Origin of the sequence: Corynebacterium testudinoris (assembly GCF_001021045.1) — a bacterium.
GTDB classification, from domain to species: Bacteria; Actinomycetota; Actinomycetes; order Mycobacteriales; family Mycobacteriaceae; genus Corynebacterium; species Corynebacterium testudinoris.
Genome location: NZ_CP011545.1, coordinates 1 through 228170, shown reverse-complemented (window position 1 = coordinate 228170; position 228170 = coordinate 1). Strand labels below are relative to the sequence as shown.

Below are 228170 nucleotides of genomic sequence, written 5' to 3'. Positions count from 1 at the left end.
TCAAGGGCTCGTTCCTCTACGCCATCCACGGCTACGTCTTCGGCATTCACCAGTCAACGTCCCTCATCTTCGACCTGGGCATTTACCTCGCGGTGCTGGGCATGCTCACCATGGCGATCAACGCGCTCGGTGGTTACCTCCGGCCCGGCACGGAAACCGAGGACCTCGAGTGGGCCCGCAACGAGGACGGCCCCCTGCCCAAGACCGCCGAGATCAACGACGGTGAGGATACGGCCGAGGCCTTCCCCCAGCCGATCAACCCGGCGCAGGCACCACGCTCCGTGCTCGTGGATATCCCCAACGATGGAAAGGAGAACGACCGATGATCCTCGCCCTCACCATCGCTATCTTGGTCACCGGCGCCGTGTACCTCATTCAGCAACGCGGCATGGTGCGCATCGTCTTCGGCATGACCTTGTTCGGTCACGCCGCCAACCTCATGCTGCTCGCGGGAGGTGTCGGTGCCTGGCGCGGCGAGCCCTTCCCGGATCGCACGCCGCTTGCCGACGCCGCCGATCCCCTCCCCCAAGCCTTCGTCCTCACCGCCATCGTCATCGCCATGGCCACGACGACCATCCTGCTCATGCTCGCTGCCTTAGGCCGCGACGATGACACCGATGTTCCCGAGCCCGTCGATGACACCATCACCGACCCCATGGCTACCCTGGGTCGCGCCGCCGAGAAGGGGGTCCGTGGTTAATGCCTACCGTTGATTGGGTTCTCCCCCTCTTCGCCGCTGTCCCCCTATTCATGGCGGCCTTCGCCGTCATCCTCCCGTGGAAGCCCGTCCGCGACGCGATCGCCCTCATCATCCCGATCCTCGGAATCATCGCTGGTGGCTGGCTGTTTTATTACACCGCGACGTTTGGCACCATCGCGCACAATGTCGGCCTGTACGTGGGTGGCGTCGCCATCCCCTTCGTCGCCGATACGTTCTCCGCCATCATGATCGTCACCACGATGATCGTCGCCGCCACCGCCAACTGGTTCGCGGTGGTCAGCGGGGAGACGGTGTCCCGCTACTACGCCTCGCTGACGCTCATCCTCATCACGGGTGTCAATGGCGCGCTGCTCACCGGTGACCTCTTTAACTTCTTCGTCTTCATCGAGGTCATGCTCCTGCCGTCCTACGGCCTCATCGCCATGTCCGGCACGTGGTCGCGCCTGGCGGGCGGCCGCACGTTCGTGCTGGTCAACCTGGCAGCATCAACGTTGCTGCTCGTGGGCGTGGGCTTCGTCTACGGCGTCACCGGCTCGGTGAACATCGCCGCCCTGCAAGGAGCTGCGGCCGGTCATGGGCCGGCGACCGTCGCGATGGGCCTGGTTGTCATCGCCATCGCCGCCAAGGCAGGCGTGTTCCCCCTGCACACGTGGCTACCCCGGACCTACCCCGGTACGTCCGGCGCGGTCATGGGCTTGTTCTCCGGGCTGCACACCAAAGTCGCGGTGTACATGCTCTTCCGCATCTACGTCAACATCTTTGACCTGGATGAACGCTGGAATTGGCTCATCATCACCATCATGATCATCTCCATGCTCATCGGTGGCTTCGCCGGCCTCGGGGAGCACACTATCCGCCGGGTCCTGGCGTACCAGATGATCAACGGCATGCCGTTCATCCTGGTCATGCTGGCCTTCACGTCGGATGATCCGCAGCGCGCGCTCGCCGCCGGGCTGCTGTACACGCTGCACCACATGATCACGGTGGGCGCGCTCATCCTCAACTCGGGAGCCATCGAGGAAACTTACGCCACCGGCACGCTGTCCAAGCTGTCCGGTGTGGCGCGCCGCGATCCGCTCGTGGCAGCGGTGTTTGCCGCCGGAGCCTTCTCCATTGTTGGCTTCCCGCCGTTCTCCGGCATGTGGGGCAAGATCCTCATCGTCTTCGAGATCGCCCGCACCGGGGATTGGGTGGCCTGGCTCGTCATCACAGTCATCGTCGCCGCATCCATCGGCGCCCTGCTGAGCATGCTGCGCGTGTGGCGGCTGGTGTTCTGGGGCAAGCCCATGAAGAAGTACCCCGAGAACCTGCGCGTTCCGCTGTCGCTGCTCGCGCCGTCGGCACTGCTCATGGTGTGCTCGCTGGCAATGTTCATCTTCGCTGGACCGCTTATCGACGCCGTCCTGGTCTCCACCGCAGGCCTCCTCGACGTCGGCAGCTACGCCGAGGCAGTCCTCGGCGATAACCCCGTCGGAGTGCCCGATATGACGAACCTGCAGGGAGGCCGCTGATGCACGTTCCCATGTACATTCTTTGGTTGATCAAGGAGATCTTTGTCGCCGGCTACCAGGTCGCCTGGGCAGGTCTGCGGCCGGCAGCGGGCTATGATCCCGTCATTGTCCGCTACCCCCTGCGCGTGACCACGGACTGGCAGATCTTCTGGTTCTCCACGTCGATCACGGCCACGCCGTCGACCCTCTCGCTCGGTCTGCGCGAACCCGCCGAACCGGGCGCCCCCCGCATCCTGCTGGTCCAGGCCGCCTTCGGCTCCGATCCGACCGGGGTCATGGAAAGCCTCGCTGACATGGAGCAGCGGATGGCCCCCCACGTGACATCAATCGATCATGGCGTGCCCGGCCACGGCACCGCCACGACGCTTGATCCGCGCTTTTACCAATACCCCTCCGAACGCCGCGCCCCGAAGGAGAAGAAGCAATGAGCCCCTTCGAATGGATCCTCGCCGTCTGCATCGGGATCATGGTCCTCGCGCTGCTGTCGGGCCTCGTCCTCATCATCAAGACCTCGGACTTCCTCACCCGGGCCGTGCTCAGTGACCTGGTCTTCTACTCGATGATCTGCGTCTACCTCACCTGGACGCTCACCCACGCCACCTCCATCGCCTACGAGGTAGCCATCCTCGCAGCCATCGCCGGCGGCGTGCTCCCCACCCTGTCCATGGCACGCATCATCTCGAAGGGACGCCGCTAATGACTATCGCCGAGATCATCGTTTCCGTCCTCGTCATCAACGCCACCATCATGGTTGTTGCCACCGCTCTGGCCATGTGGCGCGCCCCCGACGCCCTCACCCGGGTCAATCTGCTGGGTCCCGTCGTCGGCGTTGGCGTGCCACTGCTGTTAGTGGCCAAGCTCATCATGGATTGGTCCACCCAGGGCTTCGACCCAAATAACTTCGTCCGCGCCATCATCGCCATCGCTGGCGTGTGGATCGTCGGCTCCGTCGGCTCCTATTACATGGGCCGCTCGATCTACGGCGTCACCGTCGTCGATCGTCTCCACCACGAAGCCTACAAATAGCGGACAACCCCCAGCACACCGTGAGGTGTGCTGGGGGTTGACCCCACGCAATCGTCGATAAGCTACTTCGTCTTAGAGAATTCAGCCTTAACGCGCTCACCGAGATCAGCATCAACCTGACCCCAGTACCAGTAGACGCGCTCCTCGACGGACGGAGACACACCAGCCATCGCACCGGCGATATTCTCGACGAGGCGCTGCTTCTCCTCATCGTTGTACACCTCGCGGTAGAGGATGCCGGCCTGCACGAAATCGCCGTCCTCCGGGTGCTGGACGTACGCCGCGCGGACCAGATCGGTGCCGTGCGCATCCGGGGTGATGTAGAGATCATTGGCCGCACCGTAAGTCTGGCCGGACGACGAATCCTCGCCGTTGTCCAGGTAGCCTGCACCCTTGTCGTAGCGGTTCGGGGTGTAGGAGGGCTCGGCGCCATCGTTGAAGATGTAGGCCATGCTGCCCTCACGGCTGTAGGTGTTGACCGGGTTGATCGGCTGGTTCACCGGGATGTCACGGAAGTTCGGCCCGATGCGGTAACGCTGCTGGTCAGAGTAGGCAAAGATACGAGCCTGAAGCATGCGGTCCGGGGAGAAACCAATGCCGGGAACCAAGTTCGACGGATCGAGAGCGATCTGCTCGATCTGCGCGTGGAAGTTACGCGGGTTGCGGTTGAGGGTGAAGTGGCCGACGTCGATGCGAGGGTAGTCCTTCTTCGACCACACCTTGGTCAGATCGAAGGGGTTGAAGCGGTAGTTGTCCGCCTCAGCGACCGGCATGATCTGAACCTTGACGTCCCAGGTCGGGAAGTCACCCTTCTCGATCGACTCGAAGAGATCCTGGCGGTGGTGGTCAGCGTTCTTGCCAGCCATCTCCTCCGCCTCAGCGGCGGTGAAGTTCTCCACGCCCTGACGGGAGATGAAGTGGTACTTCACCCAGAAAGCCTCGCCGGCCTCATTGACCCACTGGTAGGTGTGGGAGCCGTAGCCATTCATGTGGCGGGTGGTCTTCGGGGTACCGCGGTCACCCATGAGGTAGGTCACCTGGTGAGCGGACTCCGGGGTGCGGGTCCAGAAATCCCACTGCATGTCAGCGTCACGCAGGCCGGAGTCGTTGAGGCGCTTCTGCGAGTGAATGAAGTCGGCGAACTTAATGCCGTCACGCAGGAAGAAGGTAGGGGTGTTGTTGCCCACGATGTCGTAGTTGCCGTCCTGGGTATAAAACCGCAGCGCAAAACCGTGGACGTCGCGCCAGGTGTCCGGGGAGCCCTTCTCACCGGCGACGGTGGAGAAGCGAATGCCCATCGGGGTGACGGTACCGGGCTGGAAGAGCTTGGCCTTGGTGTACTGGGACACATCGTGGGTGATGTGCAGCTCACCGAAGGCGCCGTGGCCCTTAGCGTGGGGGATGCGCTCGGGCACGTTCTCGCGGTTGAAGTGCGCGAGCTTTTCAATGAGGTGAATGTCATTGAGGACGTTGGGGCCCTGCGGGCCGACGGTGACGGAAATGTTCTCCGATGCTACCGGCGCTCCGTTGTGGAGCGTGGTGTTGCCGGTGACGGACTCGCGAACGCCCCGGTCAATGATCTGGTCGGCGGCGGAACTGTCGTGGTGGTCGTGGGACATGTTTCCTCTTTCCTGACAGGGCCCTTGCGAGCCGTTTATTAACTCTTCTTATCGCTTGGAGCTGATTAATAGTTTACCCTCCCGACGCTTACCCCGCAAGGATGGATACCCTTATCCGGATCGGCCACAGACGTTTGCCCTGGTAACCTCAACACTCGTGACCATGCACTCCGCGCGCGACGACGCCCTCGTCACCGACCTCGCCCTCCGCGCAGGTCGCGGAGACAAGCAGGCCCTCACGGAGTTCATTCGCGCCACCCAAGACGACGTCTGGCGGCTACTCGCCCACCTCGGCGGACGCGATATCGCCGACGACCTCACCCAAGAGACCTACCTCCGCGTCATGAGCGCCCTCCCCCGCTTCGCCGCCCGCTCATCCGCACGCACCTGGCTGCTCTCCCTCGCCCGCCGCGTCTGGGTCGACAACATCCGCCACGACATGGCCCGCCCCCGCAAATCCGTCACCGAATACGAAGACGCCGCCGCCGGCACCATCGTCGACGGTGCCAACGCCTCCTCCTGGTCCGATTGGATCGACGCCCGCACGCTTATCGACGCCCTCCCTCCCGAACGCCGCGAAGCCCTCATCCTCACGCAGGTCCTCGGCTACACCTACGAAGAGGCCGCGAAAATCACCGGAGTGCGGATCGGCACCATCCGCTCCCGGGTCGCCCGCGCCCGCCAAGACCTCATCGAAGCAACCGCCAAAGGCTCCGAGAACAACACCTAACCCAGCTTCTTCTGATGTGACACTAGGGATGTGAACAGGTTAAATAAAGGGAAAAGCATTTCCCCTCTTCAGGAGTCCATTCCTCAAAATGTTCAAAAGAGCTTTGTTGATTTCCATGTCCTTCATCGGCCTCATCGTCGGTGCAGGTTTCGCCTCCGGACAAGAGGCCCTCCAATACTTCGTCGCCTTCGGCAACTGGGGCGTCGTCGGCGCAGTCCTCGCGTCCGCCCTCATGATCATCACCGGCGTCGCCGTTCTCCAGCTCGGCAGCTACTTCCAGGCCACCGACCACACCGCCGTCATCAGCCGAGTCTCCCGACCGATCACCGGCTGGATCCTCGACATCTCCACCATCGCCACCCTCTTCTGCATCGGCTTCGTCATGTTCGCCGGCGGCGGCTCCAACCTCAACCAACAGTTCGGCACCGCCCCCTGGATCGGCGCGACCATCATGCTGGCCCTCGTGCTAGTCACCGGCATGCTCGACGTGGATAAAGTCTCCGCCGTCATCGGCGCGATCACGCCCTTCATCATCTTCTTCATCGTGCTCGCCACCGTCTGGACCCTCATCACCACCTCCCCCGACTGGGACGCCCTCAACAGCGCCTCCGCCTCCGTCGTCACCACCCTGCCGAACTGGTGGCTCGCCGCCCTCAACTACGTCGGCCTGTCCATCATGACCGCCGTCTCCATGGCCATCGTCATCGGCGGCACCCACCTGGACACCCGCGCCGCTGGCCTCGGCGGACTCATCGCCGGCCTCTTCTTCCTCCTCATGCTCATGCTGCTGGTCCTCGCCCTCTACGTCAGCGTCGACTCCGTCGGCGGCGAGGACATGCCCGTTCTGGCGCTGATCAACCAAATCCACCCCATCTTCGGCCTCCTCATGACCTTCGTGGTCTTCGGCATGATCTTCAACACCGCTATCGGCATGTTCTACGCCCTGGGCAAGCGCCTCACCCGCGGCAACCCCTCCCGTTTCCGTCCGGTCTTCATCGCCGCCTGCCTCATCGGCTACGGCCTGAGCTTCTTCGGGTTCCGAGACCTCGTTTCCTACGTCTACCCCGTCCTCGGATACCTGGGCATCCTCATGATCGCCGTCCTCTCTTACGCCTGGTTCCGCGGCCGCAACAAGGTAAGCGCCGAAGGAGAACGACGCCTCCGTGCCCGCCAGCTCCTGGCCCGCAAGCTCGATCCGCGCAAGCGCTACACCAAGAAGAACCAAGCCGAACTGCGCAGGCTCGCCCGCGAGTCCAACGTGCCTGACAAGAAGTTCAAAGAGTCGCTCACCGAGGACATCACCTCCGAGCTCGAATCCGACCCCTCGCTGGACTACGACCCCACCGATCCCCCGTCCAGCGTTGTCTACGTTGAGCACACCAAACCCACCGTTGTGGAGGAGATCCCGGAGAAGAAGTAGCTTCTTGCCTTCCCCTGCCCGGTCGCCTAACGGTGGCCGGGCATCAGATTTAGTCTTGGCTTTGCCGCTTCGAACGGGAGGGAAGCGAGTGCCACCGAAAACGTGCAGCGCTAGTAGCCGCCTCGGCGGTCACCTATCAAAGGGGCGTCCCCATTCAGAGCAATTAGAACGCTCGCTAGGTGGTGGTGGTTTCTCCGGTTCGCCTTGCTCTCTCCTCTGAGCCTGAGACTCCGAGCGAATTCTCGCCCTGCGTTTGCTGATGCGTTGGGATACCGTCTGCATCCACCGCCGCTCGCTAGGAGCTAGCGGGCCATCACCTTCAGACTCCGCCCACGACCCATCATCAAAGAGGAAGTACTTCCGCCTCGTCACCGGATCCAACACATAAGTCACCCGCCGGTCAGTTTTCATCGCATGATGCCTCACACACAACGGCGCAAGGTTTGCTGCCGTCGTGGGCCCACCATCAGCATGATTCACCCGATGATCCATCTGCGCCCGATGAGCCGGAGTATCACACCCACCCACCGCACACGACCCATCCAGACCAACCACCAAGGAACGAATATCAGCCGGGGTCGCATACGCAGACGAAACCTTTTGGGCGATCGCATCAAGATCAATCTCCGCATCCACCCGGTTCAGCAGATCCTCAGTCTGCTTAAGCGTCAGATACCCCACCCCAGACACCCACCCCGGCGCCGTCGGGATATCCGACGCCCGATACAGGTTAAGGGTGACATTCGTTGCCCCCTCCCCCCTAATCAACGCTACGAGTGCCTCCGCCTGGCTAACCCCATGAATAATCGCATACCTGCGGACCCGGAGGTCTATCTCTTGGGCGGTGATCCCATCAAGATCAGCATGCAACAGACCCCGGCCATCCTGGAAGGCTATTGAGACACTATCAACCGGTGGTGGTGCGGGATCCTCAGCAGAGATCGAATCATCAAGCATCGTGATGATCGCGTTCAGACGGTTTTTGATCTTGCCTGCCGTCGGCAAGATCTGATTCGCCCGGGTGGGAGTCAAAAACTCTGCTAGTTCAGTATCAATGAGATCGAGGTGCTCTAAGACAGTCGTGTCTGCTTTGCACAGGACACTATCAATGACCTTCAGCCGTGGGAGGTCAAGATGGAAGTGCTGCTCTTGGACTGCCTTTAACTGTGGCAGTTCGTTGAGGCGATGGTGGGCACTGATCGCAGACATCAGGAACTGATCCCCACGCCCCAACGAACGCCGCAACCGAGCAAGCACCATGTCGATGTCCTCATCATCACCGGGGAGGACTGATTGCCAGAGTTCGTGGTCTTCTTGGCGCATCTGTGTTCCCCGACGAGCAACAGGATCATCAGGTGAACTAACAGCGTAGTAGTGCTGGGGGCGGGCAAGTATCTCTTTAAGGTGCGCCTCCACCAGTGACATGCTGGTGTCGAGAGAAAGCGCTCGTGGCTTTCCTGAGTAGACAATCTCAATACTCACGTGCGTTCACCCCCCTACCCTTCGCTTGCGTGTTCTAACCCCAATGCTAGAACACGTAAGCGATCCACGCAAGGGGTGGAGGCAACTTTTTAGGAAGTTTTTCCACCACGCGATACTTGCCCGTGAGCAACTAGAGTGCCACGTTCATGCCGTTCAGGGCGTCGTGGTGTGCGCAGCTGCGCACACCGCCTATATGGAAGTAGGGCGTCCGTCTAGCTCGCACGTTCTACACACCGCGCCACCCGATGAGTAGGTGGCCGGACACGACGGAGACGTAGATGGCATAGGACTGATCGGTGATGAGAACAGCATGATGCCCGGCCCCCGAAAGGGAACCGGGCACCTGGCTACTTAGCTGCTATTCGGAGGAACCCGAGGACAGCGACGACATCGACGACGTCCCATCCTCACCAACACAGCTGTTGTAAAGGTAAGCCGCAGCCAACAAACCAAGAGCAACCATCGCAGCACCATTAATGATCGTGCGGTTATCCGCCGTAAAGCGAGCGATCTCAGAGTTGATCTGGTTGATGTACTGAGCCTGAGCCGGATCAAAGATACCGAACTGCTGCTGCAGCTGAGAGTTAGCGTTACGCAACTGAGCCTGCAGATCAGCATTAAGCTGATCCAAGCCCGGAATATTAAGCTGACCTGCCATACCCACCGGGACCAACAGCAAAAGCGGCAAACCAACAGTCAAACCAGCAGCAACACACGTACCCGCACCCGGAACAACTGCACCATCATCATCCTTAACAGTGACCGTGACAGTAGTTTCCTTCACAGTGCCATCCGGCAGAGTAGCGGTGACCTTGACCTCTGCGGAGTCACCATCCTTGGCGGTGGCGGGCGGGGTAACCGTCAGATTGCCATCGGGATCAACATCAGCGGTCCAACCAGCGGGAAGATCATCCTCATCAACGTCGTAGGTCGTGCCCTCAGGCAGATCAAAACCAGGCACCTTCGACGGATCAACCGGGACACCAGGCTTGGTGTCTGCGTCGGTGTAACCAAAGACAACGTCAGCATCTTCACCGGTGACCGTCACCGTGACGGTCGTGGTCTGAGTCGAACCATCCGGCAACGTAGCCGTCACCGTCACCTCAGCAGAGTCGCCGCGCTTCGCATCAGCCGGAGGAGTAACAGTCAGCGTGCCGTTCTCATCAACCGAAGCCTTCCAGCCACCAAGAGCATCCTCATTGGTCTCGAAAGTCGTCCCGTTCGGGAAATCAAAGTCTCCGGTCTTAGCCGGATTTACCGGCTCACCGGCCTTCGTCTCAGCATCGTTGTAGCCGAACACATACGGAGCATCGCTAACAACCTTCACCGTGACGGTCGTGGTCTGGGTGATGCCGTTGGGGATCTTGACGGTAACAGTTACGTCTGCGGAGTCACCGCGCTTAGCGTCTGCCGGAGGAGTAACAGTCAACGTGCCAGTAGCATCATCGACCGAAGCCTTCCAACCAGTGGGGAGAGCATCCTCGTCGACGGTGTAGTCAGATCCTGCAGGAACGTTGAATCCATCGACCTTGGCTGGATCGACAGGCTCACCGGCCTTAGTCGTAGCGTCCTCGTAATCGAAGGTTGCAGCACAGTCCTCGGTGGAACCCGGTGCAAGGTCACCGGTTAGTTGAGCGTTCACCATAAAGGCATTGCTCCAGGTGCCATCAGCAGCAGGCTTAGTAAACTCCATTAACTGAGCGAGAGAGAAGCCTGGGCTCATGGATTGCCCCGTGGAAAAGAAGCTTCCGGGATCGAGGGTGCCAAGATCATAAGTGACGACGTTTCCAGCGATGGTGCCCGTTGGATCGATCGGCTTGTTGAAGAGCGGCTCTGCGGGGCGCCCCCAGAGTCGACCAACCGAGTTAGTGCCCCTCCAAGTTTGGCCCTCTACTTCTTGGAGGTTGATGACCAGTTTTGCATTGTTGATTTGCTTGGAGGTAGCGACGGCGACGCGTGCGTTATTCCCCCAGTGCTGGACCTGGAGGAGCTTCTTGAAGCTGTCCGAGTCATAGACGTTCTCGGAGAAACCCATGTTGGTCCAGTCTGCAGGACCGAAGCGCGGGTCGTAGATCGCTTCAGCGTTCCAGTCGACAGAACAAGCGACGGTACGGTCGCCATCGCGGTGCTCAACCTCGGGACGGACATCCTGGGCCTGCGCGACCGGGGTCAGGACGGAAGAAATGCCGATTGCCATCGCCGCGACGAGCGCAGTAATGGACTTTCTTGAAGTGGTAAACATAAGCCTCGCAGGCTCCCTGCTCTGTGTGAAGACTTGGACATATACATTTAACGCTTTTTCCACATAACGCACAACATATACACAACGTCAGGGGGTAGATCACAGAAAACCCGCCACAGCTAGGCTGTGGCGGGCAGAAGGCTGGGAGTTATCTAGACCAGTAGCTCCGCGATCTGGATGGTGTTCAGGGCAGCACCCTTACGCAAGTTGTCACCCGAGACAACGAGAACGAGTCCCTTGTTGTCGTCGATGGACTGGTCTTGGCGGATGCGTCCGACGAGGGACACGTCCTTGCCGGCGGCCTCGAGGGGGGTGGGGACGTCGACGACGTCGACACCGGGGGCGTCATTAAGCAAGGCAGTTGCTTCATCGACCGTGATGGGGCGGTCGAACTCGGCGTGGATGGTGAGGGTGTGACCGGTGAAGACGGGTACACGGACGCAGGTGCCGGCGACGCGCAGCTCGGGGATGCCGAGGATCTTGCGGGACTCGTTGCGCAGCTTCTGCTCCTCATCGGTCTCGAAGGAGCCATCGTCGACGAGGTTGCCGGCCAGCGGCAAAGCATTGAAGGCGATGGGGGCGACGTAAGGGCCCAAATCCTCGGTCACGAGGGCGGAACCGTCGTGGACCAGCTTGACGTTCTGGTCGCCGATCTCGGCGGTCTGCTTGGCCAGCGCTTCAACACCGGCGAGGCCGGAGCCGGAAACCGCCTGGTAGGAGGAGACGTGGAGGCGGTTGAGACCGGCGGCGTCGTGAAGCGGCTTGAGCACCGGCATCGCAGCCATGGTGGTGCAGTTCGGGTTGGCGATGATGCCCTTCGGCAGGTTCTTCGCCTCGCCGCCGTTGACCTCGGAGACGATGAGCGGGACATCCGGGTCCTTCCGCCAGGCGGAAGAATTATCGACGACCGTGGCTCCCGCAGCAGCGAAGACCGGCGCCCACTGCGTGGAGGTGGAACCACCGGCGGAAAACAGGGCGATGTCGACGTCCGCGACGGACTCTTCGGTGATGAGGGTGAGGTCTTCGACCTCAATCTCCTCGCCGCGGAAGTCAATGGTGGTGCCAGCGGAGCGCGGGGAGGCGAACATGCGGACCTTGTCGGCCGGGAAGTTGCGCTCCTCGAGGATCGACCGCATGACGCGGCCGACCTGGCCCGTAGCACCGACGACGGCGATGGTGGTCATGATGGAACTCCTTAAATTGTTTATCGGCCCGTGCCGGCGTATACCGTGGCGGTCGTGTCGCCGCCGAGCTCGAAACGCTCGTGCAGAGCGCGAGCAGCAACGTTGATATCGGCTTCGCGGATGAGGACGGAGATGCGGATCTCCGAGGTGGAGATCAGTTCGATGTTGACCCCCGCATCGCGGAGGGCTTCGGTGAAGTCGGCGGTGACGCCGGGATGGGACTTCATGCCGGCACCGACGAGGGAGACCTTGCCCACCTGGTCGTCGTAAAGCACGTTTGTCCAGCCCTTATCCACCTGGAGCTTCTTCAACTTTTCCATGGCGCGGGGGCCGTCAGCGCGCGGGCAGGTGAAGGTAATGTCGGTCCGGCCATCCTCCAGGGAGGAGACGTTTTGCAACACCATGTCGATGTTGATCTCAGCGTCCGCGACGGCGCGGAACACCGTCGCGGCCTCGCCCGGCTTGTCGGGGATACCGAGGATGGTGACCTTCGCCTCAGAGTTGTCGGTAGCTACACCAGTCAGCACTGCTTCTTCCACGGGAATATCCTCCATCGAACCGGCGATCAGGGTGCCGGGATCATTGCTATAAGACGAGCGAACTCGCATGGGAACGTTGAACGCGCGGGCGTATTCGACGCTGCGCAGGACCAGGATCTTCGAGCCGACAGCCGCCAGCTCAAGCATCTCCTCGAAAGAGAGCTTGTCCAACTTCTGAGCATTGGGAACGATGCGCGGATCAGCGGTGTAGACGCCATCGACATCGGAATAGATCTCGCAGACATCCGCGTTGAGAGCAGCCGCCAAGGCCACCGCCGTGGTGTCAGAACCTCCACGACCGAGGGTGGTGACATCGCGCGTGTCCTTATTCACGCCCTGGAAACCCGCAACGATGCAAATCGCACCCGCATCAAGGGCCTCCTGCACTCGCTTCGGCGTGACATCCACAATGCGGGCGTTACCGTGGCGCTCCGTGGTGAGCACACCCGCCTGCGAACCCGTAAAGGACTGCGCCTTCGCCCCGAAAGACTCAATGGCCATGGCCACCAGAGCGTTGGAAATCCGCTCACCAGCGGTAAGCAGCATGTCCATCTCACGAGCCGGTGGCACCGGATTGACCTGCTCAGCCAGATCCAGCAGTTCATCGGTGGTGTCGCCCATCGCGGAGCAGACAACGACGACATCGTTGCCAGCCTTCTTGGTGGCCACAATTCGCTCCGCTACTGCGCGAATGCGCTCCGCCGTCTCCAGCGAAGAGCCACCATATTTCTGAACGATCAGAGCCACCGGTGGGCCACCTTTCGTCTCGGGGATCGAAGTTCGTGGTTCATCGTACCTTCCGCCACTTCTCATAGGGCATTAAGTTGCACGGTCCAGAAAACTACCTTCGACCTAAATCGCCCAGGCAAAGACCACAAGCATGTATGCCGAAAACCAGGCTCCCCACACCATCCACGCCGCCGCGGCCCCGGGCAGCCACCGCGGGGGAATGCGCACTACCCAGGGAAGAAGGACAAGAACTGCCGGGAGGAGGAGACGGGGGCGGGAGTGCATGATGCCATCCGAGAGCACGACGGTGGCCATGAGCGCCGCGGAGAAGAGCCACACTTCCAGCGGTAGCCGCCGCCAAGAAAGTGCGAGGAAGACCACAGCGGCGATGATGACGGCGGCGCTGAGGAGATAGCCCCCGTCCGTCGAGCTGGTGAGGACTTCATACACCCACTTAACCGTGGCCACTCCCCCATCAAACGACGAGTTCCAACCATCCTGCTGGATGCCGAAATAGCCCCCAGACTCCCTCGTGTGCGAACTTGCCCACACGAGGTAGCCGACGAAGGACCACGGGCTCAGCAGGAGGGCGATCCAGGCCCTTTTATCGCCTCGCGCCTTGAGGAGCACCACCACAAGGAAGACGCCCACGAGCGCGACCGCGGTGAGGCGAGTGAACCCGCAAAGAAAAATGAGCGAGGAAGCCAGCCACCAGCGACGATCCAGGAGGGCCACCAACGCCCAGAAGGCGAGCGCCCCGAAGAGGGCCTCGGTATACGGCATGGTGAAAGTGGTCGACATCGGGGCGCTGGACGCCAGGACGCCCGCCCCGAGTTGATGCGCCCAACTCGCCCCCATGCGTTGTGCAATGGCCATGGCGCCTGCCGTGAGGGCAATGCCGGCCACTGTGTTGAGCAGCAGGGCGAGGAAGAACAGCTCCCAGCCGGTAGCCAGGTGCAGCGCCCGGAGGAGCAGGGGGAACCCGGGGAAGAACGCCAGGGTCCGCTCATGCACCGGGACGTCGGTAGCGATGGCGGCGTCGAAATAGCCGTCTTGGGCGATGGCCAGGTAGTACTTGGCATCCCAGGAGGTCAGCAGGGCACCGAGTTGTTGATCGTTGGCGTGGCCGACCAGGCCCAGCACAACGAGGCGCAGCGCCGAGCCCACCAGGAAGATGAGCGCGGCGCTGCCGATGAAACTCGGGCGTACTTTAGGCACTGCTTAAGCTTAGGCGGGAGCTGACTCAGCGGCCTTTTCCCGAACCGACATGGTGCGATCCGCCAGGAAGTAGATGAGCGCACCTCCAGCGGCAATCGCCGCAAGCACCCACAGGATAGTGGAGAAGCTCAAGCCCACATCCTGCAGCTTCGCGGTGTAAGCGATGCCCAGGGGGATGGCGATGTTGATGATGAGGTTGTAGAAACCGATCGCGATTCCGGACTTAGCGGGCGGAATGTTGCTCAGCGCCGTGTTAACCAAGGGAGCGTAGAGCAGGGCGAAGCCGGAGGCGAAGAGCACGATGGAGATGATCAGCACGCCGACGTGGACCTGCATGAACAATGCCGCCAGGACGAGGGAGCCGACGATCATCGCCAGCGCCGTGAAGATGGTCTGGCGCGAGGTCAACACCTTGCCGATCTTGCCGGAGAAGATACCGACGAGCACGGCGCACGCGTAGCCCGGAACCATGAGCAGGGCGGCGCGATCCAAGGACATACCGTGCAGCGAGTTCGCAGCGTAAGGCAGGAGGAAGATGTAGCCGAGCTGGGTCGAGTACACGATGAACACGAGAACGATCGCCCACACGTAGCGGCCGTTGGTGAAGAACTCCGGTCGCACGAGGGCGCCATTGTGGGACTTGACGTGCCAGGCGAAGAGGATGAGACCGATGATGGTGGGCACGAGCCACAGCGGATTGAACGCCTGCATGTACATCGTCAGGCTGGAGGCGAACAACGCGATGAGGAACAGGCCCAGGATGTCGAGGTGGCCTTCGACGGCCTCGTCCTCGGGGATCATCTTGTAAATCGCCGGGACGACCAGGATGAGGATGAGCGGGATGAGGAACATTGCCGTCCACGAGACGTAGGTGGCAATGAATCCACTGGTCAGCGCGCCGACAAGGAGGCCGAACTGGAAGGCCGCGGTGGAGAAACCAAGGTAGGTCTTTTGATCTTCCGGCGCGAGATGCTTGGTCACGTAAATGACGTAGAGCGTCTCAGCGGCAGCCAGACCAGCGGTCTGGATGATACGGCCGGTGAGCACCATCGGCCACGAGCCGGAGAAAATGAAGCCGATGAGGGAACCGACAACGATGAAGCCCACGCCGACGAGCATGAGCTTGCGGATGGAAATCGAATCGGCCAACGCCGCGTACACCACAGCGCCGATGCCGATAACCACGCCGGCCAGGGAAGCCTGGAGGCTAGCGGTGTTGTCGGAGATGCCCAGGCCCTCAGCGATGGGCATGGTCATCGTCTTGAACCCGTTGTCCACAATCAGACAGAAGACGAAGGCAAAGAGCAGGACCGGGACTGCGGCCTTGGGATTGACCGCGCTGCGCGGCGTATTGGTGGGAGTACTCACGGCGATCTAGACCTCAGCCAACGGAAGAGCGAGTTCCATCATCTGGGTGAAGGCTGTCTGGCGCTCCTCCGGGGTGGTGGAGCCACCGGTCAAGATGTTGTCAGAGACAGTGAACAGGCCGAGGGCGTCGACGCCAGCCCGGGCGGCAATGGCGTAGAGGCCAGCGGATTCCATCTCAACGCCGAGGACGCCCATGTCAGACCAACGCTGGTTCGCGGTGTCGTCTGCGTGGTAGAAGATGTCACTGGAGAGAATGTTGCCCACGTGTACGTTGACGTTCTGCTTCTCAGCTTCATCGGTGACGGCCTTGAGGAGCTTCCACGATGCGGTGGGAGCCCACGTGCCGGGCACGTTGTACTGGTCGAGGATGTTGGAGTCGGTCGAGGCGGACTGCCCCACGATGATCTCGTAGAGATCAATATCCGGCTGCAGGGAGCCGCAGGAACCGATGCGGACTACCTTCTTACACTCGAAAATGTTGATGAGCTCCCAGGCATAAATGCTGATGGAGGGGATACCCATGCCGGACCCCATCACGGAGATCGGCGCTCCGCGGTAGGAGCCGGTGTAGCCGAGCATGTTGCGGACGTCGTTGAACTGGACAACGTCGTCCAAGTAGGTCTCGGCGATGAACTTGGCGCGCAGCGGATCACCCGGCAGCAGGATGGTCTCGGCGATATCGACACCACGCGGATTGATGTGAGGAGTGCTCTTGGTCGTCATAAGGACCACCCTAAACCCGTTCGGAACAAATGGCAATGGAGCTAGTTACATTTGTGCCACCCCTGTGACTTACCCCACGACACATACCTTACCCCGGAAATTATTTTGACCTCTAAAATGAAGAGAAATCTCACCCCACGAAAGGTTCCCACATGAGCACCGGACTTCTCCTCGCCATCGCCAACGTCATCGCCTACCTCAGCGGATACAACGGTTTCACCGGCTTCCTCAGCTCCTTGATGTAAGCCCCCTACCGCCCCGACCTATGGCCTGCTATTTAAGGGGCGGAGGGCGCTCAACATCTGGACGAGAAACTAGAGCCACGACACCGAGTCAAACACCCCTAGGGCAACACGACCCAGGATGGAGCTCCCCGACAGGAGGCGACATCAGGTACGACTGTGGCATTTAAGCGTGACTACCCACCTGGCGAAGAAAGCTAGGCGACGGAGAGGCGTACCCCGAGAGGGCCAGTGAAACGCTCCAGGGTGGCCAGGGTGGGGTTAGCTCGACCTCGCTCGATCCTACTGATCTCGGCTTGCTGGATACCGGAGATCTCAGAGAGCTGCTTCTGCGACAAACGGCGTTCCTGACGAGCGGCCGCCAGCCTTCGACCCAAGTCTTCTCGAGCGTTGACCTCGTCGGCATAGGAAGTCGCTGCGGCGTCATAGACTGCATCAACATGCGCAGGCCAAGACTGTTTCGCACGCTGGGAAAGCTCGCCGACGATCTTCCTGCCATCGCTTCAACTGCCTTCGGGCCTGTTCAATCTCCTCCAGGAGGGAGGGCCTGTATTCACGCAAGATCGTGGGTAATGAACGGCGAATCCGGAGCTCATACAGGTTCTGGCCCAGACTTTTTCCCAGTCGCCGTAGCAGATGTCGATGCCGTATGGCTCCAGGACGTTCTCAATGGCAGCAACTAAGACGGCCTGTTCGTAGTTCCCCAATGTGCTAAAGAATCGCTCAAACTTGCCGCCTTCGTCGTACTCAATGCTCCACCTGTCGGACACTGATCTCTTCTCCCCCTCGGATCTGCATCTACCATCTCACCGCCGGGGCGGCTTTTCCTGCCCACCTGGGGGACGGGGGGTGCGTCGATAAGCATCTTCCACCCCCGAGTTTTGCTGAAAACGGTTGACGCGCCCGGAAGGGTGTGTAGCATTCTTCCCATGTTCTCCCGCGCGAACCTCCTCCTTCTTCGCCGCGGCGGGTCTCAGGTCTAAATCACACGACCGGCACCCCGTCGCGGAGATTGGTGACGCCGGTTGTGGAACTGCTTCACTTCCTTAAGGTTGCAGTGAGACCAAAGCGCTTCCAGTGCAGGCCATCCAAGGCCCCTGAGTAGCCACATACTCGTAAAGGACCCTGATCCACATGTCTCCGAATGACTCTTTCATCTCCGCTCCCGCTGAAATCACCACTCCGGATGGCCCGCGCCGCGAAGGGCAGCCCACGTGGAATAAGCAGCGTAATTCCTCCCAGCCGGTCGCCCGCTATCGTTCGTTCGCTGAAGAGGTAGAGGACATCACGCTGCCGGATCGCACGTGGCCGGATAAGAAGATCACGGCTGCCCCGCAGTGGTGTGCGGTGGATCTGCGCGACGGTAACCAGGCGCTGATTGATCCGATGACCCCGGAGCGCAAGCGCCGCATGTTCCTGCTGCTGGTGCAGATGGGATACAAGGAGATTGAGGTGGGCTTCCCGTCTGCTTCGCAGATGGACTTCGACTTCGTGCGCGAGATCATTGAGAACGACATGATCCCGGATGACGTGACCATCCAGGTGCTGGTGCAGGCCCGTGAGCACCTCATTCGCCGCACTTTTGAGGCGTGTGAGGGTGCGAAAAACGTCATTATTCACTTCTACAATTCCACCTCGGAGCTGCAGCGTCGGGTGGTGTTCCGCAAGGAGAAGCCGGCCATCAAGCAGCTGGCGGTGGATGCGGCGCACCTGATCAAGGGCATTGCGAAGGATTACCCCGGCACGAATTGGCGCTGGGAGTACTCGCCGGAGTCTTTCACCGGCACTGAGCTGGACTTCGCCCGCGAGGTGTGTGACGCCGTCACGGAGGTGATGGAGCCGACTCCGGACAACCCGATGATCATCAACCTGCCGTCCACGGTGGAGATGATCACTCCCAACGTCTACGCCGATTCGATTGAGTGGATGCATCGCAACCTGGCCCGCCGCGATTCCATCATCCTCTCCCTGCACCCCCACAATGACCGCGGCGAAGGCGTGGCCGCCGCCGAGCTGGGTTACCTGGCGGGCGCTGACCGCATCGAGGGCTGCCTGTTCGGCAACGGTGAGCGCACCGGCAACGTCTGCCTGGTCACCTTGGGCCTGAACATGCTCACCCAGGGGGTGGATCCGCAGATCGATTTCTCCGACATCCAGCAGATCCGCAACACGGTTGAGTACTGCAACCAGCTGCGCGTGCCCGAGCGCCACCCCTACGGCGGCGACCTCGTCTTCACGGCGTTCTCCGGTTCGCACCAGGATGCTGTGAACAAGGGCCTCGACGCCATGGCCGCGAAGGTCAAGCCCGGCGCGGATGCCACCGATGTGTCGTGGGACGAGCTGCGCGAGACCATCTGGGAGGTCCCGTACCTGCCCATCGACCCGAAGGATGTCGGCCGCAACTACGAGGCTGTCATTCGCGTCAACTCCCAGTCCGGTAAGGGCGGCGTGGCGTACATCATGAAGACTGATCACGGCATCAACCTGCCGCGTCAGATGCAGGTGGAGTTCTCCGGGGTCGTCCAGCAGGTGACCGACTCGGAGGGCGGCGAGGTCAACTCGAAGAACATGTGGGATATCTTCGCCACTGAGTACTTGGACACCGTTGCGCCGGTGGAGCAGGTGTCCATGCGGATCACCAACGCCGAGACGGAGGAGGATGAGGCGACCATCACCGCCACCGTGCTGCATGAGGGCACGGAGAAGACCATCACCGGCACCGGCAATGGTCCCGTGGCGGCTTATGCCAATGCCCTGGAGCAGCTGGGTATCGACGTCGAGGTGCAGGACTACTCCCAGCAGTCCCGCACTGCGGGAGACGACGCCGAGGCGGCGTGTTACATCTACGCCACGGTCAACGGTTCGGCGGCGTGGGGTGTGGGTATCGCCGGGTCCATCACGCGGGCTTCGCTCAAGGCCGTGACCTCGGCCGTCAACCGGGCACTGAAGACGAAGGCGCCGGTCTTGGCCGGCGGGGTCTAAGCGTCCACTAAACCCCCGGCGCGGTTTCCCAATTAGGCTAGTCAGCGTGCACAGCTACGTCCTTGCCGTGCTCTTCGCGTTGGCTTCGGCCCTGACGATCGCGTGGGGTACGGTCGTCCGCCACCGCATCGTCGAAAGCGCGCCCCAGGGATCCTCTGCGATCCTCGTGGCCATGCGCCGGCCGTTGTGGTGGGCGGGCATGTCCACCGCGATCATCGCTTATGTGTTGCAGGTGGTTGCGCTGGGTTTTGGCCCGTTGCTCATTGTGCAGCCGGTGCTGGTGATGTCGTTGATGTTCACGCTGCCACTGTCGGCGATGTATGAGGGTCGGCGCATCAGCCGGCAGGAAACATTCTGGTCGGCCATGTTGACGCTGTCGGTTACCGCGCTGGTGCTCATTGGTCGACCCGTCGGCGGCGAGGATCACCCTCCCCTGGAGCGGTGGATTCCGGCCCTGGCGGTGGGAATCGTGGTGCTCACGGCGATGGATCGGATTGCTCGTCGCCAGATCAGGCGGGAGCGGGCCTTGCTGCAGGGCTTGGTCACGGGCGCGGTGTTTGGTTACGTCGCGGTGTTGTCCAAGGCCGTCGCGGATGTCTTCGTTGCCTCTGGCATCCCGGGGCTGCTCACGGCGTGGGAGCTCTACGCCCTCATCCTCGCGGCGTCATTGGGCACGTGGGTCCAGCAAAACGCGTTCACGGCTGGGGCGTTGCGGACGTCCCTGCCAGCGATGAAAATCGGGGAGCCGATCGTTGCCTTCGCCCTCGGCTACCTGGTCCTCTTCGAAAGGTTTCGGGTGGAAGGCTGGGAGTGGGGCTGGATGGTGGTGGCCTTCGGCATGATGATCGTGTCCACGGTCGTCCTCTCCCGTCTCAGCATCTAGACTCTGAACAATGACCACGCCCAACGGGACTCCCGATAATTCTGCTCGCTCCGCTGAGGTGGACGCGTTCCCGTTTGTCGCCCTGACGACGCAGGCGACGGGGATCCATCCGTCGACGGGCCGGTTGGTGGCCGTGGATGTGGTGACGTTTAACGCGGCTGGGGAGGTCGGCGAAAAGTACCACACGGTCCTCGATCCGGGTTCGGATCCGGGTCCGCGGCATTATCACGGTCTTTCCCCGGAGGAGGTCGCGGAGGGTCAGAAGTTCTCCAAGGTCCTGCGCACGCTGGACCGGCTTATCGACGACCGCACGCTCGTCGTCCACAATTCCCCCGTCGGGTGGGGGTTCATCGTGTCCGAGGCGCGCCGCGCGATGAACGCTGCAGCCCGCTCGAACCGATCCCGCGGGCGGGGCCGGGGGCGCGGTCGTCGGCGCCGGCAGCGGGTGGGGCACATCCCGAAGCCGATCGCGATCGTCGATACGCTGGCGACGGCACGCCGGCAGGGCGTGACCTTTGAGGACACCCGGTTGGCCTCGGTGGCGCAGGCAGTGGGCATTGCGGCGCCATCGCCGGTGGCGACGGTTGAGCGTGCTCTGCGCCCGGAGCTAGAAACCACTCGGCAGGAAACTTTGCTGCTCATCGACGTGTTCCGCACCGAGTCCACCGGCGAGTTGTGCTCCCGGGAGCCATCCGAGCTCCGCGCTGATCGCTTCGGCCTGCAGCGTACTCACGTCCGCGTCGACGCCGTGGAGGCTGATCGCCCGCTGCCCAATCCGGGGACTTTTCAGGAGCACCTGGTCCGCGGGATGGAGGTGGTCGTCGCGCCGGAGATCGTCATGGATCCCAACGTCATCATCGAGGCCTGCCTGCGCGAGGATCTAGCCTATTCGGAGAAGCTGACCCGCCAGACCTCCGTGGTGGTGTGCAACAAGACCTCTGATCTGCGCGGCAAGGCGATGCACGCGAAGCGGAAGGGGATTCCGCTGCTCTCGGACGCGGAATTTATGAAGGCCGTGGAGCACGTCAAGGACCAGCGCGACTAGCCTTCCGGGGTTCGGCCGCGTTTCCACTACGCTTAACGCCATGCCTGGACGAATTCCGCAAACCCTGCGACGCCTGCGATCTAACGTCGCCACCGGTGCCGCTACCCTCGCCACCACCGCCTCTCGCCTCAGTGGGCGCGGGGCCGGTGGCATGATCGGCGGCCTCGTGGCGAATGCGATTGACCCAACCATTATGGAAAAGCTGGGCGATGGCCGCCCGGCGGTGCTGGTTACCGGCACGAACGGCAAATCCACCACCACGCGGATGTTGGCGGCGGCGTTGCGCACGACGCATCAGGTGGCCACCAATGATGGCGGCGACAACATGGATGCGGGCATCATTTCCGCCCTGCTGGCTGGCAAGGACGCCTCTCACATCGTTTTAGAGGTTGATGAGCTCCACGTTCCGGCCGTCGCTGATCGTCTTCGGCCGCAGGCGCTGGTGCTGCTCAACCTCACCCGCGACCAGCTGGACCGGGTCGGCGAGATCAACAAGATCGAGCGGGCCCTGCGCGGGGCCGTCATGGCGCACCCAGACATGGTGGTCATCGCCAACTGCGATGACGTCCTCATGACCTCGGTCGCCCTCGATGCCCCCAACGTGGTGTGGGTCGCCGCCGGCGCCGGCTGGACCGGCGACTCCGTCTCCTGCCCGCGCACCGGCGGTCACATCGTCCGGGAGGGCGATGACTGGTGGGCAATGAAAAAGCTTGCCGACGGCCGCGAGTTCCGCCGCCCCACCCCCACCTGGACGGTCACCGAGGAGGGCCTGTCCTCCCCCGCCGGTTCCTCCTCCCTCAACCTTCAGCTGCCCGGCCGGGCCAATCGCGGCAACGCCACCCAGGCCATCGCCGCAGCGGTCGAGGGTTTTGATATTCCCTTGGACCAGGCCGTCGCCGCCGCCGAGGGCGTGGACAACGTCGCCGGGCGCTACTCCACCATTCACTTGGGCGACCGGGATATTCACCTGCTGCTGGCCAAGAACCCCGCCGGCTGGCAGGAGGCCTTGTCCATGGTTGATCGCTCCGCCGATGGCCTAGTCATCGCCGTCAACGGCCAAGTCGCCGACGGCGAAGATCTGTCCTGGCTGTGGGACGTGCGCTTTGAGGACTTCGGGGATCTTTCCGTCATGGCCTCCGGCGAGCGCAGCACCGACCTTGACGTGCGGCTCATCTACGCCGACATTGCCCATGAGCACATCCCCGACCCCGTCAAGGCGATCATGGCCTGCCCCCCGGGCCGAATCGAAGTGCTGGCCAACTACACCGCTTTCCGCGATCTGAAGAAGGAGCTGGAAAACCGTGGCTGATCTCACCATCGGGCTCGTCCTGCCCGACGTCCTGGGCACCTACGGCGATGACGGCAACGCCCTCGTCCTCCGGCAGCGCGCCCGGATGCGCGGCATGGACGCCGACATCCTCCACATCAAGCTCGGCGATGCCGTCCCCGCTGACCTGGATGTCTATTGCGTCGGCGGCGGCGAGGACACCGCCCAAATCCTCGCGGCAGAACACCTCATCGCCGACGGTGGCCTCACCCGCGCCGCGAACAATGGTCGCCCCGTGTTCGCCGTGTGTGCCGGTTTGCAGGTCCTCGGCGAGTCTTTCCGAGCGTCCGGCCGGGTCATCGACGGGGTGGGGCTGCTCGACGCCACCACCACCGCCCTCGAGCGCCGCGCCATCAACGAGGTTGCCACCACCCCGACCGGTGTGGGTATCACGGCGGAGTTGACGGAGCCGCTCACCGGCTTTGAAAACCACCTCGGCGCCACGATCCTCGGCCCGGCGGCTGAACCCCTGGGGCGGGTCACTCGCGGCGTCGGCAACTGCGATGTCGCCGCGGCCGCTGACCTACCGGATGATTCCCGCCAGCGCTTCGCCGAGGGTGCCGTGCAGGGCAGCGTCATCGCCACCTACCTGCACGGTCCCGCGCTGGCACGAAACCCGCAGCTAGCGGACCTGCTGCTGGCGCGAGCCATGGGCGTGGCCCTGGCTGACCTAGAGCCGTTGGATATCCCGGCCATCGATCGCCTGCGCAAGGAACGCCTCAAGTAATCAGAGGGTGAGGCGACCGCTCAGGGCGCGCGACAAAGTGAGTTCATCCACGAACTCCAAGTCGCCGCCCAGGGGCATGCCCGACGCCAGGCGGGACACCGTGAGATCGGGGAAGTCACGCAACAGGCGTGCGAGATAGGAGGCGGTAGCCTCCCCTTCGGTGTTGGGATCGGTGGCGAGGATGACCTCGTGGATGTCGGGCACGTCGTCGAAAAGCGGCGCCTGCGGCGTCGAATCCGCCAGCTCCCGATCCGGCAACACCCCGCCGATCCGCTGCAACAACACCGAAATGTGCAAGTCCTTCGGGCCGATGTTGGCCAGCGGATCCAGCGCGCCACCCAACACGTGATAGCGGCCATTGAACTCGCCGGTGCGCTCGATGACCTGGATGTCCTTCGGTTCCTCGACCACACAGATCATGCCGCGATCACGGCCCGAATCGGCGCAGATCCGGCAAACCGCGTCGCGCGAAATATTGCAGCAGATCCGGCAAAATTGCACGCCATCGCGCAAGGATTCCAGCGCCGCCGTCAGCCGATCCACGTCATCGGGATCGACGGAGAGCAGGTGAAAGGCGATGCGCTGGGCACTTTTGGGGCCGACGCCAGGCAAGCGGGACAACTCATCAATGAGGTCCTGCAGGGGTCCTTCAAACACGTAGCCTCAGCGGCCCTTCCTACTGTGAAACGTTGTGGTGAACTAGCCGAGCATTCCGCCGAAGGGGTCCCCGCCCTGGGACAGCGGACCCATCTTCTCCACGGCCAGCTGGCCGGCCTTCTCATGGGCATCACGGAAAGCGCCGGTCACCAGGTCCTGCAGGGTATCCACATCCTCCGGGTCCACCACCTGCGGATCGATGATCACTTCCTGGACCTCGCCGCCGCCGCTAATGGTCACCGTGACCAGGCCATTGCCTGCGGTGCCGGTGACATTGGTGGCGAGGATTTCCGCCTGCGCCTGCTGAAGCTGCGCCTGCATCTCCTGAGCCTGAGCGAGGATCTGGGCCATATCGGGCTGAGTCATGGTGGTGCCTTTCGTCGTGGGTGAACTAACGCGGCTTAGTCTACCGACTCACAACTTCCGCGCGCCGAGCTCCTGCTCAAGCAGCTCCACCGCGATCGTCGTCGCGTCCCTGCGGTCAAGTGTTCCCGGCCGCAGCGCTTCCTCCGCCATCATCTGTTCTTCTTCGCGTATCGACGCCTCCCCCACCGGCTCTGCGGCCGGTGCCGGTTCCGGCGGGGCGCCGTCATCCTCCGGCTCCGGGGGCAGCGGAACTGACTCCTCCCGGCTACCGCCGATCGGTTTCGGGGCGCCCCACCTCCGAGGAGCCGGACTCTCTGGCTCCTCTGCGGGCTCTGGGGTGGGCTCCGGCGCTGGGGGCTTCTCCGGTTGTTTCTCAGGTTGCTTCTGCGGTGCCGTCAACCCCTGGGCGGGGGCATCCGTCCCCACGACACAGTGCACCTTCAGCGGCGTGCGAGCCTCGTCGGACACCACGGCCGCGATGATCTGGCTCTTCGACTCCTCGTTGAGCCGGTTCGCCAACGCCCCCGTGTTGTGCCCCAGAATGAGGGTGCCATCCTTCAGGCCCAGTACCTTGGCCTCGGCGAGCATGATGCCCACGACGGAGTTGCGCTCTGCGATGGTCGACCGGATCTGCGACCAACGCGAACGGATCGCTTCCACCGGGTCAGTGGGGGCAGCGGGCTCGGGTGCCTGGACATCTGCCTTTTCTTGAGCTTCCTCCCGTGCCCGCCGCACCGAGGGACGCTCATAGGTCCGCGCCGGGGCCTTCTTCGCGGGACCTGGCTCCGGCGTGGGGGTCGGTGCGGGAGCGGACGGTTGTGCCGTCCCGGCTGCACCCGCCGCGGCCATCATCGGCTGCGCGGGTAGCAGGAGATGGGCGCACAAAATCTCCAGGAGAAGGCGTGGAGACGTGGCGCCACGCATGTCGGCGATGCGCTCATTGACCGTAGTAGACAGGTGCGCCAGTTGGGCGCCGGTGAACTGGGCGGCCTCGGCGCGGAGGATCTCGGCCCGGTCGGTCGGGGCATCGACCAGACCCAGGTCGAGGGCCTCCGGGACGGCTTGGAGGACCATGAGATCGCGGAAGCGATCGAGCAGATCCTCGACGAAGCGGCGGGGATCATGGCCCGCCTCGACGACATCGTCGACCGTGGTGAACAGCGCGGCGCTGTTGCCTGCGGCGAGGGCGTCAACGGCGGCGTCGATAAGCGATAAATCGGTGACCCCCAGCAACGGCAACGCAAGCTCATACGTCAAGCCCTGCGGGCCGGTGCCAGCGATGAGCTGGTCCAGGATGGACAGCGAATCGCGGGGCGAGCCGCCACCCGCGCGGATGACCAGCGGATACACGGAGTCCTCGACGTGAACGCCTTCGGACGCGACGGTCCGCTCCAGCAGCCCGCGCATCGCCTGCGGGGTGAGCAGGCGGAAGGGATAGTGGTGCGTGCGCGAACGGATGGTGCCGATGACCTTCTCCGGCTCCGTCGTGGCAAAGATGAAAATGAGGTGCTCCGGCGGCTCCTCCACGATCTTGAGCAGCGCATTCGAGCCCTCGCGGGTGATCATGTGCGCCTCATCGATGATGAATACGCGGTAGCGCGATTCCGCCGGCGCGAAATACGCCTTGTCGCGCAGCTCGCGCATGTCATCCACACCGCGGTACGACGCCGCATCCAGCTCAGTGACATCCAAGTTGCCCGAGCCGCCCGGCGCCAAAGAAATACACGAGGGGCACACGCCGCACGGGGTGGACGTGGGGCCTTCGATGCAGTTGAGCGAGCGCGCAAGGATGCGGGCGGAAGAGGTCTTTCCGCAGCCGCGCGGGCCGGAAAAGAGGTACGCGTGATTGATTCGGCCCGAGTCGAGGGCCACCGACAACGGTCGAGTTACCTGCTCCTGCCCGACGACGTCGGCGAAGGAGGCGGGACGGTACTTCCGGTATAAAGCCACGGAACACAGCCTACCTGGCGCGGTGGCTAGCGCCGCCAGTCCAGAAGATCGATCTCCGCCTCCACCAGCGCCTGCTGCAACGACCCCACACCTTCCTCGATGGCGTAGGCATATTCGGCATCCGTGAGCATGACGAGTTGCAGCAGGACCGTAAGCCGATCGGGTTCCGTCACCCGCGGCGTCTCCCCGCCCCACAGGTACGGCGGCACGAACAACCCGTGCTGAACGCTGAGATCCTCCTGGTCCAGCAGTTGCGGCAGGAGCGTCCCCGGCTGGGCGGGAATGATCCCGCCGGTGGACCGCAGCTTGTCGACGGCCGCTTCCAACGCCCCCGCCATCTCCTCCGGGGTCGCCCGCGCCACCGACACGATCTCAGAGCGGACGGGCAGCCCCTCCTCGATCGCCTCCAAACCGGTGTCTACCTCAGCGAAGGTGCGCGTGACACCGAGGACCTGGTTGTCCTCCAGCGCCACCATGCCGATGTTGCGCGCCTCGTCGAAAATCGGCGGCTTGGGGAACAGCGGGCCCAGCCAGAAGGTGGTTTCGTCGATGTTCAGGGGGCTAAGCCCCCAGCTTCTCGACGGCCGCGAGCAGCACACACGTAGCCACACCATCCATGGCGATTTCCAGCTCCTCCACCGGCGGCAGGGACGGTGCGAGGCGGATGTTGCGGTTGTTCGGATCATCCTTGAGCGGGAACGACGAGCCCGCACCGGTCAGCGCAATGCCCGCTTCCTTCGCCAATTCGACGACCCGGGACGCCGTGCCATCAATGACGTCGACGGAGATGAAGTAGCCACCCTCCGGCTTCGTCCACCGGGCCACCTCATACTCACCGAGGCGACGATCGAGGATCTCCAGCACGCGAGTGAACTTCGGGTTCAAGGAACCGGCATGCTTGCGCATGATCGCCCGCACACCTTCCGCATCACCAAAGTACCGAGCATGCGCCAGCTGATTGACCTTGTTCGGGCCAATCCCCCGGACCCCGGCGACCTCCATGTACCACGCCAGGTTCTCCGGCGAGGAGTTGAAGAAACTCACGCCCGCACCCGCGTGGGTGATCTTCGACGTCGACGACATCGCCCAGAAGCGATTCGGGTTACCCGCCTTCGCGGCCAGCGCCACGATGTCAATGATCGGCGGGAACTCATCGGTCAGCGAATGAACGGCGTACGCGTTATCCCAGATAATCCGGAAATCCGGAGCCGCCGTCTCCAAAGCAGCCAGCTCACGGCTGACCTCCTCCGAATACGTGATACCCGTGGGGTTGGCGAACATGGGCACCGCCCACATGCCCTTCACCAGCGGATCCTTCACCAACTCCTTGATCGCGTTGACATCAGGGCCATCCTCCAGCATCGGCACCGTGACCATCTCAAAACCAAACTTCTCCGTGATGGTGAAGTGACGGTCATAGCCCGGCACCGGACAAATCCAGCGGACCTTCTCCTCCTGGCTCCACGGACGCACCGAATCGTTGTTACCGAAGGTGTACGACCACGAGATCAGATCAAACATGATGTTCAGCGACGACGAATCACCAGCAATGATGAGCGCCGGATCAATCCCGAGCACCTCAGCCCACAGGTTCCGAATATCAGTGATGCCCTTGAGGTTGCCGTAGTTACGCACATCCGCGCCATCGGCATCCGCATGGTTCCCCTCCCCGGGCAGCGCCAGCAGCGACTCCGCAAAATCCAACTGCTCCGAAGAAGGCTTACCACGGGTGAGATCCAGCTTGAGGTTCTTCGCTTTGAGCTCGTCATAATCCTTGCGGACCTGCGCCGCGAACTCAGCCAGCTGATCGGATTCAAAATCTAGGAGGGTCACTGTGAGGGCCTGCCTTCCAACGGAAACGGGGGTTCGGCCACAATGTTAGACGCTCAAAAAAATATTAGGGGATCCCGCGCACCCGCCAGAGCTCGCTGACCCTTGCTGCATTCCTGCCCTGGGGGAGTTCACAAGATGGACGCCGCACGGGATCCTGCCGACAACAATAACCCATCCCTCTACCCTCGAGCCAACTCGCTAGCCTCACTAGACAAGGTGACCTGCGATTTGTCTTTTTCTGGCAGCATTGTGTACTGTTTCACGAGAACACAGCAGCTCAGGTTGCCCAGTTCAGCTAGGAGGATTCGACTAGCGGCCTATGTCACACGCCTGGAACGCGTGCGGGTAGCAATACCCTCGTGGGTTCAAATCCCACATCCTCCGCCAACTAAAAAGTCGGGCCATGGATTTAATCCGTGGCCCGACTTTTGTTGTACCGGGCAGTGGGTTGAGCATCATCCTAGGTCAAGTTCCCTTCCCACCCCGCCTGGCACTGGATCCGTAGGACCGATCAGAGATCGTTGATGACCCGGCGGGCAGTGGTCATCCCCTTCTCCACCGCACCATCGACGCACACGCCACGCCACCCGTAGGCATAGTCGGAACCAGCGAAATAGAGGCTGGATTCAACCTCATCGAAGAGGCTCCACCCTTCAGTGAACTGGCCCTTGCGTAACGTGCCCCATGCCTGGCCCGCCCACTTGTCGGCCACCCAGTTGTGGCCGGTTGCGTCGACGACCTCAAGGTCATCGCGCCACTGATTAACGACGTCCTGCGCGTCGTCGATCGAATTAAGGTCAATGTTGGTGTTGTCGTATCCAAACCCCACCAAGATGGTGGTGCCGTCGTCCATGAAGTACTCGGAACGCACGATCGACATCTTGGCCGGCTTCGGGGCGTAGCCCAGGAAGCGGTGGTGCCCTTTAATCTTGATCCAGATTTTGGCGCCCTGCGAGTTCCACTTATCGTCAATCACCCGCTGGATCTTTTCCGGTAGCGCTGGGGAGAACTCGATGTTGCCGAGCGCCCCCACGGGGACGGTGCAGATGACTGCGGCGGCCTCAATGTTCTCCCCATCCTCGGTGGTGACGGTGGCGCCATCGTCATGATGCTCCACCTTGACCACCGGGGTCTCCAATCGGATCGGCCCGGTCAGATCTCCGGCGATGCCGTTATACAGCGACTGCATACCGTTCTTGAGCTTCCACTTGAGCGTGATGTCTTCCATCACCTGGTAACGGTTGTCTGCCAGTGCGCCCCACTGCTTAGCCATGAGCGCGGACCCGGTGTAGGGATCTCCGATGTAACCGGCAGACCAGAATGCGTCAACAAGATCGATGGCTTCCTGGTCGAGGCCAGCCTCCATCACCAGATCGATGGCATTCTTTTGGTCTTCTGCGATGAATCGCTCGCGGACCTCGTCCGGACCATCGAAGTCGTCTGACATGACCCAGAGCGGGTCGTAGGGGTTCGGGAAGTACTCGTCATTGCCTTCGTACGTGGCGAGCATGGCGGCGGACAATTTGCCATCAATGTCGGCTTCGGAACCGCGCACGACTTTGCCTTCGGTAATCCAGTGGGCTTCGTTTCCGGCTGGGGAGGGGTGGATTTCCTTGCGTTGGCCGTAGCGCATGATCTCGGTCCAGATGTGCGCTTGAAACCAGTGGACCCACGTGGCGCCGAGTTCGAGTGGTCGGCCCATGCGCTCCTCGGTCCACGCTCGACCACCGATGCGGTCCTTCGCTTCCAATATTTCGTAGTCGATGCCGGCGGTCTGCAGTTCTCGTGCTGCCACGAGGCCCGCGAAACCGGCCCCAATGATGATGACTTTCTTGTTCGACATGGTGAATTCACTCCTTTTCTAGGTAACTAAGCGGACGTCGTCTGGTTGTTGTCCGGTGTGGTTCCGGCGATCGCATCGAGGTTGCCGGTGCCGCGGCGGATGAGGATCGTGCCCCAGATCAAGCCGATAAGCCCCGAACCCAAGATGATGGCGGGCATGATCCAAACCATGAACGGATCTTCGGAGTCCACCATGAGGTCGAAGTTCATGAGGATGAGCACGGTGACGACGACCATGCCGATTCCCGCGACGAGTGGAGCGATCGTGCGGACAAATACGTGGTACTCGGGGTGGTGGCGGTTTGCCCAGACCATGACCGCAAAGCTGGTCACGGCCACCAGAAACGTCAGGCCGAACGCGGCGGCATTGGTGAACCAGGTGAACAAGGTCATGACGGGGAACAGCTCACCGAGTTCCGAACCCAGCCCCGCCAGAGCGAAGATTCCGACGACCGCAGCCGCCACTGCGGACTGGGCGAGGGAACCACCCACCGGAGCACCGTTCTTTCCGGCCCTTCCGAAGACCGCCGGCAAAACACCAGAGCGGCCCAGGGAGAAGAAATAGCGGGCGGCTGCATTATGAAACGCGATCAATGCTGCGATGAGGCTGGTGACGAACAGCAGGTTGGCAGCATTGGCCACGACGGGGCTGAACTCCCCGAGCCAGGCGAATATCAGGTCTGGGCCAAGGGCCTGGGACTCCTCGATGATTCCGCTCGGACCGACGCCCATCTGGAGTGCCCACGCGGAGAACGCGTAGAAAACCGCAATGACCGAGATGGCGATATAGGTCGCACGTGGAACGGTACGCTCCGGGTCCTTCGCTTCTTCTGAGTAGATGGCACCAGATTCAAAGCCCATGAACGCGGCCATGGTGAAGGCCAACAGGACACCGATCCCTGGGGTGAAGAACTGGTCCGGCTGCCATCCATCAGTGCTGATGCCTTCCGGCGCATTCAACAAGGCCATGCCGGAGAACACAATGACCACGAGGAACTCGAATCCCACGATGATCCCGAGGACCTTGGAGGAAAGGTCAATGTTGTTCACGCCAAGTATGGCGACGAGCAGCCACCCCAGAGCACCCATCAGCCACCACGGGACCACAATGCCGGTCAGCGATGCGAGCGCGTTGGCCGCGGAAAAGCCGAACAGACCGTAGAGGCCGATCTGCATCAAGTTGTAGGAGACCAGGGCGAGAATTGCCCCGGCGATGCCCTGGCGCAGTCCCAAACCTCGGGCGATGTATACGTAAAAGGCGCCGGCGTTCTGGACCTTACTTGCCATGCGGCCGTAGCCGACGGCGAAGAGGACCAGGATGAGGCCGAGCGCCAGGTATCCGAGCGGCACGCCCTGGAGGCCTGCCACCGCGTAGTTGGTCGGGGCTCCACCAGCGAGGACTGTCAGTGGCGCCGATGCGGCAATGATCATAAAGACAAGCGCGGTAGTAGAAAGCTTCGCGCGCTGGAGGGAATCCTGACCGTCGATGTGATTCTCAGGCATTATCCCGCGCCCCTTGATGGATAGGGCGCGGCCGGGGGCAGTCCGAGGTGGGCCATGTGCACTGACTCGGGTTCTTGCTGGACGAAGGGGCTGGGTGTCGCGTGCGACGACTTATTGGAAGGAGCTCCGGAATGGACGTAGGTAGCGGACATACGGGGACCTCTCTGAGCTGAGGTGATGAGTGACTGGACTCAAGCCTGAAGTAGAACGTGATGGCGATCACATTTATTTCTACTGATGTAGAGATTAAAGGACGTGGACCGGTATGGCAAGGGTGATGGCCATTTCCTCTGTTACCGAATGAGCATCATGTGGGCCATTTGGCGGTACGGTTGTGGTCTCACCCGTGATGGAGAAGGACAGATGCCCAAGATCGTCGATCATGAACAGCGCCGACGCGAGCTGATCGAATCCACCTGGCGGGTCATCGCCCGCCAAGGCCAATCAGGGGCCACCATGCGGCAAATTGCCCAGGAGGCCGGGTACGCCAATGGCGCACTCAAGCCGTACTTCCCCACCAAGGCTGACCTGCTAGAAGCTACCTACAGCCACGTCTACGAACTCACCGAGACACGTATCGACAAAGCAACGCGCGGACTACGTGGATTAACGGCCCTCCGGGCACTCTGCCTCGAAGTCCTGCCCGTCAGTCCGTATTTGCTCGATGAGGCGCGCATCGTAGTCTCCTTCTGGGACACAGCCGCACAAGATCACGACAGAGGACGGCTCATCGCAGAGTCGCTCGATCGCTGGCACGGGCGAATTTCACGAATGCTCAACGAAACCGACGCCGACGGCGAACTACGCCCCCGAGTGGATATCACCAGCACCACCGGCGCCATCCTGGGATTCCTGCAAGGCTCACAAGTTACCGCCGTTATGGCTCCAGAAAGCTTCAGCCCCAACCAACTCCGCGCTCAACTCGAAAGCTACTTGGACTTGCTACGGAACTGAGCGCGACTGTTGCTTGAAGTTTCCTGGGTAGCCCGTTCACCATGAGGTGCAGTCACCATCACGATCCCGCCATTGCTGGCCGTCGCCGCTAATCCGACGATGTGTTGACACGGACCTCATCTGCCGGCGGAAAAGACACTGCACGGATAGAAGCAACATTCTGCTCTCGAGACAGCGATGAGACATCGATACTGGTGAACTCACTCCGTATCCACTCAGCCGCTTCACACAGCGGGAAATTGCTTAGTAGCCACCGCACAGCATCAGGCTCTTCCGTGTCATTGGTGGCTCGGCGTTGGTGCTCCACCGGATCAATGAGCAACGCCACAGGTATCACGCGCACCGATGGATCCAGGTGAGAGATAATCTCCGACCAGCATTCCTCCACCGTGACGGTCCGCGGAACGATAACCGTCGACGGACCGCCTTCCGGTAGCTTATTGATGACGGCACTAAGCGTGGCTGCCACGAGAATCCCCCAAGCGGTCTACTCCTGGAAACCACGCACCGGCGCCACCGGCTGCAGAATAGGTCGCAGCAAAGCTACGACCTATTCAGGGTCCAAAATGACCGCGTCCGGAATCTCGCAGCCTCGTTTTCCCCGTGCCAAATGCGCCGTTAAGCCAGGTGACCTGAGCCTGGTTGCGCTGAATAACCGGCAGCTAGACGTGAACTGAGCCTGAGCTGATCTGCCTTTCAGTTGTGCAAAAAACCGCAGCCCGAACAGACGCTGTCGCTTCACACTCTGATCGCGACCCCCTGATCGCGACCGGAACGTGATTTTCGGGCCTTGGCGCCAGCGAATTCCCAGGTCGCCTCCGCCGGTGGGCCCAAAAGTCGCGAGGAGGGCGTCGCGATCACGAGTAAGCATCTCTGCCCCGAGGGGTAAGGGGAGGGGTAATGTCCACATTCTGAGTATTCAATACTCGAAACCTTGGGATAACCTGATGACGTCACGTTATTTCCACCCGTCGCAAGGTTGACGCTCCAGCATTTAGAGCATGGTGCAGGCATCTGCGGTGAGGTGCCGAGAGATTGCTGAGAGCATGACCAAAACAATCAGGATTATCCTCGTTTCCGTCATCATCACGGTGGCGATTATCGCAGGTGTGCTAGTAGTGGCTCTTAAGTTCATTCCCGACTTCGGGAAAGCCATTGAACTGGAGACCGTCACCGAGTCGAACAACACAAAGGTCATCACTGCCATCGAGCGCCAGGAGCAGGTTGTCTTGCTCGGCACCAGCACCCAAGGGCTCGCCGAGGAAAGGGCCCAGACGAACTGGCTGGGCAGGAACATTTATGGGACCGGACGCACACAGTTCGTGCAGTACAACTACCGCGCAAAGCTCGGCATTGAAGGCCGCGATGTGACCATTGAGGAGAAGGGAGAGAACCAGTTCTTGATCTCTATCCCCGCCTTCATCTTCATTGGCCACGACAACGTGCAGTTCAAGACCGCCATCGAGAACAATGGCGTGATCAGCTGGATCACTCCGGAGATCGATACCTCCGAGATGATCTCCCGGATCCTCAGCGAGGATGCCATGAATGCGCAGATCGATGAGAACCGAGCTCTCCTGCAAGACCAGGCGAAGAACTTCTATTCGGGGATCGTCAGGGGAGTTAGCCGCGAGGCGGAGCTCGAGTTCGAGTTTCGCTAGTAGCTCATTCTCCAAGCGAAAGCAGTCTTAGACCAAGAAAAATGCACCCTCCTCGGAGGGTGCATTTTTGGTTGAGCTTATTCGCTGTCAGTGGAGCTCAGTGAGCTCCCCGAGCTTCCGGAGCTACCAGAACCACAGGCATCGGACACCAAGCCCAGTGCCAGCAGGATTAGCGCGGCCGCGCCGACGCCTCCGGCAATGCGACGACCGTCCGGGCCGATCTGCTGGTTGATCTGATCAACCAGGCGCATGATCTCGGGGTTCTCGATGCCCAGACCCCGCTGTAGCTGGGTGTTGGCATCTTGAACGGCCTTCTGCGCCTGCTGCGTGAGCTGCGACAGGCCAGGAATGTTCAGCTGATCGCCCATGGCCAGCGGAATGAGCAGCAAGAGTGGCAGACCGATGCCCGCGGCAGTGGCAACGCACTTGCCGTCGGAAGAGCCACCCGGAGTTACTGGATCCGGCTCAACCTCACCAATCGGTACGGTGAAGAGTTCACCAACCTTGTTGTTTTCGAGGTACTTAGCGGATACGCCCGCGGGGAGGCCCTCACGTGGCTTGGCGTTCATCTGGACCTGGACTTCCGTGACGTCCACATCCAGGTCGGCGGGCAGGGTGATCCGAACGTTGCCCTGGCTATCGACGGTGGCGGTGGCGCCCTCGATCGGGGTATCTGAACCCGGGAGGAAGACGGTGCCCTCCATGCGGGAGTAGTCGTCGGCGGCCCCCTTGGTTACATCCACGCCGGAGTCATAGGACTTTCCGTCGGCTGCGATGTTCTTCACGCCGGCCGAGTCGATGCCCATTGTCTGGCAGTCGTTGTTCTCCCCGGCGTAGGGAAGGACCGTGGTGTGGAAGTTGAGCGTTCCGGTGGCAGTGACTCCGTCGACCAGGGTGCCGTTGGGGCCGTCCGAGTACCAAACGGCTGCGCTTCCGCCCCACCCGGGGGTGATGGCGTTGAAGTCGCCAAGATTGGAGGTGAAATTGCCAGTCGAGGTATCGACATTTTCCACTGGGAATGAGGAGTCGATGGGCAACGTGAACTGGCTGCGCGGGATATTGGTATCTGCGCTCACGGTGTACGTTCCCGCAGGTCCCTCATGCGTGAAATCGATCGTGCTGTCCGTCATCCATCGGTCGAGGTTGAAGACCTTCACGAAGGGCCGGAAGTTGGAGCGGTTGCCCGAGGTGTGGTTTTGCACACCGATGGTGACCAGTCGAGATACTGATTTGGCATTCTGACCACCGGCGGAGGTCGGGTTGATCGACGTCGACGTCAGGCTGATATCACAGGTACCGGGGGTGGCACCGACTGGATCAGCGGAGGCGATCGGCGCGGTGACCGCAGAGGCCACCCCGATCGCGAGCGCCGCCGTCACGGCGGTGATGCGCTTTATGAACATAGGCCTAGAACCTTTCGATAAGTAACTATTTAAAAAATTATTATTATCGATGACATTGGAAGTCGCAAGGCCAATGTATATTTAATTGCCGTGCCAAATAATTTCGTCTCTGGGGAGTTCCTCGGGATCAAAAACCTCGAGAAGTTGTGAAAGCTCGTCGACGCCCGGGTACCCCAGGGTCGTCGCCAAGCGGCCGACAACATCGGGCACAGAGTGGTCAACGAGCATTTCCCGGAGCGTCACCGCTCCGTCACGCTTGGCCAGGCGCTTCCCCGTGGGCCCAAGCACCAGCGGGACATGGGAGTACGCCGGCACCGGGAGGCCAAGGAGGCTGGCGAGGTAAGCCTGGCGGGGGGCGCTGGACAGGAGGTCGTCGCCGCGCACGACCTGATCGACGCCCTGGAAACCATCGTCGACGACGACGGCCAGGTTGTATGCCCACCCGGGTTCCTGGCCGCCGCGGCGCAGAACAAAATCATCGACGTCGCCGGTGTAGGCCCCACGGTAGAAATCATGGATGGTGAAGGAAGTGGTCTCTGCGCGCAAGCGCAGGGCCGGGACGCGGCCCTGCGCGGCGAGGTCGGCGCGGCGTTGGGCACGGGCGGCGTCGGAAAGCAATCGGCAGGTACCGGGATAGCTACCCGGAATGGCGTGCGGCGCCCGGGAGGCCTCCTGGATGTCTTTGCGCGAGCAGTAACACTCATAGACGGGCAACTGCTCGAGGGCGGCGGCGTAAGCCTCGGAGCGCGAGGACTGATAGAGAATGTCGCCGTCGAAGGTGAGGCCGAGGGTGAGCAGGTCCTCGATCTGGCGGTGGGCGGATTCGAGGGAGGAACGGCCGGTGTCGATATCCTCAACGCGCAGGAGGAACGACCGCCCGGAATGGCGCGCGAACAGCCACGCGATGAGAGCGGTGCGCAGGTTCCCAAAGTGGAGATCCCCGCTCGGGGAGGGTGCGTATCGTCCGGCGCCAGTCATGGGCCCTAGGATAACGGCCATGACAATTCCTCAACCTGGGCAGGGCGCCGCTACGGCTCTAGAAGAGTCCTCGGCGTCCGGCAAAGCTCGTTTCATTCCCATCCACAACTCGGTATACCCCGTCATCGTGGCCTTGTTCGTCGCGGTGTTCCTCATCTCCAACATCCTCGCCACCAAGGGCGTGTCCATTGGACCGCTGATTACCGACGGCGCCTTCTTCCTCTTCCCCGTCGCCTACATCCTCGGCGACGTGCTCAGCGAATGCTACGGATTCAAAGCCGCCCGGCGCGCCATTTTCACCGGCTTCGGCGTGACCATCCTCGCGGTCGTCTCCTTCTACATCGCCATCTGGCTCCCCCCGGCCGAGTTCTACGAAGGCCAGGAACAATTCGCCTACGTCCTCGGACTCGTCCCCCAAATCGTCCTGGCCTCTCTGGCCGGCTACCTCGTCGGCCAATTGCTCAATTCATGGGTCCTGGTCGCGATGAAAAAGCGCACGGGCGAGAAATCCCTATGGGCGCGACTCATCGGATCGACGGTCGTCGGCGAATTCGGCGACACCCTGCTGTTTTGCCTCATCGCCGCCCCCGTCATCGGCATCACCACCCTGCCCGAACTAGCCAACTTCGTCATCGTGGGCTTCGTATGGAAGACCCTCATCGAAGTGGTCCTGCTCCCCGTGACGTACCTGGTCATCGGCTGGGTGAAAAAGCGCGAGCACTACTAGGCACGACCACTCCGCGGCGCGGCGCGAGCCTCAGCTCACGCCCGCCGACCTGCACTGAAGAAGCGCGATCGCCGAGGTTGACCGCCGCCTCCCCTTCCGCCAGTTGGCGGTAAAAGATGTCGCCCGCCCGCTCGACGGGGCTGATGGCGGGGCCTAGGTCGACGTCGATAAGCAATGGCACGACATCGTGCCCATCGGGCGCGGTGGCGGTGACCGCAATGTCGCGGTCGGGGAAGAATACCCACGCCGCCGCCCACGCGAACTCCAAGAATGGATCATCGGGACGGTTAGTGCCCGGCACCCGCGCGATGGTGAGTGAGTCCTGATTCATCTCCATGACCTGGCGCAGGCAGCCCGGCAAAAAGAGCCGTTGATCAGGCTCGACGCCCCAGCCGAACCAGCATTCCTCCAGACCACCACCGTAGGCCGCATGCCTGGCCCAGCGACCTTTCTCCAAAATGGAGCCGGTGATATTGGGAACGAGGATCTTGCCCGCCTCATTGAGTGCCGTGCCCGCCCGGGCGACGAGCTCATCCAAACCATCGCGGATGATAGTCATGTCGAGACCATGGCCGTAGTAGTCGGCGTAAACATCGTTATCCGCCATCACCCCATCGAAGGGGGAAGAGGCGATCTCGGTGACCACGGTGTCCACCCACGCCTGCTGGTAGACCGGCGACCACACTTGTTGCTGCACGTGCCCCGGATAGCCATTCCACTCTGGAACCCCAGCGGCGGTGCCCAACCGCTGTGCCTGGGCCGGGCTGATCCCGCAGGAGTAGATCGGACCCTGCTCATAGGTACGCACCGAGGACAGGCACTTATAGGCCAGCACCGTGATGTTCGGATCAGCGGCCTTGAGTGCCTCGGCGGCGGCGCGCTCCGTCGGCTGGAGGATAGCCACCCGGAATTTTCCCAGGGCCAGAGCCAGCTCATCATCCCGGATCGGCCAACCCAGGCGCAGCCACGCCAGGCGGGGGCGATTACGCATCTCTAGGTCTAGCTTCTAGGACTGGCTGGAAGCGTAGTAGCGTCCCAAGAACTCATCGCGATAAGCCTCAAAGTCACCGTTGTCGATGGCAGCTCGAATGTTATCCACCAGGCGCACCATGAACTCCAAGTTGTGGATCGTGCACAGCGTGCCCGCGAGGAACTCCTTCGCCCGCAGCAAATGGTGGATGTACACGCGGGAGTAGTTCTCTGAGACGTACCCGCCGAACTCCTCGTCGACACCGCTGAAATCGCGGCGGAACTTCGCGCCCATGAGGTTCAATCGGCCATCGAGGGTGTACACGCCTCCGCGGCGGCCCAAGCGGGTGGGGGCGACACAATCGAAGGTATCCGCGCCGGCCTCAACAGCCATGAACAGGTCATCCGGCTCCGAGATCCCCAGAAGGTGGCGGGGACGATCGACGGGCAGCTCATCACAGACCCAGCCGACGATGGTGCCAAGGTTGTTCTTCTCCAACGCACCGCCAATGCCGTAGCCGCCGAAGCCCCGGCGCCCCTCGGCCTCCGCCCGCTCGGACAGCTCGACGAGGCCGCGGGTGGCTTGGCGGCGCAGATCCTCATACTGGGCGCCCTGGACCACTCCCCACAGCGACTGCAGGGGTTTATTGGCGCGCTCAGTGGTCAGGCGATCATGCTCATCCAGGCAGCGCTGCGCCCAGCGATGGGTGCGCTCGACGCTGGATTCCTGGTAGGAGCGGGTATCCATGAGCGTGGTCAGCTCATCGAAGGCGAAGATGATGTCGGCGCCCAGCTGGTGCTGGATCTGCATGGAAATCTCCGGGGTGAACCGGTGCTTCGAGCCATCCCGGAAACTGGTGAAGTCCACGCCGTCCTCATCGACCCGGGCGAGGTTTGGTTTGTTGCGGGTGTGGTGCTTGCCCTCGGCAGCCTCCATGGTGAGCGTTTTTTGGAAGCCCACGCCCTGGCTCATCACTTGGAATCCGCCGGAGTCGGTGTAGGTCGGGCCGTGCCAGTTTTCAAAGGCGGCCACTCCCCCGGCCTCGTCCACAATGTCGGCGCCCGGCTGCAGGTACAGGTGATACGCGTTAGACAAGATCGCCTGCGCCCCCGTGAGACGGATCTGCTCCGGGGTCAACGTTTTCACGGTCGCCTTGGTGGCAACCGGGATGAACGCGGGCGTCTGGATATCTCCGTGGGGGGTGTGGATGACGCCGGTGCGGCCGTGGCGCCCACCCGTGCCGGCATCCGCCAATTGCGTGCCAACCTCAAAGGTCAAACCTGAAGTGCTCATGAGGTCACCTTATCCATCTCTTTGCGGTGGGCCATCTCCGCAGCGTGGCGGGCCTCCCACTCCTTTTCCAATTCCGTGCCTTCGATATCGAGCCGGGGGATGAGTCGGTCCAGCCACTTGGGGATCCACCACGTGGCGCTACCCATGAGGAACATGGTGGCGGGGACGAGCGACATGCGGATAAAGAAGGCATCAAAAAGCACGCCGAAACCGAGGGCGAAGCCGAAGATCTGGATGAAGGGCAAGGGCTGATCAATAAACGCGATGAACACGGCGATCATGATGAGCGCGGCGGCGGTGACCACGCGGGCACCGCGGGTGAAGCCCACGATGGTGGACTCTTCGACCGCGTCGAGGCGCAGTGACCGCAGCGGGACATCCGTGTCCCCGGCTTTTTCGGCCCGCTCGCGCAGGGTGATGTAGTGCTCGCGCATGCGGGTGACCAGGAAGACTTGGTAATCCATGGCCAGGCCGAAGGTGACACCGATGAGGAAGATTGGCATGAAGGAGATCAGCGGGGCGGGGGTGTTGACCAGGCCCCACAGGCCCTGCTGCCACACGAGGACGGTCACGCCGAAGGCCGCACCGACGGAGAGCAAGAAGCCCAAGCCCGCGACGATGGGTACGAGGACCGAACGGAAGACGGCAAACAAGAGGAAGATGGCCAGCCCGACGACGATGGCAAGGTAGATCGGCATCGCGCCGGAGAGCCGTTCGGTGATGTCCATCTGCACCGCGGTGAGGCCGGTCATGCCGATCTTCACTCCCGTGGCATCGGAAATCTCTGCGCTTTGGGCACGCAGGGCATGAGAGACCTCGGTTGTGTACTGCTCGTCCGGGCCGGTCACAGGTGTCACCATGACCTGCGCTGCGGTGGAGTCGTCGTTCACGCCGACGATCTGCGCGTGCTTGACGCCACCAACGCTCTTGAGCTGTCCCACCGTGTACAGGAACGAGCTCGACGCTGCGGCTTTCTCCCGATCAACGACCTCACCATTGGCTTCCGCCAAGGAGGTCTGGGCGCGGACCAGGGGTTCCAGGGCCGCGGAATCCGGGTTGACGTCGTGGGCATCGACGATGACGAGGAAGGGCGCGTTGATACCCGGGCCAAAGCCCTCCGCCATGAGATCGGCGGACTTGCGCTGGGTGGTGTCGAGGTTGGAGGTGGAATCCGAGGGCAGCGACAGCTCCATGTTGAGCACCGGGGCGCTGAGCGCACCGAGCCCGAGCACGACCACGGCCATGACGAGGCCGGGTGCGCGGCGGACGAAGCTGACCCAGCGGTTGCCCAGCGTGCGGCGGACGGGACGGCGCTTGCCCTTGCGCATCGGGTTGCCCGCCACGCCGGGGATGCGGCCCTTGAACGTCCGGTCCCCCAGCACACCGAGCAGGGCCGGGATGAAGGTGAGCGCCACCAGCACTGCCACGAGGACGGTGAAGGCCGCGGACAGTCCCATGGCGGTGAGGAAGCCAATGTTGACGATGGTCAGCGCCGCCAGCGCGATAATGACCGTCGCCCCGGCGAAGACCACGGCAGAACCGGCGGTGCCCACCGCCATTCCTGCGGCCTCATCGGCGGGCATGCGTTCTCGTTCCGCCCGATAGCGGGAGAGAATAAACAGCGCGTAGTCGATGCCAACGGCCAGGCCGATCATGACCGCGAGCACCGGGGTGATGTCATTGAGCTCCACGAAGCGGGTCGCCCCGACGATGACGAGGGCACCGATGCCAACTCCGATGACCGCGGTGAGCAGCGGCAGCCCGGCGGCAACGAGCGAACCGAACGTGAAGATGAGGACCACGAAGGCGATGGCGAGGCCAATGAGCTCGCTTGTCGTTTTCACACTGATCGGGTCACCGAAACCCGCGCCACCCGCCTCGACCTCGAGGCCCTGCTCGCGGCCCAGATCCATCGCGTGGTTGACCACGTCGCGGTGTTCCTGGGTGACATCCATCGACGAGGGCACGTCGATGTCAAACGTGGTGTAGCCGATGCGGCCATCGGGCGAGATCATCCGCAGATTTGCCGCGTCCTGGCGGGCCATCTCCTCCGGCAGGCCCTGCTGGGTCATCTGCTCCACCACTCCGGCTTCCAGGGCCGGTGAGAGCACGACGGGGTTGCCAAAGCGTTGGTCATTGGAGATGTCGTGGAGGTTGTCCCGGATGTAGGTCACCACCGTGTCAATCGCCGCGGAGTTCTCCGGCGCCGCCAGTTCTTCCCCCTCGGGGGCGACGAACACCACGTTGACGGAGGCCGCGTTCGCCGGGTTGCCGGCGTCCGGGAAGTTGTCCTGCAGCGTTGAAATAGCCTCGATCGACGGTGTGCCGCCGATGGTGAACTGGCTGGAGAAGGGCTTCTGGATGGCCATGGCGCCGCCAGCGATGCCCGCCAAGATGCCCACCCAGATGACGATGACAATCCACTTTTTGTGGAAGGACCAGCGTCCCAGTTTGAAGAGGAATTTTGCCACGGTGTTGGTGCCTTCTCACAGATAGAGGTGCAAACTTCCCCCAGTGTACCGAGGGTGCGAAAAGCCCCCGGGACCAAGAATGGTGCCGGGGGATTTCATGGCGGTGGCGGCGGGATTTGAACCCGCGGTTGGGGGTTACCCAACAATCGCTTTCGAGGCGATCACCTTCGGCCGCTCGGACACGCCACCGCGATACAGACTAACGGAGCGTGCCGGGTCCGACCAAATTACTTCTTGTCGTCCTTGAAGGAACCGATGACCTTGTTCACGCCATCCTTGATGGCGTCACCTGCCTCGGAGGCCTTCTCCTTGATGTCGGACTTGACCTGATCGGCGCGGCCCTCGTCGCGGAGCTCTTCGTTGCCGACAGCCTCGCCGAAGCCTTCCTTGGCCTTGCCGCCGAGGTCCTGTGCCTTGTTTTCGAAATCACCCATGTTTGAGTCTCGCTTTCTGGATCATGTGGAACGATCGGACGGTTAACGTGATCCAGCTTACGCGCGACTCCGCTAGCGTGCAGAAATTTTTATCTTAAGCCTGTGAAGAAGGATTGCAGCAGCTCCGCGCACTCTTTCTCCAGCACTCCGCCGCGCACCGCGGGGCGGTGGAGCTGGCCTGGGGCACGGACGGCGTCGATAAGCGAGCCGCAGGCTCCAGTCTTGGGCTCGTACGCCCCGAAAATGACCTCGCCCACGCGCGCGCCGATGATCGCTCCGGCACACATGGTGCAGGGTTCGAGCGTGACCACGAGCGTGCACTCCGTCAGCCGCCACGCATCGCCATAGGCGCGCACGGCTCGGCGAATCGCCTCCATCTCAGCGTGGGCGGTGGGATCGGAGTCCGCTTCTCGACGATTCGTCCCCCACCCCAGCTCCCGCCCATCGGGGGCGAACACCACCGCACCCACCGGGATATCCCCCGGTGGCGTTGCGCGCGCAACCTCCAATGCCCGGCGCATCCGCGCCTCCGCGTCCACCAGCCCGCGCTCCCGCGGCAGCCTAGCCATCAATCCCGGCGGCCTCCGCCAACTCGTCCGCGAACCCCAACTCCTCAGCGATGCGCATGAGCTGCTCAGACGGCATCGGCTCCTGATTTTCCACGATGACGTCCAGCACCTCCTCGCTCAACCCCAGGTCAGCCAGCAGATCAAAATCCCCATCCGGCCAGCCGTCGACCTCATCGAGCTCATCTGCATCCAGATCAGGGATCTCCGCCCCGAGTTCCCCCAACACGCCCGCCGCAAAATCATCATCCACCGCCATAGTCGCGTCCGACAACAGCAGCTGCACCCGATTCGGAGTCGGCCGGACGATGACAAAATACTCATCTTCCACGCACAGCAAAGCGAACGCGGGCCCCTCGCTGCGCAAGGACCGCACTGCACGAATCGAGGTATCAATAGAGGAAAAATCATCGGCGAAGGGGCGCACGATCCATTGCCCCTCCGGCCTGGTCACCGTCACAGCAAAACTGTGGCCATACTCCTCGTGTTCCATACCGGTGAGCGTAGTCGCGTTGTGCCACACTTGTCAGGTGACCTCGACGAACGTGAAGCGCCCCATCTGCATTCTCGGACTCGGCCTCATCGGCGGCTCCCTCCTCCGCGACCTCGCCGCCTGCGACCAGCCCGTATTCGGCTACAACCGCTCCGCCTCCGCCGCCCACGCGGCCGCCACCGCGGGCTTCGACGTGAGCCCGTCGCTGGAAGAAACGCTCGCCCGCGCCGAGGAGGTCGGCGCGTTGATCGTCATCGCCACGCCAATGCCCGCGATCCCCATGCTTCTCGACGCCCTCCTCCTCCACGCGCCCACCTGCGGCTTCACCGATGTCGTCTCCGTCAAACGCAAAGTATGGGAGCTCGTGCTGGAACGCGGCATGCAGGACCGCTATGTCGGCGGACACCCCATGGCCGGCACCGCCGACAGCGGGTGGGAAGCCTCCCAGACCGGCCTCTTCCAGGGTGCCGCCTGGGTGATCACCTACGATCACGCCCCCGACGCCAGCCCCGAATGGATCTCATTGTGGACGGACGTCGCCGCCATGATCCTCGCCGTCGGAGCCGAAGCCATCCCCGCCCGAGTGGATAGCCACGACGCCGCCGTCGCCCGGATCTCCCACCTCGTCCACATCTTCGCCGAAGTCTTGGCCGTCGTCGGCGACACCGGCGGGGCGCTAGCCCAATCGCTCGCCGCCAGCAGCTTCCGCGACTCCACCCGCGTCGCCGGCACCCAACCCGCCCTCGTCCAAGCGATGTGCGAAACCAATGCCACCGCCGTCATCGCCGCCCTGGACGAAGCACTGATCATGCTTCACGACGCCCGCGATTCCCTCGCCGCCCCCCATCCCGACATCTCCGACCTCGCGGACGCCGGCTACGCCGCCCGCGTCCGCTTCGAAGCACGCCACGGTGCCCGGCGCGAATCCGTCTCCCCCATCAAGATCTCCTCCCGCCCCCTGCTGCGTCTCCACCCAGGGACCCCCGGCTGGATCCGACAGCTCGAGCACGCGGAATCGCTGGGCGGGCGGATCGAGATCTTCTAGGAACGGGGAAAGGGCAATTCGAGCTCACGTGTTAATCGAGTAGGCGTCGCCGCGCTCTCGATTAACGGGTCTACTCGAATTGCCTTTTCATTGGCCGAGCATCATCCTGCTCCGATAGCCACTGGGTGATTCTCCGAATTCAGCACGGAAGAGCCGGGACACCTGGGAAGAATCCGCCAGGCCGTAGCGGGTACCGATGGACTGAATCGACTCGGACACGTGTAGCGGGTCCGCGAGGTCCCGGCGGATCAGTTCCAACCGACGGCCCCGGATGTAGGAACTGACGGTCAGGCCACCGGAGGAGAACTGAGCGTGGAGGTGCCGCACGGAGACGAACAGTGCCTCGGCGATCATCCGGGGGCTGAGCTCGGGGTTGTCCAAATGAGTGTCAACATAGGCAACCGCCTGCTGAAAGAGCAGGTTATTCGCTAGCGCCCCGTCCGCCTGACTGAGTTCCGAGGACAACACGGTGACCAACATGTCCAGAGCGGAGCGCAGCAAGGATCCCGCATACGGCCCGGTGAGCACCTCGAAGTTCAAGGCTATTTGCTCGAACAGCGGGACCGCGACCCGCCCCAGACCCTCGTTCTTCGCGATCGGGACGGCAGTCACCTGGCCGATCTGATCCGGGGTCATCTGCACGAAGCTCTCCGGGAAGTACACCACCAGTGAGCGTTGCGCAGCTGGGTACGACAATCGGTACGGGCGCTGGGTGACATACAAAGCTAGGTCCCCTGGGCGCAGCACACAATGCCGTCCGTCCTGGGCGAGGGTGGACTCGCCCTCCATTTGCAGGCTGAGCTTGCAGTACGGAACGACGTCCGCAGGGATGGCCGTGATGAGCCGGTCGACGGTGTGGGCGGGAGTTGTCATATCGAATAGGGACACCTCGCCCACGGTGACCACGCCCAGGTCGGCGCGGAAGCCGTCGGGGTCCTCGGTGTTGACCTCCAACGAGCCGAAGGGGGACGCGACCGCTTCCCGCCACTCCGACAGCGTCAGCGACGACCGAGTTGATAGGGACATGAACCCTCCACATCACACTGAATGGCAATAATCGTGCGCCCTTCTTCAATGGGACGAAGGTGTGTTGTAGGACACAATGAGCACAAACCTACCACCCAGGAGGAACCATGACCGAGTTAACGTTCGACAACCTTCTCGCCGCCATCGAAGACAGCAATGGCCGAGAGATCCTCAACCCGGCGACCGGCGAGCTCGTCGGCCGTGCCCCCAGGCACACCGTGTCTGATCTCAACGATGCTGTTCAGCGCGCCGTCGATAGCCAACAAGGCTGGGCAGCACTGACCGATGAGGAGCGCTGCCATTACCTATTCAAAGCCGCCGACGCCATCGCGGCGGTGGCGGAACCGCTCGCGCAGCTGCTCTCCCGCGAACAGGGCAAACCCCTCAACGGCCCCAACGCCCGATTCGAAGTAGGGGCGTGCACCGCCTGGCTCCAGGCCACTGCTTCCTTTGAGTTGAAGGAAGAAACGCTTGTCGACGACGGCGAGAAGCACGCCGTGATCAACTACCGCCCCATCGGCGTCGTCGGTGCCATCGGCCCCTGGAACTGGCCGATGATGATCACCATCTGGCAGGTGGCTCCCGCCCTCCGGATGGGAAACACGGTGGTGGTGAAGCCGTCGGAGTACACCCCGCTCAGCGTGCTCGCCCTCGTCTACGTGCTCAACACCGTCCTACCGGAAGGGGTGCTCACCATCGTCTCCGGCGAAGGGGACGTCGGTGCGGCGCTGAGCACCCACGAGGACATCGGCAAGATCATGTTCACCGGTTCCACCGCCACCGGCAAGAAAATCATCGAGGCCTCCGCCGACACCATCAAGCGCCTCACGCTGGAACTCGGCGGCAACGACGCCGGCATCGTGCTTGACGACGTCGACCCGACCGCCATCGCCGAGGACCTATTCTGGGGAGCGTTCATCAACACCGGGCAAACCTGCGCCGCCCTCAAGCGGCTCTACGTCCCCGACGCCATCTACGACGAGGTCTGCGCAGCTCTGGTCGCAGTGGCGGAAAACATGCCGATGGGCGTGGGCCTGGATGAGCACAACGTGCTCGGCCCCCTGCAGAACAAGGCCCAATTCGACATCGTGGACCGGCTGGTCACCGCCGCCAAGGATTCCGGCGCGCGGGTGCTCACCGGCGGCGATCCCGACCGCGATGCCCCCGGGTACTTCTACCCCACCACCTTGGTCGCCGACATTGACCTCGACAATCCCTTGGTGGTCGAGGAGCAATTCGGACCTGTGTTGCCGATCATCCGCTACACCGATCTGGACGACGCCATCGCCCACGCCAACAGCCTCGATTACGGGCTAGGTGCCTCGGTGTGGTCTTCCGACCGCGAGCGGGCCGTGAACGTTGCAGCCGGTATCGAAGCTGGCACCGTGTGGATCAACAACCACGGCGGCATCGACCCCCGCATCCCCTTCGGCGGCATCAAGGGCTCCGGCTTCGGGCTCGAGTTCGGCGTCGAAGGCCTCAAGGCGCTCGGCGTGCCGCAGGTCATCAGCGGATAATTCATAGCCCGTCCCACGGTGTCAGCGTGGGACGGGTTTAAGGGTTGCGGGGACCCCGCGGGCCGTAGTCAAAGTCGGCGGTCATCGGGCCGAAAGCCTTGAGACCATCCGGGGCATCCTCCGGATCCAAGTGGACCTCCAGGAACGCCCCGGCGCCCGAGGCATCGATGCTGGCCAGGGCTTCCTCTAGCTCCTGCTCCGTGGATGCCGAGTAGCTAACCATCGTGGTCGACGGGTGGAAAACCTTCGGGAGCTTGCCGTAGCTCCAATTGGCCACGTCGTTGTAGCCGGAGTTCATGCCGAGGATGAAACGTTCGATGGTGTAGCCCCGGTTATTCACCAGCACGATGATCGGAGCCAGATCCTCCCGCAGGATCGTCGACAGTTCCTGCGCAGTCATCTGGAAGGAACCATCGCCGATGAAGAGAATGTGGCGACGCTCCGGGGAGGCGAGTTGGCTCCCCAGCAAGGCGGGCAGGGTATATCCGATGGACCCCCAGATCGATGAGTTGATGTACTTGCTGTCCGTGGGGAAGGTCTGCGCACTCAGGCCGATGTTGGAGGTGCCCGCATCGGCGATCACGACGTCGTCGGAACGCAAGAAGCGCGACAGCCGCGGCCACATCCTCGCCTGAGTCAACGGGGCATCCACTTCCACGGTCCACTCCGGTTGCTGCGGCGTCGGCGGGAGATCCCTCGCGCTGGCCACCGGCATCCGGTCCAACAGAATATCGAGGAGTTCGAGCCCCGTGATACCCACATAATGCTCGCCCTCAATGCTCACGTGCTGATCACCGAAGTCAAGGATGTCCTCCTCCGGCAACTCATGGGTGAACGAGCCGGAATTCACCTCGATGAAGCGCGGGGTGGTGGTGATGAGGAAATCAGAATTTTCGACGGCCTCCCGAACAGCGGGAGCCGAACCCGCACCGTTGTAGGTGCCCAGGTACAGCGGATGCTGCTCATCGAGGACTCCCCGACCAGAGGTCAAATGCGCATAAGGAGTGTGCGTCTTCTCCGCGATGGCCTGCAGAGCAGGGACAAACCCATGGCGATCAGCATCCAAATCCGCCAAAATCACCGGACGCTCGGCGCGGCTAAACAACTCCAAAATCCGCTCGGCAGCGGACTCCAAACGCTCCGGGTCACTGGTGGGCAACGTGGCGTCAAAGGGGACGTCCGGAACCTCGACGGTCAGGTGCGAGATGTCAGAGGGCAGCTGAATGTGTACCGGCCTTTTCTCCCGAAGGCAGGTGTGCAGGGCACGATCAATCTCCTCGACGGCATTCATCGGGGTGAGACGCACGGCCACGTCAGTGAAGTGCCCAATGCTCTCCAACATGTTGCTGAAGTTCCCATCCGCCATCGTGTGATGCAGCGCGTATCGGTCCTCCGTGGCATACAACGGCGGGGCACCCGCGATGGACACAACCGGGACGTGCTCCGCGGCAGCGCCAGCGATTCCGTTGAGAGCACTGAGTTCACCCACCCCATACGTGGTCAGCAGCGCGGATATCCCCCGCGAGCGCGCGTATCCATCCGCAGCATAAGCAGCATTGAGTTCATTGCACGTGCCAATGAACCGAATACCGTCGGTCTCATCAACCTGCTCCAACAAACTGAGGTTGAAATCGCCGGGGACACCAATGATCTCAGTAATCCCGACTGTCTTGAGCCGGTCGAGCAGAAATTCTCCGATGGTGATACGCATGAACACACTCCTTGTTAATAGTTGGGATTTTTCTCTGAGAATGCCGGGTCCGGGTCAGTTCTGGGTGTTGTAGGCGCCGAATTTCTCGGCGAGTGCGGCAGTTGAGGAGGCGAGTAGTTGGACGTCGGCGCCCACGGCAACGAAGTCCGCACCGGCGTCGATGTAGTACCTCGCCTGTTCGTTGTCGAAAGCGTTGACTCCCACGGGAGTGCCAACGGCGTTGGCGGCCCGAATGGTGTTGAGGACATGGGCGACCACGTCTTCATGGGTCTGCTGTCCAAGCATGCCCATCGACGCCGCCAGGTCGGAGGGGCCGATGAACACGGCATCTACTCCGTCGACGGCAAGGATGTCCGTAGCATTGGCGGCTGCTTCAGCGGATTCCACCTGAACGATGAGGCTGACGTGCTGCGAAGCGGTATCCAAATAGTTGGGCACCCGGTTCCACCGGGCGGAGCGGGCCAGGGCGCTGCCCACCCCGCGCACTCCCTGTGGCGGGTAGCGCATGGCTGCCACCGCGGCCTCGGCATCCGCGACGGTGTGCACCATGGGCACCATGATGTTCTGGGCTCCCAGATCGAGAAACTGCTTGATCAGCACCGGGTCATTCACCGGGACCCGAACGACCGGGGTGACTGGGTAAGGGCCGACCGCCCGCAGGATGTCCAGGGTGGACTCCAACCCGATGGGGGAATGCTCCCCATCGACGAGCACCCAGTCACACCCGGAGGAGGCGACGATCTCCGCGGCCGTAGCGGAACCGGAGCACACCCACAGACCGACCTGGACGGCCTTCCGCTCGGCGATGACCTCATGGAAGGTGGGGGGAAGATTTATACGAAGCGGCATGTGATGGCTCCCAGTTCTCCGAAGTCGGCATGGACGGTGTCGCCCGGGTTGACCCACATCGGCTTGGTAAAGGAGCCGGCCAGAACGATGTCCCCGGCCTCCAGGGCAGCGCCGTGAGCGTGGAGCTTGTTGGACAACCACGCCACTCCCATGGCGGGATGATTGAGGACGGCGGCAGCAACCCCCGTGTCCTCGATGGATTCGTTGCGGTAGAGCAATGCGGAGACCCAACGCAGATCCACCGCATCCGGGGCGACAGGGTTGCCGCCGTAGACCATGCCGCCCATGGCGGCGTTATCGCTGATGGTGTCGACGATGGTGCGACCTGGCATCTCGATGCGGGAAGCAAGAATCTCCAAGGCGGGAACCACGTAGTCAGTGGCCTGAAGTACATCGAAGATGGTGGTGTCGGGGCCGTCGAGACGCTCTTTGAGCACGAAAGCCAACTCCACCTCAATGCGAACATTGGGAAAACGACTGTGTTCGATGATGGAACCGTTGTCGAAGACCATATCGGCGAAGATTGCACCGTAGTCAGGTTCCGTGATGCCGGTGGCTTCCTGCATGACCTTGGAGGTCAGGCCGATCTTGCGGCCAACGAGGCGCCGACCAGATTCGATGCCGCGACGCATCCACTCGTTTTGCACCGCGTACGAATCCTCGACGGTCATCTCCGGGTGCCGGGCCGACAGCAGTGGGATCGTCGTGCGGTCCCGCTCCGCGGCGGCGAGTTCATCGGCAATCCCGCTGATGCGTTCCTTGTCCAACATGGAGGGTTGTCCTTCTTTCTACGCGTAGCGCGGGTTTTAGAGCTGGTGGCCGAGCTTGTACTCGCCGAGCTTCCACTCCGGCATTGACTCTGTGCACTGCTCCGCCCGGGTGTAAGAGAAGCCATCTGCGCCGATGGTTTCCTCCAATTCGGAGGCATCGGTGCGCTCGGTGAGGGGGACGACGTTTCCGTCGAGGTCGAGGACGCGGGAACCATCGCGGTACCAGGACGGTACAACCGGGGTTCCCCACCAATCACGGCGTTGGTTGTCATGGACATCCCAGGACACTCGGGGGTTGTCTGGGTCGCCGGTGTAGTAGTCCTGGGTGTAAATCTCCACCCGGTGTCCATCCGGATCGCGCAGGTAGAGGTAGAAAGCATTGGAGACGCCATGCCGGCCCGGGCCGCGCTCGATGCGGTCGGACTCCCGCAGGGCACCAAGCTTGTCGCAGATCGCGATGATGTTGTGCTTCTCGTGGGTGGCGAAGGCAATGTGGTGCATGCGTGGGCCTGCCCCACCGGTCATGGCGGTGTCATGGACCGTCGGCTTGCGACGCATCCAGGCGGCATAGACGACGCCGTCACTGTCGGAGATGTCCTCGGTGACCCGGAAACCTAGGTCCTCCAGGTAGCCGACGGCCGCGGGGACGTCGGGAGTGATTTGGTTGAAGTGGTCGAGCCGGACCAGGGCACCTGGGATGTGGAGCTGATAATCCCAAGCCAAACGGTCGACGTGTTCGACGTCGTGGAAGAACTCGTACGGGAACCCCAACGGGTCTTCGACGCGGACGGAGTCGCCGATGCCCTTGACGAAGCCGTCCCGGCGGCGCTCCACGCGACAACCGCGGGCTGCGTACCACTCCTCGGCCCGGTCGACGTCCTCCGGGGAACGAACCCGGAAAGAAAAGGCCGCGACGGCGGCTTCTGGCCCCTGCCGCAGGACGAGGTTGTGGTGGATGAACTCCTCGTAGGTGCGCAGGTAGATTTCCTCGTCGTTCTCCTCGGTGACAACGAGGCCGAGGGTATCAACGTAGAAGCGGCGCGACTCTTCCAGATCGGTCACGACAATCTCCATGTAGGCACAGCGGAGGATATCCGGGGCGGTGAGTGCGGTGATGTCAGACATGACTACCTCCTTGAAGGAATGAACGAAGAGCTGGTGGACACGGGACTAATCATCGGACGCCTCGGCCTTGCCGAACACCGGATTATGGACCTTGCCGAGGTTGATGTGGACGGCCTGCTGGTCGGTGTAGAAGTCGATGGAGCGGTAGCCACCCTCGTGTCCCAAACCAGAAGCCTTGACGCCGCCGAAGGGAGTACGCAGGTCACGGACATTGTTGGAGTTCAGCCACACCATGCCGGCCTCGACGCTCTGCGCGAAGTTGTGCGCGCGAGTGAGATCCGAGGTCCAGATGTACGCCGCCAAGCCATACTTGGTGTTGTTCGCCAACTCCAGCGCCTCCTCCTCGGTGTCGAAGGGAGTGATAGCGACAACGGGGCCGAAGATCTCCTCTTGGAAAATCCGCGCCTCCGGTGCGACGTCCACGAAGACGGTGGGCTGGACGAAGTTGCCCTCCTCGAACCCTTCCGGACGCTCACCACCAGCGACGAGTGTCGCCTCTGACTTACCGATCTCAATGTACGAGGTGACCTTGTCGTAGTGCTCCGGGTGAACCAGAGCACCAACCTCGGTTGCCGGGTCAGAAGGAAGACCTACCTTCACGCGCTTGGCCTGGGCGGTGTAGCGCTCGACAAATTCGTCATAGATTCCCCGCTGGACCAGAATGCGAGAGCCCGCCGTGCACCGCTCACCGTTGAGGGAGAACACCCCGAAAACCGTGGCATTGATGGCCTCCTCCAGGTCGGCATCATCGAACACCACGGCCGGGGATTTTCCGCCCAGCTCCATCGACAGGCCCTTGAGGTATGGCGCGGCGTTGGCGAAGATGATCTGGCCGGTTCGGGACTCGCCCGTGAAGGAGATCAGAGGAACATCCGGGTGCTTGACCAGCGGATCGCCGGCGTAACCTTCCTCGCCGAAGCCGTTGACGAGGTTGAACACTCCCTGCGGAAGGCCCGCTTCCTCAAAGATTCCGGCCCACAATTGCGCGGACAGCGGAGTGAACTCGGCCGGCTTGAGGACAACGGTGTTGCCGGTGGCGATCGCCGGGGCGAGCTTCCATGACTCCAGCATGAACGGGGTGTTCCACGGGGTGATGAGACCTGCGACGCCGATGGGCTTGCGGTTGACGTAATTGATTTGGCGTCCCGGCACCTTGAAGGTGTCATCCACCTGGGCGACGATCAAGTCCGCGAAGAAACGAAAGTTCTCGGCAGCTCGACGGGCCTGGCCCTTAGCCTGAGTGATGGGCAGACCGGAGTCGAAGGACTCCCAGGCAGCCAAGGTGTCTTCCCGGGACTCGACGATATCGGCGATGTTATGCAGCACCCGGGATCGCTCACGCGGGAGCATCCGCGGCCACGGCCCCTCATCAAAGGCCTGCTTAGCGGCCGCGACTGCCGCATCGATGTCAGCGGGCTTGCCTGAGGCCGCCTTGATGTAATTCTGGTTGGTCACCGGATCGAGCACGTCGAATTCATCACCATCGATGGAGTCGACGAACTCACCATTGATGTAGTGGCGGATCTTCTCCGGCAAGTCGGTGGGCATGGCGGCATTGTTGTCAGTCATGGTGCCTCTCTCGGTCAGAGTTGAGCCCACATGGGCTTTAAGCGCTGTCGTTGGTGGAATTAACGATGGTGGAGTTGACGATGGTTCGGTACGTGGTGCTGGTGACTAGCCGATGGTCGCGGATCTTGCGTTCCACGTAGGACGGCTCCACTCCGGCTTCGATGAGCTTGATTAGCTGTTCATGCTCCTGCACCGAGCTTTGCGCACGTTGGGGGATGAACCGGAAGGTGGAGTCCCGGAAGTAGTCCAGCCGCTCCCACTCGGTGTAGAGCAGGTCGAGGAGTCGACTATTGGGGCAGCAGCCGAAGAGTGTCCGGTGGAACTTCCAGTTGAGTTCCGTGAAGGCTTTCGGATCGAAATCCGCGAGGGTGGCCTCCATCTTTTCGTTGAGCTCCCGGGCCTTGGCAATCTGAGGGGGCCCGAGGTGGGGGACGGACAGAGCAGTGGCCCGGCCCTCAAGCAGCGCGATGGTTTCCATGGTTTCGAAGTAAGCCTCCTGGTTGAGGGTGGAGACCCGAGCTCCGACATTGCGCTCGTAGGTGACCAGTCCTTCGGCTTCGAGCTGCCGGATGGCTTCCCGAACCGGAACTGGGCTGATCGCGAATTCTTCCGCAATGGCACTGAGGACTAGTCGATGCCCCGGGGGATACTCGCGGCTGCGAATCCTTGCGCGGATCCACTCATACGCCTGCTCAGCTTTGCTCAACCGGCTGTCATCGTGAACGTTGTCAGGAGCCATCTGTCATGCCTCCCGTGCCTTGCGTGCGGGCTGAGGTAACTCGACCGGATGATCAGCCAGGTAAGCCTGGTAGGCCTTCTTGTTCTCCCCGACCGGGGGAAACAGCCCGTCGAGCGAACCGCCCTCGGACACCCGCTCGGCAACCCAGGCGTCCTCATGTTCCTTGGCCAGCGCCGCAACCGCGACTTCCTCGGCGAGGTGCCGCGGAATGACGATGACGCCGTCATCGTCGCCAACGATGATGTCTCCCGGTACGACCGTGGCGTTGCCGCAGGCGATGGCCAGATCGTGATCCCACGGAACATGCTTACGGCCGAGGACCGCCGGGTGGGGGCCTTGGGAAAACACCGGAAGACCGACCTCGCGAACCTCCTCGTAGTCTCGGACACCGCCATCGGTGACCACGCCTGCGGCGCCGCGGAACTTGGCGCGCAGGGCGAGGATGTCCCCCATCGTCCCCGAGCCGGTCTCTCGACGGGCCTCAATGACCAGGACCTCACCCGGACGGACTGCGTCGAACGCGCGCTTCTGGGCATTGAACCCACCACCATGGGAGGTAAACAGGTCCTCCCGCCCCGGCAGGAACCGCAAGGTGCGGGCGACGCCGACGAGCTTAGTGCCACGAGTCTGCGGGTACACGCCCTCGATAACCACCTGGTTGAGGCCCCGGTTGCGCAGCTGGGCGGACAATCCTGCGGTGGGGATGGCCGCCAGCATTGCGCGCAGCTCGTCGCTGATGGCGTTCGGATCTTCGGCCAGGCCCGCTGCAGCACGAGTGCCCCAGGCTTCCTCGCGCTGTTTGTCATCGATGGCGGGCAACATCCCGATGCCCTCGTCGAAGTCTCCCGGACCGGAGACCACGGTGGTGCGCAGCCGACCAGAGGTGGGGGCACCCTCAGCGGTGGGGGCGTCGACTTCGACCTCCACCACATCGCCCGGTTGGATGACGGTGGAACCGGCCGGGGTGCCGGTGAGGATGACGTCCCCGGTTTCCAGCGTCATGTGCTGGGAGAGATCCGCGACGAACTGGGCAAGCGGGAAAATCAGCTGTTCGTCGCTCGTGCCATCGTCTTGGACCAACTCACCGTTGACCCACGCACGCAGCCGCAGGGCTGCGGGGTCGACCAGCCGGGCGTCGATAAGCTCCGGACCGATGGGTGTATACCCATCGCGGCTTTTCGATCGAGTGTTGGAACCCTTGTCCTGAGCCCGAAAGTCGTAGATGCCCAGGTCATTGGAGGCAGTGACATGGGAGACGTGGTCCCAGGCCTCCACCAGCGGTACGTTGCGAGCGGGTTCACCAATGACGAGGGCAATCTCCCCTTCAAAGGCGAGCAGTTCGGTCCCCTCCGGGCGCACCACTTCGGCGCCAGAAGGCGCTAGTGAGCTGGTGGCCTTAATGAAGTAAGACGGTTGCTTCGGGCGGCGGCCGCGCTGTGCAGCACGGGATTCGAATGCCAGGTGGACGGCGATGACTTTGCCCGGATTGACGGGCAACTGGGACGCAACGGTCAATGGAACCCCCTGTGGGAATTAAAAAACACCTTGCAATTGAGTTCAGATCGTATATTATCCACCCTATGTCTGCAAGTGCTGCAGATCACATACTCGGATACTTCATGATGAGCGACACAACCACTCCGGAGATGCCATGACCCATCCAGGAAACCCTTCAGCACCAGTGAGCTCCACCCGGGAACAACGACGCGTCGTTGCCGCCACCACCATCGGTACCGCCATCGAGTGGTACGACTACTTCCTCTACGCCGCCGCGGCCGGGCTCGTCTTCAACAAATTGATGTTCAGCCCGCTGGGCACCGGTGGAGCCACCATCGTGTCCTTCCTGACCGTTGGCCTATCCTTCCTCTTCCGTCCCCTCGGCGCTTTCCTCGCCGGCCACTTCGGTGACCGATACGGCCGTCGCGCCGTCCTCATGGTCACCCTCTTCGCCATGGGCGGCGCCACTGCCCTCATTGGCCTGCTACCCACCTACGAATCGATCGGTATCCTCGCCCCGATCCTGCTCATTTTGCTGCGCATCATCCAGGGCATCTCCGCAGGTGGAGAATGGGGCGGGGCAGTTCTCCTTGCCGTCGAGCATGCCCCCAAGGGCAAGCGTGGCCTTTTCGGCGCAGGCCCTCAGGTCGGCGTCCCGATGGGCCTTCTCATGTCGTCTGGCCTCCTCGCCCTCATGAACGTCATCGCCCCCGGAGATGCATTCTTAGAGTGGGGCTGGCGAGTGCCCTTCCTCCTGTCGATCGTGCTCGTCTTCATCGGCTATTTCATTCGCGTCGGCGTCGACGAGTCCCCGGTGTTTGAGGAGATCGCCCTGCGGAAGGAAACCACTGCCAACCCGGTGGGCACCCTGTTCAAGCGCTACACCCCGCTGGTCATCGTGGCGGCCCTGCTGTTCGCCGGCCAGAACACGGTGGGTTACATGACCACCGGCGGTTATATCCAGAACTACACCACAAACCCTGAGGGCCTGGCCATGGAGCGCGGCGATGTCCTCTTGGCGGTCACCTTCTCGGCCGTGATTTGGGGAATCTCCACTCTGTTCGCCGGATGGGTGTGTGATTATTGGGGTCGGCGCAACACCTACATCGTCGGCTATCTCATTCTCGGAATCGGGGCCGCCGCACTATTCCCCCTGATCAACACGGGCAGCCTGCCGATTCTCTACCTGGCACTATCCCTCTTGAGCGTTGGCCTCGGACTGACGTACGGGCAGCAGGCAGCGGCCTATGCCGAGATCTTCCCGGCCTCGATCCGGTTCTCTGGAGTGTCCGTCACCTACGCCCTCGGCTCCATCTTCGGCGGCGCTTTTGCCCCGTCCATCTCTGCGGCACTGGTGGAAGCAACCGGCACCACCACGTCCGTCACCATCTACCTGCTCATCATGGTCACTGTCGGCTTGACCGCTGCCCTCCTGTTGCGCGATCGCACCGATATTCCCCTCGGCCCGGACCACGAGGAAGAACAGGCGTCCGGGCAGTTCCAATTCAGCCGCTAACCTCCCCTGGTCGAGCCATGCGACCCCCACCTTTTCATATACGATCTCGCACTTCTCTCCCCTCGATCCACCGCAGGAGGTCACCATGCAGTTCCACCACTACGGATACGTCTCCGAGAATCCTCGACATCATGCGCCCGCTGGCATCGGTGTGGACCGCCCCGATGAACTTCCAGACACCATGGATGTCCTCATCATCGGGTCCGGCCCGGCAGGCATGATCGCGGCGGCCCAGTTGTCGATGTTCCCAAATGTCCATACCCGCCTCGTCGAGCGACGCCCTCATCGCCTTGGCTTGGGCCAGGCCGATGGCATCCAGGCTCGTTCGGTGGAGACGTTCCAGGCTTTCGGTTTCGCCACTGAGATCACCGATGAGGCGTACCGCATCACTGAGATGTCGTTTTGGAATCAGGACCCCGAGCACCCCGAGAACATCATCCGCACCGGTCGCCCCATCGACGACGAGTTCGGCATCTCGGAGTTCCCCCATTTGATCGTCAACCAAGCCCGCGTCCTCGACTATTTCGCGCGCTTCGCGGCTAATTCACCGTCTCAGTTGACGCCAGATTACGGCTGGGAGTTCGTTGGCCTGCAGATATCCGACGATCCGGAAAACGAGGAGTATCCGGTCACGGTGGAACTCAAGCGCACCATGCCGGACGAGGAGGAGTACTCCCGTTTCGTCCGCACTCGGTACGTCATCGGTTCCGATGGAGCTCGTTCCCAGGTCCGTCGGTCCATCAACCGCAAGCTCCAGGGAGACGCTGCGAACCATGCTTGGGGCGTGATGGATGTGCTGGCGAATAGTGACTTCCCGGACATTCGAACCAAGTGCGCCATCCACTCGAAGCACGGCTCCATCCTGCACATCCCTCGCGAGGGAGGTTACTTGTTCCGCATGTACGTCGATCTCGGCGTCGTGCCAGCTGGCGACCAAGGCGCCATCCGCAACACCCCGCTCGAGGCCGTCATTCGCAAGGCCAACGAGATCACTCACCCGTACTACGTGGACGTTAAGGAGGTCGCCTGGCACTCCATCTACGAGGTCGGCCACCGCCTCGTCGATGCCTTCGACGACGTCGATCTTGATATCAACCCCGATGGGCATCCGCGCATTTTCCTCACCGGAGATGCCTGCCATACCCACTCCGCCAAGGCCGGCCAAGGCATGAACGTGTCGATGCAGGACGGTTTCAACATCGGCTGGAAACTCGGCCACGTCCTCGACGGTCGGGCCTCCGAGGAGCTCCTGCGGACGTATTCGGGTGAGCGTCAACCGGCTGCGCAGAACCTCATCGACTTCGACAAGGAATGGTCAACGCTCATGGCCACTCCGCTCGATCAGCTGGAGGATCCAGCCGCGATCGAGAAGTACTACGTCGAGGCTGAGGAATTCGCCGCCGGCTTCCTCACTACCTACGAGCAGAACCTCATCACCGGCGGCACCGAGCACCAGGATCTGGCCACCGGTTTCCCCATCGGTCGCCGCTTTAAGTCCCACCGGGCGATGCGCCGTTGCGACGCCAACGTTCTCCACCTTGGCCATCAGCATTACGCGGACGGTCGGTGGCGAATCTACGCCTTCGCCGATACCCCGGCACCCGGTCAGCCCTCGAAGCTCACCGATTGGGCGCACTGGCTCCACGAGTCGGCGGACTCTCCGGTCCGGGCCCACACCCCAGCTGATGGCGATGAGAACGCCTACTTTGATGTCAAGGTCATCTACCAGCAGCATTACCACGATTTCGATGTCACCGACGCACCGGCGGCGTTCCGGCCGCAAGTCGGTCCGCACAGGCTGAAAAATCTGGAAAATGTGTGGTCGGCGTTGAAAGAAGAAGACATTTTCGACGCCCGCGGCATCAGCCGCGAAGGCGCCGTCATCGTGGTCCGTCCGGACCAGTACGTCGCTGCGGTTCTACCGCTGGATGACACCCAAGCGCTGGCGGACTTCTTCGCCCCCATCCTGGGCTGAGCGCAACTCAAAACCCGCTCTTCCTAACAACTCCAGGGTCAATCGCCCTTCGACACCCGCCAAGTTGTTAGGAAGTGCGGGTTTCGCCGACCCCACCAACGAAAAAGTTCAGGACCCCCACCGATTCCGGTGGAAGCCCTGAACTAATTTGTGCGCCCGGAGGGATTCGAACCCCCAACCTTCTGATCCGTAGTCAGATGCTCTATCCGTTGAGCTACGGGCGCTGGCTGCTGTAGTTTCTCACTGTGCAACGAGAATGTACTTTACCCTCGTTGCCAGTGACAAACAAAACCGCTGGTTAGACGACCAATCCGAAGACTGGGACGGCGATGAAGTACGCGGCCAGGGTGATGAGGACGACGGCGATGAGGTTGAGCCAGATGCCGCCCTTGATCATGTCGCCGATCTTGACGTAGCCGGAGCCGTAGGCGATGGCGTTCGGCGGGGTGGCGACGGGGAGCATGAACGCACAGGTGGCGGACAGGGCGACGGGGATGGTGAGCAGCAGGACGTTCATTTCGGTCGCGCCGGTCAGGCCGATGCCGACGGCGACGCCGCCCATGATGGGGAGGAAGGTCGCGGCGGTGGCGGTGTTGGACGTGAACTCGGTGAGCACGAGGACCAGGAGGGCGACGGCGCCCATGAGGAGGAAGATCGGGAGGACTTCGAGGCTCTTGGCCTTTTCGCCGATCCACAGGGACAGGCCGGTGGCGGTGAACATGCCGGAGAGGGAGAGGCCGCCGCCGAAGAGGAGGAGGACGTCCCAGGGGACTTCGTTGGCGGTTTTCCAGTCGAGGAGGCGGACGCCGGTTTTGCCGTTGGCCGGGAGGGTGAACATGAGCAGGCCGGCGATGATGCCGACGATGGCGTCGTCGTACTGGATGGAGGAGCCGGTCCAGTCGATGATGAGCGGGGCGAACACCCAGGTGAGGGCGGCGACGAGGAAGATGATGCCGACCATGATTTGCGGGCGGGTCCAGGGGCCCATCTTCTGGATTTCTTCGCGGATGAGTTCGCGGCCGCCGGGGATTTCATCCATTTCGGGCTTGAACACGTTGATGAGGACGAGCCAGGCGATGAGGGTGAAGGTGGCGGCGACGGGGACGCCGACCATCATCCACTGGCCGAAGCCGATGGTGATGTCGTGGGCTTCCTTCATGTAGCCGGCGAGCAGGGCGTTGGGCGGGGTGCCGATGAGGGTGCCCAGGGAGCCGATGGAGGCGGAGTAGGCGATGGCGAGCATGAGGCCGGTGGCGAAGTTCTTCTGCTTGCGCATGCCGCCGACGATGCCGGCGGTGAGCTGCAGGACGGACAGGCCGATGGGGAGCATGACGACGGCGGTCGCGGTGTTGGAGACCCACATGGAGAGGAAGCCGGTGGCGACCATGAAGCCCAGGATGAGTCGCTTCGGGCTGGTGCCCACGGCCATGACCACGGCGAGTGCCATGCGGCGGTGGAGGTTCCAGCGCTGGAGGCCTAGGGCGAGGAGGAAGCCGCCGAGGAAGAGGAAGATGGTGGAGCTGGCGTAGGGGCCACCGACCTGCGCGAAGGTGGCTACCTGGGCGATGGGGAACACCGCGATGGGCACGAGTGCGGTCGCTGCCAGCGGGATGGCTTCGGTCATCCACCACACGGCCATGAGGACGGTGATCGCGGCGACGATGCGCATCGATTGGTGGGTGTACTCGGTGTCGGCCTTCGCACCGGCCGATTGGAGGACGGTGTCGGCGGCGTCGGCCGGGAAGATGAAGTAGACGAGTGCGGCGAGCAGCAGGCCGATGATGATGCCAGCGGCTTGGCGGTGCCATTCGCGAGAGTCGCGGATTTCGGTGAGATCACCTTCGGTGGCGGCGGTGCTCTCGTGAGTGTGAGGAGTGCTCATATGGCGTGCACAGTCCTTTAACAGAGTCGGGGGAGTAAATCATAGATTGGATGTGATGTTACTGACATCGCTGGCGATATTCGGAAATCATCACGGCCCCGCGGACGTGAAATCGATGACAAATGACCGGCCTTGGACTGTGACCTGCCCTAATCTCCCCAGACGCTCCGCATAGCACCCCCAGGATGGGGGCAACTGGCATGTACCTTATAGGCCGAGGACAGCCTTGGCTATGAGGAAGTAGATGATGAGGCCGGTGGCGTCGCAAAACGTCGAAATAAACGGGTTGGAGAAGACGGCGGGGTCGGCGCCGAGTTTCTTGGCGATGATCGGCATCAGCCCGCCCACGGTCGCCGACATCATGCACACCAACAGCAGGGTGGAGCCGATGACGATCCCGATGGGCAGGCCGTAGACGAGCGTGGCCAGTGCGAATCCGAGGCCTCCCAGCAGGGAGCCGAGGAGGACGCCGACCCGCAGCTCGCGCCAGGCGACGTGCAGGATGTCCCTGGCGCGGACGTCGCCAAGCGCAATTGCCCTGGTGACGGTGGTGGCGGCCTGGTTGCCGGTGTTGCCGCCGGTGCCGGTGAGCAGCGGAATGAACAGGCTGAGGACGACCGCCGCGGCGAGCGTGTCTTCGAACGTATCCAGCACTTGCACGGTGAGCAGCGCGGACAGCGCGAGGACCAGCAGCCACACGATGCGGGATCGCACGACTTTGAACAGCGGCGTGGATAAGTAGGGCTGCTGGAGTGGCTCCGAGGCGCCCGAGCGGGCGGAGTCCTCCGAATCGGCTTCCTCGACGATCTCGTGCGCATCATCGAAGGTGAGCACGCCGACGAGGCGGTTCGACTCATCCACGATTGGCATCGCGAGCAGGTCCAGCGCCAAAAACCAGCGGGCGGTTTCCTCCGCCGAGTCATGTGCCGCCGCCACAACCGGCGGTTGCATGAGCGTATCGACGCCCCCGTCCCCCTCCGCGGTGAACAGATCACGCAGGGACGTCACTCCCACCACCACGCGATCGTGCGTGATCACCGGGACGGTGTAGATGGTCTCCACTTCACCTGCCACCCGCCGCAGTTCCGCGAGCGCCTGTTCCACCGTCATCGAGGCATAAATCAATGGCACCTCCGGCGACGTCCGGCGACCCACGGAGCCCTTGGGGTAACCCAGTACGACACCGGTGACATCGCGTTTGGAATCATCCAAGTTCTTGAGCAGCCGCTCGGCGATCTCCGCGGGCAGTTCATCGAGCAGGGATACGCGATCTTCGGGGCCGAGTTCGGCGAAGAAGTCGTACACGGCGGCATCGCCCAGCGCATCAATGAGGTCCGCCTGGTGGGCGGCATCCAGTGCATCGAAAACGGCGATGGAGCGGCGGCGCGACAGTAGCCGCAGGACCAACGCGGCCCGGGTCGGCGTGGAGCGCTCCACCAGCGCGACGATGTCCTTGATCGGCGCCTTCTCCAGCAGCTCCGAGATCTCCTCGGCCCGCTCCGGAGGCACCTGGGCATCGGTGCGGAGGATTTTTTCCAGCCGGTCCAGCACATCGGTGGTCACAGCTTGGGCCTCCTTAGACTGACGGTGGCCTAGCTGGGGATTAGGTGGTGCGCCCGGAGGGATTCGAACCCCCAACCTTCTGATCCGTAGTCAGATGCTCTATCCGTTGAGCTACGGGCGCAGAGCGGAGACGAGAGGATTCGAACCTCCGGCCCGCGGTTAGGCAGGCAACTCATTAGCAGTGAGTCCCATTCGGCCACTCTGGCACGTCTCCCGGCCCACGATGAGACACCGTGAGACCTCTGCGAATCCTACCTGTGCCCCTCCCCCGCAATCAAACTACGTCGGTACCACCCCGAAGAACGTCTAGAATTGGGCCCATGATTCGCCCTGATCTGGCCACTATGCCAGCCTACGTCCCCGGCAAGCGCCTGCCAGACGCGCTGAAGCTCTCCTCCAACGAGGTGTGCACGCCCCCGCTCGCGGTCGCCGTTGAAGCCATGGCTCAGGCTGCGGGCACCGCACACCGCTACCCGGACATGGGGGCGGTGGAGCTGCGTGCGGCCCTGGCCGATCACCTGGAGCTAGATCCCGAGCAGATCGCCGTAGGCTGTGGCTCCTCGGCACTGTGCCAGCAATTGGTGCAGATCAGCGCACTGCCGGGCGATGAGATTATTTTCCCTTGGCGCAGCTTCGAGGCTTATCCCATCTTCGCGCAGGTCGTCGGCGCTACGCCCGTCCCCGTTCCGCTCACCGAGGACGGTGGCCATGACCTCGACGCCATGGCCGCGGCCATCACCGACCGCACCCGCCTCATTTTCCTGTGCAACCCCAATAACCCCACGGGAAATACGCTGACCCAGGCCGAGTTCGATGAGTTCATGGCGAAGGTACCAAGCGACATCATCGTCGGGCTGGACGAGGCCTACTTTGAGTACAACCGCGCGGTCGATACGCCGGTGGCGACGGAGGAGATTGCCAAGCACCCCAACGTCGTCGGCCTGCGCACGTTCTCCAAGGCTTATGGGCTTGCTGGCGTCCGGGTGGGCTACGCCTTTGGCGCGCCGGAGATCATCACCGCGATGAATAAGGTCGCTATTCCCTTCGCGGTGAGCTCGGTCGCGCAGGCGGGGGCGATCGCGAGCCTCAACGCCGCCGATGAATTGCTGGAGCGCACCGAGGAAACCGTGGAGCAGCGCGATCGCGTGGCTGCGGCTCTCGGCGCGCCCCGCAGCCAGGGGAACTTCATTTGGCTGGATAACCCCCAGGCCCACGACCTGGCCGCCTACTTGGCCGACAACAACGTCCTCGTCCGCGCGTTCCCGGAAGGGGTGCGTGTCTCGGTGACCACCGAGGAGGAGGCCGATCGGCTCCTGGCGGCCTGCGGACCTTACCTGAAGGAGACTTAAATGCTTCGGTTCATTCTCAACGTCATTGTCACCGCGATTGCCCTGTTCTTTGTCACCCGCATTGTCTCGGGCGTGACCATCGTCCCCGCGGATGACACCTGGGCATTCATCTGGGTGGCGGTGGTGTTCGTGCTGGTCAATGCCACGCTGGGGCCGGTGTTGCGCATCCTCGGCGCGCCCGTCACCATCATCACCTTTGGGCTGTTCGCCCTGGTTATCAACGCGGTGTTGTTCCTCATCGTCGACTGGGTCAGTGGGATCTTCAACCTCGGCCTGAGCATCGACGGTTTCTGGGCGGCGCTCGTCGGCGCGATCGTCATGTCGATTGCCACGTGGGTCCTCGACATTGTGCTGCGCTCCGTCGGCGTCAGCCGGGACTAGCCTCCCGCGAACGGCGGCAAGACGTCGACCCGCTGCACCCCGGCCAGGGGTGTGGAGCGGGTCGACGAGCGGCCGTCGATAAGGAACGTGCAGTGTTCGAGCACGTCCCGCAAGCTCATGCCGGCGTCGGTGGTGCCTGTGAGGGCGCTCGCGCGGGCGTCGAGAAGCTCTCCGAGGGTGTCGGGGACGGTCTCAACCGTCTCGGCGGCGGTGCCAGCGGCGGCTCGGGCGGCGGCGAAATAATGAATCTCCACGCCTTTCAGCATGCCATTACGATGGCGGTATGGTCACCCCCGAGGAACATGCCGCCGCGATTGCGCGGTTGATCACCGAACAGCCGGCCGTCGCCGTCCCGCTTGTCGACGCCCGCGGGCGCCTCCTCGCCGCCCCCGTCACTGCCGAGTTCGACTCGCCGCGCTTCGACAACTCCCAGATGGACGGCTACGCCCTGTCTGCCGCCCACCTGGCCGGTGGGGAGCTCCCCGTCGGCGCGACCCTGGCCGCAGGAACCGACCCCGATGCCCTCTACCCAGACGGCATCGCCGCGGAGATCGTACCCATCATGACCGGCGCGAAGGTGCCCCGGGGGACGGCGGCGATCGTGGCGATCGAACACTGCGACCCACCCACCTTTGGCGCGGCCACGGTGGCAGTCCCCGCGGACATCCCGCTCGGCCAGTTCATCCGGCCCGCGGGCAGTGACATCGCCGCCGGGGAGACCCTGCTGGAGGCAGGCGCCGTGATCACCCCCGTGGCCATCGGCGTTCTCGCTGGCCAGGGCATCACGGACGTCGAGGTCCGCGGGCGGCACCGAGTGATCGTGTGCACGGGTGGAGCGGAAATCGGCGCCGATTCCGCGGCCGCGATCCCCGACGCCAACGGCCCCATGTTGCAGGCCCTGTGCGCGCAGGCGGGGATCGACGTCGCCGCGCACGTGCGCACCATCGACGACCCGGAGCAGCTGGCCGCCGACCTGGGCTCGGTCATCGAGCAGCTCAACCCCACGGCGATCATCACCTCCGGCGGCATCTCGGCGGGCGAGTTCGAGGTCATCCGCCAGGTCCTCGCGCCGCACGGGTGGTTCGGCCACGTTGACCAACAGCCCGGTGGCCCCCAAGGCTGGGCCGTGTTCCACGATGTGCCCGTGATCTGCCTGCCCGGCAACCCCGTGTCCACCCTCGTCAGTTTCCGCCTGTTCGTCGCCCCCCTCCTGGGTACGGCGCCCGCTGCGGTCACCTCTGTCATGGGCACCGATGCCCCCGGCCTGCCCACCAAGGAGCAATTCCTCCGCGGCGTTATCGCCGACGGGACAGCCCACCCGGTGGGCGGCGCGGGATCGCACCTGCTGGCCCAGGCCCTGGGGGCCACGTGCCTCATCCGCATACCTGCCGGCGGGGTGCCCGCAGGCACTACCGTCACCGCCTATCCTCTGGGAGCATCCTCATGAGCACTGGCTTGGTCGTCATCGCCTCGACCCGCGCCGCAGCCGGCATCTACGAGGACCGCTCGGGACCCATTGCGGTGGACTTCCTACGCCGCATGGGCCTGGATACCCCGGAGCCGCTCGTGGTGGCGGATGCTGATATCCCGACCACCCTCCGCCGCATCCTGGCCGACCCGCCGACGGTCCTGCTTACCTCCGGGGGCACGGGCGTCACGGACGATGATCGCACCGTCGACGCCGTCGCCCCGTTCCTCGTTCGTGAACTACCGGGCATCGTGCAGGCCTTCTGGTCTCGCGGGCAGGAATCCACGCCCCTGGCCATCCTTTCCCGCGCGGTGGCGGGCATGACGGCGCAGGGCACCTTCGTGATGACGTTGCCCGGCTCCACAGGCGGCGTCCAGGATGGCTGCGCCGTCTTGGAACCGATTCTTCCCCATCTTCTCCTCCAGCTAGAAGGTAACCATGAGCACTGATCCCGAGTACGTGGCCGCCCACACGGGCCTAGTCATCGGCGCCCTCATTACTGAGGAACCCCTCGACCCACTCCTGGCCGAAGCCCGCGCTAAGACCCTGACCGAGGCGATGGGCGCGCTCGTCGTCTTCGAGGGTGTGGTCCGCGACCATGACGGCGGGGAGCGCGTGCGCAGCCTCGACTACAGCGCCCACCCCACCGCGCCGGAGATCATTGCGCAGGTCGCTGCGTCGGTCAGCGCCGCCCACCCCGATACTCGCCTGTGGACGGCGCACCGCGTCGGCCCCCTACGCATCGGTGACGTTGCGTTCCTGGCGGTGGCGGCGAGCGCGCACCGTCGACAAGCATTCGAGGCGTGCAGCGAGCTCGCCGACCGCGTCAAAGCTGAGGTTCCCATCTGGAAGGAACAGCAGCTGGTCAATGGTGACACGCAGTGGGTGGGTCTCGAATGACGCCGCCCGATCAGCGCTTCAGCCGCCAAGTCTCCCTCATTGGTCAGGGCGCGCAAGACAAAATCCGCTCCAGCCACGTCGCGGTGGTCGGCGCCGGGGGCCTTGGCTCTCCGGCCCTGCTCTACCTCGCCGGGGCGGGCGTCGGGCATGTGAGCATCATCGACGACGATGTCGTCGAACTCTCTAACCTGCACCGACAGGTGATCCATGACACCGCGGGCGTCGGCAAGCGGAAGACGGAGTCCGCGCGGGACGCCATGCTCGCCCTCAACCCCGACCTCCACATCACGGTGGTCAATGAGCGCCTGAACAGGGACAACTCCGTCGATATCCTCCGCGGCGCCGATGTCGTCCTCGACGGCACCGACAACTTCAACACCCGCCACGTCGTCTCCGCCGCCTGCGCCACCCTCGGCGTTCCGCACGTGTGGGCGTCCATCCTCGGCTTCGACGCGCAGCTCTCCGTCTTCCACGCCGGCCACGGCCCCGTCTACGAAGACCTCTTCCCCGCTCCCCCCGCGCCCGGCGCCGTGCCCTCCTGCGCGGAGGCGGGCGTGCTCGGGCCGCTGGTGGGCATCGTCGGTTCCGCCATGGCCTCCGAAGCATTAAAGCTGGTCACGGGCCTGGGCACCCCCCTCATCGGCACGTTGGGCTACTTTTCCTCGCTCGACGGCCGCTGGGATTACCTCCCCGTCGCCGGCTCCCCAGAGACCGTGGACAGGCTCTTGCGGGAGGGCCCGCCGTCGCAGGGCGTGCGCGAGGTCAGCACCATCCCCGATGGTGCCCTGCTTATCGACGTCCGCGAGCCCCACGAATACGCCACCTCCCACCGGCCCGGCGCGCGCAACGTCCCCCTGCAGCTGATCCTCGATGGAAAGTGGCTGCCCCCCGAGGGGGAGACCGTGGTCATGTACTGCGCCAGCGGGCAACGTTCCGCGACGGCCGTGGCTGCCCTCGCTGCCCGCGGCATCGTTGGGCCAGCCAGTTTGATTGGCGGAGACGGCGGGATTTGAACCCGCGGAGGTGTAACCCTCGCTGGTTTTCAAGACCAGTGCATTCGGCCGCTCTGCCACGTCTCCTCGGGGAGAAACCTTACCTGACTCACCCCCCGGCTTCGAAAACTTCCCCTACCCTGGTCAGTTATGAAGGCCATCACAGTGACCAACCCAGACGACCCGACGTCCCTCGCTCTCACCGAGGTTGACCTCCCGCAGCTCAAGGACGGGGAGGTCCTGGTGAAGGTGCAGGCCGCGGGCGTCAACCGCGCCGACCTGCTGCAGGCGAAGGGCCATTACCCGCCGCCGCGCGGAGCCTCGGAGATCATCGGCCTGGAGTGCGCCGGCGTCATCGAGGACCCGGGGACCACGGGCCGCGCGAAGGGCGAACAGGTCGGGTGCCTGCTCTCCGGTGGCGGCTACGCCGAGTACGTCGCGGTCCCCGAGGGCCAGCTCATGCCGATCCCCGAGGGCTATTCGCTGGCCGAAACCGCCGCGATCGTCGAGGTTGCCTGCACCGTGTGGTCGAACCTCGGGATGCTTGCCGATGTGCAACCCGGCCAGACCGTCCTGCTCCATGGCGGCGCGGGCGGCATCGGCACCTTCGCCATCCAACTGTGCAAAGCCCTCGGCGCGACCGTAGCCGTCACCGCTGGTTCCGCCGCAAAGCTAGAGACGTGCCGCGAGCTGGGCGCGGACATCCTCATCAACTACCGGGAAGAGGACTTTTCCGAGGTCCTCAAGGGCCGCTGCGACGTCATCCTCGACATCATCGGCGCGAAATACCTCAAGCAAAACCTCCGGGCCCTGGGCGAGGACGGCCGCCTCATCATCATCGGCCTCCAAGGCGGCACCACCGCCGAGATCAACCTCGGTGCCCTCCTGCCGCGCCGCCTCACCGTCAGCGGCACCACGCTCCGCGCGCGTTCCGCCGCCGGAAAAGCAGAGGTTGTGCGTTCCACCATCGAGCACGTGTGGCCCATGCTTATCGACGGCCGCGTCACCCACCACATCCACACCATCCTCCCGCTCGCCGACGCCTCACGCGCTCACGCGCTGCTCGACTCCGGCGAGGTCACTGGCAAGATCGTGCTTGAGGTGGCCTAAGCCAGAGAGGCAACCACGCGGGTGAGGTGCTCGATGTCGTGGCGAGTATTAAACGGACCCAGCGACACCGTCACCGCCCCGCCCACCTCGTCAACGCCCATCTCATCAAAGACCTCCATGTCCGGCAGGACGGTGGTGATAATGCCGTTGTCACTCAGCCGCTGGCACACCGTCGTGGCCGGTACTCCCCGCACCGCAAACGACAACCGCGGGATGCGCTCCCCCAGCCCACCGTCGCCGGCCTCCCCACTGATGCCCACCAGGTGCACGGAATGATGCGTACCGATCATCGTGATCAGATCATCCATCAAACCCTGCAGATAAAAATGCATCTGCTGCAAAGAATCAGCCACCTGCCGATGCCGGTGCCCAAAACCCTCCACCAGGCCCGCCAAGTGATCAATCACCGCCGGCACCCCGCCAGCCAAGCCCGGGACGAGATCCTGCTCCACCAACGGATCAATGCGGCGGAACATCGCCGGATCGCGGAAGACCAGCGCCGCCATCTGCGGCCCACCCATCTCCGCCACATCAAGAGCCACGATGTCCGCGCCCCAGCCCTCCAGGTCAACGGAACGATACGGGGCAAAAGCCGACGCATCCACCACGACCCACGCCCGCGAACGCGAACGCACCGTATCCACGATATCGGCCACCGGAGCGACCGTCCCCAAATACGACTGCGCCGCCGACAACGTCACCAGCCTCGTCGAACCATCCACCAGCTCACGGAACTGCCAGCTCGGCAGCGACCCCGTACCCAGATCCGGTTGCGCCCACCGCACGTCCTCCGTCAGCGTCTCAAACACCGCGTTACGCTCCGGCGCATCCAACCGCGAGAGGACAATGGACGAGGAATACCGGAACATCGGCTGCATCGCCCGCGCCAACTGCCCGTACAGGGCCTGCAGGTTCGGACCTAGGACAACCTGCGACGCTTCGGCGTCGCAGAATTCTGCGACGGCGGTCCGAGCGACGTCGAGAAGCATGTCACCCACCACCCGAACAGTCCCATCATCCGCCGCAACGCGACTGGACTGGCGGAAAGAACGCGCCACCGACGCCGAGACCCGTTCCGGGATCTGCGGGCAATCGTGGGCGTTGAGGTAGGTCCATCCGTCGCCGAGGGATGTATAAAGTCCCCGAACGCTGGCCACGTCATAGACCATTACGGACTCCTCCTTATTACTTTCAGGCATCGACTACCTAGTATGCCCCTTAGAGTTTTTTAATGCACGCTTGGCCCCCAGATGAATAGCCCCACGTCAACATGGTTTCCAACAGGGCCACGAACGCGCAGATACCGGCGATTCCCGACCCCACCGCTAGGGTGTAGGTGTGCAGGAACAAGCCCCCAACCGTGACCTACGTGCCGACGTCGCCCGGATGACCGAGGCCATTACTACCGACGTCCCGCCCTCCCGGTCCAAAACCTTCGCCGCCGCGTGGAACGACCTCGCCCGCGGATTCAAGCAACACGAGCTCTGGCTCCAGCTGGGCTGGCAAGACATCAAACAGCGCTACCGCCGCTCCACCCTCGGCCCCCTCTGGATCACCATCGCCACCGGCGTCATGGCCCTCGCGCTCGGCCTGCTCTACTCGATGCTCTTCCAGCTCTCCCTCGCCGAATTCCTCCCGCACGTCACCGTCGGCCTCATCATCTGGGGATTCATCTCCGGCTGCATCCGCGACGGCTCGGACATCTTCATCGACAACGAAGGCCTGATCAAACAGCTGCCCTCGGCCCTGTCCGTCCACGTGTACCGGCTGGTCTGGCGCCAAACGATCTTCCTCGCGCACAACCTGGTCATCTGGGTCATCCTCATGCTCATCTTCCCCCGCGACCTCGGCTGGGAGATCCTGCTCACCCTCCCCGCCATGGCACTACTGATCCTCAACGGCGTGTGGGTAGCCATGTTCTTCGGCATCGTCGCCACCCGCTACCGCGACGTCGCCCCCCTCCTCGAAGCCCTAGTCCAGCTCCTCTTCTACATCACCCCCATCGTCTGGACGACCCAAACCCTCAAAGAACAAGGCGGCGACGTCGCCCAACGCGCCCTCCTCGCCGAGATCAACCCACTATTCCACTACCTAGAAATCATCCGCGCCCCCATGATCGGCCAACCCATCGCCGCCTACCACTGGTGGATCGTCCTGGCCTGCACCGCCATCGGCCTCGTCCTCGCTCTACTGGCCATGAAGCAATGGCGCTTCCGCGTGAGCTACTGGGTATAGGAGAACACCATGGTCTCAATTGACACATACAACGCCTGCGTCGACTTCCCCATCTTCGACGCCAAGTCCCGCTCGATGAAGAAAGCCCTGCTCTCCACAGCCGGCGGCGCCATCGGCCGGAACCAAGACAACACCGTCGTCGTCGAAGCACTCCGCGACGTCAACCTCCACCTGCGCGAAGGCGACCGCGTCGGCCTCGTCGGCCACAACGGCGCCGGCAAATCCACCCTGCTGCGCCTACTGTCCGGCATCTACGAACCCACCCGCGGCTCCGCTGACATCCGCGGCCGCGTCGCCCCCGTCTTCGACCTCGGCGTGGGCATGGATCCCGAAATCTCCGGCTACGAGAACATCATCATCCGCGGACTCTTCCTCGGACAGACCCGCAAGCAGATGAAAGCCAAAATCGACGAGATCGCCGACTTCTCCGAGCTCGGCGAATTCCTCAACATGCCCCTGCGCACCTACTCCACCGGCATGCGCGTGCGCCTCGCCCTCGGCGTGGTCACCTCCATCGAGCCCGAAATCCTGCTTCTCGACGAAGGCATCGGAGCCGTCGACGCCGCCTTCATGGCTAAAGCCCGCGTCCGACTCCAAGAACTAGTCAAACGCTCCGGCATCCTCGTTTTCGCCTCCCACTCCAACGATTTCCTGGCACAGCTCTGCAACACCGCATTGTGGATCGACCACGGCGAAATCCGCACCGCCGGGCTTGTCGACGAGGTCGTCGAAGCCTACGAAGGCAAGGGCGCCGGCGACTATGTGCGCTCGCTGCTCAAGCGCTTCGACGAGGAGCCCGAAACCCGCACTTCCTAACAACTCCGGGTGCTTCCACCCTCCCCCACCGCCGGAGTTGTTAACCAACGCGGCTTTCCACCCCCTGCCCACCGGCAAACCAGCACTTCCTAACAACTCCCGGCCCTTCCACCCTCCCCCACCACCGGAGTTGTTAGCCAACGCGGCTTTCCACCCTGCCACCACCGGCAAACCCGCACTCCCTAACAACTCCCAGCCCTTCCACCCTCCCCCACCGCCGGAGTTGTTAACCAACGCGGCTTTCCACCCTGCGCCCCAGCCCAACATCACTTAGGGTGATCCCCAAGGGGGGAAGGATCGTATGGGGACGAGTCACTTTCGGAAGCCGCTGGAGGCGAACCGAGTCGTTAGTTTGAAGCTGATGGTCGACAATGGGGTGAGCAGGAATCAGGTGAGGCGGTTGGTCGCCGAGGGCCAGATGTTTCGCGTCGAGCGGGGTGTTTTCACGACGTCGAAGCCAGAGGGGACACTCCTGTTGCGGGCGTTGCTCCTCCGGCGGCCTCATCTCATTTTCACTGGTAGGACCGCGATTGAGCTGCTGACGGACGCTCCGTTGACGCGACCGATCGTCGGGATTGTGCGGCCGGAGGATTCGAATCATTCGACGCCGCTGCTCACGGTGAAGAGGCGTCGGCATTGCCCTTTTCAGGAGCATGAGGGCCTCAACATTGCTCCGCCGGCGGTGGCGGTGGCGGATGCTCTGGGGGAGGTGGGGGAGGATGAGCTCCTGGACTTCTTGGAGTCCTCCTATGCCACTCGGAAGGGGAAGCAGAAGCTGGAGCAGGATCTGCGCGGGTTCCCGAGGATGCCGGGAAAGCTCAAGTCTTTGCTGAGTCACGCGGCGATCGGGGCGGATAGTGTGCCGGAGAAGCAGGTTTTTCGGGAGCTGCGTCGGCGGGGGCTGAAGGTGGTGCAGAATCAGCAGATCGGGGCGTATTTCTTTGATGGGGTGCTGGAGAAGTCGAAGATCATTGTGGAGATTGATGGCTTTGCGTTTCATTCTGCGGAGTTCCAGGACACGTTTGTTCGGGATCGGTGGAAGCAGAATTTTGCGATGCGGCAGGGGTATCGGGTGCTGCGTTATTCGGGGAGTTGCGTGATGTATCACCTGGATAAGGTGGTGGAGCAGATCGTGGCGGCGGCTAACGGCGACCCGACACCGTTGCGTTCGGAGGCTCGGGCGGTGTGGGAGTGGCACGAAACGTACATGAGAGACGGACCGTTGGGGGCGGGGATGGCACAATAAGGAACATGCCTCACGCTGCGATTCCCTCTTTGTCTCGATCCGGTTCGACGGCGGCGGTGATCGTGACGCATAAGCGCGTCGATTTGCTCCGCGCTTCGTTGGAGCAGGTGGTGAACCAGACTCATCCGGTGGAGTGGGTGATTGTGGTGGACAATGGCTGTGAGGGGGCCGTCGAGAAGCTGGTGAGTGACCTGGCTGGTGACCGGGCGGTGTATCTGCCCAGCCGGACCAACTTGGGTGGTGCTGGTGGTTTTGCTTATGGGTTTTTGACGGCGCTCGCGCTTGGCGCGGAGGCGATTTGGTGTGCGGATGATGATGGCCGTCCGGCGGACGGCACCGTGTTGTCCACGCTTTACGACGTCGCTGAGGCCCACCACCTGCACGAAGTCTCACCGGTGGTGTGCAATATCGACGACCCGGATCGTCTGGCGTTTCCGCTGCGGCAGGGTTTGGTGTGGCGTCGGCGGCGCAGTGAGTTGGAGGGGGATTTCCTGCCGGGGATCGCGAGTTTGTTTAATGGCGCGCTGATCAGTGCCCGCGCGATGGAGATCATTGGCGTGCCGGATTATCGGCTGTTCATTCGTGGCGACGAGGTGGAGTACCATCGCCGCCTCGTCCGTTCCGGTTTGGAGTTCGGTACTGCCCTGACCACGGCGTATCTGCATCCGGATGGGTCGGATGAGTTCCGGCCGATTTTGGGTGGGCGGATGCACACGCAGTACCCGGACAATGAGGTCAAGCGCTATTTCACGTATCGCAACCGGGGGTACATCATGTCGCAGCCGGGTATGCGGAGGTTGTTGCCGCAGGAGTACGCGCGGTTTGGGTGGTTTTTCTTGGTGCAGGAGCGGGATCCGAAGGCGTTCTTTGAGTGGTTGCGGTTGCACCGGCAGGGTCGGAATGAGAAATTTACTCGGCCGGAGAGTAAGTAAAACTACTTGAAGATGAACAGCCGCTGGACCACGAAATTGATCACGGTGGCGGTGCCTTGCGCGATGAGGAAGGCCACGACGATGGCGAGCGTGGAGCCCCAGTCCCAGCTGGTGAAAAGCCGGTAGAAGGCGGCGTGCAGGCCCACGTTGACGAAGTAGGTCACGGTGTACAAGGCGGCGACCATGAAGAAGCGCTTAGATGAGGGCGCGGCCTGGAAGGTCCACCGGCGGTTGATGAGGTAGGCCGTGATGGTGCCGAAGATGAAGCCGACGGAACGGGCCAGGACGGGGCCGGCGCCGAAGAAGACTTGGAAGACCCAAGTCAGGCCGAGGTCGACGACGGCGGAGATGCCGCCGGAGATGATGAATCGGACGGCCTGAGTTTTCAGATCTTTCCCCTCGGCAGCGGCGGCGGCTGCGGGGGCGGATGCTGAGACGTTCGAGGGGTTAGACACGAGAGAACACCCTACCTGTACAAGGTGTCAGGCTCTAAGGAGCTCGCGGTAGAAATCGAGGCGGTCGACGGGTGAGAGGGCATCGGTGCCGTAGGCGCCGACGTCGGAAAGCACGCGCAGCGACTCGACGCAGGCGGCGCGGGTGGCGGGTCCGTCGAGGGGCCAACCGAGGCCGCCCATGGTGGCTTCGAGGACGTGGTTGGACATCGCTTCATCGCCCATGCAGGCCAGGGCGAGGACGATGGCCCAGAACGCGTCGCGCTCCATGGGGTCGGTTTCCACGGGCAATTGGTCGAGGACGGCGGACACGTCGGCGGGCAACGAGCCGGGCCGGGTGAGGTCGAGCGCTTGCAGCAAGGGAACGAAGTCGAAGATGCCACTGCGGTCGATCAGGCTTCTGACCTCGCTGTTCGTGGCGGCGAGGACCTCGCGGATGGTGGTGGTGCCGGTGAGTTGGGCGTTGATGTCAGCAAGGTCGAAGCCTTGCCCGCCGAAGGAGCCGGAACCGCCGACGCACAGTGCCCGGGGGGTGCCGGCGTCGCGCGGGTATGACTCGATGGCCGAGATGTCGATGACCCACAACCCCCAGTGGTAGGCGAGGGTGTCGCCTTCGCTGCGGAGGTGGGTGTGGATGGCATCGGCGGCGTCGATGCGCTCGTCCCGATCACCGGCCTGGCTGAAGTGCCACGGCGTTGCGCCGGTGTCCTCCCCAAGGCCGAAGGTGGTGACCAGAATCTCATGCAAATCGGCGAGGTGGAGGCTGTCGTTGACACCGATGTGGCGGTGCACTTCCTCATCGGCGCGAATGTTGGAGGCGCGCAGGATGATGGTGCGGGCGGTTCGCTGGCGTCGCTGGCGAGCGGTCGCCAGATCGACGACGACGTTGGCGGCACCGTTGCTGGACATGCTTTCCAGGGTAGCGAGAAGCCCGCCGGTAGCGCAGAATCCTACGGCAGCGGGAACGGGCGCGTCTGTGCCCCGAGCGCTTCCTGCAGGAATTTCCGGGATCGGCGCTGGCCTTCGATGGTGTGCCATGCCTCGACCAGCTCCGCGACGGCCGTCGCATACACCCAGGCGTTCTCCGCGACTGGTTCGCCGCGGTACGCGTCCCGCAGCTTTTCTGCGTCCACCGTCCCCGACGGCACTGCCCACACCGGCGCCGTCAGCTTCGGGTTGTCCTCCTTGGCGGCGGTTACTGCCGCCTTGATGTCGGCGACGGCGGCAAGAAGGGCACCCACAAGCTCGGTGAGTGGCTGCGCGGTGTCCAGGACGTAGGCGCTGGCAGTGAGGTCGCCGAGGCGGTCGGGGTCGACGAAGCCGTCGCCGACGATCCATGCTCCCGCGAGCATGCCGGAGGCGGACGGACCATCGGGGGCGGTCTGTACGTGCCACACGACGGTGCAGTCGGGTTGCTTATCGACGACCGCGATCAGCGGATGTTCCACAGTCACTCCGCGAGCTCAACGCGCTGGCGGTGGCTGAGCTCGGACAGCGCGAACACGCTCACTCCGGCGATCACTCCCAAGACCGTGTTGGGGCGTTTGACCCCTCGCTTGCGCAAGCTCTTAACCATGGATCGCCGCATCATCCCATCCAGCTTGAGCAGCCCGGCAGAGACGACACCAACCCCGCCAATAATCAGCCACGTGCGAGCTGGGGAGTCGACGCTAATGTCACCGGCCTTGAGTTCCCACTCGGGACCTGCAGTTTTACCAATATCCCCAATCGACCGGCGCAGATTATCTGCGACGACGGAAAGATCGTTGTCCGGGTCATCATCAAGTGCGTTGAGGACAGCTACCGAAGCCATACCAACAGTGAAAATGCCGGTGCCAACAAGAAAGCGGAGAAACTTCGATTCGATGTAGTCGGGCAAAGACATGATGGTTCCGGCGACGCTAGCTTGAGCCACGCGTCCGGCCAAGGTGTCATCGAGGCTGTAGTAGTCAGTCATGGCACTCATCCTAGCGGCTACCCTGGTGGATATGTTCGGAAGAAACAAGGGCTTCGACCCCGAGAAGGACCAGTATGAGGGCCGTTTCATCGCCGCCGAGGAAACCAACCTCCCCCTCAATGACCTCATGACCCGGATGCTGGCTCAAGAGCTACCGATCCTCGACAGCCACGAGCGCGGCACCGTTTACCGCCTGCTCCGAGAATATGCGGCGTCAGGACAGCCCCAGATCACCAGCCAAGAGGAACTGCCCGCCGAGATCAGGGACATCCTCGACCTGTAGCAGCTCATAGACAAGCAGTTGGGCCCCACCACTTGTACAAGTGGTGGGGCCCAACTGCTTTAGCGTGTTGCTTCGTAGTGCTTAGTACGAAGAGGTGGCGATGCCAACCAGGTCCTGCACGTAGTCGCCGGCGACGCTGAAAGCGCCGCGAGCGGAACCGGCTGCGACATCGAAGCCGCCGCGCAGTGCATCCAGGGTGGCCTTGAACAGGTCAACAATAAACATAGGCGTGTCCTCTCTTTATTTCCCTTCGGGCAGAACTTCCGAACTGCCCCTTGAGCGCCATAATGCCAAGGGTTGCAGGCCACCGCAACGGCCAAAACCGCGATCAGAGGCATTCCCGCATGAAGAGGGCCTAATGTGAATATCCTGGCAACGTCCCAGTTCAGCGCCCTAGGGACCCGCCAGTGTCGCTGCGGAGGCGGATCCGGGCATGAAAAAACCCCAGGCATAAAGCCTGGGGTCATTCGGCGCTATTCCCAAAGGGCCTAGCGTCTTCCTAGATCTTCTTAGGCGAAGATGTCGGAGGACAGGTCGCCAACGGTGTTGGAGATGGCGGTGAACAGGCCGACGATAACGCCCTGAAGGTTGGTTGCAAGAGTCTCGATGAGGGAAGCCATGTTAGTAGCCCTTTCGTAGTGTTTCGAACAAGCCGTCTGACTTGCTCCGTAGCTATACTATCGCAAACTTTCCGCGGCGAGGGCAAACCCAGCGTCCACCCAGGTTCCGCGATTCAAATCGCGGAAAGTATTCGTCCCGCGCCGTTTCCAAACGTCAGGCGCGAAATTTGCGGGGCCGATCGTTATAAAACAGTTGCATGAAAAGTCAGGACAACTACCCCCGATCGGGGGTAAGCAAAAGGCCCGCAGAACTAATTCCGCAGGCCAGATGCCAAGCTCTAACATGGCTGAGCTAAAACAAGCGCGCATAATATGCATCGGGCATTGATACCACTAACTCGTTTCGCTTGTCTCACAGAATAGGGTATCGCGAATCGAAAAGCAAGCAGCGAACGTTACACACGCCCGATTTTTTGTGAAATTGTCGCCAACTTTCACCCCATGTGTTAACGCTGGCCCCACGGACGTCGATAAGGCGCAGGTCGGGGGAATTCCAGTGGCGGGCCTCACCCTCTCGGGACGACACGCCGGGGAGAAAGGTGACCGACCATCCATTGTGGGCCGCAATCGGGCAAGGATCACAGCTATTCCGCAGTACTTGCTCTGGGGGCGGCTAGACCCGCGCGGGTAGGCTCGAGGTGCATTCATTCGTGTATTCATCCGTCGACAGAAGAATTGGAAGATGGAACTCCACACCACAGAACAGTCCCTCTCCGGCTGGGGTCGAACGGCGGCTACCACCGCCCATGTCCTTTCCACCCCGGACGTCGAGACCATCATCAGCGCCGTCAAGCAGGTCGCTGACGAGAACTCTGACAAGCCCCTCCACCTCCGCCGCGGCGTCATCGCTCGCGGCATGGGCCGCTCCTACGGCGACCCGGCCCAAAACGCTGGCGGCCTGGTCATCGATATGCAGGCCCTCAACCGGATCCACTCCATTGATCCGGATACCGCGACCGTCGATGTTGATGGTGGCGTGACCTTGGATCAGCTGATGAAGGCTGCCCTCCCCTATGGCCTGTGGGTTCCGGTGCTTCCGGGTACCCGCCAGGTGACCATCGGTGGCGCCATTGGCCCTGATATTCACGGCAAGAACCATCACTCCGCTGGTTCCTTCGGCGATCACGTGGCATCCATGGAGCTGCTCGTCGCCGATGGGCGCGTCCTCCACCTGGAGCCGGAAGGCTCCGCCGATGACCCGGACGGCACGCTGTTCTGGGCCACGGTCGGCGGCATGGGCCTGACCGGCATCATCCTGCGCGCCACGATCAAGATGACGCGCACGGAGACCGCCTACTTCATCGCCGATGGTGACCTCACGGCCAACCTGGATGAGACGGTGGAGTTCCACTCCGACGGCTCGGAGAAGAACTACACCTATTCTTCCGCCTGGTTTGATGCCATCTCCCCGGAGCCTCGCCTGGGTCGCGCCGCCATCTCGCGCGGCAGCCTGGCCACCCTGGATCAGCTGCGGGAGCTCAACCCGAAGCTGGCCAAGGATCCGTTGAAGTTCAATGCGCCGCAGTTGATCACCGTCCCGGATATTTTCCCCTCTTTCACCATGAACAAGCTGTCCATGATGGCGATTGGTGAGCTGTGGTGGCTGAAGTCCGGCGAGTACAAGAACCAGGTGCAAAACCTCACGCAGTTCTATCAGCCGCTGGATCTCATCGGCGAGTGGAACCGTGGCTATGGTTCCAAGGGTTTCCTGCAGTACCAGTTCGTGGTTCCGCGCGAGGCTGTGGAGCCGTTCAAGGACATCGTCCGTGACATCCAGCGCTCGGGGCACTACTCGGCGCTCAATGTGTTCAAGCTCTTCGGTGAGGGTAACCGCGCGCCGCTGTCGTACCCGATGCCGGGTTGGAACGTCTGCGTGGACTTCCCCATTAAGCGCGGGCTCGGTGACTTCCTCAATGAGCTCGATCGTCGGGTCATGGAGTTTGGTGGCCGCCTCTACCTGGCCAAGGAGTCGCGTACGTCGGCGGAGAACTTCCACCAGATGTACCCGGGCATGGCTGATTGGCTCAAGACTCGCAACGAGATCGATCCCACTGGTGTCTTCGCGTCGGACATGTCCCGTCGCTTGGAACTGAATTAATAAAGGAGAAGTCTGAACCATGCTTAATGCAGTGGGCCAAGCCCAAAATATCCTCCTCCTCGGCGGCACCTCTGAGATCGGCCTCGGCATCGTCGCGGAGTTCCTGTCTCGCGGTCCTGCCCGCGTCCTGCTCGCCGCCCGCGCGGACTCCCCGCGTATTGACGCCGCTGTGGAGCAGATGCGCCAGGCTGGCGCCTCCGAGGTCGAAGTCATCGACTTCGATGCCACCGACTTCACCTCCCACCCCGGCGTGATCGATACCGCCTTCGCTCTGGGTGATGTTGATGTCGCCATCGTCGCCTTTGGCACCCTCGGTGACCAGGAAGAGCTGTGGCAAGACCAGGCCGCAGCTGTCGCGTCCGCCCAGACCAACTACACCGGTCCGGTGTCCGTCGGCGTCCTCCTGGGTCAGCGTTTCAAGGCCCAGGGCCACGGCACCATCGTGGCGTTGTCCTCCGTGGCGGGCGTGCGCGTACGCCGCTCCAACTTCGTCTACGGCGCCTCGAAGGCCGGCATGGACGGCTTCTACACCCAGCTGGGCGAAGCCCTGCGGGGCAGCGGCGCCAACGTCCTGGTGGTGCGACCGGGACAGGTGCGCACGAAGATGAGCGCGGGCATCGATAAGGAAGCCCCGCTGACCGTCGACGTTGACCAGGTTGCGGAAGCCACGGTCAAGGCGGTTATTGATGGCAAGGACATCATCTATGTGCACCCGGCTTTCGAAGCCGTGGCCACGGTGTTTAACCTGACGCCGCGGCAGATCTTCCGCAAGCTACCCTTTTAGGCATGTCCTCTAGCAGCACCACCGCCCCTGACGCGGCCCCAGCGAAGACTCAACGCCTCCACACGGAGGGTTACACCAGCGACCTGCTGAGCAGGAACCTGACCATTGTTGCCATCGCCGCCGCCTGGGTCGGTGGTGCTGTATTCATTCTTGGCGCCTGGCTCGTCCTGCGGATGACCACGTGGCCGGCGTTTAATACGTCGAACATGACCTACGCCTTGTCCACCGCCGCGACAGTGGCGGTCATGGTGGCGGTAGGCGGGCTGATCGCCTGGTGGCTGCTCGATGAGCAGAAGGCAGCGCGGCGTCGGAAAGCGAGCTACCGCACTGCCGTCGATGTCGCCGAACCGGAACCCGGACAAGACGGCAACGTCACGCCGGTTCCGGTCCCGGCGCTAGAGATTTCCCGCCCCCGGTGGCGGGTGATCCTCACCTACCTCGTCGCCTACCTCTCACCCGCGGCGCTGGTCGTATCGACGATCGCGGTACCACTATCATCAACCCGCCTGTACCTGGACGGCATCCAGTACGACCAGGGTTTCCGCACCCAATTCCTCGGCCGCATGACCGAAGTCTTGGGCAACCACGACATGAACTACGCGGACATGCCCTCCTACTACCCGTTGGGCTGGTTCTGGGGCGGCGGCCGCCTGGCCAACTTCCTGGGCATGCCCGGCTGGGAGGTCTACCAGCCGTGGGCGCTGATCTCCATGGGCGCGGCGGCCTGCATCCTCGTCCCCGTGTGGCAGCGACTGACCGGATCACTCGCCGTGGCAACCGCGATCGCCCTGGTCAGCACCTCCATCATGTTGGTGATGAGCCCCGAGGAACCTTATGGCGCGATCGTCGCCATCGGCGCCCCCGCCGCCGCCATCATGGCCCGGCGCGCTCTGTTGGGTTCGTGGTTCGCTAGCTCCGCCGTCCTCCTTTACCTGGGCCTGTCGGCGACGATGTACACGCTGTTCACCGGCGCGGTCGCCCTGTCGGTCACGGCCATTGCGGCGGTATTCACCGCTCTTCACGCCCACAACTTCGTGCCCGTGATCCGACTGTTCTACATCGGCATTGGCTCCATCCTCATCGCGCTGATCTCCTGGGGCCCCTACCTGTGGAGCGTGGCCACCGGGCACCCGCACTCCGGGTCGTCTGCCCCGCACTACCTCCCGCCGGAGGCAACACAGATCCCGCTGCCCTTCCTGTCCCCCACGGTCATCGGTCTGCTCTGCCTCATCGGGTTGATCTATCTGGTGGTGCGGGCTTATGACTATGACGTGCTCTCCATGGGCATCGTCTTGTTGGGCTTCTACCTGTGGTCGGTGGCATCAATGATCACCACCCTGGCCGGCAGTACGTTGCTGGGCTTCCGCATCGACATCCTCATCGTGCTCGTCATGGCCACCGCCGGCGTCCTGGCCTTGGCCGAACTGCGGCTCGTGGGAGTGGATTGGCTCTACCCGGATCGTTTTGGTGCCAAGGCCCGCCGCACGATCACCATGGTCATGGTCCTCATCCTTAGCTTGGGTGGTCTTTCCTATGCCCAGCGCATCCCGCAGGAAAACCAGGTCGGCATCGATCAGGCCTACACCAACACCGACGGCTACGGGGAGCGCGCTGATCGCTTCGCCCCCGACGCCGGCAAGCACTACCCCGCCATCGATGAGAAGGTCCGCTCGATGGGCTACGAGCCCTCCGACACGGTCATGCTCACCGACGAGATTCACCTCATGGCTTTCAACCCCTACCTCGGTTTCCAGGCCTTCACCAGCCACTACGCCAACCCGCTGGGTGAGTTCACCGAACGCAACAAAACCATCGAGTCCTGGGCTAACGGTTCCTGGGCGGAGTTATCCGATCCGCAGAAGTTCGCGGCGTCGCTTGATGATGCCAAGTGGCGCAAGCCGGATGTCTTCGTTTTCCGCGGTGATCTTTCCCACCCAGAGTCGGGGTGGAAGACCCACATTGCCGAGGATATTTACCCCAATAATCCGAACGTGCGCTACCGGGCATTGCTGTTTAGCCCGGCCCCGTTCCTGAGAGCCCCGGACCTGTGGGATGTCTCCCAGATCGGCCCGTTTGTGGTGGCGGCCCGCGTAAAGTCGTGATCCTGCCGTAGACTCCCTTGTTGTGTCTGCAACCGTCATCTCGAAAAAAGAGGCCCCGCAGAGTTCTTCTGCCACCGCTCCCGGCTGGCTGAAGAACCTGGCCATCATTTCCGGGCTCCTGGGTTTTGTCCTCTTCATTTTGACCCCGTTCCTTCCGGTCAACCAGACCCAGTCGTCGCTGTCGTGGCCGCAAGGTGACAGCCTCAACTCGGTCAATGCTCCCCTCGTGGCGTACGCGCCCGAAACGTTGGAGCTGAGCATCCCCATCAAGGAGTCGATCGCTGGCCTCCGCGATGGTGAGAGCCTGGTGGTATCGACGTTGCCGCCGGATTCCACCGACGCCACCTCCCGTGGCCTGTTCGTCCGTTCCTCTGACGGCGGCATCAACGTCGTGGTGCGCAATCAGGTCCCCTTCGAGTTGGATGCGGATGAGGTTGCTGCGCTTAACGACGACGCGGTGCTCACCGTCTCGTCCACCGAAAAGGAAACAAAGGTCGCCGTCCCCGGCGCCACCAACCGCAGCGGTGATGCTCTCGAGGGTGTGATCGAGGACGAGGACACACGTCCCCAGGTCACTGGTATCTACACCGAGTTGGATGATTCCCCGGCCGCTACTGCGGCCCTGACCGACGCCGGTTTGCAGGCCGATGTCGAGATCAACTCCCGCTTTACTTCCTCCCCGTCAGCGTTGAAGTACATCGCCATGTTCGGCGGTTTGGCGTCCCTCATCGTGGCCCTGTGGTGTCTGCACCGCATGGATAGCCTTGACGGTCGTTCTTCTCGCCGTTTCCTTCCGGCCGGGTGGTACAAGCCCCGCCCGCTCGACGGCATCGTCGGGTTCATCCTCATTTACTGGCACATCTTCGGCGCGAATACCTCCGATGATGGCTTCATCCTCACGATGGCCCGGGTGTCCGAGAACGCCACCTACATGGCGAATTACTATCGCTGGTTCGGCGTGCCCGAGTCGCCCTTCGGCTCCCCGTATTACGACCTGCTGGCCCTCATGACCCAGGTCTCCACCGCGTCCGCGTGGGTGCGGCTCCCGGCGTTGCTCTCTGGCCTCATCATCTGGCTGATCCTCTCCCGCGAGATCCTCCCGCGCCTGGGCGCCCAGATCGACGGCCGCCAGGTCGCTCACTGGACCGCCGCGATGGTCTTCCTCTCCTTCTGGTTGCCCTACAACAACGGCACCCGCCCCGAGCCGATCATCGCCATGGGTGCGCTGTTGACCTGGGCCTCCTTTGAGCGTTCCATCGCCACCTCCCGTCTGTTGCCCGCGGCTGTCGGTGTGCTGCTGGCGACGATATGCCTCGGTGCCGGCCCGACCGGCCTCATGGCGGTCGCCGCGCTGCTGGCCTCGCTGTCCAGCTTGTTCCGCATCATGTTCCGCCGCCTGCCCCTCCTCGGCGCCCCGACTGGCTCCTCGCGCGGGACTATCATCACCGCTGTGCTCGCGATGGTCGCCCCCTTCCTGGCATCCGGCACGGCCATCTTGGTCGCTGTTTTCGGTGATCAGACCTGGGCCACCGTCATGGAATCCATCCGCGTTCGTTCGGCCAAGGGCCCGTCGCTGAGCTGGTACCAGGAATGGGTCCGCTACCAGACGCTGATGGAGCAGACCGTCGACGGCTCCATGACCCGCCGCTTCGCGGTCTTCATGCTCTTCCTCAGCCTGGCCATTGTCATCGCCGCGATCCTGCGCAACGGCCGGGTCCCGGGTGCGGCCAAGGGACCGACCCAGCGCCTGGTGCTCATCATCTTTGGCACCATGTTCTTCCTCATGTTCACCCCGACCAAGTGGACCCACCACTTCGGTGTGTACGCCGGAATCGTTGGCGCCCTCGCGGCCCTCGCGGCCGTGGCGCTCAGCTATTCCGCCCTGCGGTCGACCCGGTCCCGGACTCTGTTCACCGGCGCCGTCATCTTCCTGTTGGCCATCACCTTCTCCGGCACGAATGGTTGGTGGTACATCTCCAGCTTCGGCGTGCCCTGGTTTGATAAGACGGTCCAGCTCAAGGGCTTTGAAGCCTCCACGCCTATTCTTTTCCTCGCCCTCGCGGTGCTGGCGCTGGGCACGATCCAGTCCTTTGTTACTGACTTGCGGGTGGCCAAGGCCGAGACCGAAGGCAACCTCGACGAATACCGGGCGGAACGCAAGCAGAAGTTGCAGCGCTGGACCGGGCTGTCGTCGGCTCCCATCGCCATCGCATGTGCGTTGATGGTGGCGTTCTCCATGGCGTCGCTGGGCAAGGGCTTTATCTCCCAGTACCCGGCCTACTCCGTGGGCCTGGGCAACGTGCGTTCCCTGGCGGGCCAGTCCTGCAGCCTCGCCAACGATGCACTCCTGGAGACGAACACCAACGATTCCTTCCTCACCCCCGTGGACAATGTCCCGTTGGCAGAATCGCTCGAATCCGAAAGCCACCGCGGCTTTGCCGCCAACAACATCCCGTCCTACATCGGCCAGGATGAGGCGTCCACCACCTCCGTCGGTGCGATTGCCGACGCCGAGCGGACCGGCGAAGCCGAGCAGTCCACCGGTCAGGACAGTGGCACCACCGGTGGTGTCCGCGGTGAGGTCGGCGTCAACGGCTCCACCGTGAAGCTGCCGTTCAAGCTCGACTACCACCAGGTTCCCGTTGTCGGTTCCTGGACCTCTGGCCAGCAGATGCCCGCCGAGATCACCACTGCCTGGTACGAACTGCCGCAGGCCACCGAGGACGCACCCCTGGTCGTGGTCTCCGTCGCCGGCCGCATCGAGCACCACGACATCAACGGCGTGCTGCACGACGGGCAGGAGCTTGTCCTGGAGTACGGCACCCGCGGCCCGGATGGCCAGATCGACGAGTCGTCCGTCGGTGAGCTGGAAATGTTCGACATCGGCCCCCAGCCGTCGTGGCGTAACCTGCGCTTCCCGCTGGATCGCATCCCCGAGGAAGCGAACGTCGTGCGCATCTCTGCCACCGACCTCAGCTTGGACCCCAAGCAGTGGCTGGCGTTCACCCCTCCGCGCGTCCCGACGCTGGATTCCTTGAACAACATCATCGGGTCCGAGAAGCCGGGCCTGCTCGACTGGTCGGTTGCCCTGCAGTTCCCCTGCCAGCGCACCTTTGATCACTTCGCCGGTGTGGCCGAGATCCCCGAGTACCGCATCTCGCCGGATCACCCGGGCAAGTCGACCCTGACCCCGTTCCAGGATTACGCCGGTGGCGGTGTCATGGGTACCGCCGAGGGTGTCAACGAGTCCTACGAGTTGCCGAGCTACACCCGCAACGATTGGCACCGCGACTGGGGTTCCATCGAGATCTACGAGCTGCGGGAGAACTCCGCGGGCATCACGCCCGATGAGGCCGAGATTGATCTCGAAGTGATCCCGCGTTCGGGCTTGTGGTCGCCATCGAAGATGATGATCGCGACCAGCTAGCCCCAGTTGGTTAGGCCCTCAGCGGCATCGTTGAGGGCGTCGCGGCCACCGGCAGGGCGGTCTCGCCCATGAGGTCGGCGTCGACGGCGGCGGCGGCAGCGCGGCCTTCGGCGATGGCCCACACGATGAGTGATTGGCCGCGGCCATTGTCACCGGCGACGTAGACCGGCGGCTTGAAACCGGGCATGAGCGGCTTGATGGAGGCGCGGTACTGCTCGTCGCGCACCATCCGCCCGCGGTCATCAAAAGCGATGCCGAGCTCGTGGACGAGGCCGCCGCGCTCGGCGCCGGTGAAGCCCAAGGCGATGAATACGAGGTCGGCCTCGAAGGTGAATTCGCTGCCTGGGACGGGCGTGCGGACGCCGTCGATGACCTCGATCTCCACGCAGCGCAGGCCTGTGAGTACCCCGTCGGAGCCGAGGAACTCCACCGTGTTGGCGGAGAAGACGCGCTCGCCGAGGGGGGAACCGGGCTGGCGGGATGCCAGGCCCAGGGCCTCGATCTCATCCGCTGTCTCATTGCCGGTGAGGATGTATTCGCCTTCCTCGTGCGCGGTCGCTTGACGCCACACCAGGGGGTAGGTCGGCCACGGGGTGGAGGCAGAGCGCACCGGCGGAGCCGGGGGGCGGATGTCGAACTGGGTGACGCTCGCGGCACCCTGCCGCAGGGCGGTACCGAAGCAGTCAATGCCGGTGTCACCGCCACCGATGATGACGACCTTTTTCCCGCGGGCGTCGATAAGCGGGGCGGCGAAGTCGCCTTCGTTGACGCGGTTTTGCAACGGCAAGTAGTCCATCGCCTGGTGGACGCCGTCGAGGGTGCGGCCCTCGGCGGGCAGTTCGCGGGCGAGCGGCGTGCCGGTGGCGAGGATGACGGCGTCGAAACGCGCGAGATCTTGCGCTGTGGGCGAGACGCCGGTGCGGAAGGTGGTGCCCTCGGCGCTCATCTGCTCCAGGCGGCGGTCGAGCCAGCGGTTTTCCATCTTGTAATCGGGGACGCCGTAGCGCATGAGGCCGCCGATGCGGTCATCGCGCTCGAAGAGGGTGACGTTGTGCCCGGCGCGGGTGAGTTGCTGCGCGGCGGCCATACCCGCGGGGCCGGAGCCGACGACCGCGACGGATTGGCCGGTGTCGAAGGAGGGGGTGATGGGGACGACCCAGCCCTCCTCGAAGCCCTTCTCGGCGATGGCGAGCTCGATGTTTTTGATGCTCACGGATTCGTCATTGATGGCCAGGACGCAGGCGCCCTCGCAGGGGGCGGGGCACAGTCGGCCGGTGAATTCCGGGAAGTTGTTGGTGGCGTGGAGGCGATCGAACGCCTCCTTCCAGCGGTTTTGGCGCACCAGATCGTTCCACTCGGGGATGATGTTGCCCAGGGGGCAGCCCTCGTGGCAGAAGGGGACGCCGCAATCCATGCAGCGGGTTGCCTGCTGCTGGATCTGGCCGTCCGGCGCGTCTTCGTAGACTTCGCGCCAATCCAGCAGGCGCAGCGGCACGGGTCGGTGGCCGGGCTCGGCGCGTTGGAACTTTCGGAAACCATGCGGATCAGCCATGTTAGTTCACTGCCTCCATGATCGCGGTGTTGACGTCGCGGCCTTCCCGGCTCGCGAGGTCGATGATGTCAAGAACTTTTCGGTAGTCGCGCGGCATGACTTTGACCAGGTCACGCGCCTGCCAGGTGGTGGTCGATCCGGTGAGCCGGATGTGCTCGTCGATGATGTGCTCCAGGAAGTCAATGTCGTCGGCAGAAAGCTTGTCGACGTCCACCATTTCAGCATTGATCTTTCGGTCCAGGTCGCCCACGGGGGCGAGGTAGGCGATGCCGCCGGACATGCCGGCGCCGAAGTTGTCGCCAACCTCGCCGAGGACGACGACGCGGCCGCCGGTCATGTATTCGCAGCCGTGATTGCCAATGCCTTCGACGACTGCCGTTGCGCCGGAGTTGCGAACGCAGAAGCGCTCGCCCACTGCGCCGGCGATGAAGATGTCACCACTGGTCGCGCCGAAGCCGATGACGTTTCCGGCGATGATGTCGGGATCGTTGGCATCGATCTGCGTCGGGGCGCTGTTGTGGGGGCGGACGATGATCCGGCCGCCCGAGAGGCCCTTGCCCACGAAGTCGTTGGCGTCGCCGACGAGGTCGAGGGTGAGGCCGCGGGGGATGAACGCGCCGAAGGAGTTACCGGCGGAACCGGTGAGTGACACGGCGATCGTCCCATCGGGTAGGCCATTGGCTCCGGCGGCGCGGGTAATGCGCGAGCCAGTCATGGTGCCGACGGTGCGGTCAACGTTGCGGATCGGGTAACGCAGGTGCACGGTCGGGGCGGGGCTGGAAGACATCCAGGCGGGGGCGTTGGAGCTGGAGGCGGCCGCGGCGGCATCGATCGTCAGCTGCGCATCGCGGATGATGCGCTCGTCGAGGATGCCCGCCAGCCCGTGCTCCTGGGTGCGGGTCTGGCGCACGTTCTGGTTGCGGAAGAAGGGCGAATCCGGGACCTGGAACACGGGGCTGAGGTCGAGGGTGGCCGCCCGCGGGTTGGCCTGGGTGAACGCCGCGTCGGTGCGCTGGCGCAGGACGTGGGCTTGCCCGACGGCCTCATCGATAGAGCGGAAGCCCAGCTCGGCGAGGTATTCACGGACTTCCTGGGCGAGGAAGGTGAAGAAGTTGACCACGTGCTCGGCCTGGCCGGTGTACTTCTTCCGCAGCTCGGGGTTCTGGGTGGCCACGCCGACGGGGCAGGTGTCGAGGTGGCACACGCGCATCATGATGCAGCCTTCGACGACGAGCGGGGCGGTGGCGAAACCGAACTCCTCGGCGCCGAGCAGGGCGGCGATAACAACGTCGCGCCCGGTCTTGAGCTGCCCATCGCATTGCACGCGGATACGGTCGCGCAGGCCGTTGAGCAGGAGGGTCTGCTGGGTTTCGGCCAGGCCGAGCTCCCAGGGGCCACCGGCATGCTTGAGCGAGGTCAGCGGCGAGGCACCGGTACCGCCGTCGTGGCCGGAGATGAGCACCACATCGGCATGCGCTTTGGACACACCCGCGGCGACCGTGCCCACGCCGGCCTCGGCGACGAGTTTGACGTGGATGCGGGCCTGCGGGTTGGCATTCTTCAGGTCGAAGATGAGCTGCGCGAGGTCCTCGATGGAGTAGATGTCGTGGTGCGGCGGCGGGGAGATGAGCCCGACACCCGGGGTGGTGATGCGCACCTCGGCGATCCAGGGGTAGACCTTGTTCGGCGGCAGTTGCCCACCCTCACCCGGCTTGGCACCCTGGGCCATCTTGATCTGGATGTCGGTGCAGTTGTTGAGGTAGTGGCTGGTCACGCCGAAGCGGCCGGAAGCGACCTGCTTAATCGCGGAGCGCTTCCAATCGCCGTTGGGTTCCACGGCGAAGCGGGCGGGGTCCTCGCCGCCCTCGCCGGAGTTGGACATGGCGTGGAGTCGGTTCATGGCGATGGCCAGGGTCTCGTGAGCCTCGGCGGAGATGGAGCCGTAGGACATGGCGCCGGTGGAGAAGCGGGTGACGATGTCGGCGATCGGCTCCACCTCGTCCACGCTGATCGGCGGCCGGTCGGAGGCGAATTCCATCATGCCGCGGATGGTGGCCAGGCGGCGCGATTGATCATCGACTGCGCGGGTGTAGTCGCGGAAGATGGTGTATTGCCCCGTGCGGGTGGCGTGCTGCAGCTTGAAGATGGTCTCCGGGTTGAAGAGGTGGTATTCGCCCTCGCGGCGCCACTTGTATTCGCCGCCAAGTTCCAGCTCGCGGTGGGCCAGCTCCTCCGGGCGGGGCAGGAAGGCGGTGCGGTGCCGCGCTTCGACATCGGCAGCCAGCTCACCGAGCCCGACTCCACCGATGGGGGAGGCGATGCCGCCGAAGTATTCGTCCAGGAGGTCCTGGGACAGGCCCGTGACATCCGCCAGTTGCGCGCCGCGGTAAGACGCGACGGTGGCGATGCCCATCTTCGACATCACCTTGAGCACGCCGGAGGTGGCGGCCTTGATGTAATTCGTGCAGGCCTCGTCGAGGGTGAGGTCACCGAGTTGGCCCTTCATCCGCAGCTCATCGATGGTTTCAAACGCCATGTAGGGATTGATAGCGTCAGCGCCGAAGCTGGTGAGCATGGCCAGGTGGTGGACCTCGCGGGCGTCACCGGCCTCGATGACGAGGGAGGCGCGGGTGCGGGTGCGCTCCTCGACGAGGTGCTGGTGCACGGCTGAGGTGAGCAGCAGCGAGGGGATCGGCGCGTAGCGCTCGTCGGATTCGCGGTCCGAGAGCACGATGAGGCTGGCACCATCGCGGATGGCGTCCGATGCTTCTCGACGCACGCGGTCAATCGCCTCGCGCATACCCGCACCGTGGTGCGCCACCGGGTACAAACCAGAGATCACGGCCGTGCGGAAGTGCTCCCACTCACCGTCATCGTTGGCGTGGCGGAGGGTGGCCAGCTGGTGGTTGTCGATCACGGGCCCTGCCAGGCGGATGCGGCGGGCCGCCTCCGAGGTGGGGTTGAGCACGTCCTTCTGCGCGCCCAGGAGGGTGTGCATGGAGGTGACGGGCTTTTCGCGGATCGAGTCCAGTGGCGGGTTGGTGACCTGGGCGAAGCGCTGCGCGAAGAAGTCATAGAGCATGCGGGGGCGCTGCGAGAGGGCCGCGATGGGGGTATCCGATCCCATGGAACCGATCGCCTCGGCGGCGTTGAGAGCCATGGGGGCGATGATGAGATCGACGTCTTCTTCCGTGATGCCGAAGACGCGCTGGCGCAGCACTGCCCGGTTGTGGGGCATGTATTCGTAGCGGGTCTGGGGGAGCTGCTCGATGGGGACGAAGTTCTCCCGGATCCACTGCCGATAGGGCTTGGCGTTGGACAGCGAGGACTTGATCTCTGCGTCGGGGACGATGCGGCCAGCGGCGGTATCGACGAGGAACATCCGGCCCGGTTGAACGCGGGTTCGCTTGACGATGTCCTTGGGGTCCAGGTCCAGCACGCCCGCCTCGGAGGCCATGACTACGAGGCCGTCGCGGGTGACCCAGATGCGCCCGGGGCGCAGTCCGTTGCGGTCCAGCACGGCGCCGATGAGCGTGCCGTCGGTGAAGGCGACGGCGGCGGGGCCATCCCAGGGTTCCATGAGGCAGGAGTGGTACTCGTAGAATCCCCGCAGCTCAGAGCTGATGGTGGGGTTGTGCTCCCAGGCCTGCGGGATCATCATGGCCACGGCGTGCGGGAGGGAGTACCCGCCGAGGTGGAGGAGCTCGAGTGCCTCGTCAAAGCGCGCCGTATCGGAGCCGTCCGGGGAACAGATCGGCAGGACCCGGTCGAGGGGGCCGAGCAGTTCGGAGTCGATGAGGGCCTCGCGGGCGCGCATCCAGTTCTCGTTGCCTTTGACGGTGTTGATTTCACCGTTGTGCGCGACGAAGCGGTACGGGTGGGCCAGCGGCCAGGAGGGGAAGGTGTTGGTGGAAAAGCGTGAGTGGACCAGGGCCATGGCGGATTCGAGGCGGGGATCGCGCAGGTCGGTGTAGAACTCGGCGAGCTGGGGCGTGGTCAGCATGCCCTTGTAGATCACCGTGCGGGAGGACAGGGAGGGGAAGTAGACGGTGTCTTCGCCGTGCTTGGTGCCCAGCTCGCGGGCGCAGCGCTTGCGGATGAAAAACATCACCCGGTCAAGGTCAATCCCGGTGCGGCGGCCCGCGGAGAGGAAGATTTGCTCGAAGTGCGGCATGGCATCGAGCGCCATGGAGCCGAGGTTGGTGGGATCGACGGGGACCTCACGCCAGCCGAGAACGGTGGCTCCCTCTTCCACGGCGATGGCCTCGATCTCGCGCTTGGCGTCGAACATGGACATGCGGCGGCGCGGAAGGAAGGCGATGCCCGTGGCATAGGCGCCGGCGTCGGGAAGCTCGACGCCCTGGGCGGCCATGACGGTGCGGTAGAAGCCGTCGGGGATTTGCAGGAGGATGCCGGTGCCGTCGCCGGTGTTTTTCTCTGCTCCGGCGGCTCCGCGGTGGTCGATGTTCTCCAAGATCTGGAGTCCTTTGTCCACGATGTCGCGAGACGGCCGTCCGTACATGTCAGCGACGAATCCGACGCCGCAGGCATCGTGTTCGTGCCCGGGTTGGTAAAGGCCCTGTCGTTCCATGAGAAATGCACCTCGCTTAGTTTTCTGACTATCGACCTATAGAAAACATCATGCGAGGCGCTCCGCGCAAGCGGATACCTGTCAATCGACCGCTTAATTACCCCCGGCTCAACGCCTCCACGCTCGACAGCGGCCGCTGAGTGAAGGAATAGCTGGTATCGGCCTTGCACAACCGATGAGCCCTGACCCACACCCAGATGACTATGGGATACATCACGGCGGCCACGACGATGTAGTTCACAATCAGCAAGACGTTCGACGGCCACATGAGATTCCAGGCGAAGTGGAGAGCGAAGGCCACAAATAGCCACCAGCCCGCGGTCATCCACCGCCACGCGGTCGACTTGTTCGCCGTGAATAGAGCCAGGCCCAACCCCCAACCGGCCAGCGCGGTAAAGACGATGTGCAAAGCGGGACCCACCACCAGGCGAACCCCCCAGAGGAAGAGCACGCCAGCAGTATCGGAATTGGCATCCAAGGTCGCCCCCATCGCGCCATACAAGGCGTTTTCCAAGGCCTCGAAACCCAGGCCCACCAGTGCGCCAGTCATCAGACCATGCCACGGCCGGTTAAGACTACGGAAGGCAAACAGGATGACGCCGACGCCGAGGAATTTGGCGATCTCCTCCGGGTAGGCCCCACCGAAGGATGCAGCCACGAGGTCCCACCCCGCCTTATCCACGAGGCTGGTCAGTGGGAAGCCGGCAATGAGGACGAAAATGAAGCTGACACCGCCGCCCCAAATAAGGCACGACGCCACCCATTTCCAGCCTGCTCCCACCCGATCCGGCCACATGGGAGACAAGCTCAGTAACCACACCACCAACAGGCAGTACAGGAGCAAAAACACAATGCCCAACGAGGCACCCACCGCGGAGGCGACGAAATTCGACGCAAGATAGAAAATGATGATGGGCAACCCAAGAATCACGCTGATAATGAGGGTCACCCGAAACAGCATGCTCATAGCGCAACCCTCTCCGCCGGAACGTCCCACGGAGTTCCTGGCTCCAGGTAGTAAATTTCGTCCTCGATGAACCACGGCAACTCCATGCCGCCGCTAAGTTCCCCCCACACCTCATTGACCAAGGGCAACGCATCCGGACCGGTGGGTAGAACCACCACCATCGTCAGGTTCTCCTGCTCCCCACTGCCCTCCAGGGAGATGCCGACGTTGCCCCTCCGGTCGTCGATAAGCATCCTCGCATCACCGTCCTCCCACACCGGCGCTTCCTCCGGCGGGAAGAACATAGTGAGCGCTCGCATCATGCGACGCAACGTCCGCTCAGGATCCGTGCCACCTTCAACAACGATCGTCTGAATATTTCCCTCCGGACACGACCAATAATCGCCATTAATGATGTCCGAGTTGTCCAGGCATTCCATGTCCAACGGAATCTTCCATTCCACCCCGGTCATTCGCAGTTCTACCTGCTCCATCCGTTCGACCTTGGGAACGAAATGGTTGAGGACCAGCGGGATGCTCATAATGATGGCGGCCGCCCCGAAGAGGGCGAACCACCAGTAGCGGCTCACCGCCGGTTTCAGTCGATAGGATGACATGGTTTCCAGACTATCGTGGCGCGGCTCACCTAGAGTTGGGAGCATGAACGATCTGTACGCCTACGTCAATGGTCCCTGGCTTTCCACCCACGTCATCCCCGACGATCGGGGCGTGGACGGCACCTTCCACCGGCTTCGCGACGACGCCGAGGCCGACGTCCGCGCCATCGTCGAGGAGGACACGGGGCGCGCCGGCCGCCTCTTCGACTCCTTCATGGACGTCGAGGGCGTCAATGCCGCTGGCATGGCACCCCTCGACGCCGACTTAGACAAGCTCAGCACCCCCAACGTCACTGCCTTCGCCGGTCGCCTCGGCGAATTGGAGCGCCTCGGCGTCGCCGCTCCCCTCACCTTCTGGGTGGAAAAGGCCTCCGACTCCGAGGACGCCATCGCCTACCTCATCCAATCGGGCCTGGGCCTGCCCGATGAGGCCTATTACCGCGAGCCCGGCCACGCGAAGACCGTCACCGCCTACCGCCACCACATCATCGAGATGCTCGGTTTCCTCGACCCGGCGCGCCTGTTCGGCCTGAGCCCCTCCACCGCCGCTGACCGCATCCTCGCCCTGGAGACCGAGATCGCCGCCGGGCACTGGGATGTCGTGTCCACCCGTGACGCCGTCAAGACCTACAACCCAACGGCCTGGGACGAGCTGCCCACCATCATCCGCACCCTCCTCGCCGGCGCCGGACTGCCGGACCACAAAGTCGTGTCGATGATGCCCAGCTACGTCACGCACCTGTCCGGTTTGCTCAGCGACGACCGTCTCGCCGACTGGCAGCTCTGGGCCACCTGGCACATCCTGCGCTCCCGCGCCGGAGTCCTCCCCACCGAGGTCGGGGCAAAGAACTTCGAGTTCTACGGCACCCTCCTGTCCGGCGCGACCCAGCAGCGCGACCGCTGGCGCCGAGGCGTCGGGCTCGTCGAATCACTCGTCGGGCAGGAGATTGGCAAAATCTTCGTCCAACGCCACTTCCCGCCCACCTCCAAATCGGAGATGCTCGAACTCGTGGATTACCTCATCGAGGCCTACCGCGCCCGCATCACCGACCTGTCCTGGATGACCGCCGAAACCCGCGAACGGGCGCTGGACAAGCTCGACCAGTTCAAAGCAAAGATCGGCTACCCGGACGTGTGGATGTCCTACGAAGGCCTGGAATTCGGCCCCACCGGCGCCGACCTCCTGGCCAACGTCCGCGCCGCCTCCGCCTTCCTCCAGGACTACGAGCTGGGCAAGATCGGCAAACCCGCCGACCGGGACGAATGGTTCTCCACCCCCCAAACTGTCAACGCCTTCTACAACCCGGTGGTTAATGACATCACGTTCCCCGCCGCCATCCTCCGGGCCCCCTTCTACTCCCCCGACATGGACGCCGCCGAAAACTTCGGCGCCATCGGAGCGGTCATCGGCCACGAGATCGGCCACGGCTTCGACGACCAAGGCTCCCAATACGACGGCCGCGGCAACCTCAACTCCTGGTGGAGCGACGCCGACCGTGACTCCTTCACCGAACTCACCGACCAACTCGTCAGCCAGTTCACTGGCCTCGTCCCCTCCATCCTGCGCGAACGCGGCATCGAATCAGACGGAGTCAACGGCGAATTCACCCTCGGGGAAAACATCGGTGACCTCGGCGGCCTCGGCATCGCCGTCGTTGCTTACCAGCGCTACCTCGCCGATCACGGACTCACCTTCGACACCTCCCCCACCATGGAATTCGAGGCCGAAGGCTCCGACCCCGACCTCACCGGGCGCACCTTCAACGGACTCCAGCGCCTCTTCCTCTCCTGGGCACGCGTCTGGCGCACCGCCATCCGCCCCGAACAAGCCCAGCAGTACCTCGCGATCGACCCCCACTCCCCCGCCGAGTTCCGCTGCAACGTCATCGCCGGCAACATCGACGAGTTCTACCAGGCCTTCCCCTCCGTCGGCCCCGATTCACCGATGTGGATCGAGCCCGAGAAGCGCGTGACCATTTGGTAGGTACGCCGAGCGGCTAGTCCAGCCAGTTCAGCTCCCCCACGACGCGCTGTTCTTCCGGCATCGCGGGTAGCCAACCGATGAGGTTCATGCGGGAGGTGTTGTGCCCGGTTTGGGTGGATTCCATCCGGCGGAGGAGGTGCGGAAGGCGGAGCTGGAAGGACTTCCGACGGCCGTCGATAAGCACGGTGCCCACTGCGCGCTGGCGCGTGACCTCCAACAGTTTCACCCCGCCCACCTCGACGTTTCCGGAACCGGAACCACGGATCGACAGGACGGGTGGGACGCCGTCGGAGCGGGCGGCTTCATTGTCGCCTTCGAGGATGCAGCGGATGAATTCGGCGACGGCGACGGGATCGCCAAGCGCGTTGGAGACCCATCGTTTGCCCAGCACGCTGTGTTCCATGGTGGTGAGGGTGTGCTCGGCATCGATCTCGGCGCCGCGGTAGGTGAGAGGGATTTGTACGCTGCGGCCGTCGATGTCGGAGCCAACGAGCACTTCGATGCCGACTTCTCCGTCTGGGTCGACGAGGCGATAGCCGCCGAGGAGGGTGACCACGCCGCCGAAGCGGGCAGCAATGTCATCTTTGCCGGGGCTTAGTTCTGCATTGTAGATTTCTGCGATTCCGCTCATGACAGCACTCCTTGGTAGGTGATGCGGCAACTATTACTGCCAGGGTAGTCCTTTCGGGCACTAGGCTGGTCGCCATGAACGAAAATTCCCGCACGCCCGAGCAAGAACGCGAGCAAGAAGAAGCCCAGTTCCGCGCCGATTTTCAGGTCGGTGGTGTTGATCGGACGATGACGCAGGAAGAGCAGCTCGAGCAGCTGTACTCCTACCTGGATGCCCATTATGAGCTGCCCGATTTCACACCACCGTGGAAGGGTGGCGCGGGTGATCCGGACCCGGCGGATAATTACATTGCTCGTCTGGGGGATCGCACGACGCATGCCGCGATGCTCATGCTCGGTTCCGGTCTTGATCAGTCGATGCCGGGCAATTCCTGGGTGGAGGGCATTGAGACGGAGGAGGTGTCGGAGGTCGGTGGTCGGTTGTTTATTCCGCCGGAGCCGACGGGCAAGTGGGGGTTGAGTTTCCATTCGGGTGGCTGGTGGCGCGGTTCGGGCGATGCGCTGGAGATGGCGTGGCGGCCGGAGGTCGCGGCGGCGGCGATGCGTTCGGGGACGATCATCCTCGATGTGGATTATCCGCTCGCCCCGCAACACACGCTCGCGGAGATGAATGACCTGGTGGCGCAGGCCGTCGGGGTGGCTAAGCACCACAACGCGGTGTCGATCGCGGGCTGGGGTTATTCTTCCGGCGCCGCGTTGGCGGCGATGAATGCCCAGCTTTTCGATGCCCTGGTGCTTACCTTCCCCGATCTCGCGTCGGTCGCTGCCCTCCCGGATGAGATCCGCGCTGGCGCCGCGATCCCCGCGGCCGACACGTGGCCGAAGACTCTCGTGCAGATCGCCCTGCAGGATGAGATCGCTGCCCGCCCCGCCGACGTCGGTGCTGCGGAGGTCGTGGAGTACGTCTCCCGGCACCGGGTGTCCACGCCGGAGGTGGCTCGGGACAAGATTGCCGACGTCGCCGCGTTCCTGCGGTCCGTCTAACGCCAGCTAGTCCGCCCCGAGGGATTCCTCCCGCAGTTCCCGCCCCCGCTCGATGACCATTTCTTTCGTCTGGTCTTGGCGCTCCAGGGCGCGGGTGCTGCGGAGCGGGAGCTGGATGTTTTCTTCTGCCACCACGCCTTCGCGCAGCTGGCGGGCTCGCTCAACTTCGGCGTCGACGGTCACGCCCAGGAGCAGGGAAATGTTGCCGCCCCACAGGGCAAAGAGCAGGGCCAGGACGGTACCGATCGCACCATAAGAGCTCAACCCGGTGAGGAAGAGCAGGTAGAGGTAGAAAGCTCCGCTGACCAGGGCGAGGCCGACCATGGCCACGCTCGCTCCGAGGCTGAGCCACCGAAAGCGCGGCTGTTTCACGTTCGGGGTGAAGTAGTACAGCACGGCGATGAGGACGATGGTGAGGAGGACGATGACCGGCCAGCGAACCCACACCCAGATCGGCAGGAAGACGCTGAGCAGGTAGTCGAGCACATTGGTCAGCCCCAGCGGTTCGGCGATGGGGCCCAACACGGTGGACACCACGACCTCGTTGAGCGCGATGGAGGAGGCGATGAGCACCATGCCCAGCAGCAGGACCAGGGTGGTTGCCAGTTGCGTGGCAAAGTTGCGGATGAGGGTCCGGCCCTCCCGCAGCCCGTAGATGCTGTTGACGCAGCGGGAGAACGCCCGCACGTAGGCCGACGCCGACCACAGGGCGACGAGGATACCGGCGATGAGGCCCATGACGCCGCCCGCTGCCGTGCCGATGACCATCATGACGATCTCGCGGACTGTCTCCTGGTAGGTGCCGGGGACGTAGTCGCGGATGAAGTCCGCCAACAGCGATTCCACGAGGTCGGCGTTGTTGGCCAGGAATAGCGTGGCGATGGAATACGTCGCCAGCAGAGTGGGGGCGAAGGACAGCACCGTGAAAAAGGTGAGCATGGCGGCTTTGTCCAGGCTGCTGTCCAGCCAGAATTCGCGGATCGCCCGGCCGCAGGCGTAGCTCCAGCCCCCGTCTTTGAGCGACGGGCGCGGAGAATCTTTAGTCATGCTGCCAGCGTACAGCGCACCCGGTATGCGAAATTCCTTCTGCATCCCAGTGCGGTACGGAGCGGGCGGGGTCGTGCGAAGAGCCATCGGCGCGCACCACCCGCCACCAGGCGGTCAGGTGCCCGACCTCAGCCAGCACCCGGCCGACCTGCCGCGGGCCGGTCCCGACCTCGGCGGCGATCTCACCGTAGGTGGTCACCTCGCCGGGAGAAAGCTTATCGACGGCCGCGAGCACCGCCTCCTGCACATCCGTCAGCTTAGAGATCAAAGCCTTCGAGCGGGTCGGACTCCCGCCCCTCTTCCACGGGCTCGTCGACCTCACACAGGGTGAGGGTCGCTCCGGTGGAATCGGCCACCAGGCACATCCGGCCGAATTCGGAATCCCAGGGCTCGCGGATCACCTCGCCGCCGAGCTCGGGGACCTTGGCCACAACGGCATCCAGGTCGAGGACGCCTAGGTAGGTCTGCCAGAAGCTGGGAACCTGCGGCGGGAAGTTACCCTCCGCCTTCCACATCCCCGCGAAGGCCGCACCATCGACCATGGCGGTGGTGTACGTGAAGTCTTCTCCCGCCCCCATGGACACCAGGTCCCAATCAAACAGGCCGTGGTAGAAGTCAATGGCCTTATCAAAGCCGGTCGTGGCGGTGAGTTCGTGCCACACCGGGGTGCCGGGCTCGCCAGCAGCGACGAAGGAGTCCTCGCCGGCCGGTTCAATGAGGCCGAACAGCGCCCCAGCGGCGTCGACAAGCACAGCCATGCGGCCGAGCTGGACCTCCGCGGGCTCCGCCAGCACGCGCCCACCCAGGTCGACGACCTGGGTGATCTGCTCCTCCAGATTGTCCGCCAGGAAGTAGGTGATCCACGTGTCGGGCATCGGGGCGCCGTCGGCGGGCTGCGGGATGAAACCCGCGACCGGCAGACCTTGCACGCGGGCAACGCGGTAATCCTCGCCGCTGATCTCCCAGCCGAGGATCTCCGAATAGAAGGCGGCCGACTTACGCACGTCGGAGGTGGTCAGGTCGATCCAATACGGCATTCCGCCGATGGCCTCAAAAGCCGGCATTTAGAGGTTTCTCCACTTCTCGGGGTCAAAATCGTCGTTGGCGGTGGCTTCATCGAAGTAGTCATCCTCGCCGCTGACCTCAGTAGTCACGCGCGCGCACGCATCGCCCAGGCAGACAACATCGCCATCACGCAGCGTCTTCCCACGGCGGGTATCCACCGTCCCATTGACGGTGACATCCCCGGCGGCGATGACTTCTTTCGCCTCCCCGCCGGTGGCCACGAGGTTGGCCAGCTTGATGAACTGGCCTAGTTTGATGGACTCGCTCCGAATGGCTACGTCTGCAGCGTGCATGCGGGCCAGTCTACTTACCCCTCCGGTGCAATCGTCACCGCGGTGCCCGTGGCCGAGACCATCATCATGCCGTTGTCCGCGCCCATCACCTGGTAATCCACATCCACGCCGATGACAGCGTTCGCCCCGAGCTCCTGAGCGCGCTGGACCATCTCGGACAGGGCGGACTCGCGCGCCCGGAACGCTTCCTTTTCATAGGATTCGGAGCGCCCGCCGACGAGGTTACGGAATCCCGCCGCGAAGTCTTTCAACGCGTTGATGCCGACGATGGTTTCCCCGGCGACGACGCGCAGGTACTGGGTGACGTGGTAGCCGTCCACGGACGGAGTGGTGGTGACGATCATGTCAACGATGATACGACTGCCTGGCCACCCTCGACCACCATGAGAATTCCCAGGCCGATGAAGATGATGCCGGTCACGATGTCGATGATCGCCGAGTGCTTGGCAATCCGCGCCGCCATCGCCCGCACCCCCAGGGCAAAGCCGACGAACCACGCGATGCCGGTGATGACCAGTGTGGCAACGATGAGCACCGCCCAGCCCGCCCCCATGTCGGGGCGGACGAACTGGGCGAAGATGGCACCGAAGAATAGCAGCGCCTTCGGGTTGGCCAGGTTGGTGGTCAGGCCGAGCACGAGGGCGCGCAACGGGGCCATCGCCTCTGCTTCGGCACCAGTGGCAGCCTGAACACGCATGCCCCGCGCCGCCCAGCCGCTGCGCACCGCACCGATTCCCATCCGCAGTAGATACAGACCACCGAGCAACTGCAGGGCGGTGAGAATCTGCGGGTACGCGGCCACGAGGGCGGACAGGCCCAGCAGGGAGGCGAGGATCCACAGGGCATTGCCCACCATGATGCCGAGCGCGCACCACACGCCCGCGGCACGGGAGCGGGACCCGACGCGGATGAGCTGGACAATGTCCGGTCCCGGGGAGACGATCGCCGCAATCCACACGACGAGCAGGCTGGCGAAGCTAGAGATAGTCACAGGGGGAAATCTACGCCTGGTCCCGCGGCATGATGTTCATCGTGTCGATGTTCATATGCGCCGGCAGCGACGCCACCCAGCGGATCGCCTCAGCGATGTCCTCCGCCGTGAGGTTGAGCTTGTCGGCGTACACGGCCTCTGCCTTGGCGGTATCACCCTTGAAGCGAACCAGCGAGAAGTCCGTGGACACGCGGCCCGGATCGATCTCGGTGATGCGGATGGGGTTGCCCACCTCCTCCATCCGAAACGCCCTAGTCAGGGCCCGCAGGCCGAACTTGGCGGCGTTGTACCCGGACCCACCCGGGTAGGCGTTGAACGCCGCCACGGAACCGATGTTGATGATGAGGCCGGCGCCGCCCTCGGCGGCGTCGAGAAGCGGCAGCAATGCCTTGGTCACCCGGACGGTGCCGAGGACGTTGGTGTCATACATCGTCTGCCAATCCTCCAGATCGGCCTCGCGCAGACTATCCAAGCCCAGGGCCCCACCAGCGTTGTTAACCAACAGGTCCACGCGGTCGAGCCGTGCCGCGAAGGCAGCTACCGACTCATCGCTGGTCACGTCCAATTCGATGGCCTCGCCGCCCGTGCGCTCCGCGACCTCGCGGATCTTGTCCACCCGGCGGGCCGCGACGACAACGTGCCAGCCATCCGCCGCGAGGGCGTCGGCCGCGGCGGCGCCGATTCCCGAGGAGCCTCCGGTGATAACAGCTACTTTCTTCTCTGCACTAGTCATGGCTTCGATAGTGACACAAACACCTGACACAATGGGGCCTCATGAGCTTCGATCTCGCCCGGATCGGCGCTGGCCTGCCCGTCGCGGAGACGATTGACCAGCTGCCCGCGCTGCTGGCCCGCACCAACCGGGCCGTCATTCAGGCACCGCCTGGCACGGGTAAGACGACGCTGGTGCCGCCCGCACTGGCCAACCACACCCAAGGAAAAATACTGGTCACGGCGCCGCGCCGGGTCGCGGTGCGCGCAGCTGCGCGCAGGCTTGCTCACCTGGATGGCAGCGAGCTCGGTGATCGCGTGGGCTTCAGCGTCCGCGGCGAGCACCATCCGGGCAGCCTCGTGGAATTCATGACCCCGGGCGTGTTGCTGCGCAGGCTCATGTCCGATCCAGAGCTCAGCGGCATCAGGGCCGTCGCAGTCGATGAGGTCCACGAGCGCCAGCTCGACTCCGACCTAGTCTTGGGCATGCTCCTGGAGTTGTCGGAGTTGCGCGATGATCTGGCCGTGGTGGCGATGTCCGCCACCGTCGATGCGGAGAAGTTCTCTGGCCTCATGGACGCACCCGTCCTGGAGACCGCCGCCGTGACCTACCCGCTGAGCACCCAGTACGCTCCGCATCCGGGCCGCGCGGCTGGCACGCGGGAGTTCTACGATCACCTGGCCCAGCTCGCGCAGGGGCACGCCGATTCGGTGCTCGTGTTCGTGCCTGGCGTCCACGAGATCGAGCAGGTCAGAGCCCGCATCCCCGACGCCTTGCCGTTGCACGGCTCGCTGAGTTCCGCCGACCAGGACCGCGCCTTGGCTCCCAGTGATACCCCCCGCATCATCGTTGCGACCTCGATCGCCGAGTCCTCTCTCACCGTCCCCGGCGTCCGCGTCGTCATCGACTCCGGCTTGTCCCGCGTGCCCCGGCGCGACGCCGCCCGCCGGATGACCGGCCTGGTCACCGTCTCCGCGGCGCAGTCGACGGCGGATCAGCGCGCCGGCCGCGCGGGCCGCGAGGGCCCCGGCACCGTCATCCGCGCCTACTCGCACTCCGATTACCAGCATTTTTCACCCCACATCACCCCGGAGATCGCCACCTCGGACCTCACGCAGGCGGCCCTCACCCTCGCGGTGTGGGGCACGCCGCGCGGGGTCGGCCTGCCGCTTGCCGACGCCCCTCCGTCCCCCGCCTTCGACGCCGCCGAGGACGTGCTGCGCACCATCGGCGCTATCGCCGCCGATGGGACGGCCACGGGGCTCGGCCGGCGCCTCGCCGCCCTGCCCGTCGACCCCCGCCTCGGGCGCGCCCTGCTCACCGCTGGGCCCGCATCGGCGGAGGTGGTCGCCGTGCTTGCCGACGCCCCGCGCGGCGACATCAGTGCGCAGCTGCGCACCCTGCGCGGGCAGCGGCCTTTCGACCGGGAAGTAGCCAGGCTGCGCCGCTTGACCTCGGGAGGTAGCGGGGTCACCGACCCGGGGATCATCACCGCCTTGGCTTTCCCCGACCAGGTAGCCCGGCGCGTCGGCTCCGATTACTTGTTGGCCAGCGGCACCCGCGCGTATCTCCCACCGGATTCCGCCCTGCAGGGCGCCGAGTGGCTGGCCATCGCCGAGGTCACCCGTGCCGCCGGGTCGTCCCGCGAGGGGCGCGCGGGGGCGACGATTCGTGCGGCGGCGCGGCTGAGTGAGCAGCAGGCCAGGGACATCGTTGGCCTCACGGAGGAGGTCACGGCGACCGTCGAGGGCGGCCGTGTCCGTGGCCGGAAGCTCAGCCGCCTCGGGGCAATCACGGTGAGCTCCACCCCAGTGGCCCTGCCCCCGGAGAAAGCTGCGGAGGCGCTGGCCGCGACCGTCAGCGAGCGGGGGCTGGAGATGTTCCATTTCTCCGACAAAGCTCAGCACCTACGCGATCGCCTGGAGTTCCTTCACGAGCAGCGCGGTGCCCCGTGGCCTGATCCCGGCCACGCCGACCCCGCGATGTGGCTCATGCCGGAGCTGACTGCGGTGGCCAACGGGGCGCAGCTGAGCAAGGTCGACATGTACCCCGCCTTGCAGCGGTTGCTGCCCTGGCCCGAAGCCGGGCGGCTGGATGAGCTCGCGCCGACGCATTTCCTCGCCCCCAGCGGGCATCGGCACCGGATTTCCTATGACACCCACCGGCCCGTGGTCCGGGTCAAGCTGCAGGAGTGTTTCGGGCTGGCCGCCTCACCGGAATACTCCGGCGTGCGCCTGCTGTTTCACTTGCTCTCCCCCGCGGGGCGTCCGCTCGCGGTCACCGATGACCTAGCGAGCTTCTGGTCTGGCCCCTATTCCCAGGTCCGCGCGGAGATGCGCGGCCGCTACCCCAAGCACCCGTGGCCGGAGGATCCGTGGACGGCCCCGGCGACGGCGCGAGTGAAGAAGCGGAAGGATTAACCCTCGAGGAGGCGGAACCCGGCGGGCAGCTCCGCGCCATCGTATGCTCCGGCCGCGCGGGCAAGCGTCGGAAGGACATCGGGGCTGGCGATGATTTCCACGCCCAGCTCGCCGTACACCTGCGCCAAGAACAGCTCCCGGGAGATGAAATCCAGAGTTGCGTTCACATCTCCGGCGAGCTCTTCGGGAGCTCGAACCTGGTGGCAATCAACTTTGATGGTCATGATCTCAACCTAAAGTTCGGTCCTGTTAACGACCTGACAGCTGCTGCCACGCCAGGTAGGAACTCATGACCACCACCACGACGAGGAGGGCAACGCGCACCAGACGCGCCCCGCCACCAATGATGGTGCGCGCGCCCAGCTGCGCACCGATGATGTTGGACACGGCCAGCGCCAAGCCCAGCTGCCACCACACGTGGCCACCCCACGCGAAGACAACCAAGGCACCAAGGTTGGTCGCCGTGTTGACCACCTTCGCCATCGTCGCCGAGCGGAGGAAATCCTGCGACAACAGCGCCGTGAACGCCATGATGAGGAACATGCCCGTGCCGGGGCCGAAGATGCCGTCATAGAAAGCGATGGCCGCCACCGCGACGAGCACTGCCCACCGCCGCCACGTCCCCACGGGCTTCTCGCTGGGGGTGCCCTGTCCGAAGGACGGGCGCAACGCGACGAAAGTACCCACCGTCAGAAGAAGGACGATGATGATGGGCCGCATGACGGCGGCGTCGATAAGCGCGGCGGACGCCGCTCCCGCCCCCGAGCACAGCGCCGCAATGGGCACGTACCGCCAGGTGATCGGCGCTTTCACCTTGCGCACGAGGGTGACCGTCGCGGAGGCGGTACCCGAGACCGACACCAGCTTGTTCGTGCCCAGTGCCGTGGCCGGGGCAAGCGCGGGGACCGTGGCCAGCAGCAGGGGGATCATGATGAGGCCGCCACCACCGATGACGGCATCGATCCACCCGGCGACGGCAGCACCAGCGAGAAGCGTTATCCAAATCTCTGCACCCATAGAACTAAAGGGTAGGGTGCACAGTCATGAACAAGGTAGCAACGCGCTGGCTCATCGTTGCTCCCTGCTCCTTTGTGCTGGGCGCCCTCTTTGCCTGGTGGAACGTACCCGCAGCGTGGATCCTCGCGGCGATCATCGTCTCCGGCGCGATGGCGCTGATCAGCGGAAAGGAGCTCCCCCTCAACGAGGGATTCTACCGATTCGGCCGCGGCATCATCGGCATGCTCGCCGCTCTCCCCCTCGTCGGCGTGCCGCTGGGAGTGCTCGGCGGTTACCTCATTCCGGGGTTGCTCGTCTCCGTGGTCACCCTGGGAATTGGCATCGGCGGCGGCCTGCTGCTGGCCTCCCGTGAAAAAACGGTCAGCCCCGAAACCGGCATCCTCTCCATGCTCGCCGGCGGGTCCTCCATCATGCCGGTCCTCGCGCGCGAGGTGGGTGCTGATTTCCGGTTCGTCGCCCTCGCCCAGTATCTCCGCCTGCTCGTCGTCTCCCTCTCATTGCCACTGATCACGGCATTGTTTTCCACGCCCTCCTCGGGTTCTGCGGCCACCGGCAGCAACCAGGTGTGGTACCTCATGATCGCCATCGCGCTCATCGCCTTCTTCGGCGAGAAGATCGGTCGGCTCGTTCGCCTGCCGGTGCCCAGCGTGCTCGGGCCGCTGCTGATCACGGTGGGGGTCTCGCTGCTACTGCCCGACGGCTTCACCCTCACGCCGCCGGACCTGTTCCGCATCCTCGCCTTCCTGGCCATCGGCTGGATGTGCGGCGGCGCGCTGTCCATGCCCGCCCTCAAAGCCTTCGGCCGTCAGCTCCCCGCCACGGTGACCTTCATCGTTGTCATCATCGGGGCCTGCGCGCTCACCGCGTGGCCGCTGACCCACTGGTTGGACATCTCCTACTTCGAGGCCTACCTCGCCACCAGCCCAGGCGCACTGGAAACGGTCCTCGCACTCTCCAGCGAAGGTGGAGCCGGGCCGGTCGTCGTCGCCATCCAGCTCATCCGCTTGCTGGCCGTGCTGCTCATCGCCGGGTGGTTGCCGCAGCTCATCCGGTTGATCACGCGGAGACGCGATAAAGACTAAGGTAAATGACATGTCAACAATGACGGTCATTCGCTCCACTGAGCGGGGCCATTGGCGCGACTCCGCCATCGTGTCCCGGCAGTCCTTCCCCGCCACCGGCAACTTCGATCTCGCCGCCAATTCCTTCGGCCTGCTCATGGTGTTCAACGATGACATCGTGGCCCCCGGCGAAGGCTTTGACATGCACCAGCACGACAACGTGGAAATTGTCAGCTGGATCGCCGAGGGGGCACTCCGGCACCGAGACTCAGGATCAACGGATACCACCGTCCTTCACACCGGCTCGGCACAACTCATTTCCGCCGGTTCCGGGGTCAGCCACTCGGAGGTCAACGCCGCTGGATACACCAGCCGCCAGAAGGTGCGGGTGGTCCAAAGCTGGCTGGCCACCGACGAGCACAATACCGAGCCCTTCCACGCCACCTACGACGCCTCCGCCGACCTGGCCAGCGGAGAGCTAGTGCAGATCGCCGGGCCAGACTCGCCGCTGCCGATCAAGTCCTCGCAGGCTATCCTGTGGGCCGCCCGACCCCGACGGAGAGCAACCCTCAGCCTTCCCCAGGCACGCTACCTGCACATATACGTCGTCGCCGGATCATTGGAGCTAGAGGGCCACCGGCTGACAGAGGGTGACGCCGCCCGCCTCACCGACTCCCCAGCGACGACAGCCACCGCCGAGGAGGACAGCGAGATCCTCATCTGGGCGATGGACCGCGCCATCAAACCCGCGTAGACCTACATTTCGAGTTGGCGCACCTCAATGGACTGCCCGCAGGCCACGGCGGCGCGATGGGCAACATCAGCGGCCTCCTCCTGCGAGGGGACGTCGATGATCCAGAAGCCACCGAGCTGGCGGCCCGACACGGATGAGGGAACACGGGAGCCATCCGGCGAGACCATGAGGGCGGTCTCGGGCGGCTGCAACGCATTGACGTAGACGAGGATGCCTGCCTCCTGGACGGCGGCGTTGAACGCGCCGACCGCTGCGAAGGCAGCCTGCATGTCCTCATCGGACTGGTACGCGGGTGCACCGTCGTGATGCACCGAAAGCATGAACTGGGTCATACCCAGCCATGCTAGTGCACGTTAATCCAGAACCTGTTCCCGCAGGATCGACATCGGGATGGATCCCAGCGACAGGGCTCGGCGGTGGAACTCCTTCACCGATTGCCCCTGCGCAACAGCCTCGTCGCGGGTCTGCTCCCACAGACGCTGGCCCAGGGCGTAAGACGGGGCCTGGCCGGGCCAACCCAGGTAGCGGTTGAGCTCGAAGCGGAGGTTGGCTCCATCCATGGCGGAGTTCTCCCGGAGGAATGCCTTGGCGTAGGTTGCATCCCACGCCATGGAGCTCTCGGGGACTCGCTTGCCCAGGTGGACGCCGATGTCCAGGACCACGCGCGCGGCGCGGAGACGCTGAGCATCAAGCAGCCCCATGCGGGTGCCTGGGTCCTCGTGATAGCCCATCTCCGCCATGAGCTGCTCGGAGTACAGAGCCCAGCCTTCGCCGTGGCCGGAGTTCCAGCAGGCGACGCGGCGCCACAGGTTGAGCTGGTTGCGCTCGACGAGGGTCTGACCGATTTGCAGGTGATGGCCAGGAACGCCCTCATGGAAGACGGTGGTCAACTCCTGCCAGGTGTGGAAGGTGTCTTGACCGGCGGGAACGGACCACCACATGCGGCCCGGTCGGGAAAAGTCATCGGAGGGTGGGGTGTAGAAGATGCCGCCGGTACCGGCCGGGTCGATGGCGCACTCGATGGTGCGGACGGGCTCGGGGATGTCGAAGGCGGTGCCGTGGAGGTCGGTGACGGCCTGGTCGGCGGTCTTCTGCATCCAGGACACCAGCTCGTCGACGCCGTGGAGGGTGTACCGCGGGTCGTCGTTAAGCTGGCGGAACGCTTGGCGCACGTCGGAGGTCTGGTAGAGCTCGCGGGCGATGGCCTGCTGCTCGGCGTCGATCTCGCGGAGGCGCTCGAGGCCCCACGTGTAGGCCTCATCCAGGTCGACGGTATCGCCCACGAAGAGGTGGGAGAAACGCTCGTAGCGTTCGCGGCCCACGGCATCCTCGCGCGGGGCGTGGGGCGCTAAGTTCTCCGACAGCCAATCGGCCATCTCCGCGAAGGCCTTCTTGGCGCTGGCCACCTCAGCAGAATCGGCGGCGACACCCAGATTGTCCAGCAGGGACGTCGAATCGGCGAGGTCCTGGCACTGGGAGTAAACCTCGTCGATCTGGCGGACGGGGGCGACGTGCCCGTGGCCGGCGGCCTCGGAGAGGGACTCGCGGTAGCCAGCCAGGGCGCCCGCCACCTTGGACAGGCGGGAACGGATCGCGTCGACCTGCTCCGGGGTGTCCTGAGGCATGAGCGTCAGGGTGTCGCGGATGATCTGCACCGGCGAGGAGATGTTGTTCAGCTGCGCCAGGTCCTCACCGTGGTGGTGGAGGTCGACGTCGAGGCACAGGCGATCGCGGAGGACGGCGGCGGTGACGTGGTCGATGTCATCGAAGTCATCCTCGTCGTCGCACTCGTCGGTGCCGTCATCGAAGGCATCGATGTCGGCGATCATCTCGCGGGTGCGGTCGGCGATGGCGTCCCAGTAGGACGGGGAGAAATCTTGCAGCTCGCCATCGAAACCGGGGATGCCCCATGCGGTGGCATCGGTGGGTGAGAGGGCGGCTAGGTCGTGGACAAACGCCTCGCAGGAGGCATCGAGCAGTGACGGTGAGCGCTCGCCGATAACAGGCGAGGTCTCGAGGGTCTCGGAACTCATGACAGGCCAGTGTAGCGGTGGTGGCCCTATTCGTCCCATTTTCCGCCTGGCGGCTCCCAACTAGCAAAGGCATCAAGGATTTCACCAGGTCGTTCGGCCACGATGAGGGAGTCAAGAAACTTCGGCAGGAGGAAGCCTTCCTCGACGGCCCGGTGCAGCATGGCGATTTGCGGATCCCAGAACCCTTCAACGTTGCACAGGGCGACGGGGCCAGTGATGGCCCCGAGTTGCTGCATGGTGAGGACCTCGAAGAGTTCCTCCAACGTGCCGGCACCGCCGGGCAGGGCCACGAAGGCGTCGGCAAGCTCTTCCATCCGGGACTTGCGCTGGGCCATCGTGTCCACAATCTCCAGCTGCGTGACGCCGGGGTGCGACAGCTCCAGGTCGACGAGCTGACGTGGGATGACCCCCGTCACGGCCCCCTGCTTATCGACGACCGCGTCCGCCACCTCCCCCATCAGCCCCACCGCACCGCCGCCATATACCAACCGCCAACCGCGCTCTGCGAGCGCGGTCCCCATCTCCCGCGCCGCCTGCGTATAAGAAGGACGAGCCCCGTGGGAAGAGCCACAATAAACAGCGACGGCAGTAACAGACACCATGCGTCGGATTCTATAGCGTGGAAGACATGGACGCTTTCGCCCAAGCCTTTGACCTGGCCCGCTCGGCCCAGCGCATCGAGATCTTCTCCGGCGCTGGCATGTCCGCCGAATCTGGGTTAGACACCTTCCGCGACGCCCAGACCGGCCTGTGGTCCCAGGTCGATCCCATCGCGATGGCCTCGGTCGATTCCTGGGAGCGCGACCCGGAGCCCATGTGGGCCTGGTACTTATGGCGCGCGCAACGCTGCCGCGCGGCTGAGCCCAATGCGGGCCACCGGGCGATCGCCGAGTGGGCGGAGATAGCAGAGGTATCAGTGACCACCCAGAACATCGATGATCTCCACGAGCGCGGCGGCTTGGCGGAGGTCACCCACCTGCACGGCTCGCTCTTCGACTACCACTGCTCGCATTGTTCCCGCCCCTTCGACGGCGACGTGGACTATCCGGCCGAGCCCGTCGAGCGGCTTGCCCCGCCGACCTGCGTGTTCTGCGGCGGCCTCATCCGACCCGGAGTGGTGTGGTTCGGCGAGATGCTGCCCCAGCGGGCGTGGCGGGACGCGGAGGAGAGGATGCACGCGGCGGATCTGGTCATCATCGTGGGCACCTCGGGAGTGGTGCAACCAGCCGCGTCCTTGCCCTTGGTTGCCCGCGAGGTGGGCACGCCGCTGCTGGAGATCTCACCCCAGGACACCGAGCTGACCCGCGTCGCCGATGTCTCCTGGCGCACCACCGCCGCCTTCGGCCTGCCGGAGCTGGTCACCGGGTTACAGCTGGAACGGGGCTACCATGACCCTCCGTGAGCTTCCGTGACCTTTTAGCCGATACCCGCCCCCTGCGGGTTCCTGCCTATCGGCGCCTATGGACGGCGAATATCGCCACGACGATCGGCGCGCAGCTGACGGTGGTGGCGGTCCCGGCGCAGATCTACTCCCTCACCGGGTCGAGCGCTTACGTCGGTCTGACGGGCCTTTTCGGCCTGGTCCCGCTCGTTATCTTCGGCCTCTACGGCGGGTCCATCGCGGATAGCTTGGATAAGCGCAAGGTTCTCATTGCCACCACGGTGGGCATGATCCTCACGGCGGTGATGTTTTGGGGCCTGACTTTGAGCGGCAACACTAACGTCTGGTGGCTGTTGGGTACGTTCTCCCTGCAACAGGCGTTTTTCGCGGTGAATCAGCCGACGCGGACGGCTGTTAACCGGACGATCCTGCCGATGGATCAGCTCCCCGCGGGCGCCAGCCTCAACATGATGCTCATGCAGGCCGGGGCGATCATCGGGCCGCTGCTTGCGGGCGCGCTCATCCCCTTCATCGGTTTTTCCTGGCTGTATTTCCTCGATGCGCTGTTGTTGTTGCCCACGCTCGGGGCGGTCCTTGCCTTGCCCTCTCTGCCGCCAAAGGATTCGGCCGGGCGGGCCGGGGTCCATTCCGTTATCGACGGCCTGCGTTACCTGCGTGGCCAGCCCATCCTCCTCGTGGCGATGCTGCTGGATCTCATCGCCATGATCTTCGGCATGCCCCGGGCGCTGTATCCCGAGATAGCCGCGGTGAGCTTCGGCGAGCGCGAACCCGGCCTCATGCTCGCGCTCCTTTATTCCTCCATGGCCGCGGGTGCGGTGCTCGGCGGATTGCTGTCCGGCTGGATTTCCCGGGTCGTGCGGCAGGGGTGGGCGGTCATCGTGTGCGTCATCGTGTGGGGCGTGGCCATCATGGGCGCGGGCCTGGGCGTCATGCTCAGCCCCGGCGCGGTGAGCATCTACGCCTGGTTGGTGGTGTTCATGCTCGTACTCGGCGGGGCGGCGGATATGTTCTCCGCGGCGTTGCGCACGGCGATCTTGCAGCAGTCGGCTGCGGAGCATGTGCAGGGGCGTATCCAGGGTGTGTACATCATCATCGTCGTGGGTGGACCGCGCTTGGCGGATGTGCTCCATGGCTGGGCGGCGGGACCGTTGGGCGTGGGGTTGACCACGTTGGCCGGTGGCGCGCTGGTCATCGTGGGCACCGTGGTGTGCGCGCTGTTCGTGCCCTCGTTTGTCCGCTATCGCAAACCGCGGCCTCGCACCACCGATACAGACTAAGTTGTCTAGAATAAAACGATCGGATTAGACGGCATGGTCTAATTAGATGTACGATGCCAGCATGACCATCGCAGGCACCGTCTTCTCACGTCCGCGCACCCCCGCGGCCAAGTGCCTCCATCACATCCGCCTCCACCACATCGTCACCCGGAGCGAACTGGTCGAGGCCACCGGGCTGTCCCAGCCCACGATCACCCGCGCAGTCGCCTCGCTTATTGATGCCGGGCTGGTCCATCAGCGCACCGACCTCACCCACTCCCACGGTCGCGGCCGCCCCACCGTCCCGCTGGAGCTGGCACCCAGCGGCTGGCTCCACGCGGGCATCTCCGTGGGCACCTCCACCACCTACATCGGGCTTTTTGATACCCGGGGACGCACCATCCGCGACGCGGATGTGCCGACGCCGGTCGCGCGACTGTCGGAAAGCGACTTCATTGAGCACGTCATGGCCGGACTCAACCGCCTCACCGCGGGCCTGGATCGACCGCTGGTGTCGGTGGGCGTGACCACCTCCGGGCACGTCAGCCGCGACGGCATCGTCGACGCCCCCAACCTCGGCTGGCACGGCGTCGACTTCGCCGGCCGCCTGCGCTACCAATTCTCCGTGCCCGTCGTCGTCTCCGCGGCGGTCCCGGCGATCCTCGGCTCCGAAGTGCAATCCACCGAGCTGCCCATCAATCCCTCCCCCACCTTGGCTCTGTTCGCCGATGACTCACTCGGCGCCGCCGTGGCCAACGACGCCGGCGTCACCCAGGTCGCCTTGCCTGCTGGCAGCGCCGCGCTGTCGACCGCCGGGGTCCTCCAAGGCAGGTTCCCCTCCCTGGCCGCGGCCGTGAGCAACCCCTCCGCCCGCCCCCTGCTGGATACCCGCGCCCACCAGCTCGGCGAACTCACCGCGGAACTCGCCCGGGAACACCGACCCTCGACCATCGTTGTCGCTGGTAGCGCGTTTATTGATGATCCGGCGGCCCCGAAGCTTTTCGCCGGAGCCGCCCGCGCCGCCCTCGGTGACAACGACATCGAGCTGCGGATGATCCCCACCCACCGCGAAATCGTCCGCGCCATTGCCCGTGCCGTCGCCCTCGATCAGCTGCTCCGCGAGCCACTGGGCATGGTCAGCGTCTGACCTCCGTCTATACTCATGAGCCATGTCTGCACGGATGCGCACGCGCCACTTTGCCCAGGCCAAGGCCGAGGGCCGCAAGATTTCTTGCCTGACCAGTTATGACGCCCTGACTGCGGCCATCTTCGACGAAGCCGGGATCGACCTCCTCCTCGTCGGTGATTCCGCCGCCAACGTCGTCCTCGGCCAGAAGTCGACGCTGTCCATCACCACCGATGAGCTGATCACCATGTCCCGCGCCGTCGCGGGTGCCACCCAGCGCGCCTTCGTCGTCGCCGACCTCCCCTTCGGCAGCTACGAGGAGGGCCCCGCGCAGGCGCTCGCGACCGCCGTCCGCTTTATGAAGGAAACCGACGTCCACGGCGTCAAGCTCGAAGGCGGCGTCGAGGTAGCCCCCACCATCCGCACGCTTGTCGACGCCGGTATCCCCGTCGTCGGCCACATCGGCTACACCCCGCAATCCGAACACGCCCTCGGCGGGCACGTCGTCCAAGGCCGGGGGGACGCTGCTCACCAAGTGCTTGCCGACGCCCGCGCGGTCCAGGAAGCCGGCGCCTTCGCCGTCGTCCTGGAAATGGTCCCCGCCTCCGTCGCCGCGGAGGTCACCTCCCAGCTGGACATTGTCACCATCGGTATCGGCGCCGGACACGAGTGCGATGGCCAGATCCTCGTGTGGACCGATGCCTTCGGCCTCGGCCGCGGCACAACCCCGAGGTTCGTGCGCTCCTATGCCGACCTGGGCGGCGTGCTTTTGAGCGCCGCCCGCGCCTATCGCGCGGACGTCGAAAACTCCGCCTTCCCCTCCGAGGCGGAGTCCTTCTAATGCAGGTGCTGCGCACTATCGCCGAGCTGCGCTCTTTCACCCGCACCGGGGAGGTCGGGCTCGTGCCCACGATGGGTGCCCTGCACCACGGCCACGGCGAGCTGGTCCGCCGCGCGCGCTCGGAGAACGACACGGTGGTGGTGAGCATCTTCGTTAACCCCCTGCAGTTCACCGACCTGGGGGAGTGCGATGACTACCGCAACTACCCGCGCGACCTCACCGCCGACGTCGCCTTCCTCTCCTCACTCGGTGTCGATGCCGTCTTCGCCCCCAGCGTGGAAGAGATGTACCCCGGCGGCCTCCCGGAGATCTGGGTCCGCACCGGCGACATGGGTTCCCGCCTGGAGGGTGCCTCCCGGCCCGGTCACTTCGACGGCGTGGCCACCGTGGTGACCAAACTCTTCCTCCTGGTGCGGCCGCAGCGCGCCTACTTCGGGGAGAAAGACGCCCAGCAGTTGGCCATCATCCAGCGCCTGGTTGCCGACCTCAACCTCGACGTGGAGATCCGGCCGGTGCCCATCATCCGCGGGGCCGATGGCCTGGCCGAATCCAGCCGCAACCAGCACCTCACTCCTGCCACGCGGGCACAAGCCCTCGCCCTGCCGCGCGCTCTGGAGGCCCTGCGTGCCGGAACCCCGCTCGCGCAGGTGCGCGCGGAGCTGGCCGCCGCCGAGGGCGTGGACCTCGACCACCTCGAGGTCGTCGATCCCGCGACCCTCCTGCCCGTGGCCACCCCCGGCCCCGGTGACCTGGCGGTGGCGGCGATCCACGTCGGCGGGACCAGGCTCATCGATAACCGGCGGCTCTAGATCCCCGCGTGCCGCTTCGCCAGCTCGACGTAGCGCCCGGCGTGGGGGATGAAGCTGGCGGATTGCTCGTCGCTGAGCTCGCGGCGCACCTTCGCCGGAACACCGGCGGCCAAGGATTTATCGGGGATTTCTTGCCCCTCCAGCACCACCGCGCCCGCCGCAATGAGGGCACCGGCACCAACCACCGACCCCGAGAGCAGCGCCGACTTCATGCCCACGAGCGTGCCATCACCGACCGTCGTGCCGTGCACCAACGCCATGTGCCCCACGGTGACGTCATCGCCCAGGGTGCACGGCGCATCCTCGTCGACGTGCAGGACCGAGTTGTCCTGGATGTTCGTCCGCGCCCCAATCCGAATCTTGTTCACATCCCCGCGCAGGACGGCACCATAGAACACCGACGAGTCCGGACCGATCTCCACATCGCCGATGATGACGGCCGTCGGGGCGACCCAGGCGCTGGGATGGATCTGTGGAGTCTTGCCTTCAAATTCTAGGATCATGGGAGGACCTTTCGGACGGACTCGGGACCAGTAAACAACACGGCCTTCCAGCCGGCTTCGTTCGCGGCGGCCACGTTGACGGGATCAGCGTCGACGTAGATGAGCTCTTTCGGCCCGGCATGCAGTGCGGCCGCCGCGACGGCGAACGCCCGCGGATCAGGTTTAGCCACCCCGATGTCGCAGGACATCGTGACCGCATCGAAGCTGTCGATCCAGCCGTGTTTGGCGCGGACCTGCTTCGCCAGGCCTGCCGGAATGTTGGTGAGGAGGCCGAGCCTGACGCGGGCGTCGATAAGCTCTCTGACCAGGGCGACCATCGCCGGATCCTCCGCGGACGTGGACTCCCAGTCCGCGGCGACCGCCTCAGGGATGTCGATGGGATCCAGCCCCGCGCGGAATTGGACCTGGCGCCAAAAGCGCTCATCGCTGACATCACCGACGTTGTACGCCGGGCGCAGCTCCTCGTAGATCGGCCACATGCTCTCATCTGCGCCGATGGCGCGCTCGACGCGACGACGACCGGCGTCCGTGCGTTCTGTGAGCAACACGCCGAAAAGATCAAACAGCAGTGCAGTCATGGCCCCACTCTACGGAAATACACTTCGGTCCCATGATCGACTTCTCCGCTCCCGCCGACATCGTCGCCCCGCACTTGCTCGGCGCGACGATCCACCTCCATGGCGTCGGCGTGCGCCTCACCGAAGTGGAGGCCTACCTGGGCAGCGAGGACGAAGCCGCGCACACCTACCGCGGCGAGACGCCCCGGAATGCCGCGATGTTCGGCCCGCCCGGGCGCCTCTACGTCTACCTGTCCTACGGCATCCACCGGGCCGGAAACCTCGTGTGCGCACCAGTTGGCACCGGTCAGGGCTGTTTGCTGCGCGCCGGGGAGGTGGTCAGCGGCGTGGACTTAGCGCAGGAGCGGCGCGGCGCGGTGCCCTTCCACCGGTTGGCGCAGGGGCCGGGCAACCTCGGGAAAGCGCTGGGCTTGGACTTAGGCGATAACGGCGCCCAGCCAGAGATCACAGCACCCACGGACGAGGTGGAGTGGGTGCGCGGGCGGCGCATCGGCATCACCAAAAATGCCGACGCCCCGCTGCGCTTCTGGATCTCCGGTCACCCAACCGTCTCGGGGCGGCGCGGCCGACCACCCGCGTAAGATGCACCCATGGACACCTTCACCATTCGGCGGGAGACGGAGTCGGATATTTCAGCCATCCGGGATCTCACCCTCCGCGCGTTCAGGGATATGCCGTACTCCGATCAAAAGGAGTCACAGATCGTCGAGATGCTTCGCGACGCCGACGCGCTCACCTTCTCCCTCATCGCCGTCAAGGGTGCCTCCGTCGTCGGCCACATCGCAGCCTCCCCCGTCAGTATCGAGGATGGGTGCGAGAAGTGGTTCGGCATTGGACCCATCAGCGTTGACCCCGATCGCCAGGGCGCGGGCATCGGCTCGCAGCTCATGGCGCGGGCGCTCGACGAGCTCCGTTCACTGGACGCCGACGGTGCGGTGGCACTCGGCGACCCCGCCTTTTACCGGCGCTTCGGCTTCGACCGCTACGAGGAATTGACCTTCCCCGGCGTGGACCAGTCCTACTTCCTGGCCATCCCGCTTACCGACGCCGCCGTCCCCCTCGGCACCGTCACCTATCACCAGGCGTTCTACCTCTAAATCTCGAGCGGGACCTCCCTGCGCTCGTAGACATACCGGCGCTTCTCCCCCTCCTGATACACCCGCCCCGCCGTCCGTGGCTCCAGCGTGCCCACGGGCCCGGCCTGCATAACAACCTCGATGGTCACGGGCGAGGCGCAATGAATGAGCAGCTCCTGCCCATTGCCCAGGGTGAAGCGAATCCCGCTGTCGCGCCACCACTGCCATTCCTGCTCCCCCTCAGGCAATCCGATCTGGGTGATGCCGTCCTGGATCCGCGCGATCGCGGTGAGCTGGCCTGCCAACTCGTACTCTTCCCCGCCGGGGCTGCTTAGCGTCGGTGGACTGACCCGCAACACGGACTCGACCCGCTCGCCCGCCGCGAAATCAATCACCGTCTCCACGTATTCCAGCTGGACATACCCCAGCTCCGTGCGCACCCACGCCCCGAACGCGCCAACCCCCTCTTCCACCTCCAGGTCGGTGCCGTACCCGTGCACCTGCGTGCCGACGAGCCCGCCAAGCACCGCCAGGCTCTCCCCATCAAGGTAGGTGTTAGTCATGGTTGCTTTCCTTCCAGGCATGCTTGACTAAGTCCTCCAGCACCCCGAGGTCCACGTCCTCCGGCTTGTTCACGTACACGCACGCCACCGCCGTGTCATGCTTACCCAGCTTCCCCAGCAGCTCCTCCGAGCGCGGATGCCCCTGCAGCCCGTACAACGAGAGCTTTGCCTTGCGGGGGCTAAAGCCAATCTGGAAAGTGTCGCCCTCGCGCCCGGTCGCGTAGCGATAATGCGCCTGCCCATAACCAATCATGCTGGGACCCCACATGACTGCCTCCGCGCCACCGGTGGCCCGGGCGAAAAGCTCCAGGAGCAGGTGCCCATCCTTGACCCGGCGCGGCGAATCCAGGCCGTCGACGAAGTCGATCGGGCTGACCGCGGTCGGGTGGGTCTTTGCTGCGGACGCCGGGGATGCGGGGGCGTCGATAAGCGAAAGGCCCTGGGCAGTAAGTGCTGCCTGGAGGCGTTGCAAACCGCGGGCGCCGACGCCGTGGAGTGCTAACAGGTCCGGGTAGGAGATTCCGTGGAGAGATTCGAGGTCGGGGTACCCGGCATCCTGGAGGGCGCGGCGGGCCGGGGCGCCGACGCCGGGGACCTCGTCGTAGGGTGTGCTCATGCTTTCTGAGTGTATCGAGGCTCACCCTCGCCCGTAGTAGACAGATTGGTATTTTTATGCCAGACTATCCAGTCTTGACAAAGGTCAGACCACGGGCAGATAATGCCTATTACCCGAAAACTTTCCATAAGGAGCACGAATGTCCACCAGCACCACCCGTCGACTACCGGCCTGGTCCACCGGTTTCGGCGCCCAGGTCATCGCCGGCCTGATTATCGGCCTCATCCTCGGCCTGGTAGCCCGCTCCATGGACGCCGGACTGCCCGACGGCGAGCACGGTTGGCTCTCCGACATCCTCACCTGGGGCGGCAACACCTACGTCCAACTGCTCAAGCTGATGATCCCGCCGCTCATCTTCGCAGCCGTGGTCACCTCCGTGGCCAACCTGCGCAAGGTCGCCAACGCCGCCAAGCTCGCCGTATCCACCCTCGTGTGGTTCGCCATCACGGCATTCTTCTCCGTGCTCACCGGCATCGGCGTCGGCCTCATCATGCAGCCCGGCTCCAACACCGGAGTCGACGCCTCCGCCGCCGCCGAGCCCACCACCCAGGGCTCCTGGCTCGGCTTCATCAACTCCGTCGTGCCCTCCAACATCCTCGGCCTGGGCGCCTCGGCCAACGCCAGCGGCGTCGCACTCAACTTCAACGTGCTGCAACTCCTCGTCATCTCCCTGGCCATCGGCATCGCCGCAGTCAAGGCCGGCAAAGCCGCCGAGCCCTTCCTCGGCTTCACCGAGTCCTTCCTCAAGGTCGTGCAGATCATCCTCTGGTGGATCATCCGCCTCGCCCCGATCGGCACCGCCGCCCTCATCGGCAAGGCCGTCTCCACCTACGGCTGGGAAGCACTGGGCTCCCTGGGCACATTCGTCCTCGCGATCTACGTTGGCCTAGCAATCGTCATCGGCGTCATCTACCCCATCGTGCTCAAGCTCAACGGCATCCCCGTCCTCGGCTTCTTCCGCCGCGTCTGGCCCGTGACCTCACTCGGCTTTGTCACCCGCTCCTCCATGGGCGTCATGCCAGTCAACCAGCGCATCGTCGAAGAGCGCATGGGCGTACCCCGCGAATACGCCTCCTTCGCCATCCCACTGGGCGCCACCTCGAAGATGGACGGCTGCGCCGCCGTCTACCCGGCCGTCGCCGCGATCTTCGTCGCCCAGTTCTACGGCATCGACATGGGCATCACCGAATACCTGCTCATCATCATCGTCTCCGTCCTCGGCTCCGCCGCCACCGCCGGCACCACCGGCGCAACCGTCATGCTCACCCTCGTGCTCTCCACCCTCGGCCTGCCGCTAGCCGGCGTCGGCCTGCTCCTGGCCACCGAGCCGATCATCGACATGGGCCGCACCGCCGTCAACGTCACGGGCCAGGCCCTCGTTGCCGCAGTCGTGGCCAAGCGAGCTGGCATCCTCGACGAAGAAACCTGGGACGCCGGGGAAGAAGGCGCCCTCGCACCCCTCGACGCCGAGTCCGAGGAAGCCGCCGTCCGCTCCTAAGAACACTCAGCTAGTCTTGGGAAAATGGGACTGGCTGACATTGCTCGCAAGGTAGAACGAACGATCAACCGGGTAGGAACACGCCAATCGACGAAAGCCGGTTGGCGCCCCACCATCACCGACTTCGCCGGCTACGGCTCCCCCACCCGCGTCCACGTCCTCGGACGAGTGCTCATGCAAAACCCGGACGCAACCGTCGAAGTCGACGAGCCCGCCCTCCCTCCAACTGCCCACCGCCCGCCCCGCAACCTCAAAGATCTCCGCGAGGAAGCCGGGCGCGGCTGGAGGCAGTTTTTTACGATTCAAGTCGGCTACCAACCCGTCACCGTCCGCATCGGTTCCATTGAGGTTCACTCCCGCACCAACGACAACGGCTACATCGACGTCCTCATCCAAGACCACGGCCTCGAACCCGGCTGGCACACCGTCACCATCGACGCCGAAGGAGCGAAACCCGTCCAAGCCCGAGTGCTCATCGTGGCGCCCGGGGCACGGATCGGCCTAGTGTCCGACATCGACGACACCGTCATGGTCACCTGGCTCCCTCGCGCCCTCCTCGCCGCCTGGAACTCCTGGGTCCGACACACCAACACCCGCAAAGCCGTCCCCGGCATGGCCGCGTTCTACCACGAACTCCTAGCCAACCACCCCGACGCCCCCGTCTTCTACCTCTCCACCGGCGCCTGGAACACCTACGGCACCCTCGAATCCTTCCTCATCAAACACGGCCTCCCCGTCGGCCCCATGCTCCTCACCGACTGGGGACCCACCCCCACCGGACTCTTCCGCTCCGGCCAAGAACACAAAAAAGTCCAACTACGAAACCTCATCATCGAATACCCCCACATCCAATGGATCCTCGTCGGCGATGACGGCCAACACGACCCCCTCATCTACGGCAACGCCGTCTTCGAACACCCCGACCGCATCGCCGGTGTAGCCATCCGCCAACTCACCCCCAGCGAACACGTCCTCTCCCACGGCACCGCCGCCCCCTTCGACGACGCCGTCACCGCCCACACCAGCTCCGTCCCCACCATCTACGGCGCCGACGGATACGAACTACTGGAGCGCTACCGGGAGCACCCGTTTCCTGGGGTTTAGTCTGGGTGTGGTCTGGCTTTGGCCTGGCCTTGGACTGGCTTTGGCCTGGTGTGAAATCACGCTGTCGAAGGGGCTAGGTTTTTGCGCTTCGGGGCAGTTGAAAGGACTCCCTTTGACGGGGTGAAATCACACTTCCTCGGGCAGGGGACTCATTGGGGAGTAGGAGTCGCTTCGAGCGAGGTTGCGCGTACTGCTTTTACGTAATTGCTGATCAGAGGGCATTTTTGTGCGCAGCTGCGCGCAGTGGCGGCGTGATGGCCTAGGTGCGGCCGGGGCACGTTGGCCGTCACACTGACAAAGTCCGGCAAAATCGGCGCGAGCTTTTAACAGTGTGACGGCGGGACCCTTACGTCGCACGCCATCTTTGGGATGGCCATGCGCCAAGACTACAGCGCAGGTCAGGCTAGGTTTTTTGTGCGCAGCTGCGCACAGTGAGCGGCGTGACCACCTGGGTGCGGCCAGGGCACGTTGACTGCCACACTGACAAAGACTGGCAAAATCAGCGCGAGGTCTTAACAGTGTGACTGTTAAATCCTTCCTTCTCGGACGACTATCGGATCCCATCCCCAACACTGCAGTGCAGGTCAGGCTAGGTTTTTTGTGCGCAGCTGCGCACTTTCGAGGCATACCGAGAATGAATGACAGTGGGATCGCGAACCGCAGTGGGTAACTAGGCCGTGACGCGTACGAACACCCTTCCGGAAGAAACCCGCGGGGCCAAGGATGCAAGAGAGATTCATGCCTTCCCCGCAGCGCCCAACAATGAGATTGGTAGCGCCGTGGAACCATACTTTAAGTGACCCACCGAGATTGTTTAACTACTGATCCATTCGCCATTCGCACCATGAGGAATGGATAAGGCACGATCGTAACCTCATGAGCCCCTGCCCCACTTTTCCTCCGAGACTCTCCCCTGGTCCTTTCGTGTCGCGCTTTCCGCACGCGCCCGTGCAAAACAGCCGTCAACCTACCCTTCCGCGCTCGTCCCCCATATCGGCGAGGCCGTGCCCTCCCTCAGCACAGAGCTCCTTGCGAAGATCGATCAGGCCACCATCGCCATCACTCGTTTCGACGCCACCCAAGCAGCAACCGTGCTTCCCTTCACCCCCTTATTGCTACGAGGCGAATCGGTTGCGTCCTCCCGCATCGAGCAACTGACATCCTCCGCTCGCCGCATCTTGGAGGCAGAACTGCTTGGTGTGGGCGGAACCGGCAACGCAGCACTCGTCGTCGCCGCCACCGCCCAGATGAACGCGGCGATCTCCAGTGACAGCCTCCCCGACGAGCGGCGAATCCTGGACATGCACCGCCTACTTCTCCGCGACAGCCAACCACAGATTGCGGGACACTACCGCGAGGAACCCGTGTGGATCGGGGGCAGCGACCTACACCCTGTCGATTCGATGTACACCGCCCCGCACCACCGCCACCTCCCCTCACTCATGGCCGACCTCGACGTGTGGATGCAGCTTTCAAACGTGCCCGCCCTCGCCCACGCCGCGATTGCCCACGCCCAGTTCGAAACGATCCACCCTTTCGTCGACGGCAACGGTCGCACCGGCCGCGCCCTCATCCACACACTGCTGCGTCATCGCGGTCTTACTGTCAACGGCACGCTCCCCTGGTCGGCTGGCATTCTCCGCAGCCCGGACTCCTATTTCGCCGCGCTGACCAGCTACAGCGCAGGTGATATCGCGCCGATGGTGCAGTTGGTCGCTGAAGCAGCATTCCGCGCCACGGAACTGGGCACCTGGCTAGGCAAGGAGATCACCGACGTCCGCTCCACCTGGGAGGACCAGGTCACAGCCCAGCGCGATGCTACTGACTGGCGCATCCTCGACGTACTCATGCGACAACCGCTTGTCGACGCCCCGCGCCTCGCCGCCGAGCTATCCGTCACCCCTGCCAACACGCGCAAGGCCCTGGAGCGGCTGGAGGCCGACGGCGTCGTCCTCAGCGCACAGGTGGCCAAGAATCGCCGTGCTTGGCGGGCCCCCGACATCCTCGATCTTCTCGACGAATTCGCAGAGAAGGCAGGGCGTCGGGAGACACCTGCGGGTTGATGCTGCCTCACTAAGCCGTGGCCACCGATTTCGGCCTGCCTTCCGACGTTGCGAAAATCATCAGCAGCTCACTTGTTGAGGAGAGGCCTCGCCCTGCGCACCGCCCGCCCATTGATCCCGGAGCTCATCCGTCGTCTCGCCAGCCTGAACGAGGACGCGGTGCGAGCCAAGTTCTCTGACCTGCTTCAGGGTTCCACGCTGACGGCCAACCAGATCGGGTTCATGCATACGAACTTGGACGCCCTGTTGCACAGCGGTTACTTGGAGACGAAGGAGCTGTTGGAGGCACCCTTCGACGCCTACGGCAACCCCCTCGACCTGTTCACCTGAAATCAGGCGATCGCCATCAATCTCAACTCGCGCCTCACCCGGATCAACAGCTCTGCTGGTGTGGGGTAGAGGGGGCAGTCGGCGGGGTGGGGCGGAACGTGCGTTCGCCCCGATATGTCGATGGCATCACCACATCCAGGAAACGTGTCGATTTTTGAGCCTTAGATCGACATGTTGATGTTTAGGCACTGGTCAGGATATTAAGCGCGGCGGAGTTGATGAAAATTTTCTGCCGCCCGATCTTGACCTCTACGAGCATCCCCGCCTCCACTAGAGATGAAAGCCAGACGGACGCTGTCTGCCGCTTGGCCAGTCCAGAGTCAACAACATCCTGGATACGGATGTACGGGTTGATAATGAGAAGCTCTGCCATCTCAGCTGCCGGCACGCTTCCGCCGAGGGAGCGGATTCGGGCAGCAGTGTCCTCTTGGAGCTCACGCAGGCGACCGATGAGCTCGAAGGCCTCTCGTGCTGCCTCCTCCACCCCCCGGACCATATACAGAATCCATTGTTCCCATTCAGAGTTTTCCGTCACTCCGCGGAGCAATCGATAATAGGAATCCTTGTTGCTCACGATGAAGCCGGACAAATAGAGTACAGGAAGACGCAAGAGCCCTTCCTGGATGAGCAGCAAGACGTTGAGGATACGGCCGGTACGTCCATTGCCGTCATGGAACGGGTGAATCGCTTCAAACTGGTAATGAGTCATGGCCATCAGCACAAGGGGATCCACCCCATGCTCGGAGTATATGAACCTCTCCCAGGCGGCCAAGTGCCCTTCTAGGACCTCTTTCCCCTCGGGAGGGGTATACACGCGGGTCCCTCGACGAGGATCACCAATGTAGGTGCCAGGAGTGGACCGTATGAGGGCTGGTCGTCCCAGAAGGATGCTACCGATCTGCTCAGCTGATTTGAGTGACACCGGCCGATCAGTGAGATTTGCTACTCCCGCATTGAGCGCTTCCCGATAGCGCAAGGCTTCTTTGGTCGCTGGCGTGGGATCCAGGTCGACATTCCACGCAGCTCGGAAGAGCTCATCATTGGTGGTGACGATGTTCTCGATCTCTGTCGAGGCCTGGGCCTCACGGAGCGGAATGGTAGAGGTAATGATGTAGGGATTCGGAATCAGTCGACAGGCCGTGTCAAGTGCTGCGAGTTGTTCACGGGCACGGATAACAGCCTTGAGCACGGAGATCGTCTCCACTGGCTTATCCGGCGGCAGAGCTGGGAGGTTATTGTAGGGGCGATCTGGGTGGGGCCGCACGCGGACGTCGCTCATGTCGACAGCCTAAACAGATCCCGCTAATATGTCGATATTCGGACCAGAGATCGACATATTTTTCGTTTCGGCCCCGATCACTGCCAGTCACCTGCCCCGAGGTGCCTCAAGCCCCACCCCCACCCGATAGGCTCGACTCTTATGATCACTGGTCCTCTCCGCAATCAGGTTGACCGCATCTGGGATGCGTTCTGGTCCGGCGGCATTTCTAATCCGATGACTGTCATTGAACAGTTCACTTACCTGCTGTTTTTGAAGCAGCTGGATGAGCGTCAGGCGAGTGCGGAGTTCCAACGCACCCTCGGCGTCGATGCAGCGGATGTCATCCCCACCAACAGTCTTCACCTGCGGTGGCGGGAGCTGATGCAGATTCCGGACGGCTCCCAGCGCCGACTCGTGATTGATACTGAGGTGTTCCCGTTCCTCCGTGAGGGGCTCGGCAGCGCGGGCTTTGCCCGCCACATGCGCAACGCCACGTTCGGCATCGACAGCCCGGGCACGTTGCTCACCGTCATGGAGCTTATCGACGCCCTCTCGTTCCCCAACAAGGACATGGCCGGCGATCTCTACGAGTACATGCTGTCCAAGTTGGCGGCATCCGGCACGAACGGCCAGTTCCGCACGGTTAGTCACGTCATTGATCTCATGGTCAACCTCATGGCGCCGGCCCCGCATGAGCGGGTCATTGATCCCGCCTGCGGCACCGCTGGCTTCCTCGTTGGCTCCGCCGAGTGGACGAAGGACCATCACAGGGACGCGCTTCTCGATCCCCGCACCCGCGAGTTCTTCCCCATCGAGGCTCTGACGGGTTTTGATTTCGATGCCACGATGATCCGAATCGCCGCGATGAACATGTTCATGCACGGTGTCACTGATCCGCAGATCTCGTACCAGGATTCGCTGCAGCAGCTTCCGGCTGGCCACGACGAAAATTACGACATCGTGCTGGCAAACCCACCGTTCGCCGGTTCCATCGATGCCAAGGCCCTCGATCCGGCGTTGTCGGAAAAGTTCACTTCCAAGAAGACGGAATTGTTGTTCGTGCAGCGTTTCCTCCAGCTGCTGCGCCCCGGCGGCCGCGCCGCGGTCATCGTCCCCGAGGGCGTGTTGTTCAGTAATTCCACCCACGCGCACAAAGCGCTGCGTAAGCAACTTATCGACGACCACCGCCTGGACGCGATCATCAAACTCCCCTCCGGCACCTTCAAGCCCTACTCCGGGGTATCAACCGCGATCTTGTGCTTCACTAAAACGAACAGCGGCGGCACGGAAGATGTGTGGTTCTACGAGGTCCGCGCCGACGGCTACTCCCTCGATGACAAGCGCACCCCACTCCTGGCACCTCACCTGCTCGGCCCGGTCCCCCTCGAAAAGGAACCCGACCCCGAACTTGTCGACGAAGTTCTCGACCCCACGACCCTCACCCCCAAGCAGCATGAAAACAACAACCTCCCTGACGTGCTCAACAGGTGGGCGCAGCGGACCGGTACCGAACGCGACCGTACCCGTACCGAGCAGTCTTTCGCCGTACCTGTCGACGAGATCCGCGACGCCGACTACGACCTCTCCATGAACCGTTACAAGGAGATTGTCTTCGAGGCCGCCGACACCCGCGACCCCCTGGAGATCCTCGCTGAGATCCGCGCCCTCGACGTCGAGATCGCTACAGGTCTGGATGAGCTGGAGCAGATGTTGCGGGGTGATCGGAAGTGACCGCGGACCACGGGTGGCCGATGGTGAGGTTGGGGGATGTCGTGGAGATTCCATCGACCTTGATTAACCCAACCGATATCTCGGCCGATGCCTCGTATTTGGGTTTAGAAGACCTCAACAAAGGCGGGGGAATCCAGAGATTTCAAACGGCCGCAGGCTCTGACATTCAATCGACGAAGCGAGTCTTTTCCGATCAACACATCCTCTTTGGTCGACTTCGCCCGAATCTTCAGAAAATTGCTATTTCATCTCGTCCTGGAATATGCACCACAGACATCCTAACGATTGAGCCAGGAGGTTACATCGATCAGACGTTCCTGTATCACTTCCTTCTAACACCATTCGTACTTAGCTTCACGTCAGAGCACACAACCGGAATCAATCTTCCACGCATTTCCCCGAAGCAGCTTCTCGAACTCCCCATCCCACTCCCCCCGCTTGACGAGCAGCGGCGGATCGCCGGGATTCTGGATCGGGCGGCTGGCCTTGTAGGTCAGACCAGCCAGGCGCAAGCAAGGATTTCGATCGCCCGAAGTAATGCCGTTGAGGACACACTTAAAAAAGCTGGAGGAACAACTGTCCGTTTGGACAGCCTCGCCGAAATTAAGTCTGGGATTACCAAGGGTCGTCGGGTTCGAGACGAGGAAGTCTATACTGCGCGCCCCTATTTGGCTGTCTCGAACGTCAAAGACGGATACCTGGACCTCACTGAGGTCAAAATGCTGGAGACAAGCCTTGATGAGCAGGATAGGTTCGCCCTGGCAGATGGCGATCTGCTACTCACTGAGGGTGGAGATCCCGACAAACTCGGACGTGGCACCGTATGGCGGGGAGAGATTCCCGGCTGCCTCCACCAAAATCATATCTTTCGAGTTCGCTTGAACGATGAGACACTTTATACCTCCGACACTTTGATGTCCGTCCTTGCTTCCCGGCATTTGAAGTCATATTTTTTGCGATCCGCAAAGCAGACAACTGGTATCGCATCGATCAATCGGAGCCAGCTCTCCGCGGCTCCCATTCCGGTGCTCTCGGCCAAACAACTGGACAAACTTGGATCGCTACTTGCGAGCTGCGACAAACTGAGCCAGCACCTAAACAATCGCTTGAAGGCGGTAGCGTCACTGCAACAATCCCTTCGGACCCGCGCCTTCCAAGGAAAACTCAGATGACTATTCGCACTTGGGATAGCTACCTCGCCCCGGTTCTGGAGGTGCTGAAGGGTGGGAAGGTCGCGGTCCGTCGTGATCTCATTGAACAGGTCGCAGAGCAGACGGGCGTCACTAAGGAGGACCGCCTGGAGTACATCAACTCGGGTCAGGCGCTTTACGTAAGTCGGATTAGCTGGGCGATTACGTATCTACACCGCGCTGACTGCTTGGATCGCCCCAAGCGTGCCCACTATGCGATCAACGACATCGGCCGGGAGCTTCTCGCAACCCACCCGGAGGGCCTGAACAGCAAGCAGCTTTCCCAGTTCGCGGAGGCGCACGGCATCGTGCCGCCAGCGACGAACCACAAGTTGTCGACGGTGGCGGGTGATGGCGGAGACGTCGATAAGCAAGAGGAACTGACGCCGACCGAACAGATTGAGGCGGGCGTCGAGAGGCTGCACGCCAATGTGGCGGCAGACCTGCTGGACCGGCTGTATGCAAATGATCCCGCCTTCTTTGAGCAAGCCGTCCTCGACCTACTCGTCGGCATGGGCTACGGCGGCACCAAGGGCCGGGCGACGCGCACCCAGCTGAGCAACGACGGCGGGATCGACGGAGTCATTGACCAGGACGCGCTCGGACTCAGCCGCATCTACGTGCAGGCGAAACGATACGCCCTCGACCGAGTCGTGGGCCGGCCCGACATCCAAGCGTTCGTCGGTGCACTGCACGGGGAACAGGCACACCAAGGGGTGTTCATCACCACCGGACAGTTCAGCAGTGGTGCCGTGGGGTATGCCGAGAATCTCAACGTGCGCGTGGTGCTCATCGATGGGGCCCGTCTCGCACAGCTGATGATCCGCTTCGGCGTGGGCGTACAGGTCAAGCGCACTGTGGCGGTTGTCGAGGTGGATGAGGACTTCTTCGAGGTGTAGGGCTGAAGGCCACAACCCGGAGAAGGATCGTCCCGGGTTGACCGGAAGCGCACATCGAGGACTTTGGCAGAGTTGCGCACTGTCAGCTTCGGCTCCATTCGGTCGCGGGGCCGCCAAATGTCCTCCCCCTATGCTTAACTGTGCATCATGGCTGCAGACCTTGACTACGCGTACCTCGCAGAGTTCGCCCGGACGCAGGACGGGACGATCACGTCGGTCGGGGCGAGTTTCACCCAAACTAGGTCCTCAGGTTTTCCAGCGATGATGGAACTTTATGTCGCAGGCCGCATCCGTCGACCAGAGGACGAGGCGGCTCCAACGGTCTCGATCGAAGTTCGAGGCCCCGGAGAATCACCAGCGATTGAATTCGCAGCTACGCTCGAAGACACGGAAGATGCAGTGAAATACGATGGGAAGATCGGGACCGTCTTCGTGTTCTCCGGTCCTCTCATCCTGTCAGCGCCCGGAATCTACGAGTGCCGCATATCAGTGGACGGGGAGTACGTCCGCCGCTTGGCTTTCGAGGCCCTCACACCGCAAGACCATTGATTCTCAAATTCTCGCCGCACGCCCGGCAAAGGATGAGAAGGCGAAAAATCACGGAAGATGAGGTCAGGGAGGTCTTGTCCTCACCTGAGCTCACCCGTCCTGGAGATCCTGGTCGGACCGTGTATGAGAGAAAAATAGGTAGAGTAATATGCGTCGTCGTTGTAAATGACAGCGACCCAACAGTCATCGTGACCGTGTTCGTGCGATAAGGAGGCTTCCATGACGCAAATGTCCATCACCATCGATCAGTCGGTAAACGCCGTGTACATCGCACTATCTGACGCGGAAGTCGCGCGCACGGTGCAGGTTAACTCGGCATGCCTTGTAGATCTGGATGAGTTTGACTGCTTGGTTGGCGTCGAACTACTCAACCCGCGTGGCGCGTTGCTCAGCGAGATCCAGACACATGTTCACGTAAGGAGTGAGGACATTGCTCCTTTGGAACAAGCATTGAAGATGGTCCCTGCTTACTCAATGGCGAGCGGCTCGCTGACCTCACGGTCACAGGTCCGAGTCCGACAGAACACCGAGTTTTCAGCTGCCTGAGACTCGCCCCCTTTACCCGAGCTTCAGCTAAGCAGCCTCGGACTCACGTTCACATCACCACACCCACGTCAGCCCTGCCAGATATGATTCACCCATGACCGCCCCCGCCTCCAGCAACTTCGCTTTCCTCGGCCGCGTCTGGCCGGCATTGTTGCGGGATTGTATTCAGGCGGAACGCACGGCGCTCTCGGACCCCAAAGTCAGCTGCTTCCTCTCCCGGCATGTGTTGGAGCGGCTGGTGCACCACATCTGGGAGTTCCGCGAGCTGGGCGCCTGGGAGGCTCTGAGCCTGTTCGACCAGTTGCAGGACCCGGGGTTCACCGAGGTTGTTCCCGGCCCGCAACGCGACAAAATGCACGTCATCCGCAAGGTGGGTAACAACGCGGTTCACGGGGACCAGGTTATCCAGCCGCAGGAGGCAGTTCGCCTGCTCAAGCACTTGTTCGACGTCCTCAACTATGCCACTGCTCGCCACTCCGCCCACCCGGAGTTCCGCCCCACCACTCCCTTCGACGAGAGGTTGCTTACGCAGTCGGCCCCGCAGCCTCAGATCTCTCGCGTGCAGCTGAGCAAGATGGCCGCGGAGCTGCAGGCGAAGGAGCAGGAGTTAGCGAAGTCCGCGCTCCTTCTTGATCAGGCGGAGGCCCAGCGCCAGAAACTGGCGGAGCAGCACGCTGCGGAGCAGGCCCGTTTCGCGCAGGCCCGCGCGCAGGCCGCCGCCGATCACTCTCGCCTCGAGGAGATCGCTGCCGAGCGCGACAGGGAGATTGCACGCTTGCGTGCACAGCTGCGCGAACAGCAGGCGTTGGCTGCGGGTGCGGGGGCGTCGCCAAGCATTCCTGCGCAAATCAGTGAGGCCGAGACCCGGCGCGATCTCATTGACCCCATGCTCGCCGACGCCGGATTCACGCTCGGAGACAACCTCAGTGTGGAGCATCCTGTCAGCGGTATGCCGCTGTCTGGAGAAAACCGCACCGGTCAAGGCTTTGTCGATTACGTGCTGTGGGATGACAACGGCCAGCCATTAGCGCTGGTGGAGGCCAAGAAGTCCAGCGCCAGCATGGCGGTCGGCCACACGCAGGCGCGGCTCTACGCCGACTGCTTGGAACGACAGTACGGGCAGCGGCCCCTGATCTTTAACACCAACGGGCACGCCATCCAGCTCACCGATGATGCCGCCCACCTGCCTGGGAGCGGTTCCGGATATGGAACACGCGCGGTCGAGGGATATCCCACCACCGAGCAACTACGCACCCTCATCCACCGGCGTCGCCACCGCCGGGACCTCGCCGCTATGACCGTCGACCCGGATATCGCTGGCCGTGCCTACCAGCTGGAGATGATTCGGCGCGTCACCGAATCCCTCCAGCAGGAGCGACGCCGCCGAGCTCTCCTCGTCATGGCCACCGGCACTGGCAAGACCCGCGTCGCCATCGCCACCACCAAGCTTCTCCGCGAGGCCGGCTGGGCGGGCAAGGTCCTCTTCCTCGCTGACCGCACGGCACTAGTGGAGCAGGCTTACGAGAACTTCCTCGCCCACTATCCGGACTCCGTGCCGGTCAACCTGCTGGCCGATCCGCGAGGCGTCGGACAGGTCTACGTGTCCACCTATCAGACGATGATGGGCCTGATCAGCGACGACGGCACCACGCCCGCCCGTTTCCGGCCCTTCGACTTCGACCTCATCATCGTCGACGAGGCCCACCGCTCCATCTACCATCGTTTCCGCCGCATCCTCGACTACTTCGACTCCTACGTTCTTGGCCTCACCGCCACCCCCAAGGACGATGTCCACCGCGACACCTACCTCTTGTTCGACATCGAGGACAAGGTTCCCACCGGGGCTTACACCCTGGAGCAAGCTATCGCGGACAATCACCTCGTGCCCTACCGCGTGCTCACCCAGGATTCGTTGTTCTTGCGCAGCGGCGTCCGCTACGAAGATCTTTCCGAGGAAGAGAAACAGCGCTGGGATGCCCTCGACTGGGGTAGCGATGACACCGGAGATCCCCTGCCGCCGCCCGATGGGGCCAGTCCGGCAGAGATTAACGCGCGGCTGTACAACCTCGACACGATCCGGAAAGTCCTGTCCACGCTGGTTCAGGAGGGCATCAAGGTGGGCGGCGACCATCTGGGCAAGACGATCATCTTCGGCCGCACTCAACAGCACGCGGAGCTGATCAAGCAGGAGTTCGACCGTCTCTTTCCTGCCTACGCCCCGAAGGCGTCGCAGGTGATCACGCATTCCACCCGGTACGCCTCTGCCGCGATCAAGGAATTCAAGAATCCCACCAGCGGCATGAACGTGGCCATCAGCGTCGACATGCTTGACACGGGTATCGACGTCCCCGAGGTGGTCAACCTCGTCTTCTTCCGTCCTGTGTACTCAGCGACGAAATTCTGGCAGATGATGGGCCGCGGCACCCGACTACGCCCAGACCTCTTCGCCCCCGGAGTGGACAAGAGCGTCTTCCACGTCTTCGACTTCTGCGGCAACGCGGAGACCTTCCTCAACGGCGAGGTCGCCGACACTCCCGGCGCCCGCCAGGTCACCCTCTCCGAACGCCTCTTCCTCAGCCGCGCTCGCCTGGTCTCGCTTATCGACGCCACCGCCTTCCGCACCGAGCTCTCCTCCCACCTGCACTCCTTGGTGCAGGCGATCCCGCCCGGCCACATCCTGGTCCGCCCTCAGGATCGCCCGGTGCTGGAGCGCTATCAACGCCGCGAGGCGTGGTCCGCACTCACCGAGCGAAACGTGGAGGAACTCGCCGAGTACATCGCCGGGCTGCCCATGTCCACGATGGAGGACAAAGAATCAGCCAAGCGTTTCGACCTTCTCCTCCTGCAGCTACAGCTGGCATTGATGTCGCCAGATGCATCCTGGGAGAAGAACCGCGGGCGCGTCGAGAAGATCGCAGCGGACTTGCTCATGGTCGATAACATCGCGCCAGTGGTGGCCCAGCGGGATCTACTCTCCCAGGTTGCCGACCCGGAATGGTGGACAGACGTCACAGTCGAGGATCTGGAAACGGTACGACGCGGGCTGCGTGACCTCATGGATTTCCTTCCCCAACACAAACGCACCACCGTCATTACAGACTTCGAGGATGAATTCGGTGACGTTGCCGAGTTCGATCTGCCGACCGGCGAAGCAAGCGTGTTCATCAACGTCTCCCTCGTGGAAGAGAAACTACGTGCCGAACTCGAACAACACCATTCCTCTGTGGCAATGCAGAAACTGCGGACCGCTCGACCACTGACCCCCAGTGATGTGGAGGCGTTGGAGTTGATGATCGCCGATGTTGGTCTTGAGGGAGTGGACACCCTTCGAGAAAAACTCGGCGCCGATTCCATCCCCGACTTCATCCGCCGCCTCGTCGGCCTGGATGAAACAGCAATGCGGGAGGAGTTCGCGGATCTCCTCCAGGGGTCAACATTGACGGCGAATCAGATCGGATTCGTGCGCACCATCGTGGACGCCCTGGCACGAAACGGCTATCTAGAGGTAAAACAGCTCTTCGAAGCACCTTTCGACACCTACGGCAACCTGGTGGACCTGTTCGCCGGCAATCAGGCGATAGTCGTCGACCTTAGTTCCCGTCTCCAACGAATCAACGATTCCACTGCAGTCGGATGATCAAGGGGCGACGCCGATCATGCTGTCTTCCGATTTAGCCGCCGTCGGCTTCGATGCCCCGACGTACGCGGAGCTCGCTGATGCGGCATCGTACCGAGGCCTCACCAAGTTCAACGGTTCGGATGCCTTCGACGAGTTGCTAATTTACAACGATCCCAGCGGCGCCCGACTAATTATGGCTGTGCAGGGGACAGAGGTCACGATGTTCCCCTCATTCACGGTGGAGACAGCCTTCTGGCCAGCGACCGCAGGGATGATCGATGATCTCACCGCCCTGGTATACCTCTTCAACACTCAAGGCGAGCCATGGTGCGCCTTTACCGCACTTGTCGACGAGCCCTTCACCCTGCCCTTTATCGAGGCCTCAGGACTTGTCGACGTCTGCTCAGACTTCTACCCAGAGCTCCGCGTAGCAACATTGGCAATGGATACCGAGATCTATCCAGATGTCTCAGCATGGGCCCAAGCCACCATATGGGACCCATTCGCCGGGCCTCCAGAGCCAGGGGAATTGTACAATCCATTTGTCGAGGACTACCTCGGCGGTGCGACTCCTTCAGAACTGGGCAACGGCACGTTACTCACACTTCAGGTTGACGCCGTAGAAACCAGAACTAATCACCTCACCGGCCTGAATTTTCACGTCGCCACCGGTGAGATCAAGGGCCGTTCCACCCCGCTGCAGGTGTGCCTATCTGCCGAGCATTCATCGGAACTCAAGGTGGGTTGCGTTATCGAAGGTGCTGTGCAAATGATCGCCACCGACGGTCTATGGGACGGCCTCCGGGACTACCAACAAGCGAACCCTGATCGGGACGGGGGTCAGAGCTTGTAGAGCAAATATCCCTATGGCCTAGCTCTTTCAACCCGCAACTTGTGGAACTACTCAACGAGGCAATTAATCAGCCGATTGCATCGTCTGTCCCGGGTCTGCTGCACGATCAGGTGACAGTGGTTAGTCACGCAGCCTGATCGGCTGGTGTGGTCATGATTGTCTCGAACTCGATCGGGGTCAAGCGGCCTAGGCGGTCCTGTCTGCGGCGTCGGTGGTAGGTCCTCTCGATCCAGGTAACGATGGCGATCCGGAGCTCTTCTCGGCTGGCCCATGCGCGGCGGTCGAGGACGTTCTTCTGCAGGAGTGCGAAGAAGCTCTCCATGGCTGCGTTGTCCCCGCACGCACCGACGCGGCCCATGGATCCGGTCATGTCGTGAATGCCCAGAGCGCGCACGAATTTCCGGCTACGGAACTGAGACCCGCGGTCGGTGTGGACCACGCAGCCGGCCACGTCGCCGCGGCGGGCGACCGCGTTGTTGAGGGCAGCCACGGCTAGGCGGGACTTCATCCGCGAATCGATCGAGTACCCCACGATCCGGTTGGAGTAGACATCCTTGAACGCACAGAGGTAGAGCTTGCCCTCATTGGTCCAGTGCTCGGTGATATCGCCGATCCACAATTCGTTCGCGCCATCGGCCTTGAACTCGTGCCGGGTTCTGCCCTCCTCATCGGTGACGGCGCAGAGGTCATCGTGGACCGGTGGACCGGGCTTCTTACCGTTCTTGCCGCGTTTCTTCCCGAACACCGACCACCAGCGGTTGTCTGAGCAGATCCGCCACGCAGTGCGCGCTGCCATCGGTTGACCGAGATCGCGGGCCTCATCCACCAAATAGCGGTAGCCGAACTCGGGATCATCCCGGTGGGCGTCGAACAAGGCATTGGCACGGTAAGCCTCATTCAGCTCTGCATCGGTGATCGGGTCCGCCAGCCACCGGTAGTAGGGCTGGCGAGCAAGATTGAGCACCCGACACGTCACCGTGACGGGGACACCGTCCACGGCCAACTCACGAACGAGCGGGTACATCATTTTCCCGGCAGATTGGCCTGCGAGAGATACGCCGCGGCACGGCGGAGGACCTCGTTCTCCTGCTCCAAGAGACGGATCCTCTTCTTGGCGTCGCGCAGTTCAGCCGACTGAACCTGAGTCGAGCCCAACACTTCACCGTCCTCGAGGTCAGCCTTCTTCAGCCACGAGTACAGGGTAGTGAAGTGGACCCCGAAGTCCTTGGCGATCTGGGAGAGCTCGACACCGGGCTCACGATTCCGTGCGACACGGACAACGTCATCGCGGAACTCTTTGGGATAGGGCTTGGTCACGGTGTACATCCTTCCAGCCCAACCATCTGATTAGGCTGCTCGGTTGTCACCTGATCGTGCAGCAGACCCCCCCGGTGATTTCACCCCGTCGAAAGAGCCCGGATTCAACCCAAAGGGGCACATGAGAGGACTCGTATCGACGGGGTGAAATCACACACGTCCAGTCAGGGTCAAGGTCCTAGCCGTGCACCCCCTACCCCAGCAGCACCACATCCAGGGTGCGGGGACCGTGGACGCCTTCGACGCGCTCGAGCTCAATGTCCGAGGTGGCGGAGGGTCCGGAGATCATGGTGATCGGGGCGGTGGGTTCGACTCGTTTGAGGGCTTCGGGGATGAGTTCGACGATGCTGTCCACGGGCACGATGCAGATGTGGTGGTCGGGGACGAGGGAGATGGCGCGGCGTCCTTCGTTGTCGCGGCCGCTAAGGAAGATCGTGCCGGTTTCGGCGCAGGAGACGGTGGAGGAGGTGATCACGCCGTCAAGGGCGTCGAGGTCGCGGACACCGAGCTGTTCGTCGACGACCGGTTCGATGGAGCCGGGGAGCCATTCGAGCGGGAGGCCGGCGGGGATGACGATACGGGCGCCGTCGTTGAGCAGTTCGGCGATGCGGTTAGGCAGGGTTTCTGCGGTTTCGCGGTAGACGCCAGCCTTGTAGTCGATGAGGCGATCTTCCAGCATTTCCAGGAGGTCCTCGCGGCCCATGGTCGAAGTCTGGCGGTAGGCGCGGGGGACCTCGGGGGCGGCGGGGTGATCGTGGAGTGCGTTGTGGATGCGGGAGAGGATCTCGGTTTTGGCGTCAGACATTTAGTTCTCCTCCGGTGCGGTAGCGCCATCGACGTCGAGTCGGTAATCAGTCTCCGACGAGTGCTTGCTCCACCAGTTGCGGAAGGAGCTGGTGGGCGGGGTGGGTACGACGCGTTCTTGGGTCCAGCCGCTGGCGACGCCGGGTAGCCAGGCGATTCCCTTGCGTCCGACGAGTGCGCCGAGCGGGAGGAAGCGTTCCGCCAGGGACATGAATACGCCGGAGGACATCATGATGGATGCGCCCTTCATCAGCAGATCGAACTGCGAGGGGATCTTGTTGTCATGCGCCTCGACGGCCTGGGCACGCAGGTGCACGAGGATGTCGGGGATGTTGATCTTCACGGGGCAGACTTCGTAGCAGGCGCCACACAGGGAGGAAGCGAACGGCAGGGTGGCGTTCTCCTCGGAGGTGATGCCGGTGAGCTGCGGTGACAGGATCGCGCCGATGGGCCCCGGGTAGGTGGAGCCGTAGGCGTGACCGCCGGTGTGCTCGTAGACGGGGCAGACGTTGAGGCACGCGGAGCAGCGGATGCAGTGGAGAGCGGAACGGCCGGCGGCGTCGTCAAGCACGGCGGTACGACCGTTGTCCAGCAGGACAACGTGGACATCCTGCGGGCCGTCACCAGGGGTGACTCCGGTCCACATCGAGGTGTAGGGGTTCATGCGTTCGCCTGTCGACGACCGCGGCAACAGCTGGAGGAACACCTCCAGGTCGTCGAAGGTCGGGACGATCTTTTCGATGCCCATGACGGTGATGAGCGTGTCCGGCAGGGTGAGGCACATGCGGCCGTTGCCCTCGGACTCGACGACCGTGAGGGTGCCGGTGGAGGCCACACCGAAGTTCGCGCCGGAGATGGCGACGGAAGTGGAGAGGAACTTCTCGCGGAGGTGGCTGCGGGCAGCTTCGGCCAGCACGCCGGGCTCATTGGTCAGTGACTCGTCGGTCTCGGGCATCTCGCGGACGAAGATCTCCCGGATCTCGTTGCGGTTGCGGTGAATCGCGGGGACGAGAATGTGGGAAGGCTTGTCGTGTCCCAGCTGGACGATGAGCTCGGCCAGGTCGGTTTCGAAGGCGGAGATGCCTTCTTCCTCGAGGGCTTCGTTGAGGCCGATCTCCTGGGTGGCCATGGACTTGACCTTGATCACCTCGTCGACGCCCTTGGCCTTGATGAGGTCGGCGACGATGCGGTTGGCTTCTTCCGCGTCCCGCGCCCAGTGGACGGTGCCACCGCGGGCGGTGAAGTTGCGCTCGAACTCCTCCAGCAGCTCGGGTAGGCGAGCGCTGACGGTTTCCTTGAGGGCGGAGCCGGAGTTGCGCAGATCCTGCCAATCGGGCAGCTCATCAACGACGCGCTGGCGCTTGCCACGAATAGTGTGCGTCGCGTGGTGGATATTCGCGCGCATCTGCTCGTTGCGCATCTCCTTCTTCGCCGCATCGGGGAAGGGGACGTCGATATGGATGTTGCCTTGACCGTGCACGACTGGCATGCCGAGGGTGACGGGGCTCATCGCGAGGCTCCTTCCGGGATTGCATGGCTGTAGCCGTGGGAGAGGTCGAGGGGATTCTCGCGGGTGGAGGCGAGGATCTCAGCGAAGTGCAGGGTCTGCATGCCGGACTCGCCGCGGTGGCGAATCGCACCACCGATGTGGAGGAGGCAGGCGGCGTCGCCACCGGTGCAGATCTCGGCGCCGGTGGACCGAATATTGCCGATCTTTTCTTCCGCCATCGCGCCGGAGACATCCGGGTTCTTGAGGGAGAACGTGCCGCCGAAGCCGCAACACTCGGCGGCATCGGGGAGCTCCCGGAAATCGATGCCCTCCACCGAACGCAGCAGCGTGGGCTGGCGATCACCCAGGTTGAGCAGGCGCTTTCCGTGGCAAGACGGGTGGTAAGTCACCGAGTGGGGGAAGTAGGAACCGAGCTGCTTGGCAGCATCGGTGACCCCCAAGACGTCGATAAGCAGTTGAGAAAGCTCATACGTGTTATCGGCCACAGCCTGGGCATCGCGGGCCAGGCCTTCGTCGCCGGCGGCGCGAGCGACCATCGGCTGCTGGTGGCCGAGGGAGGCGACGCATGAGCCAGACGGGGCGACGGCCACGTCATAATCGGCCTGCTGGAAGGCCTTGACGTGGTTTTTCACCACCGGAAGCGCATCGTCGAGGTAGCCGCTGTTAACGTGCATCTGGGAACAACAGCCCTGACCGGTGGGAAAGACGACTTCGTGGCCGAGTCTTTCCAGGATGCGGACGGTGGCTAGAGCCACCCGGGGGTACATCGCATCAACGATGCAGGTGGAGAATAAGGCGATCTTCATGAAGCCTCCAAAGTCGATTGCCTGTGGTCAGACCATGATATGACAGTGAGCAGGATCACGCAAGTTAGTGATACCCCACCAAATCACTTGACCCTGTGACCCGTGCCATATAACGTCTCTGTGGACTGACCATAGTGGTCAGGCCATACTCTACGGATTCACAGGAGACACGCGTGAGCACCTATACCGCGCTAACCGACGCCGTCGGCGGCAGTCTCGCCGTCTCGGCCCTCGTCGGCACATTGCCCCTGATCACCTTCTTCGTCATGCTGCTCGCGGTTAAGGCGCGAGCTCACGTATCGGGTCTGACCGCCTTGGCCGTCGCCATCCTCGTCGCCATCTTCGGTTTCGGGATGCCATGGGATTTGGCCATGCTCTCGGCCTCCCAAGGCGCCGTGTTCGGCTTCTTCCCGATCGTCTGGATCGTCGTTCTCGCCCTCTGGTTCTACCAAGTCACCGTCCTCTCCGGACGATTCGAAGACATGCGCACCATCTTCGACACCATTGGCGGCGGTGACCTGCGCATTCAGGCCATCCTCATCGCCTTCTGTTTCGGTGGACTCCTCGAAGCCCTCGCCGGCTTCGGCGCACCCGTGGCCATCACCGCGACGATGATCCTGGCGCTAGGCCTCAAGCCGCTCAAGACCGCCACCGTCGTCCTCATCGCCAACACCGCCCCCGTGGCCTTCGGCGCCGTGGCCATCCCCATCACCACCGCCGGAACCATCACCGGCCTCGACTCCGCCCACATCGGCGCCGTCGTCGGACACCAGGCCCCCTTCTTCGCCGTCATGGTGCCGTTCATCCTGCTCCTGATCATCGACGGCGTGCGCGGCATCAAGGAAGCCTGGCCCGCAGCGCTCGTCATCGGCGCCTCCTTCGCCATCGCCCAGTGGTGGTGCTCCACGCACTTCTCCTACGAGCTCACCGACGTCGTCGCCGCCCTCGCTGGCCTGGCCTCCGCCGTCATCCTGCTTCGCTTCTGGCACCCGCGCGGCGCCGACCGCGTCCGCGAAAGCCTCGGCGTGGAGAAGCCCCCGGCACCGGAATCCCTCACCCCGGGCCGCGTGTGGATGGCCGTCCTCCCCTACGTCCTCGTCGTCGCCGTCTTCGGTGTAGCCAAGCTGTGGACCTGGGGCGTCAACATCCCCGCCGCACTCGCCGCTACCGACGTCAAGATTCCGTGGCCGGGCCTCGATGGCCGCCTGCTCAACGCAGCTGGCGACCCCATCACCGGCACCATCTACAAGTTCCAGTGGCTCTCCAGCCCCGGCACCTTGCTGCTCATCTCGGGCCTCCTCGTGGCCATCATCTACTCCTCCTTCAACGGCAACGGCCGCTTCAAGCTCTCCATCAGCAATGCCCTCGCTGAAATCGGCCGCTCCTTCTGGAAGATGCGCTGGTCCGGGCTCACCATCGTCAGCGTTCTCGCCCTGGCGTACGTGATGAACTTCTCCGGCCAGACCATCTCCATCGGTACCTGGGTCGCTGGTGCGGGCGCCGCCTTCGCCTTCTTCTCCCCGGTCCTCGGCTGGCTCGGCACCGCCGTCACCGGCTCGGACACCTCGGCCAACGCCCTGTTTGCCAACCTGCAGAAGACCGCCGCCGAAGGCGCTGGCCTGGATCCCTACCTCATGACCGCCGCCAACACCTCCGGTGGCGTCGTGGGCAAGATGATCTCCCCGCAGTCCCTCGCCATCGCCGCCACCGCGGTCGGCATGGAAGGCAAGGAATCCGCCATCTTCCGGTCCGTCGTCTGGTGGTCCCTGGGCCTGCTGTTCCTCCTGTGCTGCTTGGTCTTCCTCCAGTCCAACGTCTTGTCCTGGATGCTGCCCCCCGCATAAGGGCACCCTGGGCCCTTGCCTAGAATGTTCCCCTGGACCTTCTTCAAGGGCCCTTATCACGCAGTATTCAAGGAGTCCCCCTGCCATGGCAGCCCCCACCCGCGCTTACTCCATCGTCCTCGACTGGTTGGAAGCGCGCCTGCGTTCCGGTGAAATCTCGGTCGGCGACAAACTGCCGGCCGAGCGCCAACTCGCCGAGGACTTCGGCATTTCCCGCGCCTCTGTGCGCGAGGCAATCCGCGTCCTCGATGCCATGGGCCTCGTCCGCTCCTCCACGGGCTCGGGCCCGAACGCGGGGGCCGTGGTCATCTCCGAACCTTCCGCCGCCCTTGCCTGGGCACTGCGGATGCACGTGGCCACGCGGTCGTTGCCGGTGCGCGACATCGTCAACACCCGCGTACTCCTAGAAACCCAGTCCGCGCTGGAAGCCGCGGTGGCACCGGACTCTGATCTACGCGAGTCCTGTCTCGCCCGGGCCGGGTACCTTTTGGGTCTCATGGACAACCCCGAGCTGCCCGCCGACGAGTTCCATCGCTATGACGCCGAGTTCCACATTTTGCTCGCTTCCCTCACCGGCAACGTCGTCGTCGAGACCATGATGGATTCTCTCCGCCAAGCCACCATTGGCTATGTTCAGGAGACCGTCGCGGCGGTCAGCCACTGGCCAGAAATCAGCCGCTCCCTGCAGGAACAGCACCATCGGATCTTCCACGCCGTGCGTGAGCGCCGAGGTGAAGACGCCTCCCTCGCCCTCGAGGAACACATTCTCTGGTTCTACAGTTTGCTGCCCAACCGGGACTAGTTGGTCATCGATCTAGACCCGCCGTAGTGCGCAAGGCAGGCTAACCTTCCTTGTTTCCCCAGGTCATCGCCTTTATCATGGGGGACATCAGATACGCGTCGACACCAGAAGATCTCACATCCAAGGAGAAACGCATCATGTCCACCATCACCAAGGTCTCTTCCTGCACCACCACCGCCTGCGCCTTCAACAATGATGGCTGCACCGCTTTCGCCATCACCGTTGGCGGCACCGAGGCAGCTGCCTGTGGAACCTTCTCCACGCTCGACCTGCGCGCCGGACTTGATACCGCTGACGGCCACGTCGGAGCGTGTCAACGTCTGGACTGTAAGCACAACGAAAACCTCATGTGCACCTCCGCCAGCATCGACATTGTCGGAGAGGCCGCCAACTGTGCAAGCTACGCAGCTCGCTAATCACGGCAAGAGTAAACGCGCGGAACCCTAGCAGGGGTTCCGCGCGTTCCTCGGTTTCCGGGTATCAGATACGCGGTGAAGCGTTCCGGTCCGAGGCAGGTACGGCCAGGACATCGACTGCCCGGGCCAAGTCTTCGATAGTGGTGACCCGCTCGGCGAACTGCACGAGCACGGTGGTGACCCGGTCATCGGTGGCCTTGAGCAGCACGATTCCGCGGGGATCAACGTCCGCAACCCACAGGCGGAAATGATGCGATGAGCACAGCGGCTGCACGCGATCTGCCAGGAGAATGCCCGGGAGGTTGCCGCCCAAAACGTCGTCGATGAGCTGGGACTGGCGCCACACCGGAAGGCGATCAACCGCCTCGCGAGCGTCGAGTTCGCGGGCATCAAGTTCCCGCGAGTCCAACTTTCCTTCGATGAGCTCATCGAAGGAGGTGCGCGTGGTTCCCTGCGGGCCGCGGATGAACACGTTGTCCAGCTTGAGTACACCGAACCTGAGGTACGGGTTGGGGTCGACGTCGAGGCCCTCCACCGCAGCCCCCGGCTCGACCCACGTGATGTCTGCGAGGGCGTGCAGGCTGGCGACGGTGATGTCTACGTCGAATTCGAGGGACTTCTTGATCCCATCCACGCGTACTGCTGTCTCCCCCGTACGGTCGCCCATGCGCTCCGTGTCGGCGGCGGCGCAGGCAACCACCAACTGGCCGTGCGCATTGATGCCGTGCGCGAGGACCGGGAAGTGAGCGGTGGAGTCGACGCGATAAGGCACCAGCGACAATGCGCCGGCGCCATGAAAAATACGTCGAGCCAGGCTCTCTGCGTACGTGGTGGTGCTGATCATAAGCGGTTCTCCCTAACCTAAGGTAAGGCTAACCTAGAACACGTTGTGATGCGCGTCAAGTGCATTCACCGACATCCACCAGATTTTTTCTTCCGCCTGCCCCCTTTTGGAGGGCTTGCGAGCACCTGGGAGCAGCCCGATAGTCTTACACAATGCCCAGAGACACGTACACCGCAGCGGTTCGCCCAGATCTAACGAACGAGGACCGTCGCTGGGGACCATGGGATTTCTTCGCGCTAGCCGCCGTACCTGCCATCTTGCTGGCCGGTTACCTGATCCACTTGACTCACCTCTCCACACTCAGTGCCGCCAGCGTCGATTCCGCCTTCCGCTTGCTCATCGGCGCCGCATTGATCATTGGCTATGCCCCCATGTTCCGCACCCACTGGGCCGCATTGAAACGCGCGCCGTGGCGAAGCGCCGGCATCATCATCGCGGGAGCAATTGGACTGCAGGTAGTCATCTTCCTCACCCGCCAGCTCATGGACGCGGTGGGAGTGTCCCTGACCAGATCCACCTCGGGTGGCGAGCTCCCGGCCGACAATTCCCCGGATCCTCTGACCGCTCCGTGGCTCACCATGGCGGCCCTCGCCTTCGTGCTGCTCTCCCCGAACATCACTGTGTTCATCGAGGAGGTTGTTTTCCGCTACACCCTGCTGGCCAAGCTGCCCGTGTGGGGCAACGCGCTGAAGCTAGCCGCCGCCACCCTGGCTAACAGCATCCTCTTCGGCCTCGTCCACTATTGGAATTTCAACGGCGGCATCGTGGACACCATCCCCTACATGGCAGCAGGCCTGCTCATGAACCTCGTGCTTATCTGGACGAGAAATGCCTGGATCCCCGCCCTCATGCACTTGGTCAACAACGCCACCCTGACTTACGGCGGCTTGGTTTTGATTGTCATCCTCCGACTCCTCGGCGTGGACACCGGGGCCTAGCCCGCGTACATTGCGGGGCGATAGTCGCGGGAGCGTGACGCCGGTACCAATTCGAGTCCGGGCTTCAGTGCCTTCGCTAATTCCGCGCGCAGCCGCTGGGGGACCTTGTCCCCTTCGGCGCCGAGCTGGAATTGCACGCTGCGGCGCGCGGCCATCGCTAAGCGATCTGCACAGTCGTTGAGAACGTGCCCATTGTGTCCGCGCACCCAATGCACCCGAAGATCCACTCCCCTGGCGCGCACCGCGTCGACTCGTCGAATGCAGAGCTTCTCCTCATTGCTTCTCGACGTCCGCCCCACCAGGTCCGAGCCATTCAGCCGTCGCCACACCACTTGGGAATCGGTGAGGATGTGGATGGTGGGTGCCTGGCACCACCAGGTCTGCAGCGCCAGATCCACGGCGGCGAACTCCCCCGCCGCGATCGACGGCGTCTGGATGGTCGTGGAAGCGATCTCACCGGAGGAGTTTGCCGCGCCCAATCCGGTGAGCTTCCCGGAGAACCCCCGGGACGCGTCGGTCGCGATCACCAGCGGCGGCACCGCCTTCCATTCCTCGGTCGCACACTCGGTGTGGAACCGCTCCGCGCAGCGCCGGGCAGTTTCCCCCAGCCGCTGACCAGTCACCACCTCCCGCACATGCAGGCCAGGAAAGAGCGCAGCCTCCTCCTTGAGCAAGCGGCGCACCACGGAATCAACGACATAGATGATGAGCCCCGTCTCCTAGTGCGCGTGCCACAGCTGCAAAAACGTCTCGATGACATTCTCCCGGCCGATGCACTCCCTATCCTCGCCCTCCTCCACGGCGTGCCAGCGGACCTCGGCCACCCCATCAACCGCGTAGGTGATCAACTGGCGAGCCGGAGCACCGTCACGCTTGGGGAAGAAGCGGTGCTGAATGCTAGCGACTGGAATGTGGACCGTACTCATGGCGCTTCTCCTTCGGCTGTTGGTTCCTGCTTGGCGCCACTATCGCGCAGGGTGCCAACATGGCCTCAGTCATACTCGAACGCCGGTTCGCCAGCTGGCTACCTAAACGGCACCTCACCAATCGTGCGGCGCAGCTTCCTCGTGCGCAACCGCTCCGGGTTGCGCGCCATCACCTCCACGGCCCTCACCGCGCACATCACGTGCGCCTGTTTCGAGTTGGAGTAGAACGCCTGCGCCTGCGCCGGCAACTTGGGCACAGCGTGCAGCGGCAGGTCGGAGACAGAAAGCAGCGTGCCGTAGGGGATGCGATAGCGGTAACCATTCGTCGCCAACGCACAGGATTCCATATCGACGGCCGCGGCAGTAGATCCGCGCAACCACTCCCACAACTCCCGCGGAGTCTTCCATTCCCAGTTGCGGTCATCGGTAGACAGCACAGTGCCGGTGCGCATGAGGGATTTATCGTCGCCGTAGATTGCCTCCACGGAGCTCTCCAACGTCCGTTGAATCTCAGGGACCGCCGGGATGGGGATATCCCTCGCGATACGCTCGTCGAGAATCCCATCTTTGCGCTGATAAGCATTGCCGAGGATGAGATCACCGATGCGCATGCGCCCATCCAGACCCGCACAGTGCCCAATCATGATCCACGCCTCAGGCCGGAGCACGGCGAGGCAATCGGTGATCGTCTTGGCATTCGAGGGGCCCACGCCAATGTTGAGCATCGTGATGCCATCGCCGTCACGAGTACACAAGTCATAGCGCGGCATTTGATACTTCGACCCGAGGTCAAGGTCAGTGTCATCGAGCCGAGCCGCGTGATCGCGACTAATCCGCGAACCCGACGGCAGGACCAGAGACGTGTATCGGGAATCATCGGCGGCCAGCTGCTCCACACCGAAACTGACGAACTCCGTCGTGTGCATGTCGTAGTTCGTAAACAGGATGTACTTCTGCAGCGACTCCACCTCGATGCCGGTGTAGTGCTCGATCCGCGCACACGCGATGTCGAATCGTTGCGGCCCAAAGTGGAAAAGTGGCTTCTCCGGCCCGTGGAATGCGTCCCAATCACTATCGACGATCCCGTCATGCACATGATCCAGCGTCGGCCGAGGAATGCACTCCGCAGCGTCTCCCGCCCTGCGGGCCTCCGAAATCCCCTCAACACCGCGGATGTACTCCGGTGGAATGCGCACCTCGGACGGGCCCACGTAAATGTCGCAGGGGTAGTTGCCCGTCAAGCGAGTCAGCTGTTCAAGGAGATACGCCCGCATGAGGTGGGGCTTGGACAAGGTGGCAGAATAGCGCCCCGCCTCGTCGACATATCCAAAAGGCTCCGAACGATCAATCGGATGCCACTCCTTCACATCCACAACGAGCTTGGGATACACAACATCCCGATAGGCCTCGTACGTGCCATCCTCTAAGACGGTGCGGGCCAACTCCGCCGAGCGATCATAAAGCTCAACAAGCTTATCGACGGCCCCCTCAACATCAACTACCCGGGTCAGTTCCTGATCTCTCACGGTCCATGTCCTCCTTTCCAGCGAGGATAGTGCCGTTGCCGACTTCCGGCGAGGCGACTGGGATCCCCGACCCCGTTCCCCAAATGGCAATTCGAGCAGACCCATCAATCGAGTGGACAGTGATCGCTACTCGATTAATCGGCCCACTCACATCGGCTTTCTCAAATCACCCTTAACCACAGTGCGCAGCTGCGCACACTGCGCGCCCGTGACCAGCACAAATAGGCTGCCGGGTGGACTGTGCCCCCTGCGCAGCACCTCAGCACAATCCCGTTTCCCAAATGGCAATTCGAGCAGACCCGTCTATCGAGAGGGCGGGGATCGCTACTCGATTAATCGGCCTACTCACATCGGTCTTCTCAAATCACCACAAAACGCCGTGCGCGCTGTGATGCTCCGTAAACAGGCCACAACAACTGGGTCCCGGCGAACCATGACCTTGCGCAGTGTGCGCAGCTGCGCACACTGCAAGCCCCTGACCAGTGCTCATAGACCACGCAAAAACACAGACCCGGAGGGACTACCAGTCTCCGGGTCTGCGCCAGCAATGAAGAGTTAAGGGCTACGTATCGAACGGCCTCCCAGGGGGTCGAAGTCAGATGGTTTTTGTCTCAGTTGGCGGTAAGAGTTGGAGGTCCCGAACCGCTAACTCGACTATAGGTAAGGCTACCCTTAACCGCAAGGGGTTGAGCAAAATTAGTTTGCCGCGACCCTAGTTTTAGCGAACCCAGCCGAGGTGCTTAGCGATTGCGACCAGGGCGGCGCCGATAGCTCCGACACCCAGCACGCTGGAGAGGATCGAGATGATCGTGCCGAAGAAGCCCTTCTTCTTGATGTCATCGATGGTCTGGTCGACGCTGGAACCTTCCTGCGCATTCTCGGTTGCAGCAGGGGTAGAGGGCGAGGTCGGATTGGGGGTCGTCGACGGCTTGGACGGCTCGGTGGGCTTAGCCGGCTCGGAAGGCTTGGTGGGCTCCACAGAAGTAGTGGTCTCTTCCGGAGCGGTGGGCTCCACAGAAGTAGTGGCTTCTTCCGGAGCGGTGGTCTCTTCCGGAACCTCGGCGATGTCAACATTGGTTAGGTTGATGTTGATGGGATCGAGCACATCACCAACCTTGTAGAAGCCCGCGAACACAGCGACTCCGGTGGATGCCAACTTAGAGTTAGCCTTGAGAGTGCCGGGCTTAGTGAGGTCAACGTCGCCCTCGAAGGTCAGGTCTGCCAAGACCTGATCCTGGCCATACTCCATCTTCGCATCAGGGACGTAGGGAAGAGAGGCGTAATCCACAGTGAGGGTGCCAGTGTTGCCGTTGACGTTGACCTTGAAGTCGCTAAAGGTCAGATCGAGCTGGCCACTGTGCCCCTGGAAATGTACGGAACCATCGAAGTCGAGAACACCCTGATCCTTGGCAGTAACAGTGGTCCCCTCGGAGTCCAGTGGCATGTTCAGCACAGCGTCAGCCCAGGTGGCATTGTCGCCCGGGGTGATCGACCCCTTAGCAATAGGGCTCTTGATGTACTTACTGAAGCTGGCCTTCACTCCCCAGGTGGCATTGCCTTCGAGGGTGATGTTTTCCTGGGCGTGGGCGATGGGGGTGAGCAGGCCGGCGGTGAGGATGGCGGCGGTGGAGCTGGCGATGATTCGGGTGGTGGTTTTCACGTGGAGTGAACCTTTCTTAGTGGAGCAGAAGCGTGGAATGAGATGGAGCTGTGCGTTGGGTTAGCCCAACCGACAGCAGTCAGCTTAGGATAGGCTTGCCTTGGTCTGCCAATTTCTTGGCAAAGTGGGGTTTAACTCACCCCCCTCGGCACCCCCAAGGAGGGATGCGAGCTCGTGAGACACCAGTGCTTCCCCGCGGGTGGGCAGCACTTGGGGGACCCCCGCGGGGCCGGTGGTGACGTGGATGGGCCAGCCGTAGACGTCGGAAAGCACGTCCTCGCGGATGACTTCCGGGACGGACCCGGAGGCCGCGACCTGACCGTTGGCCAGGCAAACGATGCGGTCGCAGTAGGCTGCCGCGGCGTTGAGGTCGTGCAACACCACGACCACGGCTTTGCCCGCGGCAGCGAGTTGGCGGACGAGCCCCAGGGATTGCTCCTGGTGGCGGATGTCCATGGCGGCGGTGGGTTCGTCGAGAAGCACCACGGGCGTTTGTTGGGCCAGCACGCGCGAGAGGGCAACCCTGGCTCTTTCACCACCCGACAGGGTGGTGATGTCGCGGCCTGCGAGGTGGGTGACACCGGTGGCGGTGAGGGCGGCGTCGATAAGCGAATCGTCGTCGGAACGGCCCCAGGGGCGGCGACCCATCTCCACGACATCGCGGACGAGGAAAGCGAAGGCGACGGAGACGTCCTGCAGCATGACCGCACGCAGGCGGGCCAGTTGCTTGACGGAGACCTCCCGCGGTGAGGCGCCGGCGACCTCGACGTGCCCGGCGCTGGGGACCAGGTCGCCGGACAAAACGGACAATAGCGTGGATTTTCCGGCACCATTCGGCCCGATGAGGCCGACGACTTCGCCGGGGAATACGTCTAAGGAGACGCCCTCGAGGATCGTAGTGGAGCCGACGCGCACGTGGACGTTATCCGCGCAGAGTAATGCACTCATCTGCCGTGCCCCTTTCGCATCATGCGGCGCAGGAGGATGAAGAACGTCGGGCCGCCGACAAGCGCCGTGAAGATGCCGATAGGCAGGTCAGCGAAGGGAATGACCGTGCGCGCGGCGATGTCGGCCAACCCGATGAGCACCGCCCCGCCGAGCGCTGAGGCGGGCAGAATGAGGTGATTCGATGGGCCCGCGATCGTGCGGATGATGTGCGGGACGATGAGGCCGACGAAGCCGATGAGCCCGGCGTAGGACACGGCGGCGGCGGTGAGCATGGTGGCGGTGATGATCGCCACGGCGCGCAGCCGTCCGACATCGACGCCGACGTGTGATGCCGCCTTGTCCCCTAGCGACAGCACGTCGAGGTGCCTGCCGAGGAACAGCGCCACCGCGATACCCACGGCCACGATGACTGAGACCACCGATACGTGACTCCACTGCGCACCACCCAGCGAGCCCATCTGCCAGAACACGATCTGCTCGCGGGAGGTCGTCGGCGCGAGGAACACCAGGAAGGAGATCGCCGCCCCGGCTACCGCATTGACCGCGATGCCGACGAGGATGAGGTTGATGACGCGGATGGAACCGTCGAAACGCGCGAGGCCATACACCACCACCGTGGTGAGCAGGCCCGCGATGAACGCAAGGAAAGGCGTCGTCGACGCGCCGAGAAAGTTCCAGCCGAACACGATCGCAGCCGCCGCGCCCACGCCGGCACCGCTGGTAACGCCGATGACCGACGGTTCCGCCAGCGGATTGGCAAACACGGCCTGCATGAGTGCGCCACCCACACCGAGCGCGGCGCCAACCAGCAGGCCCAGCACGACGCGCGGGATCCGGATCTGCCAGATCACCGATTCACTGAGATCGCTCACGCCCATGGGGCCGAGCAGGAGGATCCGCGGTAGCTCGCGCAGCGGAATCTCGAACTGCCCGACCAGCAGCGACACCACCGATGTCGCCACCACTCCGAAGCACAGGGCGATGAGGAGGATGACGCGCCGGAGCGCGCGGCGTCGGAAAACGTCATTGCTTATCGACGCCCCGTCCCCCATCGTCACCGGCGACACCGTCACCGTTGCCGTCACTGACCCTCCCCGAGGTAAAGCGCCTGCGCGGAGCGCAGCAACATCTCACCGGTCTGCGGGCCGAAGGCGAGGGACTGGCCGTCGGGAAGCGCGAGGATGCGTTGCTTCTGGCCCGCGATGGTCTGCGCGACGCCGGGGCGTTTGAGCAGTCCTTCGAGATCACCGGTTGATTCGAGGCCGCCTGTCATCATGATGAAGACTTCGGGGTTGAGCTCGGCGAGGGCTTCGGCGCTGGCGGGTGAGGGCGCGCCGACACCGTTGTCCGAGGCCACGTCGATGCCACCGAGGCCCTCGATGAGCCCGCGGGTGCCGTCGTCCTCGCCGAGGATGAAGAACACACCGCCCTCGCCACGCGCGTAGAGGAATGCCATGCGCAGCGGCTCCGCCGGGGCGATCTCCGCGATCGCCGCCCGATCGTTCTCCAGGTCCGTGAGGGAGCGATCAGCCAACTTCTGGCCCTCCTCCGGAAGCCCGACAACGGAGGCAACGTCCATGATGTCCTGGCCGATCGTGTCCAGCGAACGAGCCGGATTCATCACGACGACCGTCACCCCGGCCGCGCGGATCTGATCGATGGCTTCGCGGGGCCCCACGGAGTGATCGACCATGACGAGGGTGGGGCGCAGGTTCAACACTGCCTCGACGTTGAGGCCGTGGCCGCCTTCCGTCACGGTCGGCAGGTGAGCCAGAGACGGCTCGGTGGAGCTGATGGTGCGGCCGATGATGTTCTCGCCAAGACCGATCCCGCGCAGCGTCTTGGTATACGTGCCATAGAGGTCGAGGGCCAGGATGCGGGAGACATCGGTGATGGCGACGTCGTAGCCGTCGGCGTCGACAAGCTCTACTGGCAGCGCCGGGGACGCGCTGGTGGTGACGGGTTCCACCTCCGACATCTCGCCGACCGTGGCCACGCCCGTCATCTCACGAGGATCAGTGACATTGGCATTGCTTAGCTCCGCGCGGAGCTGTTCATTCGCACTCGAGGACCCCTGATCCCAGGAAGAGCAGGCACCCAGTCCGAGGGTGGCCGTGAGGACCACCGCCGTAAGCAGCTTTCGCATTACTGCCCACCCATCGTGGGATGGCGGCGCACGAAGCCACTGAGCGATCCGCCAGCCACGATGAACGCGGCGACGAGCAGCAGGATCATGGTGGCCACGCGGTCATTGCTCAAACCAGCGTTCTCACCGGCAGCCTTGATGCGGAACTGATCACCCGAGCCAGCCTGCAGGCCAGCGCTCGTGGTGGTCCCACCACTGTTGGGCAGCGCACCCGGCGTCGCAGCCGCGCCGCCGGCCTTGAGCGCCGCAGCCTTCGCGGCGCCGCCACTGCTACCTCCGGCGGAGGAACCGCCCGCCGTCGGCGCCGCGCCCTGACCTGCAGCACACGCCGCCGCCCCACCAAGGGTTGCGGTGAAGGAAATCGGATCAAGCGCATCGCCAGCGGGGTAGAAATCGCCGAAGGCCTGCGAACCAGCCTGGGTGAGGATGGTCTGGGCGGTGCCCGATGCCGAAGTATCCCCCAGGTCCAAGGCGCTGAAGTTCAGCTGGGCCAACGCGGTGCGACCGTAGTCGTTGGGAACACCCTCGACCGAGTTCGATGTCACGTCGGCCACCAAAGCCCCCGAGGTGCCATTAAACTGGATCTCAATATTGCTAAAGCGAGTGTCCAGCGTGCCACCGTGGCCGGTAAATCGAATCATGCCGGGGAACAAAATCGTGCCCGTCTGCGCCGCCGGATCAATCGCGCCGGAATTGCCGGAGAACACAAATTCGCTGCCCTGCTCGCCGATCCCGGTCAGCTCCCAGCCGCCCTTGGCGATACCGCCGTTGATGTAATTCCGGAACGACTGACGCACACCCCACAGAGCCTGCGCCTGGGTCACGCCGCGCGAAGAATCCGCCGTACAAACGTCACCGCTCCCCGTGGGCGCGCCAGCTGCGCCCGCTCCGGTTCCGGCCCCTGTCCCGGCGGCACCGGCGGCAGTTCCGCCGCCTGTCCCGCCGGTGGTTCCAGCAGTCGTGCCACCCGTCGAGGGCTTCACACCAGTGCTTGCCGACGCCGCCGTTTCTTCCGGTCCGAAGAGGGTATCCACGTGGCCCAACAGCTTCGTGGTGTTGGACAGCAGGGTGTTGGTTTCGGAGAACGCAGAGTTCAGTTCCTTCAAAGAACCCGTGATGCCACCCTGGCCAGCGGAGTTCACCGGGCGGGCGCCACATTCGGTGCCGAGGTTGAGGGTGCCGCCGGAGTTATCGAGCTCCTCGTTGAGCTTATATGCTCCAAAGAGCTTGACCCCCGCCTGCGTGAGGTTAGTGGTTCCTGAGAGATTCACGGTCGCGGCATCGCCGTCAAAGGCCTGGTCAAGGGACACGGTGGCGATGATCTGGTCGTCTTCGATCATGCGCGGGCCACCGCCACCCGCGATACTCACAAACTCCACGGCATCGTAGTCAACCGAAATTCCGGCGCTGTTCCCATCGATGATGAGCTTGAAGTCGCTCATCTTCGTATCCAGCACGCCATCGTGTCCGGTGAAGTGGACGGAGCCATCGAAGGGGATGACTGCTTTACTCGCTTCGATGGTGGCGGCACCAGGGCTGGGGGTGAAGTTGAAGGCGGAGCCGTCGTAGTTGAGAGACTCGGTGGTCCAATCGCCCTTGGCTACGTTGCCGCGGATGTAGCTCCGCCAGGATTCTCTGATGCCCCAGTCCCACGTACCTCCCACCGCGCCGATGCGACCATCGGCACACGTTTGGGCTTCGGCTGTCACTGGGGAGACCACGGGGATCGCCAGGGTGGTGGCAGTCAGCGCGCCGACCGCTAGGGCGGCTAGTCGGCTTGTCCGGTGTGAAGACAAAACTATCATTCTCCTTTAGGTAAGGCTGCCCTGTGTTAGGTTTGGCTAGCCTAGCATTCTATGGTGAATATCCTGATAATCGATCGGCCCCGAAGGACACCCCCGGCATGACACTGCACGACCCCCGCTTCGACACCCTGTATCCCGATGTCGACCCCCAGGACTCCCTGCCCCTTTCGGTCGCGGAGCGGCTCGCCATTTCTGTGGCGGGCGGGGTGCTTGCCTTCGGCGCGGCTTACGGCGATCTCATCATCACGGGTGTCGGTGCCGCGCTCGTGCTCCTCGCCCTGTTCGCCGCATCGCGGAACACCGGGCGAAGGATTCGCTCCGAGGCGCGTGATCGCTTCCCCCAGCTGGAGTGGTCCGAGAACAATTTCATCGAGCACCGCTGGATGAGCTGGGCCCTTCCCCTGGCCTGGCTCGGCATCGCAGTGCTATCGCTTCTGGTGCTGTGGCTGGTCCCGCCGGCGTTTGCCCTTACCGGCGCGACGGCGGTTGGCCTGGTCAGCGCGGCGATCCTGTGGTTTGCCCCAGGGTTGTCGCCGCGCTGGTCATAGTCGCGAGAGGGGCTAGAAGCGGTCGGAGACGCTGCAGTGGCGATCGGCGAGGTCTTGAAACACCCTCCCGTTGGCCGCGAAAGCCTCTTGGGCGGCAGCGACGAGATGGGCGGACTGCTCATCGGTGAGCTCTAGACCGTCGAGGGCACTGCGGTAACCATCGCGGTAGGGCTTGATCTTGCCGATGTCGTTGAAGCGGTAGAAGTTCACTCCCGCGTCAGTGACGCCGTAGCGGTCGCGGAGCATGCGGGCAATGACTTGCCCTCCGGAAAGATCGCCCAGGTAACGCACGTAGTGATGGGCCAGCAGGGCGAGGTCATCGCCGGTATCGGAGAGCCCGGTGAGCAGCTCCACGAAGGCAGCGGTGCCCGGCCCCGGGACAATCTCCTCGCGCCATTCCGGCCCAATGAGTTCCACCAGGTCGGCCTCGAGGGCATAAACGCGCTCGAGGCGCTGGTCCGCCACAGCGGAGAGGAACGGCCCGTCTCCGTTGGCCCGGACGCCCTCCTCCAGCGCGCGGTAGATGAACCACAGCTGGGCGGTGTAATCAGCCACGGCGGCGCGCGTGAGCGATCCCGCGACGAGGCGGGACATAAACGGAGACTTCTCCGCGTAGCCATGTGCGGCGGCGGTGGCGTCGCGGAGCAGGTGGGACAGGGGCTGGCGAGTGGCGGTGAGCATCATTCGGCCTTCCAAACTCAAACTTTCGATTTAGGTCACCCTTAGTTGGGTTAGCCTCACCTTAATTTGACTTGCGGCGAGAAAGCCAGACCGCGCACCAAAAATCCTCCTTTCGGATGACCCCCGGCCACCAGACCGCGGTGGCGAAACACACAAAAATCCCCCGGCCACGCGAACGTGACCGGGGGTACGGGGGTGGTGCCGCTTACTGCGGGCCGCCAGCGGGCGTGCGCTCGCCGCCCATCTCGGTGTCGATGCGCAGCAGACCGGAGCCGTTGTCACCGACGAGGTTGAGCTGATCAACGATCTCGGACACGGTCGCCTCTTCCTCAATCTGCTCGTTGAGGAACCAGTTGACCAGGGAACGGCTGTCGAAGTCACGGACCTCATCAGCCACCTGCGCGAGGTTGCGGATCATGCCGGAGACCTTCTGCTCATGCGCGAAGGCAGCCTTGAAGGCGTCCAGCGGGGAGGTGATCTCCAGCTCGGCGAGGGAAATGTCAGACAACACGACGCGCTCGCCGCGGGCCAACAGGTGGTCAGCGATCTTCTGGGCATGCATGCGCTCTTCATCAGCCTGGGCTGCCATCCAGGTGCTCATGCCGGGGAAGCTCAGTCGATCCAGGTCGTAGGCGAGCTGGGAGTAGATGAGGGAGGCCTGGTGTTCGGCGATTACCTGGGCATTCATGACGTCACGCAGTTTCTGGTCCATGTTCATGTTCACCATGCTAGGGGTAAGTGGCACATCTGTCATCGTCGGCTGCGGAATTTGTCGTTAGCATGGTGACATGGCCACCAATCATTTGGCTGAACTCCAGCGAGACCTCAGCATCCGGATCACTCGCATTCTGCCCACCGGAGTGGTGCGCAGACACGACAGCGCCGAGGATGATGACCCGGAGACCGTCAACACCGCCGAAGCGGACATCGCCGAAGACGCCCAGAGTGAGACCGTCGAGCAGCGCTACATTCGCTCGAGCAATTTCCCCCTGGCCGCCCGCCGGCCGCCGCGCGGCCACGTCGAAGACGATTGGCGCGCCCGCCCCACCAAGGAACGCCCCTGGCCGGTGGTTCTCATCCACGGCACGAGCGATTCCAACGGCATCTGGGAGAAGTTGACCCACAACCTGCGCACCGACGGTTGGGCGGTGTTCATCCCGGGCTTTGGCAATCGCAGCACTCTCACTGTTGAGGAGTCCGCGTCCCAGGTTGGCGCGTACGTTGACGCGGTGCTCACCGTCACCGGAGCCGAGAAGGTCATCCTGGTCGGCCATTCCCAGGGCGGGGTGGTCGCGCGCTACTGGATGCACGTGCGGGGCGGGGCACCGAAAGTTAAGCACCTCGTGAGCCTGGCGGCGCCGAACCACGGGACGACGATGGGCGGCATGATCTCCTCCATCATCACCACCCGTACCGCGGAGTCGATGATGAACTCGCTGGTGCAGACGTGGTTTGGGCCCTCCGGGTTCCAGCTCATCACCGGCCACCCCATCATCAATGACATCAACGTCGACGGGGATACGGAAAGCGATGTTGGGTACACCTGCATTGCCACCCGCTACGACAGCCTCATCCAGCCGCCGGAAAGCTGCTTTTTGTACTCCGATGATCCCGAGGCGAACATCACGAACTTCTTCATCCAGGACATCGAGCCGCGGGCCCGGGTCCTGCATGAAGACATGCCTGTCGACGCCCGCGTGCGGCACGCCGTGCGTGCCGCACTGGATGCGATTGACCTGCCTGCCTAGATCCCGAGGGCGTCGAGAAGCTCGTCGAAAGCAGGTGCCACCTGCGTGCGCCACAGTGTCGTGGCCTGGGCGTCTGCCCGCCCGGGCCCGCCGTTGATGATGGCGAGTGGCTTGCGTTGGCGGCGAGCATCGAGCGCGAAGCGATAGCCGCTCATCACCGCCAGGGAGGAGCCCGCCACGATCAGCGAGGCGGATTGGCTTAAGATTTCCGACGCCCGCGCCTTCCGCTCCGCCGGCACCGGCTCACCGAAGTACACGACGTCCGGCTTGAGGCGTTTTGAGCCACAGCGCACACACCCGACCATGCGGAAGCGCTGCACGGTCGCCTCGGGCAAGGTGACATCGCCATCTGGGTTGACCAGCGACGGATCCAAGAAAATGGATTCGAAGTAGCCGGGGTTGTTGTCCTCCAGGCGCAAATCGAACTCCTCGCGCGGCTCCCGCATCCGGCAGTTGAGGCAGATGACGGTGTCCAGATCGCCATGCAAGTGCACGAGAGTGCGCGAGCCAGCCGCCCGGTGCAGCCCGTCGACATTCTGGGTCACCACCCCACTGATCACCCCGGCGCGCTCTAACTCCACGAGCGCGAAGTGCGTGCGGTTGGGACGAGCCGCGTCCATCTGCCGCCACCCGACGAAGCTGCGCGCCCAATAGCGGTGCGAGGCGGCCGGGTCGTGGCTGAATTCCTGGTACGTCATCGGCCGGTGCCGAGTGAGGCTGCCCCGCGGGCCGCGGTAATCGGGGATACCCGAATCGGTGGACACGCCAGCTCCGGTGAGCACCATCGCCGGCCCCTGGTCGAGCTGTTCTACCAGCTGCGACAGCGCTTGCTCGGGTGGGAGCGGCGTCGCCGTCTCCTCCACCACCCGCGCGATGGAACGCAGGGCCGAGCGGTGGAGATCGTCCTTGTCCAGCTCAGGCACCAGGCTAGTCCGCGTACTGAGCCAACCCGCCGAGGGCCTCGTCGATGATGTCGAGTCCGCGGACGAGGTCCTCTTCGGTGATGGTCAGCGGCGGAGCGACGTGGGTGCGGTTCATACCGATGAAGGGCCACAGGCCGGCCTTCTTGCAGGCAGCAGCGAACTCGTTCATCGGCTGCAGGTCCGCACCCTGGGCGTTGTAGGGCACGAGGGGTTCGCGGGTGTCCTTGTTCTTCACCAGCTCGATCGCCCAGAACATGCCGAGGCCACGGACATCACCGACGATGGCGTGCTTGTCGCGCATGGCCTCCAGGCGGGGGCGGATGACGCGCTCGGCGAGATCATTGACGTGGTCGAGCAGCTGCTCTTCCTCGAAGACCTGGAAGGTGGCCACAACCGGGGCGCAGGCCAGGGGGTGACCGGAGTAGGTGAGGCCGCCGGGGAACACGCGATCAACGAAGGTCTCGTAGATGGCATCCGACATGATGACGCCGCCGAGCGGGACGTAACCCGAGTTGGACCCCTTAGCAAAAGTGATGAGGTCCGGGGTCACGTCGAAATTGTCCACCGTGAACCAGGTGCCGCAGCGGCCGAACCCAACCATGACCTCGTCGGCGATGAAGAGGATGCCGTACTTTTCACACAGCGCCTTGAGGCCCTTGAGGTAGCCGGCCGGCGGGACGATGACCCCCATGCCGCCGACGACGGGTTCCATGATGATGGCCGCGATGGTGTGGGAACCCTCCAGCACGATCTGCTGCTCCAGGTGGGCCAGTGCGCGCTCGCACTCCTCCTCTTCCGAGGTCGACCAGAACGGCGACTGGTAGGTGTACGGGCCCATGAAGTGGACCACGCCCGAGTCGGTGTGGCGGTTGTTGAAGCGGCGCGGTTCGCCAGTCAAGGTGATCGCGGTGGCGGTTGCGCCGTGGTAGCTGCGGTAGGCGGCCATGATCTTGTCCCGGCCGGTATGAATGCGCGCCATCTTCACTGCATTCTCCACGGCCTCTGCCCCACCGTTGGTGAAGAAGACGTGGTTGAGGCCCTCCGGCGCGACCGAAGCAATGAGGCGGGCGGCCTCCGAGCGGGTGTCATTGGCAAAAGCTGGCCCGATGGTGCACAGGGTTGCCGCCTGATCCTGAATCGCCTTGATCAGCGTGGGGTGCTGGTGCCCCAAGTTGACGTTGACCATCTGGGAGTTGAAATCGAGGTATTCGTTGCCGTCGAAATCCCAGAAGGTGGCGTTCTTACCACCGGCTACGGGCACCGGGTTGAGGGCCCCTTGGGCGGACCAGGAGTGAAAAACGTGCGCGCGATCGAGGTCGAAGGCCCGCTGGCCTTGTTCCGGGGTGAGCTGTGCCATCAGTCATCCTCTTTCTACTGGGGTTGTTGACCTACCCTAACGCCTCCACCCACGTCACGTCCCGGGGTTTTCTAGTGCGCGAGAAATCGGGTGAGAAACGCCGCCACTCGGCCCGGCGCGAGCTTGCGGGCGAGGGTGAGCGACTTGTCCAAGGTGGATACCCCGTAGTGGACTTTGCCCCGCGCCCAGCGGCCCTCAGCCGTCGCGGCCTGGAAGACGACCTCGGCGACCTGGGCTGGGCTGATGCGCACCCCCAGCCGGTGGGAGGTCGCCGCGCCGACCTTTGCCAAGCTCATCTGCGCCCACAGCGGCGTGATGTCCACGACCCGGATCCCATCGCCGCGCCACTCCAGGTTGAGGGCCTCCGTCAGCCCCGAGACGTAGAACTTCGACGCCGAGTACGCGGCGATGCCGGGCTGGCCGTAGATGGCGGCGGCCGAGGACATGTTGACGAGCGTCCCACCGCCCTTCAGGTAAGGGTGAGCCGCCCGCGCGCCCAGGGTGACGCCGAGGCAGTTGGTATCGATCAGCTTTTCCACCTCCGCGGCGTCAGCCGCGGCGAGCGGACCGTCGACGATGATGCCGGCGTTGTTATCGACGACGTCGATACGCCCGCCCACCTGGCCGGCGAAGTCGGCCAAGGCGGCGTGCCAGGAGTGGGCATCGCGGACGTCGATAAGCCCGGCGATGACCTCCGAGGACCAGGTGACCGGTGCAATGTCATAGGCGCCGACCGTCCAGCCGGCGGCGAGGAAACGCTCGGCGACCGCGCGGCCGATTCCGGTGGACGCTCCCGTGATGAAGATCGATGGCATACGTTTGATCCTATGGAAGCCAGCGAAGTCCAGAGCGCTTGTGCCCGAGCCCGGCGCGCGCAGACCCAGTGGGCGCTCACCCCCGTGCGCACGCGCCGCGAGATCATGCTCCGGCTGCACGACCTCATTCTCGACCATCAGGTCGAGCTCATCGACCTCATCCAGACCGAGACTGGCAAGTCCCGCTCCAGCGCATTCGACGAGGTCATCGACGTCGCACTCACCGCCCGCCACTACGCCTACCGCGCCGGGCGCCTCCTGCGCACCACGCGCGTACGAGGTGCGCTGCCGGTGCTCACCCACACGACGGTGCAACGGTCACCTCGCGGCGTCGTCGGCATCATTGTCCCCTGGAACTACCCCCTCAGCATGGCGCTTTCCGACGCCATCCCAGCCCTCCTCGCCGGCAACGCCGTCGTGCTCAAACCCGACGAGAAAACCACCGGCACCGCCGTCCGCGGCCTCGAACTGCTGGAGGAAGCGGGCCTGCCCGGCCAGGTCATGCAGGTCGTCCCCGGCCCGGGCCCCACCGTCGGGCAGGAGATCGTCGAACAGTGCGATTACCTCATGTTCACCGGCTCCACCGCGACTGGTCGGAAGCTGGCGGCCCAGGCCGGGGAGCGCCTCATCGGCTTCTCCGCCGAGCTGGGCGGCAAAAACCCGCTCATCGTCTGCCCGGACGCGGATATGGAAAGGGCCGCGCGGGGCGCCGTGCAGGCGTGCTTCTCCAACACCGGCCAGCTATGCATCTCCATCGAGCGGATCTACGTCCACGAGGCCGTCGCTGATAGCTTCCTCAGCCGCTTCCTCGCCCTGGTCAACGACCTGAGCCTCGGCCACGGCTGGACCGATGACGTCGGCTCGCTCATCTCCGCCGAGCACCTCGCACGCGTCGACGAGCTGGTCAACGACGCCATCCTCCACGGCGCGCGCGTCCTCGCCGGCGGCCGCCCCCTCCCGGACCTCGGGCCAACGTTCTACGCCCCCACCGTGCTTATCGACGTCCCCCCAACCGCACGCCTCCACGCCGACGAGGTCTTCGGCCCCGTCGTCTACGTGGAAAAAGTAGCGTCCTTGGACGAGGCCGTGGCCAAGGCCAACGACAGCTCCTACGGGCTCAGCGCCTCCGTATGGGGCCGCGAGCGCACCGCCCGCGACGTCGCCTCCCGCCTTCAGGCCGGCGCCGTCAACATCAACGACGGCTTCGCCGCCGCCTGGGCCTCCCTCGACGCCCCCATGGGCGGGTGGAAAAACTCGGGCGTGGGCCGCCGCCATGCTGACGAAGGGCTGCTCAAATACACGGAAGCACGCACCATTGCAGCCCAACGTTTCTTGCCCCTGGCTGGTCCTTCGACCATGCCGAGGGAGCGCTACGCCTCGCTGTTAAGCCAGGCATTGCGCGTGGGCAAGCGGATCCTACGTTGAGGTTTTTTGTTGGTTCATCGTTTCATCCCCGGCGAGCGAAAAGATAATACTGCACACCCAGGTTGCCTCGGGGAGTCAATTCAGGATTCATGCCCACAGCGGGTAAGCCACTGGAATCAGCCATCGCAAAAAGTCGAGCTTTCGCGCAATTGACAGTCCACAAAATGGCCAAAAACAACTCTATACCGCGATGAGCATTCTGATTTTACAAAGCTTTACTCAATTACTCCATTTTTAGTAGGCTGCGCCTAGACCGCATTTCGCCAAGAGACCTAGGGAGATCACAATGGACTCGCGTCGTTCCATGGCCAGCGCTTTTGCTGGACTGCCATTTATCACCGGAGATGTCCCTCTTGCAGGCGCCGAATCAAGCCAATTGAGCTCGAGTCTCGGAAGCAAAGCTTCAGAATCCCATCCCGGTACCCAGCTGCTCCTCGGATCTGATGGAAAAACTCGAGCAACGACCACGGTAAGTGAACCAGGCGTCCAGGGCAAGAAGGTAGAACTTCTTCCCGATGATCGACTCGAAGTCACCGAAGGCGGCCAGGAGGCCCATATTGTCAACGCGGATGAAGACGTTGTGGGGATTGTCGAGGCGCCCCGCCTGGTCGCTGAGGACGGAACTCAAAAGGAAGCTCACTTCGTAGTCTATGGTGACTTGCTGACTCTGCAGGCCCAGCAAGACGGAATTCAGTTCAGGTCCTGTACCAGGTCCGAAGTCGGGAAGTGGACATACCGGGTCGGCGCGGCTGGCGTGTGGGCAGAAGACAACATCACCTTTAATGGTGTCTGCTAGGCATGACTCGATCGAATGAGAAAAACCGGTTCATGGACGGAAAAACGGTGATCAAAGCCTTCGCATCGTTCGTCGTGGGAGTTCTCGCCTACTGTGCGATCATTGCTCCCCTGACAAATGAAGGGAGCTACGGATCGGTTGTTTTCGAAAAACTCACGAGTATCGGGATCGCTTACACAGCAATTGCAATCGTGCTTTGTGCAATCTGGCTAGCCGCAATCGCGCTAATTAAAAAGAAGCGATAGACCCTTAACGGTGCCCTTAGTTGGATTAGGGAGATCCCGCCTTCCTCCTGATGTGTTGTCCAAAGCTAGAAAGCATCATCGCGGCAGGCGTCGGGATGATGCTTTCCCGTCTTTCGGTATCCCTTTCGCTGGCCAACAATGAATGGAAACTGACTCTTCCGGTTTTAGAGTGCGTTGATCCGCCCTTGTAGCTGCCCAGAATGAATGAGGCACCGCAAGATGTAGTGGTCCAGGTTCGAAAAACCCCAACGCAATCCCACGTAGATGTTCCAGCCGGCCGTTGATCGCCTCGACCGGCCCGTTCGACGCCCCAACATCGAAGTACGCCAGCACATCCTCACGTCGACGCCACAACGTCCGCCACAGCTGAGCAAGCTCCTCCAGACCCGTCGGCACGCCCTTGCGGATCGTGTTGATCAGTAGAGCGGGTCATCGCTTCGGCCCCGACGCCCAGTCATTTCACCTGACTTAGTCCGATTTAGTCACGAATTTTTGGAATTCGATCAATAACCGCCACAACCTCCGCCGGGACCGGGGGCTGGGCAGACTGTCTATGCGCAGTCCCCGGTCCCTGTTGAGGTCGAGGAGATCCTGGATAAGCTTCCTCGCCTGTCTGACTAAATTGGCCTAGGTCAGGTAAGACGGTGGCTAAGGCGATGCGTCGGATGGTGTTCGAAGGGATCTCACCTAGGTCGTGGGTGCCGGTGGCCACGACCCGGGCCACGGCGACCCATAACATTGCTGACCGGGTCAGACGCGACTACGACACTGGGCAGCTGAACAAGGTTTGGATCTTTAGACATCACCTATCTGCGCACCGCAGAAGGGTGGCTGTACCTGCGCGCGATCCGGGATGGGTATTCCCGCCGGGTGTTGGGCTGTGCAATGGACTCGACCCAGACCACTGATCTGGTCGAACACGCTCTACGGATGGCCCACACCCTGCGCGGGGATGTACCCGAAGGGGTTGTTTTTCATGCCGACCGTGGCACGCAATTCACTAGTGCCCAGCTCTACCGTGTGTGTCAGGAACTTGAGGTCGCACAGTCCGTCGGGCGTACTGGGGTGTGTTTTGATAATGCGATGGCTTCAGTCGTTTTGGTCGACGCTCAAGACCGAGTTCTACAGCAGAAGGTCATGGGCTTCGAGAGATCAGGCTCGTCGTGAAGTGGCTCGGTGGATTGAGGTTTTCTACAACCGGCAGCGTCGGCATTCCTCGATTGCTAACCGGTCGCCGGTTGTTTTCGAGAATGCTTACCTCCAGGCAGCGGTCGCCGCTGTGGAGAATGCAGCTTAGTCAACTGTCCGCGTTTTGCGGGCAACCCCAGACGACGAAGGGCTGCTCAAGTACACAGAATCGCGCACCGTCGCAGACCAACGTTTCTTGCCGCTGGCCGGTCCTTCGACCATGCCGAGGGAGCGCTACGCCTCGCTGTTAAGCCAGGCATTGCGCGTGGGTAAACGCTTCTTGCGCTAGTTCTTGTCGCCCAGCTTCTCGTCCACTGCATCGCGAGCCGAACGGATCTTGTCCGCCTTATCCTCGCCGAGCTTGTCGGTGGCGAACTTCTCCACCTTATCCAGCACCTGGTCAGTGCTCTCCTCGTTGTTGAGGAACTCGCCGGCCTTGGCCTTTGCCTTATCGATGAAGCTCATGATTGTCCTTTCGGTAGACGTCTATAACAATCTACCCCGGATTACCCCTGCAATATGCTCGGATTCATGAACACTCGCACCCCTTTTGATCCCGAGCTCATTGCCCTCCTCGGCACCGAACCCCCGTCCACTCTGGACGCCGCTTCGCTTCACGACGCCCGCGCCGCCATGGCCACCCCATCCTCCACCGTGCTGCCCGTCGCCACTTCCCTCGGCCTGGTTCATGAGACCGTCGAAGGGCCAGTGGAAATGTCCCTGTTTCATCCTGCTGAGCTGCGCGACGACGCCCCGATCTTCCTCTGGATTCACGGCGGCGGCCAAATCATGGGCACCCGCTTCAACGACATCATCGACTACGAGATCCTCCACCTCGCCGCCGAGATCGGCGTCCTGGTCATCGCCCCGGAATACCGACTAGCGCCCGAGCACCCCGGCCCGGCAGGCGTCGAGGATTGTTATTCGGCGCTGCTGTGGGCTGCCGAGAACTACCCCGGCCGACGCATCCTCGTCGGCGGCGTCTCCGGGGGCGGCGGCCTGGCAGCCGGCACCTGCCTGCTCGCGCGCGACCGCGGCGAGGTCACCGTCGACTCCCAGCTTCTGGCCTGCCCCATGCTCGACGACCGCCACCTCACCCCCTCCTCCCAGCTCTTCGCCGGAGCCAATGCCCGCATCTGGCCGCGGGAAAAGAGCGAATTCGCCTGGGACGCGGTGCTGGGCCACGGCCACGAGAGCCGCGACGTCTCCCCCTACCTCGCTCCCGCCCGCGCCACAGACCTCGCGGGGCTGCCCCCGACATTCATCGACGTCGGCGACTCCGAGGTGTATCGCGACGAGTGCATCGCCTACGCTGCACAGCTGCTGGCCAGCGGTGTTCCCACCGAGCTGCACGTCTGGCCCGGCGGCTTCCACGTCTTTGATGCAATCTTCCCGGCGGCCGATGTGTCCCGCCGGGCACGCTTTGCGCGCCGAGAGTGGCTGCGCTGGCGGTTGAGCTAGGGGCCGAGTGCCAAAATTCTCTAGAATGCGCAGGGCGGATTTTTCTGACCTGGGAAAACGCTTGGTCGTACGATTCATTCTAGAGAATTTTGGCACCCCAACTTCTAGCGATCCAGCAGCGTCGAATCCAGCTCCCCGTGACGCGAACACTCCGCGTGCCACCCAGTGGGCCGAATCTGCACCTTCATACGGCGACCACACAACTGGCAGTAGCGCGGCGGCTCAAGACCAGCGGCCGCGCCAACCGACAACGGCCGCTCCTCATCGACGCCGATTTCCGCGCCGGTGTTGGGGTGAAACACCGGGGCTTCGCCGGTGAGGACAGCAGCGGCGAGTTCGTCCATCTAGATGACCTTGCCCACGACCTTGATCGGGATACGCAGGCCCTCAAGCATGTCGAGGTCATCTTCCTGCGGACGACCCAGCGTGGTCAGGTAATTGCCGACGATGAGCGCATTGGCCCCGCCCTTCAAGCCCTGCTCGACTCCGAGGTCACCGAGGGTGAGCTCGCGGCCACCACCGAAACGCAGGGTGGCCTTGGGCATAGCCAACCGCAACATGGCGGTGGCCTTGAGGGCCTCGGCGGCGTCGATAAGCGGGCGATCCGCAAACGGCGTGCCGGGGCGCGGATCGAGGAAGTTGATCGGGACCTCCTCCGGTGCGAAATCCGCGAGCTGGACTGCGAACTCGGCGCGCTGGGCGAGGGACTCGCCCATGCCGAGGATGCCGCCGGAGCAAACCTCAATGCCGGCCTCGCGGATGAGCTCGAGGGTGCGGTGGCGCTCATCCCACGTGTGGGTCGTGGCGACGCGCGGGAAGAAGGAGCGCGAGGACTCGAGGTTGTGGTTGTAGCGCTTGACGCCGGCCGCCTTGAGGCGATCCACCTGCTCCTTGGTGAGAATGCCCACCGACACGGAGACGTGGATATCCACCTCTGCGTAGACGGCGGCGACGGCCTCCTCCAGCTGAACCATGAGGCGCTCATCGGGACCCTTGACGGCAGCGACGATACAGAACTCAGTAGCGCCAGACTTCTGGGTCTGCTTCGCAGCCTCCACCAGCTCAGCGACATCGAGCTGGACGGAACGCACCGGCGACTCAAACAGGCCGGACTGCGAACAGAAATGGCAATCCTCCGGGCAGCCGCCGGTCTTGAGCGAGATGATGCCCTCGATTTCCACCTCCTCGCCACACCAGCGCAGACGGACCTGGTGCGCGAGGTCGAGGAGCTCAGGGAGCGCCTCATCGGGCAGCTCGAGGATGGCGAGAAGTTCAGCTTCAGACAGGCCTTCGCCCTTTTCGAGGGCTACAGCGCGGGCGGTGTCGAGGATGGCGGTCATTGGTCGTCAATCTCCTAGGGCTTGAACGTTGTTCAAACAGTCTAGCCGCTGCCGCTGAACGGCGTTCAGACGGGGATGGCTTACGCGCCTTTCCCCTGACTGGGCGGGGACTTAATATTCGCCCGGATCTGAGGGCTCATTCCCATATCGTGCAGGGCAGAGAAGCGGTTGGGGTGGCAAGTCTCACAAAAAGAACCTATCTGTCTTTTATTTGTAGACAGATAGGTCTACGGTGGCGTTGTCAGCACCATTCCGACCCCAAGGGGCTTCCCATGAAACTCACCCGCACCCTCGGCGCCGTCGCAGGCGTCCTCGCCCTCACTCTTGGCCTCACGGCGTGCACCGGCGGCGATAGCGCCGACGACCAGACGATTCGGGTGGGAACTTCTCCCGGCCCCTACTCCGTCCTTTTCAAGGAGGGAATTGATCCCATTCTCACCTCCGAAGGCTGGACGATTGAGTACACAGACTTCTCTGATTTGCAGCAGGCTGATACGGCCCTGCAAGAAGGATCCGTCGATCTAAACGTCGACCAGCACACGGCCTACATGGACGTCTTCAACCGGGAAAAGAAGGCCGACTTAGCCTCCATCACTGAGGTACCCACCGTCCCCGCGGGCCTGTACTCGGAGCGCCATGATTCGCTCGACCAGGTCGGCGATGGACAAACAGTTGGCATCCCACAGGACGCTTCCAACGCCTCACGCGCCTACAACATCTTGGCCGACGCTGGCTGGATCACCCTCAACCCCGATGCTGATCCGGCTTTGCTGGGCGAAAACGACATCGCGAGCAATCCTCACAACCTCGACATCCAAGTAATGGATTCCGCCACTATCCCCCGTGCACTCACTGACCTCGACTGGGGCGTCATCCCTGGCTCGATGAGCTACGCCTCCAAGGTCGATCCGAACCTGCAATTGTTCCAAGAGACGTTGCGCCCAGAACTGATCCTTGTGGCTGCTACTCGCGCCGATCAGGTGGATTCGGAATGGGCACAGGCCGTGGCTAGTGCCTACCGTAGCCCCGAGTTTCTCTCCTTCGTCGAGGCGGAAAACGTGAACAGCTACTGGTTCATTCCGGAATCCCTCAAGTGACCCCGTCCGCCGTCAGTTTCCACCAGGTCAGCCGCACGTACGGGGACATTACCGCGCTCGATGGAATCACTTTTGAGGTTCCCCGTGGGTCAATCTTCGGCGTCGTTGGCACTTCGGGAGCAGGTAAATCAACACTCCTGAGAACGGTGAATGGCTTGGAAAAGCCCACCTCAGGCACCGTCACCGTCTTAGGCAACCAGCCCGTGGATCTAGGCCGGCGCGATCTGCGGAGGCTCCGACGAGACGTGTCGATGATCTTCCAGCACTACAACCTGCTGGGATCAAAGACCGTCGCCGAGAACGTCGGCATGCCCTTGGTCCTCGCCGGGCTAAAACAAGGTGAGATTTCTACCAAGGTCACTGAGGCTCTCGAGCGGGTGGGGCTCGCAGATCGCGCCGATCACAAGCCGAGACAGCTGTCGGGCGGGCAACGCCAACGGGTAGGTATCGCCCGCGCGCTGGTTACCGACCCCAAAGTCCTGCTCTGTGATGAGCCCACCAGTGCTCTTGATCCCCTGACCACGTCGCAGATCCTCGACTTGCTGCTCAACATCAATGAGGAGCTGGGCATAACGATTCTCATCATTACGCACCAGATGGACGTCATTGCACGGATCGCCGATGACGTCGCGGTACTTGAAGCAGGTCGTCTCATTGAAAAGGGTCCGGTTGATCAGGTATTCGCGCACCCTCAAGAAGCGTTAACAAGGCGCTTTGTGGGCACGGTGGTCCCCCAACGCCTACCCGAGCACGTGCTCCAGGAAGTGCGCCACGGTACCGGTGGTGTGCTCGTCCGGCTCGTGCATACCGGCGGGGCCGCGCGGACGGTGATGCGGGACGTCGAGAAGCAATTTGGTGTCGACGTGGCCCTCATTAACGCCTCAGACACCCTCCTGCGCCACTCGACGGTAGGCACGATGGTGCTAGCAATATCGGGCCCACCGGAAGGTGTATCCCACGCAATGACGTGGATGAATAACCAGAATGGACTCAGCCTGGAGGTATTGCCGGAATGAACCTCACCGACCTTTTTGATACTCGGGTCACCGGTGCTCAATATGTCGACGCCGCACAAGAGACTCTGTACATGGTGGGCATTTCACTGTTCATCGGCACACTCCTGGGGATTCCCTTGGCGTTACTCTTAGTCATTACTCGGCCGGGCGGCCTGAGACCGAGTCCGCTGATTTCAACAGCCACCAACCTCGTGGTCAACATCATTCGCTCTCTTCCCTTCATCATTTTGCTGGTGGCGATTGTTCCGCTGACCAGGCTGATTACTGGGACATCGATTGGTACGACCGCCGCACTCGTGCCACTGACCCTCTACATTGCGCCGTTCATTGCTCGCCTGATCGAGGCTTCGCTGCTCGAAGTGGATTCCGGCATCGTGGAGGCGGCGGAAGCGATGGGCGCCGGGCTGTGGCAGACCGTTCGCTACTTCCTGTTGCCGGAGGCTCGGGCGTCAATCATCTTGGCGCTCACCACCGCAACGGTGGGCTTGATCAGTGCGACCGCCATGGCCGGCACGATTGGTGGCGGCGGCGTCGGCGATCTGGCCATCACATACGGCTATCAACAATTCGATTCGGTTGCGATGTTGCTGACCGTTGTCATCCTCATCATCGTTGTGCAGGGGATTCAATCATTGGGCAATTGGCTCGCCCGGCGCGCTCGCGACTGATCAGCCGGGGGCCTGAGTAAGTTGGACGCATGGCTCTCTACGACGACACTCTCAGTCTCTTGCGCGAACTCATCCGGAATGCCTGCGTGAATGATTACACGCCGAGTTCGGGTCAGGAGGTGCGTAATGCGGACACGTTGGAGCGGTTCTTTGCTGATACTCCGGGCGTGACCATTGAGCGGTTTGAGTCGGCGCCGGGTCGGGTGAGCATCGTGGTTACCCTTCCAGGCACTGATCCGAATGCTGAGCCGTTGACGTTCCTGGGTCACACGGATGTCGTGCCGGTTGATGTCGATCGGTGGACGGTTGATCCTTTTGGTGCGGAGATCCGCGAGGGTCGTCTGTATGGCCGCGGGGCGATGGATATGTTGTTCATTACTGCTGCTCAGGCTGCTGTGCTTCGTGATGCCGCCCGCACCGGCCGCCCGACCGGCACCCTCACGTTTGTGGGCGTGGCGGATGAGGAGTCGCGCGGCACCCTTGGTGCTAAGTGGCTGTCGGAGGAGCATCCGGAAGCATTTTCGTGGCGCAATTGCCTGTCTGAGACGGGTGGTTCGCACTTGCCGATCGCGGACGGTTCCGATGCCCTCGTCCTTGTCGTCGGCGAGAAGGGCGCAGCTCAGCGCCGTTTGCATGTGTCCGGCGATGCCGGCCACGCGTCGAATCCTTTTGGTCGGGAGTCGGCGGTCGCAAACATCGCCGAGGTGGCGCGTCGCATTTCGCTTATCGACGTCCCCGTGTCCCACGACCCCCTCTGGCAGGGCTTCGTGCAGGCCTTCCGCTTCTCCCCCGAGGTGGAAGAGTCCCTACTGGCGGGCACCGACGATACCGCCTTCGAGCATTTCGGCGACCTCAAGCGCTACGCCCACGCCCTCTCGCGGCTGACCATCGCGCCGACGATCCTGCGCGCGGGTTCCGCCATCAACGTCTTGCCCTCGTCGGCGACCCTGGACTTGGACATCCGCCCGTTGCCTGGCACGACTCAGGACGATGTGGATGCCGTCCTCACCGAGGCCCTCGGCGACCTAGCCCCGAGCGTGCGGATCGAGAGGCTTATCTCCGAACCGGCGACGGTGTCCCCCACCTCCGGCCCACTTTTTGATGCCCTTATTGACACTTTCGACGAGTTCTTCCCCGGAGTTCCCGTCGTCCCGACCGTCGCCGCGGGCGGCTCTGACCTGCGCTTTGCCCGCCAGCTCGGTGGGACGGGCTACGGGTTCGCCCTCCACGCCCGCGAGCGCACCTTGGGCGATGTGTTCCACCTGCTCCACCACCACGATGAGTACATCGAACTCGAAGACTTGGACCTCACGGTGCAGGCGTACCGCTCGTTGGTGCGCCGCTTCTGTGGCGTCTAGCAGGCACCCGACAACCGAAAGGCTTGACCATGCGATCCATCCGCACCACCTTGCTTGCCCTGGCCACTGCCGCTCTTCTGCTCCCTGGCCTCGCCCCAACGGCCAGCGCCCAGGACATCACCGATGGCGGTCGTCTGCTGGGCGGTTCCTCCAACCTCGTGCCCCAGGGTTCGAGCGTCGCCCCCGAGTTGTCCCAGGTCGAGGATGTGGACCCGGAGCGCTACATGGGCTTGTGGTACCAGGTCGCGGCCATTCCGCAGCCTTTCACCCTGCAATGCACCCATGACACGACGGCGGAGTATGCGCTTATCGATGACTCCACCGTCAGCGTCCGCAACTTCTGCGGCTCCCACTTCAGCTCCGATTCCGCCATCGAGGGCACCGCGACGATCCGCGACACCGACACCAACGCTTCTCTCCGCGTGAACTTCCCCGGCGTGCCTTTCCAGGACGACAACGGCCCGGTCAACTACCGCATCACCTACCTGGCCGAGGACTACTCCCTGGCCATCGTCGGCGATCCGCAGCGCCGCTCCGGCTTCGTGCTCAGCCGCACCCAGAGCCTCAGCGCTGAGCAGTGGTCGCTGGTGAACCAGACGGTGAGCAATCGTGGTTGGTGGCCCTGTGCTTTCCTCACGGTGCCGATGGCCGAAGGCCGGCGCGACGTGGCGCCGGTGTGCACGCTGGGTTAAGCGCGGCGTCGTAAAGCAGCCGTGAACACGGTGACGGCGGTGATGAGGACGAGGACCATCCCCGCCATCGCTGGCATGCCCAGCATGGACACCACCGGCCCGGCGACGACCCCGCCGAGTGCGCCGGTGAGGTTCATGAGCAGGTCACTGCGCCCCTGCAGGCCCGCCTTGTACTCCGGCGGGGCCGCGGTGGCCACGACCGCCGAGGACCCCACCAACGTCGCCGACCACCCCAGCCCGAGCAGCGCAAGCGCCACCACCACGATCGTCTCGTTGCCCGCCCAAAACACCAGGAGCAGGGCCGATACCAGCGTGATTGCCACGCCCAGCAGCATCGTCTGCCTGGCCCCCACCTTGTCCGCGAGGTAACCAAACACCGGCGCCAGGCCAAACATGCCGCCAACGTGGAATGAAATCGTCAGCCCGATGAGCGTGAACGACGCCCCGTGCGAGTGCATGTGCACGGCGGTCATGGACATGATGGCGATCATCGCGAAGTGGCTAAACGCATTCGTCACAATCGCCGACAGCACCACCGGATGCTCCCCCAACTTCACCTTCGGCAACGCCGTCGCGCGCGCTACCACCGGCGTCGGCTGCGGCCTGAGCATCACTTGCAGCACGAGGATGGCGATCCACTGCGCCGCGATACACACCACGTACGCGCCGGCGTAATTCGCCAGCCCCAGCGCCGCACCCAAGACTTCCGTCGGGCCAAAGAGGTTAGGCCCAAGGACCGCGCCAATCGTCGTCGACCACACCACCAGCGAAATATCGCGCCCCTTGTGCTCCTCACTGGCGATATCCGCCGCCGCGAACCGCGACTGCAAATTCATCGCCACGGCCGCACCGAGGAAGAAAAACCCCACCAACAAAAACCCAAAGATCCGGGTCTGCGCCCCCAGCATCGCCGACAGCGCCCCCACCGATCCCAGTGCCAAACCAGTGCTTAACGACGCCCTCCTCCCCCGCCGCTCCACAATCCTCGCCAACGGCACGGCCCACAGGCCCGCGCCGATCGTAGTCACCGTCGACGCCGCCCCACCCCACGCCGGGCCCGCCATGTCCGCAGCCAAGATCGCGCCCATGGAAAAAGTAACGCCGTGCGCCAGGCCAGCCATGATCTGGGCAATCATGAGCGCAGTGAGGACGCGGCGCCGGGAAGCGACGTTTTCGGCCATGGGGCCACCCTAGTTGGCGACGTGTCATTCGTGCTGCGCGGAGAGGCGAACCGTGGGAGTCTATGAGAGTTAAAATCATCACCCAGGAAAAGAGAACCGATATGTCCAGCCGCCGCCTGCTAGCAACCGCACTCGCCGTCGGTGCTTCCTCCGCGTTATTCGTCGCCTGTGGCGAACCTTCCGAAGGTACCTCCGAGGTTGCCTCCGCTGAGGCCACCACGATTACGGTGTACACCTCCGAACCCGAGGAAAAGGTCGATGAGATCAACGCGGCATTCGAAGCCGCCAACCCGGACATCAAGGTCTCCGTGTACCGCGCTGGCACCGGTGACCTCAATGCGCGCATCGCCGCGGAAAAACAGTCCGGCACCATCGAGGCCGATGTGCTGTGGGCGGCCGACGCCGCAACGTTTGAAAGCTACAAGGCTGAGGGCGACCTGGCTACCTTGCAGGACGTGGACACCAGCGCCCTCATCAACGAGGCCGTAGATGCCGACAACGCGTACGTGGGCACCCGCATCATTCCCACCGTCATTGCCTACAACACCTCCGTTATTGAAGCCGCTGACGCACCGCAGTCGTGGGCCGACCTCGTTGATCCGAAGTACGCTAACCAGCTGGTCCTCCCCGACCCGGCCGTCTCGGGGGCGGCGGCTTTTAACGCCTCGGTGTGGAAGAACGATTCTCAGCTCGGCGAATCCTGGATTACTGCGCTGGGGGACAATCGCCCGATGATCGCCCAGTCGAATGGCCCGACTTCGCAGGAGATCGCGGGCGGTGGGCACCCGGTGGGCATCGTCGTTGATTACTTGGTGCGTGACTTGGCTGCGGCGGGTTCCCCGATCGAGGCCGTGTACCCCACGGAGGGCGCGCCCTACATCACCGAGCCTGCGGGAGTGTTCTCCACCTCGACGAAGAAGGAAGCGGCGGAACGCTACATCAACTTCCTGCTCTCTGAGGAAGGGCAGAAGATCGCCGTCGAGCAGGCCTACCTGCCGGTCCGCGAGGACGTGGGAACTCCGGAAGGTACCCCTCCGCTGTCGGACATCGCGCTGATGACCCCAGATTTGGCTGTGGTCACCGCGGATAAGGATGCCGCCGTGTCGTCGTTCCAATCGGCCATGAACTAGCAGTTACCGAAGTTTTTCATGCGCCTTTTCTCTTCCCTCTCGCTCGCCCGCGGCGGCGTGTGGCTGATCGTCCTCGGTGTGTTCATCACTCCGCTGGCACTCGTCGTTGGCTTGGCGCTGGGAGGAAATCACCTCCCCACCTTGGTGGACCAGGGGCTTGGGACTGCGGTGAAGAACTCGTTTTACACCACCGTCATCTCGGCGATCGGTGCGGTCGTCATGGGCACGGCCATCGCTGTGATCCTGGACCGCACCGACGCCCGTGGTGTGAAACCACTCCGGCTGTTGTTGCTGTCCCCGCTGCTCATTCCCCCGTTCATTGGGGCGATCGCGTGGTTGCAACTCTTCGGCCCGAACCAGGGGCTCAATCGTTTCTTCGGCAGGGAGATCTGGAATATCTACGGAGCGGACGGCGTGACGCTGTTGCTCATCGTGCATTCCTACCCGATCGTCTACGTGGTCATGTCCAGCGCCCTTCGTTCCATCCCCTCGGATATTGAGCAGGCAGCACGGATCAGCGGTGCCACCACCGGCACCGTCATTCGGACCATCACGCTGCCCCTCCTGCGGCCGGCCGTGCTCTCGGCGTTCACGCTGACCGCGGTGGCGAATCTGGCGGATTTTGGCATTCCCGCGCTGCTGGGTTCCCCGGCGCGCTTTGAAACCCTCGCGACGATGATCTACCGGTTCATGGAATCGGGGACGGTAAGCAACCCCTTGCAAACTGTTTCCACCATCGGCGTTGTCATCCTCTTTCTAGGAATCGGTGCGGTCATCGCTGATCACCTCGTCTCGCTGCATGCGGCCTCGTCGAAGTTGCACGACACCGGCGAGCCACTGCGCTTCCAGCTGGGAGCCGCTCGCTGGCCGGTCACCCTCGTGAGCTGGGCGGTCGGTCTCGCCATCACCCTCGGTCCCCTGCTCGGACTGGCCTACCGCGCCCTGCTGCCTGCGCCTGGCGTGCCTTTCACGTGGGAGACAATTTCTCTGGAGAACTTCCGCCGCGCCATGGTGAACCCGCGGGTGATCGAAGGCCTGAGCAACTCCCTCGTCTTGGCGGTTGGTGCGGCTGTCATCTGCGGCGTCCTCGGTTGGTTTATCGGCCTGTTGGTCACCCGGACCGAGTTCTTGGGCAACACGGCCCTGACCTTGACCATCTTGTTGCCCACCGCGCTACCCGGCCTCATCATCGGTGTCGGCTGGCTCATTCTGGGCCGCTACACCGGCATCTACAACACCATGTGGGTCATCCTCGGCGCGTACGTGTGCGCGTTCACCGCGATGGTGCTGCAAGCGGTGCGCGCGCCATTGCAAGGGACTCCCCTGGCCGTGGAGGAAGCCGCTCGCATCAGCGGAGCCGGACGCCTGCGAGCACTCCTCGACACCACGGGAGCGATGGCCATTCCCGCCGCCATCTCTGGGGCGGTACTCGTTGCCGTGACCGCCGTGCGGGAACTGACTGTTTCGATCCTGCTCATCGCCCCGGGCACCACGACCTTGGGCGTGCAAGTGTTCAACTTGCAGCAGGCTGGAAACTACAACCAGGCTTCCGCGCTGTCACTGATGTTCGCACTCATCGGCATCGTTGCCTTGTCCCTAACCGTTCGCAGCCCGTCATCCAGGAGCTGATTCCCGTGTCCTTTATTGATCTCACTGATGTCACCGTCACTTTCTCCGACGGGACGGTGGGCCTGGAGCGGGTGAACCTTGGCGTGCGCGAGCATGAGTTCATCGCCCTCATTGGCCCGTCGGGCTCGGGCAAGACGACGCTGCTGCGCACCGTTGCCGGTTTCCTTTCGCCTTCGCAGGGGCAGGTCACCGTCGCGGGACGTGATCTCACGCATGTGCCACCGGAAAAGCGCGGGATGGGCATGGTGTTTCAACAGCATGCGGTGTGGCCGCACATGACGGTGGCGCGGAACGTGGAGTACCCGCTGCGCCGCGCGGGCGTCGATAAGCAACGTCGACAGACGCTGGTGGACAGCATCCTTGACCTGGTGGGATTGGCGGGGTTCGGTGGGCGCCGTCCTGTCAGTTTGTCCGGCGGGCAGCGGCAGCGGGTGGCACTGGCCCGTGCCATCATCGCCGACCCCAGCGTGCTGCTTCTCGACGAAGCCCTCTCCGCCCTCGACGAGCCCCTACGCGACAGCTTGCGCCGCGAACTCGTCGCACTCACCCGCAGCGCGGGCCTGACCACCGTGCACGTCACGCACGATCGCGCGGAAGCTCTCTCGATCGCCGATCGCGTCGTCGTGCTTATCGACGGCCGCGTGCAGCAGGTCGCCGATCCCGCCACCCTCCTCCACCACCCGGCCACCCCAGGGGTGGCCTCCTTCATCGCCGATGCCACCCTGTTGGACGCGGTGGCCGACGGCGGGAGAATCTCCGCCCCGTCATTGGGTGTGAGCTGGGCAATCGATGACGTTGATCTGCAGGGTAGTCCTGGTTCTGATCTCCGCCTCGCCGTCTTGCCTGCCGCCGTCGATGTCCTGCCGGCCGGTACACCGGACGCCATTCCCGCCACCATCGCATCGGTGCTTTACGACGGCGGCGATTACAGCGTCACCCTGCAAACTCCCTCTCAACTGCGCTTCCGCGCCACCATGCGTGGTGAACGCCCCACCATCGGCGATGCCGTGACCCTGCGCATCCACCGCCCGTTGGCCTATGGTGCTTAAGGTGCGCTTTCCATTCGTTGTGATCCCCGCTGTGTTGTTAGCGAGTTGCAGCGCCCCGGTGCCCCTGGACATCCCCGACGACTTTGGGGTGTACGTGGCGCTCGGCGATTCCTTCGCCGCCATGGGCAGCGCCTCAGCCGACACCACCGGGCCAGTTGAGTGCTATCGATCCAGCGACAACTACCCATCCCTCGTGCTTTCCGATCCACTCATCGGTAGCGGCACCGACGCCACCTGCTCCAGCGCCCAAACCGCCGACGTGCTGGCAAACCAGATTGATACCCTCACGCCCGATACGAACCTGGTCACCCTCTCCATCGGCGGCAACGACATCCACTTCGGCGACATCGCCACCTGTTTCGCCGACATGATGCGCGGTAGTGAAGTTTCTTGCTCGTCAACACTTGAGGAAACGGTTACTACCCAGCTGGCCACACTGCCCGCCGACCTCGACCGCGTCTACACCGCCATCAACCAACGCAGCCCCGACGCAAGAACCATCACGACCGGCTACCTGCCACTACTGAGCACCGACGAAGTCTGCGCACCACTGGATCGCGTGCCACGTTCTGAAGTCGCGTGGGCCGTCTCCTTGACGGAGGAGATCAATTCGGTCGTCCGGGATGCGGCTGCCCGGCACGCCGCCACATTCGTCCTCCCCGAGAACGCCTTCGCCCACACCGTCTGCGCCGAACCATCAGAACGCTGGGCTGACGTCACGGGTGCCGAAACCGATGCCTATCCCATGCACCCGACTCCACTGGGTCAGAAGGAGATGGCCGCAGCGGTGCTGGCGGAGATCAGGGCTTGACCCCGACGTAGCGTCATAGTCAACCCATGGATGCCACTTGGTCTGAGCTCACGATTGCAAACATAGACCCAAGTGCCTCAACTACGAGTGGACAAGTGGCGAACCGATCGTCTACGATAATGGCAATCATTGAGCCCGCACCCGTACCCACGGGGAGCGGGCTTGATACATTTCTAACCATGACATCTCCTCCCCGCCCCCTGAAATCGTACAAGACGTACGACCAGCAGATAGCACTGCTTAGCAGCCGTGGCATGATCATCGGAGATCACCAATTCGCCACAAAGTGGCTCCAAGAGGCTGGCTACTATCGACTAAGCCTTTATACTCATCACTTTCGGGAAACCAATAGTCGCGGGAAGAAAGTAAATCGCTTTAGAAACGGCACTACCTTCGAGGATGTCGTCTCTTTGTATATTTTCGACCGAGAGTTACGGTATAGAGTCTTCTCAGGCATCGAAAAGATCGAGGTTGCACTACGCGCCCGCATGGCTTACCATCTCGGATTCTACGGCCCCGACGTGCATAAGGATGCAAGTCATTTTCGCTCCAAACCGGACTATTCGATCCTTCTTAAGACTTTCGATAACCGATTCAAACGTGCCTTAACGAGAAACGACGAAGTCGCAGTACACCACAAAAAGAACTACGGGGGCGAGCTCCCCATCTGGGTTCTCACCGATCTCCTAGATTTTTCTGATCTATCGAAGCTCTTTGCACAATTGAGGTCCGTCGACCAACGAGCAATCGCTAAGGGGTTCGGCCTGAATGATCCGCCAAAGAAGAGAGGCGGAAGGGCTACCAACCTCGCAGGTTGGCTCCACCAGCTTTCACTCGTGAGGAATTTTACCGCGCACCATGCACGTCTTTGGGACAGACAGTTCGGTGCCAAGGACGTGTCCGATGCTGAGCGAGTAAATGGCTATTTTGAGGGCTTTGGGAAGACACCTCAATCTACTGACATTTATGGTGTGCTGACGATCATGTCCTTTCTCCTGGAATCAATCGAAGGTCATATTGATTGGGCCAAAGATATGGCGGAGTTTCTCACATCTTCTTCCGAATGCCTGCCATCGAAATCACTAGCAGACATGGGCTTTCCCTCTAATTGGAACAGGCTTCACCCATGGTCTCCATCCAGAGCCAGATAGCTGCTGTCAGTTGAAAGGCTTGAGAGGATGCCAAATAGTTGTCGTACCTTTGTGGCCAGACTGATGTATCCGGAGAGCATGGCAGAAAAGTCACATCGAAACCACTTGTTTTCTCGAACGCTAAATAGCGCTCACCCCCGCAGCCGGTAATAAGCCCCGTGCTCATCCGGTGCTTCAAGCCGGTCAAGTTCATCACCGATGGCGATCTGGCGGCCGTCGGTGTAGCCGGAGACGCGGGCGGTTTCTAGAGTGCCGTCCTGGTCGACGATGGCCACGCAGTAGGGGGCGCCGTCGAATCCTTGGGGTGGGGTGCGGACGATGGTGTAGGTGAAGATGGTGGCTGACATGGGTTTACTCTCCCTCGAAGATGGTGACCACGCAGGTGCCGGCGGTGCCGCCCAGGTTGTGGGTGAGACCGATGGTGGGGGTGGTGACTTGGCGTTCGGCGGCGTCGCCACGCAGTTGAGTGATGATTTCGATGGCTTGGCTGATGCCGGTTGCGCCGACGGGATGGCCTTTGGCTTTGAGGCCGCCGGAGGTGTTGATGGGGATGTCGCCGTTGCGGGCGGTGCGGCCCTCGGCGACGGCGTCGCCGCCGCGGCCGGGTTCGAAGAAGCCGAGGTCCTCGGTGTTGATGATCTGGGTGATGGTGAAGCAGTCGTGGACTTCGGCGAGGTCGATGTCGGCGGGGGTGAGGCCTGCCTGTTCGTAGGCGGTGGCGGAGGCTTGGCGGGTGGCCTTGAAGCTGGTCTTCGTTGCTTTGCCATGGAGGGTGAGTGCGTCGCCGCCGTGGCCGACGCCGGTGATGCGTACTCCTCGTTTGCCCACCTCCGCCACGGGATCGGCGGTGAGAACAAGGAAGGCAGCGCCGTCGGTGACCAGAGAGCAGTCGTAGAGTCCGAGGGGGTCGGCGATGGCGGGCGCGGACAGCACCTTATCGACGTCGATCTGCTTGCGCAGTTGCGCATGCGGGTTGAGCAGGGCGTTGTCGTGGGATTGTACGGCGACCTGGGCCATCTCGCGGCGGACGTTGCGGTGTTCGTGGAAGTAGCGGTTGGCCACCATGGCGAAGAGGCCGGGGAAGGTGAGTCCGGAGTGTCCCTCGTAGGTGATGTCCATTGCGGAGGTGAGTGCTTCGGTGACCACGGCGGTGGATTGATGGGTCATCTTCTCCATGCCGCCGACGAGCACCACGTCGTGGATTCCGTAGCGGATGGCCTGGACGGCTTGGTGGAGGGCGAGGCCACCGGAGGCGCAGGCGCCTTCGATGCGGAAGGCGGGGACGTCGATAAGCCCAAGGGTTTCGGTCATAAGGGGGCCGAGGTGGCCCTGGCCGGTGAGGGTTTGGCCGGCGAAGTTGCCGATGTAGGCGGCGCCGATGCGGGCAGGGTCGATGCCGGATTCGGCGATGGCCTGGCCAGCGGCGTCGCGGATCATGTCGTGGAGGCTGCGGTCTGGGTAGCGGCCCATGGGTGTTTCGCCGATGCCGGCGACGTAGACGTCTCTCATGAGTTCTTCTCCTTGGTGGGGGCGAGCGTGAACGGTGCGCCGGTTTTCTCGCGGATCTCGTCCACGGTGACCCCGGGGGCGGCGTCGACAAGCACGAGTGCCCCGTCGACGATGTCGAAGACGGCGAGGTTGGTGATGATGCGGTCCACCACGCCCACCCCGGTGAGGGGGAGGGTGCACTCCTCGACGATCTTCGGGGTGCCATCTTTGGCGGTGTGGTCGGTGAGCACGACGACCCGCCGGGCGCCGGCGACGAGATCCATCGCCCCGCCCATTCCCTTGACCAGTTTGCCGGGGATTTTCCAATTGGCCAGGTCACCAGAGGCGGAGACCTCCATGGCGCCGAGGAATGCGGCCTTCATTTTCCCGGCGCGGATCATGCCGAAGGAGGTTGCAGAATCGAAGATCGACGCCCCGGGCAGCAGGGTGATGGTCTGTTTTCCGGCGTTGATGAGGTCGGGGTCTTCCTCCCCTTCGTAGGGGTTCGGGCCCATGCCGAGGATGCCGTTTTCGCTTTGGATGGTGACATTGACGCCGTCGGGAAGGTTATTGGCGATGAGGGTGGGGATGCCGATGCCGAGGTTGACGTAGTCGCCGTCGGCAAGCTCGCTGGCGGCGAGGGCGGCCATGTCGTTGCGGGTCCAAGTCATGGATCAGCCCTCCTTGAGGGGCGCGTGGGTGGATGGGGGCCGGGTGACCAGCACTTCGATCTGTGCGGGGATGGTTGCCTGCGTGACGTGGTGGACGAAGACGCTGGGGGTGTGGATATCGTCCGGGCCGAGATCACCCCGACCGACGAGGTTTTCGGCCTCGGCGAAGGTGACACGGCCGCATTCGGCGGCGACCGGGTTGAAGTTGCGGGCGGCCAGGCGATAGCGCAGGTTGCCATCGGGATCAGCCGTGTGCGCGTGCACGAGTGAGACATCGGCGATGATGGCGCGTTCCTGCACGTAAGTCTCACCGTCGAACTCGACGGTGGGTTTGCCCTCCGCGACTTCGGTGCCCACGCCGGTGCGGGTGTAGAAGGCGGCGATACCGGCGCCGCCCGCGCGCATCCGCTCAGCGAGGGTGCCCTGGGGAACCAGTTCAACGTCGACGCTGCCGTCAAGGTATTGCTGCATGAACAGCTTGTTCTCGCCGATGTAGCTGGCCAGAACGCGAGAGATTTGGCCCGTTTCCAGGAGGCGGCCGAGGCCAACACCGTCGATGCCGAGGTTGTTGGACACGACGGTGAGATCCCGGACGCCGGAATCCCGCACCATTTCGATGAGTGTGGCGGGGATGCCACAGAGACCGAAGCCGCCGACGGCGAGGGTCATGCCGTCGAAAAGCGAGTCTGTGAGCTTGTGCTCGAACATGGTGGAACCTTTCTAGGAGGCGGTCCAGCCGCCATCGATGGTGTACGCGGCGCCGGTGACCATGCAGGCGTTCTCGGACGCGAGCCACGTGGCCAGGGACGCGACTTCCTCCGGCTCGATGAGCCTTTTGATACTGGACTTGGTGAGCATGATGTCGGTGATGACCTCGTCCGCGTCAATCCCATGGATTGTCGCCTGATCGGCGATTTGCTTTTCGACGAGCGCCGTCCGGACGTAGGCAGGATTGATGCAGTTGGAGGTCACTCCATGTGGCCCACCCTCCAGCGCGGTGACCTTGGAGAACCCTTCGATAGCGTGCTTGGCGGTGACGTACGCAGACTTAAACGCGCTCGCCCGCAGGCCATGGACGGAGGAGATGTTGATGATGCGTCCGAAGCCGCGCTCATACATGCCGGGGAGGGCGGCTCGGACGAGGAGGAAGGGCGCTTCGACCATGAGCCGATTGATCAGCCGCCAGGCCTCCGGGTCGAACTCGTGGATCGGGGCGATGCGCTGGATGCCCGCATTGTTGACGAGGATGTCCACGTCGAGCTGGAGACCATCAAGCGCGGCAGTGTCCGCGAGGTCGGCGATGAAGGTATCACCTCCCAGCTCATCCGCTAATTCCTGCGCGGCCTCGGCGTTGACATCGCAGATGGTGACGTGTGCGCCCGCGGCAGCAAAGGCCCGCGCACAGGCGGCGCCGATCCCGGAAGCTCCGCCAGTAATGAGGGCGCGGCGGCCGGTGAGGGAAATGGTGGTGTTCATGGGTGAGTCCTCTCGGTGGTGCTTAAAAGATCGGGGCTTAGAAGATCGGGGTGAGCGACACCAGGGCGACGAGCGCCGCGACGACCGCGACCGGGATGGCCATGGTGATCACGGCGATGTCCTTGTAGGACTGCTTATGGGTGAGCCCGCAGACGATGAGCAGGGTGATCACCGCGCCGGAGTGCGGCAGGGTGTCCAAGCCACCGGCGGCCATCGCGGTGAGGCGGTGCATGACATCTAGGCTGGTGCCCTCGGCCAGGGCCATATCGCGGAGATCGTTGCCCAGCGCGTTGAGGGCAATCGTCATGCCACCAGAGGAAGACCCGGTGAGACCTGCGGTGATGGAGACGGTGACCACCGAGGTGATGACGGCGTTGGCGCCCATGTTGAACACCGAATCGCGGATCATGGCGAACGCCGCGACGGAGGCGACGACGGCACCGTAGCCGACCTCGCTCGCCGTAGAGAACACGGGGAACATGGAGTTCTTCGCGCCTTCCGCCAGACTGCGCCCGAGCTGGCGACGGTGGCGGAAGTTGAGGGCAACGATGAGCAAAATCGCCGTGACGATAGCCACGAGCACCGCCCACAGGGCAGAGCGGCTAGACAGGGTGATGCCGCCGTACTTCTCCTCAGACAGGTACTCCCAGTTGAGGGAAGGGAAGATGAACAGAGTGCAGGCGAAGTTGACCACGAAGACGGTGAGCAGCGGCAGGAACGGAACAATCGCGCTCTTCGGCGGGGCGATCGTCATGGTGCCGCCAGAACCGGAGTCGAAGCCGGAGGCGCTCGCTGCCGACGTCTCGCCGCCGCTCTCCCGGCTAGAGAAGTGCTCACCCTTGGCGATGAGCTGACGGCGCCGGAACTCAAGCCAGGCCATGCCGAGGCCAAAGATTGCCAGGGAACCGATGAGTCCGAGGGTGGCGCCGGCGAAAGAACCGGTGCCAAAGAACTGACCCGGGATGATGTTTTGCACCTGCGGGGTGCCCGGCAGCGCGGTCATGGTAAAGGTGAAGATACCCAGGGCGATCGTCGCCGGGATGAGGCGGCGGGGAATGTCGGCCACCCGGAAAAGCTCGCGGGCCAGCGGGTACATCACGAAGGCAACGACGAAGAGGCTGATGCCGCCGTAAGTCATGAGTGCCGAAGTGATGACGGTCGCGGCGATCGCTCCACGGTCACCGATGAGTTTGGTGACAGAGGTGGCAATCGCCTTGGCATACCCGGTGACCGTCATCAGCATGCCGAAGATGGCACCGACCAGGAAGACCGGGAAGAAACTGCTGATGAAGTTGCCCATGGCCGGCATGAAGATCTGGGTGTACGCGGGCAGAATCGGAGCTCCGGAGAAGATCAACGCCACGATGGCGGAGAGCGGGGCGGCGATGATGACCGGCACGCCGCGATACGCGAGCGTGATCAACATAATGAGGGAGAGCAGGATGCCGATGACTCCGAGGAACACGGGCGCCTCCTTCTGATGTAGGGGTGGCGGTGAGCCACGTGAGGACGAGGGTTCTCCCACTCATTCGCGTCCACTTGCCTGTGATCTGGAGCACTTATTGGTGGGTGATGCGTTCCAGCCTGCCCCTAGTCGTGTGACCCCGGCTACATCTGGGTGTGCAATCTTCCCACCGGTTTCTTGTAGCCAGCTACAAGTGTGGTGAGCGCCCCTCGGCAGCCAACGCCCACGACACTTCGATGAGCCCATCGACGTCCCCGAGGTCCGCGCCGGTAAGTTCCTCGAAGCGCCGCAGCCGATAGCGCAGCGTGTTCACGTGGACCGGAATGCTGCGCGCCGCCGCTGGAATGTTCATTCGGTTGTCCAGGTAGGCACGGACCGACTCGAGCAGCTCCAAACGGAATGCTCCAGCGTGCTCCAACGGCGCAATGTAGCGCTCGCGCAACAGCTCGGTGGTCTCCGGGGACGCGTGGACTCCGAGCCGCCACGACAAGGATTCCACATCCACCACACCCCGCCGCCCAAGGGATTCCGCGGCCCGCAAAGCGAGCGATGCGGCATGAAATGATCGTGCGAGATTCTCCAACCGCTCCGGCTGCCCAACGCCGACGGTTGTCTCCGGCTCCACCGCCTCGTCGTCGATCTCCCCGATAACGATGCCCACGATAACGCTCGACTGGACCGATGTGATGAGACGGACCCCGGCGCGCTGAGCCCACTCACACAGGGAGTTCGCCGCCCCTGGTCCCTCCTCGGCATGGGTCGGGGCGGCCAGTACTCGCAGCGGCACGTCGGTGGGAACGTTGTACATCGCCGCGCCCCACAGCAGTTCGGAAATGTCCCGATCCTCCGAGACCGCCTTGCCGATCCACTCCGACCGCCGAGCCTCATCTGCCACCGCTCGGGCAATCTCCCGGTCGCGATACACGGACGTCGCCCGGGAAGAAAAGACATCGCCGAGCGACCACAGCAGAGCCGAACATTCGACCACCTCGTCCGAGGGCACATCGAAATCCGGGGCCATCTCGATGAGCCGCCGCAGGATATTGATCATCGAGATCCGGAAGCCACTGAGCACGCTCCCCAGCGGCACCCCCTGCCCCATCCGCTCATTCGCCAAAGCATCGGCTTCCGGTACCTCGTCGGGCCGGGGATCGACCCCGGCGCGAATGATACGGATGCTCAGCGCTATGTTTCTTCTCGCCGACGCGGCTAACGCCTCCCGATTGACCATTTCGTAGCCCGGTACAGTTTCCTGCAATCGGCTCACCGTGCCCTCAATGACGGCGTCATCCTCCGTGCGCAAGGTTTCCAAAAGGGCATGCCAGCGAGGCCCCTGCCCGACAGTGGTCTCGGCCACACTCCGGTCTGTCATGTCAGTGACAGTAGCGGCACTCCCCCGCCTACGCCGGCATTGCTCCTGGCCGCCACATCCCCAACTCCGGGTCCGTGTCGCCCGCCGGAAGTGGGTGCAGCCCGAGCGGCACAAAACCCATCCGCTGGTAGAGAGAGGCAGACGCCGGAGTGGACGCCTCCAAGTACGCGGCCTCATCCCCGGCCCGATCGAGTCCATGCCGCAGCAGGGCGCTTCCCACGCCGGACCCCTGCGCCTTAGGGCGCGCGCCGATCATGAACAGGTACCAGTGCGGGAATTTCGGGTGGTAGCCCCGCACCCGGAAACTTTGGATCGCCGTCTGTGCTAATCGACGCCCCAGTACCCCCACCACCCGCGGCACCATCGCCAGCTGGGCCCGCAGGCCCAGCGAGACTCCAGGCCGGTCCCACAAAGCAGCACCGACGACCTCGCCGTCGTCGGTCACCGCCACGTCGACCTCACCATCGGGAAAGTAGTAGAGCCGGATCAATGGCTCAAGCAGGCCTTCCAAAGCTTCTTGAGTCTCTTCCCGGGAACGGACACCGACGATGCGGTGGGCCGCAGGGTCAGTGGCAAAGGCCTCGCTGAGCAGCGCGGCCACAGTAGACAGGTCGGATTTGGTAGCGGAGCGAACGGTGATATTCATCGGCCCTAGCTTACGGAAGATTCAGCAATTTTGAGCAGAAACCTCAGCCTGATTTCACCTTGCCTTGGCCGCGGAATTGGCCCTGGCCGCACCCCACGCGAGCACAGCTATCTGCACGACGAAAGCAGCAACAGGCACGACATACCTTCCGCCCGACTGGACAAACGGAAGAGCAGCCACCGAGACGACAACTCCAACGATCCCCACCTGGGCCGTCGCCTGAAGATATGGCCTCGCTTCTCGATGCCCAGCCTCCCATGCCTCGTCAGAGGAAAGAGTGGCCCGAGTCCTGATCCCGATGGCCGTATTCCGTTCCAGACTCCCTGACCTGATAGCCCGATCCATGAAGAACCCGAGCCCCGACATCAACAGCAGCCCCACGACGAGCGATACGTACCCGGCCATCTTCTTTCCTCCTGCTTCGTGTGTCACGAGACTAGGACACGTGCCGCTAGATGTCACGGATTTTTCGTCCGGTCGCGATCAGAACGTCGCGAGGAGGGCATCGGGATCAACATGAATTCTCTGCAATGCACAACCGGGTTCTCGACGACCTGCGGAAACGCTAAGTAGCATCATTCATTCTAGAGAATCTATGTAGGCACCCCCTCACACCTGAGTAACGCACTGCTCAACGACAACAGGGGCCAGGGCATCAACGCCCCAACAGTGCGATATGACCTCATCGATTAATCGGTCTACTCGAATTGCACTTTTAGCGCCCGGGCCGGCCACACCAACGAAAAACGCAGGGCCCCACCGACATCGGTGGAAGGCCCTGCGTATGACTATGTCCGTAGACATAAAATTTGTGCCCGGGGGGGGACTTGAACCCCCACGCCCTTGCGGACACTGGCACCTGAAGCCAGCGCGTCTGCCATTCCGCCACCCGGGCTGGGTGATTGATCAGCGTCGTGCTTGCGCAGTCTGCTGAGCGACTCAACTAAGATAACACGGTCGTCGGTTGTTAGTGCAAATGACCTGCTCACGGGACGTATACCCTACGGCTCGGTGTGAGCTTTCAGCAGGTCGTGACAGGCTTCCGTCTACGTTTCTACAGGGTTGGCACCCTATACTGGTTCTCGTCCTGTGCGCGAGGTCTTATAACTGCCATTGATTGTTGGGTGGCCTCGCGACTGAAGTGTTTTATGTGGATGTGGGAGGAGGCCGCGCATTATGGCCCTGATGGCTCAACTTGCCAGGTTGGATAGTGCTTTGCAGCGCGGTCTCGATAATGGGTTTGCCTTTATCTTTGGCGGCAAGATCGTGCCGGCGGAGATTGAGGAGCTGTTGAAGCAGGAGGCGGAGGACAACCTGCATGATGCTGGTTCGGGCGCGGAAGCTCCGAATGTATTCATGGTGGGTGTCTCGTCGAAGGATCTGGAGTCGCTGTCGCAGGCGGATCGGGAGTTGCCGGCGTCTTTTGCTGATCAGATGACTCGTTTTATCCGTAATAAGGGTTGGCAGTTGGCGGGTCGGGTGGTGGTGCAGATTGCGGAGGAGTCCGGTTTGCGGACTGGGCAGTTGCGCGTATCTTCCTACGTCGATGAGCAGCCGGCGGATGAGAGTGGCTTTGATGCGATCCTCGCTGACATCTCGCAACCCGAAGAACCCATGGAAGAGAACACCCCGCAAGTGATTCCGGCGCCTGCGGCTGCCGCTATTGATCAGGAGGAGAGCATGACTGATTATCTTGACGCACCGACCGAGTTCACTGAGATGCCGAAGGATCCCGTGGTGAGCCTCCTGCTGCAGGATGGTTCGTCGCGGACGTATTTGGTGCATGAGGGTTCGAACATCATTGGTCGTAGTAATGATGCGGATCTGCGGTTGCCGGACACGGGTGTGTCGCGGCAGCACGCGGAGGTGACCTGGGATGGCCAGGATGCGGTGTTGGTGGATTTGCAGTCGACGAATGGCACGACGGTCAATGACACTCCGGTGGAGAATTGGCTGTTGGCTGACGGCGACGTCATTACGATGGGCCATTCCCATATTGAGGTCCGCATTGTGGACCCGAACAATAACTGACGCTCGCTAAGGAGGTAGTCGTGGATTCGATCGTTCTGCTGGTGTTCCGCATCGGCCTGCTGGTGCTGTTGTGGTTCTTTGTTCTCATGGCTCTGCGCGCGATGCGCAAGGATGTCCAGGTGGCAGCAGGCGTGCCGACGTCCGCGACGGGCACCGTCGCCGCACCGCGGCGGGCGGCTGCGGCGGTGATACCGGGGCGTCGAGAAGCGGCGCGCCAGTTGACCGTCATTGAGGGACCGTTGACGGGTTCCCATATGGAGGTGTCGACGGTGGAGTCGATCGTGTTGGGTCGCAGCCCGGACAGCGATTTCCAGTTGGGCGATGACTACGCTTCTGCTCGTCACGCGCGGTTGTTCCGGCGTGGTTCGGAGTGGTTCGTGGAGGACCTCGATTCCCGGAACGGCACTTTTGTTGATGGTTTCCGTATTGATCAGCCCGAGCGCGTGGGCGTGGGCACCGACGTGAAGGTCGGTCGAACGACTGTGAGGCTGGTTCCGTGAGCGATAGACAATTGAGACTTAATTTCACCGTCCGCTCCGACCGCGGTTTGGTCCGCGGCAACAATGAAGATTCTGCGTATGCGGGCCCGCATCTGCTGGTCATCGCCGACGGCATGGGTGGTCACGCGGCCGGTGAGGTGGCCAGCCAGCTCATGGTGCAGCACCTCGAGCGGCTCGACGCGGACCCGGAAGACAATGACATGCTCGCCCTGCTGGGCGGGGTGGCGGATGACGCCAACCGGGTCATCGCGGAGACGGTGCGCCAGCAGCCGGAGACCGATGGCATGGGCACGACGCTGACGGCGCTCATGTTCAACGGCCATAAATTCGGCATGATTCACGTCGGCGATTCGCGCGGTTATCGCCTGCGCGACGGCACGCTGGAACAGATCACCGTCGACGATACTTTCGTCCAATCGCTCGTTGATGAGGGCAAGCTCGACCCCGAGGACGTGTCCTCGCACCCGCAGAAGTCGCTCATCCTCAAGGCGTACAACGGCCGCCCCGTCGAGCCGACGCTGCACAATCTCGATGCCCGCCCGGGCGATCGCCTTCTGCTGTGCTCCGATGGGCTCTCTGATCCGGTGACGGCCTCGACGATCGAGACGACCCTGTCCACCGGCACGCCCACTGATGCGGCGCTGCGCCTCATCGAGTTGGCGCTGCGCTCTGGTGGCCCGGACAACATCACGGTCGTCGTCGCCGACATCGTCGATGAGGCTTCGCTTGACGACGCCGCCCGGGCCGCCCTCCCCGGCACGCCCGTCACCGCGGGCGCGTTGCTCGGCGAAGGACAAACCGAATCGCACCCGGACACCGCAGCCGGCCGCGCCGCCCTGCTCTCCCGCCAGCCCAAAACTATTTCCCCGGATGGCGACGTGCAATCCCAACCGCTGACTGGCGCCGCCCCGGTGCCCCCGACGGCACAGGAGGATACCTCCGGCGGGGGTGATCAGCGCCGACGCGGTTCGTTTCGGCTCCCCGCACTCATCATCGGCCTGCTGCTCATCATCGGCCTCGTCGCGGGCGGCTGGTGGGCCTATTCCACCATCGACCGCACGTATTACGTCGCGGTGAGCCAGGACGAGCGCCTGGTCATCGAACACGGCGTGGACTATTCCGTCTTCGGCCGCGATCTGCATTCGCCGTACCAGGAGTCCTGCCTCAACGCGGCCGGGGATCTGCAGTTCAAGGACGTGGGCAGCAGCGAAAACTGCCCGGCCTTCTCGCTGCAGGATCTCCCGGAGTCCGCTCGTTCTTCCGTGAACGGGCTGAGCAGCGGCTCCTACGATGAAGTGACCCAGCAGCTCCGGCGCCTGGCTGACCAGGCCCTGCCGGTGTGCATCGACCGCCCCACCCCCGCTGCCGAGGGCGCGGACGCCGGCGGCGATCTTTCCCGCCCGGGCGTCAATTGCCGGGAGGTGGGCTAAATGTCAGCGCTCCTATCGCGCCGCACGGAAATGGGCCTGCTCATCCTCGCCGCGTTGCTGCTCAGCGTCACCTTGGCCAACCTCGAGTTGAGCCAGGGCAACGCCCTCACCACCGACGTGCTGTGGCTCATCGGTGGGTTCATCGTCGTGTTCTCGGCGGCTCACATCGCCCTGTGTATTTTCGCCCCACACGCTGATCAGATCATCCTGCCCGTGGCCTCCGCACTCAATGGGTTGGGGCTGGTGATGATCTATCGGCTCGACATCGCCAAGGGCACCAGCATGGCCAACCGCCAGATCATGTGGACGCTGGTGGCCATCGTGCTGCTCATCGCCGTACTGGCCCTCGTGCGCGATCACCGCAGGCTCACCCGCTACTCCTACCTCCTTGGCCTCATCGGGTTGTTCTTGCTCGCCCTGCCGTTGGTGTGGCCGTCCGCGATCAACGCCGATGCCCGCATCTGGATCACCATCGGACCCTTCTCGCTCCAACCGGGCGAATTCTCCAAGATCCTGCTGCTGCTGTTCTTTGCTCAGCTGTTGGTGAACAAGCGGGCGCTGTTCAACATCGCCGGACGACGCTTCCTCGGCCTGGAATTCCCGCGCCTGCGTGACCTCGCCCCCATCCTCGCGGTGTGGGCCGTGGCCATGCTCATCATGGCCATCTCCAACGACTTCGGTCCCGCCCTGCTGCTGTTCTCCACCGTGCTGGGCATGATGTTCCTGGCCACCGGCCGCACCTCCTGGCTCATCATCGGCCTCGGCCTGGTCACCATCGGTGCCTTCGCCGTGTACCAGGTCTCCGCCAAGATCCAGGAACGCGTGATCAACTTCCAAGACCCCGTGGCCAACTATGATTCCACCGGCTACCAGCTCTCCCAAGCTCTGTTCGGCATGTCCTGGGGCGGGATCACTGGCACCGGGCTCGGCCAAGGCCACCCGGAGATCGTTCCCGTCGCGCACTCCGACTTCATCCTCGCCGCCATCGGTGAGGAGCTCGGGCTCATCGGCCTCGCTGCCATCCTCGTCCTCTTCGCCCTGCTGGTCTCCCGTGGTTTCCGCACGGCGATGACGGTGCGTGATTCCTACGGCAAGCTCGTCGCCGCCGGCCTGGCCCTCACCATCGCCATCCAGATCTTCGTGGTCACCGCCGGCAATACCGCGCTCATGCCCATGACGGGCCTGACCACGCCGTTCATGTCGGCGGGTGGTTCCTCGCTCATGGCCAACTACATCCTGCTGGGGTTGATCCTGCGGATCTCTAATTCCGCGCGGCGCCCCGCCCAGGATGCCGCCCCAGCCCCGAACACCGATAGCGCGGGTCCTGGCACCGGCCTCTTCCCACCGGTCGCACAGCGGGGGGTGAACAGCTAAATGAATCGTTCCATTCGACTCGTATCCAGCTTCGCTCTCCTCCTGGTCATCATTTTGGTGGCCAACCTCACCTACATTCAGGTGTTCAAGGAAGATGACTACGCCAAGAACGCGCTCAACCAGCGCGGTTTCTATGAAATGAAGTCCATTCCGCGCGGCCAAATCTCCGCCGGCGGCATGGTGCTGGCCTCCAGCGCAGCAGATGCTGATGGTTTCTACCAGCGCTCCTATCCCTCCCAGGATCCGGCGGCGTATGGCTCGGTCGTGGGCTACCTTTCAGACCAATACGGGGCCGCTGGCCTGGAGTCCTCCTACAACACCGTCCTCAACGGCACCGACCCGGCGTTGTTTAGTTCCCGCTGGATGGACACGCTGACGGGCAAGGGCACGACCGGCGCCAATGTTGAGCTCACGCTCAACCCGCAGGTTCAGCAGGTTGCCTACGACCAGTTGGTGTCACGGGGCTACGAGGGTGCTGTTGTGGCGCTCAAGCCGTCCACCGGCGAGATCTTGGCCATGGCCTCCTCACCGAACTATGACCCAAATGGCATCGTCAATCCGGCCACGGCAGAGTCCACGTGGGCGCAGCTCAACCAGACTCCGGGCAACCCGCTGGTTAACCACGCCAGCCAGGAGACGCTGCCGCCGGGATCGATCTTCAAGATCATCACCACCACCGCCGGCCTGCAAAACGGGTACAACTCCAACTCGATGCTCACCGGCGCGGCCGACATCACTCTGCCCGGCACCACGACGAAGCTGACCAACTACGGCGGCCAGCAGTGTTCCGGCGGCGGCCAGGTCACCCTGGAGACGGCGTTCGCGCTGTCGTGCAACACCGCGTTCGTCGAGATGGGCGTGGATGTTGGCGCCGATAACCTCCGGAAGGCCGCCGAGGCCTTCGGCGTCGGCGAGTCCTACGACCTGGGTGTGCCCGTGGCGGATGGCTCGTTGGGTGATCTTCCCGACGGCGCCGCCGTCGGCCAGTCCTCCATCGGACAGTTCGACGTGACCATGTCGGCGCTGCAGGCAGCGGTGATGGGCGCGACCGTCGCCAATGATGGTCTGCGCATGGAACCGTACCTGGTGAATCGGGTCACCGGCAGCGATCTCAAGGAGCTGCGTAAGACCAGCCCGCATGAGATCACCCAGGCCGTGAGTCCGGAGATCGCGAACCAGCTCACCCAGCTCATGCTCGCCTCGGAGCGCAATACCGCGGGCGGCGGTGCCAACGGCATCGCCTCGAAGACCGGCACCGCCGAGCACGGACCGGAGGGGACTCCGCCGCATACCTGGTACGTCGCTTTCGCGCCGAGCGATAATGCTGACGTGGCGGTCGCGGTCGTCGTCAAGAATGGTGGCGGTTTCGGTACCGGCGCCACGGGCGGGCAAGTTGCTTCGCCCATCGGACGTGCGGTTATTGATGCCGCCCGCAACGCACAAGGGGGTGCCTAATGGCTAATATCGACGGCCGCGACCGGTTGCAAAACCTCATCGGCGAGGACTACCAGCTCCAATGGATCATCGGCCACGGAGGCATGTCCACCGTGTGGCTCGCTGATGACATCCGTAACGACCGCGAAGTCGCCATCAAGGTTCTGCGCCCGGAGTTCTCCGATAACCGCGAGTTCCTCGACCGCTTCCGCAATGAAGCAGCCACGGCGGAACTCATCGATTCCGATAACGTCGTTCACACCTACGACTACCGCGAAATTCCCGACCCTTCGGGGCACACCTTCTGCTTCATCGCCATGGAATACGTCCGCGGCGAATCCCTCGCTGACCTGCTGGCCCGGGAGAAGCAGCTCGATGAGTCCTTGGCTCTCGACGTCCTCGAGCAGGCCGCCCACGGCCTGTCCATCATCCACCGCATGGACCTGGTCCACCGCGATATCAAGCCCGGCAACCTGCTGATCACCCAGAATGGGCAGGTGAAAATCACGGACTTCGGCATCGCCAAGGCGGCCGCCGCGGTGCCGCTGACCCGCACGGGCATGGTCGTGGGCACCGCGCAGTACGTCTCGCCGGAGCAGGCGCAGGGCAAGGAAGTCACCGCGGCCTCCGATATTTACTCCCTCGGTGTCGTCGGCTACGAGATGCTCGCCGGGCAGCGCCCCTTCACCGGCGACTCCTCTGTCTCCGTCGCGCTGGCGCACATCAGCCAGGCTCCCCCAGCCCTGTCCACCGGCGTGAGCGCCGAGGCCCGCGAGCTCATCGGCATCGCCCTGCGCAAGGACCCGACCCAGCGCTTCGCCAACGGCAACGAAATGGCCCTGGCGGTGTCCGCCGTGCGCCTGGGCAACCGACCGCCGCAGCCGAAGTCGGCAGCGATGTCCCAGCTCGCGCCCGAGCCCTCCCCGACCGAATCCACCCGGATGCTCGGCGCCGCCACGAACCCGACGACGATTCACCCGGCCACCTCCGTCACCGGTGCCGTGCCCGCAGTCGCCCCCACCGGCCAGGGACGACGCCGCGCGGAAGCCTCCGGCGGTGGCTTCGGCACCGGCGTCCTCATCGCCATCATCATCGCCGCCCTCCTCGGCGGCGGCGCCTTCCTGGCCGCGCAGATGGGCCTGTTCAACGGGATCTCCGGGGGCACCTCCACGACGCAACCGGTCACCAGCGAACCCGAGGTTGTCACCGAGTGGGTCACCCCGACGGAGGAATCCACCCCGGTCCCCACCACCATCACCCAGTGGGTCACGCCGACGTCCGAGGAACCGACGCCCACGGCGGAGCCCACACCCACCCCGACGCCGACCCAGCCCGTCGCGCCCACGCCGACGGCCCCCGCGTTGCCCACCCTCCCGGAGCTCCCCGGCCTGGACGCCCTCACGGGAGGTAACGGATGACCCTCATTGGCGGTCGCTACCGGTTAGCCGAGGTCATCGGCACCGGCGGCATGTCCGAGGTCTACGCCGCCGAGGACACCCTCATCGGCCGCGACGTCGCCGTGAAGATGCTCCGCCTGGAGTTGGCGCGCGACGTCAACTTCCGCGAGCGCTTCCAACGCGAGGCCCAGAACTCCGGGAAGCTCAATCACCCGGCGATCGTTGCCGTCTTCGACACCGGTGAGACGACCATCGAAGGCATCGACGTCCCCTACATCGTCATGGAGCGGGTCCACGGCCGCACGATCCGTCAGGTCATCCTCGACGAGGGCCCAATGTCCGCCACCCGCGCCGCCGAGACCCTCCTCCCGGCCTGTGCCGCCCTGCAGGCCAGCCACGATGCCGGCATCATCCACCGCGACATCAAGCCCGCCAACATCATGGTCACCAACACCGGCGATGTGAAAGTCATGGACTTCGGCATCGCCCGCGCGCTCGACGATTCGACGCACGCCATGACGCAAACCTCCGCAGTCATCGGCACCGCCCAGTACCTCTCGCCCGAGCAGGCCCGCGGCAAGGCCGCCGACGGCCGCTCCGACATCTACGCCCTCGGCTGCGTCCTCTACGAAATGGTCACCGGGCATCCGCCCTTCGAGGGCGAAACACCGTTCGCCGTCGCATTCCAGCATGTGCAGGAAAATCCCACCCCACCGTCCGAGCTTATCGACGCCCCCCTCTCCCCCACCGCCGCACTCAACCTCGACGCGGTGGTCCTCACCGCCATGGCCAAACACCCAGCCGACCGCTACCAAACCGCAACCCAATTCGGCGAGGACCTACACAAACTAGCCCGCAACGCCGTCACCAACGCCGCCCGCTCCTACGTCTCCCCGGATGACCCGGCGCCGACGACTGTGTCGGCGGCCGTGGCGCCGACCGCCGCCCCGGCACCTGCTGCCGTGCCTGCGGCAGGAGCGCACCGTCGAGAAGCAAACAACCGAGGCAACCGCCGCCTGACCTGGGTCGCAGCCGTCCTCGCCCTCATCGCGATCGGCATCGGCGGCGCCTTCGTGTGGGACCTCGTGCAAACCCGCAACGAACAAACCCTCATGGCCCAAATGGTCACCGTGCCCGACGTCACCGGAAAATCACGCGACGACGCCATCGCGGAACTCGAAGCCCTCCAACTCATCGTCAACATCAACGAAGAACCCAGCCCCGACAAACCCCGCGACGAAGTCCTACGCACCAACCCCGTCTCCGGCTCCCAACTACAACGCGGCACCAACATCACACTGACCGTCTCCACCGGCAAAGAAATCACCGACGTCCCCGACCTCAAAGGCATGACCCCCCAAGAAGCCGCCGACGCACTCGCCGAATTCGACCTCCAACTGGAACAACAAGTCCGCGAAGCCAGCTCCGACGACATCGAACAAGGCCGCATCATCGAGCAAAACCCCACCGCCGGCTCACCCCTGCCCAAGGGCTCCAAAGTCTCCATCACCGTCTCCACCGGCGCCGAAATGACCCGCGTCCCCGTGCTCAGCGGCCTCCAACTATCCCAAGCCGAAGCAACACTGACCTCCCTCGACTTCGTCGTCCAAGTCCGCCGCATCGACTCCACCGAACCCGACGGCCAAGTCATCCGCGCCCAACACGAAGGCTCCGAAATCCCCACCGGCTCCACCGTCGTCCTCGAAGTATCCAACGGCATGCTCATCACCATGCCCGACATCTCACGCCTCGACGACCGCCAAGCCCTCGCCGCCCTCCGCTCCGCCGGCTGGACCGGACGCGACGACCAACTCATCACCGGCACCGACGTCATCACCGGCGCCCTCGTCGACCAAGGACGCATCGCCTCCACCGAACCCAGCGCCGGATCCGCCGTCCGCAAAGACGGCCCCATCACCGCCCGCTACTGGGTCTTCCAACTAGGCGCCCTCGTACCCGGCAACTAAGGTCACCCTCTACGGATCGCCGCTGCTACCCTAGATTCACAAACTCTGAAAGGCCCCGACATGCCCAAAGCAAAAATCACCAAGAGCTCCATCCCCCAGACCGCGACAGCCTCCACCGCTAACCGCACCCCCGTGAAGATCAACACCGGCGGCACCCCCACCTGGTACAAGGCCATCATGTTCGGCCTCATGATCCTCGGCCTGCTCTGGCTAGTGGTGAACTACCTCGCCGGCCCGAGCATCCCCTTCATGTCGAGCCTTGATGCCTGGAACTACGGCATCGGCTTCGGCCTCTTCATCATCGGCCTACTGATGACGATGGGCTGGCGCTAACCACTGCACTACTGGCAGACCTGGTGAAGCTCGGTGCTTGTGATGCTGAATTTTTCAGAATCGCGGCACCGAGCTTTTTTGTTCCATCGACCAAATGGGTGTTGGTCCCCCCTCGTTGTTGCTGGTCACGGCGTTATATTGTGCGCAGCTGCGCACACGTGGATGCTGCGGGGTGTTGTTGAATGAGGGATGGGCTCCGACTGCGCACGCTCACGCCAGATGGCAATTCGACCAGACGCGTTAATCGAGTAGCGAGAAGCTGGCACTCGATTAATGGGTCTAGTGAAACTGGTCTGCTCGAATTGCCCTCCTGCTCTGCCCGTTCAGCCCCGGAACAGCGGCCCACAGCGTGCGGAGCTGGGGGCAGGCTCAAGCACCGAACCGACAACTCGTTCACGTTTTCCCTGGTTACAGCCTTGAGGTGTGCGCAGCTGCGCACGTTCACGCCAGATGACAATTCGACTAGACCCGTTAACCGAGTAGCGAGGAGCCGGCACTCGATTAACGGGTCTAGTGAAACTGGTCTGCTCGAATTGTCCTCCTGCTCGGCCCGTTCAGCCCCGGAACAGCGTCCCACAGCGAGCGGAGCTGGGGGCCTAGCGTGAGCACCGAACCGACAACTCGTTCACGTTTTCCCTGGTTACAGCCTTGTGGTGTGCGCAGCTGCGCACACCTGGCAGTCGACCACTCCGAGGTGTATTGCGGCGGAGAAGGTGCCAGATCTTCGACGGGGACCGAAACACGTGGGTTGTCCCCAGCCCCGTGGACAACTCCGGCGTGTTATCCACCGTCTATCCCCACTCTCCAGGCGGAGAAGTTATCCACAAGAGTTATCCACACTGTGGATAATCACAAAGTTGTCATTTATCGAATGGCGCGCCGCAGCACCTCAAAAGTGTGTCAACATCATGCTAAAATCCTGGGAAATTCGAACGTTCGTGCAGGTGGGGAAAACTCCCCACAGGTTTATCCACAGGCTGTGGGGAACTTGCCCACCGGGGCTTAACGATAGTGATTTCACAGATTTACCCACAGCCTGTGGATAACTGGCGCGCTAAACCATCACTATTAGTGCACAGCCCGCGACGAGAACCCCTAACACTCCACCCCAGCGAATACCCCGGTGAGAGGAAAAGAGGAAAGGCAGCATGAGCGCGCCGGCGATCAGTCCACCGAGGTGTCCCCACAGGGATACGCTCGAGCTAATGAAGGTGTACGCCACATTGACCCCGATGAGAACGAGAGGCGCGACGAGATCGGCACCTCGACGTCGAAAAACACCCACGAGCAGCACCATCAGAGCGAACAGAGCTCCTGATGCACCGGCAGTCGGGGTTCCATAGTCCATCCACACGACCGCCCCGGCGGCGAAAATCCCCCCGGCGAAGTAAACCACGACGTACAAGCTGCTGCCGATGGCTCTCTCAATCTCACGGCCAATGAGCGCGAGCATAAAGCAGTTTATTGCCAGGTGGCCCATGCCGACGTGGAGGAACATCGACCCTATGGCGCGAAACCAGGAGGCGCCGTCCTGGGAAACGTAGGGACCCCACAGAAGCCAATCATCGGCAAGCTGGGAGTTGGACAAGTTACCCATCAGCGACCGGGACTGGACGGCCGTGATCAACCACACGAGAACGTTGGCAGCGATGAGGGCGGTGGTCGCTGGTACGTCTCGGTACCAACGGCGCAGGATCTCCACTAGATACTCCCGAAATGACAAGGCCCGCGCGACGTCATCAAGGACGCTGCGCGGGCCAAACTACCCCTAAGAAATTAGGAGATGGTGATGGACTCGATGACGACCGGCTCGGTCGGGCGATCCATGCGATCGGTGTCGGTGGTCGCGATGGCGTCGACGACCTTCTGGGACTCCGCGTCAGTGACCTCACCGAAGATGGTGTGGTGGTTGTTGAGGTGCGGGGTCGGGCCAACGGTGATGAAGAACTGGGAGCCGTTGGTGCCGGGGCCAGCGTTGGCCATGGCCAGCAGGTAGGAACGGTCGAAGCGCAGCTCCGGGTGGAACTCGTCGGCGAACATGTAGCCGGGGCCGCCGCGGCCGGTGCCGGTGGGGTCGCCGCCCTGAATCATGAAGCCGTTGATCACGCGGTGGAACACGGCGCCGTCGTAGAACGGTCCGGTCTTCTCACCCTTGGCGTTCTCGGTCTTGTACTCCTTGGAGCCGTCGGCCAGGCCGACGAAATTCTCGACGGTCGCCGGGGCGTGGTTGCCAAAGAGGTCAATGACGATGTCACCACGGTTGGTATGCAGCGTTGCAGTTGCGGTCTTGTTGGTCATGCGGGCCATCTTAGCGAAATTCACTCTGGCAGGATTAGATCATGAACCAGTTTTGGAGGCGCCTCCTCAACGTTCCCCTACTCGAGATCCTTTGTGTCCTCGTCGGCTCCTTGGTGTTTGTGGTGGACATCGATCCGGACAGTCGTTACCCCAGCCTGTTGTGGCTGTCGATGCTGGTAGGTGCCATCGCCTTGGTGCTGGTCTATCCCCTCCAGCTCTCCGCCCGGGGAAGGCTGTGGTTCGTGGTCCCGCTCGTTGTCGTGTTCGTGGGAGCGGGAATTGTTCTTTACTTCTTATTTTTCGTTGACGGGCCGATCATCTTGGGAATTATCATTCCCATCGCCGGGCTCAGCGCGTGTTTAGCGGGAGTATCACTGCTGGCGCGGAGAACACTGCAGATGAAGTTTCCAGCAGAACCAGACCCCGCCACGAGGTCCTGAGGCGTCCGGTAGGTACAGCGAGTGTTCCATGCGGGGGCGCACTAAATGAGCCAAGTCAAGAGTTGAAGCAGCAGTGTTAAAGCACGATTTCGCAAGAACATCAATGGCATGCGCTCTGGTCGGATTAGCGGTACTCAGTATTGGAGCCATCGGGATCGGGTCAGGCACTGAGGTAGTTCCACGGTGGCCTGTGCTTGCCTTCATGTGTGGAGTTTTTACCTGTTTTGCCGGCATAGCAACCTACAGCATCGTCGCCTTCATTCGGCCGCCATCTCTGGCACCTGCCGATGTCAGCTCGCTGACTGGATTCATGGCGTGTGCAGTATCAGCCGTTTTAGGCCTGCGCTACTTCTGGCGGAGCTCAAGGGGTTAGTTGTCCTTGCCAACAACAGCAAGGGGCCCGACCCCACCAAGGTGGAACCGGGCCCCGATGAAGAAGCTGTTTAGAGCGACTCAACCACGAGGTCGCGGGCGAGAACCATGTTGCGCAGTGACTGCTCGGTTTCTGCGTAGCCGCGGGTCTTCAGGCCGCAGTCGGGGTTGACCCAGAGGCGGTCGGTGGGCACGTTGACCAGGGCGGCCTTGATCAGTTCGGTGAGCTCGGCGACGTCGGGGACGCGCGGGGAGTGGATGTCCCAGATGCCGGGGCCGATCTCGGAGTGGAAGGACTCGTCGAGGTCGGCGAGTAGTTCCATGCGGGAGCGGGCGGCCTCGATGGAGGTGACGTCGGCGTCGAGGGCGGCGACGGCGTCGATAATCTGGCCGAACTCGGAGTAGCAGAGGTGGGTGTGGATCTGGGTTTCCGGCTTGGCGTCGAGGGAGACGAGGCGGAAGGAGCGGACAGCCCAGTCGAGGTAGGCGGGGCGGTCTTCGGCGCGCAGGGGGAGGAGTTCGCGGAGGGCGGGCTCGTCGATCTGAATGATGTCGATGCCGGCGGCTTCGAGGTCGGCGACCTCGTCGGCAAGCGCGACGCCGATCTGATCGGCGGAGACGGACTTCGGGACGTCGTCACGCGTGAAGGACCAGGCCAGGATGGTGACGGGGCCGGTGAGCATGCCCTTGACGTGCTTGTCGGAGAGGGATTGGGCGTACTTGGCCCATTCGACGGTCATGGGCGCGGGGCGCGAGACGTCGCCGACGACGATGGAGGGGCGGGTGCAGCGGGAGCCGTAGGACTGGACCCAGCCGTGCTCGGTGGTGACGAAGCCGTCGAGAAGCTCGGCGAAGTACTGCACCATGTCGTTGCGCTCGGGCTCGCCGTGGACGAGGACGTCGATGCCGAGGCGTTCCTGCAGGTCGATGACGGACTTGACTTCGTCCTTGAGGGCTTGCGTGTACTGCTCGTCGGTGAGGTTGCCGTTGCGGTGGTCGGCGCGGGCCTTGCGGATCTCGGGCGTCTGCGGGAAGGAGCCGATGGTGGTGGTCGGCAACTGCGGCAGGCCGAGGGCCTTTTGGGCTTCGACGCGGCCGGCGAATTCGGGCTGGCGGGCGACCTGGCCGTCGGGAAGCGCGGCGACGCGGTCCTGCACGGCTTGGTTGTGGGTGCGGGCGGACTCGGAGCGGGTGCGCACGGCGCGGTCGGAGCGGGCGAAGGCATCGGCGGCGGCGACTGCTCCGCCGTCGAGGGCGGCGGCCAGCGCCTTGGCCTCGGTGATCTTCTCGTCGGCGAAGGAGAGCCAGCCGGCGACGTCGACAGGCAATGCCGTCTCGACGGCCACGGAGTGCGGCACGTGCTGCAGGGAGACGGAGGTGGTGACAGAAAGCTTATCGACGCCCGCTTCCTTCAGCGTCTCCAGCACGCCAAGGCGTTCGCGCAGGTCCGCGGCCCAAATGTTGCGGCCGTCGATGACGCCGGCAGCGAGGGTGATGTCGGTGCCTTCCACGGCGGCGGCGACGCGGGAGACGTAGGTCGGGTCGTTGGCCAGGGTGACCGGCGCGAGGTCGACCTGGAGGGCTTCCGGGTTGGCGCTAACGAGGGCGTCGAGACCCTGACGCAGGGAACCGTAGGGGCTGGTGACCAGGACCTGCGGGCGGTTCTCCTCGGCGAGGATTGCCCGGTAAGCGAAGGATGCATCGGCGGCGAGGTGCTCGTCGTTGGCGATGGTGAGGTCGGCGACCAGGGCGGGCTCAGCGAGCTGGACCCACTCGACTCCGGCCTCGGCCAGGGCGGCGAGGACGGTCTGGTACGCGGCGATGAGATCTTCGAGGCGGGCGAGCGGGCTGAAATCGGCGGCGGCATCCTCGGTCGGCTTGGACAGCGCGAGGAGGGTGACGGGGCCAACGAGGAACGGACGCACGACGTGTCCGGCAGCCTTCGCCTCGTTGACGATGTCGATGATGCGCTGCGGGCGCGGGGTGATCACGGTGTCATCGGAGACCTCGGGCACGAGGTAGTGGTAATTGGTGTCGAACCACTTGGTCATCTCCAGCGGGGCGCGCTCGGAGTTGCCGCGAGCCAACGCGAAGTACTCGGTGAGATCGATGTCTGCTGCGTCGCCGCCGATGAGGCCCACGGTGACGGCGGTCTCCAGGACCTGGTCATACAGCGCGACGTCGGCCGGGATGGAGTAATCCTGGTCCAGTCCCAGGTCGCGAAGTCGGGCGTAGTTTTCCAGGCGGATGGAGTGCGCGGAAGAGACGAAGGTGGCCTCGTCGATGCGGCCGGACCAGAAGGACTCAAGGGCCTTCTTCAGTTCGCGGTTAGCGCCGACGCGGGGGTAGCCCTCGATGGTGAAAGTGGGGAATGCAGCAGACATGAAGAAAGGGTGCCTTTCGGGAAAAGTGTTTGTTCTAGCGGGTTGTTCTAGCTGGCGCTGAGGCCGATCCGGTCGAGCATCTCGCGGGTCGTGTCCGAGCGGTTGAAGGTATAGAGGTGCAAGCCGCCGGCGCCGGCGCCCAGAACGGTCTGGGCGAGTTCCGCGGTGAGTTCGAGACCGACCTCGTATTCGCTCTCCGGTCCGGCCGCTTCCAGCCGCCGTATCAGGCGGTCAGGAACCCTCAGCCCGGAGAGCTGGCCCATTCGGCGCAACCTCTGCACCGAGGTCATGGGCATGATTCCGGGGATGAGCGGGATCCGCACACCCGCCAGTTCGGAGCGTTCCTTGAAGCGGAGGTAGTCCTCGGCGTCGAAAAATAGCTGGGTGATGGCGAAGTCCGCGCCGCAACGCTGTTTGGCCAACAGGACATCAAGATCCTCGTCGACGCTGGCTGACTCGGCGTGGCCACTGGGGTAGGCGGCAACCCCGATGGCGAGGCGCCCTGCGCCGAAGCGGGCGGCCTGGCGGCCTTCGATGTCCCGGATGAGCCGCACCAGTTCATTGGCGTGGGGAAGGTACCCGGCTGGCAGGGAGTGCTGACCCTCGGCGAAGTCACCGCGCAGGGCGAGGAAGCCGCGCACTCCGGCGTCCATGAGACGGTCGATCCAGACTCCGAGCTCCTCGCGGGTCCCGGCGGTGCAGGCCAGGTGCGCGAGGGTGCGCATGCGGGTGGTGGCCGTGATCTTTGAGATGAAGTCGGTGGTGCCCTCCAGCCAGCCCGAGTTCCGGGAGCTGGTGACGGAGACGTAGTCCGGGTTGTAGGACTCGAGGGTGTCCAGCAGCTCCGCGATCGTCTCTTGATCGGCATCCCGGCGCGGCGGCATGACCTCAAAAGACAGAGCGGTCCGTTGTGGGGAGCGGTGGGGGGCTTCCGCGTCATCGTAACGCTCGTCGAAGCGGTCGAGCGGGGCGGAGGCCGAGAAGCGGGAATGTGCCCGGTGGCGGGGCATGGTGGGGTTCATCCTCGCCTCCTTCGCAGCTGTTTTCCTCGGGTCATCTCCACCCTGTTGGGCAAGTGCCTGTGAATGTAGCAAGCCAACGGTTTGCTCCGGGTAATGTTGGTTTTTAGGCCCAGAGGGAAATGTGCCTTGACCTGTGATTAACCGCCAAGACTCGCATGAATATAAATGCTCCAAAACCTCGAAAATCGTCCCAAAAATGGACCAAGCTGTTCATTTTTGTGACCAGCGTGATTCGCCCTGCACATTTCTCCGCCCTATTCGGCGCCTGGGGCACTTTCCTCGCTACGCTTGGGGGCACACGTCCATGACCCACCCAGAAGGAGTCGCCATGAATCCCGCAACCTTGAAAATGGCTCTATCCGCGGCCTCGTCCGTCCGCGATCGCATCAAGGATTACCGCGAGGAGAAGGCTCGCGAGGCTTATGATCTGCTTTCCGACGCCGCCGCCTCCATCGACGTCGAGGAGCTGAAGAAGCGTTCCACGTCCTTCGTCGACGAGTCTCGCCGGGAGGCTGGAAACGTCACCCAGGCCGCCCGAATTCGCCTGGAGAAGGCCCTGGAGGACCTCGATTCTCGCCGCGACGAGGCTGAGAAGAAGACCCGCAAGGGCATCGCCAAGGCTAAGAAGAATCTGCCCGCGCAGAAGAAGGCTGCCGCCAAGCGTCGCAAGGGTTGGACCATCGCTGGCCTTGTCGCGCTCACTGCTTCCGTGGCCGCTGGTGCCTACTACTGGTTCCTGCAGCGCCAGTCCCAGCCCGGCGACACCCCGCCGCGCGTCGAGGATTTCTCCGCTCCCAGCGCTGAGGAAACCCAGGAATCGACCCTCGTCTACTCCACGGTCACCCCGACCGAAGAGACTCCTGCGGAGCGCGATGAGGATCTGCTTGGCCCGCTCGAGGAGCAGTTGGAAAAGCACCGCGCCGCTGCCATGAACGAGGCCGGCGAGGCCGGCGAGGCCGGCGAAAAGGAAGAAGAGGAAGAGAAGTAGCCTGCTAGCAGGTGTGTTCGTGTGATTGGTGGTCGGGCGTTTCCAGCTGAATCGTGGAATGCTCGATCCCAAACTCGCGCAGCTTCGCCTGCGCACGATCCAGCACGCCACAGCTGATGTCGTTGTCACCATCGACAACGATGTGGCACGTCGCCAGCGGGGTCACCCCGTCCGTCGACCAGACATGCAGGTCGTGCACGGCGAGCACGCCCGGCACGGCCTCCAGGGACTCCTGGATTTCTTGCGTATCGACGCCCCGCGGGGCCCGCTCCAGCAGCACCTCCGCCGACTGCCACAACAGCTGGAGGGAACGCGGCAGCACCAACGCCACGATGATGAGCGAGGCCACGGTGTCGGCCGCCAGCCATCCCGTCATCTTGATCACGACCGCGGCGACAATAACGGCCACCGAGCCGAGCATGTCGGCCATGACGTGCAGCAATGCACCGCGGACGTTGAGGCTATCGCCTGCCGCCCGCGACAGCACCCACGCGGAGGCGGCATTGGCGACCAAGCCAACCAGGGCGACGCCAAGCATGACATTCGTATCGATGGAATGATCCCCGCCCACGCGACCAATCGCTTGCACGAGAATCCACACCACCACGCCCGTCACCGTGACGGCGTTGATGAGGGCGGCCATCACCTCGATGCGGCGGTGTCCGTAGGTCGCCCGCCCGGATGCGGCACGCTTGCCCACTATCGACGCCACCAGAGCAATGATTAGCCCCGCGGAATCGGAGAGCATGTGCATGGCGTCCGAGAGCAACGCCAGCGAACCGGAAATGAGTCCACCGGCGAGCTCGCCGAAGAAGACGACGGCGGTGATCGCGAAAGCGATGCCAAGTGCCTTCGTCGGAGCGGCTGGCATGCGCGAATGATCGTGATCGTGGTTGCTTCCCATGGGCATCAATATAGCCCATTCTCGCCTTATTGAAAACCTATTGGCAATCAATCACGTGATTTCGCAACTCGATAAGCCCGGCGATGACGATCTTTTCCGGATCGACAGCGTGGGACTGATGGAGACGGGCGTACTCCGGGGCAAGCTCCGAATCGACTGGGGCGGCCCGTTCGTCCTCGGCCATCGACGAGGTCAATGCGCTACCAATGACAAAGTTGGACAAGACGTACGCCGCGCCGAGCGGGTCGGGCGCTCCCGCCTCATCAAGGAGGACAATCATTCGCTCCGATAGGACCAGATAGTTCGGCCCGCGAGGAGCGCGCATCCCGATCACCTGACAGGCCCAACGGTGTCGGACGAGGTGCCGGTAATAGGCCAGCATGAGGCCCAGCAAGTCGGCCTCCGACACGGCCCGATTGACCGTTTGGTCATTGCCTAGAGCGTGGTTCAATGCCAGGTCAAAGAGATCATCGACAGACTCGACTCTGGAATACAAACTGGCCGGGGCAACCCCGAGCCGGGTGGCAACAGCACGAATGGTCAGCGCCCGGATACCGCCATCATTCACAATCCCGGCCGCAGCTGCAGCCACCTCATTGATGTCGACGGCCCGCGTACGACGAACCGGCTTAGGATGCTCCCAGTAACTCACCCGAACCACACTATCCGAACTATGTTAGTTTAGAAAGCATGCCGAATAGGTCGCCTTTTCCCCTTGTCACCGATCGCTTGCGGCTGCGGCTTCACCAGCCTGGCGACGATGCGTGGTTGTACGAGATCTACTCACAACCCGCGGTGGCCCGATTCCTTTTGGAAGAGCCGTGGACTCGGGAGGAGGCTACCCGCCAGCTCGAGATACGACTGGCCAAAACGAGCCTCACCCCACCAACCAATGCCGTGGCCTTGGCGATCGAATACGACAGCACCCCTATTGGCGATATCTCACTGTGGATGACCAACCCGGATCTCCAGGTAGCTGAGATTGGCTGGGTGCTCGACCCCCGATTCGGTGGACAAGGATTTGCCCGAGAGGCAGTGGCCGCCGTCTTGGCAACCGGCTTCGATCACTATCGGCTGCACAGAGTCGCAGCGCAGATGGACGCCCGGAACACCGCCTCCGCGAAACTGGCCGGGGCCGTCGGGATGTGCCAGGAGGCTCACCTGCGCCAAGACTGGTGGAACAAGGGCGAGTGGACCGACACCCTCATCTTTGGCGCCTTGGCCACCGACGATCGATAGGCCCACTTACCGAACACCCGACACCCTCGACGTGGACAACTAGAGGCTGTCGACTGCTTCCTCAATGAGATCGCAAATAGCGACCGGCTGGGATGCCAAGGAAGCGTGGCTCGCGTCCAGCTCGATGGTCTTGCGGGCTTCCATGCGCTCCGCCATGCGGCGCTGGTTATCCGGGTGGATCATGCGATCCTCGGCGGAAACCTGGAACCACGTGGGCTTGACCTTCCATGCCGGCTCGGTGACGGTGTCACCGAAGGTGGAGGCCATGGGGGCCTTCTGCGTGACAGCCATGACGAGGGCCTGGTCGTCGGAAAGATCCTGACCAAAGCTCTCGTGGAACTTGTCCTGCTTGATCCACAGGTAGCCGTCGGAATCGGTGACCAGGTTTTCAATGGCCACGGGCGGGTGCTCCTGGCTGATGCCACCGGGGCTTTCACCGGCATCGGGGGCGAAAGCCGCGACGTAGACGAGGCCCTGGACATTCGGCAGGTCACCACATTCGGTGATGACAGCGCCACCGTAGGAGTGCCCCACGAGCAGAACGGGGCCATCAACCTGCTTGACCATCTTGCGGGTGCGCTCTGCATCATCGGCGAGCGAGGAAAGAGGGTTCTCTACTGCCTGAATTGAGTCGAAACCACGCTTGCGGAGCTCGACGATGACACCGGCCCAATGCGCGGCACCTCCCCAGAAACCATGCACCAAAATGATGGTTGGCTTTGTGCTCATAACTAACCCCTTTCCGAGGGCGCCGGGCCACCGATGATCAGCAACCAGAATCGACGTTCACTAAATCGTATGAACATAAGCCTCTCGTGTCGATGAAAATCATGCCTTATGTCCCCTAGTCCATCCCTAAGAAGCTCTAGGGGTGCAACCTCGTGGCAAGGTGGGAGCATGGCTGAGAAATACCAGTCCGTCCGGGCGCACTACAGCGCGAGAGCCAGCGAGTACATAGCCGCCCTCGGAAGCATCCAACAGGTATCCCCCGTTGATCTGACCTTCATTGAGATGTGGGCACGCAACCTCGACGGACTAGTCCTCGACGTCGGATGCGGGCCCGGCCACTGGACACATTTTCTCAGCTCCCTCGGGCTCACCGTGGAGGGCATTGACCCCGTGCCTGAGTTCATCAGCAGTGCTCGGGCAAGGTATCCAGGCGTGCGCTTTACAGTGGGACGCGGGGACGATCTCGACGTTGCCGACGGATCCCTCGGGGGCGTGCTGGCCTGGTACTCCCTCATTCATGGCCACCCCGGCGCCGCCCTCAAAGAATTCGCCCGCTCCCTCCGACCAGGCGGGGGCCTCGCCCTCGGATTCTTCACCGGGCCACAACTCGCCCCCTTCGACCATGCGATCACCACCGCCTACTACTGGCCAGTTGAGCTCCTCGCCGTCGAAGTCGAAGCAGCCGGATTCACTGTGACGCAGTGCGAGACCCGCACCGATCCAGGCTCCAGGCCCCACGGCGCAATCCTGGCCATCCGCTCCTGACCTACCCGGCGCGCTCGATGGTGACGGTGAAGTCGTCGTGGTGTTCAGTGATCACCGACAGATCACCCTCCATGCGGCCAATACGAGCGATCCCGTTCCAGAAGCCCACCTCACCCGTGTACAAGACAACAACGCCATTGGGTGCGTAGTACCCAAGGTCACCGACCTCTGGATCATCACCACTCGGCATGCCCTCCATAGTGAGCCCACCATCGAGCCTCGCGACCTTCTCCTGCCCACCGAAATCAGCGAAGGTCAAGGTGACTGGGAGGCGATCGAGCAAGTCTCGTCCGGTGGGAGTGTCCCACACCGTGGCGCCCACAATGTCGTCTCCGATGATCAAGTGGATGGGAGTGTCGTGCACAGTTTCACCTGTTTCTACTGGCTGTTTTGCTGGATCCGCGGTGCAGCCGAGTAGGCAGAAGGTCATGGCCGCTGCAACGACGGTTGGCCTCGCACGCATGCGGATCACTGCCCGACAATGACCCGGAAATCGCCGGGCACGGAATGAAGCTGCCAGACGCGTTCAGCGAGCGCCGCAGGATCGTAGAGCGGATCGCCGCCACCGATGGCGCCGGGGATGATGAGCTGCCGGACGTTGACATGCTTGTCGACGACGGCGTCGTGAAGCATCGCGCCATACGCCGACTCACCAGCGAAAGCGGTCGACGTACCCGCGACGATGCCATTCGGGTGGACGGCGCTCGCGCCGTTGATGAGGAGGATCGAGCCGACGCCGCGCGCCATCATGCCGGGCAGAACCTGCCGGATTGCCGCGACGGGACCAAGAATCGATTGCTCAGTCGCGGCCTGCAGATCTTCCACCGTCGTGTCGAGCACCGGCTTCAAGAACTCCGCACTGGGCACCGGGCTGAACTGCAGCACCTCGATCGGACCAAGCTCCTCCGCGGCCTGCGTGAGCGCCCGGGCGAGGGACTCACGGTCGCGCACATCAGCAACGTATCCCCTCGCAGTGATCCCCTCCCCAATGAGATCCTGCTCCAGGGCCTGGAGTTTTCCCGCATTGCGGGAGATGAGAGCGACATCGAAAAGCTCCCGGCCGAAGCGCCGAGCAACAGCGGCACCGAGACCGGGGCCAGCCCCAGCGATGGCGATGGTAGGCATAATGGTGGTTCCTTTCGTGTGGACCTTTACTATCGACGTCCACGCTACGACGATCCTGCGTCGGCTGGAAGACCCTGTGAGTACCACCAATACGGTTGCCAATGCGAGAATGGTGGGCATGGACGGCACGGACGGCGAACACACCGTAGTCTTCATCCACGGGCTCGGCGACAGCCCCGACGCGTGGAACTACCAGGTCAGCCACCTTCCGTCCGGATTCACCGGCATGGCCATCGGAATTCCTGGCCTCAGGGCGGGGGAAGAACCCAGCGGGGAATTCTCACTCGCCGCCGCCGCGGCGGGCATCGTCGCGGAGTTGGACCACCGGGGCGTCGATAAGCTTCACCTGTGCGGACTGTCGTTGGGGGCGATGATCACACTGCAGATAGCCATCGACTACCCGGAGCGAGTGCGCTCACTCACCCTGGCGGCCGGACAGGTGAAGCCACCGCGGGTATTGATGCGGATCCAGACCACGGTCATGCGGCTCGTGCCGGCGCGATTGCTTGCCCGGAGTGGCGTGCGAAAGCCCCAGCTGCTGTCCGTTCTGCGCGGCGTAGCAGAGGCAGATTTTTCCACCCACCTGGCTGACGTCACCGCACCGACATTGGTACTCTGCGGATCCAAAGATCGGGCAAACCTGCCAGCCGCGCGTGCCCTCGCCGCCGGCATCCCCGACGCCGACCTCAACTTCATCGGCGGCGCCGGGCACCAGGCGAATACGCAGAAGCCCGAGCTCTTCACTGCTGCCCTGAATGGGTTTCTCAGAAGCCAGAATCGATAGAGCGCAGAGCTCAAGCGGCCAGCGGGACACGGAGAGTTGCCAGCACCTACGAGGGACCCACCACCTACCGAGATGGATACCAGCACGGTTTGCCAGGAACCCAAAACCCGGCGCCGACAGCGCGAGCCGACCCCCGCCGGTTGATGGCCCAGTCTTATAACTGACACTTGAAGAACGGAAGATTCCCTTGATACCCTACAGGGGTAACCTGCCCCATCGAGCGTGTCGGGAAGGGGGCGGCGTGCCGCTTCAAGAGTCAGGACGAACGGGCGATCCCCCTCCGGCTGCAATCGCCGTACGAGGCGCTCGGGTGCACAACCTGAAGAACCTCGACCTTGACGTGCCCCTAAATGCGCTGGTTGCAGTCGCAGGAGTGTCCGGGTCGGGAAAATCGTCCCTGGCGCTAGGGGTGCTGTATGCAGAAGGGGCACGCCGATATATCGAGGCCCTGTCAACGTATACGCGACGGCGGATGTCTCAAGCAGCACGGGCGGATGTGGACGCGGTGCGCCACGTTCCTGCGGCGCTTGCGTTGCGCCAACGGCCCGGAGTTCCGAGTGTGCGGTCGACGTTTGGGACATCGACTGAACTCTTAAACGTGTTGAGGGTGATGTTCTCCCGCCTGGGGTCGCACCAGTGCCCGAACGGACACCGGCTCGCGCCCACGATCGACGTTGCAGCGGGTCTGGAGTTGACGTGCCCGGTATGCGGGATAGTGTTCGATCCCCCAGGGGCGGAGGATCTCGCATTCAATTCCGAGGGCGCCTGCCCGACCTGCTCCGGCACCGGCACGGTTCGCGATATCGACGATGACTCCTTGGTACCGGATCCATCGAAGACGATCGCCGACGGGGCAGTTGCTCCGTGGGGGATGTTTGGGTTGGCTTTAATGCCGCGAGTTGTCGCCGAGATGGGGGTACGCACCGACGTGCCCTACTACGACCTAACCGAGGCAGAACGGGAGGTCATCCTCGATGGGTCGGAGGAGAAGCGACAGATCCTAGCGCCATCCAAAAGCGGGAAGCTGTTCGACCTGAGCGTCACCTATCGCAACGCGCGCCAGGCTGTGCGCGAGGCGATGCAGAATGCCACAAGCGAGAAAGGCCTCGCGCGCGTGAGTCGCTTCATCACGACCCACACTTGCCCGACCTGCCACGGCACGCGCCTATCTGAAAAGGTGCGCAGCACGAAGCTGGCGGGTATCGATCTCGCGCAGGCCAGTGCGCTCACGTTGGATGAAGCCGTCGCGTGGGTACCGACCGTGATCGAGGAACTTCCTTCGGACATGCATCCGATGGCACGTGTGATCGCGAGCCAGTTCGCCGAGATGGCCCGGCGTCTCGTGCAGCTCGGGCTGGGCTACCTTACCCTCGACCGTGCCAGCACCTCATTGTCAACCGGGGAGCGGCAGCGGGTACAACTGGCTCGGGCGGTTCGCAACGAGACCACCGGGGTGCTGTACGTGCTCGATGAGCCTTCCGTCGGGTTACACCCAGCCAACCTCGACGGCTTGATTGGAGTTATGCGAGATCTTCTTGACGGCGGCAACTCCGTGGTGATGGTCGATCATGACGTACAGATGCTGCGCGAGGCGGACTGGATGATCGAGATCGGGCCGGGTTCCGGCACCGAGGGCGGCACCATCCTCGCTCAGGGCGACCTGCCTACCGTGACCGCAGACCCGTCCTCCCTGATCGGCCCGTTCCTGATGGGAGCCGAGAACCCGATCGTGCGCGAGCGGGCGAGCGCGGAGAACGTGTTCGAGCGGGGCGACTTGCACCTAGTGACGTCGTCGATCCACACGGTGCACGCGCTGGATGTGAAGATCCCGCAGGGCCGGCTGACGGCAGTGACGGGTATGTCCGGCTCCGGAAAGACCACCTTGGTGCTCGACAGCCTCATCCCCGCGCTTCATTCCCTCCACAGCGACGAACCACTTCCCGACCACGTCGTCTCCCTGGATACAGCCGGCATCACCCACGCGAATGTGGTGGACGCGACCCCGATCGGGGTGAATGTACGCTCCACAATCGCAACCTACTCCGGAATTCTCGACGACCTGCGCCGCGCCTACGCCGCCACTGACACCGCGACGCAGGCTCAGCTAAGCGCAGCGGACTTCTCCTACAACACTGGCTCGCTGCGATGCCCGCGCTGTGAGGGAACCGGTCAAGTCGTTCTCGACGTGCAATTCTTGCCCGATGTCGACATTGCCTGCCCCGACTGCCACGGCACCCGATATGCACCCAACGCCGACCAGTATCTCCTCGAAACCACCGACGGCCCCCGCTCGTTGCCAGCGCTGTTTGCGATGACCGTACGGCAAGCGCACGGTGCCCTCGGCGGACGGACAAAGATCCAGAAGAAGCTCCAAACCTTGATCGATCTGGGTCTGGGCTACCTCAACCTCAGCGAGAACACGCCCGCACTATCCGGCGGAGAAGCGCAACGCCTCAAACTTGCAGGCGAGCTCAGCCGCGACCAGTCAAATACCCTGTTCGTGCTCGACGAGCCCTCCGTCGGCCTGCACCCGTTGGACACCCGCGTGCTCATCGGCGTCCTCGACCGTCTCCTCGCCAAGGGCGCGACGATCATCGTCATCGAGCACGACCTCGACCTCATCGCCAATGCCGACCACATCATTGACCTGGGCCCCGGAGGCGGCGCCGCAGGCGGACGCATTGTTGCCACCGGCACGCCCGAACAGGTCGCCGCGAACAACAGCAGCATCACTGGACGCTACCTGCGCTCCTTACTACAGATAGATGCCTCCTGAGGTGGCCGAGACTCAGCCTCAATCGAGCACGTGGGCAGCAAAGCAACACTCGAAGCCGTGAGCTAGAACGGCAACCTTTGGCCCCAGCGCAATGGTGCGTCAACACAGACCTAAAGCAAAGGGTGCTGTTGCAAAGTTGAGGCAGTAGGAAGAGCGACGTGAAATAATCACAGCCATGGGTATCTTCTCGGGTCGTCATTTCCCTCGCGAGGTCATCCTGTGGGCGGTGCGGTGGTACTGCCGCTACGGGGTGAGCTACCGAGACTTGGAGGAAATGATGACCGAGCGGGGCGTGCCGGTTGATCACACCACGATCTACCGCTGGGTCCAGAAATACGCCCCTGAGCTGGACAAGCAAACACGGTGGTACCGGCAGGTACCTGATTGGCAGGCCAGTTCCTGGCGGGTGGATGAGACCTATATCCGGGTCGGCGGCAGGTGGTGCTACCTCTATCGGGCGATCACCGCCGGTGGCCAGACCCTGGACTTTTACCTCTCTCCGAAGCGGAACGTGGCCGCAGCGAAGCGTTTCCTGGCCAAGGCCCTCAGATCCAATGCGTCAGCCGGGTATCCCAGAGTGATCAACACCGATAAAGCACCCTCCCTAGCCAGGGCAATCGCCGAGTTGAAGTCAGAGGGAATCTGCCCGCCAACAGTGGAACACCGGCAGGTGAAATACCTCAACAACATCCTGGAAGGCGACCATGGTCGGCTGAAGCGGATCCTCGGGCCGAAAGGCGCGTTTAAGAACCGGACATCTGCATATCGGACGTTGAAGGGGATGGAGGCGATGCACTCATTGCGGAAAGGGCAAGGCACGATGTTTGCCTACGGGCAACCGAACCCGGACGCGGTGATCGTCAACCGGGTCTTCGAGACGGCCTGAGAACGCCCACACGCAGCAACCATTAGGGAATGAGAAACTGAGTCTTCGCTGCTCTCCGCCCAACTTTGCAACAGCACCAGTTTCCAACTCACCGTCCAGCTCTAGCGCCTCCAAGAGCCTGGGGAGCCACCATGAAGCCGGAAACCTCTCACTTCGAATGAACCAGTAGAAGTCCTTGAGCTCAGCCTTGTCTTCCGGATGTGCCTTGACGTGATGAACCCGCTCGTCCCAAAGGTTAGCAAGCTGGTCACGGATAGCGTCGTCGACGATTTCGGTGTGCATGAATGACCAAGCCGTGTGCCCGATCGCTTCACCACGCGTCTCAGGGTCCGCTCGTGTGTAGAACTCGGTGCGTAGCGGGTCATCTTCGCCGATGTGCCCTCGAATGATCGCTGCAACCACCCACTGGCCGATCCGTTGCTGCGGAGAAACGTCGTTACCCCACCCGATCGCGACCTTATCGGCGCTTTCGATCGCGGCAATCATCGGGTCCGAAAGGAGTCGATAGAGATCTGGGTGGTAATAGTGCATGGCGATCGCTGTCGTCATCGCGACCTGTTGGTTCCGATCGGACCCCAAGTGCGTGCCGAAGTAGGTGGGGAGACTCTCCACGAGCCAATCGTGAGCATGGGTGAATAGTCTTCCGAGCCCCTCACCGAGGACCGCCCGCGAGGCTCCCCGAGGATCATCCAGCGCGAGCTGATCACTGAGTGCTTCGATGGCTCGGGAGTGCCATGGGCGATCCTCGCCGAGGCCAACAAGGTTGACTAACCCCCGGAGCAAGATGGGCCACCTCCAGTTCAGCGAGACCATAAGCGGATCCCATTCAGACTCCTCGCCCAGCGTACCGACGTACTCACTCCATTCAGAAGTTCCGGATGCAGCGGCCAGGAGTTGATTCGCGATCTGGCTCAGTTGCTCCTCGGAAAGCTTCGCATCCGAGGCTTTTGAAGCCAAGTGGGTCAGGAACCGGATCGCAACTTTCTTAGTCTCCGTGAAGTCGGGATCGTCATCGAAGCGCCCACTCTCGACCGGAAAATCAGACGCATCGGAATGACCGAGGATGTCCGCGATGAGAGCCAATACTTGCGTCCAAGGTAGGTCAAGTTCAGCCTTGAACGCTCCCTCCCAGCCGTTGAGCAAGGCCCGCAAGTAGGTCGGGCGTAATCGGTGGGCGAGATCTCGCTGTCCAGCCAATGCCTGTGGGTTGCTGGTGATGACCGTCTCAAGCACTCTTGCCTGTCCTTCATGGGAAGGCCTTGGACCCCAGCCGTCGCCCTTGTCATGCCAGCCTTCCAATTGGGACACGAGTTCCATCGGCTCCAGGGCTACCATCTCCACCAGAGCCATCGGGCTGTTCGGACCAGTCCAGCCCGAAGTCTTCAATGTGGGACGCAAGGGATCGTCGACTACGCCGTCTTCAGCGTCTAGCTCGTCCAATTGCTCCCGGAGAATGCTCGGCAGGAGTTCTCGCCCAACACCGGCCAGCACACGGTGCCGCCAATGCCTTTCCAATTGTGCGATCTCGTTCTGAGTCTCGGCATCTGACTCACTCTGGTCACACAGGTTGCGCTTGAGTCGCGCTGCTGCCCGCTCCGTGACGTGACCTGATGCCAGCACGTTTTCCAGTGGGTCAAGTTCAGCAGGAGACACAGTGCCTAGCGCTTGGAGGAGCCTAATGAAGTCCGAGACAGCGAGTTGGTCGCGGGACTTGGCGTCCAGCATGAGCTCCCGCGCGACCGAAACCAGTTCGGCGTTCACAGTCTCTTCAGCCGCCTGGCGCCCAAGGACGTGCGCGACTGCATAGAGCGAGATGCGGCGCACGATGAGGGTCGAGTTCCCGTTGAGTGCCGCCCATGCCGCAAGTGGTTCACGCTCCAGATGCTCAACTGCCGCGTCGCGCACGGCATCGATCAACGCATCCTGAACCTCGTGGTGGTTGTTCCGCCCCTGGGCGATCTCAAAACGTCCATAGCCGCTGTGGTCGTAGTCCTCTCCGATACTCCGTTCTTTCTCTTCGTAGAGGGTGAGCCAAGGAAGGATGACCTTCAATGCGCTCCCCCCTAAAGCACGGGTCACCCTTGGAAGCCCGCGTGAATACCAATGTGCCTTCAACTCGGTCACCGGGTAACCATCAGTCCCCGCATCCTTTCTTGGCCGGAACAACTTATTTGCGAACGAAACACCGAACTTCGTTTCGCCACCCTCCAGCAGGTTGACAGCAAATGACACGAGATCCCGCGGGTCAGTACGCCACCCGTAACCGCTAACCTTCCAGCCATCTATGACCGGCTTCAAATTGGCGGCGATGGCCGAAGGCATGCGGGAGCCCGCAGAGAATACGATTCGGCGGACCCAGGAGTTGCTACTACCTGCCAGGGAGCCTAGAACTTCGGCAACTTCGGCAGGCACATGCTCCGCCATCAGATTCAAGTAGCTAGCTTCAGGCCAGTACTTCTCGCTAACAGTGCCGTCGCTTCCGACCTCTGGTTCGGGCGGACTGCTGAACGCTCCAGCGTCAGCGAGCGGCTTGACCCAGAGCGGATTCTTAAGCCCTTCGTAGAAGGCTCGACGAAGTTGGAAGGAAGTCAATCTACGCAGCGCCGCTTGAATCTGCTCTTCGGTAGGAACCTGATACTCAGCCACCGACCTCGCCTCCCTCATTGAGCTGATTGGCCTCGGCGAGCAGGTCCTCAATCGCGTGCAGGCTGTCGAAGAACTCAGCTCTGACACCGTCCATTAGAGTCTCGGCCAGCTCAACCTGCCGCCTCAGGTCGTCATCGGAAGGGATTGACTCCGGACCGCTTTCCTCGTCGTGGAGGTGCGCCCACTTCACGAAGAATACAGTGATCTCCCTCCACTCACGGACCACCGGATGATTGGCATTTCCGTCATCGGTGAGCAGCGCGGCAGCATTGGCCGCTACTCGGCCATCTTCGGCTACAGCAGCTTTGACCAGTTCATGGAGGAAAACTGCCAACTCTTTCGGGACGGGAACGTTCTCCACCTCTTGAAGGAGATCAAGGTTCGGAAAGCGCGCAACGAGGGCCGGCAGCTTCCGTACGTGGGTCGAACTCCTTGGGCCACCACTCGCAGATCCCGCGCTCCCGAGGGCCTCTGGAAGGCGATTCATGACTTCTCTCATTGAGTGACAGATGTGCGAGACACGAGTCCGCTCATCGCCCGGCTTAGAGGCACTGGCAAGCAATTCACGAGCCGCCCGGTACATGCTCGCCAGGTCTGGGCGCTTCTCTTCCAGCCAGTCCGTGATTCGCGCTTGGCGATCTTTAGACGTTTGCACTAGTCCGTTCAAGGCCCATGATCCTCCCCTAACTCATCGGCTACCCGAGCCGCGAACTCCAGGTCGGTGCGGATGACGTACTTCTCCGCCCCAACCGACCTGTCGCGCAGGGCACCAACCACGTCGGTCACGGCCGACATGTCGGCCTCGGCTGGACGTGTGACCTCGACGATGCGCCGCTGGGCTGCGGACTTCGGATTAGGCAGGTGGGCCTTGTGAGCTTGAAGACCTGTCGCGCTTTGACGGACACGCCTAGGTCGGCAGCCTCGGGCAGGTAGCACACGGGCCCGGCCTTGTAATTGGCAGTCGTTGAGGGGAAGCGGGCGCTAGCCTTGGCCTCAATCTCGGGGCTGACCTCGTCGAAGCGATTCTCGGCGTATGCCAGTAATATCACCCCTAGTATCACGGCGCGGAACTGCCGGCCGACAGCGAGAAGTGAGCTTGGCGCTTGTCAGTCGCTGTCCAGAGCGTAGCCCGAACTCTGGCGAGGTCAGTCGCTCTCACGCTTTGTTCCATTCTCTGAGCTCCTGGCGCATCGCGCGCCGGATCATGCTGTGCGACTGAGGGTTCTTCAGCAATTCTTGATAGGTCGAGCCGTCCCTGTCAGCTCGCAGCCAGTCCAGGCACGCTTGGGTCTCCACCCTCAGATCATCACCGCCAGCTTCGTCGCACCACTCCTCGATTAGGTCGGCTTCCTCGTAGAAGGCGACGGTCTGCTCGTGAAACGTGTGGGTGGGCACCACGACTCTGGAGCTGTAGTGCACCCAACGCTGAAGCAGCAGGTTTACTCCGTACGGCGACAGGGAGGCGATCCGCGAGGAAAGGATGGTGGGCGCCACCGTGTAGAGTTTATCGAAGTTTGCTGCCTGGTGTCTTCTCTGACTCGTCACTTCGGGGTGGATGTTAGGCAGCGGCATCAGGTTGAAGTTGCCTCCCGTCCAACCCAGCTCGTCGATTTCCTTGCGGTTTGTCACCTCAGCGACGAGGACCTGCCAAGCGAGATCGACGCCATTCGTGCGCATCGAACACGGGTGCTGTAAAACCACGACTGAGCGCGCTTTTACCTTACCTGTGGACCCGGGCAGATCCACTTTGGTAAACACATCGCCAGTGAAGATGGGTCGTGTCGCTCCCACTTCGTCTCCGCGCGCCCGGTAGAGAGCATCCCAACCGGGGACACCCTCTACATACGGGGATTCGAGGTCGTGACCCAAGATCAGCCCTTCATGCGAATCGACTGGCTGCCGTCGCCCGCCTCGAACACCTCAAAATCTGACCGATACCGTTCGCGCCAATCTGGGTCGAACTCCGACAGCAGCGCGTCGGGGTCTACATGACCGCTCGCGAACTCGAACACTAGGTCAGCGCGGTTGGCCGCGTAGAGCACGATAGGCGTGACAGGAGCAGAGGAAGATAGCGGCATCTCGAACCAGGAAGCGATCTCATCGACCATGTAGTGACTCGTGATCAAATCGCACGCCGCAAGCAGGCTTGCAATCCGAAAACGGCTTTCGCCCGATGCCTTCTCACCCTTCCGCCACTTCTGCACTGCAGGCACACTCACGCGAACCATCCGCGCTATGTCGCGCCACGCGAATCCGAAATCCGCCAACTCGGTGAGCATCGATGTCACACTGGCTTTGCCTCGTTCAGTTGCCGCCATGCGCCACTCGTCCTCGTGGGTGCGCTTGTGAAGGTCGTCGACATCGTCGTGAAGCGCGCGGGCGACACTCCGGATACCTCCGACCTCCGTCGTCCGACGAGGCGGTGTCAGTCGCGTCTCCGTCAGATTCCGAGTGAACGTGGATTCGCCCGCGGTGGCGCGTGTTCCCAGTGCTGACTCCACTGCTGCATTCCGCATCAACGTATCAGTCATTTCGCAGCACTTCCTCTCGTAGTCGATCGGTAATCACACTCTCAAACAGCCCGCGCACCGGCTCATGTAGTGAGTCGGCCTGGCTCAGTATGAAGTCCACGTCAAACTCGGGCACTTCGTCGGCTGCTTGCCAGAAACTGTCGATGTCCAGCTTGAAGAGGGGACCCGGAGACGGGAGCGGGCGACGCAGATCGGGCGTCGACTGCACGGCATAGTCGTTCTGCGCGCCGTACCTCAACACCAATGCGTGATCGCTACCCCCTGAGTAGACGAAGACCCCTTCGTTGGCCACCGGTAAGAGGCCCAACTCCTCACCAACGTGCGTGGGCCCCAGCAGGGAAGCATCCACCCACTGCTCCCACGCGGGCACGCTACTTCCGTTCTCGGCGGGAACCCTAATCTCGTCGATGTACCGAAGCCCGATCCGCTCGACTCCGGCCGGGGGCGCAACTGCCAGGCGCGCCTGAAACACGATGTCGAGCAAGTTACGCATCCTATTGTAACTTCCGTAGTCGGTGGTCTCGATCACCAGGCTGTCTGGGCGGACCGACAGCGCAGTCCGCTTGTCGCGACTAGTCCACCTTGGGAAGCTCCTGACGACCTGGTGCTGAGTCGGCGGACCATCCGTGTTTGCCTCCAAAGTAACTGAGACTTCGTTCATCTCGCCTGGCAAGGGCAGCAGGTGCTTGACTCGCGCCGACAACGCCGCCACCTGCTTGCGTTCGAGTGGCTCGCACGGCGGATGCCGCACCTCAATCGCCATCAGGACGATGGGCGCGCTCGGGTAAATCTCTCGCTCCCTCACGTAGATCATGCTACCTGTGTTGCAACCAAAACGACAACCAGAAACGCCGTTCCGTTCTGTGTTACACCGCCCAGCGATACCCCTAAGCTCAGAGAGCAGAGCCCGCAGGCTGATCGGCCCGCCATCGTTCGCGGAGCGCATCGTGAATCACAGCGGGGCGATTGTAGAGGGTCTTGAAGCTTGGTTGGTCGGAGCCATCAATCAGATGTCTGTGGTCTACCCGGACCGCTTCGCGTTCTACCTTTAACTATTAGGCCCCGCACGCAAACAACCAGAAACACCATTAAGCCCGGGACTTGACAATTTCTGATCTGTGGCTCAACCACGGCTAGCCAATGCTCGACGGCTTCACCAACGCTAGGGACTTCAACCACAGGGACAACAGCAGCCGGAGACTGCCACACCCCAAGATCAATGGACCTTCGAACACCAGCAAGCCACGCCAGAGCTGCAAGATCATCCGGGAAAGTGTTTGGTGCCTTGTGCGCCTGGCCATCCGGGCCAAGGTATCTCGCCTGAACCCGCCCGCTAGGAAGTTTTCGGGTGGAACCCCAAGAATTCCGTGCCATAAACGTGCCATAACTACCCCTGCCCGGTACCGGACAGTCGCGCCGGGCCAAGGTGTCGTGCCATAATGGATCTGTCCTTGAGCAGGACAAACACCGGAAACGGAAAACAGGCCAGAAGGTGAAAACACCCTCTGACCTGCTTGTCTGTGGAGCATAGGAGAATCGAACTCCTGACCTTCTGCTTGCAAAGCAGATGCTCTACCAATTGAGCTAATGCCCCATGTTCCTGGTGGGCCTAGCAAGAATCGAACTTGCGACCTCATCGTTATCAGCGATGCGCTCTAACCGACTGAGCTATAGGCCCTGGGAACAGAGAGTACATTACCCAGACGGGCACAAATAAGACAAATCGCCTGGTTAGACACGTTAAAGTGCTTAACCAGGCGACTGCCTTCTACTAGCCGTTAGGCCTCTTCTTGCAGGCGCATTTGGATGCCTCCGAAGAGGTCGACGATGGCGTTGTAGATGATCGCGCCGAGGGGAGCCAGGACGGTCACGAGGATGGCCCAGATGGCGCCGAGGAGGGCTGCGATGGAGATGACGAGCCCGAAGCTGATGACTTGGTCTGCGCCGACGTCACCGATGAGGGAGTTGGCTTTGTCCCAGACTCCGGCGGCGTCCATTCCGATGTAGAGCAGGACGACGGTGAGGAGCCAGGCGACGAGGCCGACGAGGGACATGGCTAGGGCGACTCGGAACGCGGAGAGTGGGGCTATCCGGGTGATCGCTACGTCTCGCTTGGCCATGGTTTACTCCTCGTCCTCGGTGAGGTCGTCCAGGCTGGTTTGGTTCTTCTTAGCCAGGTCGGCGGGTCCGTCGGCTTCACCCTTGGCTACTGCTTCGGCCTGTTCCTCGCCTTCGCCTTCGACGTTTTTGTCGATGGCGAGCAGTTCGACGCCGTCTTCGAGGTTGACCAGGCGCACGCCCATGGTGGCACGGGACGAGGGGCGGATCTGATTGACTTCGGTACGAATCACTCCGCCGACGGAGGTGATGGCGAGGATTTCGTCGTCTTCGTCGACGGCGAGGGCGCCGATGAGGCGGCCGCGCTTCGGGGTGTACTTGAAGGTGACCACGCCGAGGCCGCCACGACCCTGGGAGGTGTATTCGCTCAGTGCGGTGCGCTTGCCGTAGCCGCCGGAGGTGGCCACGAGGAGGTATTCGCCGTCGCGGACGACGCACATGGCGAGGAGCTGGTCGTCGCCGCGGAAGCGCATGCCCTTGACGCCGGCGGTGGCGCGGCCCATGGGGCGTAGTTGTTCGTCGTCGGAGCTGAAGCGGATGGACTGGCCTTGCTCGGAGACGAGGAGGAGGTCGTCGTCTTCGGCGCAGAGGGCGGCGCCGATGAGGCGGTCGTCCTCGTTGAGGTTGATGGCAATCAAACCGGCGGAGCGGGCGGATTCGTAGTCCGTGAGGCGGGACTTCTTCACGCGGCCGTGGGCGGTGGCCAGGACGAGGTAGGGGGCATCTTCGTAGCTTTGGAGCTGGATGACCTGGGCGATGCGTTCTTCTGGCTGGAATTCCAGCAGGTTGGCCACGTGCTGGCCGCGGGCGGTGCGGGAGGTTTCGGGCAGTTCGTAGGCCTTGAGGCGGTAGACGCGGCCGAAGTTGGTGAAGAAGAGGATCCAGTCGTGGGTGGAGGAGACGAAGAAGTGGCGGACCACGTCGTCTTGTTTGAGTTCAGCTCCGCGCACACCCTTGCCGCCGCGGCGCTGCGACTTGTAGGCGTCGACCTTGGTGCGCTTGGCGTAGCCGGTGGAGGTGATGGTGACCACGACGTTTTCGCGGGCGATGAGGTCTTCTTCGGAGACGTCACCGGTGGCGGCGATGATCTGGGTGCGGCGTTCGTCGCCGTACTTGGTCACGATCTCTTCGAGCTCGTCGTGGACGATGGAGCGCTGGCGCTCGGGCTTGGCCAGGATGTCCTTGAGGTCGGCGATCTTGAGCTCGACCTCGGCCAGTTCGTCGACGATCTTTTGTCGTTCGAGAGCGGCGAGGCGGCGCAGCTGCATCGCGAGGATGTGGTCGGCCTGGATCTCGTCGACGTCGAGAAGCGACATGAGGCCGGTACGGGCCTCTTCCACCGTCGGGGAGCGACGGATGAGGGCGATGACTTCGTCGAGCATGTCGAGGGCCTTGACCAGGCCGCGGAGGACGTGGGCGCGTTCTTCCTTTTCGTCGAGGCGGAACTGGGTGCGCCGGACGATGACCTCGATTTGGTGCGCGACGTAGTAGCGCAGCATCTGGTCGAGGCGGAGGGTGCGCGGCACGCCATCGACGATGGAGAGCATGTTCGCGCCGAAGTTGGTCTGCAGCTGGGAGTGCTTAAACAGGTTGTTCAGCACGACGCGCGGCACGGCGTCGCGCTTGAGGGTGACCACGATGCGCAGGCCCACGCGATCGGACGATTCGTCCTCGATCTTGGAGATGCCCGCGAGCTTGCCCGAGGCAACCTGCTCGGCGATGTTGGCGATGAGGTTATCGGGGTTGACCTGGTACGGAAGCTCGGTGATGACGATCGTCTGGCGGTTGTTGGCCTCCTCGATGGAGGTGACACCACGCATGCGGATCGAACCACGGCCGGTGGTGTACGCGTCCTTGATGCCGGAGTCACCGACGATGAGCCCGGAGGTCGGGAAGTCGGGGCCTTTGACGAAGGACATGCAGGCCTCGAGGGCCTCCTTCTCATCGGCGTCGAAGTTCTCCAGGAGCCAGTAGATGGCGTCGGCGAGCTCGTTGAGGTTGTGCGGCGGGATGTTCGTTGCCATGCCCACGGCGATGCCGCCGGAGCCGTTCATCAGGAGGTTGGGCACGCGCGCCGGCAGGACGTCGGGTTCCATGGTCTTGCCGTCGTAGTTCGGGGAGAAGTTGACGGTGTTCTCACGGATGTCGCGGACCATCTCCATGGCCAGCGGCGACATCTTGCACTCGGTGTATCGCATGGCGGCGGGGCCGTCGTTGCCGCGGGAGCCGAAGTTACCCTGGCCGTCGACCAGCGGGTAGCGCATGTTCCACGGCTGGGCGAGGCGCACCAGCGTGTCATAAATAGCAACGTCGCCGTGCGGGTGGAACTGACCCATCGTGTCGGACACGGGTCGGGCCGACTTCACGTAGCCGCGCTCGGGGCGGTAGCCGGAGTCGAACATGGCGTACATGATGCGGCGGTGCACCGGCTTCATGCCGTCGCGGACCTCCGGCAGGGCGCGACCCACGATGACGGACATCGCGTAATCGATGTAGCTGGTCTGCATCTCCTCATTGATATCGATGGGGAGAATCCGGTCGAAGAGGTCTTCTCCTCCGGTGTTATCGTCGCTCATGGGCGCCTTCCTGATAGGGATCTAGACCCAGGCAATTCTACCCTTCCGCGGCTATAAAGGCCGCTTCCGCGCCCCAAGGAAGCTTATCGACGTCCCAGTGGTATCACTCTGGTATCAATGAGGACATGGCGATGACCCTGAGATTGACCCCGGAACAAGACCGCGCGCTCACCCTGCTGGCCGAGGCTCAAGGCTCCAGCAAGCACGAGGCCGCGGTGCGCGCCATCCTCAGCTCCGCTTCCCGTCTGCTTAACGACGCCGCGGTGGCCCAACTCGCCCACGATCTCATCCCCGGTCGTGCGGCCCTTCAGGCCCGCCTGCGGCAGGCCCGGGGATAGCAGCAGATAGATGCGCCCCCTCAGCCCGGAGCAGCTCCTGCTTATCGCCGATGAGTTCTGCGAGTTCCATCGCTGCCAGGTCCGTTCCTTCTCCGCCCTCGTCGCGGCTGCAGCGGTGCCGGGTGCCCGCCTCGACGGGGTGTGGGTGCACGCGTCTGTGTCCGCAGCGGCGGCGGCACTCCAGGAGGCGGTCAGTCAGCTCCGGCCGCTGGACAGGCACAACGCGGAATTTGGGGCGCTGTGCCGTGAGGTATATCTCCACTGGGCGACATAACGCTCACCAGATCTTGCTCTGAGATCACGGGAGTGTGTAGAGTTTGTAACCGTTGTGGTTGCAGTTAATTAGAGTGAAACATGTGACTCGAAGGATCTGCGGCGGAAGAACCACAACGACAGCGATCTCCGTCGTTGTCCCCACCAGCTTTTTAGCCGGTGAGTGCAACCATGGTGATCGCTTTTTGCTGTCTCAGGCAAAAGTCTCGGGTTAAGATAGGTGCTTTCCATCACACGACGAAAGGCTCCCCATGTCCGATCTGTCCCAGCTGCTCAACGATGACAAACGCGAGGCCGTTGTCGCCGACCTGGCCACTTTCGCCGACGCGACCGTCTCCGCCCAGTCCGGAATCACCGGCACCGCCATCAAGGGCGCCGTCGCCGCGGCAAAGAAGGTGGACGGCGACATCATGACCAAGGGCGTTCGCCGCATGCTGCCCGACATCCTCGGCGACCTCCAGCCGCACTGGCAGGCCTACCAAGAGGATGCGGCCGGAGCAGCCGACTTCGGGTCCTTCCTCGAGGGCCGGAAGGACCAGGTCATCGATTCTCTCATGGGCGTGGCCGACCGCAACGCCGAGCAGATCACGGTCCCGGCGCTGGCCAAGGCCTACAACGCCCTGCGCGGCAAAGGTGCCAAGGTCATTGAACCGACCGTCCCCGAGTTCGGCCGGATCCTGGAAAAGCACATGAACTAGACGTCCAAGAAACGGACGTCCTTCGCCTTGCGGGTGATGAAGGAACGGCGGGCCGCCACATCATCGCCCATGAGGATGGAGAAGAGCTCGTCTGCCCGCTGGGCATCGAGCAGATCCACGCGACGCAGCAGGCGGGTGTGTGGGTCGAGGGTGGTCTCCCACAGCTCGGACGGGTTCATCTCGCCCAGACCCTTGTAGCGCTGGATGCCATCATCGGTGTTGATCTTGCGTCCGGCGGCCAGGCCTTCCGCAATCTCCGAGTCGCGCTCCGCATCCGAGTAGGCGTAGCCGGGCTCGCCCGAACGCCACTTGAGCTTGTACAGCGGCGGGTTAGCCAAGTAGACGTGTCCCTCTTCGATCAGCTGCGGCATGAAGCGGAACAGCAAGGTCAGCAGCAGGGTCGCGATGTGCTGGCCATCGACATCGGCGTCGGCCATGAGGACGATCTTGTGATACCGCAGGCGCGAAATATCAAATTCCTCGTGGATACCGGTACCCAGGGCCGTGATGATGGCCTGGACTTCGGCGTTCTTGAGCACCTTGTCCATGCGGGCCTTTTCCACGTTGAGGATCTTTCCTCGCAGCGGCAAAATCGCCTGGTACATGGAGTCACGGCCGGCCTTAGCGGAACCACCGGCCGAGTCACCCTCCACGATGTAGAGCTCAGAAGCACTCGGGTCCTTGGAGCGGCAATCAGCCAGCTTGCCCGGCAGACCGCCGAGATCGGTCGCGGACTTCCGGCGCACCAATTCACGGGCCTTGCGGGCCGCGATGCGGGCCTGCGAGGAGGACACCGCCTTGCTCACGATCGCCTTGGCCTCCGCCGGGTTGGCCTCCAGCCAATCGCCCACATGGGAGTTGACCATGCGCTGCACGAAGGAACGAATCTCGGTGTTGCCCAGCTTCGTCTTCGTCTGGCCCTCGAACTGCGGATCACCGACGCGGACGGCTACGACAGCAGCGATACCCTCGCGGCAATCCTCACCGGTGACGTTCGGATCCTTATCCTTGATCAGACGGTGATCGCGGGCGTACTTATTCACCAGCGAGGTCAGCGCCGAGCGGAAGCCCTCTTCGTGGGTGCCACCCTCATGCGTGTTGATCGTGTTGGCGAAGGTGTGGACGGACTCCTTGTAGCCACTGTTCCACTGCATGGCCACTTCGACCTCGTGGTCATCGCCCTTGGCCTCAAAGCCGACGATCGACGGGTGGATAACAGACTTGGACTTGTTCAGGTGATTGACGTAGTCGACCAGCCCGTTCGGGTAGTGGTAAACCACCTTCTTTTCGCGCTTCTTCGGCGTCTTCGGGGCAGCACCGGCCGGTGCTTCTTCAGCCTCGATGTCATCGAAGGAAGAGCCGTCGATCGGCTGAGCGGTATCGCCCTCCTCCGCCAACGCCTCGAGTTCCAGCTCCGCCTCGGACACGCGCTCGTCCTTGAGCGTGATGGTCAGGCCCTTGTTGAGGAAGGCCATCTCCTGCAGGCGGCGCGCAATGACGTCGTAGTTGAAGTCGGTCTCTTCGAAGATCTCGGCGTCCGGCCAGAATCGAATCGTCGTGCCGGTACCGCGGGCGTTGCCACCCTCCACCAGATCTTCGGGCACAGCATTGTTGAAGTTTTGCAGCCAGTGCTTTCCATCGCGCTTGATGTCAGCCTCGACGCGGGTGGACAGCGCGTTGACCACGGAGATACCGACGCCGTGGAGGCCACCGGACACCGCGTAGGAATCAGAGTCAAACTTGCCGCCAGCGTGCAGCTGGGTCATAACGACCTGGACGGTCGGGGCACCGGACGGGTGCATCTCGACGGGAATACCGCGGCCGTCATCGACGACCTGGACGCCACCATCGTGCAGGAGAGTGACGTCGACCTTGGTGGCCTCACCAGCCATCGCCTCGTCGACGGAGTTGTCCACGACCTCCCACACCAGGTGGTGCAGGCCGCGGGTACCGGTCGAGCCGATGTACATGCCGGGGCGTTTACGGACTGCTTCAAGACCCTCGAGAATCGTGATCGATGACGCGTCGTAATTGTGTTCAGCGTTTGCCACGTGAAACGAACACTCCTCGCTAGAAGTTAATGTCAGACTTTCTCATTCTACACCCAGTGGGTTCCTACTAGCCATGGGGTCGCGCGCGTCGGAGGGCCTTTCTCGCGCGTTTTTGGGCGGGTCGCCTTATCCGTAGGTGTCGCGGGGTCCCCGGCCCTTGACATGGAGTGGACCTTTCCGCCAGCTTGGGGCTCGCGGGCCGTAGATCTTCAACTCCGTGATGATGCCCGGGCCCACTTTCTCCGCGATGACCTGCAAAATCTGTCGCTGCATCATCCGCAGGTTAGTCGCCCACGCCGTCGAATCACAGGTGATGAACAGTGAGGTGTCCTTGATCATCTCCACTTTTGTGTGCTGGGCGATTTTCTCACCGACCAGCTCATCCCAGTGACCATTGACCCATCCACCGGCCATCCCCTTCTTCCAGCCGCGGTTGTCAATCTCGCGGCCAAGAATCGAACCGAAAGTATCCACCTCCAGGGGTCGCCGTGGCGCCCTCCCGTCCGGCCCGCTGGGTCGCCTGGCATAGGTGCTTGCCGAGGCTCCCTTCTTCCGCACCGGCGTCCGGGGAGGAGTGCCGGCCCGCTTACTCGCGGCCTTGAGCATCTGTTCAAATGCTTGCGAGACTGGATCGGTCATTGCTGCTCCTGCAGGACGCTGATTCGCCCGCCCTCTCCTTGTTCGACGGTGACCGTGAAGCGGTTGACGGCGGCGTCGGCAAGCGAGGCGAGATTGGCGGGCAGATCGCCGTCGACGGCGGCGGTGATGAGCACCTGCTCGGCATCGGCGGCGAGTTCCACGAGCTTTTCGCGGCGGCGGGCATCAAGTTCGGCGAAGACGTCATCGAGGATGAGGACGGGATCGGTGCCATCGGAGCGCAGCAGCGAGAACTCCGCCAAACGCAGGGAGAGAGCGTAGGACCAGGTTTCACCGTGGGACGCGAAACCCTTGGCGGGTTCGGCGCCCAGGTGAAGGAGTAGATCATCGCGGTGCGGCCCGACCAGCGACATCCCGCGTTCGATCTCGCGCTGGCGCTTTCGGCCCAACTCGGCGAGCATCTCCGCCTCGATGAGCTCAGGATCAGTGGAGTCGATGTCCACGGTCGAGCGGTAGCTGATGGACACTTCGCGGGATTCGGGCGCGATACCGGAGTAGGCGGCGTGAATATGACCGGCGAGCTCGGCCAACACCACGCGGCGGGCGGCGATGACCTGGGATCCGAAGCTGGCCAGCTGGCCATCCCATACGTCGAGGGTGGCCAGGACGCTCGCGCCATCGGCGTCATCGTAGCCTCGCCGCAGCGCCGAACCAGCGGATTTGAGCAGCGCATTGCGTTGGCGCAGCACTTTGTCATAGTCCGCCTTCACCCCGGCCAGGCGGGGCGTGCGGGTGGCAATGATGTCATCGAGGTAGCGGCGACGCTCCGCCGGCTCACCCCGCACGAGGGCCAGATCTTCCGGGGCAAACAGCACCGTCTTCACCACGCCGAGGATCTCGCGGGGTGAACCCAACTTCGTGCGATTGATTTGGGCCTGGTTCGCGGCGTGGGGCTTGATCAGCAGATGCGCGGTGAGTTCGCGGCCCTGATTGACGGCTGTTACCGAAATCCGAGCATTCTGCGCTGTCGTTCGCACCAGCGGGGCGTCGTGGGAGACCCGATGGGAACTCAAATGCGCGGCATAGCCGAGGGCCTCGACGATATTGGTTTTGCCGAAGCCATTGCGGCCCACGAACAAGGTGATTCCCGGCTCCAGCTCCACGGTCAGTTCGGCCCAGGAGCGAAAATCACGCAGGTCAATCGTCTTGATGAAGATACTAAAGTCACCCCTCTCGGGATCTGCTGGGGCTTAGCCCGGCAGGCGAACCGGCATGAGCAGGTAGGTGAAGTGAGTCTCCGGGGTGGGGAAGGTGCCGTCCTCGTTGGCCTCGGGGAGTTCTTCGGGCTCGGGCACCAAAATGGCCGGGCGGGAGGGCTCGGTGAAGCCGAAAACGACGCGGTTGCTGTGCACCACGGCGAGTCCGTCGCGCAGGTAGCCGGGGTTGAAGGCGATGGTTAGTTCATCCCGACCGACGAAGGCGCAGGGAAGGCGCTCTTCCGCATGCCCGGAGTCGGTGCCGCCGGCGGAGAGGATGAGCTCGCCTTCGGAGAATTCCATGCGGATCTGGGCGTTGCGCTCGGTGACCAGGCTGACACGGCGGATTGCCTCTTGCAGCGGAGCAACCTCAACAGAGGCCATCGACGTGTGGGTCTTGGGCAGCAAGGGCTGGATGTTCGGGAAGTCCGCGTCGAGCATGCGGGTGGTGGTCTCCCGGTTTTCGGTATGAACACCAAAAAGGCCGGCGGCGCCGATCTGGTCGCCTTGGCCCACCGCAATCTCGACCGGGTCGCTGGCCTGAGCATCAAGCGTGCGGGCATTGTCCAGCAGCGTTTTCGCCGGGATGAGCAGCTTGGCGCTGACATCGGGGGACGTGGGGGTCCACTCGCAGGTGCGCAGCGCCAGGCGGAAGCGGTCGGTCGCGGCCAGCCGAAGCTGGGCGCCCTGGACCTCCACGTGGACGCCGGTGAGCATGGGCAGGGTGTCATCCTTGCCCGCGGCGGCGGCAACCTGGGTGACAGCTTCGGCGAACAGTCGCGGGTCGATCGTGCCGGTGACCTCGGGCAATTGCGGGATCTGCGGGTAATCGTCGAGCGGGATCAGGGGAAGCTCGAAGCGGGAAGAACCACAAGCGACGATGGCTTTGGAACCATCGGACTGCACATCAACCGGCTTGTTGGGCAACGTGTTGACGATCTCGGCGATGAGCTTGCCGGCCACCGCGATGCGTCCTGGCTCAGCTACCTCGGCAGCGATGCGCACCTTGGAGGACACTTCGTAGTCGAATCCTGCGAACTCCAAACCAGCATCATCGGCGGTGATGAGCATGGCCCGCAGGACCGGTTGCGTCACCTTGCTGGGAAGGCCTTTGGCCACCCAGGCCACGGCGTTGGCCAGGTCATCCCTGGACACCCGGAATGACACTGCTTGCGACTCCATGCTGTCGGGGCTCCTCAAACTTCGCTCTCTTGCCACTCAAATAACAATCACCAACGTACCCTACGCAGCCGCCGTCCAAGCACCCGTGATTGTCATTCGCCTCCGGCTGCTTCGAGCGAGCCCGGCAGTTCTCCCCACATCCTCTTTCTTCTAGTTAATTGAGAGTTAAAAAGATGGTAGTAACAGTAAGTCCTGTGGAAGCTGTGGACGGAGGCTGAAATCACAAGGTCCGGCGCCACATCTGCCTTGTGATTCCCGTGTGGGATTGTTGTGGATAAATCGGGGCACATGTGGATAACTCCGTCGAGGCGAGAGTTGTGCACAGATCCGGGGTCGTTGCTTCACACGCCATCAACAGCGAAACCGGGGTTGTCCACATGCCCGCGCGGAGCTGCTCAACCACCATTTAGTGCCCTGAATCACCTAGTTACATTGCTGTAATTACACAGGTGTGGATAACACTGTGGACAAAGAAAAACCGCCAGCGTCCTGGCGGTTACACAATGCTTATCGACGTCCCCGGGTCTTAATCCGCTGCGTCAACAGCTGGATTTCATCGTAGGTGTCCCGCTTTTCTGTCATCTCCTTGCGGATCTTCCGATCCGCGTACATGACAGTGGTGTGGTCCTTGCCGCCGAACTCCTGCCCGATCTTGGGCAGGGAGAGATCGGTGAGCTCGCGGCACAAATACATCGCCAGCTGCCGGGCATGGGCAACCGAGCGAGTCTTGCCCGCACCCGTGAGGGTGTCCTGGGAAATATCAAAATGCTCGGCGGTGACTTCCATGATGGTCGTCGCGGTGATGTCGATGTCATCGGCGTCGGGAAGGATCTCCCGCAGCGCGCTCTCGGCCATGTCCATGGTGATCGGCTCGTTAATGAGGGAGGAATACGCGGAGACGCGGATGAGCGCTCCTTCGAGCTCGCGGATCGACGAATCAAAACGCGAAGCAATGAGCTCCAAAATTGCCCGATCGATCGTGGTGCCGTCGGCCTGGGCTTTCTTCTCCAAAATCGCGATGCGGGTCTCCAAGTCCGGTGGCTGAATATCCACCGGTAGGCCGCTTTCGAAGCGGGTGCGCAGACGATCCTCGAGGGTGGTCAGCTCCTTCGCTGGGCGATCGGAGGAGAGCACAATCTGCTTGTCCGCCTGGTGGAGAGCGTTGAAAGTGTGGAAGAACTCCTCCTGCGTGCCCTCTTTGCCGGCGAGGAACTGAATGTCATCAACCATGAGGATGTCCAAGTTGCGGTACCGGCGTTTGAACGTTTCCTGCCGGTCATCGCGCACCGAGTTGATGTAGTCGTTGGTGAATTCCTCGCTGGAGACGTACTTGACCCGCAGTCCTGGCTGCAGCACCTGGGCGTAGTGGCCGATGGCGTGCAAGAGGTGGGTCTTGCCCAAGCCGGAGCCACCCCAGATGAACAGCGGGTTGTAGGCGCGAGCGGGGTTTTCGGCGACGGCGACCGCAGCACTATTGGCAAAGCGGTTGGAGGAGCCCACGACGAAGCTTTCGAAGGTGTAGCGCGGGTTGAGGGACTTTTCCCGGTTGGGATCGTGCGCTGGTTTCTCGCGCGGCAACCGCTGGCTTTGTTGGTAGACGGTGGGTTGCTGTGGTGCTACGGGTGCCGCTGGCGTCTCGACGACCGCATGCGTCGTCGTCCATCCCGTCGTGGCTTCGGGCGTGGTTTCGTGCGTGGTTTCGTGCGTGGGCATGTACTGGTCCAACTGCATCTCAGCCTGCATCGCAGGGGGCTCGATGCTGACGGCGAGGCTGCAGGGACGGCCAGTGCGTTCGGTGAGCACTTTGACGAGGTGCTCCCCCATCTCATTTTCAATAACCTGTTTGGCCTTGGCATGGGGGGTAGCCAGTACTGCGTAGCCGTCGACCAGCACAATCGGTTGGGCGAGTTCCAAATACGCCCGCTGCTGGTGGGTGAAGGTGGGAATCGGCGAATCAGGACGATCTGCCTGCCGGTAAAGATCCTTTTTGATCTCTACCCACGTGTCAATCAGCGACGCCTGCTGTTCGGCCACCGGTACCTCGTTCCTCGTTTGTCTCATTTCGGGCGCACGACACCACCAGTAGTGAGCTGCCCAGCCGTATATCTGTCGCTGATGGAGGTTGTGCACTGTGTCATTCAC

General features: G+C 63.1%; 214 protein-coding genes, 9 tRNA genes, 1 other RNA gene and 2 pseudogenes (1 of these 226 running past the window's edge). 98 read left to right on the top strand and 128 right to left on the bottom strand.

The window, feature by feature from the left end; all coding sequences use genetic code 11:
• The 6 genes in view from CTEST_RS01130 to CTEST_RS01105 are tightly spaced (each overlapping or abutting the next) and all read left to right on the top strand, a layout consistent with a single transcriptional unit that may run on beyond the window.
• On the top strand, positions 1–326 hold the final stretch of the coding sequence (locus tag CTEST_RS01130) for a DUF4040 family protein (protein ID WP_047252175.1). It extends 2614 nt beyond the left edge of the window; only the last 326 of its 2940 coding nucleotides appear in the window; its start codon lies off the left edge, out of view; its stop codon occupies positions 324–326.
• Positions 323–700, top strand: a complete 378-nt coding sequence (locus tag CTEST_RS01125; RefSeq protein WP_047252174.1) for a cation:proton antiporter subunit C — start codon at positions 323–325, stop codon at positions 698–700. The genes CTEST_RS01130 and CTEST_RS01125 overlap by 4 nt, the downstream gene beginning before the upstream one ends.
• A complete protein-coding gene (locus CTEST_RS01120; protein WP_047252173.1) occupies positions 700–2232 on the top strand; it encodes a monovalent cation/H+ antiporter subunit D family protein in 1533 nt (510 codons plus the stop codon). The genes CTEST_RS01125 and CTEST_RS01120 overlap by 1 nt, the downstream gene beginning before the upstream one ends.
• Complete coding sequence (locus tag CTEST_RS01115) at positions 2232–2660, top strand: monovalent cation/H+ antiporter subunit E (protein WP_047252172.1); 429 nt, start codon at positions 2232–2234, stop codon at positions 2658–2660. Before CTEST_RS01120 ends, CTEST_RS01115 begins: the two co-directional genes overlap by 1 nt.
• Positions 2657–2929, top strand: a complete 273-nt coding sequence (locus tag CTEST_RS01110; RefSeq protein ID WP_047252171.1) for a cation:proton antiporter — start codon at positions 2657–2659, stop codon at positions 2927–2929. Before CTEST_RS01115 ends, CTEST_RS01110 begins: the two co-directional genes overlap by 4 nt.
• On the top strand, positions 2929–3258 hold the full coding sequence (locus CTEST_RS01105) for a Na+/H+ antiporter subunit G (RefSeq protein WP_047252170.1): 330 nt from the start codon (positions 2929–2931) through the stop codon (positions 3256–3258). The genes CTEST_RS01110 and CTEST_RS01105 overlap by 1 nt, the downstream gene beginning before the upstream one ends.
• A gap of 62 nt (positions 3259–3320) precedes the next feature.
• On the opposite strand, the gene CTEST_RS01100 is transcribed toward CTEST_RS01105, so the two are convergent.
• On the bottom strand, positions 3321–4877 hold the full coding sequence (locus tag CTEST_RS01100; RefSeq protein ID WP_047252169.1) for a catalase: 1557 nt from the start codon (positions 4875–4877) through the stop codon (positions 3321–3323).
• Positions 4878–5040: 163 nt separating this feature from the next.
• On the opposite strand from CTEST_RS01100, the gene CTEST_RS01095 reads away from it, so the two are divergent.
• Together CTEST_RS01095 and CTEST_RS01090 are read left to right on the top strand one after the other, a co-directional pair.
• Positions 5041–5607, top strand: coding sequence for an RNA polymerase sigma factor (locus tag CTEST_RS01095; RefSeq protein WP_047254127.1), 567 nt, complete (start codon positions 5041–5043; stop codon positions 5605–5607).
• Positions 5608–5695: 88 nt separating this feature from the next.
• The gene (locus CTEST_RS01090) at positions 5696–7027 is read left to right on the top strand and encodes a YkvI family membrane protein (protein ID WP_047252168.1); all 1332 of its coding nucleotides are present in this window, start codon (positions 5696–5698) and stop codon (positions 7025–7027) included.
• Positions 7028–7156: 129 nt separating this feature from the next.
• On the opposite strand, the gene CTEST_RS01085 is transcribed toward CTEST_RS01090, so the two are convergent.
• From CTEST_RS01085 to CTEST_RS13890, 8 genes are all read right to left on the bottom strand, one after another.
• The gene (locus CTEST_RS01085) at positions 7157–8509 is read right to left on the bottom strand and encodes an HNH endonuclease signature motif containing protein (RefSeq protein WP_144413190.1); all 1353 of its coding nucleotides are present in this window, start codon (positions 8507–8509) and stop codon (positions 7157–7159) included.
• Positions 8510–8867: 358 nt separating this feature from the next.
• Entirely contained in the window at positions 8868–10751 is a 1884-nt protein-coding gene (locus CTEST_RS01080; protein WP_047252166.1) for a YPDG domain-containing protein, read from the bottom strand.
• A 152-nt stretch (positions 10752–10903) separates the two neighbouring features.
• Positions 10904–11935, bottom strand: a complete 1032-nt coding sequence (locus CTEST_RS01075; protein ID WP_047252165.1) for an aspartate-semialdehyde dehydrogenase — start codon at positions 11933–11935, stop codon at positions 10904–10906.
• 20 nt (positions 11936–11955) lie between these two features.
• Positions 11956–13221, bottom strand: coding sequence for an aspartate kinase (locus tag CTEST_RS01070; RefSeq protein WP_047252164.1), 1266 nt, complete (start codon positions 13219–13221; stop codon positions 11956–11958).
• Between the two features lie 105 nt (positions 13222–13326).
• On the bottom strand, positions 13327–14421 hold the full coding sequence (locus CTEST_RS01065; protein WP_047252163.1) for a membrane protein: 1095 nt from the start codon (positions 14419–14421) through the stop codon (positions 13327–13329).
• A gap of 9 nt (positions 14422–14430) precedes the next feature.
• The gene (locus CTEST_RS01060) at positions 14431–15789 is read right to left on the bottom strand and encodes an MFS transporter (RefSeq protein ID WP_144413189.1); all 1359 of its coding nucleotides are present in this window, start codon (positions 15787–15789) and stop codon (positions 14431–14433) included.
• A gap of 6 nt (positions 15790–15795) precedes the next feature.
• Entirely contained in the window at positions 15796–16512 is a 717-nt protein-coding gene (gene deoD, locus CTEST_RS01055) for a purine-nucleoside phosphorylase (RefSeq protein ID WP_047252161.1), read from the bottom strand.
• A 439-nt stretch (positions 16513–16951) separates the two neighbouring features.
• Positions 16952–17242 (bottom strand): helix-turn-helix domain-containing protein, encoded by a 291-nt coding sequence (locus CTEST_RS13890; RefSeq protein WP_083985379.1) that lies wholly within the window; start codon positions 17240–17242, stop codon positions 16952–16954.
• A 646-nt stretch (positions 17243–17888) separates the two neighbouring features.
• Here CTEST_RS13890 and leuA point away from each other — a divergent pair.
• The 5 genes from leuA to CTEST_RS01025 are packed head-to-tail and all read left to right on the top strand — an operon-like array spanning position 17889 to position 23718.
• Positions 17889–19736 (top strand): 2-isopropylmalate synthase, encoded by a 1848-nt coding sequence (leuA, locus tag CTEST_RS01045; RefSeq protein ID WP_047252159.1) that lies wholly within the window; start codon positions 17889–17891, stop codon positions 19734–19736.
• A 46-nt stretch (positions 19737–19782) separates the two neighbouring features.
• Positions 19783–20619, top strand: coding sequence for a DMT family transporter (locus CTEST_RS01040; RefSeq protein ID WP_047252158.1), 837 nt, complete (start codon positions 19783–19785; stop codon positions 20617–20619).
• 10 nt (positions 20620–20629) lie between these two features.
• Entirely contained in the window at positions 20630–21664 is a 1035-nt protein-coding gene (locus CTEST_RS01035; RefSeq protein WP_047252157.1) for an exonuclease domain-containing protein, read from the top strand.
• 40 nt (positions 21665–21704) lie between these two features.
• The gene (locus CTEST_RS01030) at positions 21705–22973 is read left to right on the top strand and encodes a Mur ligase family protein (RefSeq protein WP_047252156.1); all 1269 of its coding nucleotides are present in this window, start codon (positions 21705–21707) and stop codon (positions 22971–22973) included.
• Positions 22966–23718, top strand: coding sequence for a type 1 glutamine amidotransferase (locus tag CTEST_RS01025; protein ID WP_047252155.1), 753 nt, complete (start codon positions 22966–22968; stop codon positions 23716–23718). Before CTEST_RS01030 ends, CTEST_RS01025 begins: the two co-directional genes overlap by 8 nt.
• Here CTEST_RS01025 and recR read toward each other — a convergent pair whose 3' ends face one another.
• The 6 genes from recR to ffs form a co-directional block, all read right to left on the bottom strand.
• Positions 23719–24375 (bottom strand): recombination mediator RecR, encoded by a 657-nt coding sequence (gene recR, locus CTEST_RS01020; RefSeq protein ID WP_047252154.1) that lies wholly within the window; start codon positions 24373–24375, stop codon positions 23719–23721.
• 42 nt (positions 24376–24417) lie between these two features.
• Complete coding sequence (locus CTEST_RS01015; RefSeq protein ID WP_047252153.1) at positions 24418–24741, bottom strand: YbaB/EbfC family nucleoid-associated protein; 324 nt, start codon at positions 24739–24741, stop codon at positions 24418–24420.
• 48 nt (positions 24742–24789) lie between these two features.
• Positions 24790–26691: a DNA polymerase III subunit gamma and tau gene (locus tag CTEST_RS01010; protein ID WP_047252152.1), complete on the bottom strand. Its 1902-nt coding sequence runs from the start codon at positions 26689–26691 to the stop codon at positions 24790–24792.
• Between the two features lie 26 nt (positions 26692–26717).
• Positions 26718–27305: a suppressor of fused domain protein gene (locus CTEST_RS01005; RefSeq protein ID WP_083985378.1), complete on the bottom strand. Its 588-nt coding sequence runs from the start codon at positions 27303–27305 to the stop codon at positions 26718–26720.
• Complete coding sequence (locus CTEST_RS01000) at positions 27253–28524, bottom strand: aminotransferase class I/II-fold pyridoxal phosphate-dependent enzyme (protein ID WP_047252151.1); 1272 nt, start codon at positions 28522–28524, stop codon at positions 27253–27255. The genes CTEST_RS01005 and CTEST_RS01000 overlap by 53 nt, the downstream gene beginning before the upstream one ends.
• Positions 28525–28584: 60 nt before the next feature.
• Positions 28585–28683: signal recognition particle sRNA small type (gene ffs, locus CTEST_RS13200), an RNA gene on the bottom strand.
• Positions 28684–28822: 139 nt separating this feature from the next.
• On the opposite strand from ffs, the gene CTEST_RS00995 reads away from it, so the two are divergent.
• Positions 28823–28911: transfer RNA gene (locus CTEST_RS00995), tRNA-Ser, on the top strand.
• A 124-nt stretch (positions 28912–29035) separates the two neighbouring features.
• Here CTEST_RS00995 and CTEST_RS00990 read toward each other — a convergent pair.
• Complete coding sequence (locus CTEST_RS00990) at positions 29036–30367, bottom strand: flavin monoamine oxidase family protein (protein ID WP_047252150.1); 1332 nt, start codon at positions 30365–30367, stop codon at positions 29036–29038.
• 26 nt (positions 30368–30393) lie between these two features.
• Complete coding sequence (locus tag CTEST_RS00985; protein WP_047252149.1) at positions 30394–31869, bottom strand: APC family permease; 1476 nt, start codon at positions 31867–31869, stop codon at positions 30394–30396.
• 300 nt (positions 31870–32169) lie between these two features.
• Here CTEST_RS00985 and CTEST_RS00980 point away from each other — a divergent pair, with 300 nt between their 5' ends.
• Positions 32170–32823: a TetR/AcrR family transcriptional regulator gene (locus tag CTEST_RS00980; RefSeq protein ID WP_236686112.1), complete on the top strand. Its 654-nt coding sequence runs from the start codon at positions 32170–32172 to the stop codon at positions 32821–32823.
• Between the two features lie 88 nt (positions 32824–32911).
• On the opposite strand, the gene CTEST_RS13505 is transcribed toward CTEST_RS00980, so the two are convergent.
• The gene (locus CTEST_RS13505) at positions 32912–33292 is read right to left on the bottom strand and encodes a hypothetical protein (protein WP_144413188.1); all 381 of its coding nucleotides are present in this window, start codon (positions 33290–33292) and stop codon (positions 32912–32914) included.
• A 577-nt stretch (positions 33293–33869) separates the two neighbouring features.
• On the opposite strand from CTEST_RS13505, the gene CTEST_RS00975 reads away from it, so the two are divergent.
• Positions 33870–34484 (top strand): hypothetical protein, encoded by a 615-nt coding sequence (locus CTEST_RS00975; RefSeq protein ID WP_047252147.1) that lies wholly within the window; start codon positions 33870–33872, stop codon positions 34482–34484.
• Between the two features lie 77 nt (positions 34485–34561).
• On the opposite strand, the gene CTEST_RS12985 is transcribed toward CTEST_RS00975, so the two are convergent.
• On the bottom strand, positions 34562–35887 hold the full coding sequence (locus CTEST_RS12985; protein ID WP_052844260.1) for a hypothetical protein: 1326 nt from the start codon (positions 35885–35887) through the stop codon (positions 34562–34564).
• An 81-nt stretch (positions 35888–35968) separates the two neighbouring features.
• The gene (gene gluQRS / locus CTEST_RS00955) at positions 35969–36865 is read right to left on the bottom strand and encodes a tRNA glutamyl-Q(34) synthetase GluQRS (RefSeq protein WP_047254125.1); all 897 of its coding nucleotides are present in this window, start codon (positions 36863–36865) and stop codon (positions 35969–35971) included.
• 19 nt (positions 36866–36884) lie between these two features.
• Here gluQRS and CTEST_RS00950 point away from each other — a divergent pair, with 19 nt between their 5' ends.
• On the top strand, positions 36885–37592 hold the full coding sequence (locus tag CTEST_RS00950) for a queuosine precursor transporter (protein WP_047252143.1): 708 nt from the start codon (positions 36885–36887) through the stop codon (positions 37590–37592).
• Here CTEST_RS00950 and CTEST_RS12980 read toward each other — a convergent pair.
• The 7 genes from CTEST_RS12980 to CTEST_RS00915 all read right to left on the bottom strand — a co-directional run bounded on the left by CTEST_RS12980 (position 37558) and on the right by CTEST_RS00915 (position 43819).
• The gene (locus CTEST_RS12980; protein WP_052844259.1) at positions 37558–38583 is read right to left on the bottom strand and encodes a putative glycoside hydrolase; all 1026 of its coding nucleotides are present in this window, start codon (positions 38581–38583) and stop codon (positions 37558–37560) included. The two genes, CTEST_RS00950 and CTEST_RS12980, sit on opposite strands and share 35 nt — an antisense overlap.
• Positions 38584–38598: 15 nt before the next feature.
• The gene (gene tgt, locus CTEST_RS00940) at positions 38599–39855 is read right to left on the bottom strand and encodes a tRNA guanosine(34) transglycosylase Tgt (protein ID WP_047252142.1); all 1257 of its coding nucleotides are present in this window, start codon (positions 39853–39855) and stop codon (positions 38599–38601) included.
• Complete coding sequence (locus tag CTEST_RS00935) at positions 39852–42326, bottom strand: MMPL family transporter (RefSeq protein WP_047252141.1); 2475 nt, start codon at positions 42324–42326, stop codon at positions 39852–39854. The genes tgt and CTEST_RS00935 overlap by 4 nt, the downstream gene beginning before the upstream one ends.
• A gap of 98 nt (positions 42327–42424) precedes the next feature.
• Positions 42425–42515, bottom strand: a tRNA-Ser gene (locus CTEST_RS00930).
• A 38-nt stretch (positions 42516–42553) separates the two neighbouring features.
• A complete protein-coding gene (locus CTEST_RS00925; protein WP_047252140.1) occupies positions 42554–42760 on the bottom strand; it encodes a CsbD family protein in 207 nt (68 codons plus the stop codon).
• Between the two features lie 89 nt (positions 42761–42849).
• Complete coding sequence (locus tag CTEST_RS00920) at positions 42850–43329, bottom strand: nucleoside deaminase (RefSeq protein WP_047252139.1); 480 nt, start codon at positions 43327–43329, stop codon at positions 42850–42852.
• Positions 43322–43819: a tRNA adenosine deaminase-associated protein gene (locus tag CTEST_RS00915; protein WP_047254123.1), complete on the bottom strand. Its 498-nt coding sequence runs from the start codon at positions 43817–43819 to the stop codon at positions 43322–43324. The genes CTEST_RS00920 and CTEST_RS00915 overlap by 8 nt, the downstream gene beginning before the upstream one ends.
• A gap of 37 nt (positions 43820–43856) precedes the next feature.
• On the opposite strand from CTEST_RS00915, the gene CTEST_RS00910 reads away from it, so the two are divergent.
• Positions 43857–44864, top strand: a complete 1008-nt coding sequence (locus tag CTEST_RS00910; RefSeq protein WP_047252138.1) for a prephenate dehydrogenase — start codon at positions 43857–43859, stop codon at positions 44862–44864.
• Positions 44865–44951: 87 nt separating this feature from the next.
• On the opposite strand, the gene CTEST_RS00905 is transcribed toward CTEST_RS00910, so the two are convergent.
• Positions 44952–45890, bottom strand: a complete 939-nt coding sequence (locus tag CTEST_RS00905; RefSeq protein WP_047252137.1) for an AraC-like ligand-binding domain-containing protein — start codon at positions 45888–45890, stop codon at positions 44952–44954.
• 107 nt (positions 45891–45997) lie between these two features.
• Between CTEST_RS00905 and CTEST_RS00900 the strand changes: the two genes are divergently transcribed.
• Positions 45998–47407: an aldehyde dehydrogenase family protein gene (locus CTEST_RS00900; RefSeq protein ID WP_047252136.1), complete on the top strand. Its 1410-nt coding sequence runs from the start codon at positions 45998–46000 to the stop codon at positions 47405–47407.
• 37 nt (positions 47408–47444) lie between these two features.
• Here the strand turns inward: CTEST_RS00900 and CTEST_RS00895 are convergent, their stop codons facing one another.
• The 7 genes from CTEST_RS00895 to CTEST_RS00865 are packed head-to-tail and all read right to left on the bottom strand — an operon-like array spanning position 47445 to position 55685.
• On the bottom strand, positions 47445–49118 hold the full coding sequence (locus tag CTEST_RS00895; protein WP_047252135.1) for an alpha-keto acid decarboxylase family protein: 1674 nt from the start codon (positions 49116–49118) through the stop codon (positions 47445–47447).
• A gap of 54 nt (positions 49119–49172) precedes the next feature.
• Positions 49173–49967 (bottom strand): HpcH/HpaI aldolase family protein, encoded by a 795-nt coding sequence (locus tag CTEST_RS00890; protein ID WP_047252134.1) that lies wholly within the window; start codon positions 49965–49967, stop codon positions 49173–49175.
• Positions 49952–50737: a 2-oxo-hept-4-ene-1,7-dioate hydratase gene (hpaH, locus tag CTEST_RS00885; protein WP_047252133.1), complete on the bottom strand. Its 786-nt coding sequence runs from the start codon at positions 50735–50737 to the stop codon at positions 49952–49954. Before hpaH ends, CTEST_RS00890 begins: the two co-directional genes overlap by 16 nt.
• Before the next feature lie 36 nt (positions 50738–50773).
• Complete coding sequence (hpaD, locus tag CTEST_RS00880) at positions 50774–51862, bottom strand: 3,4-dihydroxyphenylacetate 2,3-dioxygenase (RefSeq protein ID WP_047252132.1); 1089 nt, start codon at positions 51860–51862, stop codon at positions 50774–50776.
• Between the two features lie 45 nt (positions 51863–51907).
• The gene (gene hpaE / locus CTEST_RS00875; protein WP_047252131.1) at positions 51908–53431 is read right to left on the bottom strand and encodes a 5-carboxymethyl-2-hydroxymuconate semialdehyde dehydrogenase; all 1524 of its coding nucleotides are present in this window, start codon (positions 53429–53431) and stop codon (positions 51908–51910) included.
• A 37-nt stretch (positions 53432–53468) separates the two neighbouring features.
• Positions 53469–54170 carry a GntR family transcriptional regulator gene (locus CTEST_RS00870; protein ID WP_047252130.1) on the bottom strand — a complete coding sequence of 234 codons (702 nt, stop codon included), beginning with the start codon at positions 54168–54170 and terminating at the stop codon, positions 53469–53471.
• A gap of 3 nt (positions 54171–54173) precedes the next feature.
• The gene (locus tag CTEST_RS00865) at positions 54174–55685 is read right to left on the bottom strand and encodes a fumarylacetoacetate hydrolase family protein (RefSeq protein ID WP_047252129.1); all 1512 of its coding nucleotides are present in this window, start codon (positions 55683–55685) and stop codon (positions 54174–54176) included.
• Positions 55686–55821: 136 nt separating this feature from the next.
• On the opposite strand from CTEST_RS00865, the gene CTEST_RS00860 reads away from it, so the two are divergent.
• Both CTEST_RS00860 and CTEST_RS00855 read left to right on the top strand, forming a co-directional pair.
• Positions 55822–57183, top strand: a complete 1362-nt coding sequence (locus CTEST_RS00860; RefSeq protein ID WP_047252128.1) for an MFS transporter — start codon at positions 55822–55824, stop codon at positions 57181–57183.
• 85 nt (positions 57184–57268) lie between these two features.
• Positions 57269–59158, top strand: coding sequence for an FAD-binding monooxygenase (locus tag CTEST_RS00855; protein WP_047252127.1), 1890 nt, complete (start codon positions 57269–57271; stop codon positions 59156–59158).
• Positions 59159–59309: 151 nt separating this feature from the next.
• On the opposite strand, the gene CTEST_RS00850 is transcribed toward CTEST_RS00855, so the two are convergent.
• The 5 genes from CTEST_RS00850 to CTEST_RS00830 form a co-directional block, all read right to left on the bottom strand.
• Positions 59310–59382: transfer RNA gene (locus tag CTEST_RS00850), tRNA-Arg, on the bottom strand.
• Positions 59383–59456: 74 nt separating this feature from the next.
• Entirely contained in the window at positions 59457–61040 is a 1584-nt protein-coding gene (locus CTEST_RS00845; protein WP_047252126.1) for an SLC13 family permease, read from the bottom strand.
• A gap of 207 nt (positions 61041–61247) precedes the next feature.
• On the bottom strand, positions 61248–62579 hold the full coding sequence (mgtE, locus tag CTEST_RS00840) for a magnesium transporter (RefSeq protein ID WP_407919240.1): 1332 nt from the start codon (positions 62577–62579) through the stop codon (positions 61248–61250).
• Positions 62580–62648: 69 nt separating this feature from the next.
• Positions 62649–62724: transfer RNA gene (locus CTEST_RS00835), tRNA-Arg, on the bottom strand.
• Positions 62725–62728: 4 nt separating this feature from the next.
• Positions 62729–62817 (bottom strand) — tRNA-Ser (locus CTEST_RS00830).
• Between the two features lie 106 nt (positions 62818–62923).
• Between CTEST_RS00830 and hisC the strand changes: the two genes are divergently transcribed.
• Together hisC and CTEST_RS00820 are read left to right on the top strand one after the other, a co-directional pair.
• Positions 62924–63952: a histidinol-phosphate transaminase gene (gene hisC / locus CTEST_RS00825; protein ID WP_047252124.1), complete on the top strand. Its 1029-nt coding sequence runs from the start codon at positions 62924–62926 to the stop codon at positions 63950–63952.
• Positions 63953–64333 carry a phage holin family protein gene (locus CTEST_RS00820; protein WP_047252123.1) on the top strand — a complete coding sequence of 127 codons (381 nt, stop codon included), beginning with the start codon at positions 63953–63955 and terminating at the stop codon, positions 64331–64333.
• Here CTEST_RS00820 and CTEST_RS00815 read toward each other — a convergent pair.
• A complete protein-coding gene (locus tag CTEST_RS00815) occupies positions 64330–64599 on the bottom strand; it encodes a MoaD/ThiS family protein (RefSeq protein WP_047252122.1) in 270 nt (89 codons plus the stop codon). The genes CTEST_RS00820 and CTEST_RS00815 overlap by 4 nt on opposite strands.
• Positions 64600–64616: 17 nt before the next feature.
• Here CTEST_RS00815 and CTEST_RS00810 point away from each other — a divergent pair, with 17 nt between their 5' ends.
• From CTEST_RS00810 to CTEST_RS13195, 4 genes are read left to right on the top strand one after another with little or no spacing between them, the layout of a single operon-like run.
• Entirely contained in the window at positions 64617–65780 is a 1164-nt protein-coding gene (locus CTEST_RS00810) for a molybdopterin molybdotransferase MoeA (protein ID WP_047252121.1), read from the top strand.
• Entirely contained in the window at positions 65777–66250 is a 474-nt protein-coding gene (locus tag CTEST_RS00805; protein ID WP_047252120.1) for a MogA/MoaB family molybdenum cofactor biosynthesis protein, read from the top strand. Before CTEST_RS00810 ends, CTEST_RS00805 begins: the two co-directional genes overlap by 4 nt.
• Positions 66240–66701 carry a molybdenum cofactor biosynthesis protein MoaE gene (locus CTEST_RS00800; protein WP_047252119.1) on the top strand — a complete coding sequence of 154 codons (462 nt, stop codon included), beginning with the start codon at positions 66240–66242 and terminating at the stop codon, positions 66699–66701. The genes CTEST_RS00805 and CTEST_RS00800 overlap by 11 nt, the downstream gene beginning before the upstream one ends.
• Positions 66698–67714, top strand: coding sequence for a ThiF family adenylyltransferase (locus CTEST_RS13195; RefSeq protein ID WP_083985377.1), 1017 nt, complete (start codon positions 66698–66700; stop codon positions 67712–67714). The genes CTEST_RS00800 and CTEST_RS13195 overlap by 4 nt, the downstream gene beginning before the upstream one ends.
• On the opposite strand, the gene CTEST_RS00785 is transcribed toward CTEST_RS13195, so the two are convergent.
• Positions 67693–67780: transfer RNA gene (locus CTEST_RS00785), tRNA-Ser, on the bottom strand. The genes CTEST_RS13195 and CTEST_RS00785 overlap by 22 nt on opposite strands.
• Positions 67781–67843: 63 nt before the next feature.
• Here CTEST_RS00785 and CTEST_RS00780 point away from each other — a divergent pair.
• A complete protein-coding gene (locus CTEST_RS00780; RefSeq protein WP_047252116.1) occupies positions 67844–68803 on the top strand; it encodes an NAD(P)H-quinone oxidoreductase in 960 nt (319 codons plus the stop codon).
• Here CTEST_RS00780 and CTEST_RS00775 read toward each other — a convergent pair.
• Positions 68800–70002, bottom strand: a complete 1203-nt coding sequence (locus CTEST_RS00775; protein ID WP_236686111.1) for an aminotransferase class V-fold PLP-dependent enzyme — start codon at positions 70000–70002, stop codon at positions 68800–68802. The genes CTEST_RS00780 and CTEST_RS00775 overlap by 4 nt on opposite strands.
• Positions 70003–70141: 139 nt before the next feature.
• Between CTEST_RS00775 and wzm the strand changes: the two genes are divergently transcribed.
• The 4 genes from wzm (at position 70142) to glfT1 (ending at position 74032) form a co-directional block, all read left to right on the top strand.
• Positions 70142–71038 carry a galactan export ABC transporter permease subunit Wzm/RfbD gene (wzm, locus tag CTEST_RS00770; RefSeq protein ID WP_047252114.1) on the top strand — a complete coding sequence of 299 codons (897 nt, stop codon included), beginning with the start codon at positions 70142–70144 and terminating at the stop codon, positions 71036–71038.
• Positions 71039–71047: 9 nt separating this feature from the next.
• Positions 71048–71854, top strand: coding sequence for a galactan export ABC transporter ATP-binding subunit Wzt/RfbE (wzt, locus tag CTEST_RS00765; protein ID WP_047252113.1), 807 nt, complete (start codon positions 71048–71050; stop codon positions 71852–71854).
• Positions 71855–72215: 361 nt separating this feature from the next.
• Entirely contained in the window at positions 72216–73100 is an 885-nt protein-coding gene (locus tag CTEST_RS00760; RefSeq protein WP_144413185.1) for an endonuclease domain-containing protein, read from the top strand.
• Between the two features lie 5 nt (positions 73101–73105).
• Positions 73106–74032, top strand: coding sequence for a galactofuranosyltransferase GlfT1 (gene glfT1, locus CTEST_RS00755; protein WP_047252111.1), 927 nt, complete (start codon positions 73106–73108; stop codon positions 74030–74032).
• Positions 74033–74034: 2 nt separating this feature from the next.
• Here the strand turns inward: glfT1 and CTEST_RS00750 are convergent, their stop codons facing one another.
• Genes CTEST_RS00750 through CTEST_RS00735 form a run of 4 tightly spaced genes read right to left on the bottom strand, consistent with a single transcriptional unit; the run spans position 74035 to position 76441 of the window.
• Positions 74035–74487 (bottom strand): GtrA family protein, encoded by a 453-nt coding sequence (locus CTEST_RS00750; RefSeq protein ID WP_047252110.1) that lies wholly within the window; start codon positions 74485–74487, stop codon positions 74035–74037.
• Positions 74488–74514: 27 nt separating this feature from the next.
• Positions 74515–75393 (bottom strand): hypothetical protein, encoded by an 879-nt coding sequence (locus tag CTEST_RS00745; protein WP_047252109.1) that lies wholly within the window; start codon positions 75391–75393, stop codon positions 74515–74517.
• A gap of 41 nt (positions 75394–75434) precedes the next feature.
• Positions 75435–75932, bottom strand: a complete 498-nt coding sequence (locus CTEST_RS00740; RefSeq protein WP_144413184.1) for a hypothetical protein — start codon at positions 75930–75932, stop codon at positions 75435–75437.
• A 2-nt stretch (positions 75933–75934) separates the two neighbouring features.
• Positions 75935–76441, bottom strand: a complete 507-nt coding sequence (locus CTEST_RS00735) for a hypothetical protein (RefSeq protein ID WP_047252107.1) — start codon at positions 76439–76441, stop codon at positions 75935–75937.
• Positions 76442–76472: 31 nt separating this feature from the next.
• Here CTEST_RS00735 and CTEST_RS00730 point away from each other — a divergent pair, with 31 nt between their 5' ends.
• Complete coding sequence (locus tag CTEST_RS00730) at positions 76473–76724, top strand: hypothetical protein (protein WP_047254122.1); 252 nt, start codon at positions 76473–76475, stop codon at positions 76722–76724.
• Positions 76725–76805: 81 nt separating this feature from the next.
• Here CTEST_RS00730 and CTEST_RS13640 read toward each other — a convergent pair whose 3' ends face one another.
• Positions 76806–76949: a hypothetical protein gene (locus CTEST_RS13640; RefSeq protein ID WP_158408140.1), complete on the bottom strand. Its 144-nt coding sequence runs from the start codon at positions 76947–76949 to the stop codon at positions 76806–76808.
• A 1077-nt stretch (positions 76950–78026) separates the two neighbouring features.
• Between CTEST_RS13640 and CTEST_RS00725 the strand changes: the two genes are divergently transcribed.
• From CTEST_RS00725 to CTEST_RS00710, 4 genes are read left to right on the top strand one after another with little or no spacing between them, the layout of a single operon-like run.
• The gene (locus CTEST_RS00725) at positions 78027–79442 is read left to right on the top strand and encodes an FAD-binding oxidoreductase (protein ID WP_047252106.1); all 1416 of its coding nucleotides are present in this window, start codon (positions 78027–78029) and stop codon (positions 79440–79442) included.
• A 19-nt stretch (positions 79443–79461) separates the two neighbouring features.
• Positions 79462–80226 carry a decaprenylphospho-beta-D-erythro-pentofuranosid-2-ulose 2-reductase gene (locus CTEST_RS00720; protein ID WP_047252105.1) on the top strand — a complete coding sequence of 255 codons (765 nt, stop codon included), beginning with the start codon at positions 79462–79464 and terminating at the stop codon, positions 80224–80226.
• Between the two features lie 2 nt (positions 80227–80228).
• The gene (locus CTEST_RS00715; RefSeq protein ID WP_083985376.1) at positions 80229–82328 is read left to right on the top strand and encodes a galactan 5-O-arabinofuranosyltransferase; all 2100 of its coding nucleotides are present in this window, start codon (positions 80229–80231) and stop codon (positions 82326–82328) included.
• Positions 82329–82350: 22 nt separating this feature from the next.
• Complete coding sequence (locus tag CTEST_RS00710; protein WP_047252104.1) at positions 82351–85755, top strand: arabinosyltransferase domain-containing protein; 3405 nt, start codon at positions 82351–82353, stop codon at positions 85753–85755.
• A gap of 10 nt (positions 85756–85765) precedes the next feature.
• Here CTEST_RS00710 and CTEST_RS00705 read toward each other — a convergent pair whose 3' ends face one another.
• From CTEST_RS00705 to CTEST_RS00690, 4 genes are all read right to left on the bottom strand, one after another.
• Positions 85766–87307 (bottom strand): glutamate synthase subunit beta, encoded by a 1542-nt coding sequence (locus CTEST_RS00705; protein WP_047252103.1) that lies wholly within the window; start codon positions 87305–87307, stop codon positions 85766–85768.
• Between the two features lies 1 nt (position 87308).
• Complete coding sequence (gene gltB, locus CTEST_RS00700; RefSeq protein ID WP_047252102.1) at positions 87309–91898, bottom strand: glutamate synthase large subunit; 4590 nt, start codon at positions 91896–91898, stop codon at positions 87309–87311.
• A 97-nt stretch (positions 91899–91995) separates the two neighbouring features.
• Entirely contained in the window at positions 91996–92865 is an 870-nt protein-coding gene (locus CTEST_RS00695; RefSeq protein WP_047252101.1) for a PrsW family intramembrane metalloprotease, read from the bottom strand.
• Positions 92862–93461, bottom strand: coding sequence for a hypothetical protein (locus CTEST_RS00690; RefSeq protein WP_144413183.1), 600 nt, complete (start codon positions 93459–93461; stop codon positions 92862–92864). Before CTEST_RS00690 ends, CTEST_RS00695 begins: the two co-directional genes overlap by 4 nt.
• Before the next feature lie 43 nt (positions 93462–93504).
• On the opposite strand from CTEST_RS00690, the gene CTEST_RS00685 reads away from it, so the two are divergent.
• Complete coding sequence (locus tag CTEST_RS00685; RefSeq protein WP_047252099.1) at positions 93505–95445, top strand: M13 family metallopeptidase; 1941 nt, start codon at positions 93505–93507, stop codon at positions 95443–95445.
• Positions 95446–95458: 13 nt separating this feature from the next.
• Here CTEST_RS00685 and CTEST_RS00680 read toward each other — a convergent pair whose 3' ends face one another.
• Positions 95459–96076: a CG0192 family protein gene (locus CTEST_RS00680; protein WP_047252098.1), complete on the bottom strand. Its 618-nt coding sequence runs from the start codon at positions 96074–96076 to the stop codon at positions 95459–95461.
• A gap of 74 nt (positions 96077–96150) precedes the next feature.
• Between CTEST_RS00680 and CTEST_RS00675 the strand changes: the two genes are divergently transcribed.
• The gene (locus tag CTEST_RS00675) at positions 96151–97059 is read left to right on the top strand and encodes an alpha/beta hydrolase fold domain-containing protein (protein ID WP_047252097.1); all 909 of its coding nucleotides are present in this window, start codon (positions 96151–96153) and stop codon (positions 97057–97059) included.
• Between the two features lie 6 nt (positions 97060–97065).
• On the opposite strand, the gene CTEST_RS00670 is transcribed toward CTEST_RS00675, so the two are convergent.
• Genes CTEST_RS00670 through CTEST_RS00640 form a run of 7 tightly spaced genes read right to left on the bottom strand, consistent with a single transcriptional unit; the run spans position 97066 to position 101188 of the window.
• Entirely contained in the window at positions 97066–98106 is a 1041-nt protein-coding gene (locus tag CTEST_RS00670) for a YihY/virulence factor BrkB family protein (RefSeq protein WP_052844258.1), read from the bottom strand.
• Positions 98099–98371, bottom strand: coding sequence for an MGMT family protein (locus CTEST_RS00665; RefSeq protein ID WP_047254119.1), 273 nt, complete (start codon positions 98369–98371; stop codon positions 98099–98101). Before CTEST_RS00665 ends, CTEST_RS00670 begins: the two co-directional genes overlap by 8 nt.
• A complete protein-coding gene (locus tag CTEST_RS00660; protein WP_047252096.1) occupies positions 98364–99170 on the bottom strand; it encodes a VOC family protein in 807 nt (268 codons plus the stop codon). Before CTEST_RS00660 ends, CTEST_RS00665 begins: the two co-directional genes overlap by 8 nt.
• Positions 99171–99464, bottom strand: a complete 294-nt coding sequence (locus tag CTEST_RS00655) for an RNA-binding S4 domain-containing protein (RefSeq protein ID WP_047252095.1) — start codon at positions 99462–99464, stop codon at positions 99171–99173.
• 14 nt (positions 99465–99478) lie between these two features.
• On the bottom strand, positions 99479–99808 hold the full coding sequence (locus CTEST_RS00650) for a heavy metal-binding domain-containing protein (RefSeq protein ID WP_047252094.1): 330 nt from the start codon (positions 99806–99808) through the stop codon (positions 99479–99481).
• Positions 99805–100455, bottom strand: coding sequence for a LysE family translocator (locus tag CTEST_RS00645; RefSeq protein ID WP_047252093.1), 651 nt, complete (start codon positions 100453–100455; stop codon positions 99805–99807). The genes CTEST_RS00650 and CTEST_RS00645 overlap by 4 nt, the downstream gene beginning before the upstream one ends.
• 10 nt (positions 100456–100465) lie before the next feature.
• Positions 100466–101188, bottom strand: coding sequence for an SDR family NAD(P)-dependent oxidoreductase (locus CTEST_RS00640; RefSeq protein WP_047252092.1), 723 nt, complete (start codon positions 101186–101188; stop codon positions 100466–100468).
• 41 nt (positions 101189–101229) lie between these two features.
• Here CTEST_RS00640 and hrpB point away from each other — a divergent pair, with 41 nt between their 5' ends.
• Entirely contained in the window at positions 101230–103587 is a 2358-nt protein-coding gene (gene hrpB, locus CTEST_RS00635) for an ATP-dependent helicase HrpB (RefSeq protein WP_047252091.1), read from the top strand.
• Here the strand turns inward: hrpB and CTEST_RS00630 are convergent.
• On the bottom strand, positions 103584–103811 hold the full coding sequence (locus CTEST_RS00630) for a hypothetical protein (RefSeq protein WP_047252090.1): 228 nt from the start codon (positions 103809–103811) through the stop codon (positions 103584–103586). The two genes, hrpB and CTEST_RS00630, sit on opposite strands and share 4 nt — an antisense overlap.
• A gap of 25 nt (positions 103812–103836) precedes the next feature.
• Positions 103837–104604: a TSUP family transporter gene (locus tag CTEST_RS00625; protein ID WP_047252089.1), complete on the bottom strand. Its 768-nt coding sequence runs from the start codon at positions 104602–104604 to the stop codon at positions 103837–103839.
• Positions 104605–104630: 26 nt separating this feature from the next.
• Between CTEST_RS00625 and CTEST_RS00620 the strand changes: the two genes are divergently transcribed.
• Together CTEST_RS00620 and CTEST_RS00615 are read left to right on the top strand one after the other, a co-directional pair.
• Positions 104631–105686, top strand: coding sequence for an AbrB family transcriptional regulator (locus CTEST_RS00620; RefSeq protein ID WP_047252088.1), 1056 nt, complete (start codon positions 104631–104633; stop codon positions 105684–105686).
• Positions 105687–105696: 10 nt separating this feature from the next.
• On the top strand, positions 105697–106419 hold the full coding sequence (locus CTEST_RS00615) for a pirin family protein (protein WP_047252087.1): 723 nt from the start codon (positions 105697–105699) through the stop codon (positions 106417–106419).
• 2 nt (positions 106420–106421) lie between these two features.
• Here the strand turns inward: CTEST_RS00615 and CTEST_RS00610 are convergent, their stop codons facing one another.
• From CTEST_RS00610 to CTEST_RS00600, 3 genes are read right to left on the bottom strand one after another with little or no spacing between them, the layout of a single operon-like run.
• Complete coding sequence (locus CTEST_RS00610; protein WP_047252086.1) at positions 106422–106751, bottom strand: YciI family protein; 330 nt, start codon at positions 106749–106751, stop codon at positions 106422–106424.
• Between the two features lie 21 nt (positions 106752–106772).
• Entirely contained in the window at positions 106773–108452 is a 1680-nt protein-coding gene (locus CTEST_RS00605; RefSeq protein ID WP_047252085.1) for a DUF885 domain-containing protein, read from the bottom strand.
• 26 nt (positions 108453–108478) lie between these two features.
• Positions 108479–109054, bottom strand: a complete 576-nt coding sequence (locus CTEST_RS00600; protein ID WP_047252084.1) for an LOG family protein — start codon at positions 109052–109054, stop codon at positions 108479–108481.
• 26 nt (positions 109055–109080) lie between these two features.
• Here CTEST_RS00600 and CTEST_RS00595 point away from each other — a divergent pair, with 26 nt between their 5' ends.
• The 5 genes from CTEST_RS00595 to panC all read left to right on the top strand — a co-directional run bounded on the left by CTEST_RS00595 (position 109081) and on the right by panC (position 113886).
• On the top strand, positions 109081–109854 hold the full coding sequence (locus CTEST_RS00595; protein ID WP_047252083.1) for an NAD-dependent deacylase: 774 nt from the start codon (positions 109081–109083) through the stop codon (positions 109852–109854).
• Entirely contained in the window at positions 109851–111131 is a 1281-nt protein-coding gene (locus CTEST_RS00590; protein ID WP_047252082.1) for an MFS transporter, read from the top strand. Before CTEST_RS00595 ends, CTEST_RS00590 begins: the two co-directional genes overlap by 4 nt.
• 61 nt (positions 111132–111192) lie before the next feature.
• Positions 111193–112257 (top strand): ROK family transcriptional regulator, encoded by a 1065-nt coding sequence (locus CTEST_RS00585; RefSeq protein WP_047254118.1) that lies wholly within the window; start codon positions 111193–111195, stop codon positions 112255–112257.
• Between the two features lie 22 nt (positions 112258–112279).
• On the top strand, positions 112280–113077 hold the full coding sequence (gene panB / locus CTEST_RS00580) for a 3-methyl-2-oxobutanoate hydroxymethyltransferase (RefSeq protein ID WP_047252081.1): 798 nt from the start codon (positions 112280–112282) through the stop codon (positions 113075–113077).
• Positions 113077–113886 carry a pantoate--beta-alanine ligase gene (gene panC, locus CTEST_RS00575; RefSeq protein ID WP_047252080.1) on the top strand — a complete coding sequence of 270 codons (810 nt, stop codon included), beginning with the start codon at positions 113077–113079 and terminating at the stop codon, positions 113884–113886. The genes panB and panC overlap by 1 nt, the downstream gene beginning before the upstream one ends.
• Here panC and CTEST_RS00570 read toward each other — a convergent pair.
• Together CTEST_RS00570 and CTEST_RS00565 are read right to left on the bottom strand one after the other, a co-directional pair.
• On the bottom strand, positions 113883–114389 hold the full coding sequence (locus CTEST_RS00570) for a gamma carbonic anhydrase family protein (RefSeq protein WP_047252079.1): 507 nt from the start codon (positions 114387–114389) through the stop codon (positions 113883–113885). The two genes, panC and CTEST_RS00570, sit on opposite strands and share 4 nt — an antisense overlap.
• Positions 114386–114967, bottom strand: a complete 582-nt coding sequence (locus tag CTEST_RS00565; RefSeq protein WP_047252078.1) for an HAD-IA family hydrolase — start codon at positions 114965–114967, stop codon at positions 114386–114388. Before CTEST_RS00565 ends, CTEST_RS00570 begins: the two co-directional genes overlap by 4 nt.
• 32 nt (positions 114968–114999) lie before the next feature.
• Here CTEST_RS00565 and CTEST_RS00560 point away from each other — a divergent pair, with 32 nt between their 5' ends.
• Together CTEST_RS00560 and CTEST_RS00555 are read left to right on the top strand one after the other, a co-directional pair.
• Complete coding sequence (locus CTEST_RS00560; RefSeq protein WP_047252077.1) at positions 115000–115548, top strand: DNA-3-methyladenine glycosylase; 549 nt, start codon at positions 115000–115002, stop codon at positions 115546–115548.
• A gap of 9 nt (positions 115549–115557) precedes the next feature.
• Positions 115558–116064, top strand: coding sequence for a GNAT family N-acetyltransferase (locus tag CTEST_RS00555; protein ID WP_047252076.1), 507 nt, complete (start codon positions 115558–115560; stop codon positions 116062–116064).
• On the opposite strand, the gene CTEST_RS00550 is transcribed toward CTEST_RS00555, so the two are convergent.
• Both CTEST_RS00550 and CTEST_RS00545 read right to left on the bottom strand, forming a co-directional pair.
• The gene (locus CTEST_RS00550) at positions 116061–116606 is read right to left on the bottom strand and encodes a hypothetical protein (protein ID WP_047252075.1); all 546 of its coding nucleotides are present in this window, start codon (positions 116604–116606) and stop codon (positions 116061–116063) included. The two genes, CTEST_RS00555 and CTEST_RS00550, sit on opposite strands and share 4 nt — an antisense overlap.
• Positions 116599–117222 carry a DUF1801 domain-containing protein gene (locus CTEST_RS00545; protein ID WP_047252074.1) on the bottom strand — a complete coding sequence of 208 codons (624 nt, stop codon included), beginning with the start codon at positions 117220–117222 and terminating at the stop codon, positions 116599–116601. The genes CTEST_RS00550 and CTEST_RS00545 overlap by 8 nt, the downstream gene beginning before the upstream one ends.
• 139 nt (positions 117223–117361) lie before the next feature.
• Between CTEST_RS00545 and CTEST_RS00540 the strand changes: the two genes are divergently transcribed.
• The 4 genes from CTEST_RS00540 (at position 117362) to CTEST_RS00525 (ending at position 122217) form a co-directional block, all read left to right on the top strand.
• Positions 117362–118720 (top strand): dicarboxylate/amino acid:cation symporter, encoded by a 1359-nt coding sequence (locus CTEST_RS00540; protein WP_047252073.1) that lies wholly within the window; start codon positions 117362–117364, stop codon positions 118718–118720.
• 24 nt (positions 118721–118744) lie between these two features.
• On the top strand, positions 118745–119824 hold the full coding sequence (locus tag CTEST_RS00535; protein ID WP_047252072.1) for an App1 family protein: 1080 nt from the start codon (positions 118745–118747) through the stop codon (positions 119822–119824).
• A 1004-nt stretch (positions 119825–120828) separates the two neighbouring features.
• Positions 120829–121887, top strand: coding sequence for a Fic family protein (locus tag CTEST_RS00530; RefSeq protein WP_236686110.1), 1059 nt, complete (start codon positions 120829–120831; stop codon positions 121885–121887).
• 72 nt (positions 121888–121959) lie between these two features.
• On the top strand, positions 121960–122217 hold the full coding sequence (locus CTEST_RS00525; RefSeq protein ID WP_047252070.1) for a type I restriction-modification enzyme R subunit C-terminal domain-containing protein: 258 nt from the start codon (positions 121960–121962) through the stop codon (positions 122215–122217).
• 181 nt (positions 122218–122398) lie between these two features.
• Here CTEST_RS00525 and CTEST_RS00520 read toward each other — a convergent pair whose 3' ends face one another.
• Positions 122399–123496, bottom strand: coding sequence for a Fic family protein (locus CTEST_RS00520; protein WP_047252069.1), 1098 nt, complete (start codon positions 123494–123496; stop codon positions 122399–122401).
• A gap of 141 nt (positions 123497–123637) precedes the next feature.
• Between CTEST_RS00520 and CTEST_RS00515 the strand changes: the two genes are divergently transcribed.
• From CTEST_RS00515 to CTEST_RS00485, 8 genes are all read left to right on the top strand, one after another.
• Complete coding sequence (locus CTEST_RS00515; protein WP_047252068.1) at positions 123638–125209, top strand: class I SAM-dependent DNA methyltransferase; 1572 nt, start codon at positions 123638–123640, stop codon at positions 125207–125209.
• A gap of 20 nt (positions 125210–125229) precedes the next feature.
• Positions 125230–126381: a restriction endonuclease subunit S gene (locus CTEST_RS00510; RefSeq protein ID WP_260452632.1), complete on the top strand. Its 1152-nt coding sequence runs from the start codon at positions 125230–125232 to the stop codon at positions 126379–126381.
• Positions 126378–127298, top strand: a complete 921-nt coding sequence (locus CTEST_RS00505; RefSeq protein WP_047252067.1) for a restriction endonuclease — start codon at positions 126378–126380, stop codon at positions 127296–127298. The genes CTEST_RS00510 and CTEST_RS00505 overlap by 4 nt, the downstream gene beginning before the upstream one ends.
• A 147-nt stretch (positions 127299–127445) precedes the next feature.
• Complete coding sequence (locus CTEST_RS00500) at positions 127446–127847, top strand: DUF6941 family protein (protein WP_047252066.1); 402 nt, start codon at positions 127446–127448, stop codon at positions 127845–127847.
• Positions 127775–128056, top strand: a complete 282-nt coding sequence (locus CTEST_RS13885; protein WP_269082326.1) for a DUF4258 domain-containing protein — start codon at positions 127775–127777, stop codon at positions 128054–128056. The genes CTEST_RS00500 and CTEST_RS13885 overlap by 73 nt, the downstream gene beginning before the upstream one ends.
• Positions 128057–128066: 10 nt before the next feature.
• Positions 128067–128393: a DUF2283 domain-containing protein gene (locus CTEST_RS00495; RefSeq protein WP_047252065.1), complete on the top strand. Its 327-nt coding sequence runs from the start codon at positions 128067–128069 to the stop codon at positions 128391–128393.
• 94 nt (positions 128394–128487) lie between these two features.
• Complete coding sequence (locus CTEST_RS00490; RefSeq protein WP_047252064.1) at positions 128488–132030, top strand: DEAD/DEAH box helicase family protein; 3543 nt, start codon at positions 128488–128490, stop codon at positions 132028–132030.
• 19 nt (positions 132031–132049) lie between these two features.
• Positions 132050–132865, top strand: a complete 816-nt coding sequence (locus tag CTEST_RS00485; protein ID WP_047252063.1) for a hypothetical protein — start codon at positions 132050–132052, stop codon at positions 132863–132865.
• 124 nt (positions 132866–132989) lie between these two features.
• Here CTEST_RS00485 and CTEST_RS00480 read toward each other — a convergent pair.
• The 4 genes from CTEST_RS00480 to CTEST_RS00460 all read right to left on the bottom strand — a co-directional run bounded on the left by CTEST_RS00480 (position 132990) and on the right by CTEST_RS00460 (position 137302).
• Positions 132990–134182 (bottom strand): IS3 family transposase gene (locus CTEST_RS00480; protein WP_407919233.1). Its coding sequence is split into 2 segments (ribosomal slippage): positions 132990–133895 and positions 133898–134182, totalling 1191 coding nucleotides; the frame shifts between segments, so codons are not numbered across the junction.
• 193 nt (positions 134183–134375) lie between these two features.
• Positions 134376–134987 (bottom strand): LutC/YkgG family protein, encoded by a 612-nt coding sequence (locus tag CTEST_RS00470; RefSeq protein WP_047252061.1) that lies wholly within the window; start codon positions 134985–134987, stop codon positions 134376–134378.
• A complete protein-coding gene (locus CTEST_RS00465) occupies positions 134988–136496 on the bottom strand; it encodes a LutB/LldF family L-lactate oxidation iron-sulfur protein (RefSeq protein WP_047252060.1) in 1509 nt (502 codons plus the stop codon).
• Positions 136493–137302: a (Fe-S)-binding protein gene (locus tag CTEST_RS00460; RefSeq protein ID WP_047252059.1), complete on the bottom strand. Its 810-nt coding sequence runs from the start codon at positions 137300–137302 to the stop codon at positions 136493–136495. Before CTEST_RS00460 ends, CTEST_RS00465 begins: the two co-directional genes overlap by 4 nt.
• A gap of 173 nt (positions 137303–137475) precedes the next feature.
• Between CTEST_RS00460 and CTEST_RS00455 the strand changes: the two genes are divergently transcribed.
• The 3 genes from CTEST_RS00455 (at position 137476) to CTEST_RS00445 (ending at position 140364) form a co-directional block, all read left to right on the top strand.
• Positions 137476–139146 (top strand): L-lactate permease, encoded by a 1671-nt coding sequence (locus tag CTEST_RS00455; RefSeq protein ID WP_047252058.1) that lies wholly within the window; start codon positions 137476–137478, stop codon positions 139144–139146.
• Positions 139147–139231: 85 nt separating this feature from the next.
• Positions 139232–139948 (top strand): FadR/GntR family transcriptional regulator, encoded by a 717-nt coding sequence (locus CTEST_RS00450; RefSeq protein ID WP_047252057.1) that lies wholly within the window; start codon positions 139232–139234, stop codon positions 139946–139948.
• Positions 139949–140085: 137 nt separating this feature from the next.
• On the top strand, positions 140086–140364 hold the full coding sequence (locus CTEST_RS00445) for a DUF1540 domain-containing protein (RefSeq protein WP_047252056.1): 279 nt from the start codon (positions 140086–140088) through the stop codon (positions 140362–140364).
• Between the two features lie 64 nt (positions 140365–140428).
• On the opposite strand, the gene CTEST_RS00440 is transcribed toward CTEST_RS00445, so the two are convergent.
• The gene (locus tag CTEST_RS00440; protein WP_047252055.1) at positions 140429–141208 is read right to left on the bottom strand and encodes a hypothetical protein; all 780 of its coding nucleotides are present in this window, start codon (positions 141206–141208) and stop codon (positions 140429–140431) included.
• A 152-nt stretch (positions 141209–141360) separates the two neighbouring features.
• On the opposite strand from CTEST_RS00440, the gene CTEST_RS00435 reads away from it, so the two are divergent.
• A complete protein-coding gene (locus CTEST_RS00435) occupies positions 141361–142146 on the top strand; it encodes a CPBP family intramembrane glutamic endopeptidase (RefSeq protein ID WP_083985374.1) in 786 nt (261 codons plus the stop codon).
• Here CTEST_RS00435 and CTEST_RS00430 read toward each other — a convergent pair.
• The 8 genes from CTEST_RS00430 to CTEST_RS00395 all read right to left on the bottom strand — a co-directional run bounded on the left by CTEST_RS00430 (position 142143) and on the right by CTEST_RS00395 (position 151148).
• Entirely contained in the window at positions 142143–142832 is a 690-nt protein-coding gene (locus tag CTEST_RS00430; protein ID WP_158408138.1) for an RNase H family protein, read from the bottom strand. The genes CTEST_RS00435 and CTEST_RS00430 overlap by 4 nt on opposite strands.
• A 33-nt stretch (positions 142833–142865) precedes the next feature.
• Positions 142866–143072 carry a hypothetical protein gene (locus CTEST_RS00425; RefSeq protein ID WP_047252052.1) on the bottom strand — a complete coding sequence of 69 codons (207 nt, stop codon included), beginning with the start codon at positions 143070–143072 and terminating at the stop codon, positions 142866–142868.
• Between the two features lie 98 nt (positions 143073–143170).
• Positions 143171–144598, bottom strand: a complete 1428-nt coding sequence (gene amn, locus CTEST_RS00420; protein ID WP_236686109.1) for an AMP nucleosidase — start codon at positions 144596–144598, stop codon at positions 143171–143173.
• Positions 144599–145316: 718 nt separating this feature from the next.
• Positions 145317–146258, bottom strand: coding sequence for an HtaA domain-containing protein (locus CTEST_RS00415; RefSeq protein WP_047252051.1), 942 nt, complete (start codon positions 146256–146258; stop codon positions 145317–145319).
• Positions 146259–146342: 84 nt separating this feature from the next.
• Positions 146343–147206, bottom strand: coding sequence for a heme ABC transporter ATP-binding protein (locus tag CTEST_RS00410; protein WP_083985370.1), 864 nt, complete (start codon positions 147204–147206; stop codon positions 146343–146345).
• Positions 147203–148258 (bottom strand): FecCD family ABC transporter permease, encoded by a 1056-nt coding sequence (locus tag CTEST_RS00405; RefSeq protein WP_047254113.1) that lies wholly within the window; start codon positions 148256–148258, stop codon positions 147203–147205. The genes CTEST_RS00410 and CTEST_RS00405 overlap by 4 nt, the downstream gene beginning before the upstream one ends.
• Before the next feature lie 29 nt (positions 148259–148287).
• A complete protein-coding gene (locus CTEST_RS00400; RefSeq protein ID WP_047252050.1) occupies positions 148288–149352 on the bottom strand; it encodes a heme/hemin ABC transporter substrate-binding protein in 1065 nt (354 codons plus the stop codon).
• A complete protein-coding gene (locus tag CTEST_RS00395) occupies positions 149352–151148 on the bottom strand; it encodes an HtaA domain-containing protein (protein ID WP_052844254.1) in 1797 nt (598 codons plus the stop codon). The genes CTEST_RS00400 and CTEST_RS00395 overlap by 1 nt, the downstream gene beginning before the upstream one ends.
• Positions 151149–151255: 107 nt before the next feature.
• On the opposite strand from CTEST_RS00395, the gene CTEST_RS00390 reads away from it, so the two are divergent.
• On the top strand, positions 151256–151705 hold the full coding sequence (locus CTEST_RS00390; RefSeq protein WP_047252049.1) for a hypothetical protein: 450 nt from the start codon (positions 151256–151258) through the stop codon (positions 151703–151705).
• Positions 151706–151717: 12 nt separating this feature from the next.
• Here the strand turns inward: CTEST_RS00390 and CTEST_RS00385 are convergent, their stop codons facing one another.
• Both CTEST_RS00385 and CTEST_RS00380 read right to left on the bottom strand, forming a co-directional pair.
• Positions 151718–152389, bottom strand: coding sequence for a biliverdin-producing heme oxygenase (locus CTEST_RS00385; protein ID WP_311775556.1), 672 nt, complete (start codon positions 152387–152389; stop codon positions 151718–151720).
• A 202-nt stretch (positions 152390–152591) separates the two neighbouring features.
• Positions 152592–153104 (bottom strand): ferritin, encoded by a 513-nt coding sequence (locus CTEST_RS00380; protein WP_047252048.1) that lies wholly within the window; start codon positions 153102–153104, stop codon positions 152592–152594.
• A gap of 70 nt (positions 153105–153174) precedes the next feature.
• On the opposite strand from CTEST_RS00380, the gene CTEST_RS00375 reads away from it, so the two are divergent.
• Positions 153175–154134 carry an esterase/lipase family protein gene (locus tag CTEST_RS00375; protein WP_047252047.1) on the top strand — a complete coding sequence of 320 codons (960 nt, stop codon included), beginning with the start codon at positions 153175–153177 and terminating at the stop codon, positions 154132–154134.
• On the opposite strand, the gene CTEST_RS00370 is transcribed toward CTEST_RS00375, so the two are convergent.
• The 3 genes from CTEST_RS00370 to CTEST_RS00360 form a co-directional block, all read right to left on the bottom strand.
• On the bottom strand, positions 154131–155057 hold the full coding sequence (locus CTEST_RS00370; RefSeq protein ID WP_236686108.1) for a Sir2 family NAD-dependent protein deacetylase: 927 nt from the start codon (positions 155055–155057) through the stop codon (positions 154131–154133). The two genes, CTEST_RS00375 and CTEST_RS00370, sit on opposite strands and share 4 nt — an antisense overlap.
• A gap of 4 nt (positions 155058–155061) precedes the next feature.
• A complete protein-coding gene (locus tag CTEST_RS00365; protein WP_047252046.1) occupies positions 155062–156414 on the bottom strand; it encodes an aspartate aminotransferase family protein in 1353 nt (450 codons plus the stop codon).
• Between the two features lie 71 nt (positions 156415–156485).
• Positions 156486–157229 carry an SDR family oxidoreductase gene (locus CTEST_RS00360; RefSeq protein WP_047252045.1) on the bottom strand — a complete coding sequence of 248 codons (744 nt, stop codon included), beginning with the start codon at positions 157227–157229 and terminating at the stop codon, positions 156486–156488.
• Between the two features lie 12 nt (positions 157230–157241).
• Between CTEST_RS00360 and CTEST_RS00355 the strand changes: the two genes are divergently transcribed.
• Positions 157242–158654: a succinic semialdehyde dehydrogenase gene (locus CTEST_RS00355; RefSeq protein ID WP_047252044.1), complete on the top strand. Its 1413-nt coding sequence runs from the start codon at positions 157242–157244 to the stop codon at positions 158652–158654.
• Between the two features lie 403 nt (positions 158655–159057).
• Here CTEST_RS00355 and CTEST_RS00350 read toward each other — a convergent pair whose 3' ends face one another.
• Both CTEST_RS00350 and CTEST_RS13185 read right to left on the bottom strand, forming a co-directional pair.
• Complete coding sequence (locus tag CTEST_RS00350) at positions 159058–159294, bottom strand: hypothetical protein (protein ID WP_144413180.1); 237 nt, start codon at positions 159292–159294, stop codon at positions 159058–159060.
• Between the two features lie 565 nt (positions 159295–159859).
• A pseudogene (locus CTEST_RS13185) lies at positions 159860–160115 on the bottom strand (transposase); the annotation flags it as partial.
• Positions 160116–160321: 206 nt separating this feature from the next.
• Here CTEST_RS13185 and CTEST_RS13805 point away from each other — a divergent pair.
• A pseudogene (locus tag CTEST_RS13805) lies at positions 160322–160944 on the top strand (IS3 family transposase); the annotation flags it as partial.
• 224 nt (positions 160945–161168) lie between these two features.
• Here the strand turns inward: CTEST_RS13805 and CTEST_RS00335 are convergent.
• Positions 161169–161348: an antitoxin gene (locus CTEST_RS00335; RefSeq protein ID WP_047252041.1), complete on the bottom strand. Its 180-nt coding sequence runs from the start codon at positions 161346–161348 to the stop codon at positions 161169–161171.
• A 66-nt stretch (positions 161349–161414) separates the two neighbouring features.
• On the opposite strand from CTEST_RS00335, the gene CTEST_RS00330 reads away from it, so the two are divergent.
• Positions 161415–162344 (top strand): alpha/beta hydrolase, encoded by a 930-nt coding sequence (locus tag CTEST_RS00330; RefSeq protein ID WP_083985643.1) that lies wholly within the window; start codon positions 161415–161417, stop codon positions 162342–162344.
• Positions 162345–162448: 104 nt separating this feature from the next.
• Here the strand turns inward: CTEST_RS00330 and bsaP are convergent, their stop codons facing one another.
• Together bsaP and bioB are read right to left on the bottom strand one after the other, a co-directional pair.
• Positions 162449–162688: a biotin synthase auxiliary protein BsaP gene (gene bsaP / locus CTEST_RS00325; RefSeq protein WP_047252039.1), complete on the bottom strand. Its 240-nt coding sequence runs from the start codon at positions 162686–162688 to the stop codon at positions 162449–162451.
• Positions 162689–163684: a biotin synthase BioB gene (gene bioB / locus CTEST_RS00320; RefSeq protein ID WP_047252038.1), complete on the bottom strand. Its 996-nt coding sequence runs from the start codon at positions 163682–163684 to the stop codon at positions 162689–162691. It abuts the gene before it with no gap.
• A gap of 272 nt (positions 163685–163956) precedes the next feature.
• Between bioB and CTEST_RS00315 the strand changes: the two genes are divergently transcribed.
• From CTEST_RS00315 to CTEST_RS00295, 5 genes are read left to right on the top strand one after another with little or no spacing between them, the layout of a single operon-like run.
• A complete protein-coding gene (locus CTEST_RS00315; protein ID WP_047252037.1) occupies positions 163957–164781 on the top strand; it encodes a MetQ/NlpA family ABC transporter substrate-binding protein in 825 nt (274 codons plus the stop codon).
• Positions 164778–165797, top strand: coding sequence for a methionine ABC transporter ATP-binding protein (locus tag CTEST_RS00310; protein ID WP_047252036.1), 1020 nt, complete (start codon positions 164778–164780; stop codon positions 165795–165797). Before CTEST_RS00315 ends, CTEST_RS00310 begins: the two co-directional genes overlap by 4 nt.
• Positions 165794–166465, top strand: a complete 672-nt coding sequence (locus CTEST_RS00305; RefSeq protein ID WP_047252035.1) for a methionine ABC transporter permease — start codon at positions 165794–165796, stop codon at positions 166463–166465. The genes CTEST_RS00310 and CTEST_RS00305 overlap by 4 nt, the downstream gene beginning before the upstream one ends.
• A 29-nt stretch (positions 166466–166494) precedes the next feature.
• Positions 166495–167823, top strand: a complete 1329-nt coding sequence (locus CTEST_RS00300) for a M20/M25/M40 family metallo-hydrolase (protein ID WP_047252034.1) — start codon at positions 166495–166497, stop codon at positions 167821–167823.
• Positions 167824–167852: 29 nt separating this feature from the next.
• Positions 167853–168515, top strand: a complete 663-nt coding sequence (locus CTEST_RS00295) for a lipocalin family protein (RefSeq protein ID WP_047252033.1) — start codon at positions 167853–167855, stop codon at positions 168513–168515.
• Here the strand turns inward: CTEST_RS00295 and CTEST_RS00290 are convergent.
• Entirely contained in the window at positions 168512–169696 is a 1185-nt protein-coding gene (locus tag CTEST_RS00290) for an MFS transporter (protein ID WP_047252032.1), read from the bottom strand. The two genes, CTEST_RS00295 and CTEST_RS00290, sit on opposite strands and share 4 nt — an antisense overlap.
• A 101-nt stretch (positions 169697–169797) precedes the next feature.
• On the opposite strand from CTEST_RS00290, the gene CTEST_RS00285 reads away from it, so the two are divergent.
• The 5 genes from CTEST_RS00285 to CTEST_RS00265 all read left to right on the top strand — a co-directional run bounded on the left by CTEST_RS00285 (position 169798) and on the right by CTEST_RS00265 (position 175466).
• Positions 169798–170826 (top strand): ABC transporter substrate-binding protein, encoded by a 1029-nt coding sequence (locus CTEST_RS00285; protein ID WP_047252031.1) that lies wholly within the window; start codon positions 169798–169800, stop codon positions 170824–170826.
• A gap of 18 nt (positions 170827–170844) precedes the next feature.
• Positions 170845–172455, top strand: a complete 1611-nt coding sequence (locus CTEST_RS00280; protein WP_047252030.1) for an ABC transporter permease — start codon at positions 170845–170847, stop codon at positions 172453–172455.
• A 5-nt stretch (positions 172456–172460) separates the two neighbouring features.
• Positions 172461–173504, top strand: a complete 1044-nt coding sequence (locus CTEST_RS00275; RefSeq protein WP_047252029.1) for an ABC transporter ATP-binding protein — start codon at positions 172461–172463, stop codon at positions 173502–173504.
• A gap of 58 nt (positions 173505–173562) precedes the next feature.
• Positions 173563–174315, top strand: coding sequence for an SGNH/GDSL hydrolase family protein (locus CTEST_RS00270; protein ID WP_236686107.1), 753 nt, complete (start codon positions 173563–173565; stop codon positions 174313–174315).
• Between the two features lie 179 nt (positions 174316–174494).
• Positions 174495–175466 (top strand): Abi family protein, encoded by a 972-nt coding sequence (locus CTEST_RS00265; RefSeq protein WP_158408136.1) that lies wholly within the window; start codon positions 174495–174497, stop codon positions 175464–175466.
• Between the two features lie 131 nt (positions 175467–175597).
• Here the strand turns inward: CTEST_RS00265 and CTEST_RS00260 are convergent, their stop codons facing one another.
• The 10 genes from CTEST_RS00260 to CTEST_RS00215 form a co-directional block, all read right to left on the bottom strand.
• A complete protein-coding gene (locus CTEST_RS00260) occupies positions 175598–175813 on the bottom strand; it encodes an OB-fold domain-containing protein (protein ID WP_047252027.1) in 216 nt (71 codons plus the stop codon).
• A 4-nt stretch (positions 175814–175817) separates the two neighbouring features.
• Positions 175818–176975 (bottom strand): thiolase domain-containing protein, encoded by a 1158-nt coding sequence (locus CTEST_RS00255; protein WP_047252026.1) that lies wholly within the window; start codon positions 176973–176975, stop codon positions 175818–175820.
• On the bottom strand, positions 176972–177625 hold the full coding sequence (locus CTEST_RS00250) for a CoA transferase subunit B (protein WP_047252025.1): 654 nt from the start codon (positions 177623–177625) through the stop codon (positions 176972–176974). The genes CTEST_RS00255 and CTEST_RS00250 overlap by 4 nt, the downstream gene beginning before the upstream one ends.
• Positions 177626–177628: 3 nt before the next feature.
• The gene (locus CTEST_RS00245; protein ID WP_047252024.1) at positions 177629–178333 is read right to left on the bottom strand and encodes a CoA transferase subunit A; all 705 of its coding nucleotides are present in this window, start codon (positions 178331–178333) and stop codon (positions 177629–177631) included.
• A 12-nt stretch (positions 178334–178345) separates the two neighbouring features.
• Positions 178346–179101, bottom strand: coding sequence for a 3-hydroxybutyrate dehydrogenase (locus tag CTEST_RS00240; RefSeq protein ID WP_047252023.1), 756 nt, complete (start codon positions 179099–179101; stop codon positions 178346–178348).
• Positions 179102–179138: 37 nt separating this feature from the next.
• The gene (locus tag CTEST_RS00235; RefSeq protein ID WP_047252022.1) at positions 179139–180566 is read right to left on the bottom strand and encodes a GntP family permease; all 1428 of its coding nucleotides are present in this window, start codon (positions 180564–180566) and stop codon (positions 179139–179141) included.
• Between the two features lie 187 nt (positions 180567–180753).
• Complete coding sequence (locus CTEST_RS00230; protein ID WP_047252021.1) at positions 180754–181938, bottom strand: PucR family transcriptional regulator; 1185 nt, start codon at positions 181936–181938, stop codon at positions 180754–180756.
• Between the two features lie 28 nt (positions 181939–181966).
• A complete protein-coding gene (locus CTEST_RS00225) occupies positions 181967–182584 on the bottom strand; it encodes a GNAT family N-acetyltransferase (RefSeq protein WP_047252020.1) in 618 nt (205 codons plus the stop codon).
• Positions 182585–182638: 54 nt separating this feature from the next.
• A complete protein-coding gene (locus tag CTEST_RS00220) occupies positions 182639–182989 on the bottom strand; it encodes an SdpI family protein (RefSeq protein WP_047252019.1) in 351 nt (116 codons plus the stop codon).
• Between the two features lie 407 nt (positions 182990–183396).
• Positions 183397–183479 (bottom strand) — tRNA-Leu (locus CTEST_RS00215).
• Between the two features lie 281 nt (positions 183480–183760).
• On the opposite strand from CTEST_RS00215, the gene CTEST_RS00210 reads away from it, so the two are divergent.
• The 8 genes from CTEST_RS00210 to crgA are packed head-to-tail and all read left to right on the top strand — an operon-like array spanning position 183761 to position 193050.
• Positions 183761–184615: a DUF3662 and FHA domain-containing protein gene (locus tag CTEST_RS00210; protein WP_047252018.1), complete on the top strand. Its 855-nt coding sequence runs from the start codon at positions 183761–183763 to the stop codon at positions 184613–184615.
• Between the two features lie 20 nt (positions 184616–184635).
• Positions 184636–185115 (top strand): FHA domain-containing protein FhaB/FipA, encoded by a 480-nt coding sequence (locus CTEST_RS00205; protein WP_047252017.1) that lies wholly within the window; start codon positions 184636–184638, stop codon positions 185113–185115.
• Complete coding sequence (locus CTEST_RS00200) at positions 185112–186545, top strand: PP2C family protein-serine/threonine phosphatase (RefSeq protein ID WP_236686106.1); 1434 nt, start codon at positions 185112–185114, stop codon at positions 186543–186545. Before CTEST_RS00205 ends, CTEST_RS00200 begins: the two co-directional genes overlap by 4 nt.
• Positions 186546–187919: an FtsW/RodA/SpoVE family cell cycle protein gene (locus CTEST_RS00195; protein ID WP_047252015.1), complete on the top strand. Its 1374-nt coding sequence runs from the start codon at positions 186546–186548 to the stop codon at positions 187917–187919. It abuts the gene before it with no gap.
• Positions 187920–189374 carry a penicillin-binding transpeptidase domain-containing protein gene (locus CTEST_RS00190; RefSeq protein WP_047252014.1) on the top strand — a complete coding sequence of 485 codons (1455 nt, stop codon included), beginning with the start codon at positions 187920–187922 and terminating at the stop codon, positions 189372–189374.
• Positions 189374–190771 (top strand): serine/threonine-protein kinase, encoded by a 1398-nt coding sequence (locus CTEST_RS00185; protein WP_083985366.1) that lies wholly within the window; start codon positions 189374–189376, stop codon positions 190769–190771. The genes CTEST_RS00190 and CTEST_RS00185 overlap by 1 nt, the downstream gene beginning before the upstream one ends.
• The gene (pknB, locus tag CTEST_RS00180; protein WP_047252013.1) at positions 190768–192717 is read left to right on the top strand and encodes a Stk1 family PASTA domain-containing Ser/Thr kinase; all 1950 of its coding nucleotides are present in this window, start codon (positions 190768–190770) and stop codon (positions 192715–192717) included. Before CTEST_RS00185 ends, pknB begins: the two co-directional genes overlap by 4 nt.
• A 60-nt stretch (positions 192718–192777) precedes the next feature.
• Complete coding sequence (gene crgA / locus CTEST_RS00175; protein ID WP_047252012.1) at positions 192778–193050, top strand: cell division protein CrgA; 273 nt, start codon at positions 192778–192780, stop codon at positions 193048–193050.
• Positions 193051–194104: 1054 nt separating this feature from the next.
• Here crgA and CTEST_RS00170 read toward each other — a convergent pair.
• Positions 194105–194752, bottom strand: coding sequence for a rhomboid family intramembrane serine protease (locus CTEST_RS00170; RefSeq protein ID WP_236686105.1), 648 nt, complete (start codon positions 194750–194752; stop codon positions 194105–194107).
• A gap of 74 nt (positions 194753–194826) precedes the next feature.
• Positions 194827–195348, bottom strand: a complete 522-nt coding sequence (locus tag CTEST_RS00165; RefSeq protein ID WP_047254106.1) for a peptidylprolyl isomerase — start codon at positions 195346–195348, stop codon at positions 194827–194829.
• A 41-nt stretch (positions 195349–195389) separates the two neighbouring features.
• Between CTEST_RS00165 and CTEST_RS00160 the strand changes: the two genes are divergently transcribed.
• Positions 195390–195788: a hypothetical protein gene (locus CTEST_RS00160; RefSeq protein ID WP_047252011.1), complete on the top strand. Its 399-nt coding sequence runs from the start codon at positions 195390–195392 to the stop codon at positions 195786–195788.
• A 443-nt stretch (positions 195789–196231) separates the two neighbouring features.
• On the opposite strand, the gene metE is transcribed toward CTEST_RS00160, so the two are convergent.
• Both metE and CTEST_RS00150 read right to left on the bottom strand, forming a co-directional pair.
• Positions 196232–198544, bottom strand: a complete 2313-nt coding sequence (gene metE, locus CTEST_RS00155) for a 5-methyltetrahydropteroyltriglutamate--homocysteine S-methyltransferase (RefSeq protein WP_047252010.1) — start codon at positions 198542–198544, stop codon at positions 196232–196234.
• Positions 198545–198591: 47 nt separating this feature from the next.
• Positions 198592–199566: a methylenetetrahydrofolate reductase gene (locus tag CTEST_RS00150; RefSeq protein ID WP_047252009.1), complete on the bottom strand. Its 975-nt coding sequence runs from the start codon at positions 199564–199566 to the stop codon at positions 198592–198594.
• Between the two features lie 328 nt (positions 199567–199894).
• On the opposite strand from CTEST_RS00150, the gene CTEST_RS12975 reads away from it, so the two are divergent.
• Entirely contained in the window at positions 199895–200554 is a 660-nt protein-coding gene (locus tag CTEST_RS12975; RefSeq protein WP_052844250.1) for a hypothetical protein, read from the top strand.
• Between the two features lie 4 nt (positions 200555–200558).
• On the opposite strand, the gene CTEST_RS00140 is transcribed toward CTEST_RS12975, so the two are convergent.
• Both CTEST_RS00140 and CTEST_RS00135 read right to left on the bottom strand, forming a co-directional pair.
• Positions 200559–201458 carry a cation diffusion facilitator family transporter gene (locus CTEST_RS00140; RefSeq protein ID WP_236686104.1) on the bottom strand — a complete coding sequence of 300 codons (900 nt, stop codon included), beginning with the start codon at positions 201456–201458 and terminating at the stop codon, positions 200559–200561.
• 37 nt (positions 201459–201495) lie between these two features.
• On the bottom strand, positions 201496–202110 hold the full coding sequence (locus tag CTEST_RS00135; RefSeq protein ID WP_083985364.1) for a TetR/AcrR family transcriptional regulator: 615 nt from the start codon (positions 202108–202110) through the stop codon (positions 201496–201498).
• A gap of 38 nt (positions 202111–202148) precedes the next feature.
• Here CTEST_RS00135 and CTEST_RS00130 point away from each other — a divergent pair, with 38 nt between their 5' ends.
• On the top strand, positions 202149–202697 hold the full coding sequence (locus CTEST_RS00130; protein WP_047252007.1) for a GNAT family N-acetyltransferase: 549 nt from the start codon (positions 202149–202151) through the stop codon (positions 202695–202697).
• A 39-nt stretch (positions 202698–202736) separates the two neighbouring features.
• Here CTEST_RS00130 and CTEST_RS00125 read toward each other — a convergent pair whose 3' ends face one another.
• A complete protein-coding gene (locus CTEST_RS00125; RefSeq protein ID WP_047252006.1) occupies positions 202737–203426 on the bottom strand; it encodes an alpha/beta hydrolase in 690 nt (229 codons plus the stop codon).
• 168 nt (positions 203427–203594) lie between these two features.
• Here CTEST_RS00125 and CTEST_RS00120 point away from each other — a divergent pair, with 168 nt between their 5' ends.
• Positions 203595–204191: a class I SAM-dependent methyltransferase gene (locus tag CTEST_RS00120; RefSeq protein ID WP_047252005.1), complete on the top strand. Its 597-nt coding sequence runs from the start codon at positions 203595–203597 to the stop codon at positions 204189–204191.
• Between the two features lies 1 nt (position 204192).
• Here the strand turns inward: CTEST_RS00120 and CTEST_RS00115 are convergent, their stop codons facing one another.
• Together CTEST_RS00115 and CTEST_RS00110 are read right to left on the bottom strand one after the other, a co-directional pair.
• The gene (locus CTEST_RS00115) at positions 204193–204555 is read right to left on the bottom strand and encodes a cyclophilin-like fold protein (RefSeq protein WP_052844249.1); all 363 of its coding nucleotides are present in this window, start codon (positions 204553–204555) and stop codon (positions 204193–204195) included.
• Between the two features lie 104 nt (positions 204556–204659).
• Positions 204660–205316, bottom strand: a complete 657-nt coding sequence (locus CTEST_RS00110) for an SDR family NAD(P)-dependent oxidoreductase (protein ID WP_047252004.1) — start codon at positions 205314–205316, stop codon at positions 204660–204662.
• Position 205317: 1 nt separating this feature from the next.
• Between CTEST_RS00110 and CTEST_RS00105 the strand changes: the two genes are divergently transcribed.
• From CTEST_RS00105 to CTEST_RS13180, 3 genes are all read left to right on the top strand, one after another.
• Entirely contained in the window at positions 205318–206100 is a 783-nt protein-coding gene (locus CTEST_RS00105) for an alpha/beta fold hydrolase (RefSeq protein WP_052844248.1), read from the top strand.
• Positions 206101–206710: 610 nt separating this feature from the next.
• On the top strand, positions 206711–208876 hold the full coding sequence (locus CTEST_RS00100) for an excinuclease ABC subunit UvrA (RefSeq protein WP_330217654.1): 2166 nt from the start codon (positions 206711–206713) through the stop codon (positions 208874–208876).
• A gap of 175 nt (positions 208877–209051) precedes the next feature.
• Positions 209052–209762, top strand: coding sequence for an IS6 family transposase (locus CTEST_RS13180; RefSeq protein WP_083985363.1), 711 nt, complete (start codon positions 209052–209054; stop codon positions 209760–209762).
• On the opposite strand, the gene CTEST_RS00090 is transcribed toward CTEST_RS13180, so the two are convergent.
• From CTEST_RS00090 to gyrA, 10 genes are all read right to left on the bottom strand, one after another.
• On the bottom strand, positions 209673–212408 hold the full coding sequence (locus tag CTEST_RS00090; protein WP_047252001.1) for a hypothetical protein: 2736 nt from the start codon (positions 212406–212408) through the stop codon (positions 209673–209675). The two genes, CTEST_RS13180 and CTEST_RS00090, sit on opposite strands and share 90 nt — an antisense overlap.
• The gene (locus CTEST_RS13495) at positions 212401–212895 is read right to left on the bottom strand and encodes a hypothetical protein (protein ID WP_144413178.1); all 495 of its coding nucleotides are present in this window, start codon (positions 212893–212895) and stop codon (positions 212401–212403) included. The genes CTEST_RS00090 and CTEST_RS13495 overlap by 8 nt, the downstream gene beginning before the upstream one ends.
• A 176-nt stretch (positions 212896–213071) precedes the next feature.
• On the bottom strand, positions 213072–213203 hold the full coding sequence (locus CTEST_RS13880) for a hypothetical protein (RefSeq protein ID WP_269082322.1): 132 nt from the start codon (positions 213201–213203) through the stop codon (positions 213072–213074).
• A 360-nt stretch (positions 213204–213563) separates the two neighbouring features.
• Positions 213564–214166 carry a hypothetical protein gene (locus tag CTEST_RS00075; protein ID WP_144413176.1) on the bottom strand — a complete coding sequence of 201 codons (603 nt, stop codon included), beginning with the start codon at positions 214164–214166 and terminating at the stop codon, positions 213564–213566.
• A 113-nt stretch (positions 214167–214279) separates the two neighbouring features.
• Complete coding sequence (locus CTEST_RS00070; protein WP_052844246.1) at positions 214280–214939, bottom strand: hypothetical protein; 660 nt, start codon at positions 214937–214939, stop codon at positions 214280–214282.
• Complete coding sequence (locus tag CTEST_RS00065; RefSeq protein ID WP_047251998.1) at positions 214932–215753, bottom strand: TIGR04255 family protein; 822 nt, start codon at positions 215751–215753, stop codon at positions 214932–214934. The genes CTEST_RS00070 and CTEST_RS00065 overlap by 8 nt, the downstream gene beginning before the upstream one ends.
• A 707-nt stretch (positions 215754–216460) precedes the next feature.
• Positions 216461–216533: transfer RNA gene (locus CTEST_RS00060), tRNA-Ala, on the bottom strand.
• 7 nt (positions 216534–216540) lie between these two features.
• A tRNA-Ile gene (locus CTEST_RS00055) sits at positions 216541–216617 on the bottom strand.
• A 100-nt stretch (positions 216618–216717) separates the two neighbouring features.
• Positions 216718–217059: a DUF3566 domain-containing protein gene (locus tag CTEST_RS00050; protein WP_047251997.1), complete on the bottom strand. Its 342-nt coding sequence runs from the start codon at positions 217057–217059 to the stop codon at positions 216718–216720.
• A gap of 3 nt (positions 217060–217062) precedes the next feature.
• Positions 217063–219633: a DNA gyrase subunit A gene (gene gyrA / locus CTEST_RS00045; protein ID WP_047251996.1), complete on the bottom strand. Its 2571-nt coding sequence runs from the start codon at positions 219631–219633 to the stop codon at positions 217063–217065.
• A gap of 125 nt (positions 219634–219758) precedes the next feature.
• On the opposite strand from gyrA, the gene CTEST_RS00040 reads away from it, so the two are divergent.
• From CTEST_RS00040 to CTEST_RS00030, 3 genes are all read left to right on the top strand, one after another.
• A complete protein-coding gene (locus CTEST_RS00040) occupies positions 219759–219971 on the top strand; it encodes a CopG family transcriptional regulator (RefSeq protein ID WP_047251995.1) in 213 nt (70 codons plus the stop codon).
• A 10-nt stretch (positions 219972–219981) separates the two neighbouring features.
• Positions 219982–220245: a hypothetical protein gene (locus tag CTEST_RS00035; protein ID WP_047251994.1), complete on the top strand. Its 264-nt coding sequence runs from the start codon at positions 219982–219984 to the stop codon at positions 220243–220245.
• Positions 220246–220495: 250 nt separating this feature from the next.
• A complete protein-coding gene (locus CTEST_RS00030; RefSeq protein ID WP_047251993.1) occupies positions 220496–220942 on the top strand; it encodes a DUF6918 family protein in 447 nt (148 codons plus the stop codon).
• On the opposite strand, the gene gyrB is transcribed toward CTEST_RS00030, so the two are convergent.
• The 5 genes from gyrB to dnaA form a co-directional block, all read right to left on the bottom strand.
• Positions 220939–222993, bottom strand: a complete 2055-nt coding sequence (gyrB, locus tag CTEST_RS00025) for a DNA topoisomerase (ATP-hydrolyzing) subunit B (protein WP_047251992.1) — start codon at positions 222991–222993, stop codon at positions 220939–220941. The two genes, CTEST_RS00030 and gyrB, sit on opposite strands and share 4 nt — an antisense overlap.
• 126 nt (positions 222994–223119) lie before the next feature.
• Entirely contained in the window at positions 223120–223632 is a 513-nt protein-coding gene (locus tag CTEST_RS00020; RefSeq protein WP_047251991.1) for a DciA family protein, read from the bottom strand.
• Positions 223629–224807 carry a DNA replication/repair protein RecF gene (gene recF / locus CTEST_RS00015; protein ID WP_047251990.1) on the bottom strand — a complete coding sequence of 393 codons (1179 nt, stop codon included), beginning with the start codon at positions 224805–224807 and terminating at the stop codon, positions 223629–223631. The genes CTEST_RS00020 and recF overlap by 4 nt, the downstream gene beginning before the upstream one ends.
• Before the next feature lie 33 nt (positions 224808–224840).
• Positions 224841–226028 (bottom strand): DNA polymerase III subunit beta, encoded by a 1188-nt coding sequence (gene dnaN, locus CTEST_RS00010; RefSeq protein ID WP_047251989.1) that lies wholly within the window; start codon positions 226026–226028, stop codon positions 224841–224843.
• A gap of 507 nt (positions 226029–226535) precedes the next feature.
• Positions 226536–228062, bottom strand: coding sequence for a chromosomal replication initiator protein DnaA (gene dnaA, locus CTEST_RS00005; protein WP_047251988.1), 1527 nt, complete (start codon positions 228060–228062; stop codon positions 226536–226538).
• Between the last annotated feature and the right edge of the window lie 108 nt (positions 228063–228170).

What these genes read in the sequence shown, in the direction of transcription:
- CTEST_RS01125 (WP_047252174.1), top strand. Translation starts at nt 323, where the DNA reads ATGATCCTCGCCCTCACCATCGCTATCTTGGTCACCGGCGCCGTGTAC.
- CTEST_RS00670 (WP_052844258.1), bottom strand. Translation starts at nt 98,106, where the DNA reads ATGACTAAAGATTCTCCGCGCCCGTCGCTCAAAGACGGGGGCTGGAGC.
- CTEST_RS00735 (WP_047252107.1), bottom strand. Translation starts at nt 76,441, where the DNA reads ATGACTGACTACTACAGCCTCGATGACACCTTGGCCGGACGCGTGGCT.
- CTEST_RS00440 (WP_047252055.1), bottom strand. Translation starts at nt 141,208, where the DNA reads ATGATCAGCACCACCACGTACGCAGAGAGCCTGGCTCGACGTATTTTT.
- CTEST_RS00100 (WP_330217654.1), top strand. Translation starts at nt 206,711, where the DNA reads ATGTTCTCCCGCCTGGGGTCGCACCAGTGCCCGAACGGACACCGGCTC.
- CTEST_RS00690 (WP_144413183.1), bottom strand. Translation starts at nt 93,461, where the DNA reads ATGTCATCCTATCGACTGAAACCGGCGGTGAGCCGCTACTGGTGGTTC.
- CTEST_RS13180 (WP_083985363.1), top strand. Translation starts at nt 209,052, where the DNA reads ATGGGTATCTTCTCGGGTCGTCATTTCCCTCGCGAGGTCATCCTGTGG.
- CTEST_RS00300 (WP_047252034.1), top strand. Translation starts at nt 166,495, where the DNA reads ATGGCTCTCTACGACGACACTCTCAGTCTCTTGCGCGAACTCATCCGG.
- CTEST_RS12975 (WP_052844250.1), top strand. Translation starts at nt 199,895, where the DNA reads ATGAATCCCGCAACCTTGAAAATGGCTCTATCCGCGGCCTCGTCCGTC.
- CTEST_RS00445 (WP_047252056.1), top strand. Translation starts at nt 140,086, where the DNA reads ATGTCCACCATCACCAAGGTCTCTTCCTGCACCACCACCGCCTGCGCC.
- CTEST_RS00195 (WP_047252015.1), top strand. Translation starts at nt 186,546, where the DNA reads ATGTCAGCGCTCCTATCGCGCCGCACGGAAATGGGCCTGCTCATCCTC.
- CTEST_RS00800 (WP_047252119.1), top strand. Translation starts at nt 66,240, where the DNA reads ATGAGCACTGATCCCGAGTACGTGGCCGCCCACACGGGCCTAGTCATC.
- CTEST_RS00290 (WP_047252032.1), bottom strand. Translation starts at nt 169,696, where the DNA reads ATGGCCGAAAACGTCGCTTCCCGGCGCCGCGTCCTCACTGCGCTCATG.
- CTEST_RS00410 (WP_083985370.1), bottom strand. Translation starts at nt 147,206, where the DNA reads ATGAGTGCATTACTCTGCGCGGATAACGTCCACGTGCGCGTCGGCTCC.
- CTEST_RS00845 (WP_047252126.1), bottom strand. Translation starts at nt 61,040, where the DNA reads ATGAGCACTCCTCACACTCACGAGAGCACCGCCGCCACCGAAGGTGAT.
- CTEST_RS00745 (WP_047252109.1), bottom strand. Translation starts at nt 75,393, where the DNA reads ATGTCCAGCAACGGTGCCGCCAACGTCGTCGTCGATCTGGCGACCGCT.
- CTEST_RS12985 (WP_052844260.1), bottom strand. Translation starts at nt 35,887, where the DNA reads ATGTTCATAAAGCGCATCACCGCCGTGACGGCGGCGCTCGCGATCGGG.
- CTEST_RS00220 (WP_047252019.1), bottom strand. Translation starts at nt 182,989, where the DNA reads ATGGCCGGGTACGTATCGCTCGTCGTGGGGCTGCTGTTGATGTCGGGG.
- CTEST_RS01080 (WP_047252166.1), bottom strand. Translation starts at nt 10,751, where the DNA reads ATGTTTACCACTTCAAGAAAGTCCATTACTGCGCTCGTCGCGGCGATG.
- CTEST_RS00560 (WP_047252077.1), top strand. Translation starts at nt 115,000, where the DNA reads ATGATCGACTTCTCCGCTCCCGCCGACATCGTCGCCCCGCACTTGCTC.
- CTEST_RS00675 (WP_047252097.1), top strand. Translation starts at nt 96,151, where the DNA reads ATGAACGAAAATTCCCGCACGCCCGAGCAAGAACGCGAGCAAGAAGAA.
- tgt (WP_047252142.1), bottom strand. Translation starts at nt 39,855, where the DNA reads ATGAGCACTTCAGGTTTGACCTTTGAGGTTGGCACGCAATTGGCGGAT.
- CTEST_RS00035 (WP_047251994.1), top strand. Translation starts at nt 219,982, where the DNA reads ATGCGCCCCCTCAGCCCGGAGCAGCTCCTGCTTATCGCCGATGAGTTC.
- CTEST_RS00260 (WP_047252027.1), bottom strand. Translation starts at nt 175,813, where the DNA reads ATGTCAGCCACCATCTTCACCTACACCATCGTCCGCACCCCACCCCAA.
- CTEST_RS00070 (WP_052844246.1), bottom strand. Translation starts at nt 214,939, where the DNA reads ATGACTGATACGTTGATGCGGAATGCAGCAGTGGAGTCAGCACTGGGA.
- CTEST_RS00265 (WP_158408136.1), top strand. Translation starts at nt 174,495, where the DNA reads ATGACATCTCCTCCCCGCCCCCTGAAATCGTACAAGACGTACGACCAG.
- CTEST_RS00920 (WP_047252139.1), bottom strand. Translation starts at nt 43,329, where the DNA reads ATGGCTAGGCTGCCGCGGGAGCGCGGGCTGGTGGACGCGGAGGCGCGG.
- CTEST_RS00405 (WP_047254113.1), bottom strand. Translation starts at nt 148,258, where the DNA reads ATGGGGGACGGGGCGTCGATAAGCAATGACGTTTTCCGACGCCGCGCG.
- panC (WP_047252080.1), top strand. Translation starts at nt 113,077, where the DNA reads ATGCAGGTGCTGCGCACTATCGCCGAGCTGCGCTCTTTCACCCGCACC.
- CTEST_RS00160 (WP_047252011.1), top strand. Translation starts at nt 195,390, where the DNA reads ATGAACCAGTTTTGGAGGCGCCTCCTCAACGTTCCCCTACTCGAGATC.
- CTEST_RS00550 (WP_047252075.1), bottom strand. Translation starts at nt 116,606, where the DNA reads ATGACTAACACCTACCTTGATGGGGAGAGCCTGGCGGTGCTTGGCGGG.
- bioB (WP_047252038.1), bottom strand. Translation starts at nt 163,684, where the DNA reads ATGACCGCCATCCTCGACACCGCCCGCGCTGTAGCCCTCGAAAAGGGC.
- CTEST_RS01100 (WP_047252169.1), bottom strand. Translation starts at nt 4,877, where the DNA reads ATGTCCCACGACCACCACGACAGTTCCGCCGCCGACCAGATCATTGAC.
- CTEST_RS00315 (WP_047252037.1), top strand. Translation starts at nt 163,957, where the DNA reads ATGAAACTCACCCGCACCCTCGGCGCCGTCGCAGGCGTCCTCGCCCTC.
- deoD (WP_047252161.1), bottom strand. Translation starts at nt 16,512, where the DNA reads ATGACGACCAAGAGCACTCCTCACATCAATCCGCGTGGTGTCGATATC.
- CTEST_RS00360 (WP_047252045.1), bottom strand. Translation starts at nt 157,229, where the DNA reads ATGCCATCGATCTTCATCACGGGAGCGTCCACCGGAATCGGCCGCGCG.
- CTEST_RS00545 (WP_047252074.1), bottom strand. Translation starts at nt 117,222, where the DNA reads ATGAGCACACCCTACGACGAGGTCCCCGGCGTCGGCGCCCCGGCCCGC.
- CTEST_RS00230 (WP_047252021.1), bottom strand. Translation starts at nt 181,938, where the DNA reads ATGACAGACCGGAGTGTGGCCGAGACCACTGTCGGGCAGGGGCCTCGC.
- CTEST_RS00730 (WP_047254122.1), top strand. Translation starts at nt 76,473, where the DNA reads ATGTTCGGAAGAAACAAGGGCTTCGACCCCGAGAAGGACCAGTATGAG.
- CTEST_RS00975 (WP_047252147.1), top strand. Translation starts at nt 33,870, where the DNA reads ATGACCAAAACAATCAGGATTATCCTCGTTTCCGTCATCATCACGGTG.
- CTEST_RS00610 (WP_047252086.1), bottom strand. Translation starts at nt 106,751, where the DNA reads ATGACCCAGTTCATGCTTTCGGTGCATCACGACGGTGCACCCGCGTAC.
- CTEST_RS13195 (WP_083985377.1), top strand. Translation starts at nt 66,698, where the DNA reads ATGACGCCGCCCGATCAGCGCTTCAGCCGCCAAGTCTCCCTCATTGGT.
- CTEST_RS00105 (WP_052844248.1), top strand. Translation starts at nt 205,318, where the DNA reads ATGGTGGTTCCTTTCGTGTGGACCTTTACTATCGACGTCCACGCTACG.
- CTEST_RS00245 (WP_047252024.1), bottom strand. Translation starts at nt 178,333, where the DNA reads ATGTTCGAGCACAAGCTCACAGACTCGCTTTTCGACGGCATGACCCTC.
- CTEST_RS00595 (WP_047252083.1), top strand. Translation starts at nt 109,081, where the DNA reads ATGGACGCTTTCGCCCAAGCCTTTGACCTGGCCCGCTCGGCCCAGCGC.
- CTEST_RS00855 (WP_047252127.1), top strand. Translation starts at nt 57,269, where the DNA reads ATGCAGTTCCACCACTACGGATACGTCTCCGAGAATCCTCGACATCAT.
- CTEST_RS00130 (WP_047252007.1), top strand. Translation starts at nt 202,149, where the DNA reads ATGCCGAATAGGTCGCCTTTTCCCCTTGTCACCGATCGCTTGCGGCTG.
- CTEST_RS00460 (WP_047252059.1), bottom strand. Translation starts at nt 137,302, where the DNA reads ATGAAGATCGCCTTATTCTCCACCTGCATCGTTGATGCGATGTACCCC.
- CTEST_RS00705 (WP_047252103.1), bottom strand. Translation starts at nt 87,307, where the DNA reads ATGGCTGATCCGCATGGTTTCCGAAAGTTCCAACGCGCCGAGCCCGGC.
- leuA (WP_047252159.1), top strand. Translation starts at nt 17,889, where the DNA reads ATGTCTCCGAATGACTCTTTCATCTCCGCTCCCGCTGAAATCACCACT.
- CTEST_RS00950 (WP_047252143.1), top strand. Translation starts at nt 36,885, where the DNA reads ATGACAATTCCTCAACCTGGGCAGGGCGCCGCTACGGCTCTAGAAGAG.
- CTEST_RS00505 (WP_047252067.1), top strand. Translation starts at nt 126,378, where the DNA reads ATGACTATTCGCACTTGGGATAGCTACCTCGCCCCGGTTCTGGAGGTG.
- CTEST_RS00490 (WP_047252064.1), top strand. Translation starts at nt 128,488, where the DNA reads ATGACCGCCCCCGCCTCCAGCAACTTCGCTTTCCTCGGCCGCGTCTGG.
- CTEST_RS00375 (WP_047252047.1), top strand. Translation starts at nt 153,175, where the DNA reads ATGGCCACCAATCATTTGGCTGAACTCCAGCGAGACCTCAGCATCCGG.
- CTEST_RS00355 (WP_047252044.1), top strand. Translation starts at nt 157,242, where the DNA reads ATGGAAGCCAGCGAAGTCCAGAGCGCTTGTGCCCGAGCCCGGCGCGCG.
- CTEST_RS00990 (WP_047252150.1), bottom strand. Translation starts at nt 30,367, where the DNA reads ATGTCGAACAAGAAAGTCATCATCATTGGGGCCGGTTTCGCGGGCCTC.
- CTEST_RS00050 (WP_047251997.1), bottom strand. Translation starts at nt 217,059, where the DNA reads ATGGCCAAGCGAGACGTAGCGATCACCCGGATAGCCCCACTCTCCGCG.
- CTEST_RS00110 (WP_047252004.1), bottom strand. Translation starts at nt 205,316, where the DNA reads ATGCCTACCATCGCCATCGCTGGGGCTGGCCCCGGTCTCGGTGCCGCT.
- CTEST_RS00435 (WP_083985374.1), top strand. Translation starts at nt 141,361, where the DNA reads ATGCCCAGAGACACGTACACCGCAGCGGTTCGCCCAGATCTAACGAAC.
- bsaP (WP_047252039.1), bottom strand. Translation starts at nt 162,688, where the DNA reads ATGGACGAACTCGCCGCTGCTGTCCTCACCGGCGAAGCCCCGGTGTTT.
- CTEST_RS00870 (WP_047252130.1), bottom strand. Translation starts at nt 54,170, where the DNA reads ATGGCTCCTGACAACGTTCACGATGACAGCCGGTTGAGCAAAGCTGAG.
- CTEST_RS00210 (WP_047252018.1), top strand. Translation starts at nt 183,761, where the DNA reads ATGGCCCTGATGGCTCAACTTGCCAGGTTGGATAGTGCTTTGCAGCGC.
- CTEST_RS00630 (WP_047252090.1), bottom strand. Translation starts at nt 103,811, where the DNA reads ATGACCATCAAAGTTGATTGCCACCAGGTTCGAGCTCCCGAAGAGCTC.
- CTEST_RS00720 (WP_047252105.1), top strand. Translation starts at nt 79,462, where the DNA reads ATGCTTAATGCAGTGGGCCAAGCCCAAAATATCCTCCTCCTCGGCGGC.
- CTEST_RS00485 (WP_047252063.1), top strand. Translation starts at nt 132,050, where the DNA reads ATGCTGTCTTCCGATTTAGCCGCCGTCGGCTTCGATGCCCCGACGTAC.
- CTEST_RS00330 (WP_083985643.1), top strand. Translation starts at nt 161,415, where the DNA reads ATGAACACTCGCACCCCTTTTGATCCCGAGCTCATTGCCCTCCTCGGC.
- gyrA (WP_047251996.1), bottom strand. Translation starts at nt 219,633, where the DNA reads ATGAGCGACGATAACACCGGAGGAGAAGACCTCTTCGACCGGATTCTC.
- CTEST_RS00305 (WP_047252035.1), top strand. Translation starts at nt 165,794, where the DNA reads ATGAACCTCACCGACCTTTTTGATACTCGGGTCACCGGTGCTCAATAT.
- CTEST_RS01030 (WP_047252156.1), top strand. Translation starts at nt 21,705, where the DNA reads ATGCCTGGACGAATTCCGCAAACCCTGCGACGCCTGCGATCTAACGTC.
- CTEST_RS00810 (WP_047252121.1), top strand. Translation starts at nt 64,617, where the DNA reads ATGGTCACCCCCGAGGAACATGCCGCCGCGATTGCGCGGTTGATCACC.
- CTEST_RS00225 (WP_047252020.1), bottom strand. Translation starts at nt 182,584, where the DNA reads ATGAATATCACCGTTCGCTCCGCTACCAAATCCGACCTGTCTACTGTG.
- CTEST_RS00255 (WP_047252026.1), bottom strand. Translation starts at nt 176,975, where the DNA reads ATGAGAGACGTCTACGTCGCCGGCATCGGCGAAACACCCATGGGCCGC.
- CTEST_RS00295 (WP_047252033.1), top strand. Translation starts at nt 167,853, where the DNA reads ATGCGATCCATCCGCACCACCTTGCTTGCCCTGGCCACTGCCGCTCTT.
- CTEST_RS01090 (WP_047252168.1), top strand. Translation starts at nt 5,696, where the DNA reads ATGTTCAAAAGAGCTTTGTTGATTTCCATGTCCTTCATCGGCCTCATC.
- CTEST_RS00660 (WP_047252096.1), bottom strand. Translation starts at nt 99,170, where the DNA reads ATGCCGGCTTTTGAGGCCATCGGCGGAATGCCGTATTGGATCGACCTG.
- hisC (WP_047252124.1), top strand. Translation starts at nt 62,924, where the DNA reads ATGATTCGCCCTGATCTGGCCACTATGCCAGCCTACGTCCCCGGCAAG.
- CTEST_RS00815 (WP_047252122.1), bottom strand. Translation starts at nt 64,599, where the DNA reads ATGCTGAAAGGCGTGGAGATTCATTATTTCGCCGCCGCCCGAGCCGCC.
- CTEST_RS00510 (WP_260452632.1), top strand. Translation starts at nt 125,230, where the DNA reads ATGGTGAGGTTGGGGGATGTCGTGGAGATTCCATCGACCTTGATTAAC.
- CTEST_RS00465 (WP_047252060.1), bottom strand. Translation starts at nt 136,496, where the DNA reads ATGAGCCCCGTCACCCTCGGCATGCCAGTCGTGCACGGTCAAGGCAAC.
- hpaD (WP_047252132.1), bottom strand. Translation starts at nt 51,862, where the DNA reads ATGTCTGACATCACCGCACTCACCGCCCCGGATATCCTCCGCTGTGCC.
- CTEST_RS00985 (WP_047252149.1), bottom strand. Translation starts at nt 31,869, where the DNA reads ATGCCTGAGAATCACATCGACGGTCAGGATTCCCTCCAGCGCGCGAAG.
- CTEST_RS00685 (WP_047252099.1), top strand. Translation starts at nt 93,505, where the DNA reads ATGAACGATCTGTACGCCTACGTCAATGGTCCCTGGCTTTCCACCCAC.
- CTEST_RS00820 (WP_047252123.1), top strand. Translation starts at nt 63,953, where the DNA reads ATGCTTCGGTTCATTCTCAACGTCATTGTCACCGCGATTGCCCTGTTC.
- CTEST_RS00390 (WP_047252049.1), top strand. Translation starts at nt 151,256, where the DNA reads ATGACACTGCACGACCCCCGCTTCGACACCCTGTATCCCGATGTCGAC.
- CTEST_RS00890 (WP_047252134.1), bottom strand. Translation starts at nt 49,967, where the DNA reads ATGCCGCTTCGTATAAATCTTCCCCCCACCTTCCATGAGGTCATCGCC.
- CTEST_RS00150 (WP_047252009.1), bottom strand. Translation starts at nt 199,566, where the DNA reads ATGAACCCCACCATGCCCCGCCACCGGGCACATTCCCGCTTCTCGGCC.
- CTEST_RS00585 (WP_047254118.1), top strand. Translation starts at nt 111,193, where the DNA reads ATGACCATCGCAGGCACCGTCTTCTCACGTCCGCGCACCCCCGCGGCC.
- CTEST_RS00900 (WP_047252136.1), top strand. Translation starts at nt 45,998, where the DNA reads ATGACCGAGTTAACGTTCGACAACCTTCTCGCCGCCATCGAAGACAGC.
- CTEST_RS00190 (WP_047252014.1), top strand. Translation starts at nt 187,920, where the DNA reads ATGAATCGTTCCATTCGACTCGTATCCAGCTTCGCTCTCCTCCTGGTC.
- CTEST_RS00250 (WP_047252025.1), bottom strand. Translation starts at nt 177,625, where the DNA reads ATGACTTGGACCCGCAACGACATGGCCGCCCTCGCCGCCAGCGAGCTT.
- CTEST_RS01035 (WP_047252157.1), top strand. Translation starts at nt 20,630, where the DNA reads ATGACCACGCCCAACGGGACTCCCGATAATTCTGCTCGCTCCGCTGAG.
- CTEST_RS00500 (WP_047252066.1), top strand. Translation starts at nt 127,446, where the DNA reads ATGGCTGCAGACCTTGACTACGCGTACCTCGCAGAGTTCGCCCGGACG.
- CTEST_RS00140 (WP_236686104.1), bottom strand. Translation starts at nt 201,458, where the DNA reads ATGGGAAGCAACCACGATCACGATCATTCGCGCATGCCAGCCGCTCCG.
- CTEST_RS13880 (WP_269082322.1), bottom strand. Translation starts at nt 213,203, where the DNA reads ATGTCGGCCGTGACCGACGTGGTTGGTGCCCTGCGCGACAGGTCGGTT.
- CTEST_RS00695 (WP_047252101.1), bottom strand. Translation starts at nt 92,865, where the DNA reads ATGAGCATGCTGTTTCGGGTGACCCTCATTATCAGCGTGATTCTTGGG.
- hpaE (WP_047252131.1), bottom strand. Translation starts at nt 53,431, where the DNA reads ATGACTGACAACAATGCCGCCATGCCCACCGACTTGCCGGAGAAGATC.
- CTEST_RS00860 (WP_047252128.1), top strand. Translation starts at nt 55,822, where the DNA reads ATGACCCATCCAGGAAACCCTTCAGCACCAGTGAGCTCCACCCGGGAA.
- CTEST_RS00625 (WP_047252089.1), bottom strand. Translation starts at nt 104,604, where the DNA reads ATGGGTGCAGAGATTTGGATAACGCTTCTCGCTGGTGCTGCCGTCGCC.
- crgA (WP_047252012.1), top strand. Translation starts at nt 192,778, where the DNA reads ATGCCCAAAGCAAAAATCACCAAGAGCTCCATCCCCCAGACCGCGACA.
- hrpB (WP_047252091.1), top strand. Translation starts at nt 101,230, where the DNA reads ATGAGCTTCGATCTCGCCCGGATCGGCGCTGGCCTGCCCGTCGCGGAG.
- CTEST_RS00285 (WP_047252031.1), top strand. Translation starts at nt 169,798, where the DNA reads ATGTCCAGCCGCCGCCTGCTAGCAACCGCACTCGCCGTCGGTGCTTCC.
- CTEST_RS00515 (WP_047252068.1), top strand. Translation starts at nt 123,638, where the DNA reads ATGATCACTGGTCCTCTCCGCAATCAGGTTGACCGCATCTGGGATGCG.
- CTEST_RS00470 (WP_047252061.1), bottom strand. Translation starts at nt 134,987, where the DNA reads ATGTCTGACGCCAAAACCGAGATCCTCTCCCGCATCCACAACGCACTC.
- CTEST_RS00520 (WP_047252069.1), bottom strand. Translation starts at nt 123,496, where the DNA reads ATGAGCGACGTCCGCGTGCGGCCCCACCCAGATCGCCCCTACAATAAC.
- CTEST_RS01005 (WP_083985378.1), bottom strand. Translation starts at nt 27,305, where the DNA reads ATGGTGTGGCTACGTGTGTGCTGCTCGCGGCCGTCGAGAAGCTGGGGG.
- CTEST_RS00020 (WP_047251991.1), bottom strand. Translation starts at nt 223,632, where the DNA reads ATGACCGATCCAGTCTCGCAAGCATTTGAACAGATGCTCAAGGCCGCG.
- CTEST_RS01120 (WP_047252173.1), top strand. Translation starts at nt 700, where the DNA reads ATGCCTACCGTTGATTGGGTTCTCCCCCTCTTCGCCGCTGTCCCCCTA.
- CTEST_RS01075 (WP_047252165.1), bottom strand. Translation starts at nt 11,935, where the DNA reads ATGACCACCATCGCCGTCGTCGGTGCTACGGGCCAGGTCGGCCGCGTC.
- CTEST_RS00385 (WP_311775556.1), bottom strand. Translation starts at nt 152,389, where the DNA reads ATGATGCTCACCGCCACTCGCCAGCCCCTGTCCCACCTGCTCCGCGAC.
- CTEST_RS00040 (WP_047251995.1), top strand. Translation starts at nt 219,759, where the DNA reads ATGGCGATGACCCTGAGATTGACCCCGGAACAAGACCGCGCGCTCACC.
- CTEST_RS00650 (WP_047252094.1), bottom strand. Translation starts at nt 99,808, where the DNA reads ATGATCGTCACCACCACTCCGTCCGTGGACGGCTACCACGTCACCCAG.
- CTEST_RS00065 (WP_047251998.1), bottom strand. Translation starts at nt 215,753, where the DNA reads ATGATCTACGTGAGGGAGCGAGAGATTTACCCGAGCGCGCCCATCGTC.
- CTEST_RS01015 (WP_047252153.1), bottom strand. Translation starts at nt 24,741, where the DNA reads ATGACTCAGCCCGATATGGCCCAGATCCTCGCTCAGGCTCAGGAGATG.
- CTEST_RS12980 (WP_052844259.1), bottom strand. Translation starts at nt 38,583, where the DNA reads ATGCGTAATCGCCCCCGCCTGGCGTGGCTGCGCCTGGGTTGGCCGATC.
- gltB (WP_047252102.1), bottom strand. Translation starts at nt 91,898, where the DNA reads ATGGAACGACAGGGCCTTTACCAACCCGGGCACGAACACGATGCCTGC.
- CTEST_RS00540 (WP_047252073.1), top strand. Translation starts at nt 117,362, where the DNA reads ATGTCCACCAGCACCACCCGTCGACTACCGGCCTGGTCCACCGGTTTC.
- CTEST_RS00915 (WP_047254123.1), bottom strand. Translation starts at nt 43,819, where the DNA reads ATGGAACACGAGGAGTATGGCCACAGTTTTGCTGTGACGGTGACCAGG.
- CTEST_RS00905 (WP_047252137.1), bottom strand. Translation starts at nt 45,890, where the DNA reads ATGTCCCTATCAACTCGGTCGTCGCTGACGCTGTCGGAGTGGCGGGAA.
- CTEST_RS00570 (WP_047252079.1), bottom strand. Translation starts at nt 114,389, where the DNA reads ATGATCCTAGAATTTGAAGGCAAGACTCCACAGATCCATCCCAGCGCC.
- CTEST_RS00535 (WP_047252072.1), top strand. Translation starts at nt 118,745, where the DNA reads ATGGGACTGGCTGACATTGCTCGCAAGGTAGAACGAACGATCAACCGG.
- CTEST_RS00125 (WP_047252006.1), bottom strand. Translation starts at nt 203,426, where the DNA reads ATGAGCACAAAGCCAACCATCATTTTGGTGCATGGTTTCTGGGGAGGT.
- CTEST_RS00380 (WP_047252048.1), bottom strand. Translation starts at nt 153,104, where the DNA reads ATGAACATGGACCAGAAACTGCGTGACGTCATGAATGCCCAGGTAATC.
- CTEST_RS00425 (WP_047252052.1), bottom strand. Translation starts at nt 143,072, where the DNA reads ATGAGTACGGTCCACATTCCAGTCGCTAGCATTCAGCACCGCTTCTTC.
- dnaN (WP_047251989.1), bottom strand. Translation starts at nt 226,028, where the DNA reads ATGGAGTCGCAAGCAGTGTCATTCCGGGTGTCCAGGGATGACCTGGCC.
- CTEST_RS01095 (WP_047254127.1), top strand. Translation starts at nt 5,041, where the DNA reads ATGCACTCCGCGCGCGACGACGCCCTCGTCACCGACCTCGCCCTCCGC.
- CTEST_RS00565 (WP_047252078.1), bottom strand. Translation starts at nt 114,967, where the DNA reads ATGACTGCACTGCTGTTTGATCTTTTCGGCGTGTTGCTCACAGAACGC.
- CTEST_RS00030 (WP_047251993.1), top strand. Translation starts at nt 220,496, where the DNA reads ATGTCCGATCTGTCCCAGCTGCTCAACGATGACAAACGCGAGGCCGTT.
- CTEST_RS00185 (WP_083985366.1), top strand. Translation starts at nt 189,374, where the DNA reads ATGGCTAATATCGACGGCCGCGACCGGTTGCAAAACCTCATCGGCGAG.
- hpaH (WP_047252133.1), bottom strand. Translation starts at nt 50,737, where the DNA reads ATGTTGGACAAGGAACGCATCAGCGGGATTGCCGATGAACTCGCCGCC.
- CTEST_RS00715 (WP_083985376.1), top strand. Translation starts at nt 80,229, where the DNA reads ATGTCCTCTAGCAGCACCACCGCCCCTGACGCGGCCCCAGCGAAGACT.
- CTEST_RS01115 (WP_047252172.1), top strand. Translation starts at nt 2,232, where the DNA reads ATGCACGTTCCCATGTACATTCTTTGGTTGATCAAGGAGATCTTTGTC.
- CTEST_RS00780 (WP_047252116.1), top strand. Translation starts at nt 67,844, where the DNA reads ATGAAGGCCATCACAGTGACCAACCCAGACGACCCGACGTCCCTCGCT.
- CTEST_RS00680 (WP_047252098.1), bottom strand. Translation starts at nt 96,076, where the DNA reads ATGAGCGGAATCGCAGAAATCTACAATGCAGAACTAAGCCCCGGCAAA.
- panB (WP_047252081.1), top strand. Translation starts at nt 112,280, where the DNA reads ATGTCTGCACGGATGCGCACGCGCCACTTTGCCCAGGCCAAGGCCGAG.
- CTEST_RS00495 (WP_047252065.1), top strand. Translation starts at nt 128,067, where the DNA reads ATGACGCAAATGTCCATCACCATCGATCAGTCGGTAAACGCCGTGTAC.
- CTEST_RS00895 (WP_047252135.1), bottom strand. Translation starts at nt 49,118, where the DNA reads ATGCGTATCACCATCGGAGAATTTCTGCTCGACCGGCTCAAGACAGTC.
- CTEST_RS00925 (WP_047252140.1), bottom strand. Translation starts at nt 42,760, where the DNA reads ATGGGTGATTTCGAAAACAAGGCACAGGACCTCGGCGGCAAGGCCAAG.
- CTEST_RS00655 (WP_047252095.1), bottom strand. Translation starts at nt 99,464, where the DNA reads ATGCACGCTGCAGACGTAGCCATTCGGAGCGAGTCCATCAAACTAGGC.
- CTEST_RS00120 (WP_047252005.1), top strand. Translation starts at nt 203,595, where the DNA reads ATGGCTGAGAAATACCAGTCCGTCCGGGCGCACTACAGCGCGAGAGCC.
- CTEST_RS00165 (WP_047254106.1), bottom strand. Translation starts at nt 195,348, where the DNA reads ATGACCAACAAGACCGCAACTGCAACGCTGCATACCAACCGTGGTGAC.
- CTEST_RS00450 (WP_047252057.1), top strand. Translation starts at nt 139,232, where the DNA reads ATGGCAGCCCCCACCCGCGCTTACTCCATCGTCCTCGACTGGTTGGAA.
- glfT1 (WP_047252111.1), top strand. Translation starts at nt 73,106, where the DNA reads ATGCCTCACGCTGCGATTCCCTCTTTGTCTCGATCCGGTTCGACGGCG.
- CTEST_RS00280 (WP_047252030.1), top strand. Translation starts at nt 170,845, where the DNA reads ATGCGCCTTTTCTCTTCCCTCTCGCTCGCCCGCGGCGGCGTGTGGCTG.
- CTEST_RS00555 (WP_047252076.1), top strand. Translation starts at nt 115,558, where the DNA reads ATGGACACCTTCACCATTCGGCGGGAGACGGAGTCGGATATTTCAGCC.
- CTEST_RS00365 (WP_047252046.1), bottom strand. Translation starts at nt 156,414, where the DNA reads ATGGCACAGCTCACCCCGGAACAAGGCCAGCGGGCCTTCGACCTCGAT.
- gluQRS (WP_047254125.1), bottom strand. Translation starts at nt 36,865, where the DNA reads ATGACTGGCGCCGGACGATACGCACCCTCCCCGAGCGGGGATCTCCAC.
- CTEST_RS00615 (WP_047252087.1), top strand. Translation starts at nt 105,697, where the DNA reads ATGTCAACAATGACGGTCATTCGCTCCACTGAGCGGGGCCATTGGCGC.
- CTEST_RS00640 (WP_047252092.1), bottom strand. Translation starts at nt 101,188, where the DNA reads ATGACTAGTGCAGAGAAGAAAGTAGCTGTTATCACCGGAGGCTCCTCG.
- CTEST_RS00605 (WP_047252085.1), bottom strand. Translation starts at nt 108,452, where the DNA reads ATGAGTTCCGAGACCCTCGAGACCTCGCCTGTTATCGGCGAGCGCTCA.
- CTEST_RS00980 (WP_236686112.1), top strand. Translation starts at nt 32,170, where the DNA reads ATGAGCATCATGTGGGCCATTTGGCGGTACGGTTGTGGTCTCACCCGT.
- CTEST_RS00400 (WP_047252050.1), bottom strand. Translation starts at nt 149,352, where the DNA reads ATGCGAAAGCTGCTTACGGCGGTGGTCCTCACGGCCACCCTCGGACTG.
- CTEST_RS00725 (WP_047252106.1), top strand. Translation starts at nt 78,027, where the DNA reads ATGGAACTCCACACCACAGAACAGTCCCTCTCCGGCTGGGGTCGAACG.
- CTEST_RS00600 (WP_047252084.1), bottom strand. Translation starts at nt 109,054, where the DNA reads ATGGTGTCTGTTACTGCCGTCGCTGTTTATTGTGGCTCTTCCCACGGG.
- CTEST_RS13495 (WP_144413178.1), bottom strand. Translation starts at nt 212,895, where the DNA reads ATGAATCGCCTTCCAGAGGCCCTCGGGAGCGCGGGATCTGCGAGTGGT.
- CTEST_RS01110 (WP_047252171.1), top strand. Translation starts at nt 2,657, where the DNA reads ATGAGCCCCTTCGAATGGATCCTCGCCGTCTGCATCGGGATCATGGTC.
- CTEST_RS00760 (WP_144413185.1), top strand. Translation starts at nt 72,216, where the DNA reads ATGGTCGACAATGGGGTGAGCAGGAATCAGGTGAGGCGGTTGGTCGCC.
- CTEST_RS00240 (WP_047252023.1), bottom strand. Translation starts at nt 179,101, where the DNA reads ATGAACACCACCATTTCCCTCACCGGCCGCCGCGCCCTCATTACTGGC.
- CTEST_RS00775 (WP_236686111.1), bottom strand. Translation starts at nt 70,002, where the DNA reads ATGCCTGAAAGTAATAAGGAGGAGTCCGTAATGGTCTATGACGTGGCC.
- CTEST_RS13640 (WP_158408140.1), bottom strand. Translation starts at nt 76,949, where the DNA reads ATGTTTATTGTTGACCTGTTCAAGGCCACCCTGGATGCACTGCGCGGC.
- metE (WP_047252010.1), bottom strand. Translation starts at nt 198,544, where the DNA reads ATGTCTGCTGCATTCCCCACTTTCACCATCGAGGGCTACCCCCGCGTC.
- CTEST_RS00335 (WP_047252041.1), bottom strand. Translation starts at nt 161,348, where the DNA reads ATGAGCTTCATCGATAAGGCAAAGGCCAAGGCCGGCGAGTTCCTCAAC.
- pknB (WP_047252013.1), top strand. Translation starts at nt 190,768, where the DNA reads ATGACCCTCATTGGCGGTCGCTACCGGTTAGCCGAGGTCATCGGCACC.
- CTEST_RS00805 (WP_047252120.1), top strand. Translation starts at nt 65,777, where the DNA reads ATGAGCACTGGCTTGGTCGTCATCGCCTCGACCCGCGCCGCAGCCGGC.
- CTEST_RS00620 (WP_047252088.1), top strand. Translation starts at nt 104,631, where the DNA reads ATGAACAAGGTAGCAACGCGCTGGCTCATCGTTGCTCCCTGCTCCTTT.
- CTEST_RS01105 (WP_047252170.1), top strand. Translation starts at nt 2,929, where the DNA reads ATGACTATCGCCGAGATCATCGTTTCCGTCCTCGTCATCAACGCCACC.
- wzt (WP_047252113.1), top strand. Translation starts at nt 71,048, where the DNA reads ATGGTCTCAATTGACACATACAACGCCTGCGTCGACTTCCCCATCTTC.